Annotated in this window: 205 protein-coding genes and 1 pseudogene (2 of these 206 cut by a window edge); 77 read left to right on the top strand and 129 right to left on the bottom strand. The window is 65.0% G+C overall.

Translation table 11 applies throughout. The annotated features are described in order from the left end of the window. The 5 genes from HTY51_RS17665 to HTY51_RS17645 all read right to left on the bottom strand — a co-directional run. A protein-coding gene (locus HTY51_RS17665; protein WP_174253959.1) for an MmgE/PrpD family protein crosses the window boundary here: on the bottom strand, positions 1 to 892 show its 5' portion. Its footprint begins 467 nt before the window's first position; 892 of the gene's 1,359 nt are visible here — the first part of the coding sequence; it begins with the start codon at positions 890 to 892; its stop codon lies beyond the left edge, outside the window. Positions 893 to 894: 2 nt separating this feature from the next. Further along, complete coding sequence (locus tag HTY51_RS17660) at positions 895 to 2,073, bottom strand: CaiB/BaiF CoA-transferase family protein (RefSeq protein WP_174253958.1); 1,179 nt, start codon at positions 2,071 to 2,073, stop codon at positions 895 to 897. Continuing rightward, positions 2,073 to 3,230: an acyl-CoA dehydrogenase family protein gene (locus HTY51_RS17655; RefSeq protein ID WP_174253957.1), complete on the bottom strand. Its 1,158-nt coding sequence runs from the start codon at positions 3,228 to 3,230 to the stop codon at positions 2,073 to 2,075. Before HTY51_RS17655 ends, HTY51_RS17660 begins: the two co-directional genes overlap by 1 nt. 156 nt (positions 3,231 to 3,386) lie before the next feature. After that, positions 3,387 to 4,253 carry a MaoC family dehydratase N-terminal domain-containing protein gene (locus HTY51_RS17650; RefSeq protein ID WP_174253956.1) on the bottom strand — a complete coding sequence of 289 codons (867 nt, stop codon included), beginning with the start codon at positions 4,251 to 4,253 and terminating at the stop codon, positions 3,387 to 3,389. Between the two features lie 104 nt (positions 4,254 to 4,357). After that, on the bottom strand, positions 4,358 to 5,629 hold the full coding sequence (locus HTY51_RS17645) for a GGDEF domain-containing protein (RefSeq protein ID WP_174253955.1): 1,272 nt from the start codon (positions 5,627 to 5,629) through the stop codon (positions 4,358 to 4,360). A gap of 94 nt (positions 5,630 to 5,723) precedes the next feature. Here HTY51_RS17645 and HTY51_RS17640 point away from each other — a divergent pair, with 94 nt between their 5' ends. Further along, a complete protein-coding gene (locus HTY51_RS17640; RefSeq protein WP_174253954.1) occupies positions 5,724 to 6,647 on the top strand; it encodes a LysR family transcriptional regulator in 924 nt (307 codons plus the stop codon). A 57-nt stretch (positions 6,648 to 6,704) separates the two neighbouring features. On the opposite strand, the gene HTY51_RS17635 is transcribed toward HTY51_RS17640, so the two are convergent. Further along, a complete protein-coding gene (locus HTY51_RS17635; protein ID WP_174253953.1) occupies positions 6,705 to 7,013 on the bottom strand; it encodes a PsiF family protein in 309 nt (102 codons plus the stop codon). 154 nt (positions 7,014 to 7,167) lie between these two features. On the opposite strand from HTY51_RS17635, the gene argS reads away from it, so the two are divergent. The 3 genes from argS to HTY51_RS17620 all read left to right on the top strand — a co-directional run bounded on the left by argS (position 7,168) and on the right by HTY51_RS17620 (position 10,199). After that, positions 7,168 to 8,853: an arginine--tRNA ligase gene (gene argS / locus HTY51_RS17630; RefSeq protein WP_174253952.1), complete on the top strand. Its 1,686-nt coding sequence runs from the start codon at positions 7,168 to 7,170 to the stop codon at positions 8,851 to 8,853. Positions 8,854 to 8,893: 40 nt separating this feature from the next. After that, positions 8,894 to 9,490, top strand: coding sequence for an SPOR domain-containing protein (locus tag HTY51_RS17625; RefSeq protein ID WP_174253951.1), 597 nt, complete (start codon positions 8,894 to 8,896; stop codon positions 9,488 to 9,490). Positions 9,491 to 9,557: 67 nt separating this feature from the next. After that, positions 9,558 to 10,199 carry a thiol:disulfide interchange protein DsbA/DsbL gene (locus HTY51_RS17620; protein ID WP_174254333.1) on the top strand — a complete coding sequence of 214 codons (642 nt, stop codon included), beginning with the start codon at positions 9,558 to 9,560 and terminating at the stop codon, positions 10,197 to 10,199. Between the two features lie 647 nt (positions 10,200 to 10,846). Here HTY51_RS17620 and HTY51_RS17615 read toward each other — a convergent pair. The 9 genes from HTY51_RS17615 to HTY51_RS17575 all read right to left on the bottom strand — a co-directional run bounded on the left by HTY51_RS17615 (position 10,847) and on the right by HTY51_RS17575 (position 21,492). Beyond that, complete coding sequence (locus HTY51_RS17615; protein ID WP_174253950.1) at positions 10,847 to 12,715, bottom strand: potassium transporter Kup; 1,869 nt, start codon at positions 12,713 to 12,715, stop codon at positions 10,847 to 10,849. A gap of 145 nt (positions 12,716 to 12,860) precedes the next feature. Then, on the bottom strand, positions 12,861 to 14,156 hold the full coding sequence (gshA, locus tag HTY51_RS17610; RefSeq protein ID WP_174253949.1) for a glutamate--cysteine ligase: 1,296 nt from the start codon (positions 14,154 to 14,156) through the stop codon (positions 12,861 to 12,863). Positions 14,157 to 14,242: 86 nt separating this feature from the next. Further along, positions 14,243 to 14,551, bottom strand: coding sequence for a hypothetical protein (locus tag HTY51_RS17605; RefSeq protein ID WP_174253948.1), 309 nt, complete (start codon positions 14,549 to 14,551; stop codon positions 14,243 to 14,245). Then, positions 14,548 to 15,840, bottom strand: a complete 1,293-nt coding sequence (locus HTY51_RS17600; RefSeq protein WP_174253947.1) for a glutamate-5-semialdehyde dehydrogenase — start codon at positions 15,838 to 15,840, stop codon at positions 14,548 to 14,550. The genes HTY51_RS17605 and HTY51_RS17600 overlap by 4 nt, the downstream gene beginning before the upstream one ends. A gap of 4 nt (positions 15,841 to 15,844) precedes the next feature. Then, positions 15,845 to 16,924: a DNA polymerase III subunit delta gene (gene holA / locus HTY51_RS17595; RefSeq protein ID WP_174253946.1), complete on the bottom strand. Its 1,080-nt coding sequence runs from the start codon at positions 16,922 to 16,924 to the stop codon at positions 15,845 to 15,847. 14 nt (positions 16,925 to 16,938) lie between these two features. Beyond that, positions 16,939 to 17,442, bottom strand: a complete 504-nt coding sequence (gene lptE / locus HTY51_RS17590) for an LPS assembly lipoprotein LptE (protein ID WP_174253945.1) — start codon at positions 17,440 to 17,442, stop codon at positions 16,939 to 16,941. Positions 17,443 to 17,446: 4 nt separating this feature from the next. Continuing rightward, a complete protein-coding gene (gene leuS, locus HTY51_RS17585) occupies positions 17,447 to 20,140 on the bottom strand; it encodes a leucine--tRNA ligase (protein ID WP_174253944.1) in 2,694 nt (897 codons plus the stop codon). 16 nt (positions 20,141 to 20,156) lie between these two features. Continuing rightward, complete coding sequence (dapB, locus tag HTY51_RS17580) at positions 20,157 to 20,972, bottom strand: 4-hydroxy-tetrahydrodipicolinate reductase (RefSeq protein ID WP_174253943.1); 816 nt, start codon at positions 20,970 to 20,972, stop codon at positions 20,157 to 20,159. A gap of 13 nt (positions 20,973 to 20,985) precedes the next feature. Further along, the gene (locus HTY51_RS17575) at positions 20,986 to 21,492 is read right to left on the bottom strand and encodes an outer membrane protein assembly factor BamE (protein WP_174253942.1); all 507 of its coding nucleotides are present in this window, start codon (positions 21,490 to 21,492) and stop codon (positions 20,986 to 20,988) included. A gap of 83 nt (positions 21,493 to 21,575) precedes the next feature. Between HTY51_RS17575 and fur the strand changes: the two genes are divergently transcribed. Beyond that, entirely contained in the window at positions 21,576 to 22,031 is a 456-nt protein-coding gene (gene fur, locus HTY51_RS17570; RefSeq protein WP_174253941.1) for a ferric iron uptake transcriptional regulator, read from the top strand. A gap of 8 nt (positions 22,032 to 22,039) precedes the next feature. On the opposite strand, the gene hprK is transcribed toward fur, so the two are convergent. The 3 genes from hprK to hpf form a co-directional block, all read right to left on the bottom strand. Then, positions 22,040 to 22,987, bottom strand: a complete 948-nt coding sequence (hprK, locus tag HTY51_RS17565; protein WP_174253940.1) for an HPr(Ser) kinase/phosphatase — start codon at positions 22,985 to 22,987, stop codon at positions 22,040 to 22,042. Positions 22,988 to 23,003: 16 nt separating this feature from the next. Further along, positions 23,004 to 23,471, bottom strand: coding sequence for a PTS sugar transporter subunit IIA (locus HTY51_RS17560; protein ID WP_174253939.1), 468 nt, complete (start codon positions 23,469 to 23,471; stop codon positions 23,004 to 23,006). Between the two features lie 174 nt (positions 23,472 to 23,645). After that, complete coding sequence (gene hpf / locus HTY51_RS17555) at positions 23,646 to 23,975, bottom strand: ribosome hibernation-promoting factor, HPF/YfiA family (RefSeq protein WP_174253938.1); 330 nt, start codon at positions 23,973 to 23,975, stop codon at positions 23,646 to 23,648. A gap of 454 nt (positions 23,976 to 24,429) precedes the next feature. On the opposite strand from hpf, the gene corA reads away from it, so the two are divergent. After that, entirely contained in the window at positions 24,430 to 25,416 is a 987-nt protein-coding gene (corA, locus tag HTY51_RS17550) for a magnesium/cobalt transporter CorA (protein WP_174253937.1), read from the top strand. 175 nt (positions 25,417 to 25,591) lie between these two features. Here the strand turns inward: corA and HTY51_RS17545 are convergent, their stop codons facing one another. The 4 genes from HTY51_RS17545 to HTY51_RS17530 form a co-directional block, all read right to left on the bottom strand. Continuing rightward, a complete protein-coding gene (locus HTY51_RS17545; RefSeq protein WP_174254332.1) occupies positions 25,592 to 26,338 on the bottom strand; it encodes a 5'-methylthioadenosine/adenosylhomocysteine nucleosidase in 747 nt (248 codons plus the stop codon). A 75-nt stretch (positions 26,339 to 26,413) separates the two neighbouring features. Then, the gene (locus HTY51_RS17540) at positions 26,414 to 28,090 is read right to left on the bottom strand and encodes a long-chain-fatty-acid--CoA ligase (RefSeq protein ID WP_174253936.1); all 1,677 of its coding nucleotides are present in this window, start codon (positions 28,088 to 28,090) and stop codon (positions 26,414 to 26,416) included. A gap of 162 nt (positions 28,091 to 28,252) precedes the next feature. After that, a complete protein-coding gene (gene pntB, locus HTY51_RS17535) occupies positions 28,253 to 29,668 on the bottom strand; it encodes a Re/Si-specific NAD(P)(+) transhydrogenase subunit beta (protein WP_174253935.1) in 1,416 nt (471 codons plus the stop codon). Between the two features lie 20 nt (positions 29,669 to 29,688). Beyond that, the gene (locus HTY51_RS17530; protein WP_174253934.1) at positions 29,689 to 31,296 is read right to left on the bottom strand and encodes a Re/Si-specific NAD(P)(+) transhydrogenase subunit alpha; all 1,608 of its coding nucleotides are present in this window, start codon (positions 31,294 to 31,296) and stop codon (positions 29,689 to 29,691) included. 149 nt (positions 31,297 to 31,445) lie between these two features. Between HTY51_RS17530 and HTY51_RS17525 the strand changes: the two genes are divergently transcribed. Next, positions 31,446 to 31,940: an NUDIX hydrolase gene (locus HTY51_RS17525; RefSeq protein WP_174253933.1), complete on the top strand. Its 495-nt coding sequence runs from the start codon at positions 31,446 to 31,448 to the stop codon at positions 31,938 to 31,940. A gap of 13 nt (positions 31,941 to 31,953) precedes the next feature. Here HTY51_RS17525 and HTY51_RS17520 read toward each other — a convergent pair whose 3' ends face one another. The 19 genes from HTY51_RS17520 to HTY51_RS17430 form a co-directional block, all read right to left on the bottom strand. Beyond that, entirely contained in the window at positions 31,954 to 32,964 is a 1,011-nt protein-coding gene (locus HTY51_RS17520) for a D-2-hydroxyacid dehydrogenase (protein ID WP_174253932.1), read from the bottom strand. Positions 32,965 to 32,974: 10 nt separating this feature from the next. Further along, positions 32,975 to 34,321, bottom strand: a complete 1,347-nt coding sequence (locus tag HTY51_RS17515; protein WP_174253931.1) for an MmgE/PrpD family protein — start codon at positions 34,319 to 34,321, stop codon at positions 32,975 to 32,977. Positions 34,322 to 34,344: 23 nt separating this feature from the next. Further along, positions 34,345 to 35,769, bottom strand: coding sequence for an aldehyde dehydrogenase family protein (locus HTY51_RS17510; RefSeq protein ID WP_254606926.1), 1,425 nt, complete (start codon positions 35,767 to 35,769; stop codon positions 34,345 to 34,347). Continuing rightward, entirely contained in the window at positions 35,769 to 36,416 is a 648-nt protein-coding gene (locus HTY51_RS17505; RefSeq protein WP_174253930.1) for a thiamine pyrophosphate-dependent enzyme, read from the bottom strand. Before HTY51_RS17505 ends, HTY51_RS17510 begins: the two co-directional genes overlap by 1 nt. 8 nt (positions 36,417 to 36,424) lie before the next feature. Then, positions 36,425 to 36,961: a decarboxylase gene (locus HTY51_RS17500; RefSeq protein ID WP_174253929.1), complete on the bottom strand. Its 537-nt coding sequence runs from the start codon at positions 36,959 to 36,961 to the stop codon at positions 36,425 to 36,427. A gap of 73 nt (positions 36,962 to 37,034) precedes the next feature. Continuing rightward, a complete protein-coding gene (gene tcuB / locus HTY51_RS17495; RefSeq protein ID WP_174253928.1) occupies positions 37,035 to 38,222 on the bottom strand; it encodes a tricarballylate utilization 4Fe-4S protein TcuB in 1,188 nt (395 codons plus the stop codon). Further along, complete coding sequence (gene tcuA, locus HTY51_RS17490; RefSeq protein WP_174253927.1) at positions 38,209 to 39,624, bottom strand: FAD-dependent tricarballylate dehydrogenase TcuA; 1,416 nt, start codon at positions 39,622 to 39,624, stop codon at positions 38,209 to 38,211. Before tcuA ends, tcuB begins: the two co-directional genes overlap by 14 nt. Before the next feature lie 142 nt (positions 39,625 to 39,766). Further along, positions 39,767 to 40,522 (bottom strand): SDR family NAD(P)-dependent oxidoreductase, encoded by a 756-nt coding sequence (locus HTY51_RS17485; protein ID WP_174253926.1) that lies wholly within the window; start codon positions 40,520 to 40,522, stop codon positions 39,767 to 39,769. Between the two features lie 119 nt (positions 40,523 to 40,641). After that, positions 40,642 to 42,105: an FAD-dependent oxidoreductase gene (locus tag HTY51_RS17480; RefSeq protein ID WP_174253925.1), complete on the bottom strand. Its 1,464-nt coding sequence runs from the start codon at positions 42,103 to 42,105 to the stop codon at positions 40,642 to 40,644. Between the two features lie 4 nt (positions 42,106 to 42,109). Further along, entirely contained in the window at positions 42,110 to 43,081 is a 972-nt protein-coding gene (locus HTY51_RS17475; protein ID WP_174253924.1) for a tripartite tricarboxylate transporter substrate binding protein, read from the bottom strand. 286 nt (positions 43,082 to 43,367) lie between these two features. Further along, positions 43,368 to 44,339 (bottom strand): tripartite tricarboxylate transporter substrate binding protein, encoded by a 972-nt coding sequence (locus HTY51_RS17470; RefSeq protein WP_174253923.1) that lies wholly within the window; start codon positions 44,337 to 44,339, stop codon positions 43,368 to 43,370. Further along, on the bottom strand, positions 44,336 to 45,232 hold the full coding sequence (locus tag HTY51_RS17465; RefSeq protein ID WP_174253922.1) for a sugar ABC transporter substrate-binding protein: 897 nt from the start codon (positions 45,230 to 45,232) through the stop codon (positions 44,336 to 44,338). Before HTY51_RS17465 ends, HTY51_RS17470 begins: the two co-directional genes overlap by 4 nt. 4 nt (positions 45,233 to 45,236) lie before the next feature. Further along, positions 45,237 to 45,959 (bottom strand): SDR family oxidoreductase, encoded by a 723-nt coding sequence (locus HTY51_RS17460; protein ID WP_174253921.1) that lies wholly within the window; start codon positions 45,957 to 45,959, stop codon positions 45,237 to 45,239. 120 nt (positions 45,960 to 46,079) lie between these two features. Beyond that, positions 46,080 to 47,858, bottom strand: coding sequence for a thiamine pyrophosphate-binding protein (locus HTY51_RS17455; RefSeq protein ID WP_174253920.1), 1,779 nt, complete (start codon positions 47,856 to 47,858; stop codon positions 46,080 to 46,082). A 32-nt stretch (positions 47,859 to 47,890) separates the two neighbouring features. Then, on the bottom strand, positions 47,891 to 49,360 hold the full coding sequence (locus HTY51_RS17450) for an aldehyde dehydrogenase family protein (RefSeq protein ID WP_174253919.1): 1,470 nt from the start codon (positions 49,358 to 49,360) through the stop codon (positions 47,891 to 47,893). Next, the gene (locus HTY51_RS17445; protein ID WP_174253918.1) at positions 49,360 to 49,746 is read right to left on the bottom strand and encodes a cupin domain-containing protein; all 387 of its coding nucleotides are present in this window, start codon (positions 49,744 to 49,746) and stop codon (positions 49,360 to 49,362) included. The genes HTY51_RS17450 and HTY51_RS17445 overlap by 1 nt, the downstream gene beginning before the upstream one ends. Positions 49,747 to 49,798: 52 nt before the next feature. Next, positions 49,799 to 52,321, bottom strand: a complete 2,523-nt coding sequence (locus HTY51_RS17440) for an ATP-binding cassette domain-containing protein (protein WP_371733876.1) — start codon at positions 52,319 to 52,321, stop codon at positions 49,799 to 49,801. 29 nt (positions 52,322 to 52,350) lie between these two features. Continuing rightward, the gene (locus tag HTY51_RS17435; RefSeq protein WP_174253916.1) at positions 52,351 to 53,226 is read right to left on the bottom strand and encodes a branched-chain amino acid ABC transporter permease; all 876 of its coding nucleotides are present in this window, start codon (positions 53,224 to 53,226) and stop codon (positions 52,351 to 52,353) included. A 71-nt stretch (positions 53,227 to 53,297) separates the two neighbouring features. Next, on the bottom strand, positions 53,298 to 54,569 hold the full coding sequence (locus HTY51_RS17430) for an ABC transporter substrate-binding protein (RefSeq protein WP_174253915.1): 1,272 nt from the start codon (positions 54,567 to 54,569) through the stop codon (positions 53,298 to 53,300). Positions 54,570 to 54,716: 147 nt separating this feature from the next. Here HTY51_RS17430 and HTY51_RS17425 point away from each other — a divergent pair, with 147 nt between their 5' ends. Beyond that, positions 54,717 to 55,652, top strand: coding sequence for a LysR substrate-binding domain-containing protein (locus HTY51_RS17425; RefSeq protein WP_174253914.1), 936 nt, complete (start codon positions 54,717 to 54,719; stop codon positions 55,650 to 55,652). A 3-nt stretch (positions 55,653 to 55,655) separates the two neighbouring features. Here HTY51_RS17425 and HTY51_RS17420 read toward each other — a convergent pair whose 3' ends face one another. Beyond that, a complete protein-coding gene (locus tag HTY51_RS17420; protein ID WP_174253913.1) occupies positions 55,656 to 56,585 on the bottom strand; it encodes a LysR substrate-binding domain-containing protein in 930 nt (309 codons plus the stop codon). 51 nt (positions 56,586 to 56,636) lie between these two features. Between HTY51_RS17420 and mnmA the strand changes: the two genes are divergently transcribed. From mnmA to xdhC, 5 genes are all read left to right on the top strand, one after another. Next, positions 56,637 to 57,779, top strand: a complete 1,143-nt coding sequence (gene mnmA, locus HTY51_RS17415; protein WP_174253912.1) for a tRNA 2-thiouridine(34) synthase MnmA — start codon at positions 56,637 to 56,639, stop codon at positions 57,777 to 57,779. Between the two features lie 68 nt (positions 57,780 to 57,847). Further along, complete coding sequence (locus HTY51_RS17410; protein WP_174253911.1) at positions 57,848 to 58,633, top strand: DUF5677 domain-containing protein; 786 nt, start codon at positions 57,848 to 57,850, stop codon at positions 58,631 to 58,633. Positions 58,634 to 58,818: 185 nt separating this feature from the next. Beyond that, on the top strand, positions 58,819 to 59,049 hold the full coding sequence (locus HTY51_RS17405; protein WP_174253910.1) for an addiction module protein: 231 nt from the start codon (positions 58,819 to 58,821) through the stop codon (positions 59,047 to 59,049). Beyond that, positions 59,046 to 59,348, top strand: coding sequence for a type II toxin-antitoxin system RelE/ParE family toxin (locus HTY51_RS17400; protein WP_174253909.1), 303 nt, complete (start codon positions 59,046 to 59,048; stop codon positions 59,346 to 59,348). Before HTY51_RS17405 ends, HTY51_RS17400 begins: the two co-directional genes overlap by 4 nt. Positions 59,349 to 59,387: 39 nt before the next feature. Beyond that, positions 59,388 to 60,197: a xanthine dehydrogenase accessory protein XdhC gene (xdhC, locus tag HTY51_RS17395; protein WP_174253908.1), complete on the top strand. Its 810-nt coding sequence runs from the start codon at positions 59,388 to 59,390 to the stop codon at positions 60,195 to 60,197. A 1-nt stretch (position 60,198) separates the two neighbouring features. Here xdhC and HTY51_RS17390 read toward each other — a convergent pair whose 3' ends face one another. From HTY51_RS17390 to xdhA, 3 genes are all read right to left on the bottom strand, one after another. Continuing rightward, positions 60,199 to 61,605 (bottom strand): 8-oxoguanine deaminase, encoded by a 1,407-nt coding sequence (locus HTY51_RS17390; protein WP_174253907.1) that lies wholly within the window; start codon positions 61,603 to 61,605, stop codon positions 60,199 to 60,201. A 5-nt stretch (positions 61,606 to 61,610) separates the two neighbouring features. Then, positions 61,611 to 63,899, bottom strand: a complete 2,289-nt coding sequence (gene xdhB, locus HTY51_RS17385) for a xanthine dehydrogenase molybdopterin binding subunit (RefSeq protein ID WP_174253906.1) — start codon at positions 63,897 to 63,899, stop codon at positions 61,611 to 61,613. A 79-nt stretch (positions 63,900 to 63,978) separates the two neighbouring features. Continuing rightward, on the bottom strand, positions 63,979 to 65,490 hold the full coding sequence (gene xdhA / locus HTY51_RS17380; RefSeq protein ID WP_254606925.1) for a xanthine dehydrogenase small subunit: 1,512 nt from the start codon (positions 65,488 to 65,490) through the stop codon (positions 63,979 to 63,981). Between the two features lie 147 nt (positions 65,491 to 65,637). Here xdhA and HTY51_RS17375 point away from each other — a divergent pair, with 147 nt between their 5' ends. The 5 genes from HTY51_RS17375 (at position 65,638) to HTY51_RS17355 (ending at position 71,452) form a co-directional block, all read left to right on the top strand. Next, complete coding sequence (locus tag HTY51_RS17375) at positions 65,638 to 67,203, top strand: ABC transporter ATP-binding protein (RefSeq protein WP_174253904.1); 1,566 nt, start codon at positions 65,638 to 65,640, stop codon at positions 67,201 to 67,203. Continuing rightward, a complete protein-coding gene (locus tag HTY51_RS17370) occupies positions 67,190 to 68,251 on the top strand; it encodes an ABC transporter permease (RefSeq protein WP_174253903.1) in 1,062 nt (353 codons plus the stop codon). Before HTY51_RS17375 ends, HTY51_RS17370 begins: the two co-directional genes overlap by 14 nt. Further along, the gene (locus tag HTY51_RS17365; protein ID WP_174253902.1) at positions 68,251 to 69,171 is read left to right on the top strand and encodes an ABC transporter permease; all 921 of its coding nucleotides are present in this window, start codon (positions 68,251 to 68,253) and stop codon (positions 69,169 to 69,171) included. Before HTY51_RS17370 ends, HTY51_RS17365 begins: the two co-directional genes overlap by 1 nt. A gap of 33 nt (positions 69,172 to 69,204) precedes the next feature. Next, positions 69,205 to 70,341, top strand: a complete 1,137-nt coding sequence (locus HTY51_RS17360) for a BMP family ABC transporter substrate-binding protein (RefSeq protein WP_174253901.1) — start codon at positions 69,205 to 69,207, stop codon at positions 70,339 to 70,341. 70 nt (positions 70,342 to 70,411) lie between these two features. Continuing rightward, positions 70,412 to 71,452 carry an adenosine deaminase gene (locus HTY51_RS17355; RefSeq protein WP_174253900.1) on the top strand — a complete coding sequence of 347 codons (1,041 nt, stop codon included), beginning with the start codon at positions 70,412 to 70,414 and terminating at the stop codon, positions 71,450 to 71,452. Positions 71,453 to 71,498: 46 nt separating this feature from the next. Here HTY51_RS17355 and HTY51_RS17350 read toward each other — a convergent pair whose 3' ends face one another. From HTY51_RS17350 to HTY51_RS17325, 6 genes are all read right to left on the bottom strand, one after another. Beyond that, positions 71,499 to 71,852 (bottom strand): metal-sensing transcriptional repressor, encoded by a 354-nt coding sequence (locus HTY51_RS17350; RefSeq protein ID WP_174253899.1) that lies wholly within the window; start codon positions 71,850 to 71,852, stop codon positions 71,499 to 71,501. A 10-nt stretch (positions 71,853 to 71,862) separates the two neighbouring features. Further along, complete coding sequence (locus HTY51_RS17345) at positions 71,863 to 72,309, bottom strand: OsmC family protein (protein WP_174253898.1); 447 nt, start codon at positions 72,307 to 72,309, stop codon at positions 71,863 to 71,865. 20 nt (positions 72,310 to 72,329) lie between these two features. Further along, positions 72,330 to 72,554: a DUF2892 domain-containing protein gene (locus HTY51_RS17340; protein WP_174253897.1), complete on the bottom strand. Its 225-nt coding sequence runs from the start codon at positions 72,552 to 72,554 to the stop codon at positions 72,330 to 72,332. Between the two features lie 16 nt (positions 72,555 to 72,570). Beyond that, the gene (locus tag HTY51_RS17335) at positions 72,571 to 75,891 is read right to left on the bottom strand and encodes an efflux RND transporter permease subunit (protein ID WP_254606924.1); all 3,321 of its coding nucleotides are present in this window, start codon (positions 75,889 to 75,891) and stop codon (positions 72,571 to 72,573) included. Between the two features lie 8 nt (positions 75,892 to 75,899). Then, the gene (locus HTY51_RS17330; protein ID WP_174253896.1) at positions 75,900 to 76,964 is read right to left on the bottom strand and encodes an efflux RND transporter periplasmic adaptor subunit; all 1,065 of its coding nucleotides are present in this window, start codon (positions 76,962 to 76,964) and stop codon (positions 75,900 to 75,902) included. Positions 76,965 to 77,095: 131 nt separating this feature from the next. After that, a complete protein-coding gene (locus tag HTY51_RS17325; protein ID WP_174253895.1) occupies positions 77,096 to 78,037 on the bottom strand; it encodes a LysR family transcriptional regulator in 942 nt (313 codons plus the stop codon). 110 nt (positions 78,038 to 78,147) lie between these two features. Between HTY51_RS17325 and HTY51_RS17320 the strand changes: the two genes are divergently transcribed. Genes HTY51_RS17320 through HTY51_RS17300 form a run of 5 tightly spaced genes read left to right on the top strand, consistent with a single transcriptional unit; the run spans position 78,148 to position 83,688 of the window. Continuing rightward, positions 78,148 to 79,107: a tripartite tricarboxylate transporter substrate binding protein gene (locus HTY51_RS17320; RefSeq protein WP_174253894.1), complete on the top strand. Its 960-nt coding sequence runs from the start codon at positions 78,148 to 78,150 to the stop codon at positions 79,105 to 79,107. An 11-nt stretch (positions 79,108 to 79,118) separates the two neighbouring features. After that, complete coding sequence (locus tag HTY51_RS17315; RefSeq protein WP_174253893.1) at positions 79,119 to 80,135, top strand: 4-hydroxythreonine-4-phosphate dehydrogenase PdxA; 1,017 nt, start codon at positions 79,119 to 79,121, stop codon at positions 80,133 to 80,135. 10 nt (positions 80,136 to 80,145) lie between these two features. Further along, positions 80,146 to 81,318, top strand: coding sequence for an L-rhamnonate dehydratase (locus tag HTY51_RS17310; protein ID WP_174253892.1), 1,173 nt, complete (start codon positions 80,146 to 80,148; stop codon positions 81,316 to 81,318). A gap of 5 nt (positions 81,319 to 81,323) precedes the next feature. Next, positions 81,324 to 82,241: a dihydrodipicolinate synthase family protein gene (locus tag HTY51_RS17305; RefSeq protein WP_174253891.1), complete on the top strand. Its 918-nt coding sequence runs from the start codon at positions 81,324 to 81,326 to the stop codon at positions 82,239 to 82,241. Between the two features lies 1 nt (position 82,242). Beyond that, on the top strand, positions 82,243 to 83,688 hold the full coding sequence (locus HTY51_RS17300; RefSeq protein ID WP_174253890.1) for an aldehyde dehydrogenase family protein: 1,446 nt from the start codon (positions 82,243 to 82,245) through the stop codon (positions 83,686 to 83,688). 83 nt (positions 83,689 to 83,771) lie between these two features. Here HTY51_RS17300 and ssb read toward each other — a convergent pair whose 3' ends face one another. Continuing rightward, positions 83,772 to 84,260, bottom strand: a complete 489-nt coding sequence (gene ssb / locus HTY51_RS17295) for a single-stranded DNA-binding protein (RefSeq protein WP_174253889.1) — start codon at positions 84,258 to 84,260, stop codon at positions 83,772 to 83,774. Between the two features lie 27 nt (positions 84,261 to 84,287). Beyond that, the gene (locus HTY51_RS17290; protein WP_174253888.1) at positions 84,288 to 85,460 is read right to left on the bottom strand and encodes an MFS transporter; all 1,173 of its coding nucleotides are present in this window, start codon (positions 85,458 to 85,460) and stop codon (positions 84,288 to 84,290) included. Between the two features lie 270 nt (positions 85,461 to 85,730). On the opposite strand from HTY51_RS17290, the gene uvrA reads away from it, so the two are divergent. Further along, on the top strand, positions 85,731 to 88,634 hold the full coding sequence (gene uvrA, locus HTY51_RS17285) for an excinuclease ABC subunit UvrA (RefSeq protein ID WP_174253887.1): 2,904 nt from the start codon (positions 85,731 to 85,733) through the stop codon (positions 88,632 to 88,634). 13 nt (positions 88,635 to 88,647) lie between these two features. On the opposite strand, the gene HTY51_RS17280 is transcribed toward uvrA, so the two are convergent. From HTY51_RS17280 to HTY51_RS17230, 11 genes are all read right to left on the bottom strand, one after another. Beyond that, positions 88,648 to 89,220: an RcnB family protein gene (locus HTY51_RS17280; RefSeq protein ID WP_254606923.1), complete on the bottom strand. Its 573-nt coding sequence runs from the start codon at positions 89,218 to 89,220 to the stop codon at positions 88,648 to 88,650. A gap of 100 nt (positions 89,221 to 89,320) precedes the next feature. Beyond that, complete coding sequence (pyrF, locus tag HTY51_RS17275) at positions 89,321 to 90,163, bottom strand: orotidine-5'-phosphate decarboxylase (RefSeq protein ID WP_174253886.1); 843 nt, start codon at positions 90,161 to 90,163, stop codon at positions 89,321 to 89,323. A gap of 46 nt (positions 90,164 to 90,209) precedes the next feature. After that, the gene (locus tag HTY51_RS17270; RefSeq protein WP_174253885.1) at positions 90,210 to 91,178 is read right to left on the bottom strand and encodes a PDR/VanB family oxidoreductase; all 969 of its coding nucleotides are present in this window, start codon (positions 91,176 to 91,178) and stop codon (positions 90,210 to 90,212) included. 8 nt (positions 91,179 to 91,186) lie between these two features. Next, on the bottom strand, positions 91,187 to 92,236 hold the full coding sequence (locus HTY51_RS17265) for an aromatic ring-hydroxylating dioxygenase subunit alpha (RefSeq protein WP_174253884.1): 1,050 nt from the start codon (positions 92,234 to 92,236) through the stop codon (positions 91,187 to 91,189). Between the two features lie 154 nt (positions 92,237 to 92,390). After that, a complete protein-coding gene (locus HTY51_RS17260) occupies positions 92,391 to 92,882 on the bottom strand; it encodes a MarR family winged helix-turn-helix transcriptional regulator (protein WP_174253883.1) in 492 nt (163 codons plus the stop codon). Between the two features lie 45 nt (positions 92,883 to 92,927). Continuing rightward, on the bottom strand, positions 92,928 to 93,479 hold the full coding sequence (gene thpR / locus HTY51_RS17255; RefSeq protein ID WP_174253882.1) for an RNA 2',3'-cyclic phosphodiesterase: 552 nt from the start codon (positions 93,477 to 93,479) through the stop codon (positions 92,928 to 92,930). Positions 93,480 to 93,532: 53 nt separating this feature from the next. Then, positions 93,533 to 93,964, bottom strand: a complete 432-nt coding sequence (locus tag HTY51_RS17250; protein ID WP_217448219.1) for a hypothetical protein — start codon at positions 93,962 to 93,964, stop codon at positions 93,533 to 93,535. Between the two features lie 23 nt (positions 93,965 to 93,987). Then, positions 93,988 to 94,599, bottom strand: coding sequence for a uracil-DNA glycosylase family protein (locus HTY51_RS17245; protein ID WP_174253881.1), 612 nt, complete (start codon positions 94,597 to 94,599; stop codon positions 93,988 to 93,990). A gap of 209 nt (positions 94,600 to 94,808) precedes the next feature. Further along, on the bottom strand, positions 94,809 to 95,276 hold the full coding sequence (gene rimI, locus HTY51_RS17240; RefSeq protein ID WP_174253880.1) for a ribosomal protein S18-alanine N-acetyltransferase: 468 nt from the start codon (positions 95,274 to 95,276) through the stop codon (positions 94,809 to 94,811). Between the two features lie 10 nt (positions 95,277 to 95,286). Then, a complete protein-coding gene (tsaB, locus tag HTY51_RS17235) occupies positions 95,287 to 95,997 on the bottom strand; it encodes a tRNA (adenosine(37)-N6)-threonylcarbamoyltransferase complex dimerization subunit type 1 TsaB (RefSeq protein WP_174253879.1) in 711 nt (236 codons plus the stop codon). Continuing rightward, positions 95,994 to 96,947, bottom strand: a complete 954-nt coding sequence (locus tag HTY51_RS17230; protein ID WP_174253878.1) for a DMT family transporter — start codon at positions 96,945 to 96,947, stop codon at positions 95,994 to 95,996. The genes tsaB and HTY51_RS17230 overlap by 4 nt, the downstream gene beginning before the upstream one ends. Before the next feature lie 53 nt (positions 96,948 to 97,000). Here HTY51_RS17230 and dacB point away from each other — a divergent pair, with 53 nt between their 5' ends. Together dacB and HTY51_RS17220 are read left to right on the top strand one after the other, a co-directional pair. Beyond that, positions 97,001 to 98,449, top strand: a complete 1,449-nt coding sequence (dacB, locus tag HTY51_RS17225; protein WP_174253877.1) for a D-alanyl-D-alanine carboxypeptidase/D-alanyl-D-alanine-endopeptidase — start codon at positions 97,001 to 97,003, stop codon at positions 98,447 to 98,449. Between the two features lie 24 nt (positions 98,450 to 98,473). Beyond that, positions 98,474 to 98,722: a SemiSWEET transporter gene (locus tag HTY51_RS17220; RefSeq protein ID WP_174253876.1), complete on the top strand. Its 249-nt coding sequence runs from the start codon at positions 98,474 to 98,476 to the stop codon at positions 98,720 to 98,722. Positions 98,723 to 98,724: 2 nt separating this feature from the next. On the opposite strand, the gene HTY51_RS17215 is transcribed toward HTY51_RS17220, so the two are convergent. From HTY51_RS17215 to purE, 3 genes are read right to left on the bottom strand one after another with little or no spacing between them, the layout of a single operon-like run. Next, complete coding sequence (locus HTY51_RS17215) at positions 98,725 to 99,720, bottom strand: L-threonylcarbamoyladenylate synthase (RefSeq protein ID WP_174253875.1); 996 nt, start codon at positions 99,718 to 99,720, stop codon at positions 98,725 to 98,727. A gap of 13 nt (positions 99,721 to 99,733) precedes the next feature. Continuing rightward, the gene (locus tag HTY51_RS17210) at positions 99,734 to 100,924 is read right to left on the bottom strand and encodes a 5-(carboxyamino)imidazole ribonucleotide synthase (protein WP_174253874.1); all 1,191 of its coding nucleotides are present in this window, start codon (positions 100,922 to 100,924) and stop codon (positions 99,734 to 99,736) included. Further along, a complete protein-coding gene (gene purE / locus HTY51_RS17205; RefSeq protein WP_174253873.1) occupies positions 100,921 to 101,412 on the bottom strand; it encodes a 5-(carboxyamino)imidazole ribonucleotide mutase in 492 nt (163 codons plus the stop codon). The genes HTY51_RS17210 and purE overlap by 4 nt, the downstream gene beginning before the upstream one ends. Positions 101,413 to 101,448: 36 nt before the next feature. Between purE and trxA the strand changes: the two genes are divergently transcribed. After that, positions 101,449 to 102,411: a thioredoxin gene (gene trxA, locus HTY51_RS17200; protein WP_174253872.1), complete on the top strand. Its 963-nt coding sequence runs from the start codon at positions 101,449 to 101,451 to the stop codon at positions 102,409 to 102,411. Between the two features lie 63 nt (positions 102,412 to 102,474). On the opposite strand, the gene HTY51_RS17195 is transcribed toward trxA, so the two are convergent. The 8 genes from HTY51_RS17195 to def form a co-directional block, all read right to left on the bottom strand. Further along, entirely contained in the window at positions 102,475 to 103,371 is an 897-nt protein-coding gene (locus tag HTY51_RS17195) for a phosphoribosylaminoimidazolesuccinocarboxamide synthase (RefSeq protein ID WP_174253871.1), read from the bottom strand. Positions 103,372 to 103,445: 74 nt separating this feature from the next. Next, entirely contained in the window at positions 103,446 to 104,510 is a 1,065-nt protein-coding gene (gene fba, locus HTY51_RS17190) for a class II fructose-bisphosphate aldolase (protein ID WP_174253870.1), read from the bottom strand. A gap of 107 nt (positions 104,511 to 104,617) precedes the next feature. Next, positions 104,618 to 106,051: a pyruvate kinase gene (gene pyk / locus HTY51_RS17185; protein WP_174253869.1), complete on the bottom strand. Its 1,434-nt coding sequence runs from the start codon at positions 106,049 to 106,051 to the stop codon at positions 104,618 to 104,620. 111 nt (positions 106,052 to 106,162) lie between these two features. Beyond that, positions 106,163 to 107,356: a phosphoglycerate kinase gene (locus HTY51_RS17180; RefSeq protein WP_174253868.1), complete on the bottom strand. Its 1,194-nt coding sequence runs from the start codon at positions 107,354 to 107,356 to the stop codon at positions 106,163 to 106,165. 88 nt (positions 107,357 to 107,444) lie between these two features. Further along, positions 107,445 to 107,792 (bottom strand): AzlD domain-containing protein, encoded by a 348-nt coding sequence (locus HTY51_RS17175; RefSeq protein ID WP_174253867.1) that lies wholly within the window; start codon positions 107,790 to 107,792, stop codon positions 107,445 to 107,447. Then, on the bottom strand, positions 107,789 to 108,523 hold the full coding sequence (locus HTY51_RS17170) for an AzlC family ABC transporter permease (protein ID WP_174253866.1): 735 nt from the start codon (positions 108,521 to 108,523) through the stop codon (positions 107,789 to 107,791). The genes HTY51_RS17175 and HTY51_RS17170 overlap by 4 nt, the downstream gene beginning before the upstream one ends. A 3-nt stretch (positions 108,524 to 108,526) precedes the next feature. Further along, complete coding sequence (gene fmt / locus HTY51_RS17165; protein WP_174253865.1) at positions 108,527 to 109,486, bottom strand: methionyl-tRNA formyltransferase; 960 nt, start codon at positions 109,484 to 109,486, stop codon at positions 108,527 to 108,529. Further along, the gene (gene def, locus HTY51_RS17160) at positions 109,483 to 109,992 is read right to left on the bottom strand and encodes a peptide deformylase (protein WP_174253864.1); all 510 of its coding nucleotides are present in this window, start codon (positions 109,990 to 109,992) and stop codon (positions 109,483 to 109,485) included. Before def ends, fmt begins: the two co-directional genes overlap by 4 nt. A gap of 184 nt (positions 109,993 to 110,176) precedes the next feature. On the opposite strand from def, the gene HTY51_RS17155 reads away from it, so the two are divergent. The 3 genes from HTY51_RS17155 (at position 110,177) to HTY51_RS17145 (ending at position 113,192) form a co-directional block, all read left to right on the top strand. Beyond that, positions 110,177 to 111,481, top strand: coding sequence for a LysM peptidoglycan-binding domain-containing protein (locus tag HTY51_RS17155; RefSeq protein WP_174253863.1), 1,305 nt, complete (start codon positions 110,177 to 110,179; stop codon positions 111,479 to 111,481). 24 nt (positions 111,482 to 111,505) lie between these two features. Then, on the top strand, positions 111,506 to 112,624 hold the full coding sequence (dprA, locus tag HTY51_RS17150; protein WP_174254328.1) for a DNA-processing protein DprA: 1,119 nt from the start codon (positions 111,506 to 111,508) through the stop codon (positions 112,622 to 112,624). Positions 112,625 to 112,694: 70 nt separating this feature from the next. Further along, positions 112,695 to 113,192 (top strand): DUF494 family protein, encoded by a 498-nt coding sequence (locus HTY51_RS17145; RefSeq protein ID WP_174253862.1) that lies wholly within the window; start codon positions 112,695 to 112,697, stop codon positions 113,190 to 113,192. Between the two features lie 64 nt (positions 113,193 to 113,256). On the opposite strand, the gene HTY51_RS17140 is transcribed toward HTY51_RS17145, so the two are convergent. The 5 genes from HTY51_RS17140 to HTY51_RS17120 form a co-directional block, all read right to left on the bottom strand. Beyond that, the gene (locus HTY51_RS17140) at positions 113,257 to 116,064 is read right to left on the bottom strand and encodes a DUF1631 family protein (protein ID WP_254606922.1); all 2,808 of its coding nucleotides are present in this window, start codon (positions 116,062 to 116,064) and stop codon (positions 113,257 to 113,259) included. A gap of 15 nt (positions 116,065 to 116,079) precedes the next feature. After that, positions 116,080 to 117,039 (bottom strand): protein translocase subunit SecF, encoded by a 960-nt coding sequence (gene secF / locus HTY51_RS17135; RefSeq protein ID WP_174253861.1) that lies wholly within the window; start codon positions 117,037 to 117,039, stop codon positions 116,080 to 116,082. Positions 117,040 to 117,051: 12 nt separating this feature from the next. Further along, positions 117,052 to 118,932, bottom strand: coding sequence for a protein translocase subunit SecD (secD, locus tag HTY51_RS17130; protein ID WP_174253860.1), 1,881 nt, complete (start codon positions 118,930 to 118,932; stop codon positions 117,052 to 117,054). 33 nt (positions 118,933 to 118,965) lie between these two features. Then, complete coding sequence (gene yajC / locus HTY51_RS17125; RefSeq protein WP_174253859.1) at positions 118,966 to 119,298, bottom strand: preprotein translocase subunit YajC; 333 nt, start codon at positions 119,296 to 119,298, stop codon at positions 118,966 to 118,968. A gap of 155 nt (positions 119,299 to 119,453) precedes the next feature. Beyond that, entirely contained in the window at positions 119,454 to 123,014 is a 3,561-nt protein-coding gene (locus tag HTY51_RS17120; RefSeq protein WP_174253858.1) for an indolepyruvate ferredoxin oxidoreductase family protein, read from the bottom strand. 133 nt (positions 123,015 to 123,147) lie between these two features. Between HTY51_RS17120 and HTY51_RS17115 the strand changes: the two genes are divergently transcribed. Both HTY51_RS17115 and HTY51_RS17110 read left to right on the top strand, forming a co-directional pair. Next, positions 123,148 to 123,675, top strand: a complete 528-nt coding sequence (locus HTY51_RS17115) for an Lrp/AsnC family transcriptional regulator (RefSeq protein WP_174253857.1) — start codon at positions 123,148 to 123,150, stop codon at positions 123,673 to 123,675. After that, the gene (locus tag HTY51_RS17110; RefSeq protein WP_174253856.1) at positions 123,672 to 124,319 is read left to right on the top strand and encodes a hypothetical protein; all 648 of its coding nucleotides are present in this window, start codon (positions 123,672 to 123,674) and stop codon (positions 124,317 to 124,319) included. The genes HTY51_RS17115 and HTY51_RS17110 overlap by 4 nt, the downstream gene beginning before the upstream one ends. Positions 124,320 to 124,359: 40 nt before the next feature. Here the strand turns inward: HTY51_RS17110 and HTY51_RS17105 are convergent, their stop codons facing one another. Then, positions 124,360 to 125,598, bottom strand: a complete 1,239-nt coding sequence (locus HTY51_RS17105) for a murein transglycosylase A (RefSeq protein ID WP_174253855.1) — start codon at positions 125,596 to 125,598, stop codon at positions 124,360 to 124,362. Between HTY51_RS17105 and HTY51_RS17100 the strand changes: the two genes are divergently transcribed. After that, positions 125,531 to 125,695: a hypothetical protein gene (locus tag HTY51_RS17100; protein ID WP_174250814.1), complete on the top strand. Its 165-nt coding sequence runs from the start codon at positions 125,531 to 125,533 to the stop codon at positions 125,693 to 125,695. The genes HTY51_RS17105 and HTY51_RS17100 overlap by 68 nt on opposite strands. Positions 125,696 to 125,700: 5 nt before the next feature. Here HTY51_RS17100 and HTY51_RS17095 read toward each other — a convergent pair whose 3' ends face one another. From HTY51_RS17095 to HTY51_RS18700, 5 genes are read right to left on the bottom strand one after another with little or no spacing between them, the layout of a single operon-like run. Beyond that, entirely contained in the window at positions 125,701 to 126,327 is a 627-nt protein-coding gene (locus HTY51_RS17095; protein ID WP_174253854.1) for a response regulator transcription factor, read from the bottom strand. Between the two features lie 21 nt (positions 126,328 to 126,348). Next, entirely contained in the window at positions 126,349 to 128,343 is a 1,995-nt protein-coding gene (locus HTY51_RS17090) for a nitrogen regulation protein NR(II) (protein ID WP_254606921.1), read from the bottom strand. Between the two features lie 2 nt (positions 128,344 to 128,345). Further along, a complete protein-coding gene (locus HTY51_RS17085) occupies positions 128,346 to 129,176 on the bottom strand; it encodes a carbon-nitrogen hydrolase family protein (protein ID WP_174253852.1) in 831 nt (276 codons plus the stop codon). Then, the gene (locus tag HTY51_RS18860) at positions 129,173 to 131,167 is read right to left on the bottom strand and encodes a YhdP family protein (RefSeq protein ID WP_371733875.1); all 1,995 of its coding nucleotides are present in this window, start codon (positions 131,165 to 131,167) and stop codon (positions 129,173 to 129,175) included. The genes HTY51_RS17085 and HTY51_RS18860 overlap by 4 nt, the downstream gene beginning before the upstream one ends. Then, on the bottom strand, positions 131,056 to 133,320 hold the full coding sequence (locus HTY51_RS18700; protein ID WP_371733843.1) for a YhdP family protein: 2,265 nt from the start codon (positions 133,318 to 133,320) through the stop codon (positions 131,056 to 131,058). Before HTY51_RS18700 ends, HTY51_RS18860 begins: the two co-directional genes overlap by 112 nt. Before the next feature lie 28 nt (positions 133,321 to 133,348). On the opposite strand from HTY51_RS18700, the gene glnE reads away from it, so the two are divergent. Continuing rightward, a complete protein-coding gene (gene glnE / locus HTY51_RS17075) occupies positions 133,349 to 136,117 on the top strand; it encodes a bifunctional [glutamate--ammonia ligase]-adenylyl-L-tyrosine phosphorylase/[glutamate--ammonia-ligase] adenylyltransferase (RefSeq protein ID WP_174253851.1) in 2,769 nt (922 codons plus the stop codon). A gap of 1 nt (position 136,118) precedes the next feature. Here glnE and HTY51_RS17070 read toward each other — a convergent pair whose 3' ends face one another. Further along, on the bottom strand, positions 136,119 to 136,643 hold the full coding sequence (locus HTY51_RS17070; protein WP_174253850.1) for an adenylyltransferase/cytidyltransferase family protein: 525 nt from the start codon (positions 136,641 to 136,643) through the stop codon (positions 136,119 to 136,121). A 114-nt stretch (positions 136,644 to 136,757) separates the two neighbouring features. Here HTY51_RS17070 and HTY51_RS17065 point away from each other — a divergent pair, with 114 nt between their 5' ends. After that, complete coding sequence (locus HTY51_RS17065; RefSeq protein WP_174253849.1) at positions 136,758 to 137,999, top strand: HD-GYP domain-containing protein; 1,242 nt, start codon at positions 136,758 to 136,760, stop codon at positions 137,997 to 137,999. On the opposite strand, the gene HTY51_RS17060 is transcribed toward HTY51_RS17065, so the two are convergent. After that, complete coding sequence (locus HTY51_RS17060) at positions 137,985 to 138,842, bottom strand: ferritin-like domain-containing protein (RefSeq protein ID WP_174253848.1); 858 nt, start codon at positions 138,840 to 138,842, stop codon at positions 137,985 to 137,987. The genes HTY51_RS17065 and HTY51_RS17060 overlap by 15 nt on opposite strands. Positions 138,843 to 138,945: 103 nt before the next feature. After that, positions 138,946 to 139,560, bottom strand: coding sequence for a glutathione S-transferase C-terminal domain-containing protein (locus HTY51_RS17055; RefSeq protein WP_174253847.1), 615 nt, complete (start codon positions 139,558 to 139,560; stop codon positions 138,946 to 138,948). Between the two features lie 94 nt (positions 139,561 to 139,654). Here HTY51_RS17055 and purB point away from each other — a divergent pair, with 94 nt between their 5' ends. Both purB and HTY51_RS17045 read left to right on the top strand, forming a co-directional pair. Further along, a complete protein-coding gene (gene purB, locus HTY51_RS17050) occupies positions 139,655 to 141,034 on the top strand; it encodes an adenylosuccinate lyase (protein ID WP_174253846.1) in 1,380 nt (459 codons plus the stop codon). Between the two features lie 109 nt (positions 141,035 to 141,143). Next, a complete protein-coding gene (locus HTY51_RS17045) occupies positions 141,144 to 141,704 on the top strand; it encodes a YaeQ family protein (RefSeq protein ID WP_174253845.1) in 561 nt (186 codons plus the stop codon). A gap of 15 nt (positions 141,705 to 141,719) precedes the next feature. Here the strand turns inward: HTY51_RS17045 and HTY51_RS17040 are convergent, their stop codons facing one another. Next, positions 141,720 to 142,151, bottom strand: coding sequence for a DUF3717 domain-containing protein (locus HTY51_RS17040; RefSeq protein WP_174253844.1), 432 nt, complete (start codon positions 142,149 to 142,151; stop codon positions 141,720 to 141,722). A gap of 356 nt (positions 142,152 to 142,507) precedes the next feature. Between HTY51_RS17040 and HTY51_RS17035 the strand changes: the two genes are divergently transcribed. Then, positions 142,508 to 143,188, top strand: a complete 681-nt coding sequence (locus tag HTY51_RS17035) for a TerC family protein (protein ID WP_174253843.1) — start codon at positions 142,508 to 142,510, stop codon at positions 143,186 to 143,188. Positions 143,189 to 143,251: 63 nt separating this feature from the next. Continuing rightward, on the top strand, positions 143,252 to 143,605 hold the full coding sequence (locus HTY51_RS17030) for a phage holin family protein (protein WP_174253842.1): 354 nt from the start codon (positions 143,252 to 143,254) through the stop codon (positions 143,603 to 143,605). Here the strand turns inward: HTY51_RS17030 and HTY51_RS17025 are convergent. Further along, entirely contained in the window at positions 143,573 to 144,979 is a 1,407-nt protein-coding gene (locus HTY51_RS17025; protein ID WP_174254326.1) for a M48 family metalloprotease, read from the bottom strand. The two genes, HTY51_RS17030 and HTY51_RS17025, sit on opposite strands and share 33 nt — an antisense overlap. 125 nt (positions 144,980 to 145,104) lie before the next feature. Continuing rightward, complete coding sequence (gene tfpZ, locus HTY51_RS17020) at positions 145,105 to 145,878, bottom strand: TfpX/TfpZ family type IV pilin accessory protein (RefSeq protein WP_174253841.1); 774 nt, start codon at positions 145,876 to 145,878, stop codon at positions 145,105 to 145,107. Positions 145,879 to 145,929: 51 nt separating this feature from the next. On the opposite strand from tfpZ, the gene moaC reads away from it, so the two are divergent. Further along, on the top strand, positions 145,930 to 146,418 hold the full coding sequence (gene moaC / locus HTY51_RS17015) for a cyclic pyranopterin monophosphate synthase MoaC (RefSeq protein WP_174253840.1): 489 nt from the start codon (positions 145,930 to 145,932) through the stop codon (positions 146,416 to 146,418). Positions 146,419 to 146,425: 7 nt separating this feature from the next. Here the strand turns inward: moaC and HTY51_RS17010 are convergent, their stop codons facing one another. The 10 genes from HTY51_RS17010 to sucC form a co-directional block, all read right to left on the bottom strand. Further along, positions 146,426 to 148,087: a Wzy polymerase domain-containing protein gene (locus HTY51_RS17010; protein ID WP_174253839.1), complete on the bottom strand. Its 1,662-nt coding sequence runs from the start codon at positions 148,085 to 148,087 to the stop codon at positions 146,426 to 146,428. Between the two features lies 1 nt (position 148,088). Next, positions 148,089 to 149,759, bottom strand: a complete 1,671-nt coding sequence (locus HTY51_RS17005; protein ID WP_174253838.1) for a PglL family O-oligosaccharyltransferase — start codon at positions 149,757 to 149,759, stop codon at positions 148,089 to 148,091. A gap of 69 nt (positions 149,760 to 149,828) precedes the next feature. Further along, positions 149,829 to 150,320, bottom strand: a complete 492-nt coding sequence (locus tag HTY51_RS17000; protein ID WP_174253837.1) for a pilin — start codon at positions 150,318 to 150,320, stop codon at positions 149,829 to 149,831. Positions 150,321 to 150,508: 188 nt separating this feature from the next. After that, positions 150,509 to 152,926, bottom strand: coding sequence for a GspE/PulE family protein (locus tag HTY51_RS16995; protein WP_174253836.1), 2,418 nt, complete (start codon positions 152,924 to 152,926; stop codon positions 150,509 to 150,511). After that, on the bottom strand, positions 152,923 to 153,714 hold the full coding sequence (locus HTY51_RS16990; RefSeq protein WP_174253835.1) for a 3',5'-cyclic-nucleotide phosphodiesterase: 792 nt from the start codon (positions 153,712 to 153,714) through the stop codon (positions 152,923 to 152,925). The genes HTY51_RS16995 and HTY51_RS16990 overlap by 4 nt, the downstream gene beginning before the upstream one ends. A 74-nt stretch (positions 153,715 to 153,788) precedes the next feature. Then, a complete protein-coding gene (locus HTY51_RS16985; RefSeq protein ID WP_174253834.1) occupies positions 153,789 to 154,418 on the bottom strand; it encodes an FHA domain-containing protein in 630 nt (209 codons plus the stop codon). Between the two features lie 42 nt (positions 154,419 to 154,460). After that, positions 154,461 to 155,246 carry a Stp1/IreP family PP2C-type Ser/Thr phosphatase gene (locus HTY51_RS16980; protein WP_174254325.1) on the bottom strand — a complete coding sequence of 262 codons (786 nt, stop codon included), beginning with the start codon at positions 155,244 to 155,246 and terminating at the stop codon, positions 154,461 to 154,463. A gap of 369 nt (positions 155,247 to 155,615) precedes the next feature. Then, positions 155,616 to 156,317: a TerC family protein gene (locus tag HTY51_RS16975; RefSeq protein WP_174253833.1), complete on the bottom strand. Its 702-nt coding sequence runs from the start codon at positions 156,315 to 156,317 to the stop codon at positions 155,616 to 155,618. Positions 156,318 to 156,468: 151 nt separating this feature from the next. Further along, positions 156,469 to 157,362 (bottom strand): succinate--CoA ligase subunit alpha, encoded by an 894-nt coding sequence (gene sucD, locus HTY51_RS16970; protein ID WP_174253832.1) that lies wholly within the window; start codon positions 157,360 to 157,362, stop codon positions 156,469 to 156,471. Between the two features lie 11 nt (positions 157,363 to 157,373). Next, positions 157,374 to 158,543, bottom strand: coding sequence for an ADP-forming succinate--CoA ligase subunit beta (sucC, locus tag HTY51_RS16965; RefSeq protein WP_174253831.1), 1,170 nt, complete (start codon positions 158,541 to 158,543; stop codon positions 157,374 to 157,376). Positions 158,544 to 158,704: 161 nt separating this feature from the next. On the opposite strand from sucC, the gene argC reads away from it, so the two are divergent. Next, positions 158,705 to 159,637 (top strand): N-acetyl-gamma-glutamyl-phosphate reductase, encoded by a 933-nt coding sequence (gene argC, locus HTY51_RS16960; RefSeq protein ID WP_174253830.1) that lies wholly within the window; start codon positions 158,705 to 158,707, stop codon positions 159,635 to 159,637. Here the strand turns inward: argC and recX are convergent, their stop codons facing one another. Next, a complete protein-coding gene (gene recX, locus HTY51_RS16955) occupies positions 159,638 to 160,108 on the bottom strand; it encodes a recombination regulator RecX (RefSeq protein ID WP_254606918.1) in 471 nt (156 codons plus the stop codon). 23 nt (positions 160,109 to 160,131) lie between these two features. Continuing rightward, positions 160,132 to 161,187, bottom strand: coding sequence for a recombinase RecA (gene recA, locus HTY51_RS16950; RefSeq protein WP_174253829.1), 1,056 nt, complete (start codon positions 161,185 to 161,187; stop codon positions 160,132 to 160,134). A gap of 131 nt (positions 161,188 to 161,318) precedes the next feature. Between recA and HTY51_RS16945 the strand changes: the two genes are divergently transcribed. From HTY51_RS16945 to HTY51_RS16935, 3 genes are all read left to right on the top strand, one after another. After that, entirely contained in the window at positions 161,319 to 161,804 is a 486-nt protein-coding gene (locus HTY51_RS16945) for a MarR family winged helix-turn-helix transcriptional regulator (protein WP_174253828.1), read from the top strand. Between the two features lie 65 nt (positions 161,805 to 161,869). Further along, positions 161,870 to 162,541, top strand: coding sequence for a response regulator transcription factor (locus tag HTY51_RS16940; protein WP_174253827.1), 672 nt, complete (start codon positions 161,870 to 161,872; stop codon positions 162,539 to 162,541). A gap of 58 nt (positions 162,542 to 162,599) precedes the next feature. Continuing rightward, a complete protein-coding gene (locus HTY51_RS16935) occupies positions 162,600 to 164,039 on the top strand; it encodes a sensor histidine kinase (RefSeq protein WP_174253826.1) in 1,440 nt (479 codons plus the stop codon). 21 nt (positions 164,040 to 164,060) lie between these two features. Here HTY51_RS16935 and HTY51_RS16930 read toward each other — a convergent pair whose 3' ends face one another. From HTY51_RS16930 to HTY51_RS16920, 3 genes are read right to left on the bottom strand one after another with little or no spacing between them, the layout of a single operon-like run. Next, positions 164,061 to 164,720 carry an SPOR domain-containing protein gene (locus HTY51_RS16930; protein WP_174253825.1) on the bottom strand — a complete coding sequence of 220 codons (660 nt, stop codon included), beginning with the start codon at positions 164,718 to 164,720 and terminating at the stop codon, positions 164,061 to 164,063. 14 nt (positions 164,721 to 164,734) lie between these two features. After that, entirely contained in the window at positions 164,735 to 165,493 is a 759-nt protein-coding gene (locus tag HTY51_RS16925; RefSeq protein WP_174253824.1) for a biotin--[acetyl-CoA-carboxylase] ligase, read from the bottom strand. Positions 165,494 to 165,504: 11 nt separating this feature from the next. Next, positions 165,505 to 166,038 (bottom strand): SET domain-containing protein, encoded by a 534-nt coding sequence (locus HTY51_RS16920; RefSeq protein WP_254606917.1) that lies wholly within the window; start codon positions 166,036 to 166,038, stop codon positions 165,505 to 165,507. Positions 166,039 to 166,136: 98 nt separating this feature from the next. Between HTY51_RS16920 and HTY51_RS16915 the strand changes: the two genes are divergently transcribed. Continuing rightward, positions 166,137 to 169,091 carry a DNA topoisomerase III gene (locus HTY51_RS16915; protein ID WP_174253823.1) on the top strand — a complete coding sequence of 985 codons (2,955 nt, stop codon included), beginning with the start codon at positions 166,137 to 166,139 and terminating at the stop codon, positions 169,089 to 169,091. A 45-nt stretch (positions 169,092 to 169,136) separates the two neighbouring features. Here HTY51_RS16915 and HTY51_RS16910 read toward each other — a convergent pair whose 3' ends face one another. The 3 genes from HTY51_RS16910 to tkt form a co-directional block, all read right to left on the bottom strand. After that, positions 169,137 to 170,267 carry an ABC transporter substrate-binding protein gene (locus tag HTY51_RS16910; protein ID WP_174253822.1) on the bottom strand — a complete coding sequence of 377 codons (1,131 nt, stop codon included), beginning with the start codon at positions 170,265 to 170,267 and terminating at the stop codon, positions 169,137 to 169,139. Positions 170,268 to 170,468: 201 nt separating this feature from the next. Further along, positions 170,469 to 171,467 (bottom strand): type I glyceraldehyde-3-phosphate dehydrogenase, encoded by a 999-nt coding sequence (gene gap / locus HTY51_RS16905; RefSeq protein ID WP_174253821.1) that lies wholly within the window; start codon positions 171,465 to 171,467, stop codon positions 170,469 to 170,471. A 37-nt stretch (positions 171,468 to 171,504) separates the two neighbouring features. After that, complete coding sequence (gene tkt / locus HTY51_RS16900; protein WP_174253820.1) at positions 171,505 to 173,520, bottom strand: transketolase; 2,016 nt, start codon at positions 173,518 to 173,520, stop codon at positions 171,505 to 171,507. 137 nt (positions 173,521 to 173,657) lie between these two features. Here tkt and HTY51_RS16895 point away from each other — a divergent pair, with 137 nt between their 5' ends. From HTY51_RS16895 to HTY51_RS16825, 15 genes are all read left to right on the top strand, one after another. Further along, the gene (locus tag HTY51_RS16895) at positions 173,658 to 174,395 is read left to right on the top strand and encodes a nucleotidyltransferase family protein (protein WP_174254323.1); all 738 of its coding nucleotides are present in this window, start codon (positions 173,658 to 173,660) and stop codon (positions 174,393 to 174,395) included. Next, entirely contained in the window at positions 174,392 to 175,789 is a 1,398-nt protein-coding gene (locus HTY51_RS16890) for an aminopeptidase P N-terminal domain-containing protein (protein ID WP_174253819.1), read from the top strand. The genes HTY51_RS16895 and HTY51_RS16890 overlap by 4 nt, the downstream gene beginning before the upstream one ends. A gap of 78 nt (positions 175,790 to 175,867) precedes the next feature. After that, positions 175,868 to 176,422 (top strand): RNA polymerase sigma factor, encoded by a 555-nt coding sequence (locus HTY51_RS16885; RefSeq protein WP_174253818.1) that lies wholly within the window; start codon positions 175,868 to 175,870, stop codon positions 176,420 to 176,422. An 18-nt stretch (positions 176,423 to 176,440) separates the two neighbouring features. Continuing rightward, a complete protein-coding gene (locus tag HTY51_RS16880) occupies positions 176,441 to 177,010 on the top strand; it encodes a hypothetical protein (RefSeq protein WP_174253817.1) in 570 nt (189 codons plus the stop codon). Between the two features lie 54 nt (positions 177,011 to 177,064). Next, positions 177,065 to 177,511: a DsrE family protein gene (locus HTY51_RS16875; protein WP_174253816.1), complete on the top strand. Its 447-nt coding sequence runs from the start codon at positions 177,065 to 177,067 to the stop codon at positions 177,509 to 177,511. A gap of 37 nt (positions 177,512 to 177,548) precedes the next feature. After that, a complete protein-coding gene (soxY, locus tag HTY51_RS16870; protein WP_174251043.1) occupies positions 177,549 to 178,004 on the top strand; it encodes a thiosulfate oxidation carrier protein SoxY in 456 nt (151 codons plus the stop codon). Positions 178,005 to 178,056: 52 nt separating this feature from the next. Continuing rightward, complete coding sequence (soxZ, locus tag HTY51_RS16865; protein WP_174253815.1) at positions 178,057 to 178,368, top strand: thiosulfate oxidation carrier complex protein SoxZ; 312 nt, start codon at positions 178,057 to 178,059, stop codon at positions 178,366 to 178,368. A 32-nt stretch (positions 178,369 to 178,400) separates the two neighbouring features. Next, a complete protein-coding gene (gene soxA / locus HTY51_RS16860) occupies positions 178,401 to 179,204 on the top strand; it encodes a sulfur oxidation c-type cytochrome SoxA (protein ID WP_174253814.1) in 804 nt (267 codons plus the stop codon). Positions 179,205 to 179,219: 15 nt separating this feature from the next. Next, the gene (gene soxX, locus HTY51_RS16855; RefSeq protein WP_174251046.1) at positions 179,220 to 179,876 is read left to right on the top strand and encodes a sulfur oxidation c-type cytochrome SoxX; all 657 of its coding nucleotides are present in this window, start codon (positions 179,220 to 179,222) and stop codon (positions 179,874 to 179,876) included. A 97-nt stretch (positions 179,877 to 179,973) separates the two neighbouring features. Beyond that, positions 179,974 to 180,798 carry a phosphate/phosphite/phosphonate ABC transporter substrate-binding protein gene (locus HTY51_RS16850; protein WP_174253813.1) on the top strand — a complete coding sequence of 275 codons (825 nt, stop codon included), beginning with the start codon at positions 179,974 to 179,976 and terminating at the stop codon, positions 180,796 to 180,798. Positions 180,799 to 180,893: 95 nt separating this feature from the next. Beyond that, positions 180,894 to 181,142 carry a DUF2061 domain-containing protein gene (locus tag HTY51_RS16845; protein WP_174253812.1) on the top strand — a complete coding sequence of 83 codons (249 nt, stop codon included), beginning with the start codon at positions 180,894 to 180,896 and terminating at the stop codon, positions 181,140 to 181,142. Positions 181,143 to 181,334: 192 nt separating this feature from the next. Further along, entirely contained in the window at positions 181,335 to 183,638 is a 2,304-nt protein-coding gene (locus tag HTY51_RS16840) for an NADP-dependent malic enzyme (RefSeq protein ID WP_174253811.1), read from the top strand. A gap of 161 nt (positions 183,639 to 183,799) precedes the next feature. Beyond that, positions 183,800 to 184,192, top strand: a complete 393-nt coding sequence (locus HTY51_RS16835) for a ribonuclease domain-containing protein (protein ID WP_174253810.1) — start codon at positions 183,800 to 183,802, stop codon at positions 184,190 to 184,192. Between the two features lie 37 nt (positions 184,193 to 184,229). Continuing rightward, positions 184,230 to 184,631, top strand: coding sequence for a barstar family protein (locus HTY51_RS16830; RefSeq protein WP_174253809.1), 402 nt, complete (start codon positions 184,230 to 184,232; stop codon positions 184,629 to 184,631). Then, positions 184,610 to 184,834: a hypothetical protein gene (locus HTY51_RS16825; RefSeq protein WP_174250813.1), complete on the top strand. Its 225-nt coding sequence runs from the start codon at positions 184,610 to 184,612 to the stop codon at positions 184,832 to 184,834. The genes HTY51_RS16830 and HTY51_RS16825 overlap by 22 nt, the downstream gene beginning before the upstream one ends. Positions 184,835 to 184,969: 135 nt before the next feature. Here the strand turns inward: HTY51_RS16825 and rsmA are convergent, their stop codons facing one another. The 3 genes from rsmA to HTY51_RS16810 form a co-directional block, all read right to left on the bottom strand. Beyond that, positions 184,970 to 185,734: a 16S rRNA (adenine(1518)-N(6)/adenine(1519)-N(6))-dimethyltransferase RsmA gene (gene rsmA / locus HTY51_RS16820; protein WP_174253808.1), complete on the bottom strand. Its 765-nt coding sequence runs from the start codon at positions 185,732 to 185,734 to the stop codon at positions 184,970 to 184,972. A gap of 99 nt (positions 185,735 to 185,833) precedes the next feature. Then, a complete protein-coding gene (locus HTY51_RS16815; protein WP_174253807.1) occupies positions 185,834 to 187,210 on the bottom strand; it encodes a peptidylprolyl isomerase in 1,377 nt (458 codons plus the stop codon). A 4-nt stretch (positions 187,211 to 187,214) separates the two neighbouring features. Next, the gene (locus HTY51_RS16810; RefSeq protein WP_254606916.1) at positions 187,215 to 189,545 is read right to left on the bottom strand and encodes an LPS-assembly protein LptD; all 2,331 of its coding nucleotides are present in this window, start codon (positions 189,543 to 189,545) and stop codon (positions 187,215 to 187,217) included. A gap of 66 nt (positions 189,546 to 189,611) precedes the next feature. Here HTY51_RS16810 and HTY51_RS16805 point away from each other — a divergent pair, with 66 nt between their 5' ends. From HTY51_RS16805 to HTY51_RS16795, 3 genes are read left to right on the top strand one after another with little or no spacing between them, the layout of a single operon-like run. After that, on the top strand, positions 189,612 to 190,718 hold the full coding sequence (locus HTY51_RS16805; RefSeq protein ID WP_174253806.1) for an aminoglycoside phosphotransferase family protein: 1,107 nt from the start codon (positions 189,612 to 189,614) through the stop codon (positions 190,716 to 190,718). Then, on the top strand, positions 190,719 to 191,438 hold the full coding sequence (locus HTY51_RS16800; protein ID WP_174253805.1) for a 16S rRNA (uracil(1498)-N(3))-methyltransferase: 720 nt from the start codon (positions 190,719 to 190,721) through the stop codon (positions 191,436 to 191,438). Further along, positions 191,435 to 192,607 (top strand): MFS transporter, encoded by a 1,173-nt coding sequence (locus HTY51_RS16795; RefSeq protein WP_174253804.1) that lies wholly within the window; start codon positions 191,435 to 191,437, stop codon positions 192,605 to 192,607. The genes HTY51_RS16800 and HTY51_RS16795 overlap by 4 nt, the downstream gene beginning before the upstream one ends. 6 nt (positions 192,608 to 192,613) lie before the next feature. On the opposite strand, the gene HTY51_RS16790 is transcribed toward HTY51_RS16795, so the two are convergent. After that, positions 192,614 to 193,453: an alpha/beta hydrolase gene (locus HTY51_RS16790; RefSeq protein ID WP_174253803.1), complete on the bottom strand. Its 840-nt coding sequence runs from the start codon at positions 193,451 to 193,453 to the stop codon at positions 192,614 to 192,616. A gap of 172 nt (positions 193,454 to 193,625) precedes the next feature. Next, positions 193,626 to 195,101: a M20 family metallopeptidase gene (locus HTY51_RS16785; RefSeq protein ID WP_174253802.1), complete on the bottom strand. Its 1,476-nt coding sequence runs from the start codon at positions 195,099 to 195,101 to the stop codon at positions 193,626 to 193,628. A gap of 84 nt (positions 195,102 to 195,185) precedes the next feature. Between HTY51_RS16785 and HTY51_RS16780 the strand changes: the two genes are divergently transcribed. The 3 genes from HTY51_RS16780 to HTY51_RS16770 are packed head-to-tail and all read left to right on the top strand — an operon-like array spanning position 195,186 to position 197,965. Next, complete coding sequence (locus HTY51_RS16780) at positions 195,186 to 196,190, top strand: sialic acid TRAP transporter substrate-binding protein SiaP (protein WP_174253801.1); 1,005 nt, start codon at positions 195,186 to 195,188, stop codon at positions 196,188 to 196,190. 3 nt (positions 196,191 to 196,193) lie between these two features. Beyond that, entirely contained in the window at positions 196,194 to 196,673 is a 480-nt protein-coding gene (locus HTY51_RS16775) for a TRAP transporter small permease (protein WP_174253800.1), read from the top strand. After that, positions 196,670 to 197,965, top strand: coding sequence for a TRAP transporter large permease (locus tag HTY51_RS16770; protein ID WP_174253799.1), 1,296 nt, complete (start codon positions 196,670 to 196,672; stop codon positions 197,963 to 197,965). Before HTY51_RS16775 ends, HTY51_RS16770 begins: the two co-directional genes overlap by 4 nt. A gap of 28 nt (positions 197,966 to 197,993) precedes the next feature. Here the strand turns inward: HTY51_RS16770 and HTY51_RS16765 are convergent, their stop codons facing one another. From HTY51_RS16765 to HTY51_RS16755, 3 genes are read right to left on the bottom strand one after another with little or no spacing between them, the layout of a single operon-like run. After that, positions 197,994 to 198,560: a hypoxanthine-guanine phosphoribosyltransferase gene (locus HTY51_RS16765; RefSeq protein WP_174253798.1), complete on the bottom strand. Its 567-nt coding sequence runs from the start codon at positions 198,558 to 198,560 to the stop codon at positions 197,994 to 197,996. Positions 198,561 to 198,606: 46 nt separating this feature from the next. Further along, the gene (metW, locus tag HTY51_RS16760; protein WP_174253797.1) at positions 198,607 to 199,188 is read right to left on the bottom strand and encodes a methionine biosynthesis protein MetW; all 582 of its coding nucleotides are present in this window, start codon (positions 199,186 to 199,188) and stop codon (positions 198,607 to 198,609) included. Continuing rightward, entirely contained in the window at positions 199,185 to 200,330 is a 1,146-nt protein-coding gene (locus tag HTY51_RS16755) for a homoserine O-acetyltransferase (protein ID WP_174253796.1), read from the bottom strand. Before HTY51_RS16755 ends, metW begins: the two co-directional genes overlap by 4 nt. A gap of 182 nt (positions 200,331 to 200,512) precedes the next feature. Here HTY51_RS16755 and HTY51_RS16750 point away from each other — a divergent pair, with 182 nt between their 5' ends. Beyond that, positions 200,513 to 201,334: a formate/nitrite transporter family protein gene (locus HTY51_RS16750; protein WP_174253795.1), complete on the top strand. Its 822-nt coding sequence runs from the start codon at positions 200,513 to 200,515 to the stop codon at positions 201,332 to 201,334. A gap of 6 nt (positions 201,335 to 201,340) precedes the next feature. Here the strand turns inward: HTY51_RS16750 and HTY51_RS16745 are convergent, their stop codons facing one another. Beyond that, complete coding sequence (locus HTY51_RS16745; RefSeq protein ID WP_174253794.1) at positions 201,341 to 201,907, bottom strand: TMEM165/GDT1 family protein; 567 nt, start codon at positions 201,905 to 201,907, stop codon at positions 201,341 to 201,343. A 705-nt stretch (positions 201,908 to 202,612) separates the two neighbouring features. On the opposite strand from HTY51_RS16745, the gene HTY51_RS16740 reads away from it, so the two are divergent. Both HTY51_RS16740 and HTY51_RS16735 read left to right on the top strand, forming a co-directional pair. Beyond that, entirely contained in the window at positions 202,613 to 205,504 is a 2,892-nt protein-coding gene (locus HTY51_RS16740) for a class I SAM-dependent DNA methyltransferase (RefSeq protein WP_174253793.1), read from the top strand. After that, positions 205,497 to 206,237: a hypothetical protein gene (locus tag HTY51_RS16735; protein WP_174253792.1), complete on the top strand. Its 741-nt coding sequence runs from the start codon at positions 205,497 to 205,499 to the stop codon at positions 206,235 to 206,237. The genes HTY51_RS16740 and HTY51_RS16735 overlap by 8 nt, the downstream gene beginning before the upstream one ends. A 40-nt stretch (positions 206,238 to 206,277) precedes the next feature. On the opposite strand, the gene HTY51_RS18695 is transcribed toward HTY51_RS16735, so the two are convergent. From HTY51_RS18695 to HTY51_RS16715, 5 genes and pseudogenes are all read right to left on the bottom strand, one after another. Continuing rightward, positions 206,278 to 207,420 (bottom strand): hypothetical protein, encoded by a 1,143-nt coding sequence (locus tag HTY51_RS18695; RefSeq protein WP_254606915.1) that lies wholly within the window; start codon positions 207,418 to 207,420, stop codon positions 206,278 to 206,280. A 351-nt stretch (positions 207,421 to 207,771) separates the two neighbouring features. Next, positions 207,772 to 208,083: pseudogene (locus HTY51_RS18855) on the bottom strand (TniQ family protein); the annotation flags it as partial. Continuing rightward, entirely contained in the window at positions 208,067 to 208,993 is a 927-nt protein-coding gene (locus tag HTY51_RS16725) for a TniB family NTP-binding protein (protein ID WP_174253790.1), read from the bottom strand. The gene HTY51_RS16725 and the pseudogene HTY51_RS18855, both read right to left, overlap by 17 nt. Before the next feature lie 15 nt (positions 208,994 to 209,008). Then, positions 209,009 to 211,084, bottom strand: a complete 2,076-nt coding sequence (locus HTY51_RS16720; protein WP_174253789.1) for a Mu transposase C-terminal domain-containing protein — start codon at positions 211,082 to 211,084, stop codon at positions 209,009 to 209,011. Beyond that, positions 211,059 to 211,571: a hypothetical protein gene (locus HTY51_RS16715; RefSeq protein WP_174253788.1), complete on the bottom strand. Its 513-nt coding sequence runs from the start codon at positions 211,569 to 211,571 to the stop codon at positions 211,059 to 211,061. Before HTY51_RS16715 ends, HTY51_RS16720 begins: the two co-directional genes overlap by 26 nt. Before the next feature lie 1,155 nt (positions 211,572 to 212,726). Here HTY51_RS16715 and HTY51_RS16710 point away from each other — a divergent pair. The 8 genes from HTY51_RS16710 (at position 212,727) to HTY51_RS16675 (ending at position 218,542) form a co-directional block, all read left to right on the top strand. After that, the gene (locus HTY51_RS16710) at positions 212,727 to 213,173 is read left to right on the top strand and encodes a MarR family winged helix-turn-helix transcriptional regulator (RefSeq protein WP_174253787.1); all 447 of its coding nucleotides are present in this window, start codon (positions 212,727 to 212,729) and stop codon (positions 213,171 to 213,173) included. A 474-nt stretch (positions 213,174 to 213,647) separates the two neighbouring features. Then, positions 213,648 to 214,952 (top strand): AAA family ATPase, encoded by a 1,305-nt coding sequence (locus tag HTY51_RS16705; RefSeq protein WP_174253786.1) that lies wholly within the window; start codon positions 213,648 to 213,650, stop codon positions 214,950 to 214,952. A gap of 22 nt (positions 214,953 to 214,974) precedes the next feature. Beyond that, positions 214,975 to 215,589 carry a hypothetical protein gene (locus HTY51_RS16700; protein WP_174253785.1) on the top strand — a complete coding sequence of 205 codons (615 nt, stop codon included), beginning with the start codon at positions 214,975 to 214,977 and terminating at the stop codon, positions 215,587 to 215,589. 1 nt (position 215,590) lies between these two features. Continuing rightward, complete coding sequence (locus HTY51_RS16695) at positions 215,591 to 216,358, top strand: metallophosphoesterase (RefSeq protein WP_174253784.1); 768 nt, start codon at positions 215,591 to 215,593, stop codon at positions 216,356 to 216,358. Continuing rightward, a complete protein-coding gene (locus HTY51_RS16690) occupies positions 216,355 to 217,164 on the top strand; it encodes a metallophosphoesterase (RefSeq protein ID WP_174254321.1) in 810 nt (269 codons plus the stop codon). Before HTY51_RS16695 ends, HTY51_RS16690 begins: the two co-directional genes overlap by 4 nt. 11 nt (positions 217,165 to 217,175) lie before the next feature. Further along, positions 217,176 to 217,595 carry an antitoxin Xre/MbcA/ParS toxin-binding domain-containing protein gene (locus HTY51_RS16685; protein WP_174253783.1) on the top strand — a complete coding sequence of 140 codons (420 nt, stop codon included), beginning with the start codon at positions 217,176 to 217,178 and terminating at the stop codon, positions 217,593 to 217,595. A gap of 64 nt (positions 217,596 to 217,659) precedes the next feature. Beyond that, on the top strand, positions 217,660 to 218,088 hold the full coding sequence (locus HTY51_RS16680) for a DNA-binding transcriptional regulator (protein ID WP_174253782.1): 429 nt from the start codon (positions 217,660 to 217,662) through the stop codon (positions 218,086 to 218,088). Positions 218,089 to 218,275: 187 nt separating this feature from the next. Beyond that, the gene (locus HTY51_RS16675) at positions 218,276 to 218,542 is read left to right on the top strand and encodes a hypothetical protein (protein ID WP_174253781.1); all 267 of its coding nucleotides are present in this window, start codon (positions 218,276 to 218,278) and stop codon (positions 218,540 to 218,542) included. Between the two features lie 19 nt (positions 218,543 to 218,561). On the opposite strand, the gene HTY51_RS16670 is transcribed toward HTY51_RS16675, so the two are convergent. The 5 genes from HTY51_RS16670 to HTY51_RS16650 form a co-directional block, all read right to left on the bottom strand. Next, positions 218,562 to 220,502: a hypothetical protein gene (locus tag HTY51_RS16670; RefSeq protein ID WP_174253780.1), complete on the bottom strand. Its 1,941-nt coding sequence runs from the start codon at positions 220,500 to 220,502 to the stop codon at positions 218,562 to 218,564. 384 nt (positions 220,503 to 220,886) lie between these two features. Beyond that, positions 220,887 to 221,675, bottom strand: coding sequence for a hypothetical protein (locus tag HTY51_RS16665; RefSeq protein WP_174253779.1), 789 nt, complete (start codon positions 221,673 to 221,675; stop codon positions 220,887 to 220,889). 20 nt (positions 221,676 to 221,695) lie between these two features. After that, a complete protein-coding gene (locus tag HTY51_RS16660) occupies positions 221,696 to 223,147 on the bottom strand; it encodes a cyclic GMP-AMP synthase DncV-like nucleotidyltransferase (protein WP_174253778.1) in 1,452 nt (483 codons plus the stop codon). Next, a complete protein-coding gene (locus HTY51_RS16655; protein ID WP_174253777.1) occupies positions 223,144 to 224,067 on the bottom strand; it encodes an S-4TM family putative pore-forming effector in 924 nt (307 codons plus the stop codon). Before HTY51_RS16655 ends, HTY51_RS16660 begins: the two co-directional genes overlap by 4 nt. 274 nt (positions 224,068 to 224,341) lie before the next feature. Continuing rightward, a protein-coding gene (locus tag HTY51_RS16650) for an efflux RND transporter permease subunit (protein WP_174253776.1) crosses the window boundary here: on the bottom strand, positions 224,342 to 226,536 show its 3' portion. It continues 943 nt past the right edge of the window; 2,195 of the gene's 3,138 nt are visible here — the last part of the coding sequence; its start codon lies off the right edge, out of view; the stop codon is at positions 224,342 to 224,344.

The raw sequence follows: 226,536 nt of genomic DNA, 5'->3' as shown, positions 1-226,536 counted from the left end.
TCACGTCGCCGGCCTTCAGGTGGTTCGTCTGCAGCACCTGCTGCAAAGCGTCGGCCGCCGGGTGCGTGTGACGGCAGGAGGCGTGGAACTTGAAGGAGGTCTCGGCCGTGGCCCAGCGCGTGCCCAGACCGTCGGTGAGTTTGCTCACATCGGCGTCGCTCGACATGCCGGCGGCCAGGCCCTGCGGGCCTTCGAGGATGCGGCGCGCGCCGGTGAAACCTTGCTGCGCCAGGTAGGCGGCGGTGAGGCCGGCGCCCGCAGCATGCGCGGTGTGCAGCTGCTTGGAGTCCGCCGCGTCGCGCAGGAACTCCCACAGGCCGGCCGACTGCGTGCCGGCCGAGCCGAAGGCGTGCAGCATCTGCTCCGGCGTGAGCTTGAGCAGATGGCCCACGGCCGCGGCCGCGGCCAGCGTGCCGGCCGTGCCCGTGGTGTGGAAGACCTTGTAGTGCGAGCGGCCGAGAAATTCGCCCACGCGGATGCCCACCTCGTAACCCGCCACGCAGGCGGTCAGCAGCTCCTGGCCCGAGCGGCCCAGGGCCTGCGCCACGGCCAGCGCCGGAGGGAACACCACGGTGGCCGGGTGGAACACCGAGCCGTTGTGCACATCGTCCTGCTCGGCCACATGCGAGGCCGCGGCATTGGCCATGGCGGCCAGCAGCGGGCTGCTGCTGCGACGGTGGATCAGGATCTCGCTGGGGCCGTCCACCGGGCCCATGCTCTCGACGAAGGTGGCCAGGATCTCGACGGCGCGCGCGTTCTTGCCGGCGAGGCAGGAGCCGAACCAGTCGAGCAGCAGGTCTTCGGTGCGGCGGATGACGGGCGCCGGGATGGCATCGAAGGTGAGTGTGGCGGCGAATTCGGCCAGGGCCGCGGAGGAGGGAATCGTGCTCATGTTCAGATGGCTTGTTCGTTCTTGAGTTGTTCGATCTCGCTGGCGCTCAGGCCCAGCTCACGCAGGATGGCCTCGCTGTGCTGGCCCACGGCCGGGATGGCGTCCATGCGCACGTGCGATTCGTCCGGCGCACCGGGTGGCAGCAGCGCAGGCACGGGGCCCACGGGCGAACTCACCTCGGTCCAACGCCGGCGCGCCTGCAGCTGCGGGTGCGCCCACAAATCGGCCATGGTGTTGACCTGGGCGTTGGCGATGCCGGCGTCTTCCAGTCGGGCTATCACCTGGGCCGCCGTCAATTTTCCGAAGGCGGTCTCGATCAAGGCCTTGACCTCGGCCCGCGCGGCCGAGCGCTTGGCGTTGGCATCGAAGCGTGCGTCTTTCGCCAGCGTCGGTTGCTGGAGCACCTTGTCGCAGAACACCGCCCACTCGCGCTCGTTCTGCAGGCCCAGCATGACACTCTTGCCATCACCGGCGGCAAAAGGGCCGTAGGGATAGATGGTGGCGTGCGAGGCGCCGGCGCGCGGCGGCGGCGCCTCGCCGTCATAGGCGTAGTACATGGGAAAACTCATCCACTCGGCCATGCTCTCCAGCATGGAGACGTCGATGCGCCGGCCCAGGCCGGTGCGGCCACGCTGGAGCAGCGCGGTGAGGATGTTGGTATAGGCGTACATGCCGGCGGCGATGTCGGCAATGGAGCAGCCGGCCTTGGCGGGCTCGTCGGGCGAGCCCGTCACCGAGAGGAAACCGGCCTCGCTCTGGATCAACAGGTCGTAGGCCTTCTTGTCGCGGTAGGGCCCGCTGTCGCCATAACCCGAAATGTCGCAGACGATGAGCTTCGGATATTTCTCGTGCAGAGCCTCGAAGGACAGGCCCATGCGCGCGGCCGCACCCGGGGCAAGGTTCTGCACCAGCACGTCGGCCTGCGCCAGCAACCGGTCCATGATGTCCGCCGCTTTCCCGTGCTTGAGGTCGAGCGTCAGGCTTTCCTTGGAGCGGTTGGTCCAGGTGAAGTGCGAGGACAGGCCCTTGACGCGGCTGTCGTAACCGCGCGCGAAGTCACCCACCTCAGGGCGCTCGACCTTGATGACACGCGCGCCCTGGTCGGCCAGCTGGCGCGAGCAGAAGGGTGCGGCAATGGCGTGTTCCAGCGTGACGACGGTGATGCCCGTGAGAGGTTTCATCAGAACGACCTCGGCAGGCCCAGCAGGTGCTCGGCGACGTAGGAGAAGATCAGGTTGGTCGAGATCGGCGCCACCTGGTACAGGCGGGTCTCGCGGAACTTGCGCTCGATGTCGTATTCGCAGGCGAAGCCGAAACCGCCATGCATCTGCAGGCAGACGTTGGCCGCTTCCCAGGAGGCCTTGGCCGCCAGGTACTTGGCCATGTTCGCCTCGGCACCGCAGGGCTGGTGCGCGTCGAACAACTCGCAGGCTTTCCAGCGCATGAGGTTGGCGGCCTCGACTTCGATGTAGCTCTCGGCGATGGGGAACTGCACGCCCTGGTTCTGGCCCGTGGGGCGGCCGAAGACTACGCGGTCCTTCACATACTTCGTCACGCGATCGACGAACCAGTAGCCGTCGCCGATGCATTCGGCGGCAATCAGGGTGCGCTCGGCGTTGAGGCCGTCGAGGATGTACTTGAAACCCTGGCCTTCCTGACCGATCAGGTTCTCGGCCGGGATCTCCAGGTTCTCGAAGAAGAGTTCATTCGTTTCATGGTTAACCATGTTGGGGATGGGCCGTACGGTCAGGCCGGCCTTCTCGGCCTGGCGCAGATCGACCATGAAGATGGACATGCCCTCGCTCTTTTTCTTCACATCGGCCAGCGGCGTGGTGCGCGCCAGCAAGATCATGAAGTCCGAGTGCTGCACGCGCGAGATCCAGACCTTCTGGCCGTTGACCACGTAACGGTCGCCCTTCTTCACCGCCGTGGTCTTGATCTTGGTGGTGTCGGTGCCGGTACTGGGCTCGGTCACGCCCATGGACTGCAGGCGCCATTCACCGGAGGCGATCCTGGGCAGGTACAGCTCTTTCTGCGCCTTGGATCCGTGGCGCAGCAGGGTGCCCATGTTGTACATCTGGCCGTGGCAGGCGCCGGCGTTGCCGCCGCTGCGGTTGATCTCTTCCATGATGACCGAGGCCTCGGTCAGGCCCAGGCCGGAGCCGCCGTATTCCTGCGGGATCAGCGCGCCCAGCCAGCCAGCCTTCGTCAAGGCGTCGACGAACTCTTCGGGGTATATGCGCGCCGCGTCGATCTTGCGGTGGTATTCGTCGGGGAACTGGGCGCAGAGACCGCGCACGGCGTCGCGGATGTCCTGGTATTTGTCGGTCTTGTTCATCGGTGTGGGTTCATCTTTTTTGTGGGAAGAAATTCAAAGCCGCGCAGCCAGCCCTTCCGAGGCAGCCGTGGAACCGGCTTTGCCGGGCCACTGGCTGCGCCCCCCTCCCGCCGAAGGCGAGAGAGGGGGGAGACGCGCAGCGTCTCGGGGGGTGCTTCATATCTCGGCCGTGGCCTGCATGGTGAGCCAGCCCTCGTGGTCACGGCCCCAGAGCGTGACGGTCTGGCCCTCGCGCTTGCCGCAGACCGTGAAGGGATGGATGTCGAAGGTGGGGCGCACGGCCTTGAAGCTGAAACGCTTCACCTGGGCGTTGGGCAGATTCCGGCGCAGCAGGTCCGTCAACAGCGTGGCGATCAGCGGGCCGTGCACGATGAGGCCGGGGTAACCCTCCACACCGGTGACGTAGCTGCGGTCGTAATGGATGCGGTGGCCGTTGAAGGTCAGCGCCGAGTAGCGGAACAGCAGCACCGGGTCGGGCACGATCTCGCGGCTGAACTGCTCGTCGCGCGGCGCCGGGGTGGGCGCAGGCTGCGGCGCACCGGGCAGCGGTGCATCGCGGTAGACGATGTCGTGCTCCTCGCTCAGTGCCAGGCCCTGGGCATTGCTGAATTCATGGCGCACGCAGACGAAGACCAGGGCGCCGCTGCGGCCCTCCTTCACCGTCACGTCCTTGATGGTGGACACGCGTGTCACGTTTTCACCCACGCGCAGCGGCTGCACAAAGTCCAGCCGGCCACCGGCCCACATGCGCCGCGGCAGCGGCACGGGCGGCAGGAAACCGCCGCGCCGGGCATGGCCGTCCTCGCCGATCTCGCTGTGGCGCGTGAGCGGCGTGAAGTAGAGCCAGTGCCACAGCGGCGGCAGCGCGGTGCCGGGCACGGGGGCCGGGTCGTCCCGGTCCAGCGTGGCCGAGAGGGCAGCCACCGGGGTGGTGCTGAGCTGGTCCGCGCGGGTCTCGCTGCGGCCGATCCAGTCGCGCAGGGTGTCCAGCGCCAGGGTGGGGGTGGAAGCGGGGATGTTCATGGGCGCAGATCATGCGCCTGCCGCCGGCCGGGCGCCATTTGGATTTGCGCAAGGGCCTGTTAGCCGGTCCTTAACGCGCGCCCTGCGGGACCGTGAACAGGCTCTCAGAGCGCGCTGAACTGGGTCTGCCCGGGCTCGTAGGCCAGCACGCGGTTGCGCCCGGCACTCTTGGCGGCGTAAAGCGCCTTGTCGGCCCGCTCGGTCAGGGTGTCTGCGGTTTCACCGGGCGCCAGCTGGGCCACGCCGACCGAGACCGTGATGCAGAAGCGGCGCCCGCCTTCGCCCGTGAACGTCAGGTCCGCGATGGCCAGGCGCAGGCGTTCGCCGGCCTCCACGGCCTGCGACAGGGGCGTGGCCGGCAAGAGCACGATGAACTCCTCCCCGCCCCAGCGGCCGAAGATGTCGCTACCGCGCAGCGTTTCCTGGGCCTGCGTTGCCAGGCGCCGCAGCACCTCGTCGCCCACGGCGTGGCCATGCGCGTCGTTGACGCGCTTGAAGAAATCGATGTCCAGCAGCAGGATGGAGAAGTCCTCGGGCTGACGCTCCCAGGCCTTGACCTGGCGGCGCAGTTCGGCCTCGATGTGGCCGCGGCGGAAGGCGCCTGTCAGGCCGTCGCGGATGGCCAGTTCACCAAGCTTGCGGTTGGTCGCCTCCAGCTCCTGGGTGCGGCTGCGCAGCAGTTCGTGCATCTGCAGTTCCTGCTGGATGTTCTGGTGCAGCTGGTCCAGCAGCTTGCGCTGGGTCAGGCGCGCGCGCACCCATTCGCGTGTGCGCCGGTGCTCGCCGCGACTGCGCACCAGCAGCATCACCGCATAGACCACGAAGGCCCAGTTCACCACCGGCAGCTCCTGGACGAAACCCGGGTAGTGCCGGTGCAGTTGCCACAGGGTGCCGGCCACGATGGCGATCATGAAGCTGGCGTAGAGCCGCATCTCGATGCCCAGCGCACTCAACAGGAAGGCCACCAGGGCCACGATGAAGATCAGGCGCAGGAAGAAGAGCACATCGACCTGGCCCGTGCCCACCATGGTGATGCTGCCAACCCAGACCGCCGCCAGGCCGACGGAGCCCAGCCACTCCAGGCCGAACCACAGCCGCCCATGCACGATCTGGGTCTGCGGCAAGGCCGCCAGGAAGACATGGGCCAGCAGGACGCGAAAAGTCAGCACCAGCAGGGCACAGCCGGCCCACAGCAGCAACTGTTCGCGCGGCTGGGCTGTCCAGTGGGACCAGACGATCAGGAAAACCGGCAGGACACCGACCAGCGCCGATTCCCTCGTGCGCGCGAAGAGCTCGCGCATCATGCGCGCCTGGATGGCCTCTTCCTGCAGCCTGGGCAGGCTTTCGGGGTAGATGGAGGCAGGGGAGGTGTCCACGGTCGCCTGGGAAGTGATGTCCTGATTTTCTCAAAAATGAACAAATCCGTCTTGTTTTTCCTCAATTAGCTGCACGCAGAGACATAATTGTTCAATGGACAAGCTCAAACAAATGGAGTCCTTCGTCTCGGTGGCCACCCGCGGCAGCCTGACCGCTGCCGCCCATGCCGAGGGCGTGGCCCCCGCCATCATGGGCCGGCGGCTGGACGCGCTAGAGGAACGCCTGGGTGTGAAGCTGCTGGTGCGCACCACGCGGCGCATCAGCCTGACCCACGAGGGCAGCGCCTTCCTGGAGGATTGCCAGCGCTTGCTCACCGATGTGGCCAATGCCGAAGCCAGCGTCTCGGCCGGCGGTGTCAAGGCCAGCGGCCACCTGCGGATCACGGCGCCGGCCGGTTTCGGCCGCCGCCATGTGGCGCCCCTGGTTCCCAAGTTTCGCGAACTGCATGCCGATGTGACCATCTCCCTGAACCTCAGCGACCGGGTGGTGGACATTGCCGGCGAAGGGTATGACTGCGCGGTGCGCGTGGGCGACATGCCGGATTCCTCCCTGGTCAGCGTACGCATGGCCGACAACCGGCGCCTGTGCGTGGCCACCCCCGACTTTCTCAAGCGCCACGGCACGCCCCTGGTGCCGCAGGACCTGACCCGCTTCGACTGCCTGGTGTTGTCCAGCGACGCTTCGCAGACCCGCGGCTGGGCATTCAGCGTTCCCAAGGATGACGCCCGGGAAGTCATGCACCTGCGCCCCGGCGGCCCCATGGACTGCTCGGACGGCCAGGTGCTGCACAACTGGTGCCTGGCGGGCCATGGCATCGCCTGGCGCAGCTCCTGGGAGGTGGAAGAGGAGATCGCCGAAGGCCGCCTGGTGGCCGTGCTGGAGGAGTTCGCCGCGCCGCCCAACGGCATCTATGCGGTGTTCCCGCAACGCAAGCACCTGCCGCTGCGCGTGCGGCTGTGGGTGGACTTTCTCAAGCACCACTACGGCCAGCCCGGCTTCTGGCAGGTACGCCGCTGAAAGCGGCGACCAGAAAAAAGCCCCGCTCTGCGGGGCTTTTTGACAGGCGCTGGCAGCTTATTTGTTGCTCAGGCACTGGCTCATGAACTTCTTGCGCTCGTCGCCGGTCTTGCCGGTGGCGTCGGCATTGCACTTCTTCATGCGCTCCTGCTGGGGCGTGGCCTTGGCCGTCGCGGCGGCCGGCTTGGCCTTGAGACACTCGCTCATGAATTTCTTGCGCTCGTCGCCCTTCTTGTCACCGGCTTCCTTGTTGCACATGCTCATCTTGTTCTGCTGGGCCGTCGGCGCCTTTTTCTCTTCATCGGCATGCGCAACGCCAAGGCTCAGGGACAGGCCGAGGGCGAGCAGGGTCAGCAGTTTTTTCATGGTGTCTCCTCCAGAATGGGTGGGGTTGGGGTATTGAATCGCAAGCCGATTCCAGCATACAACGGCCGGGCCGGCAAATCTGCTGACAAACGGTTACCCCGGCTTGCACGGCGCCCCGGCGGGCGGCGCAGCCCCGGTCAGTAGAATCAGGGCCATGTTGACTGTCAAAAACGAACTGCTCCAGACCCTCGGCATCGTGCTGGAGCAGCTGCTGCCCGGCGCCGGTGCGCGGGCGGCCTTCGAATCCCCCAAGATGGCCGAACACGGCGACCTGGCCACCACGGCGGCCATGCAGCTGGCCAAACCCCTGAAGCAGCCCCCGCGCCAGGTGGCCGAGAGCCTGCGCAGCGCGCTGCTGGCCACCCCGGCCTTCTCGACCTGGGTCGAGGCGGTGGAGATCGCCGGCCCCGGTTTCATCAACATCCGCCTCAAACCCGCCGCCAAGCAGCAGGTGGTGCGCGAAGTGCTGTCGCAGGGTGCGCAGTACGGGCACCAGCTGGCCAATGGCCGGCGCATGATGGTCGAGTTCGTCTCGGCCAACCCCACGGGCCCGCTGCACGTGGGCCACGGCCGCCAGGGTGCCCTGGGCGACGCCATCTGCAACCTCTTCCAGACCCAGGGCTGGGAGGTCAGCCGCGAGTTCTATTACAACGACGCCGGTGTGCAGATCGGCACCCTGGCCAACAGCGTGCAGCTGCGCGCCAGGGGTTTCAAGCCCGGCGACGCCGAGTGGCCGGAAGCCGCCTACAACGGCGACTACATCGCCGACATCGCGGCCGACTTCATGGCGAAAAAATCGGTCAGGTCGGACGACCGCGAGTTCACCGCCAGCGGCGACGTGAACGACCTGGACGGCATGCGCCTGTTCGCCGTGGCCTACCTGCGCCACGAACAGGACCTGGACCTCAAGGCCTTCGCCGTGAAGTTCGACAACTACTACCTCGAGTCCAGCCTGTACACCAGCGGCAAGGTCGACGCCGCCGTGCAGAAGCTGCGCGAGGCCGGCAAGACCTACGAGCACGACGGCGCCCTGTGGCTCAAGACCACCGAGTACGGCGACGACAAGGACCGCGTCATGCGCAAGGGCGATGGCAGCTACACCTACTTCGTGCCGGACGTGGCCTACCACATCACCAAGTTCGAGCGCGGCTACGAGAAGGTCGTGAACATCCAGGGCACCGACCACCACGGCACCATTGCGCGCGTGCGCGCCGGCCTGCAGGCCGTGGGCCTGGGCATCCCCCAGGGTTTCCCCGACTACGTGCTGCACACCATGGTGCGCGTGGTGCGCGGCGGCCAGGAAGTGAAGATCTCCAAGCGCGCCGGCAGCTACGTGACGCTACGCGACCTGATCGAGTGGACCAGCAAGGACGCGGTGCGCTTTTTCCTGCTCAGCCGCAAGCCCGACACCGAGTACACCTTCGACGTGGACCTGGCCGTGCAGAAGAACAACGAGAACCCGGTCTACTACGTGCAGTACGCGCATGCGCGCATCTGCTCGGTCATCAACACCTGGCGCGAGAAGGAAGGCGGCCACCGCAGCACGCTCAAGGACGCGGACCTGGCGCTGCTGAACAGCCCGGCGGCCCAGGGCCTGATGCTGCAGCTCTCCAGGTACCCCGAGATGCTCACGGCCGCCGCGCAGGACTTCGCGCCGCACGACGTGACCTTCTACCTGCGCGAGCTGGCCGCCAGCTACCACAGCTACTATGATGCCGAGCGCATCCTGGTGGAGGACGAGGCGCTCAAGCGCGCACGGCTGGCCCTGGTGGCCGCCACGGCGCAGGTGCTGCACAATGGCCTGGCGGTGCTGGGCGTGAGCGCACCGGAGAAGATGTGAGCCCTCGGCGGCATTGTTCATCAGCACGACAAGAGAATTCATGAAACAGCAACGCGGCGGAACCATCCTGGGCCTGATCATCGGCGTCGTCATCGGCCTGGCCGTGGCGCTGATGGTCGCCCTCTACGTGACCAAGACCCCGGTGCCCTTCCTGAACAAGGGGCAGAACCGCACCCCCGACCAGGATGCGGCCGAGGAAAAGCGCAACAAGGACTGGGACCCGAACGCTCCGCTCTACAACAAGACCAAGCCGCCGGCACCGGCCGCCTCGGCCCCCAAGGCTGCGACCAAGCCCGCCACGCCGGCGCCTGCGGTCAAGCCGCCGCCGGCCAAGGCCGACAGCAAACCCTCGGCCGACCCCTTGGGCGACCTGGCGCGTGCCAAGGCGGGTGCCGCCGATCCCTTCGCCTATTTCATCCAGGTCGGCGCCTTCCGCACCCCCGAAGATGCCGAGGCCCAGCGCGCCAAGCTCTCGCTGACCGGCGTGGAAGCCAAGGTGACCGAGCGTGAGCAGTCAGGCCGCCAGATCTTCCGCGTGCGCGTCGGCCCCTATGACAAGAAGGATGAGGCCGAGAAGATCAAGGCCCAGATCGAGGCTGCCGGCCACGAGACCGCCCTGGTACGCGTGCAGCGCTGAGCCGGTACTGAACTTTTTCAAGCCGGGCGTGTCCCACCCGGGCATTCAAATGGAGCTTATGCAGATGATGAAACGTCGTGACTTCTCCCGCGCCTGCGGCGCCGCCCTGGCCGGTGCCACCGTGCTGCCCGCCTTCGCCCAGCAGCGTTTCGACGCCGGCAAGGACTACCTGCCGCTGGACAAGCCGGCCCCCATCGACACGCCCAGCGGCAAGATCGAGGTGGTCGAGTTCTTCTGGTACAACTGCCCGCACTGCAACGCTTTCGAGCCCGCGCTGGAAGCCTGGATCAAGCGTGCGCCCAAGGACGTGGTGGTCAAGCGCGTGCCCGTCGCCTTCAGCAGCGCCTACCAGGGCCAGCAGCGCCTGTATTACGCCCTGGAAGCCATGAACCTGGTCGACAAGGTGCACGCCAAGGTCTTCCAGGCCATCCACGGCGAGCGCAAGCGCCTGGAGAACCCCGAGGTCATCGCCGACTGGGTCGCCAGCCAGGGCGTGGACAAGGCCAAGTTCATGGAACAGTTCAACTCCTTCACCGTGGCCTCCAAAGTCACCCGCGCCGGCCAGCTGACCGCCGCCTACAAGGTCGAAGGCGTGCCCGCCATGGGCGTGGCCGGCCGCTTCTATACCGACGCTACCCTGACCCGCAACATGGATCGTTCGCTGCAGGTGGTGGACTATCTGGTGGGTGAGGTGCGCAAGGGACGTTGATCGGCCTCTTGTCCTCTCTTGCCAAGGCCCGCTTTCGAGCGGGCTTTCTTTTTGCGTTGTGTTTTTGCGTGCGTAGCTTGCCGGGTCTCGCCCCGGCGGGCGAGGTACTTTTCTTTGCTTCGCCAAAGCAAAGTACCCAAAAGAAAGGCGAGCCGAAGTCAGGGCCCCTGCGGGGTACCTTGCGCTGCTCGCATCGGGCGGGGTCGGGCTAAACTCGCTGCGCTCTGACAACGCCCGCCCTGATCCGCCCGCTGCTGCGCTGCTCAGCCCTGCCACACGGCATAGGGAACCCAACAGCCGGGAACCAACAGCCAAAGACCAAACAACTGAACAAGGACGCGCCATGGCGCGTCCTTGTGGCCTTTGGTTTTGGTATCCGGCTCCCCTCTGCCGTGTGCGGAGGCGAGTAGCGCAGGACAGGGCGGAAAAAGAAGTGCAGATGTCTGAGCCCGTAGGGCGAGTTTCTGCACTTCCCGCCCTGGCCGAGCAACGCAGTGTGCCCGCAGCGTAGCGGAGGGACGACGCACCCGGCTCGCCTTTTCTTTGGTGACTTTCTTTTGGCGAAGCAAAAGAAAGTTACTGCCCTGTCGGGGGCATATCCCGACAAAGCCACGCAAGCAAATCAGCCGATCAAAGAAGCAAGAAGATCAGATCTCGATCTTCGACCCCAGCTCCACCACCGCATTGTTCGGCAGGTTCAGAAACTCCGCCGCCGCGCTGGCGTTGTGGTGCATCTGTGCAAACAGCTTCTCGCGCCAGGGCAACATGCCGTGTCCCATGGTGGGGATGACGATGTCGCGTGACAGGAAGTAGCTGGTCGTCATGGGCTCCAGCGTGCAGCCCTGGCTGCGGACCTGCGCCAGTGCGACAGGCAGGTCCGGATCGTTCTTGAAGCCGTAGTGCACGATGACCTGCCAGCAGTCGTGGCCCAGGGACTCGATCTCGATGCGCTTGTCCAGCCCGATCCAGGGCACCTCATGGTTGCGCACGGTGACGAAGAGGTTGTTTTCGTGCAGCACCTTGTTGTGCTTGAGGTTGTGCAACAGGGCATTGGGCACGCTGCCGGGCTCGGCGGTCAGGAAGACAGCCGTGCCTTCGACGCGCACCGGCGGACTGACAAACACGGCCTCCAGGAAACCCGGCAGGTCCAGCGCATCCTGCTTGAGCGCCGCATTGAGCTGGGCCCGGCCCTGCTTCCAGGTGGTCATCAGGATGAAGACGGCGCCGCCGATGGCCAGCGGGAACCAGCCACCGTGGTGCAGCTTCATGAGGTTGGAACTGAAAAAGGCCAGGTCCACCACGAAGAAGAAACCGGTGGACGCCAGGCACAGTGCAAGCGGGTACTTCCAGCCGTAGCGCAGCACGAAGAAGGTCAGGACCGTCGTGATCAGCATGTCCAGCGTGACGGCGATGCCATAGGCCGCAGCCAGGTTGCTGGAGGAGCGGAACATCAGCACCGCCAGCACGATGGCCACGAACAGGCCCCAGTTGACGAAGGGCATGTAGATCTGGCCCGTGTCCCTGACGCTGGTGTGCTGCACCTGAAGGCGCGGCAGGTAACCCAGCTGGATGACCTGCTTGGTCACGCTGAAGGCGCCCGAGATCAGGGCCTGTGAAGCGATCACGGTGGCCATGGTGGCCAGGCCCACCAGAGGCAACAGGGCCCAGTCGGGCGCCATCATGTAAAAGGGGTTCTTCACGGCCTCGGGGTTCTTGAGCAGCAAGGCTCCCTGGCCAAAGTAGTTGAGCGTGAGCGCGGGCATGACGACGGAGAACCAGGCCAGGCGGATCGGCTTCTTGCCGAAGTGGCCCATGTCGGCGTACAGCGCCTCGCCACCGGTCACGCACAGCACCACCGCGCCCAGGATGATGAAGGTGGTGCCGGGGTTGTGCCACATGAAACCGAGCGCGTAATGCGGGCTCAAGGCCCACAGGATGGCCGGATTGCTGGCGATGTGCGCCAGGCCCAGCAGGGCGATGACCGTGAACCAGACCAGGGTGATGGGGCCGAAAAACTTGCCGATGCCGGCCGTGCCGCGCTTTTGCACGGCAAACAGCGCAAACAGGATGACCAGCGTAAGCGGGATGACGGCCGCCTTGAAGGCCGGTGACACCACTTCCAGGCCCTCGACCGCCGACAGCACCGAAATCGCCGGTGTGATGACGCCGTCACCATAGAACAGGCAGGTCCCGAAGATGCCCACCAGCAGCAGCACACGCCGCAGGGCCGGCTTGTCCTTGACCGACTGCGAGGCCAGCGCCAGCATGGCCACCAGACCGCCCTCGCCATTGTTGTCCGCCCGCAGCACCAGCGTGACGTACTTGAGCGAGACGATGACCGTCAGCGTCCAGAAGAAGATGGAGAGGATGCCGTAGACGTTGTCCGGCGTGAAAGGCACGTGCCCGGAGCCGAACACCTCCTTGACCGCGTACAGCACGCTGGTGCCGATATCACCGTAGACAACACCGATGGCGCCCAGGGTCAGGGCCGCGAGCGAGGATTTGGATGCGGACACAAAAAAGCCCCGTCTTCACGAGCGGGGTTCAGGCTATGCAGATGCGCTATTGTGCTCCGAGCGCCCCGGCACGCCAAACGATGCCGGGTGACCACCCTGCCGGCAGCCCGGATTGTTGCAGCGCAGCAACTCCGGGCCTGCCCGCTTATTCGTAGACCTCGGCCTCGGGGTTCGTGGCTTCCAGTTCGTAGCTGGCCGCCAGCATGGCCAGGCGGCCGATGACGCCGTACATGTAGAAGCGGTTGGGCGCGCTGGCCCCGGGCTTGGCGCCGGGCTGGGGCAGATGGGTGCTCTGGTCGAAAGCCAGGGGCACGAAGCTGGCGCCCGGGGCATTGAGGTTTTCGTCGATGCCGCGCTCGGCGTGCACGCGGTAGAAACCGCCCACCACGTAGCGGTCCATCATGTAGACCACGGGTTCGGCCACGGCGTCGTGCATGCGCTCGTTGGTCAGCACACCTTCCTGGATGATGACCTCGCTGACGGTCTGCCCGTCCTTGATGACGCTCATCTTGTTGCGCGTACGGCGGTTCAGGTCTTCCAGCTCCTTGGGGTCGCGCACGGTCATGATGCCCATGCCATAGGTGCCGTTGTCGGCCTTGACGACCACGAAGGGCTTTTCCTTGATGCCGTATTCCTTGTACTTGCGCCGGATCTTGGTGAGCAGGGCGTCGACGTTGCTGCTCAGGCATTCGTTGCCCGCGCTCTCGGCGAAGTTGACCTCGCCGCAGCGGTTGAACATGGGGTTGATCAGCCAGGGGTCGATGCCCAGCAGCTTGCCGAAGCGCTTGGACACTTCTTCGTAGCTCTGGAAATGCTTGCTCTTGCGGCGCACGGACCAGCCCGCGTGCAGCGGCGGCAGCAGGTACTGCTCGTGGATGTCCTCCAGGATGCCGGGGATGCCGGCCGAAAGATCGTTGTTGAGCAGGATGGTGCAGGGGTCGAAGTCCTTGAGGCCCAGGCGGGTCTTGCTGCGGATGACCGGCTCCAGCGTGACGGTCTCGCCGCCGGGAATTTCGATGACGGTATTTTTCTTGATCTCGGGGCTGATGGAGCCGATGCGCACGTTCAGGCCGGCCATGTGGAAGATGCGCCGCAGCTGCGCCACATTGCTCAGGTAGAAGGTGTTGCGCGTGTGGTTCTCGGGGATCAGCAGCAGGTTGCGCGCCTCGGGGCAGATCTTCTCGATCGCCGCCATGGCCGCCTGCACCGCCAGCGGCAGCATCTCGGGCGTGAGGTTGTTCCAGCCGCCGGGGTAGAGGTTGGTGTCCACCGGCGCGAGCTTGAAGCCGGCGTTGCGGATGTCCACCGAGCTGTAGAAGGGTGGCGTGTGTTCCATCCACTCCAGGCGGAACCAGCGCTCGATGGCGGGCATGGAGTCGAGGATGCGCTGCTCGAGCTCGTTGATGGGACCGGTCAGGGCGGTGATGAGATGGGGAACCATGCAGTCCTCGCGATTGTTGTTGCGATGATTCTAGGACGTGCGGGCTGCCTGGCGCGATTCAAGCCGGCCGACCGACCCAGGCGGGCTTATTTCCCGCCTTCGAACAGCCAGTGGACCAGCTTGCGGGCTGTCTCGGGGCTGAGGTGCTCATGCGCCGGAATATGCCGGAACCCTTCGCCCTGCAACAGTTCATCCACCGCATGTTGTTCCGCACCCGCCTTGTCACGACGCTGGGCGTACTTGGCTGAAAGGCGCTCGAAACCGGGCGCATCGGCTCGCACCGGGGCGCCGTGGCAGTTGTAGCAGCCCATCTCGCTGGCCAGCGCCGGACTGGCCTGGCTGGCCAAGGGCAGCGCCAGGCCCAGCAGGCAGGCGGCCAGCCGGCGCATGCTCAAGCCCTGACCTCGCCCTCGCCCAGCACCACGTACTTGAGTGAGGTCAGGCCTTCGAGGCCCACCGGGCCGCGCGCATGGAACTTGTCGGTACTGATGCCGATCTCGGCGCCCAGGCCGTATTCGAAGCCGTCGGCAAAACGCGTGCTGGCGTTGACCATCACGCTGCCCGAATCCACCTCGCGCAGGAAGGCCTGGGCATGCATGTGGTCGCGCGTGAGGATGGCGTCGGTATGGTGGCTGCCGTACTGGTTGATGTGGGAAATCGCCTCGTCCAGCCCCGCCACCACCTTGACGGCGATGATGGGCGCCAAGTATTCCTCGTACCAGTCCTGCTCGGTGGCTTCCTTGAGCTGGGCGCCGGGGATGCCTTCCAGGATGGCCCAGGACTCCGGGCAGCAGCGCATCTCCACGCCCTTGGCGGCGTAGACGGCACCGATGCGGGGCAGGAAGTCGACCGCCACGCCCCGCGCCACCAGCAGGCTCTCGGTGGCATTGCAGGGGCTGTACTTGTTGGTCTTGGCGTTGTCGGCGACCCGCACCGCCATGTCGAGGTCGCAGGGATCGTCGACATAGGTGTGGCAGTTGCCGTCCAGGTGCTTGATGACCGGCACCTTGGCCTCGCGGCTGATGCGCTCGATCAGCGACTTGCCGCCGCGCGGGATGATCACGTCCACGTATTCGGGCATGGTGATGAGCTGGCCCACCACCTCGCGGTCGGTGGTCTGCACCAGCTGCACGGCCTGCGCCGGCAGGCCGGCCTCGACCAGGGCCTGCTGCACCAGCTTGGCCAGCGCCTTGTTCGACTCGATGGCCTCGGAGCCGCCACGCAGGATGCAGGCATTGCCGCTCTTGATGGACAGGCTGGCCGCCTCGATGGTGACGTTGGGCCGGCTCTCGAAGATCATGCCGAAGACGCCGATGGGCACGCGCATCTGGCCCACGCGGATGCCGCTGGGCTGCTGTTTCATGCCGACGATCTCGCCGATGATGTCGCCCATGGCCGCCAGCTGCTCGCACCCCTGAGCCACGGTCTCGATGACCTTGGGCGTGAGCTTGAGCCGATCCACCATGGGCTCGGCCAGGCCGGCCGTCTGGGCGCGGGCCAGGTCTTTGTCGTTTTCCCGGCCCAGCGCAGCCGTATTGGCGCGCAGCAGGGCGGCCAGACGACGCAGGGCGTCGTTCTTCTTCGCGGCGCTGGCCTTGGCCATCCCGGCGGCGGCGACGCGCGCCTGCCGGCCCAAGGCCTGGGTGATGTCGGTGATGCGGGCGGTGGCGTCGGGCGCGTTCATGCGCTTATTTTCGCACGCCACCCGTTTTCGCGGGGGCGATGGCACAGTGCCCGCACAGCTGCAGGGCCAGGCGCTGCAGGGCCTGCCAACCCTCGGTGGGCCAGTCGGGCTGCTTCAAGCCCTTGACGATGCCGTCGACCTGATGCGCCGCCTGCAGCAGATTGGCCAGGTCAGTGGCCGTCAGCAGGGGCAGCACGCGCTCGTAGAGGCGCTCCTTCAGGCCCCAGATGCGCTGCTCGCGCAGGGCCATGGGCAGGGGGCGGCCCTGCCCGATGGCATCCTTGACGCGCTTGAGGGCGCGAATGTCCTCGCTCAGCGCGTAGTGCACCAGCACCTCGGCCTCGCCCTCGGCTTTCAGGCCATCGAGCATGCGCTGCACGCGCGCCGCCTGCCCGGCCAGCACGGCCTCGGACAGCTTGAACACGTCGTAGCGCGCCACGTTCAGCACGGCGCCTTCGACCTGCTCGAAAGACAACTCCCCTTCGGGATACAGCAGTGCGAGTTTCTGGATTTCCTGGTGGGCGGCCAGCAGATTGCCCTCCACCCGGTCGGCGAAAAACTGCAGGGTACGCTGCCCCTCCTCGCCACCCACGACCCGCTGGCCCTGGGCGCCCAGGCGCTGGGCAATCCACTGCGGCAGGGCCCGCCGTTCGACCGGCTCGACCTGCACCGTCACGCCAAAGCTTTCCAGGGCGCCGAACCAGGCGCCGGTTTTCGTTTGTTTGTCCAGGCGCGGCAGCAGCACCAGGGTGAGCGTGCTGTCGTTGTCCTGGGCGGCTTCGGCCAGCTGCTGCAGCGCCACGCTGCCGTCCTTGCCGGGTTTGCCCGAAGGAATGCGGATCTCGACGATCTGCTTGTCGGCGAACAGGCTCAGGGAACCGCCAGCCGCCAGCACCTCGCTCCAGTCGAAGTGGGCACCGGCCACCGTGTGCACGGTGCGCTCGGTATAACCCTGGGCACGCGCCGTCGCGCGGATGGTGTCGGCCACCTCCTGTTGCAGCAGCGGCTCGTCACCGTGGACCGTGTACAGGCTCTTGAGCCCGCGCTGCAGCTGGGCGGGGAGCTGGGCGGCTGCGACTTGCATGCGTAGGCTCCCGCTCAGAGCTGCTTGATGGCGGCCAGGCGGCGCAGGATCTGCTGCACCATGTCACTCTGCATATTGCGGTAGAGGATGGCCTCCTCGGTTTCCTTGGCCAGGGCATAGGCTTCGTCGTAGCTGAGCGAACGCTGCTGCACGAGTTCGGTCTCGGGAATGATCTCCCTGCCCTGCGGCGTACGCAGACGGAACTTGAGGGTCAGGCGCAGCTGGAACTCCCGCACCTGGCCCGTGGCGCTGACGCCGACCACGGTCTTGACACGCTGCTCGGAGAGGATGTCGAGCACCGCCTGCGCCTCCTGCTGGCGAGCTGCGTCGGTGATGTACTCCAGCTGTCCGCTGGACTGCAGTTGGCGCTTGAGTTCCACCCCCATGGGCGAGGTCGGCGCCACACTGCTGTACAGAGAGGTGAAGGCAAAGCTGTAGGGCTGGCGCAGCCCGAAACCACAGCCGGCCAACCCCAGCAGCGACGCGCACAGGAGGCCGGCAAAGAGACGCCGTTTCATGGTCTCAGAGGACAACATTGACCAGGCGACCGGGCACCACGATGACACGCTTGATCGCGCCACCCTGGGCCTGGGTCTGCACCGGTTCGCTGGCGCAGGCGATGGCCTCGATGGCTTCCTTCGAAGCGCCGGCCGGCACCAGGATGGCACCACGCAGCTTGCCGTTGATCTGCAGCATGAGCTCGACCTCGTCCTGCTGCAGCGCGGAGGGATCCACCTGGGGCCAGGGCGCGTCCAGCAGCTCGCCCAGCACGCCGGCGTAGCCCAGTTCGCTCCACAGCACATGGGTGATGTGCGGCGTGGCCGGGTAGATGCAACGCAGGAGGATGCCGAAACCTTCGATCAAGGCAACCTCGGCGCCCGGCGTGCCGCCGGCCTTGAAATCCTCCAGCGCATTGAGCAGCTTCATGGCCCCGGAGACCACGGTGTTGTACTGCATGCGCTGGTAGTCGTAGTCCACCTGCTTGAGCACGCTGTGGATTTCCAGGCGCAGGGCCTTGGCTTCCTTGCCGAAGCGCACGTCCTGGAGGTTCTTCACGCCGGCCACGCTGGCGCTGGCAGCCGCCGGGTCCATGGCCGACAGCTTGAGACCGAAGTTCCAGACGCGGCGCAGGAAGCGGTAGCTGCCCTCGACCGCGGCGTCGTTCCACTCCAGCGTGGCCTCGGGCGGCGCGGTGAACATGGTGTACAGGCGCGCCGTGTCGGCGCCGTACTTCTCGATCAGGTCCTGCGGATCGACACCGTTGTTCTTGGACTTGGACATGGTGCCCACGCCCTCGTAGTCGATGGCCGTGCCCGCGGGCAGGCCGCCCACCGCCTTGTTCAGCTTCGCACCCGTGATCTTGCCGCCGGCATCGAGCACATGTTCCACGTCATGCGGCCAGTAGTACTCCTTGCCGCCCTTCTCCGTGCGGCGCGAATAGATGTGGTTGAGCACCATGCCCTGGGTCAACAGCTTGGTGAAGGGCTCGTCGACCTTCACCAGCCCCAGATCGCGCATGACCTTGGTCCAGAAGCGCGCATACAGCAGGTGCAGGATGGCGTGCTCGATGCCGCCGATGTACTGGTCCATCGGCATCCAGTAGTTCGCGCCCTCCGCCACCATCTTGTCCGGGTTGGTCGGGTCGCAATAGCGCATGTAGTACCAGGACGAGTCCACGAAGGTGTCCATGGTGTCGGTCTCGCGCCGCGCCGACTTGCCGCAGACCGGGCAGACCACACCAGCGTGGAAACCTTCGTGCTTGTGCAGCGGGTTGCCGGAACCGTCGGGAATGCAGTCCTGCGGCAGCACCACCGGCAGGTCTTTTTCGGGGACCGGCACCGCGCCATGCACCTCGCAATGGATGATGGGGATCGGCGTGCCCCAGTAGCGCTGGCGCGAAACGCCCCAGTCGCGCAGGCGCCAGGTGGTCCTCTTCTCACCCAGGCCGCGCACCTGCAGGGCGTGCGCCACCGCGTTCACCGCTTCGGCGTAGGCCAGGCCACTGAAGGTGTCCGAATTGATGGTCACGCCCTTGGCCTTGTCGGCGTACCAGTCGTGCCAGTGGTGGTAGTCGTAGTGCTCGCCGTCGACGTGCACCACCTGGCGGATCGGCAGCTGGTACTTCAGCGCAAAGGCGAAGTCACGCTCGTCGTGCGCCGGCACACCCATGACAGCGCCGTCGCCGTAGCTCATGAGCACGTAGTTGCCGACCCAGACCTCGACCTGCTCCTCGATCAGCGGATGCTTCACGAACAGGCCGGTGGGCATGCCCTCTTTCTCGCGCAGCGCGAGCTCGGCCTCGGTGGTGCCGCCCTTCTTGCAGTCCTCGATGAAGGCCGCCAGCTTCGGATTGCTCTTCGCGGCATGCTGGGCCAGCGGGTGCTCCGGCGCCACGGCGCAGAAGGTCACACCCATGATGGTGTCAGCCCGCGTCGTGAAGACGTACATGCGACCATCATCGATGAGCTGGCCGTCCTCGCCCTTGACCTGGTGCGTGAAGGCGAAGCGCACGCCCTCGCTGCGGCCGATCCAGTTCTCCTGCATCAGGCGCACGCGCTCGGGCCAGCCGTTCAGCGTCGCTTTCTCGTTGCCGATCTGCACGTGGTCCAGCAGTTCCTGGGCGTAGTCGGTGATCTTCAGGTAATAACCCGGGATCTCGCGCTTTTCCACCAGCGCGCCGGTGCGCCAGCCGCGGCCGTCGATGACCTGTTCGTTGGCCAGCACGGTCTGGTCCACCGGGTCCCAGTTCACGACCTGGGTCTTGCGGTAGGCGATGCCCTTCTCCAGCATCTTGAGGAAGAGCCACTGGTTCCACTTGTAGTACGTGGGGTCGCAGGTGGCAACCTCGCGGCTCCAGTCGATCGCCAGGCCCATGGCCTGCATCTGCCCCTTCATGTAGGCGATGTTCTCGTAGGTCCACTTCGCCGGCGGCACGCCGTTCTTGAGCGCCGCGTTCTCGGCCGGCAGGCCGAAGGCGTCCCAGCCCATGGGCATCAGGACGTTGTAGCCGTTCATGCGCAGGTAGCGCGTGAGCATGTCGTTGATGGTGTAGTTGCGCACGTGGCCCATGTGCAGCTTACCGCTGGGGTAGGGCAGCATGGAACAGGCGTAGAACTTCTTCTTGCCGGCGTCTTCCGTCACGCGGTAGGCATCACGTGCCACCCAGTGGCTGTGGGCGGCCTTCTCGACCTCAAGGTGTTGGTATTTGTCTTGCATGGCTGACAGCTTCAGTTCACTTGAGCCCGAGCACGTCGAACATGTCGTACAGGCCGCTGGGGCGTCCGGCCAGGAAGCGCACGGCGCGCAGGCTGCCCTGGGCGTAGGTCACGCGGCTGGCGGATTTGTGCGTGACCTCGATGCGCTCGCCGGTGCCGGCGAAGAGCACGGTGTGGTCACCCACGATGTCACCGCCGCGGATGGTGGCAAAACCGATGCTGGAGGGATCGCGCTCGCCGGTGTGGCCGTAACGCTCGTAGACGGCACAGTCCTTCAGGTCGCGGCCCAGTGCGCCGGCAATCACCTCGCCCATCTTGATGGCCGTGCCCGAGGGCGCGTCCACCTTGTGGCGGTGGTGCGCCTCGATGATCTCGATGTCGTAGCCCGTGTTCAGCGCCTTGGCTGCCATCTCCAGCAGCTTGAGCGTGACGTTCACGCCCACGCTCATATTGGGCGAGAGCATGATGGCGATGTCCCTGGCGGCAGCGGCGATCTCGGCCTTCTGCGCCTCGGTAAAGCCGGTGGTGCCGATCACCATGGCCACGCCCAGCTCGCGGCAGACCTTGAGGTGGGCCATGGTGCCCTCGGGCCGCGTGAAGTCGATCAGGGTGCGGGCATTCTGCAGGCCGGCCTTCAGGTCGGCCGTGATGTGCACGCCGCTGGCGTGGCCCAGGAAGGCGGTGGCATCGCTGCCGATGGCCGGGCTGGCCGCCACATCGAGCGCGCCGGCCAGCCGGCAATCGTCGGTCGCGTGCACGGCTTCGATCAGCATGCGGCCCATGCGACCGGAAGCGCCGGTGATGGCGACGGGATGGTGTGTCTGTGCAGTCATGGTGGGGTCCATCTCAGCGGGCGGCCGGCTCCAGCGGCGGGTAGCTGGCCGGCAGCGGGGGCAGGGGCTTGGCTTCGGGGGCCGGGGCCGGGGCGGGGAATTCCTGCAGCTTTTCCGGCGCCGCCTCCAGCACCGGCACCTTGGGCTTCTCGCGGCCGCCCAGGGTGGCGGCGAACTCGGTTTCGCTGGGCAGGGGATCCGCCTCGAAGCGGTCGAGCACCTCGCCCTTGAAGTAGACGGTGACACGGCGCGCCTGCGGTTCGGCGCCCTGGCGCTTGAGGGTGAAGACGTAGTCCCAGCGATCGGCGTGAAAGACGCTGGCCAGCAGCGGCGTGCCCAGGATGTCGCGCACCTGGATGCGGCTCATGCCGGGGCGCAGCACCCCCACCTGTTCGCGCGTGACCACATTGCCCTGCACCACCGGTACACGGTAAGGCTGCAGGAAGCTGCAGGCCGAGAGGGCGGCGCCCAAGAGCAGGGCCAGCCCCAGGCGGCCGGGGGCGCGATGGAAAATGAACATGAAACTGGCGCTAGCGATATGATCGGCCCATTGTAGCGGCAGGGCCTGCCGCCACGCGTCACCGCCTCCCTGGAAACACGCCTATGAACACCATCGACGAACTCAAGAGCACTGGCCTGAAAGCCACGCTGCCCCGCCTGAAGGTTCTGGAGATTTTTCAGAAGGGCACCCAGCGCCACATGAGCGCCGAGGACGTGTTCCGTGTGCTGCTGGAAGACCGCTCCGACGTGGGTCTGGCCACGGTCTACCGCGTGCTGACCCAGTTCGAGCAGGCCGGCATCCTGACGCGCAGCAATTTCGAGGGCGGCAAGGCCGTCTACGAGCTCAACGAGGGCCAGCATCACGACCATCTGGTCTGCCTGGATTGCGGCAAGGTCGAGGAGTTCTTCGACGCCGAGATCGAGAACCGGCAGAACGCCGTGGCCAAGTCGCGCGGCTTCACGCTCGCCGAACACGCGCTCAGCCTCTATGCCCACTGCACCAAGGACAAGTGCCCGAACCGCGGCCAGGGCGGACGCGGCCACCACTCAGCTCATTGAGGCCAGGGCTAGCTCTCGCCCATGGCCTTGCGATGGCGCTCGACAAACTCCTGGTAGGTATCGATGCCGCGCAGCTGCAGGATGGTGTTGCGCACCGCCGCCTCCACCAGCACGGCCAGGTTGCGGCCGGCCACCACCTGGATCACCGCCTTGCGCACCGGGATGCCCAGCACGTCCTGCGTCAGCGGCTCGTAGGGAATGCGCTCGTAGTCGCGCTCCAGCGTCTCGCGCCGTACCAGGTGCACGATGAGCTTGAGGCGCATCTTGCGCCGCACCGCGGTCTCGCCAAAGATGGCACGTATGTCGAGCAGGCCGATGCCGCGCACCTCGAGCAGGTTGCGTAGCAGCTCGGGGCAGCGGCCTTCGATGGTGTCCTGGTTCACGCGGTAGAGATCCACCGCGTCGTCGGCCACCAGGCCGTGGCCGCGCGAGATCAGCTCCAGCCCCAGCTCGCTCTTGCCCAGACCGGACTCGCCGGTGATCAGCACGCCCAGGCCCAGGATGTCCATCAGCACACCGTGCATGGAGGCACGGTCGGCGAAGTGCCGCGACAGGTAGCTGCGCAGCACGTCGATCACATAGGCCGAGGACTCCGGCGAGGCGAACATGGGGATGTTGGCCTCCTCGCACATGGCCAGCAGCGCCGGCGGCACCTTCTGGCCATCGGCCAGCACGAGCACAGGCGGCTCCAGCGTGGTGATGCGCGAGATGCGGCGCTCGCAATCTTCCGGCGTGGCGCTGGTCAGGTAGGCGACCTCACGCTCGCCCAGCACCTGCAGGCGATAGGGATGGATGTAGTTGAGGTGGCCAACCAGGTCGGCGCCGGAATTGGCCGCACGCACGGCCACTTCGTCGAAGCGACGCTCGGAAGCTCCCAGGCCCGCCACCCACTCCCACTTGAGCTTGCCGCGGAATTCCTCGAACAGGACCTCGGCGCTGACGACGGTCGGTCTCACCGGGACACTCCGGGGCTCAGGCCGGCTGGGCCGAGCGCCAGCTGGCGATCAGCTCGTGCAGCTCGCCCGACGTGGCGCAGGTGTTGAGTTTGGCGCGCAAGGCGGTGTCGCTCAGCAACTCGGCGATCTCGGACAAGATTTCCAGGTGCTTCTGCGTGGCCGCTTCGGGCACCAGCAGGAAGATCAGCAGGCTGACGGGCAACTCGTCGGGCGCGTCGAAGCCGATGGGCTGGGCCAGCTGCACCACGGCGGCCATGGGCGACTTCAGTCCCTTGATGCGTCCGTGCGGGATGGCCACGCCATGGCCCAGACCGGTGGAGCCCAGGCGCTCGCGCGCAAACAGGCTGTCGGTCACCAGGGCGCGATTGAGGCCGTGCAGGTTCTCGAACAGCAGGCCCACCTCCTCGAAAGCACGTTTTTTACTCGTGGCATCGACATGCACAAGCACTTGTGCGGTCGGCAGGATGGACGCAAGACGATTCATGATGTTCGAGTGGGCAGATTATGCACACAAAATGTCCCCCACGCTCCCCGCTGGCGAGGGCCGCCCCCCGAGGGGCCTTGGGATGGCCCGGCAACAAAAAAGCCGCGGGGGTGCCCGCGGCTGCTTGGGGGGCTGGGCGGGGATCACCGCCGGCCCCGCGGGCGGGCGGGCCGCCTACATCAGGCGCTTGGCCGCATCGTGGTGGTGGTCCTGCAGGCGGTCCTTGTGGCGGACCACCTGGCGGTCGAGCTTGTCGACCAGTTCATCCACGGCTGCGTAGAGGTCCTCGTGGGAGCTTTCCGCGAACAGGTCATTGCCCTTGACGTGGATATTGCATTCAGCACGTTGCCGTCGTTCCTTTTCCTTCTGTTTTTCAACGGTGAGTAGCACCTTGACATCGACAACCTGGTCAAAGTGCCGGGTGATTCGATCAAGCTTGGTCGTGACATAACTGCGCAGGGCGGGGGTGACTTCGAGGTGATGACCGCTGATCGTCAGGTTCATGAGTAGCCTCCTGTTGCTCTCGGATTTGAACTGCCGCCTGCACCCGTAAAGCCCGACGACGACTTCGGACTTCGCTGCTGCAGGCAAATTCACTATGCGCCCGACCCGCTCGAAATGCAATCCTTTTTCCTTGACGCCGCACAAGTTTTTCGCAGTCTTCGCCCCTTGAATTCCGTCCGTCGCGCAGGGGCTTGCCAGCCCGCACGCACCCGTGCAGAATGTCTGGATTGCAGCATCTCCTCGCAACCCGCGCGAGGTCCGGGCCCAGGCCCCGCAGACCTGCACACCCACCCTCCTCCAAGCCGGCGCAGTGCCATAATTGCGCCTGTCGTCACTCCGGAGATCGCTCCTTGGAAACCTGCCCCAGTCGGTAGCTTTCGACTCCCGGCATCGGGGGTTGGAAGCCGCACCCCACCCCCACCCGCCCGATGCCCCAACCAAGAGGGAGTGAGCCATGCTCAACATCTTCACGCTCGCCAACGGCCGGCTCTTCCAGGAAGAGATCGAGTCGCTGGAGGAACTCTCCAGATTCCAGCCCATCTGGGTCGACCTGGAATCACCCACGCTCGAAGAGAAACGCTGGGTCAAGCAGTACTATGGCCTGTCCATCCCGGAAGACGCGATGGACGAGGACATCGAGGAATCCGCCCGCTTCTATGAGGAAGACAACGGCGAGCTGCACATCCGCAGCGACTTCCTGATCGCCGACGAGGCAGAGCCGCGCACCGTGCGCGTGGCCTTCATCCTGAACCAGCACAACACCGGCCTGCGCAGCTGTGGCGTGCTGTTTTCCATCCACGACGAAGACCTGCCCGTGTTCCGCCTGCTGCGTATGCGCGCGCGCCGCGCCCCCGGCCTGATCGAGGACGCCAAGGAAGTGCTGCTCAAGCTCTTCGACGCCGACGCCGAGTATTCGGCCGACACGCTCGAGGGCATCTATGACGAGCTGGAGAAAGCCGGCAAGCTCGTGCTCTCGGGGGACGTGACCGACGCGCTGGCCGGCGAGGTGCTGGGCGCCATCGCACGGCAGGAAGACCTGAACGGCCGCATCCGCCGCAATGCCATGGACACGCGCCGCGCGGTCAGCTTCATGCTGCGCAGCAAGATGCTCAACCCCGAACAGTTCGAGGAAGCGCGCCAGATCCTGCGCGACATCGACTCGCTGGACTCGCACACCGCCTTCCTGTTCGACAAGATCAACTTCCTGATGGACGCCACCGTCGGTTTCATCAACATCAACCAGAACAAGATCATCAAGATCTTCTCGGTGGCCAGCGTCGCGCTGCTGCCGCCCACGCTGATCGCCAGCCTCTACGGCATGAACTTCCAGTACATGCCCGAGCTCGCGCAGACCTGGGGCTACCCCTATGCGCTGGCGTTGATGGTGGCCAGTGCGCTGGTGCCGATGTGGTATTTCAGGCGGCGGGGCTGGTTGAAGTGATCTCCCCCTGTTGGCAGCGCACTTCGTGTCGCTACGCCCGGTGTCGCAGCCAGACGCTGCGACTCTTCGGGGCTCGTCCAAGCCTGCGCAGGCAGGCTTGGAGCCGCGGCCCCTCAGCCCCCTCAGGGGGACAACGCCAGTGGCCGGGCAAAGCCCGTTCCACGGCGTTCCCGCATCAAACCCCTCTGGCGCTGCTTTTGTTCAGTTCGCGCACAAACTCGTCGATGATCGCCAGGGCGTAGCGGCTGGCGACTTCGGTGACGAATTGGGGGAAGTCCACGTGGGCGCTGTCGTCGGCGCGGTCGGAGATGGTGCGCACGGCGGCGTAGGGGATGGCGTAGTCATGGCAGACCTGGGCCACGGCGGCGCCTTCCATTTCCACGGCCAGCGGGGCATGTCCCGCATTGCTGAGCGCCGCATGCAGGGCCCGCGCCTCTTCGGCGGCCGAGACAAAACGGTCGCCACTGGCGATCAGGCCGTGGTGCACCGTGGCTGGCAAGGCCAGGCTTTCGAGGCTGGCACGGCTTGCCGCCAGCAAAGCCTCGCCCAGGGCGATGTCGCAGGCAAAACGCTCACGGTCGTAGAGGGGGATCTGGTAACGCGGGAACAGCGGCGAGGCGTCCATGTCGTGCTGCACGAACTCGCTGGCCACCACCACGTCGCCCACCTGCACGCCGGGGCCGATGCCGCCGGCCACGCCGGTGAAGATCAGGCGCTGAACACCGAAGGCCTCGATCAGGGTGGTGGTCGTGGTGGCCGCAGCCACCTTGCCGATACGCGAGAGCGCCAGCACGACGGGGGTGCCGTGCAGCTCGCCCAGCCAGAACTCGCGCCCGGCACGCGCGACGCGCCGGGGTTCGCGCAACAGTTCGATCAGCCCCTGCTGCTCTTCGGCCAACGCGCTGAGGATGGCCGTGGTCACCTGGCGTGACTCCGGCCGTTGCACTTAACTTTGCTGCGCAAAGTGAGCCCTCGTCGCAAGGCCTGCCCTCACGGGTCAGGCCTTGTCGCGAAGTTCGCGGCGCAGGATCTTGCCGACCGGGGTCTTGGGCAGGTCGGTGCGGAACTCGATCACGCGCGGCTGCTTGTAGCCGGTCATGTTCTCGCGGCACCAGGCGCGCACCTTCTCCTCGGTGAGGGCCGGGTCCTTCTTCACGATCACCAGCTTGACGGCCTCGCCGGTCTGGGCATCGGCCACACCCACGCAGGCGCATTCCAGCACGCCCTCGAGTTTGGCCACCACGTCCTCGACCTCGTTCGGGTAGACGTTGAAGCCGCTGACCAGGATCATGTCCTTCTTGCGGTCGACGATGCGGAAGTAACCGCGCTCGTCCATCACGCCCACGTCACCGCTCTTGAACCAGCCGTCGGGCGTCATGACCTTGGCGGTCTCGTCCGGGCGCTGCCAGTAGCCGGCCATGACCTGCGGCCCCTTGATGGCGATCTCGCCGGGCTGGCCCTGGGGCACGTCGCGGCCCTCGTCGTCGATGATCTTCATCCAGGTGCCGGGGATCGGCACGCCGATGGTGCCGGTGTACTCGGTCGCCGTCACCGGATTGCAGCTGGCCGAAGGGCTGGTCTCCGACAGGCCATAGCCCTCGCAGATCGGGCAGCCGGTCTTCTCGAACCATTTCTGCGCCACCGCGCCCTGCACCGCCATGCCGCCGCCAACCGAGACCTTGAGGTTGCTCCAGTCGACCTTGTTGAAGTCGGGGTGGTTGGCCAGGCCGTTGAACAGGGTGTTGACCGCCGGGAAGGTGTGGAACACGTGCTTGGACAGCTCCTTGAGCACGGCCGGCAGGTCGCGCGGATTGGGGATCAGCACCAGCTTGGCGCCCATGCGCATGGACAGCATCATGCCCACCGTGAAGGCGAAGATATGGTACAGCGGCAGGGCGCAGATGCCCGTGGACTGCTGGCCGGCCGGGATCTTCTTCATGGCCGGCTCGTTCCAGAGCTGGGACTGCAGCACGTTGGCAATGACGTTGCGGTGCAGCAGCACCGCGCCCTTGGAAACACCGGTGGTGCCACCGGTGTACTGCAGCACGGCCACGTCGTCGGGTTTGATCTCGGGCTGGCGCAGGGTGCCGCGTTCGCCCTTGGCCACGGCCTCGTTGAAACGCACGGCCTGCGGCAGATTGAAGGGCGGCACCATCTTCTTGACCTTGCGCACCACGAAGTTGACCAAGGCGCCCTTGAGCAGGCCCAGGCGGTCGCCCATGGCGCACAGCACCACGTGCTTGACGGGGGTGGCAGCGATGCACTTCTCCAGCGTGTGGGCGAAGTTCTCGATGATGACGATGGCTTTCGAACCGGAGTCCTTGAGCTGGTGCTCGAGCTCGCGCGCGGTGTACAGGGGGTTGACGTTCACCACCACGTAACCGGCGCGCAGGATGGCCGCCACCACCACCGGGTACTGCGGCACATTGGGCATCATGATGGCGACACGGTCGCCCTGGGCCAGGCCCAGGCCCTGCAGGTAGGCGGCGAAGGCACGGCTTTGGCGGTCGGTCTCGCCGAAGCTCATTTCCTTGCCCATGAAGCTGTAGGCCGGGCGGTCGGCGTACTGGCGGAAGCTTTCTTCCATCAGCGCCACCAGCGAGGGATAGGGCGAAGGCGGCAGATCGGCGGGCACGCCTTCGGGGTAGCTCTTGAGCCAGATGCGGTCGCTCATGTCTTGTCTCCTGTGTTTTCGGTTCTGACTGTAGCGGAACAAAAAAAGACCGTGCTGGAAGATCCAGCACGGTCGTGCTTTTTTCCCGTGGCGGGATTATGCCTTGTCAGAACCTGCCGCCGATTCCCCCGCAAACCAGTCCGGGAACCGCCGGCGGCAGGGTCAGCTCTTGAGTGCGACCAGCACCTCGTCCAGCATTTTCTTGGCGTCGCCGAACAGCATGCGGTTGTTCTCCTTGTAGAACAGCGGGTTGTCCACACCGGCGTAACCCGAAGCCATGGAACGCTTCATGACGATGGAGGTCTTGGCCTTCCACACCTCCAGCACCGGCATGCCGGCGATCGGGCTGCCCGGGTCGTCCTGCGCGGCCGGGTTGACGATGTCGTTGGCGCCGATGACCATGGCGATGTCGGTGTCCGGGAAGTCCTCGTTGATCTCGTCCATCTCCATCACGATGTCGTAAGGCACCTTGGCCTCGGCCAGCAACACGTTCATGTGGCCCGGCATACGGCCGGCCACCGGGTGGATGGCGAAACGTACCTTGACACCTTTCTCGCGCAGGGTCTTGGTGATCTCGAAGACCGTGTGCTGGGCCTGCGCCACCGCCATGCCGTAGCCCGGCACGATGACAACGCTCTTGGCCTCGCGCAGCAGCTCGGCGGTGTCGGCGGCCGTGACCGGCACGACTTCACCTTGCGGCGCTGCGGCCTCGCCCGACTTGGCCGGGGTCGCACCGCCACCGGAGCCGAAGCCCCCGGCGATCACGCTGATGAAGTTGCGGTTCATCGCGTTGCACATGATGTAGGACAGGATGGCGCCGGAGGAGCCCACCAGCGCGCCGGTCACGATCAGCAGGTCGTTGGACAGCATGAAACCGGTGGCCGCAGCGGCCCAGCCCGAGTAGCTGTTGAGCATGGACACCACCACCGGCATGTCGGCGCCGCCGATGGCCATCACCATGTGGATGCCGAACAGCAGGGCGATGACGGTCATCACGATCAGCGGGGTCATGCCCTCGGCCACGGTCTTGGCCTGGATGAACTCGCGCACGAACCAGATCACGATCAGCAGGCCGGCCAGGTTGAGCCAGTGGCGGGCGGGCAGCAGCAGGGGCTTGCCGCCGATCTTGCCATTGAGCTTGCCGAAGGCGATCAGCGAGCCGGAGAAGGTCACCGCACCGATCAGGATGCCGACGTAGATCTCCACTTCGTGGATGACCTTTTCCGCGCCGGCGAGCTGGATCGAGGTGTCGACGTAGCTGGCAAAACCGACCAGGCAGGCCGCCAGGCCCACCAGGCTGTGCATGAGCGCCACCAGCTCGGGCATCTGCGTCATCTTCACCACCTTGGCGGCGTAGAGACCGATGCTGCCGCCGACCAGCAGCGCAGCGATGATCCAGGGGATGCCGGCCGCACTGACACGCGGGCCGAACACCGTGGCCAGCACGGCCAGGGCCATGCCGACCATGCCGAACAGGTTGCCGCGACGCGAGGTTTCAGGGTTGGACAGGCCACCCAGGCTCAGGATGAAAAGGATGGCGGCACCGAGGTAGGCCACCGTAGCGAGACTTTGGGACATGATCGTCTTTCTTCTCTTTTTTATTTACGGAACATGGCGAGCATGCGGCGGGTGACGGAGAAGCCACCGAACATGTTGACGGCCGTCAGCACGATGCCGGCAAAGGCCAGCCAGCGGATCAGGGCGTCCGGGCGTCCGCCCGTGCCGGCTTCCGGCGGCAGGATCTGCACCAGCGCGCCGATGGCGATGATGCTGGAGATGGCGTTGGTCACGCTCATCAGCGGCGTGTGCAGCGCCGGTGTGACGTTCCACACCACCATGTAGCCGATGAAGCAGGCCAGCACGAAGACCGTGAAGTGGCCCAGGAAGGCTGCTGGCGCGTAGGCACCGATGAACCAGAAGGCCAGCGCCGCCACGGCGAAGATGATGGCCAGCGTCTTGGCGGGCAGGGGCCCGCTGCTGCCGTGGCCGTGGCCACCCTTTTTCTCGGCCACCGGCGCAGCGGCCGGCTTCGGGGCCGGCGCGGCAGCCTGCTTGAGCGGCGGGGCCGGCCAGGTGATGCTGCCGTCCTTGACGACCGTCAGGCCGCGGATGGCATCGTCTTCCATGTTGACGTTGGCGACACCGTCCTTGGCCTTGCACAGCTCCTCGGCCAGGCGAAACAGGTTGGTCGCGTACAGCGTCGAGGACTGCTTGGCCAGGCGCGAGGCCAGGTCCGTGTAACCGACGATGGTCACACCGTGTTTCACCACGGCCTGGCCGGGTTCGGTCAGTTCGCAGTTGCCGCCCTGCTCGCCCGCCATGTCGACGATCACGCTGCCCGGTTTCATGGAGCGCACCATCTCGGCGGTGATCAGCTTGGGCGCCGGCTTGCCCGGGATCAGGGCGGTGGTGATGATGATGTCCACCTCCTTGGCCTGCTTGGCGTACATCTCGCGCTGGGCCTGCTGGAAGCCTTCGCTCATGACCTTGGCGTAACCGCCGCCGCCCGAGCCTTCTTCCTCGTAGTCGACCTTGACGAACTCGCCGCCCAGGGACACGACCTGGTCGGCCACTTCGGCGCGGGTGTCATTGGCGCGCACGATGGCGCCCAGGCTGGCGGCCGTGCCGATGGCGGCCAGACCGGCCACGCCGGCACCGGCGATGAAAACCTTGGCCGGCGGCACCTTGCCGGCGGCCGTGATCTGACCGTTGAAGAAACGGCCGAAGGCGTTGGCCGCCTCGATGACGGCACGGTAGCCGCTGACGCCGGCCATGGAGGTCAGGGCATCCATCTTCTGGGCGCGGCTCAGCGTGCGCGGCAGCGCATCGATGGCCAGCACCGTCACTTTTCTGGCAGCCAGCTGCTGCATCAGCTCCGGGTTCTGCGCCGGCCAGATGAAACCGACCAGGGCGCTGCCCTCGCGCATCAGCGCCACTTCGGCCTGGCTCGGTGCGCGCACCTTGAACACGATGTCAGCGGCGGCCCACAGCGCCGCGGCGCCGTTGATGATTTCGGCACCGGCCGCGCGATAGCTGTCATCGCTGAAATTGGCGGCGTCACCGGCGCCGGATTCGACGGCCACCGTGAAACCGAGCTTGATGAGCTTCTCCACCACCTCGGGCACCGTCGCCACGCGCTTTTCGCCCGGGAAGGTCTCCCGCGGCACGCCGATGCGCTGCGCCGGTTTAGCTGTGCCAGCTTGCATAAATCAACTCCTGAACATGATAGGCATGACGGTCCGGCAGGCCCTGACCCAGGGCGCCGTCCGCACATCGCGAAAGCTTAACTGAGAAATCCATTCCACCCAGGAATAAGCTGTATAACGATTTGGGGGGCGATTCATAATGCATGCATATGAATATGCGCTGGAAACCGAGTGTCACCGTGGCGGCCATCATCGAGCGTGACGGCCGCTTCCTGCTGGTCGAGGAAGAGACCCCCGAAGGCCTGAAACTCAACAACCCTGCGGGCCACCTGGACCCAGGCGAGTCACCCGCCGAAGGCTGCGCGCGCGAGGCGCTGGAGGAAACCACCCACGCCTTCAGGCCCACGCACCTGCTGGGCATCTACCTCTCGCGTTTCCAGCGTCCGCAGCCCGACGGCGACGTGGAAGACATCACCTACCTGCGTTTTGCCTTTGCCGGTGAACTGGGTGCGGTGGTGCCGGGTCGCCAGCTGGACACCGGCATCGTGCGCACGGTCTGGCTGACACCGGACGAGATCCGCGCCAGCGTGGCTCGGCACCGCAGCCCGCTGCTGCTGCGCTGCATGGAAGACCACCTGCGCGGCCAGCGCTACCCGCTGGAGTCGGTCTACACCGACGCCACGGTGCAGTTACTGCAGCGCTGACGGGCCGCTACCCTCAGCTGCGCGCGGCTTCGCTTTCCAGCGCTGCACCCTGCAGATAGGCCCGCAGGTTGCGCAGGAACAGCTCCGCGCCGCGCAGGCGCGTGCCCAGGGAGGCGGAGGCGCTGTGCGGTGTCATCAGCACATTCGGCAGGCTCCACAGCGGTGACTCGGGCGGCAGCGGCTCTTGCGCAAACACGTCCAGGTAGGCACCCAGCAGGTGGCCGCGCGTGAGCGCCTCGATCAGGGCGACCTCGTCGACGATCTCGCCACGTGCGATGTTCACCAGCCCCGCGCCGCGCGGCAGCAGTGCCAGGCGACGTGCGTCGACCAGGCGGCGCGTCTGCTCGGTGAGCGGGCAGGCCAGCACCAGCCAGTCGCAGCGCGGCAGCACCGTGTCGATGGCCTCCAGGCCCAGCACCTCGTCGAAAAACTCCGCCGGCAGCGCCTGCCGGCGCAGGCCGACGGTGTGCACGCCCAGGGCCTGCAAACCACGGGCGATCCGCGTGCCGATATGGCCCACCCCCACGATCACCGCCGTCTGTCCGCCCAGGTCCCGGGGCAATTGCGTGTCCTGGATCGGTGCCCACTCGCGCTGCTGCTGGGCACGCAGCCAGCGCGGGAAATCACGTGAGAGCATCAGCAGGCCGGTCAGGGCGTTCAGGGCCACGGGCTCGGCATTGGTGCCCGCCGCGGTGCTGATGCGCACCCCGCGTTGTTTGGCGGGCTGGTAGACCGGATGGTCCAGGCCCGCCGACACCAGCTGCAGCCAGCGCAGGTTCGGCGCCGCGTCGATCAGGGACCAGAAAGCCTGCCCCTGCGGGCTGCGGTGCTTGGCCTGCGTGCCTTCCCATATGTCGCGCGAATAAAAGGCCACCTCGATGCTGGCGATCTGCGCGCTGCTGTAGGCGACCTCCGGGTCAAAGTGCAGCAGCTCCAGCCGGCGGGGGGCCGCCGCCAGGATCTGCGCCAGCGCCGCTCCGTGCTCGACGGCCAACTGCCGGGAGATCAGGAGGCTGGCGCTCATCCCAAGACGCTCAGAGGCTGGTGAGGCGCAGGTCCGCGACCTGCAGCCGTTCCATCTGCCAGAGCTGCGCCAGCAGCCGGGCCGCCGCCTCGGCACCGATGACGGGCGTAGCCAGTTCGGTGAACTTGTCGTTGATGTCTGCGTCGGAGAGCGGCGCTTCCGGGTCGCCCTTGCGGCAGGGTGCGTACTGCTCGACCAGGCTCCCATCACGCAGGGTGATCACGATGCGCGCGGCGCGCAGGGCCGGGAAACCGGCGCTTAAGCGCGGGTCGGCCACGAGTTTGGTCTTGGCCATCAGCGCGCGAATGCCGGCATCCTGCAGGCGCAACGGCTCGAAGGCGTTGAGGCGCACGGCGCCGTAGAGCAGGGCATGGGCCACCACATAGGGCAGGCTGAACTTGGCCTCGAAGGCGGTGCGCGGCTCGAAGTTGCCGGTCACGTCCAGCGCGGTCTGGTAGGTGTCGATGCGGATGGACGCGATCTGCGCCGGGTCCAGGGCGTGCCCCTGGCGGATGTCCAGCATGGCGTCGATGGCCGCGAAGGTGTGGCCGCAGCAGCCGTGGTTCTTCTGCGTGATGACCTGGATGTTGTAGCGCGTGCCCAGGTCCCGCGTGGCCTCGGCCCAGTTCGGATTGACCGACAGCGCGGCGCCGAAACCGGCGGCGCCCTCCAGGATGTCCAGCGCACCCGTGACACCCTGGGCCGCGCCCTTGCCGGCGTTCACGCCCACCCAGGCCGCATGGCCAGCGTGCAGGCACTTGGTCATGGCATCCGACCGGAAGGCCTGTTGCAGGCCCGAGGCAAAGGTCGCTGCCGTGGCCAGCGCATGGCGCATCACATCGGGGTTGCTGCCATCCAGCAGCGCCGCCGTGGCCGCCGCGCCGCCGAAGCAGCCTATGGTGCCGGTGGTGTGGAAAAAGCGGTAATGCGAGGGCTGCACCGCCACGCCGATCCGCGTCGAGATCTCGTAGCCTATGGTGATGGCCTTGAGCAGGTCCGCGCCGCTGCTACCCCGCTCCTCGGCCACGGCCAGGGCCGCGCCGATGGTGGGACAGCCCGGGTGGTAGACCGCGTCGCGGAAGATGTCGTCGAACTCGGCCGCATGCGAGATGCTGCCGTTGATCCAGGCCGCCGTGGCGGCAAAGGCTGTGGTGCGCTGGCCCGGCAGGCTGGATTTTCCGTGTCCCAGTTCGTCCGCGTGGGTGCGCATGAGCTGCGGGCCCGGCGCCAGCGCAATGCCCGGGAACAGCGCCGCGAACCAGTCGATCAGCGCACGCTTGGCGTGGTGCGTGACCTCGGCCGGCAGGGGGCGGGCCGATTCGCTCTGGGAATAATCGGCCAGTTGATCAATGATCATGAAAGCAGGCTCTATGCGGTTGATCAGTAGCTGATGGTCATCAGCCGTTCTTCGGTCATCTCGCGGATGGCGTAGGCCGGGCCTTCCCAGCCAAAGCCGCTGTCCTTGACGCCACCGAAGGGCATGGCGTCCACACGCGCGCTCGAGGCCTCGTTCACGTGCACGCCGCCAAAACGCAGGGCCCTGGCGGCCGTGAAGGCCGTGTGCAGGTCGGCCGTGAACAGGCCCACCGACAGGCCGAAGGGCTGGGCATTGGCCTGGGCCACGGCCTCGTCTATGCCGTCGAACTCGATCACCGACATCACGGGCGCGAAGATCTCCTCGCACACCACCTTCATCTCGGGTTTCACGCCGGTCAGGATGGTGGGGGGGATCACGCTGCCCACACGTTGGCCGCCGGTCAGCAGACGCGCACCGCCGGCCACGGCCTCGTCCACCCAGGACTGGGCACGTTTCGCGTGATGTTCGCTGATCATGGGGCCGATGATGGTGGCCGGGTCGGCCGGGTCACCAGCCTTCATCTTCTGCGCGGCGGCCACGAGCCGGGGCACAAACTCGCCGGCGAGACGACGGTCGACATACAGGCGCTGCACCGAGGTGCAGACCTGGCCGGCCTTGCGGAAACCGGCGTTCAGGATCTTGGGGATGGCCAGGGCCTGGTCCGCGTCGTGGCAGACGATGGTGCTGGCGATGCTGCCCAGCTCCATCTGCGTGCGACGCAAGCCGGCAGCGCGCTGGATCTCGCGGCCCACACGCGTGCTGCCGGTGAAGGCGTAGAAGGCGATGCGCGGATCGGCGCAGAGCTGCGGGCCGACCACCGCGCCATCACCGTGCACCAGGGCCAGCAGCTGCGGGGGCAGGCCGGCCTCGATCAGGATCTCGCACAGCAGCACCGCGGTCAGCGGCGTGAAATCCGAGGGCTTGATGACCACGGCGTTGCCGCCGGCCAGGGCCGGGCCCACCTTGTGCACCAGCACATTGAGCGGCGAGTTGAAGGGCGTGATCACGCAGACCACACCGCGCGGCGAGCGCATGGTGAAACCGACGCGGTTCTTCACGCCATCGGCCGCCTGCATGGGCACCATCTCGCCGTTGAGCCGTTTGGCCTCCTCGGCGCAGAGCTCGAAGGTCTGCACGCAGCGGCGCACCTCGTTGTCACCGTCGGCGCGGGTGAAACCCGCCTCGTGGCGCATGAGCTCGATCAGCGGCTCCATGCGCGACTCGACGATGCGCGCCGCGGCCAGCAGGATCTTGTAACGCTGGTAGGGCGTGAGTGTGGACTGCTGCTGGCCCAGCACGGCGCCGGCCACGGCGGCGCTCACCTGCTCAGGCGAGGCCACGGCCATCTCGCCGTAGACCTGGCCGTCGTATTTGTCGTGCAGGGCCTGGCGCGCGGCATCAGCGACCCACTGGCCTGCGATCAGCAGCTGACCCACGGGCGCGCCCATCACGCGGCTCCGGCGTAAGTCTGCTGGTCGCCGCGCGTGTTGACCTTCAGGCCTTCCATGAACTTGTTGCGGATCTTGGCGGCGTCACGCTCGGTCACACCGGCCGGCGGCGCGTTGTCGGTGCGTGCGCAGATGAACAGCGGGCCATCGCTGCTGAGCGAGGCCTCGACCAGGGCCTCGAAATGGGCCTCGTCCTTGGCCCAGACACTCTGGGCCAGGCCCGCGCCCTTGCCGATCGCCACCAGGTCCACGCCGTTGGCCGTCATGGTGGGCTGGCCGCCGGTGATCTGGTAGGAGCCGTTGTCCCAGACGATCACGACCAGGTTCTTGAGCTTGAGGCCAGCAATGGTGCCCAGGGCGCCGAGCTGCATGAGCAGCGAGCCGTCGCCTTCGAGGGCAAACACCTTGCGCTGGGGCTGGGCCAGCGCCACACCGACGGCGATGGGCGCGGCCAGGCCCATGGTGCCCAGCATGTAGAAGTTCTGCGGGCGCTGGCCGGCAGCCCAGAGGTCGAAGTGGGTGTGGCCTATGCCCCCCACGACGGCTTCCTCGTGCTTGAGTTTGGCCACGAGGCGACGCGTCAGGTCGGAGCGGTTCATCACCTTGGCCGTTTCGCGGCCGACGGATTCGAGCAGTTGTGCGTTCATGGTGTTCCTCACTTCTTCACGCGTGCCGTCAGCAGCGGCGACAGGATCATGGCGGCGGCGGCCTGGGTGGCGTAAGCCTGCTTGATCATGCGGTCGGCGATGAACTCGACATCGTCCTGGCGCTCGATGGCGTAGTTCTCGATGTTGAGCGAGTTCAGGATGGGACGCATGGTACGGCAGACGATGACCTGGCCGAGCTGGAAGTCGCCCAGGGTACCGCGCTCGGAGATCAGCATCAGCAGCGGGATCTGGTAGGGCACGGTCAGCGAGGCCAGGGCATTGGGCAGGGTAGCAAAGCCGCTGGTCTGCATCAGCACGATGCCGCGCAGGCCACCCATGTAGGCGCCGGTCACGATGCCCACGGCCTCTTCCTCGCGCGCCGGGCAGACCACGGTGAAGTAGTCGTCGGCGTGCAGGCGCTTGATCAGCGGCGCCAGCACCTTGTCGGGCACATAGGTGATGAGCCTGATCTCGTTCGCCTTGAAGACACGGACCAGGGTCTCGTCCCAGCTTTCGCCAGCTTGGCCGGCAGTTTCTTGCACCATGGCAACACTCTCTCGTCTAAGAATTAAAACCGGTGCCCGCCACGGCGGTGCACCACAAATCGTTCGCCCCGGCTCAGTCGTCGCTCAACTGCAGCTTGCTCGGCAGGCGCTTCTCGATGGACCACTTCAGCAGAGCCGCGCCGCGGAAGATGCCGTGCGCAAACTTGCCATAGGGCAGGGTCAGGAAAAAGGCCATCACGAAGCCCAGGTGCAGGGCCAGCGTGGCCGGCATGGCGGCCGTGCCGCGCGCCCACCACAAGGCCAGGCCGGTCAGACTGGTGAAAAACAGCAGGGCCATGAAACCCCGGTCCATGGGCTTTTGCGCGGCGTCGCCGTGCTGGGGGTGGCGGCGCAGGTTCAGGCGGAACAGGCCGGCCGTGCCGATCAGCAGCAGCACCCCGCCCACCGCACCCAGCACCTTCGGCAGGCTGGGCAGGTCGTAGGGCGCGACCCAGCCGAAGAGGTAGTGGTAAAGCGTGGCCACGCTGGTGGCGGCAAAACAGAGCATGAAACCGTAGAAGGTGGCATGGTGGAACAGGCGGCGCTGCTTGGTCCAGGCGTCGTCCTCGTTGTGGCAACCCTCGCCGTGGCCGCCGTCCAGGTACTTCAGGCGCAGCGCATCGTGCGTGGCTTCCAGCGCCGCACCGCCCTGCACGGCCGCCATCGCGGGAGCGTCGTAGTCGCGGCCCGGCGTGACGTCGCGCCAGAAACGACGCACGCCCAGGCTCAGGGCCAGCACGGCGTAGAGGAAAACCGGTGCGAACAGACCCACCAGCAGGTTGTGCGGGAAGATGCTGTAGAAATCCGCCTGCGGCGGCACGCGCCACAGCGTTTCCTTGAGCCAGAGCGTGAGCAGCATGAAAAAGGCCAGCGCACCCGCCGTGGCCATGGACAGCGTGAGACCGTTGCGCTGGTAGAGCCGGCCCAGCGAGGGCGGCCAGGCGTAGTCCGTGTAGGTCTGCAGCCGCACCTGGGCCATGGCCTGGGGCACGTTGATCGCGAATTCGTGTGGCGGCGCGTACTGGCAGGCGTGCAGGCAGGCCCCGCAGTTGTGGCAGAGGTTGGCCAGGTAGTGCACGTCGGCCGCGTTGAATTCCAGCCGGCGTGTCATGGCCGGGAACACGGCGCAGAAGCCTTCGCAATAACGGCAGCCGTTGCAGATCTGCAGCTGGCGTGCCACTTCGGCCTCGGGGCTGCCGGGCAGCACCTCGCCGTTGGCCAGGGCCCGCGCTTCGCGGGTCAAAGTCTCAAGCTGCAACACGTTCTTGCTCCGTCTTGGTGTTCAGGGCGGCGCGGGCCGCCTCGGTGCCGGCGATGCGGCCAAAAGCCGTGCCGATGGACATGCCGACGCCGGCGGTGTAACCCTTGCCCAGCACATTGCCGGCCATCATCTCGCCGGCCACATACAGGTTGTCGCTGGGCTGGCCGCCGAAATGCACGGCGGCGCGGTCGTTGACCTTGAGCCCCAGGTAGGTGAAGGTGATGCCCGGGCGCACCGCGTAGCCGTAGTAGGGCGCGGTGTCCAGCGGCCGGGCCCAGTGGGTCTTGGCCGGCGCGATGCCTTCGGTATGGCAGTCGTCCATGACCGTGTGGTCGAAGGTGCCGACGCGGCAGGCCGCGTTGTAGGCGTTCAGGGTCTGCATGAAAGCGGCCTCGTCCAGGCCCAGCTTGCGCGCCAGTTCCGGCAGGCTGTCGGCCTTGACGCCGGGAAACACCGGCGGCATGAAACGGCCCACGGCCTTGCTGTCGATGATGGAGTAGCCGATCTGCCCCGGCTGCTGCGCCACCAGGCGGCCCCAGATGGCGTAGCGCTTGGGCCAGAAGTCCTCGCCCTCGTCGTAGAAACGCCGGGCGTCGCGGTTCACCACCACCCCCAGCGAGACGCAGTCGATGCGGGTGCAGATGCCGCCGTCGTATTCGGGCGCGCGCGCATCGATGGCCACGCAATGCGACTGCGAGGGGTCGCCGATCATGTCGGCGCCATGTTTCATCATGTCCTTGATCAGCACGCCCTGGTTGAAACGCGTGCCGCGGATCAAGAAGTTGTCGGCCGGCCATTCGCCACGCTCGTTCTGGCCCCAGGCTTCGCGCAGCCATTCGCGGTTGGACTCGAAACCGCCGGCGGCCAGCACGCAGGCCCTGGCCTCGATGCGCTCGCCCTTGACGTAAGCCGCCTTGAACTGTCCGTCCACGATCTCGAGCCGGTCCACCGGCGATTCGTAGCGGATCTGTACGCCCAGCTGCTGGGCGCTACGGTAATAGGCGTTGACCAGGGCCTTGCCGCCGCCCATGAAAAAGGCATTGGTGCGCGACAGGCTCAGCGTGCCCGACAGCGAGGGCTGGAAACGCACACCGTGTTTGATCATCCAGGGGCGGCAGGTGGAAGAAGCGCGGATGGTCAGGCGCGCCAGGTGTTCGTTGGTGATGCCGCCGGTGACCTTGAGCAGGTCCTGCCAGAACTCCTCTTCCGGGTAGGCATCCACCAGCACGTCCTGTGGCGCATCGTGCATGCAGCGCAGGTTGCGCGTGTGGATGGAATTGCCGCCGCGCCATTCTTTCGGCGCGGACTCCAGCAGCAGCACGCTGGCGCCCGCCTCGCGGGCCATCAGCGCGGCGCACAGGGCGGCGTTGCCACCTCCGATGACCAAAACATCTAGACTCATATCAGTTGCTCCATAGCGTCGTACGCGACTCGTGACGCGTGAAACAGGCCCCCTCGGGGAATGCCGTGGAACCGGCTTGGCCGGGCCACTGGCGTTGCCCCCTTGAGGGGGAAGGCGGCCTTCGGGCCGCCACAGGGGTGCTTCAAAACTGGTACTTGCGCAGGCCGCCGTCGACCGGGATCACCGCGCCGGTGATGTAAGCGGCACGCGGCGAAGCCAGGAAGGTCACGAGATTGGCCAGCTCTTCCGGCTCGCCATAACGGCCCACGGGGATCTCGTTCTCGCACTGCCACTTCTGGTATTCGGGCGAGTAGTTGCGCATGATCTGCTCGGAGATGATGCGCCCGGGCGGCACGCAGTTCACCGTGATGCCGTGCTGGCCCACCATGCGCGAGAGGCCCTTGGCCCAGCTGTGGATGCCGGCCTTGGCGCAGAAGGCACCGTTGATGTGCTCGGGCTCGCTCTTGCCGGTGATGCAGACGATGCGGCCCCACTTGCGCTCGATCATCTGGTCGATCAGGGCGTCGCCCAGCTGGCGCGGGCGATGGAAGTTCAGCGTGATGGCTTCCTGCCACTGCTCTTCGCTCACGTGCAGGTCCTTGAAGCTGCGCGAACCGCCGGCGTTGTTGACCAGGATGTCCACGTGCCCCAGGCCCTGGATGGCAGCCCGGGCCAGGTTCTGCGCGGCGTCGGCCGCGTACATGTCCTGCTCGATCAGCACCGGGGCGTGGCCGCCGGCAGCCACGATCTCGGCGGCGACTTCCTTGAGCTTGTCCACACGGCGCGCCGTGATGGCCAGGCGCACGCCTTCGGCGGCCAGGGTCTTGGCGATGCCACGGCCGATGCCCGCGCTGGCGCCGGTGACCAGCGCCGTCTTGTCCTTGAGTTGCAAATCCATGATCTGGGGTGTCCACAAAGCTGAGGATTTGAACTGTATACCGGGCGCCCGGCCCGCGCGAGCCCTCTGGCGCAAGGGGGGGTATCACAAGTTGTGATGGCCCGGGCCCCAGGCCCGGGTCAGCGCACGGCCTGGGCCGCCAGGCGGCCAGCACGCCGGCCCGAGACAAAAGCCCAGGCCAGATGGTGGCCATGGCCCTTGAGCAGCAGGCCGCCCTGGCCGGTGGAACCCGCGGCGTACAGGCCCGTCACGGGCCGGCCGTCGGCGCCCAGTACACGGTGCTGGCTGTCCACCATCAGGCCGCCCTCGCTGTGCACAAACACCGAACGCACCGGGCCCAGCGCCACGTAAGGCCCCACGCCCAGAGGGCGCACCGGGGCCGCCGCCACGCTGCTCGCCAGCACCGACGCGTCCATGCCCAGCTGGCTGGCCAGCCCGGCCAGCGTGGGCGCCTCGGCGTAGACGTCGGGCCGGTTCTGGCGGTAGTCCGGGATGTAGGCATAGGCGATGCCCGGCGCCGTGGACACGAAGTGCGGCCAGGCCGAGAACTGTTGGGCCAGCGTCTGGTCGATCACGATGTAGCCGACCTTGCCGGGCTGGTCGGGCAGGCGCCAGGCGGGTTTGTCCAGCTCGCTGCCGAAGCGCTCGCCGCGCTGGTTGACCAGGATGGCCCCCTGCTCGAACAGCGTGGTCGAAGGCGCCAGCGCCGTGGTCAGGAACTTCATCATGAAGGGCCGCAGGATGGCCTGCGGCAGGTGGTCCAGCGACCACTGCATGAAGACCGCCAGCCAGCGCCAGGGCGGCAGGCGCCGCACGAAGGTCTCGGTGGCCGGTGCGATGAAACGGATCTCGGGGCCCAGGGCCAGGTCGCCGTTGACGATGGTCCCGCCCAGGCTCTCGCCCAGACGCTGGCCGTCGCCGGTGGCGGTGAGGTTCACGCCCTCCACCTTGGCCTCCTGCGCTCCCATGAAACGCGCCTTGAACTCGGGGCCGTTGGTGAAGTCACCTGCGGCCAGCACCACACCACCACGTGCCGTGTAGCGCATCAGGCCGGTCTCGCCCTCGGCGTCCACGCCGGTGATGCGGCCGTCCTCCTGCAACAGCGCGGTCACGCGCATGCTGGTGCGGATCTCCACGCCCACGCGGCGTGCGCGCCGGCCCAGGTGGTAGATGAAGGAGCGCGAATTGGGCAGCACGTTGTGCATGCGCGGCTGGCGGTGCGGCGGCTCGGGCATGGGACCCATGAAGCGCACGCCGGAGTCGAGCAGCCACTGGAAGGTGGCGGGCATCTCGTTGCAGAGGATGCGGCGCAGCTCGGGGTTGTCGCGCGCATCGAGCTCGCCGGCAAACCCCGGCATGTCGGCCCAGTGATCGGCCGGGCTGTCGACGATGCCGCGCTTCTTCTGGTGCGGCGTGCCGCTGGACGTCACCGAGCCGATGGACCAGGCGGTGGAGCCGCCCAGGGCCGGGTTCTTCTCCAGCAGCAGCACACTGCGCCCGCTCTCGCGCGCCTCGATGGCGGCGGCCAGGCCGGCGCCGCCACCGCCGACCACCACCACGTCAAACAGCTGCTCCTGCCGCATCAGTTCAATCGAGCTTGATGTTGGCCGCGTTGATCACGGCCGTCCATTTCGCCGTCTCGGCTTCGTTGCGCTTGAGCGCATCGGCCGACGAACCGCCCAGGGCCATGATGCCCAGGCCGTCCCAGCGCTGCACCAGGTCCTTGTCCTTGAGCACGGCGTTGAGTTCGGTGTTGAGTTTGTTGACCACGGCCTCCGGCGTGCCGCTGGCCACCGAGAGCGTGTACCAGGGCACCGAGGCGTAACCGGGCACGCCGGCTTCGGCCACCGTGGGCACATCGGGCAGGCTGGGGCTGCGGCTGGTGCCGGTCACGGCCAGCGCGCGCACCTTGCCGCCCTTGAGCTGCGGATGGGCCGTGCCCAGGCTTTCGAACAGCATGTCGATCTGGCCGCCCAGCAGGTCGGCCATGGCCGGCGCGCCGCCGCGGTAGGGCACGTGCACGTAGTCCACCTTGCTCATGTAGCGGAACAGTTCGGCCGCCATGTGCATGGCCGAACCATTACCCGCCGAGCCGTAGGTCAGCTTGCCAGGCTGGGCCCGGGCCAAAGCCAGCAGCTCCTGCACGGACCTGGCCGGCAGGTCCTGCTTGACGATCAGGATGCTGGGCGCCTCGGCCAGCAGGACAACCGGCTTGAGTTCCTTCAGCGGGTCGTAACGCAGCTTGGGGTACAGCGCCACCGCGCCGTTGTGAGCGATGGTGGCCAGCACCAGGGTGTAGCCGTCGGCCGGGCCCTTGGCCACCTGCTCGGCACCGGTGTGGCCGCCGGCGCCCGGTTTGTTCTCCACCACCACGGGCTGGCCCAGGCGCGGGCCCAGCTTCTCGGCCACGCCGCGGGCCAGCAGGTCGGCCGGACCGCCGGCCGCATAGGGCACGACGATCTTGACCGGTTTGGAGGGGAAAACGTCCTGGGCCTGGGCACAGACGCCGGCGGCCAGCAGGCCCGTCACCAGCAATGTATGGATCAGTTTTTTCAGCATGCTTGTCTCCTTCGTTGGTTAGGGCCTGTTCACACTAATTCCTCAATTGCGAACGGGGTGAAAACAGCGCCAATCTAGGCGCGCGACGACGCCCAGGCTGTCCGCCTGGGTTAGGAGTGCAACAACGAGTGGCGCTGTTTTCACCCCGTTCCCTTCGGGTTGTGGCCAAAAAAGCCATGCGGGGTGTTGCGTGGACTTGCCGGGGACGACCCCGGCGGCGTCCACGCGCCTACCGCATGACTTTTTTGATCCACAACGCATCTTGAAAAATTAGTGTGAACAGGCCCTAGTCGAGTTGAATCCTGGCCGCTTCGATCACGCGGGTCCACTTCTCGGTTTCGCTCTTGAAAAACGCCGCAGCCTCGGCCGGGCTGTTGGGCGTGTAGTTCATGCCCATCTTGTCGTAGCGCGCCACCACTTCGGGGCTGGCCAGCACACGCTGCACGTCCTGGTTGAGCCTGGCCACCAGCGCGGCCGGCATGCTGGCCGGCGCGGCCAGCGTGAACCAGGAGGTGCCGCTGTAGCCGGGCACGCCGGCCTCGGCGATGGTGGGCACCTCGGGCAGGCGCGGGTCGCGCTTCGGCCCGGTCACGGCCAGCACGCGCAGCTTGCCGCTGTGCACGTGCGGCATGCCGGAGGACATGTTGTCGAACATCACGTCGACCTGGCCGCTGATCAGGTCGATCAGGGCCGGGCCGCTGCCCTTGTAGGGCACGTGGTTCATGCGCTGGCCGATCGCCAGCTGGAACAGCTCCGTGACCATATGCACCGAGGAGCCGGCACCGGCCGAGGCGTAGTTGATCTTGCCGGCATTCGCTTTCGCATCGGCCAGGAAATCGGCAAAAGTCTTGTACTTCGAGTTGGCCGGCACCAGCACCACATTGGGCGCCTCGCCGATCACCAGCACCGGCTGCAGTTCGCTGCTGGGCTTGTAGGTCAGCTTGCTGTAGCTAGCGTAGGCGGCGTGGATGCCGATGGTGCCCACCATCAGGGTATAGCCGTCACCGGGCGCCTTGGCCACGAGCTGCGCGCCCAGGTGGCCGCTGGCGCCGGGTTTGTTGTCGACGATCACGTTGTGGCCGTACTGGGTGCTCAGGCGCTCCCCGATGATGCGCGCCAGGATGTCGACCGCACCGCCCGGTGCGAAGGGCGCCACCAGACGGATCGGCTTGGCCGGGTAGTCCTGCGCCATGGCGGCGGCGCCCAGCAGGACCGACGCCAGTGTGGCGCCGAGCAGTTTCAGAAAATGTCGTTTCATGCTTGTCTCCTCAGTTGTTCGAGTGTGATGACGGGGCGCTGTTCGTAAGGCAGGTTCCACAAGGCGCAGTTGCTCTGGTCGACGATCTGCACTGGTAGCTCGATGGCCTTCGGAACCTGCTCACCGCGAAGGTGGCGCGCCGCGCATTCGGCCGCCAGATAGGCCATCTGCATGGCATTGAAGTCGGCCGTGGCCAGCATGCGGCCGGCGGCGATGGCCTCGATGGCCTGGGGAATCGCGTTCACGCCCACCACGGCGGCGGTCTTTTCCGCAGCGTCGAGTGCGTCCAGCACACCGATGGCCATGATGTCGTTGGCGACCAGCACCGCATCGGGTGCGGTGTTCGCACCCAGCCAGGCCGCCGTGCGGTCCCGTGCGGTCTCGCGCACGTAGTCACCCGCGATCTGGCCCGCCAGAACGATGCCCGGCACCTCGCGCGCGGCGTCGCGGAAACCGCGCAGGCGCTCCAGGCTGGTGTAGGACTCCTCGGGGCCGGTCACCACCAGCACCCGGCCCTGGCCTTGCAGATGTCTGAACAGGTAGCGCGCGATGGCCAGGGCCAGTTGCTCATCGTCCGAACTGACGTAACTCACCATGGGCGCGGCCGCTATCGGGTTGACGAAACCGATCATGGGGATGCCGGCCGCCACTACCTGGGCAATCGCCGCATTCACCTTGCTCGCATGCACGGGCGAGAACACGAAGGCATCGGGCCGCGGCTGCAAGGCCAGCGCCTCGGCGATCAGTGCACTCTGCTCCACCGGGTCGTCACCCTTCTTGGGTACGAAGTGCAGCACCTCGTCGCCGAAAACCGCAGCCGCACGTTCCGCGCCCAGGCGCGCCGCGCCGTAGGCCGGATTCGTAAAGTTCTTGGTGAAGACCGCGAGGCGCATCAGGTCACACCATGCCGCCGTTCGGTTGAATGATCTGGCCGTGCACCCACGAGGCCTTGTCCGAAGCCAGGAAGGCCACGACCTCGGCCACCTCCTCCGGCTGGCCCACGCGGTTGAAGGGGCTCATGCCGGCCGAGCGGGCGATGGCCGCCTCGTCCTTGCCGGCGCGGAAGAGGTCGGTGTCCACCGGGCCCGGGGCCACGCCATTGACGCGGATCTTGCGGGCGCTGAGCTCCCTGGACAGGGAGCGCAGCAGGCTTTCCACCGCGGCCTTGCTCGCCGTGTAGGGGCCGCCGCCGGGAATGGCCACGCGCACCATGGAGGTGGTCAGGCCGATGATGTTGCCGCCGTCCACCACGTTCTTCGCCGCAGCACTCAGCACGTTGAAGGCCCCGACGATGTTCACTTCCACCAGCTTGCGGAAGTTCTCCGGATCGAAAGCGGCCAGCGGCCCCATCGGCACGTTGATGCCGGCGTTGGCCACCACGCAGTGCGGCATGCTGCCGAAGTCCCTGGCCACGTCGGCAAACACCTGGGCCACCTGGGCCGGTTCGCGGATGTCGACCTGGTAGCCCTTGGTCGTGGCGCTGCCGATCCTGGCCGGTACATTGGGCGCGCTGCTGACGTAGGTGTAGGCCACGTCGTAGCCGCTCTCGGCCAGTTTCTGCACAGAGGCCGCGCCGATGCCGCGTGTGCCGCCGAAAACGAGGGCGATCTTCTTGCTCATGGAATCTCCAATCAATCAGTTATCAAAATGTCTTGTCGCGGGCCACCGCGGAACCGGCTTTGCCGGGCCGCTGGTGGCGTCCCCCTGGGGGGAAGACGGCCGCAGGCCGGCTCAGGGGGGTCATGCCTTATACGGCTTGCCGTAAATGGGTTCCTTGTAGGGGATGGGGGGCAGCTGCCAGGTGCCCGTCGATGGCGGTCGCACCTCGGCGTCCACGTGCACATCGATCACGCAGGGACGTTTGTTCTTCAGCGCCTGTTGCACCGTGGTGCCCAGGTCCTGCGGGCGGGTGACGGTGTAGCCGTCGGCGCCGCAGGCGCGGGCCCAGGCGGCGAAGTCGGGGTTGTAGCGCGCGCCGGTTTCACCGTGGTAGAAAGCCGTGCCGATCTCGCGGCCGTCGAACAAGCCGTACTGCAGGTCGCGGATGGCGCCCCAGGCGAAGTTGTTCCAGATGATCCAGACCACAGGCAGCTTGTATTCCACCGCCGTGCACAGCACATAGGGCGCCATGGTGAAACCACCGTCACCGACCACGGCCACGCAGGGCCGGTCGGGCGCGGCCAGCGCGGCACCCATGACACCGCAGACACCGAAGCCCATGCTGGAGTAACCCCAGCTGTTGAGCATGCTCTGCGGCCTTTTCGCCTGCCAGAACTGCATGAACCAGTTGTGGTGCACGCCGGAGTCCAGCGCGAGGATCACGTCGTCGGGCAAGACCTTCTGCAACGTGCCCACGACGAACTCGGGGCGCAGCGGGCTGGTGGAGTCGCCGAAGTGCGGGCGCACAAAAGCTTCCCACTGGGCCTGCCAGCCCTGCACCTGGGCCAGCCAGGGCGCATAACGCGTGGCGCTGATCTCCTTGCGAGCCGGGATCGCATTGAGCAGCTGGCGCGCGAAGACCTTCACGTCGGCGATCACGCCGAGGTCCGGCGCGTAGTTGCGGCCCAGCTCCTGCGGGTCGATGTCCACGTGCACCAGTTTCGTCTTGGGGAAGTTCCAGGAATAACCTTCGAACCAGCTGGAGGAGCTGCGGTCGTCGAAGCGTGTGCCCAGCGTGATCACCAGGTCGGCGCGGCGGCCGGCCTCGTTGGCGGGGTAGGCGCCGTTGCGGCCGATGAAACCCAGCGCCAGCGGGTGGTCGCCGCGGATCGCGCCCATGCCATTGGGCGAGGTGATGACCGGGATGCCCAGCTTCTCGGCCAGCTCGGTGATCTCGGGGCCGGCTTCGGACAGCGTCGCGCCGTGGCCGATGAAGAGCACGGGCTCGCGTGCGGCGGCCAGCAGATCCAGCGTGGTGGCCACGTCCAGGTCATTGGCGCCCGGGCGGTGTGTGCGGTGGATATGCGAGGGCGGCGGCAGTTCCACATCCGCCTCTTCCTGGTAGACGTTGTAGGGAATGTCCAGGTTTACCGGGCCGGGACGGCCCGTGACCATGGTGTCCATGGCCTGGCGCAGGGCCAGGGGCAGCATGTCCACCCGCGTGGGCTGGAAAGCGCGCTTGACCACCGGGCGCATCACCTGGGCGAAGTCGGCCTGGTTGTGCTTGTACAGCTCCTGGAAGGGCGCCCGGTTGTGCTGGGAGGTCGGCACGTTGGAGGTGATGCACATGAAGGCGGACGAATCCGACAGCGCCGTGGCGCAGGACATCACCATGTTCGCCGAGCCGGGGCCGGTGGAGGTCAGCGTGGCCACCGGCTTGTGCTTGACGCGGAAGTAGGCGTCGGCCATGTGGCCGGCGCACTGCTCGTGGCGCGGCGAGATGAGCTTGAGCTCGTCCTTCACGTCGTACAGGGCGTCGAGGATGCCGACATTGCCGTGGCCGCAGATGCCGAAGATGTACGGCACTTTTTCCTGGACCAGGTATTGGGCGATCAGTTCGCCACCTTTCATCTTGGCCATGTTCAGTTCTTTCTAATCTCGGGTATCAGGTATCAGACCGTCGTGAATGTCACGATACGCTCTTCGGTCATTTCATGGACCGCGTAATGCGGGCCTTCGCGGCCGAAGCCGCTGTCTTTGGAGCCGCCGTAAGGCATGAGGTCCACGCGCGAGCTCGAGGTCTCGTTGACGTGCACGCCGCCCACCTCCAGTTGCTGCGCCGCGGCCAGCGCATCGCCCAGGCGGTTGGTGAACAGGCCGGTGGCGAGGCCGAAGGGCGTGGCGTTCACACGCGCGATGGCTTGCGCCAGGGTCTTGAAGGGCACGATGCAGACCACGGGACCGAAGATCTCGCTGCAGCCTACCTTCATGGCATCGCTGATGTTGGTCAACAGCGTGGGTGGCACCACGGCGCCCAGTCTTGGGCCGCCGGCCAGCAGCTTGGCACCCGAGGCCACGGCCTCATTGATCCAGCTCTCGATGCGGATGGCGTTGTCTTCGCTGATGACGGGACCGACAAAAGTCTTGCTGTCCTGCGGATCACCGCAGCTCAGCTCCTGCACCATCGTGGCCAGACGCGTCTCCACCTCGGTGAGCAGCGATTCGTGCACCAGCAGCAGCTGCACCGAGGTGCAGACCTGGCCGGCCTTGCGGTAACCGGCATTGACGATCTTGGGCAGGGCCGCGTCGAGTTTGGCGTCGTCACAGACGATGGTGCAGGCGATCGAACCCAGCTCCATCTGCGTGCGGCGCAGGCCGGCAGCCTGCTGGATCTTGCGGCCCACCTCGGTGCTACCGGTGAAGGCAAAGAAGCGCACGCGCTCGTCGGCCTGCAAGGCCTGCACCACCTCGGCGCTGCCGTGCAGCACGCTGAGGAAACCCTTAGGGATCCCGGCGTCCAGCAGCACCTCGGCCAGCAGGCAGGCCGTGATGGGCGTGAAGGACGAAGGCTTGAGGATGACGGCATTGCCGGCGGCAAAAGCCGGCGCCACCTTGTGTGTCACCGTGTTGAGCGGCGAGTTGAAAGGTGTGATGGCGGCCACCACGCCCAGGGGCACACGCAGGGTAAAGCCGATGCGGCCGGCTGCACCAGGCGCACCGGCCAGCGGGATCACGTCACCGGCCAGGCGGCGCGCCTCTTCGGCCGAGAGCCGCAGCGTCTGCAGGCAGCGGCGCACCTCGCCCATCGCGTCGCTCTGGGTGAAACCGGCTTCCAGCTGCATGGCGCGCACGAACTCCTCGCTGCGCGCCTCCAGCAGCTGGGCGGCACGGTCCAGCACCACACCGCGCTCGTAGGCCACGGGCGCGCCCTGACGGAAGGCGGCATGCGCCACCTCCACGGCCAGTCTTACCTGCGCCGCATCGGCGGTGGTGAGGGTGGCACAGGGCTGCAGCGTGTACTTGTCGCGCACGGCGACGCGCGGGCCCGTGCCGGCGACCCACTGGCCGTTGACCAGCAGGCCGTAGACAGCCGGAGCGGCGGACGTGGCCGTGTCGATCACGGCAGATACCTTGCGGTCCATCAGCGCATCTCCTCTTCGTCGTCGGCCGGCGTGGTGATCACCAGGAACACCAGGCCATCGGTGCCGGTGTTGGTGAAGCTGTGGCGGATGCCGGGCGGCACGTAGACGTAGTCGTGCGGACGCATCAGGTGTTTGGCATCGTCCAGCGTGAGAATGCCCTCGCCTTCGAGCACGTAATAGACCTGCTCCTGCACCTTGTGCACGTGCTCCTGCACATAGGCCATGGGCGCGTAGCGCGAGATGCGGAAGTCCACGCGCGAACTGCCGGTGGTCGTGGGGCCTGCCAGTTCCTTGGAGAGGGCGCCGCCGAAATGGCCCGGGTATTCCTTCCAGGGCATGTTGGCCATCTTCTCCACGAGGAGCCGGAGGTCTTGTTTGGGTTTCATGGTGTATCCAGTCAAGGCGAGGGTGGGGTGTCCGTGGTCTGCCGTGTGTGTCTCACAGCCACAGAATCTTTTTACGGTAGTCGAGGTCGTTCAGCAAGGGTGCGGCCGGGCCTTCATGAAAGACGGCACCGCGCTCCAGCGCATAGGCGCGGTCGGCCAGGGCCAGCACCAGGTCCAGGTTGTGTTCGACGATGACGATGGAGACATGCTGGCGCAGCTGGTCGAACACGGTGAACAGCTCCTGCACCACGGTGGGCGCCAGCCCTTCGAAGGGCTCGTCCAGCAGCAGCAGCTTGACATTGCCCGAGAGGGCGCGCGCCACCGCCACCATCTGCTGCTCGCCGCCCGAGAGGTAGTCGGCCGCCACGTCCAAACGTTCCTTCAGGCGCGGAAAGTAGGCCAGGATCTGCGCCTCGTCCCAGACCACGCCGGTGCTGCCATCGGTGGGGCGGGCCAGCCGGCCCAGCGACAGGTTCTCGCGCACGGTCATGCCGGCAAACAGGCCGCGGCCCTGCGGCACGTAGCCTAGCCCCAAGCGCGCAATATCGGGCGCGCTCAGGCCGGCGATCTCGCGGCCGTTGAAAGCCACACGGCCGCTGGCCGGCGGCAGCAGGCCCACCAGGCTTTTCAACAGCGTGGACTTGCCCGCGCCATTGCGGCCCAGCAGGGCCACGATCTCGCCCTCGCGCACCTGCAGGCTGGCATCGTTGAGGATGTGGCTCTTGCCGTAGTAGGCGTTGACCTTGTCGAAGTCCAGCACCAGGGGGCGGTCCCCCGTGGCCACGCCGGTGCGGCCCGTGACCGGTGGCGTGCCGGTGCCGGTGTAGATCTCCTGCACGCGCCGGTCGCAACGCACCTCCTCGGGCGTGCCGCTCATCAGCACCTCGCCCTGGTTCATCACCGTCACGCGGTGCGAGAAGGACAGCACCCGGTCGATGTCGTGCTCGACGATCAACACCGGGATGTTGCTGGCGATGGTCTTGACCAGATTGGAGACACGCTCGCGCTCGGCCGCGGCCAGGCCGGCCAGCGGTTCGTCCAGCAGCAGCACCTGGGGCTTGGAGCCCAGGGCAATGCCCAGATCGACCAGGCGCTGGCCACCGTAGGACAGGTCGCCGCCGCCCACCTGCTCCATGCCCTGCAGGCCCAGGAACTTCATGAGTTCGGCGGTCTCGGTGTGGACCTCAGGGTAGCTGTCGATGTCGCGCCAGACGTTGAAGCGGGCTGCGTGCCGCGCCTGCAGCGAGAGGCGCAGGTTCTCGTAGATGCTCAGGCCCTTGAACAGGTTGGTGATCTGGAAGGAACGCGCCAGGCCCTGCTGGCAGATGCGGTCCGGCGCCAGGAACTGGATCTCATGCCCATGCAGGCGCACCGTGCCGGTGTCGGCCATGAACATGCCCGAGATCAGGTTGAAGGTCGTCGTCTTGCCCGCGCCATTGGGGCCGATCAGGGCGTGGATCTGCCCGGCCTCCACCGTGAGGCTGTTCTCGCGCACGGCCTGGATGCCGCCGAAACGTTTGCTGATGCCCTGTGCCTCCAGCACGGCGCCTTCCACGCGCTTGGGGCGCAGGAACTCGGGCAGGGGCAGGCCTTCGAAGATCTGGCGCTTGCTCATGGCGGCGCCGTCCTCGGGTGCGGGACGCCAGCGCCGTTGCAGCTGGGCCCAGATGCCGGTCAGGCCCGCGGGCGAGAAGATGATGAAGGCGACGAAGATCAGGCCGAAGTACAGCAGCCAGTTGTCGGTGTAGATCGAGAACAGCTCGCGGAACAGCAGGAAAAACAGCGCGCCCAGGGCCGGGCCCAGGAAGCTGCGCATGCCGCCGATCACCACCATGGCCAGCAGCTCACCCGAGAAGGCCACCGTGGTGGACTCGGCCGCCGCCAGGCGGTGCAGGAAGACCATCAGCGCGCCGGCCAGGCCGGTCACCGTGGCCGAGATCACGAAGGCCAGCAGCTTGTAGCGATCGACGTTGTAGCCCTGGAAGGTGGCGCGCTGCTCGTTCTCGCGGATGGCTACCAGCACATGGCCGAAAGGCGAGCGGGTCACGCGCAGCAGGGCGTAGAGCACAGCAAAACCGGTCAGGGCCACCAGCACGTAATAGACCAGGTGGCTGTCCAGGTTGAGCACGGCCCAACCCCCGCGCTCGATGCCGCCCAGGCCGCCCTCGCCGCCGGTCAGGCAGGTCCAGCGGAAGGCGATGGCAAAGGTCAGCGCGGTCAGCGCCAGCGTCAGCAGCGAGAAATAGACCCCGCGCCGGCGCAGGATGAGAAAACCCACCAGCAGCGACAGGCTGGCCGTGAACAGGATGGAGAAGGCAAAGGGCAGCACGATCTGGTCCTTGAACCAGTGCAGCTGGGCCAGCGCGGCGGCATACCCGCCGATGCCGAACCAGGCGCTGTGGCCGAAAGACACCAGGCCGGTGGTGCCCACCAGCAGGTTCAGGCCCATGGCCGCCATGGCCAGGATCACCACCACGGTGGCAGCGTCCAGCGTCAGGCCGATGGCCTGGAACACGAGGGGCAGCAGCACCAGAGCGGCCAAGGCTACCCAAAGCGGCCGGTATTTGGAATTCAGCAAGTCAGTCATTCTTCTTGTTCTCACTCTCACTCGAAGCGCTCGATGCGCTCACCCAGCAGGCCGCGCGGACGGAACATCAGCACCAGGAACATCAGCACGTACATGGAGGCTTCACCCGCCGCCGGCTGGAAATGGATGGTCACGCCGCGCACCACACCCACCAGCAACGCTGCCAGCACCACGCCCCAGAAACTGCCCAGGCCGCCGATCACCACCACCACGAAAGCCACCGTCATGATCTCGGTGCCCATGGCCGGGTGCACGATGGTGATGGGGCCGAACAACACGCCGCCCAGCGCCGCCGTGGCCACGCCCAGCATGACGATGGCCGTCATATAGGGCTGCAGCCTGATGCCCAGCACGGCCACCATGTCGGGTTTCTGCACGCCGGCGCGCACCACGCGACCAAAGGACGTCTTGTGCAACAGCAGCCAGATGCCGGCCATCACGACGGTCACCACGCCCAGGATGAAAAGCCGGTAGCGCGAGAACATCATGTCGCCCATGATGAGCTGGCCCTTGAACTCGGGCGGCATGGTGGAGGCCAGCGGGGCCGAGCCCCAGGCCATGCGCAGCGCCTGCTCGGCCACCATGGCCAGGCCGAAGGTCACCAGCAGGCTGAGGATGGGGTCGGCCGTGTAGAAACGGCGCAGCAGGTAACGTTCGAACAGGATGCCCAGCAGGCCCACCAGCACCGGCGTGATGAAGATGCTGCCGGTGAAGCCGGCGTGTTTGATGACTTCCAGCGAGAGGTAGGCGCCCAGCGCGTAGAAGGCGCCGTGCGCCAGGTTGACGATGCCGCCCACGCTGAAGATCAGCGACAGGCCCAGGGCCAGCAGCAGGTAATAACCGCCGAGCACCAGGCCGTTGACGACCTGCTCGAGCAAAAAGACGATTTCCATGGGTATCCGGGAGAGTGAAAAAAGCGCCGGCACCCAGGGTGCGGTGCCGGCTCGCTCAGCTCAAGCCTCGCTTACATCTTGCAGGCGCTCTCCGCTTTCGGGGGGGCCAGCGAATCCAGCGGCTGGTTGGCTGCCGGCACGGCTTCGCCGAAGAGCAGGAAGTCCTGCTTGTTCTTCGCCTGGCCCTTGGGCTTGACGGTGAAGGGATAGGCTTCCTGCATCAGCTGGTGGTCCCAGCTGCGGAAGTAGGCCTTGCGCGCCTTCAGGATGTCGAACTGCGCCTCCGACTCGAAGTAGGCGATCAGCTTCTCGGTGTCGGTGGACTTGGTGGCCGTCATGGCCTGGGCCATCATCTTGAGCGAGACGTACTCGATCCAGGCATGGTTCTCGGGGATACGACCGTATTTCTTGGTGAAGTTGGCCACGAAGGCCTGCGAACCCGGGGTCTTGAGCTCGTGGTGCCAGACGGTGGGCCAGATGCCGCCCAGGTTGCCTTCCCCCGCGGCCCAGGCGTCGGCCGTGTTCAGGTTGAAACCGGCCACCTTGTAGGGCAGGCCGAACTCGGCGTACTGCTTGACGAAGTTGGTCACCTGGTTGCCGGCCAGGTTGGTGGCCACCAGGTCGGGGCGGGCCTGGCGGATCTTGAGCAGGTAGGGGCTGAAGTCGGTCACGTCGGTGGCCACCAGCTCGTCGCCGATCACCGTGCCGCCGTTGGCCGCGAAGAAACGCTTGGCCTGGCGCGAGAGGTCGTGGCCGAACAGGTAGTCGGCCGTCAGGGCGAAGATCTTCTTGCCCTTGACCAGGCCCTCGCGCACCAGCGCCTCGCCGGCGGCGTTGACCATCACCGTCACCGGGATGTCGACGTGAAAGGTGTAGCGGTTGCAGTCCTTGCCGCGCAGCGCGTCGGAACGCGCGCCGATGCTCATGAACAGGATCTTGTTGCGCGCGGCCACCTGCGAGATGGTCAGCGCCGAGCCGGAGTTGATCTCGCCCATCAGCACGGTGACCTTGTCGCGCTCGACCATGCGCTGTGCCTTGGTGGCTGCCGTCTGCGGGTTGACCGAGTCCTCGCTCATGACATCGAGCTGTCGGCCCAGCACGCCGCCGGCGGCGTTGATCTCTTCCGCAGCCATCTTGATGCCCTGCGCGGCGTACTCACCCAGGGCACCCAGGAAACCGGTCATGGGCGTGAGGTGGCCGATCTTGATCGGGCCCGACTGCGCGCCCGCCAGCCCGGGAAAGCCCAGGGCGGCGCTGCCGGCCACCAGGGCGCCGGCCTGCAGCAGGGTGCGGCGCTGGCTGGATAGCGCCTGGGTTTCAAGCTTGTTCTGTTTGGCTTCCATGATCTTGTCTCCTGTTGGTTTGGGTATGGACTGGAATGCAGGGCCGATGATAGGAAGCGCGCCTCACCCTGGAAAATACTGTTTTCCGAGATGGGGTATAGCTATTTCTTATAGGGGGCCATCCTGAAAAACTTATAGGATGCGCCGATGGACCTGCGACAACTCCGGTATTTCGTACAGATCGTGGAAAGCGGCAGCCTGGCCAAGGCCTCGCGCCAGCTGTTCATAGCCCAGCCCGCGCTGAGCCAGCACATTGCCAAGCTCGAGGCCGAGGTGGGCAAGCCCCTGCTGATCCGCACCGCCAAGGGTGTGACCCCCACCGAGAACGGCACCGCCCTGCACCACCACGCGCGTTTCATGCTGCGCCAGCTGGACCAAGCCCTGTCCATCGCGCGCCAGGAACCCGGCACCGTGCACGGCATGGTCTCGGTGGGCCTGGCGGCCACCACGGTCTGCGCCGTGGGTGTGCCCTTCATGCGCCGCATACGCGAGAAGTTCCCCGGTATCGTGCTCAATGTGGTGGAAGGCATGAGCGGCCACCTCGCGCAGATGATGCGCATGGGCCAGCTGGACCTGGCCATCCTCTTCAGCCGCGACGCCGTGCCCGACCTGCCGGCCGAGCCGCTGGTGGAAGAAGAGCTGTTCGTGATGCTGCCCGAAGACAGCGACCTGGTGCCGCCCCGGCGCGTCAAGCTCAGCTGCACCGACACGGCCGACCTGCCCCTGATCCTGCCCACCGGCATCCACGGCCTGCGCCGGCGCATCGCCGCCGAGTTCGAGCAGCGCAACCTGGCCCTGCACGTGGTGGCCGAGATCGACTCGCTCTCGCTGCTCATGACCTGCGTGCGCGACGGCATGGGCGCCACCATCAAGCCCATGTCGGCCGCCCTGCTGGAAGGCCGCATGCGCGAGGGCTGGCGCACCCTGGCGTTTTCGGACGCCGAGATGAAACGCCCCAACTTCCTCTACTCGGTGGACCGGGAGCGCCTGACCCCGGCCGCCGCCGCCGTGCGCAGCGAGCTGCGCGAGACCGTCAAGCAGCTGGTCAACAGCGGAACCTGGAAAGGCGTGAACCTGCTCTGAGGTTCAATCAATCAGCGTGGCGCCGACCCACCGCCCTGAACGCACCAGTTCACGCGCGCAGTCGGCCAGCACCACGCGCGTGGCCAGGGCGGCCGGCGAAAGTTCGTCGTCCGACAGGCTGCACAGCATGTTGCGACGGCGGGCCAGGGTGTCGGCCAGTTCCGACAGGGCAAAACGCGTTGCCACATCGCTGTAGCGGCTCACCGCCGACCAGGGCTGCAGCGAACCGCCCAGGCCGGCTTCGACCGCGGCCATCAGCATGGTCAGGGAATCGATCTCGGCCACCACCGTAGGCTGGATCCGCGCGCGGCTGAACACCGCGTCCAGCGCGCTGCGCAGGCCGTGGCCCCCCGTGGGCATGATCAGCGGCTCGCCCTTGAGGGTCGCGGCGCGCACCTTCGCCGGCGGCTCGCCCCGCACAGTGCTGCGCGCGCGGATGTAATACAGCCGCTCTTCCAGCAGCGGCATCACGCTCCAGCGCCGCCCCGGGTCGGTGTTGAAGAGCACCGCCAGGTCCAGCTGGCGTGCATTGAGCATGGTCGTGACATGGCCCGACATGCTTTCCACCAGGTGCAGGCGCACATCGGGGTAACGCTCGCGCATGGCGCGCAGCAAGGGCAGGCCCAGCACGGCCGCCGTGGTGGGCGCCAGGCCGACGCTGACCGAGCCCGACAGCCGCGCCTGCTGCGCCGCGCGCGCCGCCTGCTCGGCGTGGCGCAGCGTCAGCTGGGCCTCGCGGAAAAAGGCCAGCCCCGCCTCGGTGGGCAGCACACCCTTGCTGGTGCGCTGCAGGAGCCGGGTGGAGAGTTCGCCTTCGAGCCGGCTGACCTGCTGGCTCAGCGCCGACTGCACCATGCCCAGCTCCTGCGCGGCGCGGCTCATGCTGCCGAGCTCCACCACGCGCACGAAATAGCGGATCTGCCTGAGTTCCATAAAAACCTGCCGAGTCTCGTTTTTTGCGGGGACTGGGATAATCGCACACCTATGAGCAAAGCAGGCAAACAGCGGGTGGTGGTGGGCTTGAGCGGGGGCGTGGACTCTGCGGTCAGCGCGCACCTGCTCAAGCAGCAGGGTTACGAGGTCATCGGCATCTTCATGAAGAACTGGGAAGATGACGACAACAGCGAATACTGCTCGTCCAACATCGACTTCGTGGACGCCGCCGCCGTGGCCGACGTGATCGGCATCGAGATCGAACACGTCAACTTTGCCGCCGAGTACAAGGACCGCGTCTTCGCCGAGTTCCTGCGCGAATACCAGGCCGGCCGCACGCCCAACCCCGACATCCTGTGCAACGCCGAGATCAAGTTCAAGGCCTTCCTGGACCACGCCATGCGCCTGGGCGCCGAGAAGATCGCAACCGGTCACTACGCAAGGGTGCGCCTGAACGACAAGACCGGCAAACACGAACTGCTCAAGGGCCTGGACCCGGGCAAGGACCAGAGCTATTTCCTGCACCGCCTCAACCAGGCCCAGCTGAGCAAGACACTGTTCCCGGTGGGCGAGCTGCACAAGACCGAGGTGCGCCGCATCGCCACCGAGATCGGCCTGCCCAATGCCAAGAAGAAGGACAGCACCGGCATCTGCTTCATCGGCGAGCGCCCTTTCCGCGAGTTCCTCAACCGCTACATCCAGAAGGAACCAGGCCCCATCAAGGACGGCACGCCCGCCCCCGGCGACAAGGCCTACGGCCGTGTGATCGGCAAGCATGAGGGCCTGAGCTTCTACACCCTGGGCCAGCGGCAAGGCCTGGGCATCGGCGGCATCAAGGCCAAGGGGGCGCAAAAGGGCGGTGGTGAACACGCGCCCTGGTTCGTCGCGCGCAAGGACATGGAAAAGAACACGCTGTGGGTGGTGCAGGGGCACGATCACCCCTTGCTGCAAAGCCACCTGCTCCACGCCCAGGACGCGAGCTGGGTGGCGGGTGAGCCGCCCAAGCCGGGGGCCCTGGCGGCCAAGACGCGCTATCGGCAGGCGGATGCGGCTTGCACACTGGACGGTATCCAGGACGCACGCTTTCGCCTTGCTTTTCCCGAAGCTCAGTGGGCGGTCACGCCTGGGCAGTCGGCTGTGTTGTATGACGGCGAAGTCTGTCTCGGTGGTGGGGTGATTGACGCGCCTAGCTAAAGCACGGGCACTTGCCAGGCCGGCTCATCGATTCTGGCTTTCATAAGATGGAGAAATGGGAGTAGTCAATGAGCCAAGTTGATGAGAACGGATTTCTCTTTGGGCGGATTGAAGTTTGGACGGAACAACATCGCAATGCCAACCAGCCCTTACTAGCGCTAGCTCACTCTCTTAACCGCGAGTGTCACAAGTTTCTCGACGGTCGAAGCGTGAGTACATCAGACCCCAAACAACTCACCTCTACCGTCCTCTTCGCCCGTCTCATGGAGCTGTACCAAGCCGTACTGCTTGTCAATGACCGCGGGTCTCGGGCAGCGGTCCGTATCTTATTTCGTGCGTTTCTTGAAGCGTTTTTTCATTTCGCCGCAATCAGCAAAGACTCAACATACTTGAATGAGTATTTGGATCAATTTCAACTTGAGCGGAAATCGTTAATTAATCGCATCCGAAACACCGGCGACCCCGCACTCGAAAATCTTCGCAAACCGATCAGTGAAACTCTAATTTCCGAGCTAGAAAATATTGATACTAGAAAAGTCAACATTGAGGAAGTTGCACGTCGGGGAGGCTGTCATAACATCTATGTCACTGCATATGCACTTCTAAGTCGGTCGGTACACAGTAGCGCAGCAGATCTCGAAGCGCATCTGGCCCTTGACGAAAAGAAGGAGTCCATTGTGGGGTTCCGCTACGGCCCGACAAACGAGGAAACCACTAGAACTATTGGTCTCGCCGGAGTGACATTGACTGAAGCCTTACGCGAAATCTCAAATGACTTTTCTGAAGATCGAGTAGCGCTGTGCGAGACGTTCATTGATTCATTCAAAGCCTTGCTTGAGGCGCCAGCAGGATGATTGTTTCAGGGTCGCAATTTAGAACATTACCGACATTGCCAAGCTAACCAGAACGGGCGCAAGGGTCAGGTCTTGTCTTTTGCCATGCAGGACCTACTTCACGTTAAATCCGTGCGCGGCCCTCACCCTGACTAACCACGTGCCGATGCGTAGAATCGATAGTCAGCAACCACGGAGCCGCCACCATGTCTACTCTGCTGACCACCCTGGAGCAACAAGCGCGTACCCTCGCGCCTGATGAGCGTGCCCGGCTGGCCGAGGTGCTGCTCGAATCGCTGCACGACACCCCTCTCCCCGAGATCGAGGCCGAGTGGCAGCGCGAGATCGAGAAACGCGTAGCGGCCTACGACCGGGGCGAAACACAGGTCTACGTCGCTCAAGAAGTGTTTGCCGCTGCCAGACGTCTGGGCAAGTGAAGCAGGCGCTTTTCCTTGCGGCGGCCCGTGAGGAGTTTTTGGTGGAGGTGGCGTATTACAACGAGGCCCAGGAGGGGCTGGGGCTACGCTTCACGGTAGCCGTCGAAACAGCCGCTGCACGTGCTCTGACCTTTCCACTCTCTGGCACCCCTGCTGCTGCCGGCACCCGGCGCATGCTGGTTCGAGGCTTCCCCTACTCATTGTTCTATCGGCCGCAAGAGGATGGCATTGTCATCTTTGCTGTCGCACATCACGCACGCCGACCCGACTACTGGGCAGGCCGCACAGCGGGCAGCTGAGCGCCTGCATGCACCGCCTCCCTGATCCTTCCATTTCCCATGCGACACGCGCTCACTGAACTGCAAGAGGCTCTGGCCCAGGAACCCGCCGTTCTGGTCCGCGTGGCGCAAACCCAGGGCTCAGCACCACGCGAAACCGGCGCCTGGATAGCTGTATCACCCACACACGTCACCGGCTCCATCGGCGGCGGCCATCTGGAGTTCGACGCCATCGCGCAAGCCCGGACCATGCTCGCGGGTGCGACCGTACCCACCGAACTGCAACGTGTGGCACTCGGACCCAGCATGGGCCAATGCTGCGGCGGTGTGGTGTTTCTGCGTTACGCGTTGCTGGGCCCGCAGGATGCGGCTGGCCTGGCGCAGCGCCTGCAGGCACCCGCCGCACCCGTGGCCCTCTTCGGCGGCGGCCACGTGGGCCAGGCGATCGCGCGCCAACTCGCCCACCTGCCCTTTGCCCTGCACTGGATCGACAGCCGCGACGAGATCTTTCCGGCAGACACGCCGGCGCACATCCGCTGCGAACATTCGGACCCGGTGCAAGCCGCGGTGGCCGACATCGCCCCAGGTTCCTCTGTGCTCATCATGAGTTTCAGCCATGCGGAAGACCTGGAGATCCTGGCCCAGTGCCTGTTGCGCGCACGCAGACAGAACGACCTGCCCTACATCGGCCTGATCGGCAGCAAGAGCAAATGGGCGACTTTTCGCCACCGGCTGGAGGCACGGGGTTTCAACGAAGGAGATTTCGCGCGCGTGACCTGCCCCATCGGCGTGCCGGGCATCGCGGGCAAACAGCCCGAGGTGATTGCGGTGGCGGTGGCGGCGCAGCTGCTGCAGCGCCTGCCCGGCTGATTCAGCGCGTGCCGGCCTGCTGCGCGAGCTGCCAGGCCAGGGCGTTCTGGCGTTCGATCAGCGCGCCCGTGTCCACCGTGGTGAGTTCACCCTTGCGCACCACCATGCGGCCGTTGACCACCGTGTAGTCGGCGTTGTCGCTGGAACAGAGCATGAGCGCGCCCACGGGGTCGTGCACGGCGGCGCCGGCCATGCTCAGGGTGTCGGTGCGGTAGAGCGCCAGGTCCGCGCACTTGCCCGGGGCGATCTGGCCGATGTCGCTGCGGCCCAGCACACGCGCGCCGCCACGCGTGGCCAGCCAGAGCGCGTCGCGCGGGGTCATCTCGGCCGGGCCGGTGTCGCAACCGAAGGGCTCCAGGGCCTTGCCCACCCGCGCCAGCAGCATGGCCTGGCGGGCTTCATTCAACAGGTGGCCGGCATCGTTGCTGGCACTGCCGTCCACCCCCAGGCCCACGGGCACACCGAGGTTCAGCAGCTTGCGCAGGGGCAGGATGCCGCTGGCCAGGCGCATATTGCTGCAGGGGCAGTGGGCAATGCCGGTGCCGGTCTTCGCAAACAGGTAGCTGCCATGCTCGTCGAGCTTGACGCAGTGGGCATGCCACACGTCTTCACCCACCCAGCCCAGGTCTTCCACGTATTCGGCCGGCGTGCAGTTGAAGTGTTCGCGCGTGTAGGCGATGTCGTGGTCGTTTTCGGCCAGGTGGGTGTGCAGGCGCACGCCGTAGGCGCGAGCCAGCTTGGCGGATTCGCGCATCAGGTCCTGGCTCACGGTGAAGGGCGAGCAGGGGGCCACGGCCACCTGCAGCATGGCGCCGGGTTTGGTGTCGTGCCAGGTCTCGATGAGGCGGCGCGTTTCCTGGAGGATGAAGTCTTCTTTCTCCACCACGCGGTCGGGCGGCAGGCCGCCCTGGCTCTCGCCCACGCTCATGCTGCCGCGCGTGGCCGTAAAACGCATGCCTATGGTCTGCGCGGCCTCGATGCTGTCGTCCAGGCGCACGCCATTGGGGTAGATGTAGAGGTGGTCGCTGCTGGTGGTGCAGCCGGACAGCAGCAGCTCGCCCATGGCCACCTGGTTGGAGACCTTGACCATCTCGGGCGTGAGCCCGGCCCAGATGGGGTACAGCCCTTTGAGCCAGGAGAAGAGCTCGGCGTTCTGCACGCCGGGAATGGCGCGTGTGAGGCACTGCACCATGTGGTGGTGGGTGTTGACCAGGCCGGGGATGACCACATGTTTGCGCGCGTCGATCACCTCGTCGGCCTGGTCCTGCAGCGCGCGCGTGTCGCTGCCTGCGGGCAGGACCTGCTCGATGAAACCGTCGCGGATGAAGATCGAGGCGTCTTTCAGCTCCGTGCGTGCGTCGTCCTGGGTGGCGATGCAGCGGGCGTCCTTGATGAGCAGAGTAGTCATGCGTATCAATCCTGCAGAGCGCGCCAGACGCGCTCGGGGGTGGCGGGGGCGTTCATGGCCACGCGGCCGTCGGTGCGGGTGGCCGCCACGGCGTCACGGATGGCTTCCCAGACGGCGATGGCCAGCATGAAGGGCGGTTCGCCCACGGCCTTGCTGCCGAAGACGTTGTCCTCAACATTGGCTTCGGGCCAGAAGTCCACCCGCAGTTTCTCGGGCACATCGCCCGTGGCGGGGATCTTGTAGGTGCTGGGCGCGTGGGTGGTCAGTTTGCCGTCGGCGTTCCAGACCAGTTCCTCGGTGGTGAGCCAGCCCATGCCCTGGATGAAACCGCCTTCGACCTGGCCGATGTCGATGGCCGGGTTGATGCTGTGGCCCACGTCGTGCAGGATGTCCACGGCCAGCACACGGCTCTCGCCCGTGAGCGTGTCGATGGCCACCTCGCAGCAGGCCGCGCCGTAGGCGAAGTAATAGAAGGGCCGGCCGGTCAGCGTGGTCTTGTCGTAATGGATCTTGGGCGTGCGGTAGAAGCCGTCGCTCCAGAGCTGGATGCGGTTGGCGTAAGCGGCCTTGACCACCTCGCGGAAGTCGCGTGTGCTGCCATCAGCGTAGACCTTGCCGTTCGCAAAACGCACCTCGCCCGCGCCGCAGCCCTGCAGGCCGGCCACGAAGGCGGCCAGGTTCTCGCGCACCTGGCGCGCGGCGAACTGGGCGGCGCGGCCGTTGAGGTCGGTGCCGCTGGAGGCGGCGGTGGCGCTGGCATTGGGCACACGCGCGGTGTCGCTGGCGCTGAGCAGCACGCGCTCGAAGGGCAGGCCCAGTTCGTCGGCCACGATCTGCGCCACCTTGGTGTGCAGGCCCTGGCCCATCTCGGTGCCGCCGTGGTTGACCAGCACGCTGCCGTCGTTGTAGACGTGCACCAGGGCGCCGGCCTGGTTGAACAGGGTGGCGGTGAAGCTGATGCCGAACTTCACGGGCGTGAGGGCCAGGCCTTTCTTGAGCAGGGTGTGTTCGCGGTTCCAGGCGGCGATCTCGGCGCGGCGCTCGCGGTAGCGCGCGGTCTGCGCCAGCTGCGTCATCAGCGGTTGCAGGATGTTGTCTTCCACCGTCATCTGGTAGTGGGTGACATTGCGCTCGGTGATGCCGTAGAGGTTGCGCAGGCGCACGTCCAGCGGGTCGCGGCCCAGCCGGCGCGCGATGTCACCCAGGATGGTTTCGATGGCGATCACGCCCTGCGGGCCGCCGAAGCCACGGAAGGCCGTGTGGCTCTGCGTATTGGTCTTGCAGCGGTAGCTGTCGATACGCACGTCACTCAAAAAGTAGGCGTTGTCGCTGTGGAAGACGGCGCGATCGGCCACGGGGCCCGAGAGGTCGGCGCTGAAACCACATTCGGCCAGCAGGGTGAGCTGCAGCGCGGTGATGAGGCCCGTGTCGTCATAGCCCACGGTGTAGTCGTAGGCGAAGGGGTGGCGCTTGCCGGTGACCATGAAGTCGTCGTCGCGGTCCAGGCGCAGCTTGACGGGGCGGCCGGTCTTGCGCGCGGCCAGGGTGGCCCACACGGCCAGGTGGCCGGCCTGCGTTTCCTTGCCGCCGAAACCGCCGCCCATGCGCCGGCACTCCACGCGCACGCGGTGGTTGTCCAGCCCCAGGGCATGGGCCACCCAGTGCTGGATCTCGCCCGGATGCTGGGTGCTGCTGTGGATCAGCCACTGCTGCTGTTCCTGCGGGATGGCGTAGGCGATCTGACCTTCGAGATAGAAGTGTTCCTGGCCGCCCACCTCGAAGCTGCCACTCAGGGTGTGCTTGGCGCTCTTCATGGCCTGCTCGGGTTCGCCACGCTTCACGGTGACGGGCGGTAGCACATAACTTTGCGCGGCGTGCGCCTCACGCGCGGTGAGCACGGCCGGCAGGGCTTCGATGTCGAGCTTGACGGCGCGCGCGGCGCGCCGCGCCTGCATCACGGTCTCGGCCAGCACCAGGCCGATGACCTGGCCCACATGCTGGACCGTGTCGCGCGCGAAGATGGGTTCGTCGTGGACGAAGGTGGCGAGCAACGGGTCGCCGGGGATGTCGGCGGCCAGCACCACGTCCACCACGCCGGGCATGGCGCGTGCAGCCGTCGTGTCCACGCCCTTGAGCCTGCCATGTGCGACAGGCGAGAGGATGGGCGCGGCGTGCAAGGTGCCGCGCAGCTCGGGCAGGTCGTCGATATAAGGCGCCAGGCCCTGGACCTGGTGGCGCGCGCTTTCGTGCGCGACCGACTGGCCGCTGGCGAAGACGGGGTCCGACGCGCTCATAGATACCCCCACGCTCGGCACTTCGTGTCCTCGCTGCCCCCCGAGGGGGCCCTCGCGCCTTCGGGCGGCCGTGCGGCGCTCATGTCAAAGCCTCCAGCTGCAACTCACCCTGCTCTTCGGCCCAGTAACGCAGCAGCAGGCGGCCCAGCACACTGCTGCGGTAGGCGGCGCTGGCGCGCATGTCGGAGATGGGTGAGAACTCCTGCGCCAGCACGGAGGCAACTGCTTCAAAAGTTGCGCGGCCCCAGGGCTGGCCCGTGAGCGCAGCCTCGGTTTTGAGCGCGCGCACGGGCGTGGCGGCCACACCGCCCGCGCCGATGCGAGAGGCCACGATGCGCCCGCTCTGCACCTGCAAGTTCAAGGCCAGGCAGACGGCAGAGATGTCGTCGTCCTGGCGCTTGGAGATCTTGTACACGCGCAGGTGTTCGTCGGGCGCGGGGCGCGGCACCTCGATGAAAGCCAGCACCTCATCGGGCGCCAGCAGGTTCTTGCGGTAGCCCGTGTAGAAATCGTCCAGGGGCAAACGGCGCTCGCCGCGCACACTGGCCAGCACCAGCGTGGCGCCCATGGCCAGCAGCAGGGGCATGCTGTCGCCGATGGGCGAGCCGTTGGCCACATTGCCGCCCAGGGTGCCGCTGTTGCGCACGGGCAGGCCGGCAAAACGTTCGGCAAATCGGCGCAGCTGCGGACGGTCGGCCACGAGTGCCGCGTAGGCTTCGTGCAGGGTGACGGCCGCACCGATACGCAGCAACTCCGGGGTACGGAGCAGCTGCCGCAACTCCTCCACGCGGGTCACATCCAGCACCTGCGCGAACTGGCGGTGCTGTTTGGTGACCCACAGGCCCACGTCGGTGCAGCCGGCCACCAACTGGGCTTGCGGCTGTTCGGCGCGCAGCTTCAACAACTCAGCCAGTGTGGTGGGCGCGCTGTAGTCGGCCGCGGGGGCGGGGGCGATCTGGCGCAGCCGGGCCAGCACCGCGGCTTCGTCCACCGTCACGCGCGGCAGGGTGTCCATGGCTTGCGCGGCATCGAAGATGGGGCGGTAACCGGTACAGCGGCAGAGGTTGCCCGACAGGTCGGCCTGCGCCGTCTCGCGGCTGATGCTCTGACCGGCCAGCACACGGTTCTGGTACATGCCGAAGAGGCTCATGACAAAACCGGGGGTGCAGAAACCACACTGGCTTCCGTGTTTGTCCACCATGGCCTGCTGGCAGGGGTGGAGAACTGTGCCCCCACGCTCCGCCGCTGACACGGGTCGCTGCCCCCCGAGGGGGCGTTCGTCACCTTGGGGCGGCCCGGCGGTGACGAAGCCGTCACGCGCCCCGATATCCTGCGCGGTCCAGACGGCCATGCCGTGCACCGAATGGGCCAGGCGGATGCAGCTGTTGATGGCCTTGTAGCTCAGACCCTCACCCGCAGGCTCGGCCAGCACCACGGTGCAGGCGCCGCAATCACCCTCGCCACAGCCTTCCTTGACGGCCGTGCACTGCAGGTCTTCGCGCAGCACTTCCAGCAGGGTGCGGCTGGGGGCCACCCCCGTGAGCGAGACGATTTCACCCCGGCGGACGAATTGCAGCGGTTTCTCTTCCATCTCGGTCTCCGAAGCAAGCGTCATACCAGCGGGGGTCGACACGCGGCGGTTTGTATGCAATATTTGTATGCAGGACTTGGCACAGTTATAGCTTAAGCTAGTGCCGTTCGCCCGGATTTTGCGCGCGCGAACAACCCCTTTGACATCATGAGCACCTCTGTCGCAGACGCCCCGCCTCGCCTTGCGCTCTCCGGTATCACCAAGCGCTACCCGGGCGTGGTGGCCAACCGCAACATCGCGCTGACGGTGCTCCCGGGCCAGATTCATGCACTGCTGGGCGAAAACGGTGCGGGCAAGTCCACCCTGATGAAGATCGTCTACGGCGCCGTCAAACCCGACGAGGGCCAGATCGTCTACCAGGGCCAGCCGGTGCAGATCCGCAACCCGCAGCAGGCGCGGGCCCTGGGCATCAGCATGGTGTTCCAGCACTTCAGCCTGTTCGATTCGCTGACCGTGGCCGAGAACGTCTGGATCGGGCTGGACAAGAGCCTGAAGCTGGCCGAGGTGACGCAACGCATCCGCGACAAGGCCCAGCAATACGGCCTGGACATCGACCCCGAACGCCCGGTGCACAGCCTGAGCGTGGGAGAGATGCAGCGGGTGGAGATCATCCGCGCCCTGCTGGGCGAGCCGCAGCTACTGATCCTGGACGAACCCACGTCCGTGCTGACGCCGCAGGCGGTGGAAAAACTCTTCGAGGTGCTGCGCCAGCTGGCCGCGCAGGGCTGCAGCATCCTGTACATCAGCCACAAGCTGCATGAGATCCGCGCCCTGTGCACGGCCTGTACCGTGCTGCGCGGCGGCGAGGTGACGGGCAGCTGCGACCCGCGCGAGGAAAGCAATGCCTCGCTGAGCCGCCTGATGATCGGCGCGGAACCACCGGCCCTGCAGCACAAGCCGCCCCAGACCGGTGCGGTGCAGCTGGACGTGCGCGGCCTGAGCCTCACGCGGCAGGACCCCTTTGGCGTGGACCTGGACAAGGTGGACCTGCAGGTGCGCGCGGGCGAGGTGGTGGGCATTGCCGGTGTGTCGGGCAACGGGCAGCGCGAACTGCTGTACGCGCTCTCGGGTGAAGACCTGCGCAGCGCGCCGGGCAGCATCCGCCTGGGCGAACACGACGCGGCACGCCTGGACCCGGCGCGCCGCCGCGCCCTGGGCCTGCATTTCGTGCCCGAAGAACGCCTGGGCCGCGGCGCCGTGCCCGCCATGGGCCTGGACCACAACCTGCTGCTCACGCGCGGCGAATCGCTGGGCCCCCTGGGCTGGATCCGCACCAAGGTGCTGGCCGCCCAGGCCCGCGGCATCATCGCCCGCCTGCACGTCAAGGCCGCCGACGAACACGCAGCGGCGCGCAGCCTGTCAGGCGGCAATCTGCAGAAGTTCATCGTGGGCCGCGAGATCGACGCCGGCCCGCGCCTGCTGATCGTCTCGCAACCCACCTGGGGCGTGGACGTGGGCGCGGCCGCGCAGATCCGCGCCGAGATCCTGGCGCTGCGCGACGCAGGCTGCGCCGTGCTGGTGGTGAGCGAGGAACTGGAAGAGCTGTTCGAACTCAGCGACCGCCTGCACGTCATGGCCAAGGGCCGGCTCTCGCCGTCCCTTCTCATGGCCGAGGCCACGACCGAACGCATCGGCGAGTGGATGAGCGGCCTGTGGCACACCGAGGTGCAGCAGCACCTGCACGAACTGGAGGCCGGCCATGCTGCGGCTTGAAGCCCGCCCCCAGCCCTCGCGCGCCTGGAGCCTGGGCTCGCCCCTGCTGGCGCTGGCGCTCACGGTACTGCTGGGCGTGATCCTTTTCGTCGCCCTGGGCAAGGACCCGCTGCGCGGTCTGCAGATGTTTTTCTGGGAGCCCATCAAGTCGGGCTACGCCCTGGGCGAGTTGATGGTCAAGGCCACGCCCCTGCTCATCATCGCGCTGGGCCTGGCCGTGTGTTTCCGCTCCAATGTCTGGAACATCGGCGCCGAAGGGCAGTTCGTGATCGGCGCGGTCTGCGCCGGCGGCGTGGCCCTGCTGGCGGACAAGGGTACGGGGCCCTGGATCATCCCGGCCCTGCTGATCGCCGGCGTGCTGGGCGGCATGCTGTGGGCCGGTATCACCGCGCTGCTGCGCGACCGCTTCAACGCCAACGAGATCCTGGTGAGCCTGATGCTGGTCTACGTGGCCATCCAGTTGCTGAACTACATGGTGCACGGCCCCTGGAAAGACCCGGGGGGCTACAACTTCCCGCAGACCAGGACCTTCGAGGCGGTGACGCAGATCCCGCGCCTGATGGGCGGCTCGCGCCTGAACATCGGCCTGATCCTGGCCCTGCTGGGCGCGGGCGTGCTCTGGGTCTTCCTGTTCCGCCTGCGCGCAGGTTTTGCGCTGCAGGTGGGCGGCCTGGCGCCGGCGGCGGCGCGGTACGCGGGTTTCTCTTCACGCAAGGCGCTGTGGACGGCGCTGCTGGTCTCGGGCGGCGCGGCCGGCCTGGCTGGCGCGCTGGAGGTGGCGGGGCCCATCGGCCAGCTCACGCCCTATGTGCCGGCGGGTTACGGTTTTGCCGCCATCATCGTGGCCTTCGTGGGGCGGTTGCACCCGGTGGGCATGGTGTTTTCGGCCATCCTCATGAGCATGTTCTACATCGGTGGTGAGCTGGCGCAGTCGCGCCTGGGCCTGCCCAAGTCCCTCACCGGCGTGTTCCAGGGTCTGCTGCTGTTCACGCTGCTGACCTGCGACACGCTGATCAACTACCGGCTGCGTCTGAAAGGGGCCCGCTGATGGAGTCCTACGCGCTGCTGCTCGCCGCCACGCTCAATGCCGGCACCGTACTGGCCCTGGCTGCGCTGGGCCTGCTGCTCAACGAGAAGTCGGGCATCGTCAACCTGGGGGCCGAGGGCATGATGCTGTGCGCAGCCATCGCCGGTTTTGCCGCCGTGGTGCACACGGGCAACGACTGGCTGGGTTTCGTGGCCGGCATGGGCGCGGGGGCGCTGCTGGCGGCCCTGTTCGGCTGGCTGGTGATCTGGCTCAACACCAACCCCTATGCCACCGGCCTGGCGCTGAGTCTTTTTGGCGCCGGCTTCTCGGCCTTTGCGGGCATCGCCTACGTGCAGGCCAAGCTGCCCGAGCGCACGCAATGGGCCGTGCCCCTGCTGGGCGACATCCCCTGGATCGGCCCGGCCCTGTTCCGCCAGCACCCGCTGGTTTATGTGACCATGGCCCTGGTCGTGGCGCTGATCGTCTGGCTGGGACGCAGCCGCAGCGGCCTGATCCTGCGTGCCGTGGGCGAGTCGCCCGAATCGGCCCACGCCCTGGGTTACCCGGTGCGGCGCATCCGCTTCGCGGCCGTACTGGCCGGTGGCGCCCTGTGCGGCCTGTCGGGCGCCTACCTCTCCATCATCTACACCCCGCTGTGGGTGGAGGGCATGGTGGCCGGCAAGGGCTGGATCGCGCTGGCCCTGACCACCTTTGCCACCTGGCGACCGGCGCGTGTGCTGCTGGGCGCCTACCTGTTCGGCGGTGTGACCATGCTGCAGTTCCATCTGCAGGGCACGGGCGTGGAAATGCCCAGCCAGTTCCTGGACATGCTGCCCTACCTGGCCACCATCGTGGTGCTGGCCCTGATCTCGCGCAATCCGGCCTGGATCCGCGTGAACATGCCCGCATCGCTAGGCAAGCCTTTCACCCCCGGCTCATAATCGCAACGTTTTTTCAACCCAGTGAGGACACCCATGACCGACCTGACCAAACGCCGCCTGTTCCAGGCTGCCGCCATTTCCGCCATCACCGCCGCCGCCCTCGTGGGCTGCGGCAAGAAGGAGGAGCCCGCCGCTGCCGCACCCGCCGCCGCGCCCAAGGCCGCACCGCTGAAGATCGCCTTCGCCTACGTGGGCCCCGTCGGTGACGGCGGCTGGACCTTTGCCCACGACAACGGGCGTAAGGCCATCGAGAAGGAATTCGGCGACAAGGTCGTCACCAGCTTCGTGGAGAAGGTGCCGGAAAGCGCCGACGCCGAGCGCGTGATCCGCGACATGGCCGGCCAGGGCAACACCCTGATCTTCGGCACCACCTTCGGTTACATGGAGCCCATGCTCAAGGTCGCGCCCGATTTCAAGAACGTGAAGTTCGAGCACGCCACCGGCTACAAGACCGCCGAGAACATGCGCACCTACGACAGCCGCACCTACGAAGGCGCCTACATGGCCGGCGTGATCGCGGGCAAGATGACCAAGAGCAACACCCTGGGTGTGGTCGGCTCGATCCCGATCCCCGAGGTGATCCGCAACATCAACAGCTTCACGCTGGGCGCGCAGTCCGTGAACCCCAAGGTCAAGACCAAGGTGGTGTGGGTGGGCGAGTGGTTCAACCCGCCGAAGGAAACCGAAGCCGCCACCGCCCTGATCAACGGCGGCGCCGACGTGCTGATGCAGAACACCGACTCCTCGGCCGTGCTGCAGACCGCCGAGAAGATGGGCAAGCGCGCCTTCGGCTGGGACAGCGACATGACGGCCTACGGCCCCAAGGCCCACCTGGGTTCGGCCATCATCAACTGGGGCCCTTACTACATCAAGGCCACGCGTGACGCGCTGGAAGGCAAGTGGGCCACCGGCCAGGCCTGGTGGGGCGTGAAGGAAGGAGCGATCGACATGGTGTCCATCGCCGCCGACGTGCCGGAAGAAAGCAAGAAGAAGATCGACGAGATCAAGGCCGGCCTGAAGGCGGGCAGCTTCTCGATCTGGAAGGGCCCCATCCTGGGCCAGGACGGCAAGGAAGTGCTGAAGAAGGACGAAGTGGCCGACGACAAGTTCCTCGGTGGCGTCAACTTCTACGTCAAGGGCGTGGAAGGCAAGATCCCCGGGGGCAAGTAAAGCCTGAGGGTAGGTAGAAGGGGCTGCTTCGGCAGCCCCTTCTTGTTTGAAGAACCTGTAGGAGCGGACCATGCCATCCATCCCCCACATCCCGGCGGACCGTCTGCCCGCTCTGCTGCGGGCCATGCCCAAGGCCGAGCTGCACATCCACATCGAAGGCTCGCTCGAACCCGAGCTGATCTTCGCCCTGGCGCAACGCAATGGGCTGAGCCTGCCCTACCCGAGCGTGGAAGCCCTGCGACGGGCCTACGCCTTCACCGACCTGCAGAGTTTCCTGGACATCTATTACGCCGGCGCGGGCGTGCTGCTGACCGAGCAGGATTTCTACGACATGGGCATGGCCTATCTGAAGCGCGCCGCCGCCGACCATGTGCTGCGCACCGAGATCTTCTTCGACCCGCAGACCCACACCGCGCGTGGCGTGAGCATGGAGACCGTGATCCAGGGCCTGCACCGCGCCTGCCGCGACGGCGCAGCGCTGGGCGTGAGCGCCGAACTCATCCTCTGTTTTCTGCGCCACCTCAGCGAGGAAGAAGCTTTCGAGACGCTGGAGCAGGCCCTGCCCTGGCGCGACCTGTTCATCGGCGTGGGTCTCGATTCGAGCGAGCTGGGCCACCCGCCGGAGAAGTTCGCCCGCGTCTTCGCGCGCTGCCGCGAACTGGGCCTGCGCCTGGTGGCCCATGCCGGCGAAGAGGGCCCGCCAGCCTATGTGTGGAGCGCACTCGATGTGCTGAAGGTCGAGCGCATCGACCACGGCGTGCAGAGCGTGCACGACGCCGCGCTGATGCGCCGCCTGGCCCAGGACCGCATCCCGCTCACGGTCTGCCCCTTGAGCAACCTCAAGCTCTGCGTCTTCCCGACGCTGCAGGCCCACAACCTGGGCGCCCTGCTGGATGCCGGCCTGGTGGCCACGGTCAATTCCGACGACCCGGCCTACTTCGGCGGTTACGTCAACGACAACTACACGCAGACTTTCGCGGCCACCGGTCTGGGGGCGGCGCAGGCTTATGTGCTGGCGAAGAACAGCTTCGAGGCGAGTTTTGCCGAGACGCGGTTGAAGCGGGACTGGATCGCCAAACTCGACGAGGTTTTCGAGCAGGCGGCGCGTTGAGGCCAGGCAGCAAGACCGCGCCCGCCTGACGTGGAAACCGTTCTGCTCAGCCCATGCGGGCCAGCAGCGTTTCCATGTCTTTCATCATGGCCGAGAGGTCGGCCTTCTGCTCTTCGCCTGGCGCCAGGCGCGATTCGAGTTCCTGCTCCATGAAGCAGACCGTCATGCGCAGGTAGGTGCTGTCCAGCGCCTTGCGCACGGCCGAGAACTGCTGGCCGATCTTGAGGCAGCTCTCGCCGTCCTCGATCATGCGCTGGATGCCGCGCAGCTGGCCTTCGGCGCGGCGCAGGCGATTGAGCACCTCGGTGCGCGCGTCGCTGTCGGTCAACACCGTGGGGTCGCAGCCGGCCCCTGTGCCGGTGCTGGCCGGCACCTTCTTCAAAGCTGTGCTCTTGCCCATGCCTCGTCCTTTACTTGAGTTGCTGGCCGTCGGCATCGCGCACGCTGACGTGCAGGGGAATGCCCTGCGCCACGCTGGCGCCCACGGTGCAGAAGGCCTCGAACTGTTCGAGCACGCGGTCCAGGTGTTCCAGCTTCGCAGCCGGCACACCCAGGGTGAGCGCCACGTCCAGCCCCAGCACACGCAGGCGGTTCTCGGCATTACGGCCGATCTCGGCCGTGACCTCGCAGCTGATGGGCTCGGGCGCCTGCTTGAACTTGCGCAACGCGAACAGCAGCGCGTCCGACAGGCAGTTGCCCACAGCCGCCGCCAGCAGTTGCACGGGCGTAGGCCCCTGGCCCTGGCCCAGCGGCGGGTGCTCGTCACCCACCAGCGGGGAGATGCCCGCACCGAAGTCGATGGCGAACTGGAAGTCCTGCTGCTGACGCAGCACGACGCGGGGCTTGGACTCGCTCATGCCGGGCTCCTGGTGATGGCTTACTTGGTGCCGCAGGAACCGCCTTCAGGCACGCCCAGTTTCCTGAGCAGGATGCCGGGCGGGCAGAAGCCGGTGATGCCGGACTGGAACAGGTTGAAACCGACGAAGGCGGTGAAGGCCAGGAACCAGGGGCTCACGAAGATCGGGCTGGCTTCGACGCCCAGGGCCAGGGACAGCATGACAAAGAAACCGGCCATGATGCGGATGTAGCGTTCAACAGTCATTTTTAACTCCTAGGGTTCAGGTTGAGGAAAGGGGAGACAGGGGCGTGCCGTCGGCGTTCTCATGCTTGCGGCGGTACAGGGCGTAATAGAGCACGGGGATCACCACCAGCGTGAGCAGGGTGGAGACCAGGATGCCGAAGATCAGGGCGATGGCCAGGCCGTTGAAGATCGGGTCGTCCAGGATGAAGAAGGCGCCGATCATGGCGGCCAGGCCCGTCAACGCGATCGGTTGCGCGCGCACGGCGGCCGACTGCACCACGGCGTCGCGGAACTTCATGCCCTGGCTGACCTGCAGCTCGATGAAGTCCACCAGCAGGATGGAGTTGCGCACGATGATGCCGGCCAGCGCGATCATGCCGATCATGGAGGTGGCGGTGAACTGCGCGCCCAGCAGGGCGTGGCCCGGCATCACGCCGATGATGGTCAGCGGAATGGGCGCCATGATGACCAGGGGCGTGGTGTAGGAGCGGAACTGCGCCACCACCAGCAGGTAGATCAGGATCAGCCCCACGCCATAGGCGGCGCCCATGTCGCGGAAGGTCTCGTAGGTGATCTGCCACTCGCCGTCCCACTTCAGGGCGTACTGGCGGTAGGTGTCGGTGGGCTGGCTGATCCAGTATTCGTTCAGTTCACCCGTGCCCTTGAGCGCGGCCTCCTCCAGCTTGGGGCGGATGGCGAACAGGCCGTACAGGGGCGAGTCCAGCTTGCCGGCCATGTCGCCGAAGACGTAGCTCACATTGGCCAGGTCCTTGGTGAAGAGCGGCTTGTCGATGACACCGCGCTCCACGCGCACCAGCTCCGACAGGGGCACCAGCTGGCCGTTGGCGGCGCGCATGGGCAGGGCCAGCACCGTGTCCAGGCCCACCTGCTTGTCGCGCGGCAACTGCAGGCGCACCGGCACCGGGTACTTGGACTGGGCGTCGTGCAGCCAGGCGGCGTCGGTGCCCGAGAGCGCGGCCGACACGGTCTGGGCCACGGCGGCCACCGGAATGCCCAGGGACTCGGCGCGCTGGCGGCGCACGCGCAGCCAGGCACGCGGCGCGTCTTCCTTCAGCGAGGTATCGACACCGACGATGTCCGGCGTGGCGCCGTAGGCCTGGGCCACACGCTGCGCCAGTTGCTGGCGACCAGCTTCGTCGGGGCCGTAGATCTCGGCCACCAGCGGGCTCATGACGGGCGGGCCCGGCGGTACTTCGACCACCTTGACGCGCGCGCCGTGTTTCACGCCGATCTTTTCCAGTTCGGGGCGCAGGCGCTGGGCAATGGCGTGGCTCTTCTCGCTGCGGTGCTGCTTGTCGACCAGGTTGACCTGCAGGTCGCCCTGCTCGGCTTCGGCGCGCAGGTAGTACTGGCGCACCAGGCCGTTGAAGGTGATGGGCGAGGCCGTGCCGGCATAACCCTGCAGGTCCAGCACCTCGGGCTGCTGCGCGAGGAAAGCGCCCAGCTCGTGCAGGGTGGCGGCAGTGTCTTCCAGCGGGGCGCCGGCCGGCATTTCGACCAGCACCTGGAATTCGCTCTTGTTGTCGAAGGGCAGCATCTTGAGCACCACGCCGACGAAGGAGGACGGCACCAGGGTCAGCGCCACCGACAGCAGCAGCGCCCCCATGATGCCGGCCAGCAGCAGCAGGCGCTGGCGTGCGCCGCCCAGGAAGGGCGTGAGCACACGGGTGAACAGCGTCTGCAGCTTGCCACCGATACCACCGCCGGCGTGGCTGTCATGCGCCGCGTGGCCGGGGCCGTGCTGCTTCATCAGCTTGAGCGCCAGCCAGGGCGTGACCGTGAAGGCGATGGCCAGCGACAGCGCCATGCCCAGGCTGGAGTTGATCGGGATGGGGCTCATGTAAGGGCCCATCAGGCCGGACACGAAGGCCATGGGCAGCAGGGCTGCGATCACGGTCAGCGTGGCCAGGATGGTGGGGCCACCCACTTCGTCCACGGCGCGCGGGATGATCTCGCGCAGCGGGGCGTCGGGTGTGAGTTGCTGGTGGCGGTGGATGTTTTCCACCACCACGATGGCGTCGTCGACCAGGATGCCGATGGAGAAGATCAGCGCGAACAGCGAAACGCGGTTCAGCGTGAAGCCCCAGGCCCAGGAGGCGAACAGCGTGGCCATCAGGGTCAGGATCACGGCCGCGCCGACGATCACCGCCTCGCGCCGGCCCAGGGCGAAGCCCACCAGCAGGATGACCGAGCCGGTGGCGAAGGCCAGTTTCTGGATCAGCTTGTTGGCTTTCTCGGCCGCGGTCTCGCCGTAGTTGCGGGTGACGGTGGCTTCGATGTTGCCGGGGATCACGGTGTTGCGCAGGGCCTGCACGCGGGCGTGGGCGGCACGCGCCACATCGACGGCGTTCTCGCCCGGTTTCTTGGTGACCGTCAGCGTGACGGCCGGGTAGACCTGGCCGGCGGGCAGGGCATCGGCGCCCTCGCCGGGGGCCGTGGCGGCACCGGGGGTGAACCAGACGTAGCGCTGCGGCTGCTGGGCGCCGGCTTCGATCCGCGCCACTTCGCGCAGATAGACCGGGGCGCCCTTGCTGACGCCGACCACGATGTCGCCCACGTCCTGCGCCGAGCGCAGGAATTCGCCGGTCTCCACGCTGAGCATCTGCGGCGCGGCGCCGTTCTTCTTGCCCTGGGTGTCGAGCACGCTGCCGGCCGGCATGCCGAAGTTGGCGGCGGCCAGGGTCTGCTTGAGGCTGAGCACGTCGATGCCGCGGGCGCGCAGGCGCGTGGGCTCCAGCCAGACATGCACGGCACGGCCGGGGCCGCCGATGGTCTGCACCTCGCGCGTGCCCTTGACGCGCTTGAGTTCGGTTTCCACCGCATGGGCCACACGCTCGAGTTCATGCGCGGGCTGGGCGTCCTTGCTCCACAGCGTCACGGCCAGCACCGGCACGTCGTCGATGCCCATGGGTTTCACGATGGGGGCCAGCGTGCCCAGGTCGCGCGGCAGCCAGTCCTGGTTGGCGTTGAGCACGTCGTACAGGCGCACCAGCGCCTCGGTACGCGGCACGCCCACCTCGAATTGCACGGTCAGCACGGCCAGGCCGGGGCGGGCCACGGAATAGGTGTGTTCGATGCCGGCGATCTGGCTGAGCACCTGCTCGGCCGGGCGCGCCACCATGTTCTGCACATCGGTGCTGCTGGCCCCGGGGAAGGGAATCAGCACATTGGCCATGGTCACGTTGATCTGCGGCTCCTCCTCACGCGGCGTGACGAACACGGCGAACAGGCCCAGCAGCAGGGCCACCAGGGCCAGCAAGGGCGTGATGGCATTGGCCTGGAAGGCCGCCGCGATGCGTCCGGAAATGCCCATGCGCTCTTGCTGGCTGTCTTTCATGGCGGTTCTCACGGTTGGGCGGCGACGGCACCGGCCAGACCGGCCTTGACCGGGTCCAGCGCCACACGCTCACCGGCGGCCAGGCCGGCCACGATTTCCACACCCTCGGCGCCATGGTCGGCACCCAGGCGCACGGCACGCAGCACGAAACCGCGCGCAGTAGCCACATACACAGCGGTCAATTCGCCACGGCGCAGCACGGCGCCGGCCGGCACCACGGTGCGATTGGCCTGGCCACCGACAAAACGCACACGCACCTGCTGGCCCGGCAGCAGATTCTGCGCCGCCTGGCTCGACAGGTCCAGGCGCCAGACCACGGTCTGCGAGACCGGATCGGCCGCCGGCATGGCGCTGCGCTTGATGGGCGCCACCCACTGGCTGTCGCCGTTGGCTGCGCCCAGCTGCACCAGCACCTCCCTGGCCGCGCGGGTGCTGTCGGCCAGCGAGGCCGGCACCTGCACCACGGCGCGCAGGGGCAGGGGGGCGTAGACCGTCACGATGGGTTTGCCCGGCACGGCCAGGTCGCCGGCTTCGGCGTGCGTCTGCAGCACCCAGCCGTCATAGGGCGCCGTGACGCGGGTGTAACCCTGCGACAGGGCCGAGGCGCGCGCCCCGGCCGAGGCCTGGGCCTTGCCGGCCTGGGCGGCCTTGTACTGGGTTTCGGCCACGTCCAGCGCAGCTTGGCTCACGAAGCCCTGGCTTTGCAGGTTGCGCGTGCGCTCGTAATGGGCCTGGGCGTTGCGCAGCTCGGCCTCGCTCTGGGCCACCTGGGCGGCGCTGCGTTGCACACCGACCGAGCTTTCCTGATCGTCGATGGTGGCCAGCAACTGGCCCGCCTTGACGCGGTCGCCCATCTTGACCAGCAGCTTGACGATGCGGCCGGAGGCCTGGGCCGAGATGACACTCTGCTTGACCGGCTCGATCACGCCGTCGATCTCGTAGCCGGTGGACACCGGGCGGGCGCCGATCTGCACGGTAGGCACCACCACTCCACCCTGCGCGCGCACCAGGGCGGGGGCACCGGCCAGCACGGCCAGGGAAACGACAAAGGCGAAGGTGTGGATCAATTTCATGCGATGCTCCATATACTGGCGGTAGTATATCAATATACCCCCAGGAGTACAACCCCCCACCAGCCAGCCTGCGGGGGCGACAGGCCGCTTGCCTCCCGGCCCCGGACACCCCGCGGGCCGGCCACCCCACCTCAGGGCGGCTTTTTCCGGTGCAGCAGCTCCAGAAAATGCTCGGCCGGCTTGCTCAGCGGGCGGTCCTTGCTGACCAGGCTGCCGTAGGCGGCCAGGCTCTGGCCCAGGCGGTAGGGCAGGATGTGCAGGATGCCGTGCTCGGCGTCACGCTGGGCCACGGCCTCGGGGATGACCGCCACCATCTGCGAGCGCCGGATCAGGTTGATGGTGGTGAGGATGGAGCCGGTCTCGATCAGTCCCCGGGGCAAGGCGGCCTGGTGATCGCGGAATTCGCGCTCGATCAGATCTCGCAGGGGGCTGCCGGCCGGCTGCAGCACCCAGGGGTAGTCCAGCAGCGCCTCGAAAGCCAGACGCCGCTTGCGAGCCAGCGGGTGCTCGTTGCCGACCACCACGGACAGGCGTTCGTCCTCGATGGCGGTGAAGCGGCATTCGATGCCGGGGTTGCCCACCCGCCGGCCGACCACCACTTCGAGCACCCCTTCGCTCAGCTGCTGCATCAGGCGGTCGCTGGTGTCGACCGCGATCTCGATGGTCAGCAGGGGAAACAGTTCCTTGAGCCCGAGCAGCGCCTCGGTGAGGCGCCCCGGTGAGGCGGCCATGATGCTGCCCACCGCGAACTTGCCGGCCCGGCCCTGGCGCACCTCCCCCAGCTCGCGGTTCAGCGCCTCCATGCTGCCGCGGATGCTGCGGAAATAGCCGGTCACCCGCTCGCCCGCCGCATTGAGCCGCAGGCCGCGCCCCACGCGCTCGAACAGGGGCTGGCCCAGGGCGCCTTCCAGCTCCTTGAGCATCTTGGTGGCGGCCGGCTGGGTCAGCCCGAGCTGGTCGGCCGCAGCGCGCAGGGTGCGCAGGTCGTCGATAGCGAGCATCAGCGCAATCTGCCGCATGCGCAGCCGGTTGAGCAGCTGCGGCGTGCTGTCCTGGCGGTCGATGGAGCCCATGCTGATTACCTCAGGTTATCGATCGATCAATAGCTTTCAGTTTACGGCAACAGATGGCATCCCTACCATCGGTTTTCGGGACTTCCTCAAACCACTTTGGAGACAAAACCATGAAGACTCTGACCACAACGATCGCCATGGCGATCCTGGCCGCCTGTGGCGCCGTGCAGGCGCAGGAATGGCCGAGTCGCCCGCTACGCATCATGGTCGGGTCCTCGCCGGGCGGCGGCACCGACGCCATGGCCCGTGCGGTCGCCGACCGGCTGGGGCCGCTGCTCAAGCAGCCCGTGGTCGTGGAGAACAAACCCGGCGCCTCCAACACCCTGGCGGCCGACTTCACCGCCAAGTCCACCGACGGCCACACCCTGGTCATGGGTGTGTCCACCGCGCACGCGATCGCGCCGCACCTGCTCAAGCTGGGTTACGACAACAACAAGGATCTGGTGCCCGTGGCCTTCGTCGGCTCGGTGCCCAATGTGCTGGTGGCCAACCCCGCGCTGCCGGCGGCCAATGTGGGCGAACTGGTCAAGCTGGCCAAGAGCCAGCCCGGCCACCTCAACTACGCCACCAGCGGCGCCGGCAGCACGCAACACATCGCGGCCGAGCTGTTCAAGGATGTGACCGGCACCTTCATCACCCACGTGCCCTACCGCGGCAGCAGCCCCGCGCTGCTGGACCTGATCTCGGGCCAGGTGCAGATCAGCTTCGACACCATGCCTTCGGTGATCGGCCATATCCGCAGCGGCAAGATCAAGCCGCTGGCCGTGGCCGCGACCAAACGCAACCCGCAGCTGCCCGAGGTGCCCACCATGGCCGAGGCCGGCGTCAAAGGTGTGGAGATGAGTGCCTGGTACGGCATCTACATGCCGGCCTCCACGCCCAAGGCCGTGATCGAGCGCGTGAACGCCGAGGTCAACAAGGTCATCGCCATGCCCGAGACACAGACGCGCCTGTCCGCCATCGGCGCCGACCTGACCCCCATGACCCCCGCGCAGTTCAAGGCCTTTCACGACGCCGAGAACCAGCGCTACGGCGACCTGATCCGCAAGAAGAACATCAAGCTGGACTGAACGAACCTGATATGCGCTCCCCCCTTCCCGTCATCGCGCTGACCCTGGGCGACCCCGCCGGCATCGGCCCTGAACTGATCGCCCGCCTGCTGGCCCAACCCGACACCACCAGTCGCGCCAACGTGGTGCTGGTGGGTGACCCCTGGCTCTGGGCCTGGGGCCAGCAAATGGCGGGGGTGCAGGTGGCCACCACGCCGCTGGCGTCACTTGAACAGGCACGGGGCCGCGCCAACACCGAGCAAGCCGCATTCGTGGCCATGGACACGGTGCAGCGCCGCGACGTGATGGTGGGCCAGGTGAGCGCGGCCGGGGGCCGTTCGGTGCTGCAGGTGCTCAACCGCTGCATGGACGCCGCGCGCGCCGGCGCGGTGGACGCCATCTGCTTCGCCCCGCTGAACAAGCAGGCCATGAAGATGGGCGGACTCCAGCACGAGGACGAGCTGCACCACTTCGCCGAGTACCTGGACGTGCAAGGCTACTTCTGCGAGTTCAACACCCTGAACGGCCTGTGGACTGCACGCGTGTCCTCGCACATCCCGCTCAAGGACGCGGCCAGCTACCTGAGCGTGGAACGCATCCAGCAGGCCACGCGCCTGATCTACCGATCCCTGCAGGCCGCAGGCACGGCCCGGCCCCGCGTGGCGGTGGCCGCCTTCAACCCGCACGGCGGGGACGGCGGCACCTGCGGGCGGGAAGAGATAGACATCATCGAACCGGCCGTGCGTGCGCTGAACGCCGAGGGCGTGGCCGTGACCGGCCCCTACCCGGCCGACACCATCTTCCTGAAGGCGCGCGACGGTGAGGTCGACGCCATCGTCACCATGTACCACGACCAGGGTCAGATCGCGATCAAGCTCATGGGTTTCTCCAAGGGCGTGACGGTGCAGGGCGGCCTGCCCATCCCCATCACCACCCCCGCACACGGCACGGCCTACGACATCGCCGGCCAGGGCCGCGCGAATGTCAGCGCCACCGAGCAAGCCTTCCTCATCGCCTGCCGCATGGGTGCGGCAAGCCTGTCTTCCTGAAAGTCCGTTAATGAAAATCAAATCCGTCCGCGCCCGTGTCTTCGAATGGAAGGGCAAGACCGTTCCGCCCCAGGGCAACTTCTGCTCCAACGCCATGGACCTGCTGTACTCCAAGGCCGAGACCATGAGCACCTTCCGTTTCCATTCCTGGACGGTGGTGGAAGTGGAGACCGACGACGGCATCATCGGCCTGGGCAATGTGGCCCTGGCCCCCAAGATCGCCAAGGCCATCATCGACGAGTACCTGACACCCCTGGTCCTGGGCCAGGACCCCTGGGACTACGAATACCTGTGGCAGCGCATGTACCGCGCCACCCACGCCTGGGGCCGCAAGGGCGTGACCATGGCCGCCATCTCGGCGGTGGACCTGGCCATCTGGGACATCCTGGGCAAGAGCGTGAACAAGCCGGTGTTCAAGCTGCTGGGCGGGCGCACCAAGGAAAAGATCCCCTGCTACTACAGCAAGCTCTACCGCACCGACCTCAAGGCCATGCAAGCCGAGGCCCAGCAGTTCAAGGACCAGGGTTTCAAAGCCTTCAAGATGCGCTTCGGTTACGGCCCGGCACACGGCCAGCAGGGCGTAACGGAGAACCTCAAGTCGGTGGAAGCCGTGCGCGAGGTGATCGGTTACGAGAACGACCTGATGCTCGAGTGCTATATGGGCTGGAACCTGGAGTACGCCAAGCGCATCCTGCCGAAGCTGGAGAAGTTCGAGCCGCGCTGGCTGGAAGAACCCGTGATCGCCGACGACATCGACGGTTACGCCGAACTCAACCAGCTCACCAGCATCCCGATCTCGGGCGGTGAACACGAGTTCTCGCTCTACGGTTTCAAGCAGCTGCTCGACAAGAAGGCGGTGAGTGTGGTGCAGTACGACACCAACCGCGTGGGCGGCATCACGGCTGCGCACAAGATCAACGCCCTGTGCGAGGCCTACAGCGTGCCGGTGATCCCGCACGCCGGCCAGATGCACAACTACCACCTGACCATGAGCACCCTGGCCTCGCCCATGGCCGAGTACTTCCCCATCTTCGACGTGGAAGTCGGCAACGAGCTGTTCTGGTACATCTTCGACGGCGAGCCCATCGCCGAGAATGGTTTCCTGGACCTGCGCGACGACGTGCCCGGCCTGGGCCTGACGCTCAAACGCGATTACCTCGACCAGTTCCACATCACCGAGTGATCGCCATGCAGCGTCGTTACCAGGGCGTATTTCCGGTGGTGCCCACCACCTTCCATGAAGACGGCACGCTGGACCTGGAAAGCCAGAAGCGTTGTGTCGACTTCATGATCGCTGCCGGCTCCAACGGCCTGTGTTTACTGGCCAACTTCTCAGAGCAGTTCTCGCTCTCGGACGAGGAACGTGAAGTCATCACACGCGTGGTGCTGGAGCATGTGGCGGGCCGGGTGCCGGTGATCGTCACCACCACCCACTACGGCACGGCCGTCTGCGCCGCACGCAGCCGCCGCGCGCAGGAGCAGGGCGCCGCCATGGTGATGATCATGCCGCCGTATCACGGCGCCACCTTCCGCGTGCCCGAACCGCAGATCTACGAGTTCTATGCGCGGGTGTCGGATGCCATCGACATTCCCATCATGGTGCAGGATGCGCCGGCCAGCGGCACGGTGCTGTCACCGGCTTTCCTGGCCCGCATGGCCAGGGAGATCGAACACCTGGCCTACTTCAAGATCGAGACTGCGGGCGCTGCAGCGAAGCTGCGCGAGCTGATCCGCCTGGGCGGTGAGGCCATCGAAGGCCCCTGGGACGGCGAAGAGGCCATCACCCTGCTGGCCGACCTGGACGCTGGCGCCACCGGCGCCATGACGGGCGGCGCCTACCCCGACGGCATACGCACCATCATCGACCCCTACCTGGTCGGCGACCGCGAGGCTGCGGTGACGGCCTACGCCAAGTGGCTGCCGCTGATCAACGCCGAGAACCGCCAGGGCGGCATCCTGACCGCCAAGGCGCTGATGAAAGCCGGTGGTGTGATCGCCTGCGAGGCGGGCCGCCACCCTTTCCCTGCTATGCACCCCGAGGTGCGCGCCGGCCTGCTGGATGCGGCCAAACGCCTGGACCCGCTGGTGCTGCGCTGGGCTCGCTGAAATGATTCACGCCAACTACATCGCCGGCGAGTGGCTCGCCGGCAGCTCTGCTGCGCCCAATATCAACCCCTCGAACCTCGCTGACGTGGTGGGGCACTACGCACTGGGCGACGCCGCGGCGGTGGACGCCGCTGTGGCCGCGGCACAGGCCGCCTTCCCCGCCTGGTCCACCAGCGGCATCCAGGCCCGTTTCGACGCGCTGGACCGCATCGGCTCCGAAATCCTCGCGCGACGCGAAGAGCTGGGCACCCTGCTCTCACGCGAAGAGGGCAAGACCCGCCCCGAAGGCATAGGCGAGGCCACGCGCGCGGGCCACATCTTCAAGTTCTTCGCCGGTGAATGCCTGCGCCTGGCCGGAGAGACCCTGCCCTCGGTGCGCCCGGGTGTTGGTGTCGAGATCACGCGCGAACCCATCGGCGTGGTGGGCCTGATCACCCCCTGGAATTTCCCCATTGCGATTCCCGCCTGGAAGATCGCCCCGGCCCTGGCTTTCGGCAACTGCGTGGTGCTCAAGCCGGCCGACCTGGTACCGGGCAGCGCCTGGGCCCTGGCCGACATCATCAGCCGCAGCGGCATCCCGACCGGCGTGTTCAACCTGGTGATGGGCCAGGGCAGCGTGATCGGCGAGGCCATCGTCCGGCACCCGGGCGTGAACGCCGTGAGCTTCACCGGCTCGGTCGGTGTGGGCCGGCGTATCGCCGAAGCCTGCGTGCAGGCGCACAAGAAGGTGCAGCTGGAGATGGGCGGCAAGAACCCGCAGGTGATCCTGGACGACGCCGACCTGAAACAGGCGGTGGAGCTCAGCGTGCAGTCGGCCTTTTTCTCCACCGGCCAGCGCTGCACGGCCTCGAGCCGGCTGATCGTGACCGCAGGCATCTACCCGAAGTACATCGCCGCGCTGCAGGCGCGCCTGGCCACGCTCAAGATCGGTGATGCCTTGGCAGCAGGCACCGACATCGGTCCGGTGGTCTCGGAGCAGCAACTGGCGCAGGACCTGCGCTACGTCGAGATCGCGCAGGCCGAAGGCGCAAGCCTGGCCGCGGGTGGCCAACGCATCACTTGCCACACCAGCAGCGGCCACGAGGGTTATTTCATGCGCCCCGCCCTGCTCACCAACACCACGCCGGCCATGCGCATCAACCGCGAGGAGGTCTTCGGCCCCGTGGCCAGCGTGATCCGCGTGCAGGACTACGAGGAAGCCCTGGCCGTGGCCAACGACAGCGAGTTCGGCCTGTCGGCCGGCATCGCCACCACCAGCCTCCAGCACGCCACCCACTTCAAGCGCCACGCCCAGGCCGGCATGGTCATGGTCAACCTGCCCACGGCGGGGGTGGACTACCACGTGCCCTTCGGTGGCAGCAAGGGCAGCAGCTACGGCCCGCGCGAACAGGGGCGCTACGCGCAGGAGTTCTACACCACGGTGAAGACGGCGTACACGCTGGCCTGAACTTCGCCCACCGCCACCCTCTGCCAAAAAGCAAAGAGCCCCGGTCAACGGGGCTCTTGCGCTTCTGCCTGAGGCAGAAAAGGTCAGAACGGAATGTCGTCGTCCATGTCCTCGAAGCCGCTGGCCGATTTGGCCGGGGCCTGCTGGCGCGGAGCGGCGCTGGGAGCCGGGCGCGAGGCCGGGGGAGCGCTGCGACGCGGGGCGCCACCACCGTCTTCGTCCGGACCGCCCGAGCCTTCACGGCCGCCGAGCAGCTGCATTTCGGTGGCGATGATGTCGCAGGTGTTCTGCTCAACACCATCCTTGTTGGTGAACTTGCCGTATTTGATGCGGCCTTCGACGTAAACCGGGCGGCCTTTCTTCAGGTATTCGCCGGCGATCTCGGCCAGGCGGTCATAGAAGGTGACACGGTGCCACTGGGTGTCCTCGATCATCTCGCCCGAGTTCTTGTCCTTGCGGCGGCTGGAGGTGGCCACGCTGACGTTGGCCACGGCCTGGCCCGAGGGCAGGTAACGGATTTCGGGGTCGCGGCCGCAGTTGCCGACCAGGATGACTTTGTTGACGGATGCCATGGGAAATTCCTCCAGATATTGGGGTGATTATGGCGCTTTGCGGCCAGGCGCCGCCATGGGCCAGGCCAGCAGCAGCCACAGGCCCATGCCGACCGCACAGGCGATGAAAAGCGTCGGCACGCCCTGGGTCTTGACCAGCCAGCCGCCGGCCGCGCCGCCGGCGAAGAAACCCAGGGACTGCAGGGTGTTGTAGACCCCCAGGGCCGCGCCGCGCGCATGGGGCGGGGCCACGCGCGAGGCCAGGCTGGGCTGGCTGGCTTCGAGCACGTTGAAGCCGCAGAAGAACAGGAAAAGCATGAAGGCCAGCCAGGCGATGTGCGGCGCATCCGCCGCCCACAGCAGGCCCAGCTGCACCAGGGCGATCAGCGCAATGGAGCCCAGGAAAACGGCACGCAGGTAACCGCGGCGCTCCAGCGGGAACAGGGTGGCGCCCATGACAAAAAAAGAGGCCAGCACGGCCGGCAGGTAGACCCACCAGTGCTGCGCCGGGGGCAGGCCGGCCTGCACCAGCAAGGCGGGGATGGCCACCCACATGGCCAGCTGCACGGCGTGCAGGATGAAGACACCCGCATCCAGGCGCAGCAGGCCGGCGTGCCTGAGCACCTCGGAGAGCTTGCCGCGCGGCTGGTTCTTGTGCTGCAGGGGCTCGGCAGGCACCCACCAGATCACCACGGCCACGCCGGCCAGGGCCAGCGAACCCGTCAGCGCGAACAGGCCGGCCAGGCCGATATAGGTCACGAGCAGCGGGGCCAAGACCAGGGAAAGCGCGAACATCAGGCCGATGCTGGCACCCACCAGGGCCATGGCCTTGGTGCGCACCTCGTCACGGGTCTGGTCGGCCAGCAGGGCGGTGACAGCGGCCGAAACGGCGCCGGCGCCCTGCAGGGAGCGGCCGATGATGAGCCAGGTCAGGCTGCCGGCCAGGGCCGCCACGAAACTGCCCAGGGCAAAAACCAGCAGGCCGGCAATGATGACGCGCTTGCGCCCCAGGCGGTCCGAGGCCATGCCGAAGGGGATCTGCAACAGACCCTGGGTCAGGCCGTAGATGCCCATGGCCAGGCCGATGAGCACCGGGTCGTCGCCGCCGGGGTAACGGGCGGCTTCCAGCGCGAACACCGGCAGCACCAGGAAGAGGCCCAGCATGCGCAGGGCGAAGATGGCGGCCAGGGAAGCGCTGGCACGCCGCTCGTGCGCGGTCATGGCGTAGGCGTCAGGGCTGGCGGCGGAGGTAGCGACTGAAGAGGACACGGGGAAAGCGGGCACCGGAATAGAGAAGGCCCGCGCAGGGGCGGGCAAGAGCTGTATTGTCCCCGATCCGGGAGGCGGGGTGTTTTAGCTTCAGGAATTCTCTATCATGGATGGTTTTGCCCATAGGCCGCCCTTGAACTCCACCCCTGAAGGCCTCCGCCCCCCGTCCATGCCGAAGAAGGCCAGGGGCGCTACCTGGCCCGCGCCCTGCAGCAGCAGGCCATGCACATCCGCGGGGCGCGCACGCACAACCTCAAGAACATCGACCTGGACATCCCGCGCAACCAGCTGGTTGTGATCACGGGCCTCTCGGGCTCGGGCAAGTCCAGCCTGGCCTTCGACACCCTGTACGCCGAGGGCCAGCGCCGTTACGTGGAAAGCCTCTCGACCTACGCGCGCCAGTTCCTGCAGCTGATGGACAAGCCCGACGTAGACCTGATCGAAGGCCTGTCGCCCGCCATCAGCATCGAGCAGAAGGCCACCAGCCACAACCCGCGCTCCACCGTGGGCACGGTGACCGAGATCCACGACTACCTGCGCCTGCTTTACGCGCGCGCCGGCACACCGCACTGCCCCGAGCACGGCCTGCCGCTGCAGGCGCAGACGGTGAGCCAGATGGTGGACGCCGTGCTGGCCCTGCCCGCCGACACGCGCCTGATGATCCTGGCGCCGCTGGCGCGACAGAAAAAAGGCGAGTTCGGCGAAGTCTTCGAGACCATGCAGTCCCAGGGTTATGTGCGCTTTCGCATCGACGGCCAGGCCCTCAACTTCGACGAGCTGCCCACGCTCAAGAAGACCGAAAAACACGACATCGACGTGGTGATCGACCGCCTCAAGGTGCGCGACCCCGGCGAACCCGAACACGCCGCGCTGCGCCAGCGCCTGGCCGAGAGCTTCGAAGCTGCGCTGCGCATAGCCCAGGGCCGCGCGATTGCGCTGGAGACCGACGCCAACACCGAACACCTGTTCAACGCGCGTTACGCCTGCCCGCTGTGCCACTACTCGATCAGCGAGCTGGAGCCGCGCCTGTTCTCCTTCAACTCGCCGCAGGGCGCCTGCCCCACGTGTGACGGCATCGGCCAGCAGGAGTTCTTCGACCCGGCGCGGGTGGTGGCCTTTCCGTCCTTGAGCCTGGCCGGTGGCGCCATCAAGGGCTGGGACCGGCGCAACGCCTATTACTTCGCCATGCTGGAGAGCCTGGCCAAACACTACAAGTTCAAGCTGGAAGACCCCTTCGAGGAGCTGCCGCCGGAGATCCAGCAGGTCATCCTGCACGGCTCGGGCGAGGACGAGATCAAGTTCAGCTACGTGATGGACTCGGGCGCCTCCAAGGGCCGCAAGGTCAGCAAGACCCACCCCTTCGAGGGCATCATCCCCAATATGACGCGGCGCTACCGCGAGACCGACTCGGCCCTGGTGCGCGAGGACCTGGCCCGCCTGCGCGGCACCCAGCCCTGCCCGGCCTGTGCCGGCACCCGGCTGCGAGCCGAAGCGCGGCACGTGAAGCTGGGCGAGGGCGAGCAGGCACGCGCCATCTTCGAGGTCAGCCACCTGACGCTGCGCGAGTGTTTCGATTATTTCGAGCAGCTGCAGCTGCACGGCGCCAAGGCCGGCATCGCCGACAAGGTGGTGCGCGAGATCCGGTTGCGCCTGAAGTTCCTCAACGATGTGGGCCTGAACTACCTGAGCCTGGACCGCAGCGCCGAGACGCTGTCGGGCGGCGAGGCCCAGCGCATCCGCCTGGCCAGCCAGATCGGCAGTGGCCTGACCGGCGTGATGTACGTGCTGGACGAGCCCAGCATCGGCCTGCACCAGCGCGACAACGACCGCCTGATCGAGACCCTGCGCCATTTGCGCGACATCGGCAACAGCGTGCTGGTGGTGGAGCACGACGAGGACATGATGCGCGCGGCCGACCACCTGATCGACATGGGGCCTGGCGCGGGCGTGCATGGTGGCCGCGTGGTGGCCCAGGGCACGTATGAAGAGGTCAAGGCCCATGCGGATTCGCTGACGGGCCAGTACCTGGCGGGCACACTGCGTATCGCGGTGCCCACCCGCCGCACGCCCTGGCTGCCCGAGCGCGCCGATGTCGGGGCGCAGCCGGCACGCAAGAGCGAGGACCGGGCCGACTTGCAGCGCCTGCAGATCATCGGCGCCAGCGGCAACAACCTGAAGGACGTCACGGTGGACGTACCCGTGGGCCTGCTCACCTGCGTCACCGGGGTCTCGGGCTCGGGCAAGTCGACCCTGGTCAACGACACGCTGTACAAGGCGGTGGCGCGCCAGCTCTACCGCGCGCACGACGAGCCGGCCCCCGTCAGGGAGATCGAGGGCATCGAGCATTTCGACAAGGTCATCAACGTCGACCAGTCGCCCATCGGCCGCACACCGCGCTCCAACCCGGCCACCTATACCGGCCTGTTCACGGCCATCCGTGATCTCATGGCCGAGGTGCCGATGGCGCGCGAGCGCGGTTACGGCCCGGGGCGTTTCAGTTTCAACGTGGCCGGCGGCCGTTGCGAGGCCTGTCAGGGCGACGGCATGGTCAAGGTGGAGATGCACTTCCTGCCCGATGTCTATGTGCCCTGCGACGTCTGCCACGGTGCGCGCTACAACCGCGAGACGCTGGAGGTCATGTACAAGGGCAAGAACATCGCCCAGGTGCTGGACCTGACGGTGGAAGCGGCCTACGCCTTCTTCAAGGCCGTGCCGGCCATTGCCCGCAAGCTGCAGACCCTGCTGGACGTGGGCCTGAGTTACGTGAAGCTGGGTCAGTCGGCCACCACACTGTCGGGCGGCGAGGCGCAGCGCGTCAAGCTGGCGCTGGAACTCTCCAAGCGCGACACCGGCCGCACGCTCTACATCCTGGACGAGCCGACCACCGGCCTGCACTTTGCCGACATCGACCTGCTGCTCAAAGTGCTGCACCAGCTGCGCGACGCGGGCAACACCATCGTCGTGATCGAACACAACCTGGACGTCATCAAGACGGCCGACTGGCTGATCGACATGGGACCCGAAGGCGGCGCCGGCGGCGGCACCGTGGTGGGGGTGGGCACGCCCGAGGAACTGGCCGCGAACCCGGCCAGCCACACGGGGCGTTATCTGCGACCCCTGCTGTAGGGGCCGGCGGCGGCTAGCGCTGCAGGTCTTCGATGGCGTCGATGACGATGCTGGTGCCCACTGCGATCAGCAGGATGTCCTGCGCCACGCGCACGAACTCATGGCCGGCCGGCGGCGTGCCCAGGCGCACGCGGATGTCGGCCTCGACCGGGCGGTAGCCGATGTCACGCGGCAGGGGCTGGCCCATCTTCCACTTCTTGGCCTGGCCGGGCGGCTGGCAGCCGTTGCCCTTCTTGGCCAGGCCGGGCGGGCAGTTGGCACGCGACGGTTGGCCATAAGCCTCGTAGACCGAGCTGCGCTGGCGATCGCCAAAATAGCCACCGATCTGGATCTGCACGTTCGAGCCGCCGCGGCGATCGTCGCGCCTGTCATCGCGCCGGTCGTCCCTGCGGTCGTCGCGACGGTCATGCTTGTCGTCGCGCCGGCTTTCACGCTGGTCATCCCGGCGGTCGTCGCGCCGCTCGTAGCGGTCCCTGTCACGTCCTGGCCCGCTGGCCCCCGGGGCCTCGGCCACCACGGAGCAGCCGCCCAGTGCCATGGCGCCGATCACGGCGTACAGCGGTAATTGCTTGAGCATTTTCATCATGACCCACACTCCTGCGCAGCCTGGGCTGCAAAAACATGACCTTGATTGTGCCTCCGGGAGGCGGCCCGTGCCGGCCGGCTACTTTTTGTTTCAGGTGCCTTCAACCGCGTGCAGCGTGCAGCAGATCCCGCGTCTGGCGGGCCACCTGGCGCGCGGCGGCAGCGTAGTCCGCCCCCTGCGAGGCGTAGAGCACGGCACGCGAGGAACTGACGACGATGGGGGCCGTGGTGGCCCCGTCGCTGCCCGCACGCCAGCCGGCCTTGACGGTTGCGGTGGCATCCCCGCCCTGCGCCCCCACACCGGGGATCAGCAGGGGCATGGTGGGCGCCACGGCCCGCACCCGCTCGATCTCCGCCGGGTAGGTGGCGCCCACCACCAGCCCCAGCTGTCCATTTGTATTCCACGGCCCCTGGGCCAGGCGGGCGATGTGTTCGTACACCAGTGGCTCACCGGGCACGCTGGCCAGGCGCTGGGCCTGCAGGTCGTCGCCACCCGGGTTGGAGGTGCGGCACAGCAGGAAGGCACCCTTGCCGTGGTACTGGAGATAGGGCTGGATGGAGTCAAAGCCCATGAAGGGAGAGAGCGTCACGGCGTCGGCGCCATAACGCTCGAAGGCTTCCTTGGCGTACTGCTCGGCCGTGCTGCCGATGTCGCCGCGTTTGGCGTCCAGGATCACGGGCACGTTCGGTGAGACACGGCGCATATGGGCCATGAGCTTTTCGAGCTGGTCTTCGGCACGATGGGCCGCGAAGTAGGCGATCTGCGGCTTCCAGGCGATCACCAGGTCGGCCGTGGCCTCGACGATGGCGGCGCAAAAGTCGTAGATCTTCGAGGCATCACCGCGCAAGGCAGCGGGAAAACGGGCCGGCTCGGGGTCCAGGCCCACGCAGAGCATGGAACCATTGCGCCGTTCGGCGGCGCTCAGCATGTCGAGAAAAGTCATGCCGCTATTGTAAGAAGGGGCCGTAGTGCCCCCTCTTACGTCTTGCTCAGAGGTCGAGCACCAGCCGCGGCGTCTTGGCGCGCGAACAGCAGGGTGTGAACTGGTCGTTGGCGGCCTGCTCATCGGGCATGAGGTAGCTGTCCTTGTGGTCGGGCACCCCTTCGAGCACCCGCGTGAGGCAGGTGCCGCAGACACCCTGCTCGCAGGAGACCATGACTTCCACGCCGGCCGCGGCCAGGGCTTGGGTCACGGTCTGGTCCTTGGAAACCATGATGATGCGCCCCGAGCTGGCGAGCTTGATCTCGAAGCCCGCGTCGCTGTCGGACTTGGCCACTTCGGCGCCGAAGAATTCGTAGTGCAGCTGAGCCTCGGGCCAGCCCTGGGCCCGCGCCGTGCCCAGCACCGCGTCCATGAAGCCCCGCGGGCCGCAGACGTAGAGATGGGTGCCGGCCTCGGGCTGCTGGAGCAGCGCCCCCAGGTCCAGCTTCTGCACCGCTTCGCCGCTGTCGTAATGGAAATGCACGCGATCGGCAAAGGCCGATGCGGCGATGCGGCCGCGGAAGGCCGTGCGCTCCGGTGCGCGCGTGGCGTAGTGCATCTGGAAGTCCGCACCCGTGATGGCCAGGCGCTCAGCCATGCACAGAATGGGCGTGACGCCGATGCCGCCGGCCAGCAGCAGGTGCTTTTTCGCATCATGGGCCAGGGCGAAGTGATTGCGCGGTGCGCTGATCGTCAGCACGTCGCCTTCCTGCACGGCATCGTGCACGGCCGTGGAGCCGCCGCGCGAAGCGGCATCGCGCAGCACGCCGATCTGGTAACGGTGCGTTTCCTGCGGATCGTTGCACAGTGAATACTGGCGTGTCAGGCCATTGGGCAGGCTGACGTCCACGTGCGAGCCGGCGGAGAAAGCCGGCAAGGCCTTGCCGTCGGTGGCCACCAGTTCCAGCGTGACGATGTCCTGGGCTTCGACAGCCTTGCGCGCCACGCGCACCTGCAGGGTCTGGTTGGTACTCATGATCGGTCTCAGGCGGCCTGGGCCAGGGATGTGGACTGCTCGGCAGCGATGTGGCGGTCGATGATCTTGCGCGATTGCACGCCGCCGGCGTCGATGTTGAGCATGAGCAGCTGGCGTTCGGGCCAGAGCAGCAGGTTCTTCTGCTGGCGCTCCAGCATCTCCAGGTCTTCGGCGAAGATCTTGCCCTGGCCTTCGCGGATGGTGGCGGTCAGCGCCTTGTCTTTCGGGTTGAACTTGCGCGCCATGCCCCAGAAGTAGTGGATCGAGGTTTCCGTCTCGGGGGTGATGAAGTCCACCACCACGCTGTAGACCTTCTTGTCGTTCGGCGCGTCGTAGCCGCCATGGCCCTGCAGGGCCACGCCGACCTCGATCATCACGTGGCTGGGCGGGCTGAAGCGGCAGATCTGCCAGCGGTCCACCGGCACGTCGTCGGGCAGGCTGTTGCTGCGCAGTGCGGCTTTCCAGAAAGGAGGCGGCAGGATGCCGTTCATGTAGCGGCTGGTGACCACCATGTCGCCTTCGACCACGGTCTTGCAGGGTGTCTCGTCGATCTCCTTCTGCCCGATGGACGTGCTGTGCACATAGGTCTCGTGCGTGAGGTCCATCAGGTTGTCGATCATGAGGCGGTAATCGCAGGCGATGTGGTACAGGCCGCCACCGTAGGCCCACTCGGGGTTGTCGTACCACTCCAGCACGGGGATCTTGCCCTCGTCGGCCTGGGCCGCATCTCCGGGCCAAACCCAGATGAAGCCGTAGCGCTCGACCACGGGGTAACTTTTGATGGCAGGGAAACCGCGCACGCGCTGGCCCGGCATGTGCACGGTCTTGCCGTCACAGCCCATTTCCAGGCCGTGGTAGCCGCAAACCAGCTTGCCTTCGCAGACATAACCCAGGGAGAGCGGCGCACCGCGGTGGGGGCAGAAGTCCTGCACGGCGGCCACCTTGTTTTCCAGGCCGCGGTAGAACACGATGCGTTCGCTGCAGATGCTGCGACCCAGAGGCTTCTCATCGATTTCGCCGGACGTGGCAGCGACATACCAGGTGTTTTTCGGGAACATGAGGGGCTCCTGCTGAGGTTGAACAATAGGCGGGTTTTCCACATTCCGCACACTGAATGTCATTCATTGTACTGAATGATTGAGGCCTGTCAAACCCTCCAGCCCCGTGTTTTCCCTGTGCCTGAGCTGTTCCGGACCGACGGCCGGGGCCGCCTCAGGCCTTGGCGGCGAGGCGGATCTTGCGGACTTCGGTCTGGTGCTGGGGGTCATGCAGGTGCACGAATTTGCGCAGCAGGCGCATGAATTCCTTCTGCTCGCCCGGCTCCAGGCTGCTCATCATGCCCTGGTAGAGCACGTCCACGCCGGGCTTGAGCTCCAGCAGCACCTCTTCGCCGTCCGGGGTCAGGGACAGGCGGCGCTGGCGGCGCGGCATCACCTCGCGCAGGATCCAGCCCTTGGTCTCCAGGCGTGCAGCGATGTCGGCCGTGGTGGAGGTGTCCAGCGCAATCAGCTGGGCCAGCGTGACCTGGTCGATGCCCGGGGTCTCGTGCAGGGTGCGCAGGATGGCGTACTGGATGGGCGTGACATGGCGACCGTGCACCTCATGGAACTTGGAGACGGCGATCTGCTGGGCACGGCGGATCAGGTGGCCAGGCTCGTCATAGAGTTCGATGGACAGCGGGGCATCGGTGGTGGGGATGGTCATGGCAGTGGCGGGATGAAGATGGCGTTGCTGGACAGCGATTGTGCTTCATGCCTGCAGGGCTGCGGCCGCACCGCTGTCGCCATAGCGCTGCAGCACGCGGTAGCGTGACTCGGGCCGGCCGGTCGACTCCATCAGCACATAAGCGTGCACCGGCCAGCCCCAGGCCGGCGGCGCGGGCGGCAGGGCCTGCGCTGCACGACGGGCCAGGGTGAGGTGCGGACGGTAAGGGCGTTCGTCGGTGCGCAGGCCCAGTTGGCGCAGGCGTGCGCCCTGGGCATCGTGCAACTCTTGCAAGGCCGGCGGCACCGCCATGGGCAGCAGCACCGCCAGCCCGTGCGGCCACAGGGCCGGTACGCCAAAACGCAACTCGAACGGTGTGACCGGCAGGGACAACCCCGCCTGCAGTTCGTCCACACGTGCGCGCGGCACGGGGCCGATGTAGTGCAGGGTCACGTGCCAGTCGTCCCCGGCATACACCGCCGCATCGGCCGGCCAGCGCCAGGCCGCAGCGTGGATCGCCAGCACGGCCTGAACGGCGGCTGGCGGAAGCAGTGCGAGGAAAAGACGGGCCGTGTCGGGGGCGGGAGGCTCATGCACGCGGGTCGCTCCTCAGCAGCCGGCAAGCACTGGATTCCGTCCGCCGCCGGGAATCAGCGCGGCGCGCTCAGCTGGCCTTGCTGCGGCACGGGCGGTGCAAGCGGGGCCGGCATGACGCCCTCCCTGACCTCGCGCACGCCAGAGACGAAGTACTCGGTCTCACCGAAGCAGGTGGTGGGAATGAACTTGTGCTGACGGTAGTGCAGCACCACGCGCTTGCCGGAAAGGTCGTTGATCTGCTGCACCACGGCCTCGTCGCGCACGGTGAACTCGAACTTCTCGGGAATGGCGCCGGGCATGGTGACCATGGCGATCTCGCCCTCCCAGGTCTTGCACAGCCAGCCCTTGTTTGACAGCTTCTGCACATAACCGGCGCGCTCGCCCTCGGCGTAGCTCCAGCTCAAGGTGAACCAGATCCAGCCGCCGGCCAACAGCAGCAGGATGGCCAGGAAGGCGAGGAGCAGGCGAAGGATTGTGGTTTTCATGCCGGGGTTCCCTTTTTGACAATTCAGGCCGGTGTGCCGGCGCGCATCACGTCCATGGCCAGACAGAGGTCAGCCCAGGACTTGGCCTTGTCCTGCGGCGTGCGCAGCAGGTAGGCCGGGTGGTAACTCACGATGACGGGCACGCCTTCATAGCTGTGCACCTGGCCGCGCAGCTTGCCCAGCGGCATGGTCGCCACCTCGGGCACGCTGTGCTGCAGCAGGGACTGGGCGGCAAAACGGCCCAGCGCCAGGATGATCTGCGGCTGCAGCAGCGCGACCTGGCGCCGCAGGTAGGACTCGCACTGCAGCACCTCTTCGGGCTGCGGGTTGCGGTTGGCCGGCGGGCGGCACTTGAGCACGTTGGCGATGTAGACACCCTGCGCCCCCGTGCCCTGGCGGTTCAGGCCCACGGCCTTGAGCATGTTGTCCAGCAGCTGGCCGGCCTGGCCGACGAAGGGCTCGCCCTGGATGTCCTCGTTCTCGCCCGGCGCTTCACCGACCACCAGCCAGCGTGCCTGCGTGTCGCCCACGCCGAACACCGTGTTCTTGCGACTCTGGCACAGGCCGCAGGCCTGGCACGATGCCACCGCCTGCTCCAGCGCCTCCCAGTCCATGCCCGCAATCTCGGCCGGCATGGCCCGCGCCGCAACAGGGGCTGCCGGGACCGTGGCCGGGCGCGCCACGGCCACGCGGGCCGCCGGCTCGGCGGCCTCCCCCCTCGAGGGGGGCTGGGAGGGGCGTCGTCAAGAACGTCCCCGGGGACCGAAGGTCCCCAGACCCTCACCCCCATCTCCTCCAGCATGGCGCGTTGCCGCGTATCCAGTTGCAGACTCATGAGCGAATCTTACAGACGCAGGCTCATGACCACCGCATCCTCGCGCCGGCCATGGCCGGCGGGGTAGTAGGCCTTGCGCAGGCCGACGCGGCGGTAGCCGTGCGATTCGTAGATGGCGATGGCGCGCGTGTTGCTCAGGCGAACCTCCAGCCACAGCCACTGCGCGCCCAGGCCGCGCGCCCACAGCGCCAGCGCGTCGAGCATGACACGCCCCCAGCCCTGGCGCTGGTACTCCGGCGCCACCGTGATGTTGAGCAGGTGCACCTCGTCCACGCCCTGCATGGCCACGTAATACCCCAGCAGTTCCCCACCAGCCAGCAGCACGCGGGCGTGGTAGCCCGAACGCAGCGCATCCATGAAGTTGCCGCGCGTCCAGGGGTGCGGGTAGGCACGCTGCTCGATGGGCAGCAGCTGTTCGAGCAGCGTGGCATCCAGCGGCTCGAGGCGGGCTTCGACGGGTTCGAGGACGGCACTCATGCTTTAGGGCTCAGCGGACGGCCTTGGCGGCGGCGCGCTCCTGCGTAGTCTGGGCCACTTTATCGCGGATGTAGCGCGGCAGGGCATCAGCCGCGGCCACGGCGTTGCCCGCAGCCAACAAGGACGGCGCCAGCCGCAGCATGGCTGCCGCAGTGGGCAAAGCCTGCCAGCAAGGCAGTTCGGGCGGCAACGACAGGCGCTCGCCGTACTCGGCAAACACATTGCCGGCGAGGGCCTGGGCATCCTCGAGCATCAACTGCTCGGGTTTGAGCAGGCTGAAATCGGCCTGCTGCTGCCAGTTGCCTGCGACGTAGGCATAAGGTGCGGCATAAAGTTCGCCCATGCGGGCGTCGAGCAGGGCCAGCAAGCGCAGGCTTTGCTGCTGCGGCGCCTGCTGCGCACGCGCCTCCTCGGCCACCGCCAGCAGCGTGTCCACCGGCAGCAGGGGCACACCCGCGCCAAAACCAAGGCCCTGGGCCACGGCACAGGCGGTGCGCAGGCCGGTGAAGGAACCCGGCCCGCGGCCGAAGGCAATGGCATCGAGTTCCTCGAAGCGCAGGCCGGCCTCGGCCATCAGGGTTTCGATGGCGGGGATCAGCGCGCTGGAAGCCTGGGCGCCCCCGGCACCGGTGTGCAACCAGACGTGCGGCACACCGTCGACGAGGCGCGTGACGGCGAGGGAGATCAGCTCAGTGCTGGTGTCGAAGGCGAGCAGCTTCATGATTGCTTGCGCACCCCGAAGGTGATGCCCACCGTCACCAGCACCAGGCCGGCCAGCAGGTTGGCGTGCAGCGGCTCGCCCAGGAAGACGACGGCGCCCAGGGCCGAAAGACCGGGCACCAGGGCCGTGATCATGGTGGAGCGCACCGGTCCGAAGTACTGGATCATGCGCACGAAGGTGATGCCCGAGATCACCACCGAACCCACGCCCTGGAAGACCACCTGGAACAGCAGTTCGCCCAGCGGTGCGGTGAACAGCCGGCTCTCGATGGCGCCCAGCCCCTGCAACAGCAGGTAGAAGGGCAGGTAGCTGAACAGCGCGAACACGGTGACCGCCGTCGTGGCGCGCACGGCATCCAGGCCGTGCCGGCGCGTCAGCACGCTGTAGACCGACCAGCTCAGGGCCGCGCTCATGAAGAGCAGGTCGCCCTTCCAGACCTCGCCGCCCTCGAAGGCGCGCAGCAGGCTGGCCCCACCGACCAGCAGGTCGCCCCCCACAATGCAGGCCAGGCCGATGATGCGCGCCGGCAGGATGGGCGTGCCCAGCATCAGTGCCGCCAGCAGCGTGGTCCACAGCGGCAGGCTGCCGGGCATGAGCACCGAGGCGTGTGCCGCCGGCGCATAGAAGAAGCCCGCATAAGCCAGCAGCGCGTAGCCGAAGCCGCCGAACACACCGCACAGCGCGGTCACGCGCAGCGCCAGCGGCGACAGGCCGAAGAAGGACGAGGCCGTGGCCAGCCCTTGCGCGCGGTCGCGCCGCACCAGCCACCAGCCCAGGGGCAGCAGCACGGCGCTGGCGCCGATGATGCGCGCCAATGCGATATCGAAGGGGCCGAGCGAACCCTGGGCCGAAGCACGGGCAATGACGATGAAGGCGGTCCAGATGCCGACGGTGATGACCGCAGCCGCGATGCCGAGGGTGCGCGGGGACAGGCCCTTGAGGAAATGCATGCCCGCATTATCGGTGGCCGGCGCCAGTTCAGCATTGCCTTAGACTCGTTGCCATGTCGACCTTGCGCACCTCGCTCCTGCCCTTGCTCGCCAGCTTGCTGCTCCTGGCCGGCAGCCCGGCCCAGGCCCGGGAAACCGCCCTCCCCCCCAGCGTGATCAAGGCGCTGGCGCGCGCCAAGGTGCCGGTCGAAGCCGTGGGTGTGGTGGTCGAGGAAGCCGGAGGCGACAGCCGGCCGCTGCTCAGCCACCGCGCGGGCACGCCCATGAACCCGGCCTCGGTGATGAAACTGGTGACCACCCTGGCCGCGCTGGAAACCCTGGGGCCGACCTGGAACTGGCGCACACCGGTGTACGTGGAAGGTACGGCGCGCGAGGGCACGCTCTACGGCAACGTCTACATCCAGGGCCAGGGTGATCCCAAGCTGGTGGTCGAACGCCTGTGGCTGCTGCTGCGCCGTGTGCAGGGCCTGGACATCCGCAACATCGCGGGTGACATCGTGCTCGACCGCAGCGCCTTCGAAGCCGTCGCCCACGACCCCGCCGAATTCGACGGCGAGCCGCTGCGCCCCTACAACGCAGCGCCCGATGCGCTGCTGCTGAACTTCAAGTCGGTACTCCTGACCTTCGTGCCCGACCGTGGCGCCAACGCCGCACACGTGCACGTGGAGCCGCCGCTGGCCGGCGTGACCTGGCCCAGCCACGTGCCGCTGCGCGAGACCGAATGCAACGACTACCGCAGCACGCTGCGTGCCGACTTCTCCGACCCGACGCTGCCGCGCTTCGCCGGCCGCTATCCGGCGGCCTGCAATGAAAAAATCTGGCCCCTAGCCTATGCCGATCCGGCCAGCTACGGACCGCGCGCCATCGAGGGCATGTGGCGCGCCATTGGCGGCCAGCTGCAGGGCAAGGTGCGCTACGGCGCCGTGCCCGAAGGCCTGGCGCCGGCCTTCGCACTCGAGTCACCGCCGCTGGCCGAGGTGGTGCGCGACATCAACAAGTACAGCAACAACGTGATGACGCAGCAGCTCTTCCTCACGCTGAGCCTGCAGCAGCAGGGCCGCGGCACGCTGGCCGGCTCGCGTGAGTTGCTGCAGGAATGGTGGCGCGAGCGCTTTGGTGCCGGCGAGGTGCCGCAGATCGCCAACGGCTCGGGCCTGTCGCGTGAGGACCGCATGACGGCCGGCGCACTGGCGCGCCTGCTGCAGTACGCCTGGACCTCGCCACTGATGCCCGAACTCATGAGCTCCCTGCCCATCAGCGGCCAGGACGGCACGCTGCGTCCCAGCCGCTGGCGCGCCAAGGGCAGCGCGCATCTGAAAACCGGCAGCCTGCGCGACGTGGCGTCCGTCGCCGGTTTCGTGCATGCCGACGGTGGCCGGCGCTACGTGCTGGTCGCCATGGTGAACCACCCCAACGCCGGCGCCACGCGCCCGGCCATGGAAGCCCTGGTGGAGTGGGTAGCGCAGCAGCCGGCCAGGGGCCGGAAGAAAAAAGACGACTGACCTCCCGACAAGCAGCACCCGCACATGAACGACGTCATCGGCTACATCGCCGCCAGCCTGACCACCCTGAGCTTTCTGCCCCAGGCCCTGCACACCTTTCGCACGCGTGACGTGAGTGGCATCTCGCTGGGCATGTACAGCCTGTTCACGGCGGGCGTGGCGCTGTGGCTGGTCTATGGCCTGCTGCTGGGTGCCTGGCCCATCGTGGTGGCCAACGCCGTCACGCTGGCGCTGGCCCTGGCCATCCTGGTGATGAAGCTGCGCTACCGCTGAGCTCAGCTGGCGGCGGCGCGCTGCAGGCGATCGTTCACGCCTTCCCAGTCGGGGGCCCCGGGCGGCGTCTCGACCCAGATCAGATTCACGCCCTGTGCATCGAAGTCACGCAGCACCGCGAACAGCTGCTGCGCAGCGGCGCCCGCATCGTCCGGCATGCGCCGGTACAGCACTTTCGCGGAAGGCACACGCAGCAGGCTGCGCGCGTAGACGGCAATGGTGGCGCCGTCGAAATCCTTGCCCAGCACGTCCAGCGCCGTCTGCAGCGCGCGGTCGTCCATCAGGCGCAGCTTGGCGTTCGGTGCGTAATGCGCTTCCAGCGTGCCGGAGGCGCGCGGAGCGGGCGAGGCGACATCCTCTTTGTCCAGCAGGCGCAGGCCGCAGGCCGCCTGCACCTGCTCGCGTGTGATACGACCCGGACGCAGCAGCACGGGGGCGCCGCGTGTGCAGTCGATGATGGTGGATTCGATGCCGACGTCGCAGGGGCCGCCGTCCAGGATGAGCAGGCCCTCGCCGAACTCGCCGCGCACGTGCGCGGCCGTGGTCGGGCTGACGCGGCCGAACTGGTTGGCGCTGGGCGCGGCCACACCGTGCACGCCCAGTTCGCGGGCCGCCAGCAGCAGGGCATGCGCCACGGGGTGCGCGGGACAGCGCAGGCCGATCGAGCCCTGGCCACCGGCTGCCGCCGCGCCCACCTCGGGGCGGCGCGGCAGGATCAGGGTGAGCGGGCCGGGCCAGAAAGCCAGCATGAGTTTTTGCGCGAAGGCCGGCACCTCGCGCGCGAAGTGCTCCACACCACTGGCGTCGGCCACGTGCACGATCAGCGGATGGTCGCTGGGCCGGCCCTTGGCAGCGAAGACCTTCGCCACCGCCGTGTCGCTGGCGGCGTCAGCCCCCAGGCCGTAGACGGTCTCGGTCGGCAGGCCCACCAGCTCGCCGGCCCGCAAGGCCTGCGCCGCAGCGGCGACCGAGGCCGGATCCCGTCCGTCGAGGATCACGCTGCGCCCCTGTTCAGAAGGGCTCGATGCCCAGGATCCTGGCCGCCGCGAGTGCGGTGGCACGCACCTCGTCCACGGTCTGGCCGGTGATGTTGAGATGGCCCATCTTGCGGCCCTTGCTGGCCTTGAGCTTGCCGTAGAGATGCAGATGGGTGCCGGGCAGGGCCAGCACCTGGTCCCAGGGCGGTGCGTCCTGGAAGGCCAGCCAGATGTCGCCCAGCAGGTTGAGCATGATGCTGGGGCTGTGCAGGCGCGGCTGCACCAGGGGCAGGCCGGCCAGGGTGCGCACCTGCAGGTCGAACTGGGAGTGGTCGCAGGCGTCGACGCTGTAATGGCCGCTGTTGTGCGGGCGCGGGGCCATCTCGTTGACGACCAGGCTGCCATCCTGCAGCACGAAGAATTCAACGCAGAGCACGCCCACATAACGCAGGCCCTCGGCGATCGACTTCGTGGCAGCGATGGCCTGCGCCGCCAGCGCGGGCGGCACATTGCCATCAAAAACCTCGGTCACGGCCAGGATGCCCTCGCGGTGCAGGTTGCGCTGCACGGGGAAGTTGACGATCTGGCCGTCCCAACCGCGCGCGACGATGACCGAGCACTCGGCCGCTAGCGGCAGCATCTTCTCCAGCACGCAGGGCACGTTCTTCAGCTCGTCCCAGGCGGCGGCCAGTTCGGCGCGCGTCTTCACGCGCATCTGGCCCTTGCCGTCGTATCCGAGGCGCGAAGTTTTCAGGATGCCCGGCAACAGGTCATCGCCGACGGCCGCCAACTGCGTTGCCGTCTCGATCACCGCATGGGGCGCCACCGGCACGCCGCAGCGCACGAAGTGCGCCTTCTCCTGGGCACGGTCCTGCGCAATGGCCACGGCCTCGGCGCCGGGCGCCACCGGGCGGTGCGCACCCAGCGTCAGCAGGGCGGGGGCCGGCACGTTCTCGAACTCGGTGGTGATGGCGGCGCAGCGCTGCATCAGTTGCGCCAGACCCTGCTCGTCCAGGTAGGCGGTCTGGATGTGGTGGTGGCTGACCAGGCCGGCCGGGCTGGCAGCGTCGGGGTCGAGCACGGCGGTGAAATAACCCATGCGCTGGGCGGCGTGCACGAACATGCGGCCGAGCTGGCCGCCACCCATCACGCCCAGGGTGGCGGGCTGGCCATTGACCAGGGTGCCGGGCAGGATGCGGCCGGTAAGTGGGGGGGTATGGCTCATATCGCGGGCGGCAGGCTCATGCCGCGCGCGGTGGCGGTCTGCTCGGCGCGATAGGCTTCAAGCTTCACGCGCAGGGCCGGGTCGTCGTTGGCCAGCATGGCCACGGCAAACAGCGCCGCATTGGCCGCACCGGCGGCGCCGATGGCGAAGGTGGCCACCGGGATGCCCTTGGGCATCTGCACGATGCTGTGCAACGAGTCCACACCCTGCAGGTGTTTGCTGGGCACCGGCACGCCCAGCACCGGTACCGTGGTCTTGGACGCCAGCATGCCGGGCAGGTGGGCCGCACCACCGGCACCGGCGATGATGGCTTTGAGCCCCCGGCCAGCGGCCGTTTCGGCATAGGCGAACATGTCGTCGGGCATGCGGTGCGCCGATACCACCTTGGCCTCGTGGCCGATGCCAAAGTGGTGGAGAATCTGGACTGCCTGTTGCATGGTGTCCCAGTCCGAACTGGAGCCCATGACGACGCCGATGAGTGTTTTCATCCCCGAATTTTACTTTCCCGTCCCGGATCGCCCCAAATGATCGATATCACCACTGAAAACTTCGAAACCGAGGTCATCCAGGCCTCCATGTCCGTGCCCGTGCTGGTCGATTTCTGGGCCCCCTGGTGTGGCCCCTGCAAGTCCCTGGGGCCCATCCTGGAAAAGCTGGAGACGGCCTACGAGGGCCGCTTCGTTCTGGCCAAGATCGACTCGGACCAGCAGCAGGAACTGGCCGCAGCCTTCGGTATCCGCAGCATCCCGACCTGCGTGCTCATGATGGGCGGCAAGCCGGTGGACGGTTTCATGGGCGCCCTGCCTGAAGGCAAGCTGCGCGAGTTCCTGGACAAGCACCTGGGCGGCGAGGGCCAATTGCAGGCAGCACCGGAAGAGTTGAACGAAGCGCAGCAAGCCCTTGAATCGGGCGACATCGACAGCGCCATCGCCCGCATGAGCGAGGCCCTGCAGGCCGAACCGGCCAACGACGAGCTGCGCTACGACTACGTCAAGCTGCTGATCGGCACCGGCCACCTGGCCGAGGCGGCCAGCGCGCTGGCCCCGGCGCTGGCGCAGATCCCGGTGCCGCTGCGTTTCGAAGCCCTGCAGCAATGGCTCAACGCACTGGAGTTCGTCAGCACCGACCCACGCGGCCAATGGCCGCTGCCAAAGTTCGAGCAGCTGATCACCGCCAACAAGCGCGACTTCGAAGCCCGCTTCGCCAAGGCCCGCGTGCTGATGGCGGCCAACGAGTGGGTGATGGCGCTGGACGAGCTGCTGGAGATCATCATGCGCGACAAGAAGTGGGACGAGGAAGCGCCGCGCAAGACCTTTGTCGGCATCCTGGAGCTGTTGACGCCGCCCAAGCCCAAGAACGCGGGCCCCGAAGCCAGCGGCAAGAGCGCCGGTGGCATTGAACTGGCCGGCCCTGCCAGCGTGGAGCAGGACGAGCAGGCGGCGCTGGTCTCCTCCTACCGGCGCAAGCTCAGCATGGCGCTGAACTGAAATACGCCGCCCATGCAAAACGGCACCCGCGGGTGCCGTCTGCTTTTGTACCTGTAGCGGGGTTCAGGTCGTGAGCCGGGTCAGCGCCTCGCGGTACTTGGCCGCAGTCTTCTCGATGACCTCCAGCGGCAATTTCGGCGCAGGCGCCTTCTTGCCCCAGGGCTGACCATTCACCATGGCGGTCTCCAGCCAGTCGCGCAGGAACTGCTTGTCGTAACTGGGCGGGTTGGCGCCCTCCTTGTAGCCTTCGACCGGCCAGTAGCGCGAGGAGTCCGGCGTGAGCACCTCGTCCATCAGCACCAGCTTGCCGTCCGGGCTCAGGCCGAACTCGAACTTGGTGTCGGCAATGATGATGCCCTTCCTGAGTGCGATCTCGCTGGCGGCCTTGTAGATGGCAATCGAGATGTCGCGGATCTTCGCGGCCAGCTCGGGGCCGATCATTTCCACCGTCTTCTCGAAGGTGATGTTCTCGTCGTGCTCGCCCACCTCGGCCTTGGCCGCGGGCGTGTAGATGGGCTCGGGCAGCTTGCTCGCATTCTTCAACCCGGCCGGTAGCTTGACGCCGCAGACCGACTGGCTGGCCTGGTATTCGGTCCAGCCGCTGCCGGCCAGGTAACCGCGCACCACGGCTTCCACCGGGATGGGCTTGAGGCGCTGCACCAGCATGGCACGGCCTTTGACCTGCGCCACCTCGGCCGGCGTGACCACGCTCTCGGGGTTCTCGCCGGTCAGGTGGTTGGGGCAGATGTGGCCGAGCTGGCCGAACCAGAACAGCGCCATCTGCGTGAGCAGCTCGCCCTTGCCGGGGATGGGCTCGCCCATGATGACGTCGAAGGCGCTGATGCGGTCGGACGCCACCATGAGGATGCGGTTTTCGCCCACGGCGTAGTTGTCGCGCACCTTGCCGCGCGCGAGCAGGGGCAGGGAGGTGAGACTGGAAGTGTGCAGGGCAGAGGTCATGGTGGGGCCTGAAATAGAAAAGCCCGGCGCTGGAACGCCGGGCCTGCAATTATCGCAAGAATGGGATCGCTGTCTTAGTTCACCAGCTGGGCCAGCTCGCCACGGGCGTATTTGGTCGCCATGATCTGCAGGCCCTGGCCCTTGATCTTGGCGCCCTGGCCTTCGCAGCCGAATTCCAGGTAACGGGCCTTGCAGACCTGTTTGGCGGCTTCGCGTGCCGGCTTGAGCCATTCACGCGCATCGAACTTGTCCGGGTTCTCGGCCAGGAACTTGCGCACCGCGCCCGTCATGGCCAGGCGGATGTCGGTGTCGATGTTGATCTTGCGCACGCCGTGCTTGATGGCTTCCTGGATTTCCTTGACGGGCACGCCATAGGTTTCCTTCATCTTGCCGCCGTACTGGTTGATGAGGGCCAGCAGCTCCTGCGGCACGGAGGAGGAGCCGTGCATCACCAGGTGGGTGTTGGGAATGCGCTTGTGGATTTCCTTGACGCGGCTGATGGCCAGGATGTCGCCGGTGGGCGGGCGGCTGAACTTGTAGGCGCCGTGGCTGGTGCCGATGGCAATGGCCAGGGCATCGAGCTGGGTGGCCTTGACGAACTGCGCGGCTTCCTCGGGGTCGGTCAGCATCTGGCTGTGGTCCAGCTTGCCTACGGCGCCAATGCCGTCTTCCTCGCCGGCGTCGCCGGTTTCCAGGTTGCCCAGGCAGCCGAGCTCACCCTCGACGGTGACACCGACCTTGTGGGCCATGTCCACGACCTTGCGCGTGACGTCCACGTTGTAGGCGAAGTCGGCCGGGGTCTTGCCGTCTTCCTTGAGCGAGCCGTCCATCATGACCGAGCCGAAGCCCAGGTCGATGGCGCCCTGGCAGATGGAGGGGCTCTGGCCGTGGTCCTGGTGCATGACCAGGGGAATGTTCGGGTAAGCCTCGACGGCCGCCTGGATCAGGTGCTTGATGAAGGCTTCACCGGCGTACTTGCGCGCACCGGCGCTGGCCTGCAGGATCACGGGGGCGCCGGTTTCCTTGGCGGCCTCCATGACGGCCTGGACCTGCTCCAGGTTGTTGACGTTAAAAGCCGGAATGCCGTAGCCGTTGGCTGCTGCATGGTCCAGCAGCTCGCGCATCGAGACGAGTGCCATGGTGGTATCCCCAGGGAAGTTGGTAACTGGTCGGTAACTGCCACCAATTTTACCCGCTCCCCCGCTGGGGTGAACACCGCCGGCGCCGCCCCAAGGCGCGAGGATACTTAACTGACCTTGCAGATCTGCAGCATATTGGTGCCGCCCGGGGAGCCCATGGGTTCGCCGCAGGTGATCACGTAGATGTCGCCGCTTTTCACGATGCCCCGGTCCTTCAGGTGCTTTTCGGCCTGCTTCAGCGCGGTGTCGCGGTCGGCGCTGGTGTCCATCAACAGCGGGCTGACGTTGCGGTACAGCGTCATCTTGCGCTGGCTCGCCACCTTGGGCGTCAGGGCGTAGATGGGAATGTGGATGCGGTGGCGGCTCATCCACAGGGCGGTCGAGCCTGAATCCGTCAGCGCCACGATGGCCTTGGCGCCCAGGTGGTAGGCGGTGAACAGCGCGCCCATGGCGATGGACTGGTCGATCCGCGTAAAACTCTTGCCGCTGAAGTCGGCATCCAGCTTCACCTCTTCGGCGGCTTCGGCGGCCACGCAGATGGCGGCCATCTCGACCACCGTCTCCAGCGGGAACTTGCCGGCCGCGGTTTCGGCCGAGGTCATCACGGCATCGCTGCCGTCGAGCACGGCGTTGGCCACGTCGCTCACCTCGGCACGGGTGGGCATGGGGTTGTTGATCATGGACTCCATCATGTGGGTCGCGGTGATCACCGTCTTGTCCATCTCGTGCGCCATCTTGATCATGCGCTTTTGCAGCGCCGGCACGGCGGCATTGCCCACCTCGATGGCCAGGTCGCCGCGCGCCACCATGATGCTGTCGCTGGCGCGCAGGATTTCCTCGAGCTTCGGAATCGCCTCGGCGCGCTCGATCTTGGCAATCAGGTAGGGCTTGTGGTTGTACTCCGCGGCGGCCACGTTGCAGAGCTGGCGCGCCATTTCCATGTCGGTGGCGTTCTGCGGGAAACTCACGGCCACGTAATCGGCCTGGAAGCTCATCGCGGTCTTGATGTCCTCCATGTCTTTGGCGGTCAGGGCTGGAGCGGTCAGGCCGCCGCCCTTCTTGTTGATGCCCTTGTTGTTGGACAGCTCGCCGCCCATGGTCACCGTGCAATGCACGGCCTCGCCCTTGACGGCATCGACCTGCATGGTGATCAGGCCGTCGTTGAGCAGCAGCACGTCGCCGGCCTTGACGTCGCGCGGCAGCTCCTTGTAGTCCAGACCGACGGCATTGACGTCACCCAGCTCGGTACGGGTGGCGTCAAGCACGAATTTCTGGCCGGTCTTGAGCTGCGCCTTGCCTTCGGCAAACTTGCCGACCCGGATCTTGGGGCCCTGCAGGTCGGCCATGATGCCCACTTCGCGGCCGGCGCGTTTGGCGGCCTCGCGCACCAGACGGGCGCGGTCGATGTGGTCCTGGGCCTTGCCGTGGCTGAAATTGAGCCGGACCATGTTGACCCCGGCACGGATCATCTGTTCGAGCAGGGCCGGATCGCTGGAAGCGGGGCCGAGGGTGGCAACAATCTTGGTCTCACGACGCGTCATGTATCAGTCTCCTTTGTAACTTAGTTTCTATTTTGACATGAAATTAGTTACATCGGAACAACAAGATGAAACGGCCCCAGCGGGGCCGTGGTGCAGGGCGCCGCCGATGCTTCAGCCCCGGGCGCGTTGCTCCAGGATCTCGAAGGCCGGCAGGGTCTTGCCCTCCAGCACCTCCAGGAAGGCGCCCCCGCCGGTAGAGATGTAGCCCACGTCCTTCTCGATACCGTACTTGGCAATCGCCGCCAGGGTGTCGCCACCGCCGGCGATGGAGAAGGCGCTGGACTGGGCAATCGCCCTGGCAATCTCCTTGGTGCCGTTCTCGAAGGCCACGAACTCGAACACGCCCACCGGGCCGTTCCACACGATGGTGCCGGCCGCCTTGAGTTGTTCGGCCAGCTTCTTCGCGGTCTCGGGCCCGATGTCCAGGATCAGGTCGTCGGCTTCCACCTCGGTGGCCTTCTTGATCGTGGCCTTGGCATCGGCCTTGAACTCCTTGGCGGTCACCACGTCCACGGGGATCGGCACTTCAGCACCCCGGGCTTTCATGGCTTCGATGACGGCCTGGGCCTCCTTGAGGAGGTCGGGCTCGGCCAGGCTCTTGCCGATCTTCAGGCCGGCGGCCAGCATGAAGGTGTTGGCAATGCCGCCGCCCACGATGAGCTGGTCGACCTTGTCGGCCAGGGATTTGAGGATGGTGAGCTTGGTGCTGACCTTGGAGCCGGCAACAATCGCCACCAGGGGGCGCTTGGGCGCGCTCAGGGCTTTGCCGATGGCATCCATCTCGGCCGCCAGCAGGGGGCCGGCGCTGGCGACCTTGGCGTACTGGGCGATGCCGTAAGTACTGGCTTCGGCGCGGTGGGCGGTGCCAAAGGCGTCGTGCACGAAGATGTCGCACAGGGCGGCCATCTTTTTGCCGAGTTCTTCGCTGTTCTTTTTCTCGCCCTTGTTTAAACGGCAGTTCTCCAGCAGCACGAGTTGGCCGGGGGCCACGCTGACGCCGTCGACCCAGTTGGAGATGAGCGGCACCTCACGGCCCAGCAGTTCGGCCATGCGCCGGGCCACCGGGGCCAGGGAATCCTCAGGCTTGAATTCGCCTTCGGTGGGGCGGCCCAGGTGGGACGTCACCATGACGGCGGCACCGGCATCGAGGGCCATGCGGATGCAGGGCAGGCTGGCGCGGATGCGGGTGTCTTCGGTGATGTTGCCCGCATCGTCCTGCGGGACGTTGAGGTCGGCGCGGATGAACACGCGTTTGCCTTTGGCCTGGCCCTGCTCGCACAGGCTCTGGAAGCGGAGGAAGTTCATGGGGATCGAGGCTGAAGTAAAAAAGCGGAGTGCCGATCATGAAACCGGCTTGTAACCTGCAATTTTAGAGGCTGCGCTGTCGCGCGCCTTACCAGCCCAGCCCCAGGCGCAGGGGCAGATAGACCGCCATGCCGACCACGATGGTGCCCAGCATGGCCCAGGCACTCTTTCTGCGCCAGAAATACCAGCCCCCGCCGGCCGCCACGGCAAACAGGCGCGCATCCTGGAAGGTCTGCACCAGGTGGCCCTGTGTCATCACGATCTCGGGCACGATCACCGCCGAAAGCGCCGCAATGGGTGCGTACTGCAGGCCGCGCTGGGCCCAGTGCGGCAGGCTCCAGGGTTTGCTGGAGATGAAAAAGAAGGAGCGCGTGATGACGGTCACCGCGGCCAGGCCCAGGATGACCCCCAGGGTCCAGAAGTCGGTTTCCTTCATCGTGTCGCCTCCCGTCGGAACGGCGGGGTTTTCTCCAGCAGCAGGCACAGGGCCACGGCGGCGGCGATGGCCACTACGATGTTGAGCTTGAAGGGCAAGGCAAAAGCCGCCACCGCCGCTGTCCCGGCCAAGCCAGCCGAGACCAGGCGCAGTCGGCTGCTGGCCAGTGAGCAGCCCACGCCGAGCAGGGCCAGGATGCCGGCGAAACCCAGGCCCCAGTGCGCAGGCACGGAGTGCGCCAGAAAGATGCCCAGCAGGCTGGCCACCTGCCAGCTGCTCCAGTTGGTCGCGCAGCCGCCCATCAGGTAGGCCAGCTGGGTCTGGCGCTCCGCGGCGGTCTGCGGCGGCTGGTGGAAACGCTTGGTGAACATCACATAGCTGATGTCGGCCGTGACGTAACCGGCCAGCAGGCGCCAGCGTCGCGGCAGGTGCATGAGGTAGGGCCGCATGTGCGCACTGAACACCACGAAACGCAGGTTCACGCAGAAACCCGTGGCCCAGATCACGAGCACGGGCGCGCCGGCCGCGATCAGCGGGATGGCCGCCAGCTGTGAACTGCCGGCGTACACCAGCAGGGTCATGGCGATGGACTCGGCCAGGCTCATGCCGGACTTGACCATGGCCACGCCGGTCATCATGCCCCAGGCCGCCAGGCCAGGCGCGACCGAAAGCATGTCGCGCATGCCCAGGCGGAATTCGGGGTGCCGGACGATCTGGTGCACGCTGCTCATGCTTCAGGTCCCCAGCACAGCCCCTGGTGGCAGATCAAACCCACGCAGGAAATCGGCTGCCGGCAGGCGCTTGCCGCCGGCGCGTTGCAGCTCGGTCAGGCGCAGCACGCCCTGGCCACATGACACGGTGATGCCCTCGGGACCGGCCGCCAGCACCGAGCCCGGCACCTGTGCACTGGATGACCCTTCCTCGGCGCGGCCCTGCCAGAGCTTGATGGACTCCCCCTGCCAGACCGTTGCCGCACCGGGAAAAGGGTAAAAAGCGCGGATGCGGCGTTCGATCACTGCCGCGGACCCGCTCCAGTCGACGGCCGCTTCCTGCTTCTCGATCTTGTGCGCGTACGTCACGCCCTCGGCCGGCTGCGCCACCGGCTGCAGGCGACCACCGGCGAGCAGCCCCAGCGCCTCGACAATCAAACGGCCGCCTATTTCGGCCAGCCGGTCATGCAGGCTGGCCGTGGTGTCGGTCGCCGTGATCGGCAGGCGCTCCACCAGCAGCATGTCGCCCGTGTCCAGCCCCGCGTCCATCTGCATGATGGTGACCCCGGTCTCGGCATCGCCCGCCTCGATGGCGCGGTGGATGGGCGCCGCGCCGCGCCAGCGCGGCAGCAGCGAGGCATGGATATTCAGGCAGCCATGCTTGAAGGCATCGAGCACCCACTGCGGCAGGATCAGGCCATAGGCCGCCACCACCATCACGTCAGCCCGGGCCGCCTCGATCGCCGCGCGCGCCGCAGCCGCTTCCTCGGGGTACTTGCCATCCAGACGCAGGCCGTGCGGCTGGGCCACGGTGATGCCATGTGCCAAAGCAAACTGCTTGACCGGGGAGGCCTGCAGTTTCATGCCGCGGCCAGCAGGCCGGTCCGGCTGGGTCAGGACCAGGGGAACGTCGAAACCGGCCGCATGCAGCTTCTCCAGCGCCACCCGCGCAAACTCGGGCGTGCCGGCAAAAATGACCCTCAACGACGCTCCTCGCGCTGGGCCTTGAGCATCTTGGTCTTGATGCGGTTGCGCTTGAGCGGCGACAGGTACTCCACGAAGACCTTGCCCAGCAGGTGGTCCATCTCGTGCTGGACACAGACGGCGAGCAGGCCATCGGCCTCGATCACGCGCTCCTTGCCTGCGCCGTCGAGCGCGCGCACGTGCACGCGCTCATGGCGCTCGACACCGTCGTAGATGCCGGGCACGGACAGGCAGCCCTCGTCGTTGACTTTCATCTCCGGGCTGGCCCAGACGATCTCGGGGTTGATCAGCACCAGGGGCTGGTCGCGCCCTTCGGAAACGTCGATCACGATCAGGCGTTCATGCACATCGACCTGGGTGGCCGCCAGGCCGATGCCGTGCGCCTCGTGCATGGTTTCGAACATGTCGGCAATCAATTGCTTGATGCGTGCATCCACCGTCTGCACCGGCTTGGCCACCGTGTGCAGGCGTGGATCGGGAAAAGTGAGGATAGGTAGCAGTGCCATAAAAAAGCTCGTCGATGTCGCTATTTTCGCCACTTTTGGCGCGCGAGTTTGCAACAAAGTTCAGAAAACATTGCCCAATCAAGGGCTTGGGCGCAAAATCGTGCGTGATTTATTAAGTTTCCGGGTACGGCGGACGGCCAGTCCGCGCCTGGATTGAGCTGGGGGCAATGTGAAACAGCAAGACATGACGAAAAGCAGCCTGAGGGTCAGTGCCCGTATTTCCACCATTGCGGCCCTGGGCCTGGGTGGCCTGCTGGCCCTGCCCGCCTGGGGCCAGAAATTCCCCAACCTGCCCATCAGTTCCGAGCAGACCGCCACGGCACAAAAAGTGGCCCAGGCCGGTGTGCCGCTGTCCGAGTTGGCGCCTGACGCACCCGATACCTATGTCATCAAGTCCGGTGACACCCTGTGGGCGATTTCCAGGATGTACCTGCGCAGCCCCTGGCGCTGGCCCGAGCTCTGGGGCATGAACATTGAAGAGATCCTCAATCCGCACCTGATCTATCCCGGCCAGACCCTGTACCTGGACAAGCGTGATGGCCGCGCCCGTCTGACCGGTACCGCACCCGGCACCGAAGCCGGTGCTGCCGTCACCACGGGCGAAGGTGGTGCGCCTGCTGCAACCAGCACTGCCAGCACTGGCAGCAGCCGCGAGGGCAGCGGCGGTATCGAAACCGTGCGCCTGTCGCCGCGCATCCGCTCCGAAGCCGCGCGCACCCCCCTGACCACACTGCAGACCCGCGATATCGAAGCCTTCCTGGCAGAACCCCTGATCGTCGAGGAAAACGAGTTCCAGACCGCACCGCGTATCGTGGCCGCCGGCGAAAACCGCGTCATCATCGGCCGCGGCGACCGCGTCTATGCACGCGGCCCGGCCACCGCCCCCCTGCTGGATGACCAGCAGAAGCTCAAGCAGTACCGCATCTTCCGCAACGCCAAGCCGCTCAAGGACCCGGACAGCGGCGAGGTCCTGGGCTACGAAGCCGAGTTCCTGGGCAAAGCCGCGCTGGTGCGCAGTGAGGGCAGCACGGAAATCGCCTCGGCCGATGGCAAGGTCAGCACCGCGCTGGTGCCGGCCACCATCGACATCACTTCGGCCAAGAGCGAAATGCTGGCCGGCGACCGCATGGCCCCCGAGCCCGAGCGCGAATTCCTCAGCTTCACGCCGCGGGCTCCGGCTGGCGCTGTCAATGGACGCATCGTCTCGATCTACGGCAGCAACGTGGTGGCCAATGCCTCGCAGAACCAGGTGGTAGTCATCAACCGCGGCAAACGTGACGGCATCGAAAGCGGCCATGTCCTGGCCATCCTCAAGGACGGCCAGCAATTGATCGACAAGACCGATGCGGCCCGGCCACTGATCAAGCTGCCCAATGAGCGCAACGGCCTGCTCATGGTGTTCCGCACCTATGAGAAGCTGTCCTACGCCCTGATCCTGGACATCAACGACAGCGTGCGGATCGGCGACCGGCTGGCCTCACCGCAGTAAACATCCGTGGCGGCGCACGACGCCATGGAACGCGATGAACTGGGCGCCTGGCTGCGCCTGACACTCACCCCCGGCCTGGGCAACGAAAGCGCGCGCCGGCTCTTGTCCGCCTTCGGCCTGCCAGCCGCCATCTTCGAACAAGCCCCGGCCGCGCTGCAACAGTTGCTCAAACCGGCACAGGCGCAGGCCTTGCAGCGCGAACCCGATGGCCTCGCGACCCTGCTCGACAGCACCTGGACCTGGCTGCAGGAAGCGCCCCGGCAGCGCGCGCTTGTCCCGCTGGGTGATGCACGTTACCCGGTCTCGCTGCTCGACATCGAGGATCCGCCCCTGCTCCTGTATCTGACGGGCCGTCTCGACCTCGCCTTGGCACCCGGACACAGCCTGGCCATCGTCGGCAGCCGCAACCCGACCCCGCAGGGCGTCTTGAACGCCCGGCATTTCGCCCAGGCTCTGGGCCAGGCCGGCCTGACCATCGTTTCCGGGCTGGCCTTGGGTGTCGATGGTGCGGCCCATGAAGGCGCGCTGGCCGCTGCTGCCCGGGCCCCGGATCGCCTGGCGACCGTTGCCGTGGTCGGCACCGGCCTGGACCGGGTCTACCCCAAAAGCCACCACGCGCTGGCGCACCGCATCAGCGAACACGGCTGGATGGTCAGCGAATACCCGCTGGGCACCCCGCCGCTGGCGGCCAACTTCCCACGCCGCAACCGCCTGATCGCCGGCCTGTCGAACGCCACCCTTGTGGTGGAGGCGGCCCTGCAGTCCGGCTCGCTCATCACCGCAAGACTGGCAGCCGAGCAGGGCAAGGATGTTTTTGCCATTCCGGGCTCCATCCACGCCACGCAATCACGCGGCTGCCACGCCCTGATCCGCCAGGGCGCCAAGCTGGTCGAATCGGCACAGGATGTGCTCGAAGAATGGCCCGGCAGCGCCACGTCCGTCGCGCCTGTGGCTGTCGACACCGGCGAGGATGCAAACCCCCTCTTGCAGGCCATGGGGCTGGACCCGGTCAGCCTGGATGCCCTGCTGGAGCGCACGGGTATGGACATCTCAGCCTTGCAGGCCGGCCTGATGGCCCTGGAACTTGCCGGCCAGGTGGCACGCCTGCCCGGTGGCCTGCTGCAGCGCCTGGTACGTGCCTGAGGCACAACAGCACCGGCAAGACCCGCAAATTCGAGGCTTGCCCTGGCGCTTTCTGCGCTATATTGAAGCCATGTTTGAAGTGCTTGTGTACGTGTACGAAAACTACTGGCGCGGTGATGCCTGTCCCGAACTGCCCCAGCTCGAACGCAAGCTCAATGCCATCGGCTTCGACGCCGACGAGATCCGCGATGCGCTGCTCTGGCTGGATGGCCTGAACCTGGCCGCCCAGAGCACGCTCTGGCTGGATGCGGCTCCGGCCAGCCCCCCCGAAACCACGCTGCCCAGCTTCCCGGCGACGGACAGCATGCGCGTGTATTCGGTCGCCGAGCAAAACCATCTGGGCGCCGAATGCCTGGGTTTCATCAGTTTTCTTGAATCAGCCGGCGTGCTGCCGCCGCCCATGCGCGAGGTCATCCTCGACCGGGCCATGGCGGTGCCGGGCGAGCCGATGGCCCTGGACGATCTGAAGATCATCATCCTGATGGTGTACTGGAGTTTCGGCGAAGAGCCCGACACGCTGGTGCTCGACGAACTCTACGACGACAGCGCCGAGCGCATCGCGCACTGACGCTGGCAAGCGCCGGTTCTGTTTTCATCGCTGAAACAAAAGGCCCCTCCCGGGGCCTTTTGTTTCAGGTGACCAGCCGCTCCGGATTGGCTTCCAGCCGGGTCAGCGCCTCGCGCGTGGCGCGCACGGTCAGTGTTTCCTCTTCCTGCGGCAACAGCAGGCCAGCCTGCAGATAGGCGGCCAGCCGGCCGGCCTGGATCAGGTAGCTGTGGCCATCGCTGGAAGCAAACAGGTTCAGGTGCTTGCGGTCACTGCGCCAGACGAACTGCACCTGGTTGACCTTGCCGTTGTGATCCAGCGTGAACCAGGAGCCCAGCTGCAGTTCCTGCGCCCAGGCCACCATGGCCGGCGTGGGCTTGGAGCCGCCATTGGTCACCACGTCAATGGTGGACGCATCGATGCCCAGCATCATCTCGATGCTCTCGGCGTCCAGCGGCAGATCGCCCAGCCCGTCCTCGCTCACGAAGTCTTCCAGGTTGGCCAGGCGCTGCGTCATGGCATCGATCTGCGCCTGCGGGATGGCCTGGGTCTTGGACATGAAGGCATCGGCCATGGTGTCGCTGACGATCTTGATGTGGGCGTCCTGGTCGGTCGGCGACATGCCCAGCAGGTTCATGCCCGAGCGCAGGCGCTGCAACAGCTGCGGCAGGTCCTGGATGACACGCGCGCGGTCATTGCGGTTGGGTTTGGCACTGGCTGACCAGACCAGATCGGCGGCGGCCTTCTTCAGGGCCACGGTCTCGCTGTCCTTCGGACCCTTGCGAACGGCCGACACCGCCAGCACCTCGGCCCAGACCTTGAACAGGAAGGTGCGGATCTCGTCACGCACCGGGATGTCCTTGAGCATATTGCGCAGCTCGATGGTGTACTGGATCGCCAGTGTTTCCTTCTGCTCGACCTGTTGCGCGACGCTCACCACCTTCTGCGTTTTTTCCTTGCCGGTCAGGAACTTGGCCAGGAATTTCTGGAATTCGTCGTAGACGATCTGGAAGACACGCTTGCCGGTTTCCGGATACTGCTCGATGACCTGCACGATGCGCTTGATCTCGGCCTCCAGCGCGCCGCCCGTGATGCTGCTCGCCTCGAAACCCATGACGCAGGAACCCATGCGGTCAATCAGCTGGCGCGCCGGATGGTTGATGGAGCCAAAGAAATCCGGATCGGACAGCGCCACACGCAGCACCGGCATCTGCAGCCGGGCAAACCAGACGCGGATCGTCGTGGGAATGCGCTCTTCGGCCAGGATGGCCTGGAACATCAGGGCCACCATCTCGATGATGGCCTTCTCGCTCTTGGTCTCGGCCTTTTTCTTGAGCTCGTCGGTCTTCTCGCGCAGCTTCTCGGCTACCTTGACCACACCCGCCGGGCTGTAGTCCTCGTAGACAGTGCCCGTTCCACCACCACCGGCCCCACCGCCATACTGGGGCCGCTCGGCCATGGCCGCCGCCAGCGCCGGTGAGGGCGGGTGCGCCGAGGTCGCCGTGAAGTCGCCGCCGCCCTGACCCACCAGCAAGCGCTTGAGCTGGCCGAACATGCCCTGGGCGCGACTGCGCGTGCGCGCCAGCGGCGTGGTCTGCGTCATCAGGCGCGTCTCTTCATGCGCGCCGCCGAAATTGGATGGGGTTCCCTGCGCGGCCAGGGCCTGCTGCATCTGGGCCGGCGTCTGTCCCAGCGCGGAAGGCGCCGAAGCCGCCCCCCCCGCACCGGGGGGCGGGACCGGCGCGAGCCGTCCCGGTGTGACGGGGCCGCCGGCATCGTCCCAGCCCAGGCGGCCGCCAAAAAGATTGCCCGCACTGCGCCCGGCAGGCCCAGCACCCGCCGGCCCCTGTGGCATCGCTGCCGGCTGACCGGGATACCCTGCCTGGGGAGCACCGGCGGCGGGCATGCCGCCTCCCATGCGACCGGGCGTCGGCTGGCCAGGATAGGCCGCTGGTGCTGGGCCGGACATGCCTGCGTGCCCCGGCTGACCGGGGTGGCCTGCAGGCCCCGGCGGCCCCGGCGGCCCAGGGGCGCGCGCCATCGGCATGCCGCCCAGAGGGGTCGGCGCCGACACCGGCTGACCGGGATAGCCGGAGGCCGGTCCATACGCCCCGGTCGATCCACCCCAGCCCGCGTCTGCCCCGCCGGCATCCGCCTGGAACTGAGAATCGGGCAAAACAGAATCGGGACCCCCACCGCCGGCCGATGGCGGGCGGCGCCCCACGGCCGCGCGCTTGACGCGGTCCTTGAGGTCGATGGTGGGCATCACGCCCTGCTGGATCAGGAATTCATTGCCGTTGGCATAGGCCGCCTTCAGCTTTTCGATGAGGTTCTTCTGCACCACATCGTTGACCATGGGCCAGGACTCGCGCGGCATGCCGCAGGTCGTCCACTGCTCGATCATCAGCAGGATCAGGACCTCGGGCCGCAGTATGTCGTGCCCCTCGAGATCGTCGCGGTTTTCCAGCGTCTTGACGCGCACGCGCAAATCATCGAGATCGCTGCCCATCTTTTCCACCACGGCCAGCACCAGACGGGAAGCCAGGATCTTGTTCTCGACCGCATCGGTGCCCACCAGGGACAGGCCGCCATCCCCCTCGAGCGAGAGATCGTCCTTCTTCTCGGATTTTTTGGTGGCCGGCGACTTGAGCGACTCCTGCCAGACCTTCATGGTGCCGTCGATCCAGGGCCCGCGCTGCTTCTGGAACAGCATCCAGGCATCACGCCGGTTCTGCATGTCCCGGGTCGTGCCCTTTTCGTTGAGCAGCGTGGTCAGGCGGTCCTGGACCACCCCCCCCAGTTCAAACAGGATCTTCTCCGCATCACCGAGGAAACGCTGGCGCACCTTCTCCGCCAGCTGCATGCGCTGCATATAGGAGAGCTGGGTCGCCATGGTGCCGGGGCCTTTTTAGACGACAGCGCCCGCGTTCGGGTCGTCGGGATCCGTCTCGCCGCGCCTGGGGGCGCCGCCCTTGATCAGGTCTTCGCGCTTGACACCCAGCCACATGGCGATGGCCGCGGCCACGAAGACCGAGGAATAGATGCCGAACAGGATGCCGATGGTCAGGGCCAGGGCGAAGTAGTGCAGCGTCGGGCCGCCGAACAGCAGCATGGACAGCACCATCAACTGGGTGCTGCCGTGCGTGATGATGGTGCGGCTGATGGTGGAGGTGATGGCGTTGTCGATGATCGCCTCCGTGTCCAGCTTGCGCAGGCGGCGGAAATTCTCGCGGATGCGGTCGAAGATCACCACCGACTCGTTGACCGAATAACCCAGCACGGCCAGCACGGCCGCCAGCACCGGCAGCGAGAACTCCCACTGGAAGAAGGCGAAGAAGCCCAGGATGATGATGACGTCGTGCAGGTTGGCGATGATGGCCGCCACCGCAAATTTCCACTCGAAACGCAGCGCCAGATAGATCATGATGCCGCCCACGACGAAAGCCAGCGCCATCAGCCCGTCCACGGCGAGCTCGTCACCGACTTGCGGGCCGACGAACTCGCTGCGGCGCAGGGTGGCGCTGCTGTCCAGCGACTTGAGCGTGGTCATGACCTGTTCGCTTTGCTGGCCCGAGCTCACGCCCTTGGCCGCCGGCATGCGGATCAGCACGTCACGTGCGGTGCCGAAGTTCTGCACCTGCACGTCGCTGTAACCCAGCTTGGCGATGCCGCCACGCACCGCTTCCAGATCGGCCGGCTGCGAATAACTCACTTCGATCAGCGTGCCGCCGGTGAACTCCACCGACAGGTGCAGGCCGCGCGAAAAGAGGAAGAAAACGGCCGCCAGGAAGGTGATGACCGAAACGATGTTGAGCACCAGCGCATGCCGCATGAACGGAATGTCGCGCCGGATCTTAAAAAACTCCATCTTGTTCTTCCCTCAATCCACTTTGACCGACGCCTGCCCGTCGGGGCGCCAGATCGTCCCGATCGAGACGGTCTTGAGCTTTTTACGGCTACCGTACCACAAATTCACCAGTCCACGCGAGAAGAAAACCGCCGAGAACATGCTGGTCAGGATGCCCAGGCAGTGCACCACGGCAAAACCGCGCACCGGGCCCGAACCGAAGGCCAGCAGGGCCAGGCCGGCGATCAGGGTGGTGACGTTGGAATCCAGGATGGTGGCCCAGGCACGGTCGTAGCCGGTCTGGATGGCCGCCTGCGGCGAGGCCCCGTTGCGCAATTCCTCCCGCACCCGTTCGTTGATCAGCACATTGGCATCGATGGCCATGCCCAGCACCAGGGCCATGGCCGCCATGCCTGGCAAGGTCAGCGTGGCCTGCAGCATGGACAGGATGGCCACCAGCAGCAGCAGGTTGATGCCCAGCGCCACGCTGGAGATCACGCCAAACAGCATGTAATAGACACACATGAAGGCCGCCACCGCCAGGAAGCCCCAGGTCACGCTGGCAAAACCCTTGTCGATGTTCTCTGCCCCCAGGCTGGGGCCGATGGTGCGCTCCTCGATGATCTCCATGGGTGCGGCCAGGGCACCGGCGCGCAGCAGCAGCGCCGTGTCGGCCGCCTCCATGGACGTCATGCGGCCGGAAATCTGCACACGGCCACCGCCGATTTCGCTGCGGATCACCGGCGCCGTCACCACCTCGCCCTTGCCCTTTTCGAACAGGATGATGGCCATGCGCTTGCCGACGTTCTCGCGCGTCACGTCCTTGAAGATACGGGAACCCTTGGCGTCCAGCGAGAGGTTGACAGTGGGCTCCTGGGTCTGGCTGTCGAAGCCGGGCTGGGCGTCGGTCAGGTTGTCGCCGGTCAGCACCACCTGCTTCTTGACGATCACCACCTGGCCGTTGCGGTCCGGATAACGCTCGGTGCCAAAAGGCACCGGGCCGGAGCCGGCCTCGGCGGAGCGGCCTTCGACGCTTTCGTCCACCATGCGCACTTCCAGCGTGGCCGTGCGGCCCAGGATGTCCTTGGCCTTGGCCGTGTCCTGCACGCCAGGCAGCTGCACCACGATGCGGTCCAGGCCCTGCTGCTGGATCACCGGCTCGGCCACGCCGAGTTCGTTGATGCGGTTGTGCAGGGTGGTGATGTTTTGCTTGAGCGCCTGCTCCTGCACCAGGCGCGCGGCCTGGGGCTTGATGGTGGCGCTCAGCTTGAAATCGCTGCCTTCCTGCGTCTGCGTGGTCTGCAGATCGGCGAACTGGTCCAGCAGCACGCGCTGGGCAGCTTCCAGCGTGGCCGCGTCGCGCAGGCGCAACTCGATGGCCTGGCCGTTGCGGCTGATGCCGCCGTGGCGCACATTCTTCTCACGCAAGACGGTGCGCAGGTCACCCGCCAGCGATTCGGCTTTCTTGCTCAGGGCCGCCTGCATGTCGACCTGCAGCATGAAGTGCACACCACCACGCAGGTCCAGGCCCAGGTACATGGGCGCTGCATGCAGGGAGGTCAGCCAGCCCGGCGTGCGCGGCAGCAGGTTGAGCGCCACGATGTAGTCCGGATCGGCCGCATCCCTGACCAGGGCGCGCTGGATGGCGTCCTTGGCCTTGAGCTGGGTGTCGGTGGAGTCCAGGCGCACGCGCAGGGACCCGGCCTCCAGGCTGATGGCATCGGGCCGGATCCCGGCCTCCTGCAGCGCCGCCTCCACGCGCGACTGCGTGGCGGGATCCACCTTGAGGATGGCCTTGGCCGCCGAGACCTGGACGGCGGGCGCTTCACCAAAGAAATTCGGGGCGGTGTAGATCGCCCCCACCAGCAGCGCGATCACGATGATCGCGTACTTCCATACCGGATAACGGTTCATTGTTCGCTCGCGTCTGCTAGGCTGAGGGGTCTCTTATTTCATCGTGCCCTTGGGCAGCACCTGCACCACGGCCTGGCGTTGCAGTTGCACCTCGACACCAGAAGCAATTTCCACGCCGATGAAATTCTCGTTCAGGGAATTGACACGGCCCAGCATACCGCCAGCCGTCACCACCTCGTCACCCTTGGCCAGGGCCTCGACCATGGCACGGTGTTCCTTCTGCTTCTTCATCTGCGGACGGATCATGATGAAGTACAGCACCACGAACATCAGCACGATGGGCAGCATGCTCATCAGGGACGAGGACAGGTCACCGCCGGCAGCAGCAGCGGGGGCGGTTTGGGCAAAAGCGGAAGAAATAAACACGGGCAACTCCACGTCAGGGGTTCAAAAATCGGAACACACCTGCATGCGGTGGTGCCCGGAAGGCACCCCGAAACAGGCGGCCGCCCATTGTACGGGGCTACCGCCAGCCTGTTTCAGTCCCCACCCCGGGGTATGGATAGCCCGCCGGCCGGGCCTCAGGCCAAGGCGGCACGCCAGGCCGCCAGCCGCTCGTCCCACAGCGGGCGGACCGCCGCCAGGTGCCGGGCCTTGACGTGGCCATAACCGCGGATCTGCTCGGGCAGGCGCGCGATCTCGACCGCTGCCGCATGGTTGGCCGCGCTCAGACCGGCCAGCAGTTCCTCGATGCAAGCACGGTATTCGGCGATCAGGGCGCGCTCGCTACGGCGCTCCCCGGTCCGTCCGAAGGGGTCCAAAGTCGTGCCGCGCAGGCCCTTGAGGCGCGCCAGCAGGCGGAAGGCCACCCCCATGGCCGGCCCGTAAGCCTGCTTGAGCAGTTCGCCCCTGGCATTTTTCTTCGCCAGCAGCGGTGGCGCCAGGTGGTAGTGGAGCTTGTACTCACCCTCGAACATGGTGGCGATACGCGCCTTGAAAGCCGGATCGCTGTGCAGACGCGCCACCTCGTACTCGTCCTTGTAGGCCATGAGCTTGAACAGATACCGGGCCACAGCCTCGCTCAGGCCGGTCTTGCCCAGCCGGCTTTCGGCGGCCTGCACCCGGGCCACGAAGGCACGATAAGTCTCGGCATAAGCCCCGTTCTGGTAGTCGGTCAGGAATTCGACCCGGCGCGCCACCAGGCTGTCGACGGTCTCGCGCGGCTGGAACTGGAGGGTTTGCGTCGGCGTCAGCAGCGCTTGCACCCGCGCCCAGTCCTGCGCCGCCTGGCGGCCCCATTCGAAGGCCGCCTTGTTCGCTTCCACCGCCACGGCATTGAGCTCGATGGCACGCAGCAGAGCCTCGCGGCCCAGCGGGACCCAGCCTTTTTGCCAGGCGTAACCCAGCAGCATGGGATTCACATAGATCGAGTCCCCCATGAGCCGGGTGGCCACGGCGTCGGCGTCGAACAAGCCCAGGCCGCCTGCGCCCACAGCCACGGTGATGTCGGCCACGCAGCGATCCGACGGGTTCTGCCAGTTGGCGTTTTTCACAAAGGCCGCGGTCGGTGCGCTGTGGCTGTTGAGGGCCACGCGCGTGCGTCCCTCGCGCATGCGCAGCGTGCTTTCCTTCGCTGCAGTCACGATGGGGTCGCAGCCCAGGATCAGGTCGGCCGCCGCCATGCCCACACGCGTGGTGCGGATCTCCTCGGCAGTGTCGGCAATCAGCACATGGCTCCAGGTCGCGCCACCCTTTTGTGCCAGGCCGGCTGCATCCTGGGTGACGATGCCCTTGCCTTCGATATGCGCGGCCATGCCCAGCAACTGGCCGATGGTGATCACGCCGGTGCCGCCGACACCGGCCACCACGATGCCATAGGCCGTGGCCGCTTCGGGGATGACCGGCTCGGGCAGGGCGCCCAGTTCATAGGGGGAAGTCGCCTGCCCCTTGGCCTTCTTTTTCAGCTGCCCGCCTTCCACGGTCACGAAGCTGGGACAAAAGCCCTTGAGGCAGGAAAAATCCTGGTTGCACGAACTCTGGTTGATGGTGCGCTTGCGACCGAACTCGGTCTCCAGCGGCTCGACCGAGAGGCAGTTGCTCTGCTCACCGCAATCACCGCAGCCCTCGCAGACCAGTTCGTTGATGACCACGCGTTTGGCCGGTGTCACCATCGTGCCGCGCTTGCGACGGCGACGCTTTTCGGTGGCACAGGTCTGGTCGTAGATGATGACGGTGCAGCCCTTGAGCTCGCGGAACTCGCGCTGGATGCGGTCCAGCTCGTCGCGGTGCTCGATGACGATGCCGGCAGGCAAGCCCTGCACGCCCTCGTACTTCTCGGGCTCGTCGGTCACGATGGTGATCTTGCGCGCGCCCTCGGCCCGCATGCTCTGCGCGATCTGGATGACCGAATGCCCCTCGGGCCGTTCACCCACCTGCTGGCCGCCCGTCATGGCCACCGCATCGTTGTAGAGGATCTTGTAGGTGATGTTCACGCCGGCCGCGATGCTCTGGCGGATGGCCAGGATGCCGCTGTGAAAGTAGGTGCCGTCACCGAGATTGGCGAAGACATGCTGCTCGCTGCTGAAGGGCTGCTGACCCACCCAGGGCACGCCCTCGCCGCCCATCTGCGTAAAGCCGATGGTGCTGCGGTCCATCCAGGTCGCCATGAAGTGGCAGCCGATGCCGGCCATGGCCCGCGAACCCTCGGGCACGCGCGTGCTGGTGTTGTGCGGACAGCCCGAGCAGAACCAGGGCTGGCGCTCGGCGGCCGGGCCGCCCAGCACCAGGGCCTGCATGGTGCGCTCCTTGGCGTCCAGCACCGCCAGCTGCGCGTCGACGCGCGCGGCGATGGCGCTGCCCAAGGGCAGGAAGCCGTTCTTCTTCAAGCGCCCGGCGATGGCGCGCGCGATCATGGCCGGCGTCAGATCGGCATTGGCACGCAGCAGCTCGTTGCTGGACGGGTTGGCCTGCGACCATTCGCCCCCGGCGCGGTCGCCCTCGTTGAACTTGCCCAGGATGTTGGGCCGCACGTCGTCGCGCCAGTTGTAGAGCTCTTCCTTGAGCTGGTACTCGATGAGCTGGCGCTTCTCCTCCACCACCAGGATCTCCTGCAGGCCGGTGGCGAAGTCGCGCGCGCTCTGCGCCTCCAGCGGCCAGACCACGGCCACCTTGTGCAGGCGTATGCCCAGGGCGCGGCAGGTGGCGTCGTCCAGCCCCAGGTCCAGCAGGGCCTGACGCGTGTCGTTGTAGGCCTTGCCGCTGGCGATCAGGCCGAAACGGTCGTTCGGGCCTTCGATGACGTTGTGGTTCAGGCGGTTGGCGCGGATGTAGGCCAGGGCGGCGTACCACTTGTGGTGGAACAGGCGATCCTCCTGCTCCAGCGCATGATCGGGCCAGCGGATGTGCAGGCCGCCCGGCGGCATCTGGAAATCGGTCGGCAGCCGGATCTGCACGCGCTCAGGGTCGATCATGGCCGAGGCGCTGGACTCGACGATCTCCTGGATGGTCTTCATGCCGGCCCAGACGCCGGCGTAGCGGCTCATGGCGAAAGCATGGATGCCCAGGTCCAGGATCTCCTGCACCGAGGCCGGGAAGAACACCGGCAGGCCACAGGCCTTGAAGATGTGGTCACTCTGGTGCGCCGCCGTGGAACTCTTGGCCACGTGGTCGTCGCCGGCCACCGCAATCACGCCGCCCCAGGGGGTGGTGCCGGCGTTGTTGGCGTGCTTGAAGACGTCGGAGGTCCGGTCCACACCCGGGCCCTTGCCGTACCAGATACCGAACACGCCGTCGAAGCGGTTCGTGCCCGGCGGCGCAAAACCCAGCTGCTGCGTGCCCCACAAGGCGGTGGCGGCCAGCTCCTCGTTGACACCGGGCTGGAACACGATGTTCTGCGCCTTGAGATACGGCGCGGCCTTCCACAGGGCCTGGTCGTAGCTGCCCAGAGGCGAGCCCCGGTAGCCGCTGATGAAACCCGCCGTGTTCTTGCCAGCCTGCTGGTCGCGCAGGCGCTGCAGCATGGGCAACTTGACCAGGGCCTGGACCCCGCTCATGAAGGCGCGGCCATGGTCCAGCGTGTACTTGTCGTCCAGGGTGACGGTTTCCAGCGCCAGTCGGATGGATTCGGGCAGGGGGGCATTCATGGGCGGCTTGTCTCCGGGCGCTGGGCCTGTTTTTGTATGCGGGTCAGTGTATGACGGTCGCCCGGATAGGTCTTTGCTTTCTTTGCCACTTAAATGCTGGTTTTTGAAAGGATCTTGCGCAAGAATCAGATCAATGGAAACACTCGACAAGTTTGACCTGGCCATCCTGAGCGAATTGCAAGCCAACGCGCGTCTCACCAACGCCGAGCTGGCCAGCCGTGTGGGCCTGTCGCCTGCGCCCTGCTGGCGCCGCGTACGCACCCTTGAGCAGCAGGGTTACATCAAGGGTTACCACGCCGAGATCGACCGCCACAAGATCGGCCTGGGCGTGCTGGCCTTCGTGCGCCTGGACGCCGAACGCAACACGGGCGACGCCACACGCGTGCTGGAGGAAGCGGTGCGGGCGCTGCCCGAGGTGGTGGCTTGCCACTACATCAGCGGCACCGGCACCTTCGAGCTGCAGGTGGTGGCGCAAGACCTGGACAGCTTCTCGCGTTTCGCCTTGCAGCGCCTGATCAACTTGCCCAATGTGAAGGACCTGCACACCAGCTTTTCCCTGGGCGAGGTCAAGGCCAGCCCGACGCTGCCGCTGGGCCATCTGCAGGCACCCGCACCGAAACCACCAGCCCCCGCCGCCAAGGCCCGCCGGAGATCCCGATGAAACCACACCGCCTTCTGATCCTCGCCCTGCTGGGCCTGCCGGCCCTGTCGTTGGCCCAGACCGCCCCTGTCGCCCCGCTGCCCATGCGCAACCTGCTGATCGAGGTACGCCAGGACGATGGGCGCAGCAACAGCAGTGAACGCGTGGCGGCCGACGTCCAGGCCCGCGTACAGCCGGGCCGCAGCGAGGTGGACATCGGTATCGAGGCACGCCGTCGCGACAGCACCCGTAGCGGCAGCGCGCAACAACAGGTGCTGGTGCTCAACGGCCGGCCGGCGGCCATCGTGCTGGGCCTGAGCGTGCCCCTGCGCCTGCGTCAGCTCGTCACGCTGGGGGGCGTGCGCAGGAGCGTGCCGGGTACCGTCTGGCTGCAGGCAGGTACGGGGTTCACGGCCACACCGGTCTGGGATGGCGGGGACACGGTCTACCTGGAACTGGCCGCGACGCAGGGCCGCCAGCCCCTGGCCCCGCAGGCCAGCACCAGCAGCACCGTGCTGTTGCCGCTGGACGAATGGACGACGGTGGCCGACAGCGAGGACGTGCAGGACAACCTTCAGAACGCCGCGGGCCTGGTCGGCGGCGGGCGCGACACGCGCAGCAGCAGCCAGTCGCTGCGCGTGCAGGTGCGCGTCAGCCTGCGTTGAACTTCAGATCGGGCTGCGCAGTAGATTTATTCACAAATTCTCAGCGCGGCCAGAGCACCCACAGGCGCAAAGGCTGCTTCAGCCGCCCGGCGATCAGCGAAGCCTCGGGGCCGGTACCCACGAAGTAGTCGGCACGCACTGCACCCGTGATGGCGCTGCCCGTGTCCTGCGCGAGGACCAGGCGCTGCAACTGCAGCTGCGGACCGGTCGAAGCCAGCCAGACCGGCGTGCCATAGGGAATGCTGCCGGGATCGATGGCAATGGAACGACCCGCCGTCAGCGGCACGCCCTGGGCACCTTCAGGCCCGGCGGTCAGTTCGCTGTCAGGCAAGGCCTGCTCCCGGAAGAAGGTCACACGTGGATTGCTCCACAGCAGCTCCTGCACGCGCCCCGGGTTTTGTGCAGCCCACTGGCGGATCGAGGGCCAGGAGGCATCGCGCACCTCGCGTCGCTGCAACAGCCAGCCCCCCACACTGCGATAGGGCTGGTCGTTGGTGCCGGCGTAGCCGATGCGCACCATGCGCTGGCGGCCATCGGGCTCGGTCACCCGGAGCCGACCCGAGCCCTGGATCTGGATGTTGAGGGCATCCAGAGGCTCCAGCCAGGCGATCTCGCGCCCGCGCAGCGCCGCCTGGGCTTCAGGCAGGGTGTCGATCTCCTGGCGGCTGTACCAGGGCTTGCGCAGATGCAACTGGGCCGGCGGCCCGTACAGGGGCACGCTGTGGCGCGCACTCGGCAGGCGCGATGCCTCGGCCACCGGGACGTAATAGCCCGTGAGCAGGCCCACCGGCTCGCTCTGGAAGGTCTCGACCCGGTAGGGCTGCAGGCGCTCCAGCATCCAGTTGCGGCGCTGCTCGTCGCTGCCCTGCCCCAGGCGCCGTACGTCGGCGCACAGGGGGGCAAACGTCGGGCCCGGTCGCTCGCAGCTGCGCACCCAGGCGGACCAGGCCTCGCCCAGGGGGTCCTCGCCCAGGCCGGGCAATTCGGCCCAGGCCACGGGCATCCAGCGGCTGCGCGCCTGCTGCAACACCTGGCTGCTGGCCGGCTGGGTGGGAAAGGAACTGGCCGCCCCCGGCGCCGCGGCGCGCTCGATGGCGATCGACGGGCCGCCGGACTCCGGCGCCGGCTCGGAGTGCGGCACACCGCCGCAACCGGCCAGCGTTCCTACAATGAGAAGGGTGAAAACACAATAAAGTCGTTGGAGTCGGTTCATGCTGCTGATTTTGCTCGAAGCTCTGGGTGCCCTGCTTGTGCTGGTGCTGATCGTGTGGTGGACCATGTTCTCGGGCCGCAGCAAAGGCGAGTTGCCGCCGCCTGAGACCGGTGGCGAGGACCCGACCCGGCCGCCGGGGCGCGAGCCGAAACGGCCGGACTGAGCCGCCTAGGCTTCGCGCAGGAGGTTGGCCAGTTCGACGGCCGACTTGACTTCCATCTTGTCGAAGACCCGCGCACGGTGCACTTCCACCGTGCGCACGCTGATGTCGAGCTGGTCGGCAATGCGTTTGTTGGGCAGGCCCTCGATCACCAGTTGCATCACGGCACGCTCGCGGTCGGTCAGTTCGGCCAGGCGCTGGCGCAGCCGCTCACGCGCCAGCTGCAGCTGCACAAAGCCGGATGACTGGACCAGTGCCTGCTCGATACGGTCCACCAGTGCATTGTCGGAAAACGGCTTCTCGCAGAAGTCGAATGCGCCACGCCTGACGGCATTGACGGCGGTGGGGACGTCGGCATGGCCGGTCAGGAAGATCACCGGCAGGGCCTGGTGCAGGCCGCGCTCGGCCAGGCGGTCGAACAGGGCCAGCCCGCTCATGCCGGGCATGCGCACGTCCAGCAGCAGGCAGGCCGGGCGCGGCGGCAGATGCGCGCCCTCGATCATCTCGAGAAAGGCTTCGGCACTCTCGAACGCCTGGCTGCCCAGGCGGCGCGAGCGCAGCAGCCAGGCCAGCGCTTCGCGCACGCTGGCGTCATCGTCCACGATGTATACGGAGGCGTCGATCACAGGTTGCATGGCGTGATGTTAAGGCAGCCGTCAGGACAGGCCGGCCGGCAGCGTGAAGCTGAAGACCGTGCCCTGGGGCCGGTTCGGCTCGAAGGCCAGCGTGCCGCCATGCTGCTCGATCACGGTACGACACAGGCTCAGGCCCAGGCCCATGCCTTCGGCCTTGGTGGTGAAGAAGGGCGTGAACAGCTGCTGCGCCACCTCGGGGGCGATGCCGGGCCCGACGTCGGTGACGGAAAACTCGATCCAGCGCGCGTCGGCCGGCGAACGCCTGACACCCAGCTGCAAGAGGCGCCGGCGGATCTCGGGCCGGTCCATGGCCTGCATGCCGTTGCGCGCCAGATTGAGCAGCACCTGCTCGACCATGGTGCGGTCGCACAGCACCCGTGGCAGGCCAGGCTCCAGGCGCAGCTGCACCTGCACACCGAGCTTGCGCGCCTGCAGGTTGACCAGGGGCAGGATGGCGTCGAGCAGGACCTGCGGCGCGACCGCTTCGCGCGCCTGGTCGCGCCGGCGCACGAAGTCGTGCACGCTCTTGATGACCTTGCCGGCGCGCTCGGCCTGCTCGGCGATACGCCGCATCGCCAGCTCGATGTCGGCCGGCGTGTGGGCGCCCTGGTGCAGCAGGTTGAGGGTCCCCGTGGCGTAACTGGACATCGCCGCCAGCGGCTGGTTGAGTTCGTGGCTCAGCAGCGAGGCCATCTCGCCCACCATGGCCAGGCGGGCCGTGGCCTGCAGCCGTTCCTGGCTGGCGCGCGACAGCTCTTCCACGCGTCGCTGCTCGCGGATGTCGAGGAAGGCGCTCATCCAGCCGGTCTGCACGTTCTGCGCGTTGATCAGCGGGGCCTCGATGATAAGCACCGGAAAACGCGTGCCGTCCTTGTGCATGAACACCGACTCGAAACCCTCGCGTGGCGGCACGTTGCCGGCCAGCCGGATCTCCTGGCGCTTCTTGTACTCCTCGGCCAGCTCGGGCGGCCAGTAGGGCGCCTGGTCGCTCTGGCCCATGAGCTCCTCGGCGCTGAAACCCACCATCTGGCAGAAGGCCGGGTTGACGTAGGTGATGCGGCCCTGCAGGTCACGCGCGCGCAGGCCGGTGACCAGCGAGTCCTCCATGGCCTTGCGAAAGGCCAGCGCATCGGCCAGGTCGCTCTCGGCCTTCAGGCGCCGGCGCATGTCCTTGCCCAGCAGCAGCAGGATGGACACCAGGGCGATCGACATGGCCGTGACCAGGGCGGTGAGCACATTGGGGAACAGTTCGGGTGCGCCGCGCCAGCTGTCCATGCGCAGCACCAGGGTCGTGCCGGGCAGGTCCAGCAGCTGCTGGGCCGAGAAGACCCGGCTGCTGCGGCGTGCCGTGCCCCGGATGGCCAGGCGCGTGCCGTCGCCTTCGGTGAAGGAGACTTCGTGACTGCGCGTGAGCTGGCGTGCCAGGTCGTCCAGCAGGTCCTGCAGCGAATAGGTGGCCACCAGGTAGCCCATCACCACGCCGGCGCTGGCCAGTGGCAGGCAGGTCTCCATGACCTCCAGCCCCAGGCCGTCGGTCATGGGCACGAAATAACTTGTGGAATAGGCAGGCCCGCTGATGCGCCGCGCCGCATTGCAGGCCTGGTTCACCTCGGACTGCACGCTGTCGCGACCGAGCCGGTCGAACACCGGCGGGCGGTAGGGGGTGCCGGCCTGCGCCAGGATCTTGTGCTGGCTGTCGCGCCATTCGATGCGCAGCAGCTCGCGCCGCTCACGCAGCAGGATGGTGGCCTCGGTCGTCCAGGTCGCCGGCTGGGGATCACCGAACTGCAGGGCCTGCAGGCTCTGCAGGTTGCGCGTCAGGCGCGAGCGGATATCGCTCACCGCATCGGCGGCGTCGCGCTCCAGGCGGCTTTGCACCTGGCTGGCTTCGTAACGGCCGGCCAGCCACACCAGCGTGACCAGCAGCGCCACCACCAGCGCCGCCAGCGCCGACCACAGCACACGACGGCGCCCGTGGGCGCGCCAGCGCTCCCTGCGGGATTCGACGGGGGCCATGCTCACAGGACGCGGTGCTCCAGGGCCGGCAGCTGCTGGCGGCATGCGTGCAGCAGGGCGGCATCAAGCTCGGCCAGCACCACGGCCTCGCCCTCCGGCTGGACGCCCAGCACCCGCCCCCAGGGATCGACCAGCATGGAGTGCCCCCAGGTGCGCCGCCCGTTCTCGTGCACACCGCCCTGCGCCGCTGCGGCCACAAAAGCCAGGTTCTCGACGGCGCGGGCACGCAGCAGCAGCTCCCAGTGCGCCTGACCGGTGGTGTGGGTGAAGGCACTGGGCACCAGCAGCAGTTCGGCGCCGGCCTGGGCATAGGCCCGGTACAGCTCGGGGAAACGCAGGTCGTAACACACGCTCAGGCCCACGCGCCAGCGGTGGCCGTCGCGTGAGGGCAACTCGAACGTGACCGGCCGGCTCCCGGGCCGCAGGGTGCGGGCCTCGTCGTAACTCTCGCGCCCATTGTCGAAACGGAACAGGTGGATCTTGTCGTAATGCGCCGCCTGTGCGCCATCGGGGGCATAGACCAGGGTGCTGTTGTAGGCACGCGGCGCTTCATCGCCCGTCGGGCCCCCTCCGTCCAGCGGCAGGGTGCCGCCGACGATCCACAGCTGCAGCTCGCGCGCGGCTTGCGCCAGAAAGTCCTGGATCGGTCCCTGGCCCGGGGTTTCGCGCAAGGCCAGCTTGTCGCCCTCATGGCGGCCCAGCAGGCAGAAGTATTCGGGCAGCACGGCCAGCTCGGCCCCCTGCCTGGCCGCCGTCTCGAGCAGCGCACGCGCGCGCAGCAGGTTGGCGTCGCGCTCGACACCGGACACCATCTGGATGGCCGCCAGCTTCATGGCGTGTTCGCCTGCGGCTGGCTGGCGGGCGCCGCCGGCGCCTCGACCTTGTTCATCTGCGGGTCGGCCCAGCTGCCGGTGATGCGGAATTCCTGCGTGGCCGCGGCAATGGCCGGCTTGCGCAGCAGCACCTGGGCCAGGAAGGTCCCCAGGCCCACGGCCGGGTTGATGACCGTTGCAATCAGGGAGGCCGTGCCGGCGTTGATCTCGGGCACGACCACGACCCGCAGGTCCTGGGTCTCGCGCGCCAGATCGGCCTGGCCGCTCATCAGCACGGCGGCATTCACGCCCTTCATCTGCAGGTTGTTGGTGCTGGCCATGCCCTGCTCGACCTGGACGTCGCCGCGCACGAAGTCGAAGGCGAAGCCCTCGGTGAAGACATCGCGGAAGTCCAGCGTGAGGCGGCGCGGCAGGGATTGCAGGCTGAGCACCCCCAGCAACTTGGCGATGCCGGGGTCGGCCTTGAGGAACTGGCCGCGCTCGATGTTGACGTTGAAGCTGCCGCCCAGGCTCGGGTAGTCCAGACCCATGGGCGAGCCGATCCAGCTGGCCTGGCCCTCCATGACGCCCTTGCCGGCACGGATCAGGCCGGGCATGCCCAGGCGACTGAGCAGGCCGCCGGCATCGGCCACGTCGATCCTGAAGTTCATGACGGTGCGGCGCCGTTCGCCCCGCGGCGCGCCCGTCGCAGGCGCGCGCGGCAGGGTCACACGGCCCGTCGGCTCGCCGGCCTCCTGGTAGACGGCCCAGTTGCCGCTGGCGGTGAACTCGGCCTCGGGCATGCTGATGCGCAGCCGGCTCAGCCGCCATTCGCGCGCGCCCTCATCGCGCCGCGCCAGGCCGCGGTTGACGGCCTCGATCTCGACCCGCCCCAGATTCTTGCCGCGCAGCTCCAGGCTGTCGATCACCACGTCCAGCGCCGGGATGCCGACCGGCTGCTTATCCAGCAACTGCTCGACCCCGCGGGCATTGTCCTGCGCCAGCACCAGGCGCGCCAGGCGCGCGTAGACACTGCCGGCGCCGATCTGGACGGGCATGCGGTACTCCAGGTAGCCGCTGAGTTCGCGCGCATCCAGATTGACGCGCCAGGTGTGGTCCTCGCGCGTGCCACCGGCAATCAGCTGGTGGAAGGTCTGGCCGCCGGTCTGCAAGGTGTCGCCCTGCACGATCAGGTGGGTGGGCAGGTAATCGCGCAGCACCGTCAGCACGGGCGGGTCGCTGGCAGCGCCGGGCGCCACTGGCGCGGGCGCAGCGGGGGTAGCCGTCGCCTTGCGCCAGGCATCTAGGTCCAGTTCATCGAACTGCACGCTGGCCACCACGCCGACGTCCGGCATGGGCAGGCTCTCGCCGGCGGGCAGGCCGACACCGATGGTGCCGCGCAGGACCTGTACCGCCCCCTTGCCGTGTTCACGCACATAACGCAGCGCGACCAGATCGCCCAGGTCGAAACGCAGCAGATCCTGGCGCGGCCCGTCGGACGCGGCATCGCCACCCGGCTCGGCGCTCATCAGCGCCGCCTGCAAGCGCAGGGGCAAGGTCGCCTCGGCCGGCTTGCGCAGCGGCGCCGGCAGGTTCAGCGCCAGGCCCTGCAGGCTGGAAGAGAACTGGAACTCGGGCACCCCCTGGCGCAGGCCGAATTCGGCCGTGTACGCCGTGCTGCCGCTCATCTGCTGGGCCATGCCGGCCAGCCGGCTCTCCTGGCGCAGGCCCTGGGCTGTCAAGGTTCCCTGCACCCGCAGCCGGGGCACGGCCTCGGCCGCGGCGCCCGGCAGGGACATCGTGCCGCCTTCGGCACGCACCTCACCGCCCAGCAAACGCCCCTGCACACCGGCCAGGGCAAAGCCGCGCTCGCTGAAATGCACCGTGCCGCGCGCGCGCGTCAGGCGCGGCAGGGCCTGCGCCAGCTGCAGCTCGTTGCCGGCCAGCTTGATCTGGCCCGACACGGCCGAGCGCTCGAGCTGCTGCAGCGGCAGGTCCAGCTTGAGTTGCACGTCGGCGTTGCCCAGGGCACGGGCCTTGCCCAGCACCCCCCCAGCATGGCGTCCAGCGGCGAGGCGATGATGAGGCCACGCAGCAGTTCGTCCAGCGGGCCCGCGAGTTGCAGGCTGGTCTGCACCCGTGCATCCCGCCCCATGTCCGGGATGCGGGCCTCGCCCTGGCTGATGCGCAACTGCGATGCGCCGTCCAGACGCGCACTGACGTTGCGCAACTGCAGGCTCGTTTGGTCGAGCAGCAGGTCGCCGCGCAACTCGGTCAGCGCCGGCCACGGCTTCTGCCCGGTCGGCTGCAGGCCGGCCGGCACGTAGACGAAATGCGTGTCGTGCACGCTGGCCGTGATGCGGAACTCGCCCTGCCCCGGCTGGCGGAAGGGGAAATCGGCGAGATCGCCCTTGACCCGGAAACGCGCACCGCCAGCCCAGCCCTGGGGCAGGGCCAGACGCAGGTAGTCGCGCACCTCAGGCTTGATGGCCTGTGGCAGGTAGCGGTGCAGAGCCGACAGCTCCGCACGGCTCAGGCTGCCCTGCAGGTCCAGCACCCCGGGCAGGCGCGCCTGGGCTGTTCCGGTCTGCCACTTGAGCTGGAATTCACCCTGGGCCTCGGCATTGGCAAAACGTGCGTTGTTGATCTGCAGGCTGGTCAGACCGCCCTGCAGCCGCCACTGCAGTTCGGCGGCGAGCTGGTCCAGGGCGATGCGTGGCTGCTCGAAGATGCCGGGCAATTCCAGATGACCCTGCTGCACGAGCACACTGGCACGGCCGCCGTCCTGGGTCAGGTCGAACTCGACCGTCAGGCCGCGCACCCCGGGCGACCCGACGCTCCCCGCTGGCGGCTCGCCTTCGGCCAGCGGCTGCAGTTGCGGGCGCGAGGCGACCTCCAACTGGGTCAGGCGGCCGCGGGCATCGAAACGCTCCGGCGCGGCCCAGGGTCCCTGCCAGCGCGCCAGCAACTGCTCGACCCGGCCCTTGGGCGCGTAGAGCTGCAAAGCCCGGTGCACGCGCTGCTCCAGCGGCAGGCGCTGGGCCAGCTGGGCCACGGTGGCCAGGTCGATGCCGTTGAGGCGGATCTCGCCACGCGCCAGCACGCCCTCGAGCGGCTCGTCCAGGCTGATACGCAGGTCGCCTCCCGGCCAGGACAGCCCATCCGTGGTGTCGAACTTCAGACCCTGGGTGTAGACCTCGTAGCCGGCGTCCCGGACGCTTCCCCCCAGCCGGCCGCTGAGACGGGCCAGGTCCAGGGCAGGCAGCTCGGGACCCAGCTTGAGACCCAGCTGCAGCAGCGCCACGTCGGCGATGGCGCCCGTGACGCGCCCCTGGTCCACGTCGACCCAGGCACGCAGGGCACCGCTGCCGCCGGCCATCTCCAGTTGCAGCGGGACATGGCGGCGCAGCTGGGCCATGTCCACGCGCTCGAACACGGCGTAGAGCTGGCCCTGCCAGCGTCGCCAATCACCGGCGCTGGTAAAGAGCAGGGGCTGGCGGAAGCGCCCGCGCAGGCTGAAGCGGGCACCCAGCTCCACGGGCGGCGTGGCGTCCAGCCGGAGCTCATGCAGGCGCGCGCCGTTTTGCAAGCGCAGATCGACCTCCTGCAGCAACAAGGGCGGCGCATCGCGCAGTTCGTCGTGCCACTGGACGCGACCGCCGCGGATCAGCCATTCGGTCTGCGAAAACACCCAGTCGGCCGCGCTGCCATCGCTGTCCTGGCCCTGCGGCAGCTCGATCCCGGCCACAAAGATGCGGCCGTCCTTCGCGCGTCGCACGTCCAGCTCGGGACTCTCGATGGTGAGTTGTTCGAAGCCCAGGTTCCAGAGCGAGCGCGGCGAGAGTGTGACCCGCACACGCGGCAGCTGCAGTGCCGCACGGCCATCGGGATCCAGCAGTTGCACATCGCTCAGCTCGAAAGAGGGGAACAGGCTGTTGTCATGCGCCACGATGGCCCCGATGCGCACCGGCACCCCCAGGGCCTGGCTGGCCCGGGTTTCCAGTTCCGGGCGCAGCTCGCCGATTCGCGGCACAATGACCAAGTGCAGCGTCGCCCAGGCGGCGCCGAAAACCAGCCAGGCCAAAAGAATCAGCCACAGCAGAGCGCGCGTCGAAATCGTCAGGACTTTGAGCGGCAGGGACGGGCGGAGCGGCAGGGTAACCATTTTGCAGATCGAGAACTCGACAGGAATTATGACCCGCAACGATGCCTGCAGCCTGATGCCGGACGCGGCCACCGCACCGGCGACAGCCGCCGTCCCCGCCGACCATTCCCGTTTCGTCCAGCGCATACGGCGCCGTCACGCCGACCTGTTGCCGCAACTGCCCCCCGGGCGGCCCGGTCCGCAGGCACTCCAGCAGCTGTATGCCACCCTGCGCAGCAGCGGGACCGACTGCGCGGCGGCCCTGCGTGTCGTCCGCCAGCTGGTCATGGAGCGCCTGGTCGTGCTCGACTGCGAACAGCAGGCCCCCTTGCACGACGTCACCGCCAGCATGACGGAACTGGCCGAGTTTGCGCTCGACGTCGCCTGCACCGAGGTCATGCAGACCCTGGACGAGAGCCATGGCATGCCCCTGACGCCGGCCAGCACGCGCGCGCTGTTCTGGGTGGTGGGCATGGGCAAGCTCGGCGCCCGCGAACTCAATGTCTCCAGCGACATCGACCTGATCTATGTCTACGACCAGGACGGCGACACCGCGGGCAACAGTGAGGGCCGCAACCGCATCTCCAACCACGAATACTTCGCCAAGGCGGTGCGCGCCATCTACAACCTGCTGGGCGACACCACCGAACACGGTTTCGTGTTCCGTGTCGACCTGGCGCTGCGGCCCAATGGCAACTCGGGACCGCCGGCCGTCTCGCTGGGGGCACTGGAAGAGTATTTCCACGTGCAGGGGCGCGAGTGGGAGCGTTTCGCCTGGCTCAAGAGCCGCATCGTGGCGCCCAAGCGCCAGTTGCAGGATGGCTCGGTCATGCAGCTGCGCAACCTCGTCGTCCCTTTCGTGTTCCGCCGTTATCTGGACTACAACGTCTTCGATTCGCTGCGCGTGCTGCACCGGCAGATCCGCGAGCACGCGGCCAAGCGCAGTGCCGGCCACCCCGAGCGCAGCAACGACGTCAAGCTCTCGCGCGGCGGCATCCGTGAGATCGAATTCACCGTGCAGCTGCTGCAGGTGGTGCGCGGCGGCCAGTTCCCCGAACTGCGCACACGCCCCACGCTGGATGCCCTGAAGCGCCTGGTCAAGGCCGGCCTCATGCCGGCCGCCACGGCCGAGGCGCTGGCCCAGGCCTATGAATTCCTGCGCCGCGTCGAGCACCGCATCCAGTACCTGGACGACCAGCAGACCCATGTGCTGCCCACACGCGACGAAGACCTGGACTGGATCGCCCGCAGCATGGGCTACCCCGACATCTGCCGTTTCCTGACCCAGCTCGACGCCCACCGGGAAGTCGTGGCGCAGGAGTTCGACATCCTGCTCGGCGGCCAGAAGGAATGCAAGGGCTGCAACAACGGCAATGGCAAGAGCGGCAACGGTGCCCCCGCCACTCCGGATTTCGACGCCCTGCTGGAACAGCTGCCGCCGCAATTCGGCGCCCGCCTGAGCGCCTGGCGTCAGCACCCGCGGGTGCTGGCGCTCAAGGAGGAATCCCGCGCCCGCCTGATCCGGCTGGTGGCGCGCACGGCCGACTGGCTGCGCGAGGGTCGCGCCAGCGACGAGGCGGCCAGCCGCCTGGTGGACTGGATGGAGCCGCTGCTGCGGCGCGAGAGCTACCTGGCCATGCTGCTGGAACGCCCCGCCGTGCACGAGCGCCTGCTCCGCCTGCTGGGCGCGGCGCGCTGGCCGGCGCGCTACCTGCTGCAGCACCCGGGTGTGATCGACGAGCTGGCCAGCCGCACCATGATGGACGAGCGCTTCGACCCGGCCGCCTTCGAAGCCGAACTCGACGCACGTCAGAAGGCCCTGGCAGCCGCAGGCGACGACGATGAGGAATCGCTGCTCAACCTGCTGCGCCGCGCCCACCATGCCGAGGTGTTCCGCACCTTGGCGCGCGATGTCGAGAGCGTGCTGACCGTGGAGCAGGTGGCCGACGACCTATCGGCCCTGGCCGACGCCGTGCTGCGCATCACCACACGCTGGTGCTGGACCCGTCTGAAGAAAAAGCACCGCGAGGAACCGCAGTTCGCCATCATCGGCTACGGCAAGCTGGGCGGCAAGGAACTGGGCTACGGCAGCGACCTGGACATCGTCTTCGTCTACGAGGACGAGCACGAGGACGCCCCCGAGGTCTATGCCCTGCTGGTGCGCAAGCTGATCAACTGGCTGACCGTCAAGACCAGCGAAGGCGATCTCTACGAGATCGACACCGCGCTGCGCCCCAATGGCAGTTCCGGCCTGCTGATCACCACCTTCGAGGCCTACGCCAACTACCAGCAGCAGCGCGGCAGCAACACCGCCTGGACCTGGGAACACCAGGCCATGACACGTGCGCGTTTCGTGCTCGGCAGCGCCGATCTGCAGCAGCGCTTCGATGCCGTGCGCCAGGCCGTGATCTCCGCGCCGCGTGACGCGCAGGCCTTGCGCCAGGAGATCGTCGCCATGCGCGACAAGGTGCGGCAGGCGCATCCGGTGCGCAGCGAGCAGTTCGACGTCAAGCACAGCCCGGGCGGCATGGTCGACGCCGAATTCGCCGTGCAGTACCTGGTGCTGTCAGCGTCGGCCGACCACCCCGAGCTGGTCGCCAATGTCGGCAACATCGCCCTGCTGCGCGCCGCTGAAGCGGCCGGCCTGCTGTCCCCCGGGGTCGGCAGCGCGGCCTCCGACGCCTACCGCGAACTGCGTCGTGTGCAGCACCGCGCGCGCCTGAACGAGGAACCGACCCAGGTCGAAACCGGCGTCATGGCCCGGGAGTGCGCCGCCGTGCTGGCGCTGTGGTCGGCCGTGTTCGGCGCCTCGCCCTGAACTACGTGCTGCGGATCTTGCGCACCAGGGCGGTGGTGGAATAACCCCCCACAAAGGGCAGGGCCAGGGCGCGCCCGCCCCAGGACGCGACCAGGGCCGCTTCCGGCAGCTTGCCCATGTCGTAGTCGCCGCCCTTGACCAGGATGTCCGGCCGGATCTCCGCGATCAAGGCCTGCGGCGTGTCCTCGTCGAACCAGGTCACCAGATCAACGGCACCCAGCGCGGCCATCATGGCGGCGCGGTCCTGTTCGTTGTTCAGGGGCCGCTCCGGCCCCTTGCCCAGGCGGCGTGCCGACGCGTCGGTGTTCAGCGCCACCAGCAGGCTGGCCCCCAGCGCACGGGCCTGCGCCAGGTAGATGGCGTGTCCCCGGTGCATGACGTCGAACACACCGTTGGTGAAAACCAGCGGCCGGGGCAGGGCCGCCAGGCGGGCGCCGAGCTCGGCCCGCGGGCAGAGCTTGCCGAGGAAGGCGGGCAGCGGAAACGGCGCGCCAGGCGGGGCGGTCGTGGCAGGAGCTTGCGTCATGACACGCATCCTAGCAGCGCGGCCTGCGCCAGCGGGCAAACCGTGAAAACAGCCGCGCTTTACCCCTCAATCCCTCCACCGCCGCCAGGCCTGCAAAGGCATAATTGCCAGCCCATGTCGACCAAACTCGTCTCCGTCAGCCTGGATTCCTTGCGGATCGGCGAGCCCCTGCCTTTTCCGCTGATGGACGCCGATGGCACGCTGCTGGCCGGCAAGGGCTACGTGATCGCCTCGCGCAGCGAGTTGCAGGCCCTGCTCGGGCGCGGTGTTTCGCTCTACATCGATGTGGCCGACTCCGAGGCGCACCACCGCGCCTATGTCGGCATGCTGCACGACCTCGTGCGCAAGGAAAAGACCCTGGGGCAGATTGCCGGCGTCCAGGTCTCGCGCTCCGATGTGGATGCCAGCCGCAATGACCCTGACCTGGCCGACGGCCCGCCCGACTGGCTCGACTACCAGGTACAGGCCAACAGCATCCTGCGTGACAGCGCTGCCCCCCAGTTCCTGCAGCGTCTGGTGCGCTTGCAAAAGCAGTTGCGCCAGCACTCGATCGGCAACGCCGACGGCGCGCTGTTTGCGCTGTTCCATCTCTCTGCCAGCGAAATCCGGATGTACAGCGCCACGCATGCCATGCTGGTCAGCGTGATGTGCGGCCTGGCCGCGCGCGAAGTGCTCAACTGGCCGCCGGAGAAAGAGCAGGCCATGTGCCTGGCGGCCCTGACCATGAACCTGGGCATGACCGACCTGCAGGACAAGCTGGCCCAGCAACTGACCCCGCTCTCGCCGGAGCAGCGCCAGCAGATCGACCAGCACGCCCTGCGCTCGGTGGCGCTGCTGCAGAAGATCGGTGTCAACGATGCAGTCTGGCTGGAAGCCGTGCGCCATCACCACAGCGTGCCGCCCGGGCCGCTGGCAGACAAGACCGAAGGCCAGCGCATGGCCCGGCTGATCCAGCGTGCCGACATGTTCGGCGCCCGGCTGGCGCCACGCGCCTCGCGCACGCCCACCTCGCCGGCCGCCGCCATGCAGGCCAGCTACTTCGATGAGAACCGGCAGGTCGACGAAGCCGGCGCAGCCCTGATCAAGGCGGTCGGCATCTATTCACCGGGCTCCTTTGTGCGGCTCAATACCGATGAAGTGGCGGCCGTGATCCGGCGCGGCGCCAACACGACCACGCCCCGGGTGGCAGTGCTGATCAACCGCGAAGGCATGCCGGTGGCCGAGCCGGTGATCCGCGACACGGCCCTGCGGGACTACCGCATCGTGGCCAGCGTGCCGCACCGCGAGGTCAAGGTCCAGCTCAACCTGCAGCGCATGCTGGCCCTGACCACCGCGAGCGGTTCAGACCGCGCCTGAAACCGGCAAAGGTGCCAGCGACGCCATCTGCTCCTTGCGGAAGCGGTTGAGTTCCTGCACCGACTGGAAGCTGCGCCCGAACAGCAGGCTGAGGTTGTGCAGGATGCGTTCAACCACCTTGTTCTCCCAGCTCGCGTCGAAATTGATCTGCTTGTCCAGCCAGTGCTCCAGCCATTCGGGATCGGGCAGGCGGCTCTGGATGGTGTCGTTCGGGAACAGGGCCTTGCTCACGTGCAGATTGGTCGGGTGCAGGGCTTGCGCGGTACGCCGTGCGCTGGCCATGAGCACACCGACCTTGGCAAAAGCGGTCCTGGCCTCGGCGCCAAAGCGCCCGATGGCGCGTTTCATGTAGCGCAGGTAGGCGCCCCCGTGGCGCGCCTCGTCCTGGCTCAGGGTGGTATAGATCTGCTTGATCACCGGCTCGGTGTGCCACTCGGAGGCGCGGCGGTACCAGTGGTTGAGACGGATTTCGCCGCAGAAGTGCAGCATCAGCGTCTCCAGCGCCGGGGCCGGATCGAACTCGAAGCGGATGTCGTGCAGTTCCTGCTCGGTCGGCACGAGCTCGGGCCGGAAACGGCGCAGGTATTCCATCAGCACCAGCGAGTGCTTCTGCTCCTCGAAGAACCAGATCGACATGAAGGCCGAGAAATCGCTGTCGTCACGGTTGTCACGCAGGAACATCTCGGTGGCCGGCAAGGCCGCCCACTCGGTGATGGCGTTCATCTTGATGGTCTGGGCCTGCTCATCGCTGAGCAGGGAAGCATCGAACTTGCTCCAGGGAATGTCCTTCTCCATGTCCCAGCGCACGGCTTCAAGCTGTTTGAACAGTTCAGGGTAAAGCATGGCGTTCCTTCACGGTGCGGGGATTCTAGGCCGGCACGATGACATATGCCTGACAGGCCGGCGTTTCCGCACGCCGGGCCGGGGCATTGGAAGCGAGGGCGCCTCAGGTCGGCACGGTGTCGACAAAACAGGACCGCTGCATGAGCTTGTCCTGCAGGCGCACCAGGTTGGGGTGCGCGTCACGCCAGGGGATCTGGGGGAAACGGAAGTCCAGGTAACCCAGGGCACAGCCCACCGCGATATCGGCCAGGCTGAGATGGTTGCCGGCGCAGTAGGGCTTCTCGCCCAGGCCACGGCTCATGGCCTCCAGGCTGGCATTGATTTTTCCGAACTGGCGGTCGATCCAGGCCTGGCTGCGCTGGGCTTCGGTACGCTGGGGCCAGACGGCCTCCATGCGGGCCAGCAGGGCGGCGTCCATGACACCATCGGCCAGGGCTTCCCAGGTCTTGACTTCGGCACGTTCACGGCCCACCGGCGGGATCAGCTTGCCGACCGGCGACAGGGTGTCCAGGTATTCGACGATCACGCGCGAATCGAACAGGGCTTCGCCGCCTTCCATGATCAGGCAGGGGATCTTGCCCAGCGGGTTGGCATCCACGATGCGGGTCTGCTCCGACCACACATCTTCCAGCACGAAGGCGTATTCCAGTTTTTTCTCGGCCATCACGATGCGCACCTTGCGCACGTAGGGGCTGGTATGGGAGCCGATCAGTTTCATGGGTCTTTTCGTAGTCCAGGGGGCGGATTCTAGCGATTTGGTCAGGGCTGGCGTTTTCCCGGCGTCCCGGGGGCCGTCAAACTACAATCCGGGCATGACTTTCTCCTCCATTTCGGCGCTGTCCCCGCTGGACGGTCGTTATGCCGCCAAACTCGCCGCCTTGCGCCCGCTCATGAGCGAGCAGGGTTACATGCACCGGCGCGTCCAGGTCGAAGTGGCCTGGTTCATCGCCCTGAGCGACGCCGGCTTCCAGGAGTTCCAGCCGCTGTCGCCCGGCGCGCGGACCTACCTGCTCAACCTGGTCAAGAACTTCTCGGAAGCTGATGGCCATGCCATCAAGGAAATCGAGAAAACCACCAACCACGACGTCAAGGCGGTCGAGTACTGGATCAAGTCCAAGTTCGAGGCCCGGCCGGAACTGGAAAAAGCCAGCGAATTCGTGCACTTTGCCTGCACCAGCGAAGACATCAACAACACCAGCCATGCCCTGCAGTTGCGCAGCGCACGCGACACGGTGGTGCTGCCAGCGCTGGACAAGCTGCTGCTCAAGCTGCGCGACATGGCCCAGGCTTACGCCGAGGTGCCCATGCTCAGCCGCACCCACGGCCAGACCGCCAGCCCCACCACCGTGGGCAAGGAGATCGCCAATGTGGTGGTGCGCCTGCAGACGGCCTGCGACCGCATCGCCGCGGTCAGGATCCTGGGCAAGATGAATGGCGCCGTGGGCAACTACAACGCCCACCTGGCCGCCTGGCCCGATTTCGACTGGGAAGCCTTCGCGCGCCGCGTAGTGGAAACACCCGAGCCTCTGGGCCTGGGCCTGAACTTCCAGCCCTACAGCATCCAGATCGAGCCGCACGACTACATGGCCGAGCTGTTCGACGCGATCGCCCGGGCCAACACCATCCTGATCGACTTCTCGCGCGACATCTGGGGTTATGTCTCGCTCGGTTACTTCAAGCAAAGGCTCAAGGCCGGCGAGATCGGTTCCTCGACCATGCCGCACAAGGTCAACCCGATCGACTTCGAGAATGCCGAAGGCAATCTGGGCCTGGCCAATGCGCTGCTGCGCCACCTGAGCGAGAAGCTGCCGGTTTCCCGCTGGCAGCGGGACCTGACCGACTCCACGGTGCTGCGCAACATGGGCGTGGCCGCGGGTTACGCCGTGCTGGCCTACCAGTCGCTGGGCACCGGCCTGGGCAAGCTGGAACTCAACAGCGAGGCGCTGGCCGCCGACCTGGACGCTTCCTGGGAAGTGCTGGCCGAGCCGATCCAGACCGTCATGCGTCGTTACGGCGTGCAAGGCGCCTACGAGAAGCTCAAGGAAGTCACGCGCGGCCAGACCGTCACCGCCGCAGACCTGCACCAGCTGATTCGCAGCCTGGACATTCCCGATGCCGACAAGCAGCGCCTGCTGGCCATGACCCCGGGCAGCTACACGGGCAAGGCGGCTGAATTGGCAAAGAGGGTGTGACCCCCTGAGCGGCTGACGCCGCTTCCCCCTAAAAGGGGGACAACGCCAGTGGCCCGGCAGAGCCGGTTCCACGGCGTTTCCCGCAAACTCCCCCTCATCTCCTGCACCTATGGCCATCAAATCCACCATCTTCAAGGCCAATCTGCAGATCGCCGACATCGATCACGGTTATTACGCCGACCATGCGCTGACGCTGGCGCGGCACCCGAGCGAAACCGATGAACGCATGATGGTCCGGCTGGTCGCGCTGGCCCTGCAGGCTCACCAGTTGCAGACCGTGTGCAACGGCGACGGCACGCTGGCCTTTGGCGCCGGCCTGTCCGACCCCGACGAACCCGATGTCTGGCTGCGTGACTACACCGGCCAGACGCGCCTGTGGATCGAGGTCGGCCAGCCCGAAGACAAACCGCTGGCCAAGGCCTGCAGCAAGTCGGATGCCGTGGTGGTCTATTGTTTTGCGCACGCCGCCGAGGTCTGGTGGCGCGGCATCGAGAACAAGCTCACGCGGCTGGACAAGCTGCAGGTCTGGCGCGTGCCGACCGAAGCCTCCCAGGCCCTGGCCGCGATGGCCGAGCGCAGCATGCAACTGCAGGCCACGATCCAGGAAGGCGCGCTGATGCTGGGCAACAGCCGGCATCAGGTGACCATCGAGGCGCAGCGCTGGAAGTGAGCCTGTGAGTAGGGCCTAGGCTTCCACCGAGCTCATCCCCTGGCCCTCGGCCGCCCGTTCGGCATAGCGGTTGAAACGCCAGGCCCCCCCGTGCAAGGTGATGCGGCGCCAGGTCTGCCGCTTTTGCGCCGGCCGCATTTCGGTCCACAACTGCACCTCGTCAAAGGACCGACCGCAGCCCTTGCATTCGGGGTCCCCCTGGCTGGTCGAACAGATCGCGATGCAGGGTGTGTCGGGGGTGCTCTCGTACCAGGCCAGCCAGGCCCGCATGGCCGGCTCCGGCATGCTGAACTCGTCGACTTCCTGCTCGCGGAAATAGACCATCAGGGCATAGACCTCGGCCAGCGCCCGCACCGGCCTGGCCAGGGTGATGCCGTCGGGTGAGGGCTCACGGTCGCGCCAGTAGTTGATGGCCGCTTCGATATCGGTGATGTGGATGCCTGCCATGGTGGATGCGCTGAGGTGCCGGATCATAGCGCCTGGCCTGGCGCGCTCCGGGCCCGACAGCGCCCCCAAACCCCTACCAGATCATGGGCTTTTGCTCGTCATGCTCCAATCGGACTTCCGAAGGGGAGTAGCTCCCGACCGCAGTGGCCATCCTGCCACCGCATCCATCAGCAAGTCGTCAATACGGAGTCCGCGCGGCTTCCGGCTTGCTGGGCAGCGACGTATCACGTCATGCCGGGCAAGACCTTCGACCAGAACCTGAGCCGGGTTCCGTCGAAGCATGTCCTGCAGCCCCACTGCCCGATACACACGACGGATCTTGTCCCAGCTTGTATCGACGTTTACCCGGAGTATTCATGGAACTGTTTTCCACCCCCTGGTGGTCAGCCCTGCTGGCCATCATCCTCATCGACCTGGTGCTCGCCGGCGACAACGCCATCGTGATTGCCCTGGCTGCGCGCAACCTGCCCCCTCAGCTGCAGAAAAAAGCCATCCTCTGGGGGACGGTCGGCGCCATCGCCGTGCGCTCGGTGATGACATTGGGCGTGGTGTGGCTGCTCAAGATCCCGGGCCTGATGCTGGTCGGTGGCCTGGGCCTGGTCTGGATCGCCTACAAGCTACTGGCCGACCAGGACAGTGAAGGCCACGACGGCCCGGTGGTGACCACCTTCTGGGGTGCCATGAAGACCATCATGGTGGCCGACGCGCTGATGGGCGTGGACAATGTGCTGGGCGTGGCCGGTGCCGCCCATGGCGCCATGGACCTGGTGGTGATCGGCCTGCTGATCAGCGTGCCCATCGTGGTCTTCGGCAGCTCGGTGGTGCTCAAGCTGGTCGAGCGTTTCCCCATCATCATCCAGCTCGGCGCCGCCGTGCTGGCCTTTACCGCGGCCAAGATGATCGTCAACGAACCCTGGCTCGATCCGGTGTTCGACCCGCATGCCGCCGTGCGCTGGATCCTGTATGCGGTGGTGGTCGGTGGTGTGCTGGCTGCCGGCTGGTGGAGTTCGCGCCGTCCTGCCGGCCAAGCTGCCTGACGTTTATAGGTGCCACGGACCCGGGGCACATTTCCGACGCCCCGGGTGCTATGCTTGTCCGCCATGAAGCTTCTGGCGAAATGGCTGCTCAGCGCGACCGCCCTGCTGGCGGTCACGCATCTTTATCCCGGCGTTGAACTACAGGGTTTTGCAGCGGCCCTGATCGCGGCCCTGCTCATCGGCCTGTTCAACATCTTCCTGCGACCCCTGCTGATCCTGCTGACGTTGCCGGTCACCTTGCTGACCCTGGGACTGTTCCTCTTTGTCATCAATGCCCTGCTCTTCTGGGCCGCTGCCAGCCTGCTGGACGGCTTCCAGGTACGCGGTTTTGCCGCCGCCCTGCTGGGCTCGCTTATCTACTCCGTCTTCAGTCTGGTGATCGACTCAGCGCTCGAGCGCCTGTTCCCGCAGCAATAGGTCGAGTTGCCGGCTGCGCGTGTCGATGATCGAGGCCTCGATGTGATCGGTGGTCGAGCCCTGCCGGGCCAGTTCCTGTGCAGCACGCAAACGATCACGTGCTGCCGCGTAGTCCAGGCGGGCCGCATGCACCTCGGCCTCGGCCCGCACGGCCCGCAGGGTCTGGCCCTGGGCGGCATAGGCGCTTGAGAGCAGTTGCCAGGCCTGGGCATCCCGGGGGTGGCTGGCCAGCCAGACCTGCAAGGGCTCGGCGGCCTCCCGCGCCTGCCCACTTTGTGTCCAGGCCCGCGCTCGCAGAAACAGCAAGGGTCGGGTCACTGTACTGCCTGCATCCAGGCTGGCTTTCTCCAGGAGCTTGCTGGCTGAGCGGGGATCACCGGCCGCCAGGGCCAGCTCGGCGCCCAGCAGGCGCGCCTGGTAACTCGCCCGCTGATCACCGCGCACCACGGTCTGCAAGCGTTCGTGCCAGCGTTGCGCCTGCCCGAACTCGCGCAAGCCCACTGCGGCCAGCACCGCGGCATAAAGCGCACCGGCCTGCTGGGCGGCTGACATGACCGTCGCCGGTTCGCCCTGGACTTGCAACAGGGCGGCCCGCAGGCTGTCGACTTCCGGATTGGCCAGCATGCGCGCGCGCGCCGCCAGCATGGCATGCGTCATGGAGAGCTGCGCTGCCGCTGCACGCGCCAGCAATTGCTGGCGCGACTGCATGTCCGCAATGCGCTCGGTGGTCAGCGGATGGCTGCGCAGGTAGGGGAAAGCGCCGGTGTCGTTGAAGCGATTGGCCTGCTGCAGCTTTTCGAACATGCCCACGAAACCGCGGGCATCAAACCCGGCCTGCGTCATGACGCCATAACCCACGCGATCGGCTTCGCGCTCCATGTCACGCGAGAAATTGAGCTGCCCCTGGACGGCCACGGCCTGGCCGCCCACGACCATCGCACCGGCCGCCCCCGGGTTGCTGGCCGCCGCCAGCGCCCCCAGGATCATGGCGCCGATCAACCAGGGCGCCTGCTCGCTCTGCCGGCTGATGATGCGCGCGATGTGGCGCTGCGTCACATGGCTGAGTTCGTGGGCCAGCACCGAAGCCAGTTCGTCCTCACTGCTCACCACGGCGATCAGGCCCAGATGCACCCCCAGATAACCACCGGGCAGGGCAAAGGCATTGACGCTGCGGTCCCGTCCCAGCACCACGGTCCAGGCGAAACGCTCCTCCAGCTCGGGTGACAGCTCGCCACGCAGGCGGGCCGCCGCCATCAGCCGTAACCAGATGTCCTGGACGTACTCGCCCAGGATGGCATCGTCGAGATAGTCCGGATCACGATAGAGCTCACGTGCGATGCGATCGCCCAGCTGGCGTTCGGCACTGCTGCTCATCTCCGCGCCGTCGCCCAGGGCCGGCAAGGAAGACTGCGCAGCAACCGGCGTCAGAAGCTGCGCCAAGGCCAACAGCCCGGCCAGCCACCGCCGCAGGGTCCTGCCTCGATTGATCGGCGGTCTTTTCAAAACGAATCCAGTGCCACAAAACCACGCAACTCGGCGCTCCGTGCATCGAGAAGGACTGTCCAGAAGGACTTGCGCGCCACCATCGGCAGGTACACCAGTTCCTCGGCACTCCTGCCGCTTTGGACCACGCTGGCATCGATCAGCGTGGCCTGTTGCGGAAAGCGTTTTCTCAGTTCGCCCAGGGGCTTGGCTGCCGCCAGCACACGCTGCCGCGCCTGCGGATAGGCCTGCCAGAGATCGGGGCGGGCACTCAGGGGCAGGCCCTGCAGCGCCATCAGCGTGGCCGTGCCCTCCTCGTTGACATCCCGGAAGGGCCGCAGGGCCAGCACGGTGGGACCGGTGAGCGGCATTTTCCGCACATCGTCGAGTGCCTGGGCCAGCAGTTCTTCCGGCACCTCAATGGCATGCACCACGCGGAAACGGTCGTATTCAAAAACCAGATGGACGGGCCGGGCCACAAAAACCGTCCACAGCCCATAGCCCAGGGCAGCCAGCTGAATCAGGCCCACCACGGTCAGATCCCGCACCAATTCACTGCGCGGCTTGTTCCGGTTGAAAACGGCCAGGGTGATCAGCGGGCCCAGGATGACATCGACCATGATGACGATCAAGAACAGTTCGCGCCCCCCCGAGGTGTCGCGGTAAGGATAGGGGTACCAGAGTCCGAACACCAGCAGTGCCGCCAGGCTGGCGACGATCAGGCTGAGGCCCAGATGGATAGCGCTGGCCTTGAATCGGTCCTGCCAGTGAAATGCTCGGGACTGTGTCATGGTCGTATGATGCTTGAGTTGTGTAGAGGTTTCGTAAACCCGGGATTTTCCATGAGTTCTCTGACCCACTTTGACGCCCAGGGCCAGGCCCATATGGTGGACGTGGCGGCCAAAGCCAGCACCCACCGCATCGCCATCGCTACCGGCCGCATCGAGATGCTGCCAGCCACACTGGCGATCATCGAATCCGGCACGGCCAAAAAGGGTGACGTGCTGGGCATTGCCAGGATCGCGGGCATCCAGGCGGCCAAAAAAACCAGCGACCTGATCCCCCTGTGCCACCCCTTGGCACTGACGCGTGTTGCCCTTGATTTTTCGCTGCACTCCGCAGCAAGCACGACGCCGGCCCATATCATCTGCACCGCCACGGTGGAGACCGTCGGGCCGACAGGTGTCGAAATGGAAGCCCTGACTGCCGTCCAGGTGGCCCTGCTGACCATCTACGACATGTGCAAGGCGGTCGATCGCGGCATGACCATCAACAGCGTCCACCTGCTGGAAAAGCATGGCGGGAAATCGGGCAGCTACCTGGCGCCCTGAGACTTCGTCATTGCGCCACGCCTGACTCACGTTGCCTTGCCGCCCAGCGCGCATGTTCCTGCGGGTAGGCTGCCTTGTAACGCGCCAGATAAAAACGTGCTTCCTCGTCTCGTCCCAGCAGGACTGCGCTTTCAATCAGCTTCTCAACCACCCGGGCCTCAGGTGAGTAATGCAAGAGCAACAAGCCCATGGCATGGAGCTGCTCCGCATTGTTCTGCGTCAGCGGGGTGATGGTGTACTCGGCAAAGCGAACCTGATCCTGAAACAGCCATGAGCCACGGATTTTCTCAAGCGTGTTCTCTCGATAGGATAGTACCCTTAGTCCTGCGGGCAGGAAAATCTGGCTAACGCGGTGATAGTCCCAAGCCGCATAACTCGCTGACAGCAAGAGGCTCGACACCACGACTAGTTTGATGATGTCATGTTTTACCCTCTGTCCCGTCGGGGGAGGTGACTGCGTGTTTCTGTTGCTAGCAGATGCCAAACCCAAGCCAAGACCTAGAGCCATCTGGAAAGGCCCAAACCAGAGTGGGTACTCCAGCATGCTGTGCGTCAGTACCAACAACGTCACTGCCCACCCTAGTCGTCGAACTGGCGAGGATTCTTGCCATGGACGACTCTTTATCAGGCCGAATGCAAAAATCCCGATCCCCAGTACCATCAGCAGGGCCCCGGACTCTACGGCCAGATGCAATGGAAGATTGTGTGCATTATCGAGCAACTCACAATGTCTCAACATTGGATATGTCGTTAGAAAATGTGCATAGTCCAGTTCACCCCAGCCCCAGCCCGTCCACGGTCTTGAACTGATCAGGTAAAGCATATTTGCCCATAAAGTCAGCCGGCTTGCACATTCGGGCACCTCATTCTGCAGTCTGCTGACAATCCCGATAGCGCCGGGTAACGTGTCGCCCATTTCATTCAAAAAGAGTGACGTACTGACATAGACAATGAGCGCTGTAAGCAGCAGTTTTCGAACTGACGCCTTTTGCCACCCCCCCCAGAAAACAGCGAGGCATCCAAGAATGATCAACTGTAAAAGACCCGTTCTTGATCCGGATAGCGCATTGCCCATCACCAACAACACAACCGCAAGCAACACCGCCCATCGAATCTCTCGCGGTTTGCCTTTTTCTGCACCATCGGCAATCCAGAAGAGGACACTCGCAAGCCCAATATTGGTCAGACTGGCAAACTGGTTGCGTTGCCTGAGGTTTGCATAGACCTCCCCTGGCCCCGCAACACTCATGTAAGCGAATAATTGCTCCACCTCGAAGTACTGGCAGATTGCGATCAGGCTACTTAACAGTCCTGCAGCCAGCCAGCCAGCCGCCAGCGCCCCCGCACCTCCGTGGGACTGAATCCAATTGCCTGCAAAAACGACCGCGAGTAGGATGATCGTCACTGAGATTGATGCACTGAGCAGCTGAGTATGCGAAACCCACAACTGAAGCCCGAGCGGAACCAGAAAGACTGCTATTGCCAACCGGCCTTGCCCAGGAGCCATGGGCGCCGCCAAGAGTAGCAAAGCCGTACATACCATGCTCACTAGCCAAGGCCATACCCATGGGGTGGGTCCTCCTGCTGGCTCTATCAGCCAGGGAGTGGCGATCAGCAACGCGGTGAATAAGGAGTTCCGCCGTTCGCGCAAACGCAGTTTGTTCTCCATGTCATGGAATCATCACGCGCTCGAGCTGGGGGTGCACCTCTCGCTGCAGACGCAGAAAGTCTTCCCGGACCGCAGCGTAGATTTTTTCCCCGAATAATCCTCTGATCAACTCCAGCTCTCTGGTTGCCTGCTCTGGTCGGCCATTCAATCCCAGGGCCAACGCATATTTAAAGTGAAGAGCTGTCCAGAAATATCTGTTGGATGCCTTTGCCAGCAGCTCTATCTCGGCCTCAGCCATGTTTGGCGTGGCCTTCAGCCGCAGCGCTCTCAACATCGTGCGAAGCTGATCTAATAATTTCAACTCTGGTACTTTGTAATCTGCCGGTGTTTCACCAAGCTTGCGATTTTCAAATCGTGCCACCCTGAAATCTTCTTCGGCTGCAACGTAGTCCAGGACCACTCCTGAGGCCAGCAGGGCATACGACGCCACGAATGCACCTGTCACAACCGCCGGTATGAAAACTCGACCCACCTTTGCCCCTTCCGTCCAGCGGTCCATCATGCCCAGGAGAACCCCTGCTGGAAACAAGAAATAGGCATAGGCCAACGGGAATTCCAACAAGGCATGGCATCCGATGGGCAATAAGCAAAATAGCGCCATGACCACTTTCGGCTCGTGGAGTCCTTTGCGGCGTTGCCAGACGATCAACGAGATCCAAGCGATCAAGAGCAATGTCAGCGGCAACCCTAACCAGATGGCCAGATCGAGCAAGTGGTTGTGTGTATAGGTAGCCTGCTCCTGGCCTGGGACTGTTAACGCCCCGACCTCCTGTGCACGTACCGTCTGTAGCCAGCCATAGCCCAGCCATGGAGATTCACTCAAGGCTGCCGCAAACTGCTGCCAAAGCAGTGGCCGCGTTCCAACCTGCAGAGCCTGCCCACCGATTGCTGCTTTGGCTGTGCCTTGCGCACCCCATTGAAACAGCAGGCTGAGAAACACAAATGCCAAACCCCACATGAACACCTGCCGGAAAGAAACCTGTCTCCAAGCCTTGGCTCCCCACCAAGCCGTGATCACCAGCATGACGACCACCAATAAGCCGGTGCGAGACTGCGTCAGAACGGCGGCCAGACTTTGCAGCCCGATCAACAGAAGGGCCAGTTCACCACTGACACGACGTCTTTCATAGAGTACCGCGGTTGCAATCACCCCAGTGAGCAGCAGCGTAGAGAGCTGATTGGGCTGCGCCAGATTGGCAATGGCGCGCGTGCTGTGTGCTGCCGACATCACCCAGGGCGCCCAGTCTCCCTCCAACTCGAACCACTGGACGAAGCACATCAAAGCGGAAACCGTCGCACCCGTTGCGAATGCCAGGACCAGGGTGTCGAAGGCCGTGAAATGGGTTTTCTCGCCTCCTTCCGCCCAGACATGGCCGAGCAGCCAGGCGAGTCCGAAACCGCCGACATAGAGCCACACCAGCCATAGGTCACCGGCGAATACCAGTTGGCCAAAGACATACTGTGCCAATGCTATCCCCATCAGTGCGAGGCTGGGAAAGAGACCTGCCGGCACCTGCCACCGCTGCAGTTTGCGGCGCCACACCATGATCAGTGCAGCCAGTATCAGTCCCAAAAAGACCGGAGCTTCGTTATGAAACGCCTGCCACGGCGGAAAGTGATCGGGAACCAGCCACCCCAAGCATAAAAGCGAGGCGAATATCAACACGGGCATGCTCAGATGTCTCCAAAACTAAAAAGGGCTCCGAAGAGCCCTTTGATTCATACCGTCACCTTAAGCAGTTCAAGGTAGGAACGTGCCCGTCGTGGTGATGGCCGTCGAGCGGCAGGAGCCGGGCAGATACTTGGCCGGCATGGTGCCGTTAGGACCGCACTCCCAAGCGCTCACTTGCGCCGAAGCATTCAGCGTCGGAGACAGCACAACGTAAGAGCCGGTAGCGGGGATGGACGGCGCCAGGCCGATCACGGTCACACGGATGTCGCCGCGGGCATTGGTTTGCACTGCGCCCACATACTTGGTCGGGCCGGTGCTGGCACCCGCCGCGAATTCACAGCCCCAGTTACCACCGGTCGGCAGCGAGGCTGCGGAATTCGATTGATAGACCTCGGTCACGCTGGTACGGCACTGCGACGCAGCCAGAACAACTTCCGAAACTTTGGCACGGATGGTGTAGTCCTGATAAGCCGGCAGGGCGACGGCGGCCAGAATACCGATGATCGCGACCACGATCATCAGTTCGATCAGGGTGAAACCCTTTTGCATTGCACGCTTCATATAAAGCTCCTTGGTTAAAGAAATGGATACAGCAGGGCTGTATGGTTCTTGTTTTGCAGTTTCCGTGCCAGCCTGAAACCGTGAACTAAGTTGTTGCTTTGGGGCGAATTCCCTGAGTTACGGCCAATTTCAGGTTCATTTCTGTCCACCCTCGGCTCCAGAATGACATTTTTGTCCGGCCAGCTTTGTCACTTGATGCAAACCTGGCGTACCTGTTTCAGATCGGTCACCCCCAGCATGATCTTTTCCATGCCGTCCATTTTCAGGGTCCTCATGCCGCTTTCCACGGCGGCGGCGAAGATTTCGGCCACGCGGGCGCGCTCCTGCACCAGCTTCTTGATGTGGTCATCGGCGATCAGCAGTTCGTGCAGGCCCAAGCGGCCCTTGTAGCCGGTCTTGTTGCACTTGTCGCAGCCGACCGGCTTGTAGAAGCGCAGCTTGCCGTCTTCGCCGTAGTTGACCACCCATTCCTCATAGAGTTTCTGGGCTTCGCCGCTGAAATCGGCCTTCCAGGCCTTGGTGTTACGCAATTCCTGGGCGTACTCGGAGATGAAGCTGTTGACCTCCGATGTGCCGGGGGTGTAGGGCTCCTTGCAGTCACAAAGCTTCTTGGCCAGACGCTGGGCCAGGATGCCCAGCAGCGCATCGGCAAAGTTGAACGGGTCCATGCCCATGTCCAGCAGACGCGTGATGGACTCGGGCGCGGAGTTGGTGTGCAGGGTGGAAAACACCAGGTGACCCGTCAGCGAGGCTTCCACGCCCATGGACACGGTTTCCTTGTCGCGCGACTCGCCGACCATGATGATGTCCGGGTCGGCACGCAGGAAGGCGCGCATGATCAAGGCGAAGTCGATGCCGGCTTTCTTGTTGATCTGCACCTGGCGCAGGCCCTTTTGCGTGATTTCCACCGGGTCCTCTGCCGTCCAGATCTTGGTATCGGGCGTGTTGAGGAATTTCAGGATGGAATGCAGGGTGGTGGTCTTGCCGGAGCCGGTCGGGCCGCAGACATAAAACAGGCCGTAGGGCTTGCTGACGGTGGATTCCAGCCGTTCACGATTGTGCGAAGTCAGGCCCAGTTTTTCCAGCGGGATCGGTTCGCCCGCGGCCAGGATACGCATCACCACGTCTTCGACACCCCCAGCCGACGGGATGGTCGCCACCCGTAGCTCGATGTCTAGCGGGCCATATTTCTTGAACTTGATCTTGCCGTCCTGCGGCTTGCGGCGCTCTGAAATATCGAGGTCGCACATGATCTTCAGGCGCGTGACCATGGCCTGGCGGAAATGCGCCGGCACTTCAATGTAGGGCATCAGGGTGCCGTCGATGCGGAAGCGGATACCGGTCTTGAGCTTGCCCGGCATGGGCTCGATGTGGATGTCCGAGGCCTTCTGCTGGTACGCCTCGATGATGATCTTGTTGACAAACTTGACCAGTTCATTGTCGGCCGCGGCCGACTCCAGCGAATCGTCGTTGCTTCCCTCGTCATCGAGCGGGCCGCCCATGTCGGCCAGCAGCTGGTCGATCGAGGTGCCATCGGCTATGGCACCAAAGAGCTGGGCCAACGTCTGCTCGAATTCGGTCTGCGTGGTGACGCGGTAGGAAAACTTGTTGATGCGCGAGAACACTTGCGGCACCACCCGCGCACCGCGCGTGGCCTCAGGGTCCAGGCACATGATGACCAGGCCTTCAGGTGACTCTTCCAGCGGAATCCAGCCCTGGCCTTCGGCAAATTCACGCTTGAGTGAGCCATGCAGCATTTCGGAGCGGATACGCCCGGCATTGAAGGGTTCGTAAGGCACGCCGAAAAACCTGGCCAGCGACGGGCCGACCTGGGCCGGCGTGATCTGGTGCCGGCTCAGCAGCAGATGCTCGACCGGCTGGCCCTCGTTACGCGCCTCCTGTACGCAGTCTTGCAGCTGCGTGCCCGTCAAGAAGCCATCGGCCACGAGGCCGTCGTATTTGGTCGCCCGGATACGCTGCGGCTCATCCGCCTTCTGCAGGCGCTGACGGATGGCCGTGGCCAGTGTCTTGGAAAGCTGGATGACGCCCTTGATATCCAGTTCGCTGAACGACTGGTCGGCCTTGTTGTTGATAACCTGGAGCACCCCGTACAGGTTGCCGCCCTCGAGGATGGGCGACACCAGCATCTGCTTGGTGCGGTAGCCTGAGCGCTTGTCGACTTCCTTGAGGAAAGTCAGTGACGGATGGATCTGCTTGAGCGCCTCCTCGTCGTAGACATCGGCCAGATTCAGCAGCTTGCGGCTGAAAGCCACATACCCTGCAATGCTCTGCGGGCTGATGGGCAGCTTCAACTCGCGGCTGCTGGTCAGGCCGGTTTTGATCTTGGAAACGATCGATGTTTCATCATCGCTGATCGCATACAGCGTGAGTCGATCCGCATTGAAGAGCTTGCAGATCTCGGGGCTGACCTCCAGCATGATCTGCTCCACGTTTTCGGTCTCGTGGATACGCAGGACCACCTGCTTGAGCTGACGCACAAACAGCGCCTCGAAGGATTTGTCCTGCTTGTCCGAAGGCTGCTGCGAATCCGGAAAGGGCGGATCAGACGGGATGCCACCGCCCGGGGGTTTCATGACAGCACTCATAGGTCAAACTCCTGCCCTGCCTGCAGCCAGCGTATGTCATGCGCCGCCTGTCTGGCGCTGGGGCGATGGCCTTCCAACTTGCGGATTTCGGACATGATCAACTCGGTTTCTGCAGGTTTGGTATGTGTGATGTAGATCGGGTAGTTTTTATCGGCGGCGATGCAATCCAGCTCCTGGGCCAGCACCGCGGGTGAGAGGTGCTGGCTCATTTCGGCCAACTGGCTCTCGCGGCTGCTGAAGGCCGTTTCGATCACCAGCATGTCGACGTCCAGCTGGTTGACCCTGCGCCAGAAGGCCGGGTTGGGGCCTGTGTCACCGGAGAACACCCAACAGGCCCGCTCCGCCATCACGGCAAAACCCACGGCTGGCACCGTATGCACCGCGGGCAGCACCTCGATATGCTTGTTGCCGATGTCCAGCACCTGCCCCTGCCGGATTTCCTCGAAGCGGATGAACGGCATATCCACGGTGGGCAGGCGTGTGAAATCCGGCCAGATGACATCATTGAAAATATGCGCCTTCAAGGCTTCGATGGTGCCGGCCAGTGCATGCACCCGGACCGGGTGGCTGCGGCGCGTTGCGATCGCGTCGAGCATGAGGGGCAGGGCGGCCACATGGTCCAGATGGGCATGGGTGAGCAGCACATGGTCGATGGCCAGCATTTCGTCCAGGGTCAGGTCACCGACTCCGGTTCCCGCATCCACGAGCACATCGCCATCGATCAGAAAGGACGTGGTGCGGCATTCCCTGGCAATTGCGCCTGAGCAGCCCAACACACGCACCTTCATGCCCACTCCTTAGTCTGCCTGCGCCAGACGCAGGCCTGCAGGTTCGCACGGGGCCCAACAGCCCCGCGGCAGACTCAATTCTGGATGAATTGCATTTTCGTGCCCGCCAGTTCGATCATGTCACCACTCTTGAGCGCCACGGGTTCGTTCCCTATCGGTGCGCCATTGAGTAGCGGAATGCCCGAGCCCTCGACATGGGCCACGACATAACCCTGGGATCGACGTGAAATCGACGCCACGGCCACCCCCGGCTTGCCCACCGTCGTGACCGCCTTGGTCAGGGGAACTTCGCGACCGGAGGCCGTCCCCGAGAGTACTCGCAATGCGCCATTCAGGTTGCCGCCTTCCGCGGCCGGTGACGCCCCCGGGGTTTCTCCCGGCTTGAACAGCATGGTCTTGTCAAAGTCCGGTGCCTCGACCTCGTTGACGAACTTGATCTTGTACTTGCCGACCTCGATGGTGTCGCCGTTTTGCAGCGCCTGCTTCTTGACGGCCTTGCCATTGACATATGTGCCATTGGTGCTGTTGAGGTCTTCCAGCATGACCTCATTACCCGTCATCTGAAGTGCAGCATGTTCGCCACTGACTGCCAGATTGTCGATCACCACGTCGTTGTATGGTCGCCTCCCCAGGGTCGTGCGCTCTTTGGTCAACTGCACTTCCTTGATGACAACACCGTCGATCGATACGATCATTTTCGGCATGCCCGACTCCTATTCCTGTTGCTTGTTATCAATATACCTTCGTTATTTTCCCAGCAATCTGGCCATTAGACCGCGCTTTTCAGCGCCCGCCTCGGCCTGGATAAGCAGGACCGTGATATTGTCCCGGCCGCCATGCGCGTTGGCCGTGTCGACCAGTGTTTTCGCTCGCAACTCCGGGGACAGGGGCATTTGCAGGATTTTCGCAATGTCCTGGTCTCTGACCATATCGGAAAGGCCGTCGGAACACATCAGGTAAACGTCGCCGGGCTCGACAACGTGTTCGTGCACTTCCAGCAGCACGGCGTCGTCCACCCCGAGGGCACGTGTCACCAGATTCTTGTTCATCGACAGGGCCGCCTGCTCGGGCGTCAGCAGGCCCGCGTCGATCTGCTCCTGCAGCAGCGAATGGTCCCGGGTGATCTGGACCAGTTCACCTTGGCGCAACCGGTAGCAACGTGAATCGCCGATATGCCCGACCACCAGGTCGGCACCACGGAACACGCCGGCCACCAGGGTGGTCCCCATGCCCGAGTAGTGCGCATTCGCATGGGCGGCCCGAAAAACAGCCGCATTGGCATTGCCCACGCAGATTTCGAGCGCCCGGCGGATATCCTGCACCGTCGCGACCTCGGCGGATTCGGCGAGCCAACGGCTCATCTCGGAATTGATGCTGGAAGTCGCCATGCTGCTGGCAACTTCGCCTGCGTTGTAGCCCCCCATGCCATCGGCCAGGACAGCCACCCCGGAGCCTTCGTCAAAGCCGACCGCGTCTTCGTTGTTTTCCCGCGTCAACCCGGAATCGGTCTGGGCAAAAAACCTGTAAATCATGGCATCTGTCGTCATGGCTCAATGATTTACCGCCGGGCTGACCCAACAGGCAAAGGCAAACCGGACGGCGACAGCACCATCGGCCGGAAGGGAATGCATGTGCAGGGGCACGGCAAACGTCGACCTCGCTTGCGATGGAGGCCGTCTGCTGGAGAGTAAAGTTGCCAATTCGTGCCTGTTCAAATCCGGGGTTACTCGTCAGGAGCCCCAACGAAAACAGCGTACCACGTACGCCATGCTAATTTTCAACGTTAGCAGAGCAGGCTTCAGCTAGCAAGGCAGTAATGCGCAGGGCCTTGTCGTTTTTATGCAAAACAACAAGGCCCGCTGACCGCCCGGAGTCAGCCGGGTATGAAACCTGACGGCAACTCAGGCATCAGCCGGAGCTTGCTTCTTCTGGGCGACCTTACCCGCGATCAGCACCAGCAGGGCACCGGCTATGCCGAAGGCATAGTTCCATACCTTTTCCTGGGGCAGGTAGTCCACCACAGCCGGATCGGTATGCGCCATGGTTCCGGCAATCCAGCCTAGCAGCATGCCGCCCAGGGTGATGATCATGGGGAAGCGATCCATCAGCTTGAGCACCAGCTGGCTGCCCCAGACGATGATGGGAATGCTGACCAGCAGGCCGAAGATCACCAGCGCCAGCTGGTGTTCTTCGCCAGCACCCTGGGCCGCACCGGCGATGGCGATCACGTTGTCCACGCTCATGACCAGGTCGGCCACGATCACGGTCTTGACGGCTCCCCAGAGCTTGTCACTGGCCTGGATGTTGCTGTGCTCGTCCTCGTCTTCGGGGATCAGCAGCTTGACACCGATCCAGATCAGCAGGGCGGCACCCACCAGCTTCAGATAAGGCACCTGCAGCAAGGTCAGGGCAAAGGCGATCAGGATCACCCGCAGGATGATGGCGCCCGCCGTACCCCACAAGATACCTTTGGTGCGCTGCTGCGGGGGCAGGGAGCGGCAAGCCAGGGCAATCACCACGGCATTGTCACCACCAAGCAGGATGTCGATCAGGATGATCTGCCCTACGGCAACCCAGAAATGGGCGGTCAGAAATGCTTCCACGGCTGTCTCTCTTTTTGATGGGCAGCGCAAGAGCGCGCCTGGGTTTAAATGAACAAGCCCGATTGTCCAAGTGGACCACCGGGCTTGATATTGTGGAAAACCGCAATTCTTGACCGCGCTCAATGAAACGTGGTCGGCGGAGTTCCCCGGATCAGAGCAGGGCTTTCAGCAGCCTGGCCATCTCGGAAGGGTTGCGCGTGATCTTGAAGCCACACTCTTCCATCACGGCGAGCTTGGCGTCAGCCGTGTCGGCACCGCCGGAAATCAGGGCACCGGCGTGGCCCATGCGCTTGCCGGGTGGCGCCGTGACACCGGCAATGAAGCCGACCACGGGTTTTTTCATGTTGGCCTTGCACCAGCGCGCGGCTTCCGCCTCATCCGGGCCGCCGATCTCGCCGATCATGATGACGGCATCCGTATCCGGATCGTCGTTGAAGGCCTGCATCACGTCGATGTGCTTCAGACCGTTGATCGGGTCGCCGCCGATGCCCACGGCGCTGGACTGGCCCAGGCCGATTTCGGTCAGCTGCGCCACGGCTTCATAGGTCAGGGTGCCGGAACGCGAGACCACGCCGATGCGGCCCTTGCGGTGGATGTGGCCGGGCATGATGCCGATCTTGATCTCCTCGGGCGTGATCAGGCCGGGGCAGTTGGGACCCAGCAGCAGGGTCTTCTTGCCGCCTGCAGCTTCCTTGGCCTTCATCTTGTTGCGCACCATCAGCATGTCGCGCACCGGGATGCCTTCGGTGATACAGATGGCCAGGTCCAGGTCGGCCTCGACAGCTTCCCAGATGGCATCGGCAGCGCCAGCCGGCGGCACGTAGATCACGGAGACGGTGGCACCGGTCTGCTTGGCGGCTTCCTTGACGGAGGCGTAGATCGGGATGTTGAAGATGGACTCGCCCGCCTTCTTGGGGTTCACGCCCGCCACGAAGCAGTTCTTGCCGTTGGCGTACTCCTGGCACTTTTCCGTGTGGAACTGGCCGGTCTTGCCGGTGATGCCCTGGGTGATGACTTTTGTGTCTTTGTTGATGTAGATCGACATGACGGTTCCTTTTACTTGGCGGCCTGGACGGCAGCGACCACCTTCTGGGCGGCTTCGGCCATGGTGTCGGCGCTGATGATGGGCAGGCCGGACTCGGCCAGCATCTTCTTGCCCAGCTCTTCGTTGGTGCCCTTCATGCGCACGACCAGCGGCACGCTGAGGTTCACGGCACGGCAGGCCGTGATCACGCCGGTGGCGATGGTGTCGCACTTCATGATGCCGCCGAAGATGTTGACCAGGATGGCCTTGACCTTGTCGTTCTTGAGCATGATCTTGAAGGCTTCGGTCACCTTCTCGGGGGTGGCGCCGCCACCCACGTCCAGGAAGTTGGCCGGCTCGGCGCCGAACAGCTTGATGGTGTCCATGGTGGCCATGGCCAGGCCGGCACCGTTCACCAGGCAGCCGATATTGCCGTCCAGGGAGATGTAGGCCAGGTCGAACTTGGAAGCTTCGATTTCAGCCGGGTCTTCCTCGTCCAGATCACGGAAGGCCACGATCTCGGGGTGGCGGAACAGGGCATTGGCGTCGAAGTTGAACTTGGCGTCCAGGGCGATGACATTGCCCTTGCCGTCACGGTTGAGCGGGTTGATCTCGACCAGAGAGGCATCGGTGTCCATGTAGCACTTGTAGAGCTTCTGGCAGATGTCGATGAACTGGGCTTGCGAGTCGGCCGGCATGCCCACGCCCTTGGCCAATTCCTGGCCTTGCGCCTGGCTCAGGCCGGTGAGCGGGTCGACGAAGACCTTGACGATCTTCTCGGGCGTGGCATGCGCCACTTCCTCGATGTCCATGCCACCCTCGCTGGACGCGATGAAGGCCACCTTCTGCGTGCCGCGGTCGGTCACCACGGACAGGTAATATTCCTTCTGGATGTCGGCCCCGTCCTCGATATAAAGGCGGCGCACCTTCTGGCCCTCGGGGCCGGTCTGGTGGGTCTTGAGCTGCATGCCCAGGATCTCGCCAGCCAGGCGCTTGACGTCGTCGATGGACTTGGCCACCTTGACGCCACCGCCCTTGCCACGGCCACCGGCATGGATCTGTGCCTTGACGACCCAGACCGGGCCGCCGAGCTTCTGGGCAGCCTCGACCGCCTCCTGGACTGTGAAGGCCGGAATGCCGCGCGGCACAGGCACACCAAACTGACGCAAGATTTCCTTGCCTTGGTACTCGTGGATCTTCATGAGGGCTCTCTCAGGAAATGGATTTCTGTCCGACCACGGAACCGGTGTGTCCCGTAGCTGGTGCTGGATTTAGCACAGCCTTGGAATGTATCATGTTGCTCTGCACAAAATCGGTGCGATCCGACCCGGCCCCAGAAAATCAGTCCAGCAAGGCATACGCCATGTCCGCCAAGAAAATCTTCATCGACGGGGAGGCCGGCACCACCGGTCTGCAGATCCGTGAGCGCCTGCTGGCCATGCCGCAGATCGAATTGCTGAGCATCGCCCCCGAGCGCCGCAAGGATCCGGCGGCCAAACGCGATCTGCTGGCGGGTGCCGACCTCGTCATCCTCTGCCTGCACGACGAGGCGGCCGTCGAGACCGTGGCCCTGGTCGACGCACTTGAAAAAGCCTCGGGCCGTCCCGGCCCCAAGATCATTGACGCGTCCACGGCGCACCGTGTGGCGCCGGGCTGGGTCTACGGCTTCCCCGAACTCACACGCACCCAGGCGGCGTCGGTGGCCCAGGCCCGGCGGGTGGCCAACCCGGGCTGTTATCCCACGGGGGGTATTGCCCTGCTGCGCCCCCTGGTCGACGCCGGCCTGCTGCCCGCCGACTATCCGGTCGTGCTGTCCGGCTACTCCGGCTACTCCGGGGGCGGCCGTCAGATGATCGAAGCCTACGAGGTGACCAAGACCGCGCCCCCGCTGGAGGTCTATGGCCTGGGTCTGACGCACAAACACCTGCCTGAACTGCAGCTGTACAGCGGACTGACTCGCCGGCCCATCTTCGTGCCGGCGGTCGGCAATTTCTACGCCGGCATGATCGACCAGATCGGCTTGCAGTTCGACCTGATGAAGGGTGTCACGCGTACCCAGCAGCTGGAAGACGTACTGCGCGCACATTACGCCGGCAGCGAGTGGGTGAGCGTGGTGCCGCCAGCCGCGGGGGGCCGCCTGGAGCCGACCGCGCTCAACGGCACGAACAAGATGGAACTCAGTGTCTACGGCAACGACAGCCTGGGCCAGGCTGTGCTGATCGCGCGCCTGGACAACCTGGGCAAGGGTGCCAGCGGCGCTGCGGTGCAGAACCTCCAGTTGATGCTGGGTCTGTAATCAGGCTTCTTTGTCGGCCGGATCACCGCCCAGCACACGGCGCACCACCTCACCGCTGAATCCGCGTGCCAGCAAGAACCGTGTCTGGCGCGCCCGCTCCTGCGGCGTCTGCGGCAGGGTCTCGAACTTTCTCTGCCAGACGGCACGCGCACGCGCCAGTTCGCTGTCCTTGAGCCCGGACAGGGCCTGCGCGATCAATTCGCTGTCCAGTCCCTTGTCCTGCAACTCCTGACGAATGCGCGTCGCCCCCAGCCGGCTGGCGCGCCGGTTCAGCACCGACTCGGCGACCCGCTCCTCGCTGATGAAACCCCGGGCCTGCAGCTCGTCCAGGGCCAAGGCCAGCGTGCCAGGCTCCTCCTCATGGGGCTGGAGCTTGCGCTCGAGCTCGCGGCGCGAATGCTCGCGCTGGCTCAGCAGGCGCAAGGCCCGCCCCTTGAGCGTAGGCTGGAACGACAGCCGGGCGGTGGCCATGGCCCGCTTACCCGCCCTCGGCCTTACTCGGCGACGGCCTCCGCGGCCTCGTTGAGCAGCGGAATGCCCAGGGACTCGCGCACCTTGTTCTCGATCTCGTGCGCCAGCTCTGCGTTCTCGCGCAGGAACTCGCGCGCGTTGTCGCGGCCCTGCCCGATTTTCTCGCCGTTGTAGGCATACCAGGCGCCGGACTTCTCGATGATCTTGGCGTTGACGCCCATGTCGATGATCTCGCCCTCGCGGCTGATGCCCTCGCCGAACAGGATGTCGAACTCGGCCGTCTTGAAGGGGGGCGCCACCTTGTTCTTGACGATCTTGACCTTGGTCTCGTTGCCAATGGCGTCATCGCCCTTCTTGATGGTGCCGGTGCGGCGGATGTCGATGCGCACCGAGGCGTAGAACTTGAGCGCATTGCCGCCGGTGGTGGTCTCGGGGCTGCCGAACATCACGCCGATCTTCATGCGGATCTGGTTGATGAAGATCACCATGCAATTGGTCTTCTTGATGGTAGCGGTCAGCTTGCGCAGGGCCTGGCTCATCAGGCGCGCCTGCAGGCCGGGCAGGGAATCGCCCATCTCGCCTTCGATTTCGGCCTTGGGCGTCAGCGCCGCCACCGAGTCGATCACGATCAAGTCCACGGCACCGGAGCGCACCAGGCTGTCGACGATCTCGAGCGCCTGCTCGCCGGTGTCCGGCTGGGAGATCAGCAGGTCGGGCAGGTTGACGCCCAGTTTCTGCGCGTACTGCACATCCAGGGCGTGCTCGGCGTCAACGAAGGCGCAGGTGCCGCCGATCTTCTGCATCTCGGCGATGACCTGCAAGGTCAGCGTGGTCTTGCCCGACGATTCAGGGCCGTAGATCTCGACCACCCGGCCGCGCGGCAGGCCGCCCACGCCCAGGGCAATGTCCAGCCCCAAGGAGCCGGTGGAGACGACCTGGATGTCCTCGATCGCCTCGCCCTCGCCCAGACGCATGATGGTGCCCTTGCCGAACTGCTTCTCGATCTGGGCCAGCGCGGCCGCCAGGGCCTTGGCTTTTTCACTGTTGGCGACGCTGATGGATTTGCCGGATACGTCCATGATGACTCCTTGAGGGGGTTGATTTGTTATCCAGTGTTTTTAACCACAGGCTGGATGCTTGATCAGTAATTTATCTGTCTTGTACTTTCGAGTAAAGCCATAAATTAGTCATTTTGGTTTACTATTTAGCCATGACGGATGCCGCCACCTTTCCGGTCGACGACGGCTGGCGCCAGACCCATCTGGGGCGCCTGCTGGGCCACGCCATGCGCCGCTTCGACCAGCGCGTGCTGCAGCTGATGGCGCACGATGCCGAGGTGCCGCTGGCCCTGTCCAACCTGGCCGCACGCGGCCAGGTCAGCGCAGCCCACATCCACATCACGCGCCACCTGGCCGTGCAGGGTGCGCGACTCCAGGAACTCGCGGAATCGGCAGGCATGAGCAAGCAGGCCATGGGCAAACTGGTCGACCAGTGCGAGGCCTGGGGCCTGGTCACGCGCGAAGCCGATGGGCGTGATGGCCGCGCCAAGCTGGTGCGCTTCACGCCCACCGGACTGGCCTGGTTGCGCGGCTTCCAGCGGGCCGTGATCCAGGCCGAAGCCGAACTCAAGCAGGCCGTGAGCCCCGAAGTGGCCACCGTGATTGCCCTTGGGCTGGAGGCCTATGCGAGCGCCTAAAATTGCGACACAACAACACGCAAGCCGTTGACTGCGACTGACAGCCGGCTGCCCAGGAGACCAAGATGCGGATTCTGATCGCCGAAGATGACCAGGTGCTGGCCGATGGCCTGCTACGCACCCTGCGCAGCTCCGGCGCCGCCGTGAACCACGTGGCCAGCGGCACCGAGGCCGATGCGGCCCTGATGACCAACAGCGAGTTCGACCTGCTGATCCTGGACCTGGGCCTGCCCAAGCTGCACGGCCTGGAGGTGCTCAAGAAACTGCGCGCGCGCGGCTCCAGCCTGCCCGTGCTGATCCTCACGGCGGCCGACAGCGTGGACGAACGCGTCAAGGGCCTGGACTACGGCGCCGACGACTACATGGCCAAACCCTTCTCGCTGCAGGAACTGGAAGCGCGGGTGCGCGCCCTGGTGCGTCGCGGCATGGGCGGCACCAGCAGCCACATCAAGCACGGCCCGCTGGTCTACGACCAGACCGGCCGTGTGGCCACCATCGACGGCCGCATGGTCGAACTCTCGGCGCGTGAACTCGGCCTGCTGGAGGTGCTGCTGCAGCGCACCGGCCGCCTCGTCAGCAAGGACCAGCTGGTCGAGCGCCTGTGCGAATGGGGCGAAGAGGTGAGCAACAACGCCATCGAGGTCTACATCCACCGCCTGCGCAAGAAGATCGAGAAGGGGCCGATCCGAATCGCTACCGTGCGCGGGCTGGGTTACTGCCTGGAAAAGATCCAGTGACCATGGGTCCTGCGCGCGGCACCGGCCGGCATCGGCACCCGGCAGACAGGCCATGCCGATGAAGCTGTTCCAGCGCGAGCAGCGCTCGCTCTTCGGTGAGATCCTGGACTGGATGCTCACGCCGCTGCTGCTGCTGTGGCCGATCAGCCTGGTACTGACCTGGCTGGTGGCCCAGAGCATCGCCGGCAAGCCTTTCGATCGCACGCTCGAATACAACGTCAACGCCCTGGCCCAGCTGGTCACGGTCAACCAGCAGCACGTGCAGTTCAACCTGCCGCTGCCGGCACGGGAGCTGCTACGTGCCGACGACATCGACACGGTCTACTACCAGGTCCTGGGCCTGCACGGCGTTTATCTCAGCGGCGAACGGGACTTTCCCCTGCCGCCCGAGGACGAACCCGTGCTGGCCGGCACCGTGCGCCTGCGCGACGACGTGCTGCACGGCCAGGACATCCGTGTGGCCTATATGTGGGTGGCCCTGGATACACAGGCCACCAAAACAGCGCTGGTCCAGGTGGCCGAGACCCTGGACAAACGCTCGGTGCTGGCCGCCGAGATCATCAAGGGCGTGATGCTGCCGCAGTTCGTGACGCTGCCGCTGGCCGTGCTGCTGGTCTGGCTGGCGCTGGTGCAGGCCATCAAGCCGCTCAACCGCCTGGAAGAACGCATCCGGGCCCGGCGCCCGGATGACCTCAGCCCGCTGGACGCGCAGGCCGTGCCGCTGGAAGTGGCACCCCTGGTGTCCTCGGTCAACGACCTGCTGCTGCGCCTGAAGGACTCGATCGGCGCACAAAAGCGCTTCCTGGCCGATGCCGCGCACCAGCTCAAGACACCGCTGGCCGGCCTGCGCATGCAGGCCGACCTGGCCCAGCGCGAAGGCACCAGCACCGAGGAGCTCAAGCAGTCGCTGCGCCAGATCGGACGTGCCAGCATCCGCGCCACCCACACCGTCAACCAGCTGCTGGCGCTGGCCCGCGCCGAAGCCGGCACCACCGCCATGAGCCGCCAGCCCTGCGACCTGGCACGCATCACCATGGAAGTCGTGCAGGACAGCGTGCCGCGCGCCATGGACAAGCACATCGACCTGGGTTACGAAGGCGCCCAGCCGGGCATGCCCGGCGTGATGTTCGAAGGCAATCCGACCCTGCTCAAGGAACTCGTGCGCAACCTGCTGGACAACGCCATCAACTACACGCCGTCGACCATCGACAAGCCAGGGGTCATCACCGCACGGGTGCTGGCCGACCCTTTCGGCAAGATCATCGTGCTGCAGGTGGAAGACTCGGGGCCGGGCATCACCCTGGCGGAACGTGAGCTGGTGTTCCAGCCCTTTTACCGGGCCCTGGGCAATGACGTCGACGGCTCGGGCCTGGGCCTGCCGATCGCCCAGGAAATCGCCCAGCAGCACCACGCGCGCATCAGCGTGGAAGACACGCACCCCGGACAGACACCGCCCGGGGCGCGGTTCACGGTGCGCTTCGACCTGACGCCGGACTGAAGACCCGTCCGCGCGCCCGGATCAGCGGCAGCTGCGCAGCGTCTTGTCGCCCAATACCGGCTTGAGTTCTTCCAGCCTGGGCCGCAGGGCCTCGTCGGCGGCCGGGATGCGCAGCAGGCTTTGCCGGGTCTCGGGCCGCTCCTCGACCACACGCGCCGTGCGCACACCCCGACGCTGCAGCGTATTCAGCGAGGCCTGGGCCTGGGCCTGGGTCTCGAAACGCCCCAGCGACAGACCCAACTGCAGTTCGGGGTTGTCCAGAGGCTGTAGCTTCAACTTCATCTTGTCCAGTTCAGCGCGCTTTTTCTCCAGCGCCGCGGCATTGGGAAACTTGCCCATGTAAACGATCCAGCGAGCCGGCTCCACCGTCGTCTCCAGGGCCCAGGCTCCGACCGGCAAGGCGGTTTCCAGCACCTTGCGCACGGCCTCGGTCTGGGCCTCGTCGAACAGGCCGGCCTGCAGGCACTCCGGCGGCTTGGGCGGCGTCAGTGCCACCTGCTCGGCCCGGCGCGCCTCTTCGGTCGGCAGGATGCGGATGGCCTCGGGCCGGATCTGTTGCTGCAGACGCTGCGGCTCGCTCTGCTCGGCCGGGGCCCAGCCGTAGGCGCGCAGCATGCCATGCGACCAGGCGAAATAGCCCGCATTCAGGAGGACCAGCAGCAGGACGAGGAAGCGCAGCATGGTGAGGGGGGTCTTCAGTTCAGGGGGCGGACACTGACTTCGGCACTGGAGATTTTCTTCAGCCCGGCAGCAGTATGCACGAGCAGCGCGCCGCTGCCATCCACGCCCCGGGCCTGGCCGATGGTCCCGTCGCTCAAGGTCACCTCGCGGCCGGCCAGCACATCCCTGGCTGCATAAGCGGACTGGAAGGGTGCCCAGCCCTGGACCTCGAAACGCTGCACGGCCTGAACCAGGGGCGCGGCCACCTGCAGCAGGGCCTGCGGCGCGTCGGTGCCGGGCACCAGCTCCTGCAGCCAGGCCGGTGCCGTGGCCAACCCGGTCGCGTCCCGCGGCGTGATGTTGATCCCCACGCCAATGACCGCGTAGCGCGCCGTGTCGATCTGGGTGGTCTCGATCAGGATGCCGGCCAGCTTGCGGTCGGCCAGCCAGACATCGTTGGGCCACTTGAGCCGCAGGTCCGGGTGCAGGCTCTGCACCACACTCAGGCCCACGGCCAGCGACAGGCCGGACCAGTCAGCCATCTGCAGGGGCAGGCCCAGGGAGAAGGTCAGCACGTCCCCGGGCTGTGCGCCGCTGCTCCAGGGCCGCCCGAGGCGGCCGCGGCCGGCGGTCTGCGCTTCGGCCACCAGCAGCACCGGCTCCAGCCGGCCGGCACGGGCGCGGCGCATCAGCTCGGTGCTGGTGGAATCCACCTGCGGCAGCACCTCGACCGTGAAACCGGGCAGGGTGGGCGCCACCGCTTCCCAGATCGCTTCGGCCGGCCAACGCAGCATGGCGAACTCCTTCAGCGCTTGTCGCTCTTGGACTTGTTTTTCTTCTTGGACTTCTTCGATTTCTTGGGCTTGTCGTCGTCCTTCGGTGCCAGCAGCGTGCCGCGGCAGAGCTTGCTGCCGCACCAGCAGGGGTATTCCGCCTTGAGCTTCTTGGTGTAGGGCTCGTCGATGATGAGGCCGTAATCGTAGTTGAGCTCCTCCCCCGCCTTGATCTTGCGCAGCGACTTGATGAAGACGCGGCCCTCTTCCTCGTCGGCCTCGCAGTTGGGCTCACAGGAGTGGTTGATCCAGCGCGAGGAGTTGCCGCCCACCTTGGCGTCGATGACGTGATCTTCATCGACGTGGAAGTAGAAGGTGTGGTTGGGATCCTTGGGGTCGTGGGGGTGGCGGCGCAGCGCCTCCTTCCAGTTGATGATCTCGCCCACGTACTCGATGAGGGTTTCGCCCTTGGGGATGTCCTGGACGGCAAAGACCCCCTTGCCATGGACGCCGGAGCGGCGGGTCTGGATACGGCGGCCGGACTCGGAAACGGAATTCTTGGACACTGCTGAAAAATTTGGTAAGGTGAACTCGTATGGGCGCGCGTGGGCGCGCCCGTGTATGCGTGCGCGTACGCGCGCGCGAGAAACTGGATTGTAGTCAGATGAAAACCCTGGTCATTGCTGAGAAGCCTTCGGTCGCCCAAGACATCGTGCGCGCCCTCACGCCCACTGCCGGCAAATTCGAGAAACATGACGAGCATTTCGAGAGCGATACCTACGTCGTCACGAGTGCCGTCGGCCACCTGGTGGAGATCCAGGCGCCCGAGCAGTACGACGTGAAACGCGGCAAGTGGAGCTTTGCCCACCTGCCGGTGATTCCGCCGCATTTCGACCTCAAGCCGGTCGACAAGACCAAGACCCGCCTGAACGCCGTGGTCAAGCTGGCCAAGCGCAAGGACGTGGGCCAGCTGATCAACGCCTGCGACGCGGGCCGCGAGGGCGAGTTGATCTTCCGTCTGATCGAGCAGTACGCCTTCGGCAACGAAGATGCCGCTCCAGCTCGCGCCAAGACCCAACGCAAACCGGTCTCGCGCCTGTGGCTGCAGAGCATGACGCCCCAGGCCATACGCGACGGCTTCGACAAGCTGCGCAGCGACAAACAGATGCTGCCCCTGGCCGATGCGGCGCGCAGCCGCTCCGAGGCCGACTGGCTGGTCGGCATCAACGGCACCCGTGCCATGACCGCCTTCAATTCGCGCGATGGTGGCTTCTTCCTGACCACCGTGGGCAGGGTGCAGACGCCCACGCTGGCCGTGGTGGTGGAACGCGAGGAGCAGATCCGCAAGTTCATCAGCCGCAATTACTGGGAGGTGCACGCCAGCTTCGGCGCCCAGGCCGGCGACTACGCGGGCAAATGGTTCGACCCGAAGTGGAAGAAGACCGAAGACGACGCCGAGAAGCGGGCTGACCGCGTCTGGAGCGAGCAGGAAGCCACCGCCATAGCCGATGCCGTGCGCGGCCAGACCGCCACCGTCAGCGAGGAAAGCAAGCCCAGCACCCAGGCCTCCCCCATGCTGTTCGACCTGACCAGCCTGCAGCGCGAAGCCAACGGCAAGTTCGGCTTCTCGGCCAAGACCACGCTGTCCATCGCGCAAAGCCTGTACGAGCGCCACAAGGCCCTGACCTACCCGCGGACCGACTCACGCCACCTGCCCGAGGACTATCTGGCCGTGGCCAAGGAGACCTTCGGCATGCTGGCCGACTCCGGCATGAAGCACCTGGCACCGCACGCGGCCACCGCGCTCAAGGGTGGTTACATCAAGCCCAACAAACGCATCTTCGACAACGCCAAGGTCAGCGACCACTTTGCCATCATCCCCACGCTGCAGGCGCCCAGCGGCCTCTCGGACGCCGAGCAGAAGCTGTACGACCTGGTGGCACGCCGTTTCATGGCGATCTTTTTCCCCAGCGCCGAGTACCAGGTGACCACCCGCATCACCACGGCCGCCGGCCACAACTTCAAGAGCGAAGGCAAGGTGCTGGTCAAGCCGGGCTGGCTGGCCATCTACGGCAAGGAGGCCGAGGACGAGCTGGCGCCGGGCGAAGGCAGCAGCAAGACCCTGGTGCCGGTGCAGACCGGCGAGAAGGTCAAGACCAACAGCGTCGAGCCCAAGGGGCTGAAGACCCGGCCCCCGGCCCGTTATTCGGAAGCCACGCTGCTCTCCGCCATGGAAGGCGCCGGCAAGCTGATCGAGGACGACGAGCTGCGTGAGGCCATGCACGAGAAAGGCCTGGGCACACCCGCCACGCGCGCGGCCATCATCGAAGGCCTGCTGAACGAAAAGTACATGCTGCGCGAAGGGCGCGAGCTGATTCCCACCGCCAAGGCCTCCCAGCTCATGACCCTGCTGCGCGGCCTGGGCGTAGAAGAGCTCTCCAAGCCCGAGCTGACCGGCGAGTGGGAATACAAGCTCTCCGAGATGGAGCATGGCCGCCTGTCGCGTGCCGAATTCATGCGCGAGATCGCCGCCATGACCGAGCACATCGTCAAGAAGGCCAAGGAGTACGACCGCGACACCGTGCCCGGCGACTACGCCACGCTCACCACACCCTGCCCGAACTGCGGCGGCGTGGTCAAGGAAAACTACCGTCGCTACACCTGCACCGGCAAGAAGGGGGATGGCGAGGGTTGCGGCTTCTCCTTTGGCAAGACCCCGGCCGGCCGCACCTTCGAGGTGGCCGAAGTGGAGCAATTCCTGCGCGACAAGCGCATCGGCCCGCTGGACGGTTTCCGCTCCAAGGCCGGCTGGCCCTTCACCGCCGAAATGGTGATCAAGTTCGACGAGGAGACGAAGAACTACAAGCTCGAATTCGACTTCGGCGACGATAAGGCGGAGGAAACCGGCGAGCTGGTGGACTTCTCGGCCAAGGAGTCGCTGGGCGCCTGCCCCAAATGCGGTGGCGCGGTCTACGAGCACGGCAAGAACTACGTCTGCGAGAGAACCGTGCCCACCCTGGCCCAGCCCACGCCGAGCTGCGATTTCAAGAGCGGCCAGATCATCCTGCAGCAGCCCATCGAGCGCGAGCAGATGGCCAAGCTGCTGAGCACGGGCAAGACCGACCTACTCGACAAGTTCGTCTCCATGCGCACGCGCCGTCCCTTCAAGGCCTTCCTGGCCTGGAGTGCGGAGGCCAACAAGGTCGCCTTCGAGTTCGCGCCGTCCAAGTTCCCGCCGCGCAAGACGGCGGCCAAATCCGCTGCAGGCGCGGCGGCCAAGACGAGCGGCCCGGCCGCCAAGAAAACCGCTGCGAAAAAGGTCGTCGCCAAAAAGGCGCCGGCCAAGAAAGGCGCCGCCAAAACCACGACCGCCAAGGCGCCGCGCAAGGCAGCCGCCGGCCTGACCCCCAGCGCCGAACTGGCCGCCGTGATCGGCAGCGAACCGGTGGCGCGCACCGCGGTGATCAAGAAGCTGTGGGACTACATCAAGGCCCAGGGCCTGCAGGACGCCCAGAACAAGCGGGCCATCAATGCCGACGCCAAGCTCAAGCCGGTGTTCGGCAAGGCCCAGGTCACCATGTTCGAGCTGGCCGGCATCGTTGGCAAGCACCTGAGCTGAAGCACGCCATCAGACGCGTGCCTGACAAAGCATGCGTCTGATGCCTCAGCGCACAAAGCGGCCATCGCGGCCGATGATGGTCAGGTCGGTGTACTTCGAGCCCGAGTGGTCGCGCGGCGAGTAATTGATTTCGAAGCCGCCGAGGTTCACATCCTTCATGGACTCCAGGGCCGTGATGAGGGCGTCCCGCGTCAGGTTCTTGCCGGCCCTGCGCACACCTTCCACAAAGACCTTGCCGATCAGGAAACCCTCCATGCTGGAGAAGTCGAACTCGGTCTGGCCGGACTCCTTCATGCGCTGCTGGTACTCGCGCACCACGGGGGACGAGGGAATGTAGGGAAAGGGCACCACCTGCGAGATCACCACGCCCATGCCAGCCGGCCCGAGCTCGTCGGCCAGGGCCTTGGAGCCCACGAAGCTGACGTTGAAGAACTGGCCGCCATAACCCCTGGCGCGTGCCTGCTTGATGAACTCGGCACAGGCCTTGTAGGCACCGATCTGTACCACGGCTTCGGGCTGCGCCGGCAGCAGGGTGTTGAGCGCCGCCGCCACGTCCACGGTGTTGCGCTCCACCGTCGCCGTGCCAGCCGGCTTGAGCTGGCGCTTGGTCAGCGCACGCATCATGCCCTCCAGGCCGGCCTTGCCATAGGCATCGTTCTGATAAAACACTGCTATTTTTTTCACGCCCAGCGTGGTCAGGTGCTGCACGATGCGCTCGGTCTCGTCAAAGTAGCTGGACCGCACATGGAAGACATAGCGGTTGAAGGGCTCGCGCAATCCCTGGGCGCCGGTGAACATGCCCACCATGGGCACCTTCGCCGCCGTGAAGACTGGCAGTGCCGCCAGTCCGGTGGGTGTGCCCACTGAACCGACCAGGGCAAACACCTGGTCCTGCTCGATCAGGCCCTTGACTGCCGCCACGGCCTTGTCGGGCTCATAGCCGTCGTCCCGCGTGAGCAGGCGCAGGGTACGTCCATTGACGCCGCCCTGTTCATTGACCGATTTGAAATAAGCCTGGATGCCGACGTTCAGGCGCTGGCCCAGCTGGGCAGCGGGGCCAGACATGGCCGCAAACTGCCCGACGATGATTTCCTTGTCGCTGACACCCGTTTCCGCCCGGCTGCCGGCGCCTGCCAGCAGCACCAGCGTCATCAACAGCAGCTGTGCGAGTCTCATCGCTTACCCCCTGGATCCGTAGTGCATGCAGGCGGATGCCTGTGCTGTCTGGATCATAGGTAGAAGGCGTACGCCGTCAAGCCCCCCCTGGTATGCCTGACATCGCGTGCTTGAACCGGCCAGCACAGAAAACCAAGGGCCCATGCCTTGCGGTCATGAGCCCTTGTGTCGTCATCGCCCTCGACGGGCCGACGCGTGAACTTATTTGGCCACCACGCGTGCCATCTCCAGGCACTTGTTGGAGTAGCCCCACTCGTTGTCGTACCAGGCCACGACCTTGATGAAGGTCTTGTCCAGCGCGATGCCGGCCTCGGCATCGAACACCGAGGTGCAGACTTCGCCGCGGAAGTCGGTGGCCACCACCTTGTCCTCGGTGTAGCCCAGCACACCCTTCAAGGCCCCCTGGCTCTGGGCCTTCATCTCGGCGCAGATTTCCTTGTAGTCGGCTTCCTTGTTCAGCTCGACGGTCAGGTCGACCACGGAAACGTCGGAGGTCGGCACGCGGAAGCTCATGCCGGTGAGTTTCTTGTTGAGCTCGGGGATGACCACGCCCACGGCCTTGGCCGCACCGGTGGAGCTGGGGATGATGTTTTCCAGGATGCCACGGCCGCCGCGCCAGTCCTTGTTGGAAGGGCCATCCACGGTCTTCTGGGTGGCGGTGGCAGCGTGCACGGTGGTCATGAGGCCGCGCTTGATGCCCCATTTGTCGTTCAGCACCTTGGCCACGGGGGCCAGGCAGTTGGTGGTGCAGCTGGCGTTGCTGATGATGGCCTGGCCGGCGTAGCTCTTGTCGTTGACGCCGAAGACGAACATGGGGGTGTCGTCCTTGCTGGGGGCGGAGATGATGACTTTCTTCGCACCGGCGGCCAGGTGTTTCTCGGCGCCGGCCTTGTCCAGGAACAGGCCGGTGGATTCGATGACGACGTCAGCGCCGACTTCGTTCCATTTCAGGTTGGCGGGGTCGCGTTCCTGGGTCAGGCGGATCTTCTTGCCGTTGACGATGAGGGTGCCGCCTTCGACGCTGACTTCACCCTTGAAACGGCCGTGCACGCTGTCGTACTTGAGCATGTAGGCCAGGTAGTCGGGTTCGAGCAGGTCGTTGATGGCGACGATCTCGATGTCCTTGAAGTTCGCCACGGCGGAGCGCAGCACGTTGCGCCCGATGCGGCCGAAGCCGTTGATGCCTACCTTGATCGTCATGATTTGCTCTTTCGCTAAAAGTTAAAACACAAGGAAATCAGTTCCGGGCCAGCACGGCCTGCACCGTGTCGGCCACGTTCTCCGGCGTGAAGCCGAAGTGCTTGAACAGCACCGGGGCCGGGGCCGACTCGCCGTAGGTGTCGATGCCCACCACAGCAGCGCAGCCGTATTTCCACCAGCCGTCGCTCACACCCATCTCCACGGCGATGCGCGGCAGACCGGCGGGCAGCACGGCCTGCTTGTAGGCGGGTTTCTGCTGGTCGAAGGTGGTGGTGCTGGGCATGGAGACCACACGCACGGCGATCTTCTTCGCGGCCAGCAATTCCTGTGCCTTGAGCGCGAGCTGCACTTCGGAGCCGGTGGCGATGATGACGGCACGAGCCTTCTGCTTCAGGCCCAGGTCGGCCGGCTCGGACAGCACATAGGCGCCGCGGCTGATATCACCCAGGTCCTTCTTGGGCGCGTAGGGCAGGTTCTGGCGGCTCAGCAGCAGGGCCGTGGGCTTGTTCTTGTTCTGCAGGGCCACAGCCCAGGCCACGGCGGTCTCGGCCGTGTCGGCGGGACGCCAGACGTCCAGATTGGGGATCAGGCGCAGGCTGGCGGCATGCTCCACGGACTGGTGGGTGGGGCCATCCTCACCCAGGCCGATGGAGTCGTGTGTGAACACGTGCACTACCCGCTGTTTCATCAGCGCGGCCATGCGGATGGCGTTGCGCGAGTAGTCGCTGAAGGTCAGGAAGGTGCCACCGTAGGGGATAAAACCGCCATGCAGGCCCACGCCATTCATGATGGCGGCCATGCCGAACTCACGCACGCCGTAGTTGATGTGGCGCCCGCCGTTGCCATGGCCCTCGGCATCGAAACGCAGATTGGGCGTGTGACTGGTGTTGGTGAGGTTGGAGCCGGTCAGGTCGGCCGAACCACCCAGCAGCTCGGGCAGGGCGGCCGTGAAGGCTTCGAGCGCGATCTGGCTGGCCTTGCGCGTGGCCACGGTCTCGGCCTTGGTATGGGCTGCTACAGCGGCGTCCACCGCCACCTGGGCGAAGTTCTTCGGCAGTTCGCCCTTCATGCGGCGTTCGAACTCGGCCGCCAGGGCCGGATGGGCGGTACGGTAGGCGGCAAACGTCTGCTCCCACTGCTGCTGCGCGCTCATGCCGCGGCTGGTGGCGTTCCAGTCGCTGGCCACCTCCTGCGGGATCACAAAGGGTTCGTGCGACCAGCCCAGGGCCTCGCGGGTGAGCTTGATTTCCTCGGCGCCCAGCGGCTCGCCGTGGGCCTTGGCGGTGTTGGCGCGATTGGGCGAACCCTGGCCGATGGCGGTCTTGCAGATGATCAGCGTGGGCTGGCTGCCCGACTGCTTGGCGCGGCTGATGGCTTCGGACACGGCGGCCGTGTCGTGGCCGTTGATCGGGCCGATCACGTTCCAGCCGTAGGACACGAAGCGCAGCGCGGTGTTGTCGGCATACCAGGGCTGCACCTGGCCGTCGATGGAAATGCCGTTGTCGTCGTACAGGGCAATCAGCTTGTTGAGTTTCCAGGCGCCGGCCAGGGAGGCCGCCTCGTGGCTGATGCCTTCCATCATGCAGCCGTCGCCCAGGAAAACGTAGGTGTGGTGGTCGACGATGCTGTGGCCTTCGCGGTTGAACTCGCGGGCCAGCAGTTTCTCGGCCAGCGCCATGCCCACGGCATTGCTCACGCCCTGGCCCAGCGGACCGGTGGTGGTTTCCACGCCGGGGGTGTGGCCCACTTCGGGGTGGCCAGCCGTCTTGCTGCCCAGCTGGCGGAAGTTCTTGAGTTCCTGCATCGGCAGCTTGTAGCCCGTCAGGTGCAGCAGCGCGTACAGCAGCATGGAGGCATGGCCGTTGGACAGCACGAAGCGGTCGCGGTTGGCCCACTGCGGGTTGGTCGGGTTGTGCTTGAGATGGTCGCCCCAGAGCGCCACGGCCATGTCGGCCATGCCCATGGGCGCACCCGGGTGTCCGGAATTGGCTTGTTGCACTGCGTCCATTGCCAGCGCGCGGATCGCGTTGGCCATCTGTCGGGTATTTGCCATGTAGGGCCGCTCCGGAAGGGGGTGTCAGGGGGAACCCGCTATTTTACCGGCCCCTAGCTGCGGGACGGGATGGGCGGGCGACGCCTGTGCCATGGTCTACAGTGCGGGCTGTGCAAGATCCGATTTCCATCAAGGCCATGGTGCTGGCGGCCGGACGCGGCGAGCGCATGCGCCCGCTGACCGATGCCATCCCCAAACCCCTGCTCGCGGTGCAGGGCAAAACGCTGCTGCAGTGGCATGTCGACGCCCTGGCCGATGCCGGTTTCGCCGACATCGTGATCAACACCGCCTGGTTGGGCGAACAGATTCCGGCGTATTTCGGCCCGTTGCCGCACAGCAGCTGCGGGCGCGCCCTGGCCCTCGAATACTCCTGGGAAAGCCTGGATTTCGGCGCTGCGCTGGAAACGGCTGGCGGCATCTCACGTGCGCTGCCCTTGCTGGGCGACATCTTCTGGGTGCTCGCGGGTGATGTCTATGCGCCCGGTTTCGAGTTCTCGCGCCAGGCCGTGCAACGTTTTGCCCGTAGCGACAAGCTGGCCCATCTCTGGCTGGTGCCCAACCCGCCGCACAACCCGGACGGCGACTTCGGCCTGGCGCCCGATCCGCAGGCCCCCGGCCGCCAGCTGGCCCTGAACCAGTCGGCCGTGCAATACACCTACAGCACCATCGGCCTGTACCGCCGCGAATTTTTCGCCCGGCCCTGGTGCGAGATCCCGGCCGGCAACCCGCAGGGCGTCAAGACCCCGCTGGCACCTTTGCTGCGCAAGGCCATGGACAATCAGCGCATCAGCGCCGAGCTCTATACCGGGGCCTGGACCGATGTCGGCACCCCGGAGCGCCTGGCACAACTCAACGCATCACCCGCAAGACCATGAGCACTGTTCCCAACGCCGCCCTCTACGCCCAGCGTCGCGCGCGCCTGGCCGCCCAGCTTGGCCCGGATGCCGTGGCCATCGTGCCCACCGCCGCCGAGCACCTGCGCAACCGCGACAGCGAATTCCTGTTCCGCTTCGACAGTTATTTCCACTACCTGAGCGGCTTTGGCGAACCCAACGCCTGGCTCGTCATCACCAGCGAGGGTCACACCACCCTGTTCTGCAATCCCAAGGACCTAGAACGCGAGATCTGGGACGGCATCCGCCTCGGTCCCGAGGCGGCACCGGCCACGCTGGGCGTAGACGCTGCCGTTCCCGTGACCGAACTGGAGCAACGCCTGCCCAAACTGCTGGAAAACAAGGCCACGGTCTGGTACCCCTTTGCCACACATCCTGGCCTGGAAGGCCGCATCGAAGGCTGGCTCAAGGCCGTGCGCTCGCGCGTGCGCTATGGGGCACTGTGCCCGGAATCCCAGCGCGATCTGTGCGCCCTGCTGGACGAGATGCGCCTGGTCAAGGACGCCCACGAGCAGGAGGTGATGCGGCGTGCTGCGCAGATCAGCGCTGGCGCCCACATCCGCGCCATGCAGCTGTCGGCCCGCATGCTGCGCGCGGGCCAGGACGTGCGCGAATACCACCTCGACGCCGAACTGCTGCACGAATTCCGCCGCCACGGCTCGCAATACCCGGCCTACGGCTCCATCGTGGCTGCGGGCGCCAACGCCTGCGTACTGCACTACCGTGCCGACAATGCGGCCATCCGCGACGGCGAACTGGTGCTGATCGATGCCGGCTGCGAGCTCGACGGCTACGCCAGCGACATCACCCGCACCTTCCCGGCCAACGGCCGCTACACCGGCCCGCAGCGCGCGCTCTACGAGCTGGTCCTGGCTGCGCAGGAAGCCTCGGTCGAGGCTACCCGTGCCGGCGCGCGCTTTGTCGAGCCGCACGAGGCAACGGTGCGCGTGCTCTCGCAGGGCCTGCTGGACCTGGGCCTGCTCGACAAGCACAAAGTGGGGAGCGTGGACGACGTGATCGCCAGCCGCGCCTATTTCCGTTATTACATGCACCGCACCGGCCATTGGCTGGGCATGGACGTGCATGACTGCGGCAGTTATGTGGAACCGAGCGAACGGGGCCAGCTCAGCGAACGCAAGGATCCGCTGTCCGGCGAAGTCATCAAGGACCGGCCCAGCCGCCTCCTGCAAACGGGCATGTGCCTGACCATCGAGCCCGGTCTTTATGTGCGCCCGGCCGAGGACGTGCCGCGCGAATACTGGAACATCGGCATCCGCATCGAGGACGACGCCTTCGTCACCGCCAACGGCTGCGAACTGATCTCGCGCGGCGTACCGGTGAACGCCGACGAAATCGAAGCCCTGATGCGCCCCTGAAGCTGCCGCGCGGGTTAACCCCTAGCAAATACCCGGATTTGCCGGGAATAGACGCGCTGTTTCCGCGCTCTCTTGCATATGTTCCTGAACTCTGAGGCCCGCTACAACCAGTGGGTTCGTGATCACTACCGTTTCCTGATGCGCAGCGCCTGGGCGCTGACGGGATCGCGTGCGATTGCAGAAGACGTGGTGCAGGACTGCTACACCAATGCCTGGAAGCACCGCGACCAGTTGCGCGATGCCACTCTGGTACGCCCTTGGCTGTTCCAGATCATGCGGCGCAGCATCTTCCGCCACCTGCCGCCTTGCACCATTTCCCTGGACGACAGCGAGGAAGACCAGTGGGGCGAGGCCGCCGATGCAGGCATCGACAACAAGCTTGATGTGGTCAAGGCCCTGAGCCGTATCGCCCCCATCCATCGCGAAGTCCTGGTGCTGCACTATTTCGACGACATGCCAACGGCACAGATCGCCGAGGCGCTGGAGATCGCGCCCGGCACCGTGCTCTCCCGGCTGGCGCGCGCGCGCGATGCGCTCAAGAACGCCCTGGTCACGCCAGCACCAAAGAACCTTGACAACGGGCAAAGCCCGGTTCCCGCCGGCAGCCGGGTCACCCCGCTACGCAAGAGCTGAGGCGGGAAGGACAGAACCATGCACCCCAAACTTGACGACGATTTTGACCTGCGGGCCCGGGCTGAGCTTTCCCTGGCTTATGAAACGGGCGAGGCCCCTGTATCGCTGTTCCGCCATACACCCTGGTTCTCGCGCCGCTGGGTCCAGAGCTGTTGCGTGCTGGCCTTCGTCGCCGGCGCCCTGCTGGGCGGTGTGCTGGCGGTGCGCCCGCATGAGCTGGTGCGCGGCGCCATCGAACACGAGTACTACGAGCGCACGCTGCGCGGCAGCTTCATGGACGCGCCTACCCTGCTGGCGCAACTGGGCCTGGAAAAGAACAAGCCCGTCCCCGGCTACCCACAGCTCATGCGCCCCTGCGACATCGACGGCAAGCTGGCCTACCACCTGACCACCTTCTTCGAAAAGGGCGGCATCGTCACCGTCTTTGCCTTCGAGCAGCCGGTCCACCTGAAGGAAGACCAGGGCTGGTGGGGCAATGTCCATTGGCAGGTGGTGACCGGCCGTGACGGCCGGCCGCTGATTCTCGTGGCGGAAAAGAAAAAGGCGCTGGCCGTGGCCAACCGCGTCTTCTCGTTGCCACCGGCCTGATTTCCTTGTAGTTCGTTCCCCATCCCACCATCACAAACCCAGGAGACAACAAGCATGAGGGATATCACCGGCAAGCGCAGTTTCATCGCGGCAGCCAGCACCTTGCTGGCAGGCGCCTTCGTATCCACCCCGGCCCTGGCCAGCGACAAGAGCAGCAGGCCCAACAAGCTCGTCATCCAGGTCAGCGACAACGATCCTGGCAAATGGAACCTGGCCCTGAACAATGCGCAAAACGTGATCCAGGACCTGGGTGCCAGCACCGTGGCGCTGGAGATCGTGGTCTACGGCCCCGGCATCGGCATGCTGAAACTCGACTCACCGGTGGCCGCTCGCATTGCTGCGGCGCTCAAGGGCGGTATGCAGGTCGTTGCCTGCGAGAACACCCTGAAGGCGCAGAAGCTCAGCCGGGCCGACATGTTGCCCGACATCGCCTACGTACCGGCAGGCGTCGTGGAGCTGATGCAGAAGCAGCAGCAGGGCTACGCCTATATCCGCCCCTGATTTTTCTCTCGCCTTTCATTTCAACAAGGAGACATCGATGCAAACTCGTCGCGAGACACTGAAACAAAGCGCCGTGGTGGCGGGCCTGCTGGCCTCCGCCGGCCTGATCCCGCAGCAGGCTGCGGCTTACGAGAAGGCTGCCTTTGACGCCAAGACCGCGGCCGAAGTGGCCAAGGCCCTGGGCGCGGGCGCTCCGGTGGAGAGCAAGGACGTGACCATTGGTGGTCCGGACATTGCCGAGAACGGTGCGGTGGTGCCGCTGACGGCCAGCACCACGCTGGCAGGCGTCAAGCGCATGCTGATCCTGGTGGAGAAGAACCCGGCGGCCATGGTGGCCATGTTCAACGTGAGCGATGCGGTGGAAGCCAACTTTGCCACGCGCGCCAAGATGGGCCAGTCCTCGGACGTGTACGCCGTGGCCATCATGGCTGATGGCAAGGCCTTCTTTGCGAAGAAGGAAGTCAAGGTCACGCTGGGCGGCTGCGGCGGTTAAGCGCTGACGCACAGAACCACCACAGTATTCACACAGATTTAGGAGTATCAAAATGGCAGATCCGATGCGCATTCGCGCGCAAGCCGCTGGCGACAAGGCCACCGTGCGCGTACTCATGAGCCACGAAATGGAATCCGGACAACGCAAGGACTCGGCAGGCAAGCTGGTGCCGGCGTGGTTCATCCAGGACGTCAGCGCCTCCCTGAACGGCAAGGTTGTGATGACCGCCGAGTGGGGCCCGGCCGTCTCCAAGAACCCCTTCATGCAGTTTGTGGTCAAGGGTGCCAAGGCCGGTGACAAGATTGCCGTGACCTGGAAGGACAACAAGGGCGACAGCCGTACCGACGAAACAACGGTGTCCTGAGCAAGATTCCTGCAAACAAGAAAGAGGTGACTATGAAATACGCCAAGTCTTGGGCTCTGCTTTTCGCCAGCGCAATGCTCGCGGCAAGTGCGCTGGCCCAGAAGTCCGCCAGCGACGGCATTGCGGAATACCGCGCCATGCTGGCCGACGGTAACCCGGCCGAGCTGTTCGAAGCCAAGGGTGAAGACCTGTGGAAGCAAAAGCGCGGCCCCAAGAACGCCTCGCTGGAGAAGTGTGATCTGGGCAAGGGCCCGGGCGTGGTCAAGGGTGCTTTCGTCGAGCTGCCGCGCCACTTTGCCGACACCAACAAGGTGCAGGACCTGGAGTCCCGCCTGGTGAGCTGCATGGAGACCCTGCAGGGCTTCAACGGCGCGGAGATCGCCAAGACGGCCTTTGGCCGCGGCGAGCAGGCCAACGTCACGGCCCTGGCCACCTGGATCGCTGCCGAGTCGCGCGGCATGAAATTCAACCTGCCCCAGAGCCACAGCCAGGAGCAGGTCATGTACGAAGTGGGCAAGCGCCTGTTCTTCATGCGCAGCGGCTCGCACGACTTCTCCTGTGCCAGCTGCCACGGCGAGGACGGCAAGCGCATCCGCCTGCAGGACCTGCCCAACCTGACCAAGAATCCGGGTGACGGCATCGGCTTTGCCGCCTGGCCGGCCTACCGCGTCTCCAACGGCCAGATGTGGAGCATGCAGCTGCGCCTGAACGACTGCTACCGCCAGCAGCGTTTCCCCTACCCGCTGTTTGGCAGTGACGCCACCGTCGCCCTGGGCACCTATATGGGTGTCAACGCCAAGGGCGCCGAGAACATCGCCCCGGCCATCAAGCGCTAAGAGGAGACCGATACCATGAAAAAACAGACTCTCTACATTGCAGGCTTTGCTGCCCTGGCTGCTGCACTGGTGGCTGGCTGCTCCAGCCTGCCCAGCAGCGCCGAGCTGGACAAGATGGCGACCGACATCGCCAAGGCCTCCTTCCGTGACCAGGGCCAGGCCAAGGTCGACCGCCTGGTGCTGGACGATGCCAACCTCGAATGCATGAAGGCCGACGTGGCGGGCAAGCCCATCGAGGAGAAGACGGCCAAGGCCATCGAGGCGGCCAACTTCGCCAGCATCAAGTGGCCCGCGGGCGGCCAGTACATCGGTGACTGGAAGGAAGGCGAGAAGATTGCCCAGAGCGGTCGCGGCATGACCTGGAGCGATGCGGCCGGCAGCGAGAACGGCGGCAACTGCTACAACTGCCACCAGATCAGCAAGCAGGAGATCTCCTTTGGCACGCTGGGCCCGAGCCTGTACAACTACGGCAAGATCCGTGGTGTGAGCAACCTGTATGCGCCCGAGTCTGCGGCCATCATCCAGTACACCTGGGGCAAGATCTGGAACGCACGTGCCTACAACGCCTGCTCGCAGATGCCGCGCGCCGGTCACAAGGGCGTGCTGACCGAACAGCAGGTCAAGCACATCATGGCCCTGCTGCTCGACCCCAAGTCGCCGGTCAACCAGTAAACTCCTGCTGACCAAGCCCTCTCGCCCTGCGAGAGGGTTTTTTCGGCCAGCAGATTCAGTGTTCTGAATGTTGTTCTTCTTTTGATGGGGATCGCTGATGAAGTTTGTGCATAGGCTCTGTGTTTTGTGTCTGGTCGCCCTGTTGTTGCCAGGTGGGCCGGCGCGGGCCCAGTCCCAATTGGTGCTGGCCATCAGTGAAGGCACCTCCGGCGGCCTCGACCATGGCCGCGTCATTGCCAAATACCAGGACCTGGCCAACGTGATCGGCGGTGTTCTGCGGACCAAGGTCAGCGTCGTGTTCGCTCGCGAGTTCGCGACGCTGGAAAGCGGCATGAAAGACGGCAAGTTCGACTTCGTCATGGCCCGCCCCAGCGACTATCCGGCCCGCGGCATGCGTGACAACGGCTACCACTACCTGGCCAGTGCACAGCCCGATGGGCAATGCCTCATCGTCGTGCCCAAGGATGCGCCCATCCAGAAACTGGAGCAGGCCCGGGGCAAACGCTTTGTCATGCCCGAGCAGGTGTCCTACATGTCGCGCTTCTGCCGCGCCGAGCTGCGCGACCGCGGCATCGACCTGGCGAAGGAAAACGTGCAGTACGTGCGCGAACAGGCGGCCGTGACCTTTTACCTGGACAACAAATTCGCCGACATCGGGGCCATTGCCTCCTATTCCGGTCCGGCACGCAAACTGGACAAGGACGGCTTTCGTGTCCTGCACCGTAGCGTGGCCCAGCCCTATTTCCCGCTGGTGGCGCACGCCCGGTTCAAACCCGAGCAGATCAAGGCGATCCAGATGGCGCTGGTCTCTTTGCCGGACAAGGCCGGGGGCCCAGAGATCCTGCAACGCATCGGTATCGCGGCCTTTGATACTAGCGGTGAAGATCGCATGAACGTCCTGCTCGATTGGCTGGAGAAATAAGCGGGCCTATGTCGGTCTTTGGCAAAAGCAATTGGGCTGCTGGATAGATAAAAACTACCATTGCGGCCAATCCATTTGTTTTTGGAGATGCTGTCATGGCCAATTTCGCCCGCGCCAATCTGCCCACGCTCAAGAAGACCGCGAGTTATTACCTGGTGCACATCATGGTGGCCGCCGCGGTCGCTTATGCGGTGACGGGTGATCTGTTCATGGCCTTCACGTTGAGCCTGCTGGAGCCCACGGTGCAGGCCGTGGCCTTCTTCCTCCACGAGAAAGCCTGGGAACGCAAGTCACTTCCGAATTTCGCCCAACCCGGTGTGACTGCGGAATCCGCCCCTGGCTGAAGACGGAGCGGTCGCGCCAGTTTTGCGTATAAGTAAAAACCGAGGCCTCTTTCCCCTGTGGCCTTGGGCAAAACCGTGGCTTTCGAGGTCTACAATCCGTTTCCCCACAGAAGCAGACCGTTGGGACGGGCCGTGCGAATGACCGCGCTGTCCGGCCCCATCACAAATCAGGCCTGCAGCAGGAGTTGATTGATGTCCAGCACACCGTCGTCCAACGACAAACGCGAACAACTGCGTCGCGCCGCCCTCGAGTACCACGAGTTTCCCACCCCCGGCAAGATCGCCATCGCGCCCACCAAGCAGCTGATCAACCAGCACGATCTGGCATTGGCCTACACCCCCGGTGTCGCTGCGCCGTGCGAGGAAATCGTCAAGGATCCGGCCGCGGCCTACAAGTACACCAGCCGCGGCAACCTGGTCGGCGTGATCACCAACGGCACGGCCGTGCTGGGCCTGGGTGACATCGGCCCGCTGGCCTCCAAGCCGGTGATGGAAGGCAAGGGCGTGCTGTTCAAAAAATTCGCCGGCATCGACGTCTTCGACATCGAGATCGACGAGAAGACGGACCTGGACAAGCTGGTCGACATCATCGCTGCGCTGGAGCCCACCTTCGGCGGCATCAACCTGGAAGACATCAAGGCCCCGGACTGTTTCTACGTCGAACGCAAGCTGCGCGAACGCATGAAGATCCCGGTCTTCCACGACGACCAGCATGGCACCGCCATCACGGTGGCAGCCGGCCTGCTCAACGGCATGAAGGTCGCCGGCAAGGACATCAAGGAGGTCAAGCTCGTCACCTCGGGCGCCGGCGCCGCCGCGCTGGCCTGCCTGGGCCTGCTGCTCAAGATGGGCATGCCGCGCAAGAACATCTGGGTGACCGACCTGGCCGGTGTGGTCTACGAAGGCCGCACCGAGCTGATGGACGACGACAAGCGCCAATTTGCGCAGAAAACCGACGCGCGCAAGCTGGCCGACGTCATCGCCGGCGCGGACATCTTCCTGGGCCTGTCCGCCGGCGGCGTGCTCAAGGCCGACATGGTCAAGAAGATGGCGGCCCGGCCCATCATCTTCGCCCTGGCCAACCCGAATCCGGAAATCGATCCCGCAGAAGCCAAGGCCGCGCGCGACGACGTCATCATGGCCACGGGTCGCACGGACTACCCGAACCAGATCAACAACGTCCTGTGCTTCCCCTACATCTTCCGTGGTGCGCTGGATGCGCGAGCCTCGACCATCACCGACGAGATGGAAGTCGCCGCCGTGCGCGCCATGGCCGAACTGGCCCAGGCCGAGCAGAGCGAGGTGGTGGCCGCGGCCTACGCTGGCGAGCAGCTGTCCTTCGGCCCGGACTACCTGATCCCCAAGCCCTTCGACCCGCGCCTGATGATCATGATCGCGCCGGCCGTGGCCCAGGCGGCCATGGACAGCGGCGTGGCGCGCAACCCCATCACCGACATGGAGGCCTACCGCGAGCGCCTGCAGGCCTTCGTCTACGCCTCGGGCACCACCATGAAGCCCATCTTCATGGCCGCCAAGAAGGCGACCAAGAAGCGCGTGGCCTACGCCGAGGGTGAAGAGGAACGCATCCTGCGCGCCGCCCAGATCGTGGTCGACGAGGGCCTGGCCCGCCCGACCCTGATCGGACGCCCGGCCATCATCGCCCAGCGGGTCGAGAAGTTCGGTCTGCGCCTGAAGGAGGGCCAGGACTACGACGTGGTCAACGTCGAGCACGACGAGCGTTATCGCGATTTCTGGCAGACCTACCACCGCATGACCGAGCGCAAGGGCGTGACGGCGCCGATCGCCAAGATCGAGATGCGCCGGCGCCTGACACTGATCGGCGCCATGATGCTGCACAAGGGTTATGTGGACGGTCTGATCTGCGGCACCTGGGGCACCAATTCGATGCACCTGCAGTACATCGACCAGGTTATCGGCAAACGCCCGGGTGTGAACACCTATGCCTGCATGAACGGCCTGATCCTGCCGGACCGCCAGATCTTTGTGGTGGACACCCACGTCAATTACGACCCGACGGCCGAACAGCTGGCCGAGATCACCATCATGGCCGCCGAGGAAATGATGCGTTTCGGCCTGCACCCCAAGGCGGCATTGCTGAGCCATTCGAATTTCGGCAGCAGCAACCAGCCCAGCGCCATCAAGATGCGCCAGACCCTGGATCTGCTGCGCGTGCAGGCCCCCTGGCTGGAAGTGGACGGCGAGATGCATGGCGATGTGGCCCTGGACGCTGCCGCCCGCGCCGTGCTGATGCCCAACAGCAGCCTGAGCGGCTCGGCCAACCTGCTGGTCATGCCCAACCTCGACGCTGCCAACATCGCCTACAACCTGCTGAAGACGGCCGCCGGCGGCAACATCGCCATCGGCCCGGTGCTGCTGGGCGAGGCCAAGCCGGTCAACATCCTGACCGCCAGCACCACGGTGCGCCGCATCGTCAACATGACCGCCCTTACCGTGGCGGATGCCAATATCCGCTAGGCCTGGCAAAACAAGGGCAGTACGCACTCACGGCCTATCCTGTCACCAAGCAAGGGCTTGCCTAAGAATTAGGCAAGCCCTTGCTTTTTTGGACCAGATCGGCGACACTCTCGGGCTTGAATCTTCCGGGTTTACCCGGAGAGTAATAACAAGTTTGACTCATGGGACGCAGCTCAGGCATCAAGTTGGTACTTACTGGCTTTTTGCTGGCGCTAGCTTGTGTGTCCACTGGGGTCGGGGCCCGAGGCCCGGCATCAGGGGACGCCGCCATGACGGTGTCGGTGGCGGAACTGCCACGCCAGGGTGCGGAAACCTATCGCCGGATTCTCCAGGGCGGGCCGTTTCCGTATGAGAAGGATGGCACGGTGTTTGGCAACCGCGAGCGTTTGCTCCCGGCCCACAAGCGCGGCTACTACCGCGAATACACCGTCCCCACCCCTGGGGCGCGCACCCGGGGCACGCGCAGGATTGTCTGCGGTGGCCCGCCGACGACGCCGGATGCCTGTTATTACACGGCCGATCACTACGCGAGCTTTCGCCGGATCGTGCCCTGAATCGGATCAGTGTTTTAGCCAAGAAAGAGACGCGGGGATGGATACACCACTTCGTACTGTAAGAACCAATATCGTTCAGTCGATCCGGGCCTTCCGGGTATCGGACCTGCAGGAGGCCGCCCAGGGTCTGGGTCACCACTTCCTGTATGCCAACCTGGCCGAGGCCCAGTCACGGCAGGATGTGCTGGACCTGATTGCCCAGCAGTTCATGCTGCCGGCCAATGTGGGCAAGAACTTTGACGCCCTGTATGACTGCTTGACGGATCCGCTGCACAAGTCGGGCCCGCAGCCTGGCTTCATTGCCGTGCTCGAGCACATCCCGGCCAACGCCAAGTTCGACAAGGAAGCACGCGAGCAGCTGCTCGACATCTTCCGCGATGCCGCCGATTACTGGAATGACCGCAAGGTACCATTCCGGTGCTTCTATTCTTTTCTGTAGCCCGTTCTGCACAAACCAGCCAAGCAGAACGGGCGAATGAGGCTAAAGCGGAAGGCGCCCCCGGCGAAACTGCTCCGACCGGAATAGAACTGGGCGAGGACGGCGGCGAGAAGATGCCGACCGACAAATTGCTCGACGTATCACCGCTGGCGCTGCGCATGAGCAGCCCGTTTAATGCTGGTTATTGGCTCGCTGCCGCGTAGCCAATAGTCAGCCGAAGCACCCCGTCGCTTCGCGCCGTCCCCCTCTGAAGAGGGGGCCGCGCCCAGCGGCCTGGCAAAGCCAGTTCCGCGAGTGCCCACGAACAAAAGCCACCGCTCGCCGGTGGCTTTTTCACTTCATAGAGCCGGGGCTTGGGCCAAGGCCACGTATTCCGCCACCGGTACCTCTTCGGCGCGTCGCTGCAGATCGAAGGCGGCCGTGATGCCTTTTTCTTCCAGCCAGCGCCCCAGCGTGTGGCGCAGGATCTTGCGGCGCTGGCTGAAAGCCACCTGCACCAGTTGCTCCAGCCGCTTCTGATCCAGCACGGCCGGCTGGGCATGCGGCACCATACGCACCACGGCGCTGTCCACGCGCGGCGGCGGGTCGAAGCTCTCGGGCGGGACAAACAGCACGTTTTCCATGGCGTAGCGCCACTGCAGCATGACACTCAGGCGGCCGTAGTCAGACGTTGCGGGCTCGGCCACCATGCGGTCGATGACTTCCTTCTGCAGCATGAAGTGCTGGTCCTCGACCACCGCCACATGCTCAAGCAGATGGAACAGGATGGGCGTGGAGATGTTGTAGGGCAGGTTGCCCACCACCCGCAGCTTCTGCACGTTCTGCGCCAGGGCCAGCTGCGTGAAATCGACCTTGAGCACATCGGACTCGATCACCACCAGTTGCGCATGGGCACGCAGGCGCGTGGCCAGATCCCGGTCCAGCTCGATGACCATGAGGCGCCCCAGGCGCTCGACCAAGGGCTGTGTCAGCGCTGCCAGCCCGGGGCCGATCTCGACCATGGCCTGACCCGGCCGCGGATCGATCGCGCGCACAATGCCGTCGATGATGCCGGCGTCGGTCAGGAAATGCTGGCCGAAACGCTTGCGCGGAATGTGTCTCATCGTGATGAGGCCTTGAGTGCCGCCGGGCCGCCCCAAGGCGCGAGGGCCCCCTTGGGGGGCAGCGCAGTACACAGAGTGACAAGCGTGGGGGCCAACATTTTATTGTGGCGCTTCGCGCAACTCCACATAGGCGCGTGCGCGCACATCACGTGCCCAGTTGTTGTAGACCTCGTCGTATTTCTTGTCGCGCAGCATGTTGCGCACCAGTTCTCGCTGCTCGCGCGCACTCAGACTGGCATTGCGTCGCTCCATCAACTGGATCAGGTGCACACCAAAACGCGAGATCAGGGGCTGGCCGATCTGGCCGGGCGCCAGCTGGTTCATGACCCGCTCGAACTCGGGCACGAACATGCCGGGGTTGGCCCAGCCCAGATCGCCGCCCTGGGCTGCACTGGCGTCCTGCGAGTGCTGGCGCGCCAGTGTGGCGAAGTCGGTTTCGCCCGCCACGATGCGGCGGCGGAAATCGTTGAGCTTGTCGCGCGCCTGGGCCTCATCGAGCTGGGTGCTGGGCACCAGCAGGATGTGGCGTGCACGGCTTTGCGTCACGGTCGTCGGCGGCAGCCCGGGCTGGCGCCGCTCGATCAGCTGGATGACATGGAAACCGGCCCCTGAGCGCACGGGCCCGGTGACATCACCCGGGGCCAGCGTGCGGGTAGCCTCCAGGAACAGGGGCGGATAGCGGTCAGCTGTGCGCAGGCCCAGCTGGCCGCCGTTGGCGCGGTCGGCCGCATCGGAAAATTCACGCGCCAACACCGCAAAATCTTCACCGGCGCGCGCGCGCTGCAAAACGCGCTGCGCCTTGGCCTGCAGTTCGGCCTGCTGCTGTTCGTTGGCCCCTTCGGGCACGGCCACCAGGATGTGGGCCATGTTGAGGATCAGGGTGGCGGGATCGGCGCTGCGCTCCTGCTGCTCGGCGAGGTACTGGTCCACCTCCGCATCGCTGACGCGCACACGGGCCTCCACTTCGCGTTCGCGCAGACGGGTCAGCAGCAGCTGGTCGCGCAATTGCTCGCGGAAACGCTCCCGGTCCATGCCTTCGCGCTCCAGTTGCTGGCGCAGCTGCGCAACCGTCAGCTGGTTCTGGCTGGCGACGGACTGCTCGGCCTGGTCTATCGAAGGCTCGTCGATCTTGAGGCCCTGTTCACGCGCCAGTTGCAGCTGGGTACGCTCGCTGATCAGCTGATCCAGCACCCGGCGCGCCAGCTCCCTCGCATCCGGCACCGGCTGGCGCTGGGCAGCCAGCTGGCGGCGCACGCGCTCGACCTCGGCGCTGACCTGCAGATTGGTGATGGGCTCGGCATTGACCACAGCGACGATGAAGTCGGCGGAACGCACGCCCGACGCCAGCACCGCGACCGCCGGGGGCGCGGCGGATGGCCCCGTTGCCGGGGTACCCGGGGGGCGCAGGCCCTGGGACCCGGCCGGCAGGCAAGTGATGGCCGCCAGGATCAGGGCAGGGAATTGGTAACGCTTCATGGGGTCAATCGTAATTGCTGAACCGGCTGGGGGGGTCCACCTGCTCACGCAGGATCTGGTAGCGCGGTATGTTTCTTCGCAAGGTCTGGAGGGGATCGATGCCCAAACGCGAGAGGCCCACGAACTCCAGCTGGAACATGATGCGCTGGGTGCTCGTCACCAGGCCCGTCTGCAGCCGTTCGAGGACGATACGGCCCAACCAGCAGCCCCCATCGTACTCGAGTCCGAGTACGGAATCGACCAGCTTGCGGTCCTGCAGGCTGTAGTTCAGCCGCCCCACGCTGTACCAGCGCCCCGTGCCCTCGCCGCGGCCGCGGCCCAGGTCCTGCCCGCGATCGCCCCAGAGATCATTCAGCGGCCATTGCCAGCCCACATCCACCAGTTCGCTGAGGTTGCGCTGGTAACGGTAGGCCAGGTTGACGACCCGGTAGTTGCTGGGGTTGTAGCGCGTGCTGACCGTGGCGCGCTCAGACTCGCCGGTTTCCTGGTTGTACTGCACCGTCGTATCGACGTACCAGCGCGGATCGATCGTCAGACCCGCCCCGAGCAGGATGTCGCTGATGCCCTTGGGCGAGACCGTGCCTCCGGGCAGGGTCACACGCTGGTCCTCGAAACGCACGCGCTGGGCGATGCCCAGGCGCACGATCTCGGCTCCGCTATCGGGATCCAGCAGGCGACTGGACAGGCCCACCGTCAGCAGATCGTTGTCGGCAATCCGGTCATTGCCGACAAAGGCGTTTTCTGCATAGATGCTGGCAAAGTTGAAGTCCAGCGCACCCGAGTCGTAATTGGGCAGGTGGTTCTGCGCGACATAGGGTGTGTAGGTGTAGAAGAGGCGAGGCTCCAGGGTCTGGCGGAAGCTGTTGCCAAAGTAACTGGTTTCCCGCTCGAAAACCAGGCCGCTGTCCAGGCTGTAGCTCGGCACGCTGCGCCCGGCCTGTTGCTGGCCGGTGGCCAGCGCCGTATCGAAGTTGTAATTGACCGAGTGCATGGACACCTTGGGCACGATGAAACCCGCCGCGCCCAGCATGGGATAACTGAGCTGCCCGCGCAGGACGCTGCGCTGGGCATTGGGCTGGCCCGTGAGCTGGCGATCGGCCTGGAAGTCGGTGTAGTCGGCCTCCAGCCCCACATCGAAGCCACCGGCATCGGGCTGCTGGTAGCGCGCCACCAGCTGGGGCATGCGGTCATAGGGGGGAACGATCGGCGCCAGCGGGTCCTGCAGCGTCTGCCACTGGAGGGTACGCAAGGTCGCCGAATAGGCGTCACGACGCCAGTTCAAGGACATGTCGTTGGCCAGCAGGCGCTGCGTCAGTGACGTCGTTCCACGCGGAAAGTCGCGCCAGAAATTGTCATCACTGACGCGGTTCAGGTTCAGGTTCAGGCCCAGCTGGCCGGCTGGCCCGCTGCCGAGGGTGCCGAGGTGCTGGTAGGACTGGCCCCAGCGGTCCAGCTTACGCAGTTGGTCATCGGGCAGGTAGTCGACCCGTAGGCGCCCCTGGTAAGCCTCTTCGAGATAGCGGAACTCCCCGCCGTAATTCACACCCCGCTTGCTCATCACCGTGGGGTAGAAGGTGGCGTCGCGATTGGGCGCGATGTTCCAGTAGTAGGGGACGGTCACTTCCGTGCCGCTGATATTGTCGGCGCCCAGGGTCGGCGGCAGAAAACCGGACCTGCGGTTTTCCGTCAGCGGGAAGGTCAGGGAGGACAGGCCCAGCAGGCGGACTTCCTTGAAGGTGAGCGTGACATCCTCGGCCTCGGCCGTCTCTTCCTCGCTGTCAAAGCGCATGGTGGCCGCCCGTAGCAACCAATCCGGCATCCAGTCCGCCCCGGGGAGGCGCTGACAGGTCGTGAAAGTGGCGTTGCGCACCACGGAACGCTTGTCGTCGAGAAAATCGATACGATCCGCCTCACCATGCGCCTCGTTGGAGCGCAGTTGGTAATTCGCCTGGTCGACGAAACCTTCGAAAGCGTCGATCTTGAGATCCAGGGCCGAACCTTCGAACACATTGCCCGCCTGGTTGATGCGCACGTGGCCACGCGCACGCGCCAGATCACGGGCCTGGTCATACTCCAGGCGGTCGGCCCGGATCACCAGGTCGGCGCGCCGCAGCTCAACCTGGCCTTCCAGGACCAGTTCGCTATCGGTCTGGGCCGCGAGTTGCTGGCCCGTCACGAACGTGGGGGACGCGTTGCGCTGCTCCGGCAGGATGCGTTCCTGCAACTGTGGGCTCATGCGCAGCTGCAAGGGCTCCGGCAGGGCCGATGCCTGCTGGGCATGCGCCCCACCGCCCTGCCACAGCACACAGGCCAGCAGTGCCAGTGGTTTCAGCACGGGACGCAAAGGAATGGACAAAACGCAGGGGCTCAGGGGTAGCAGGGTTTGTAGAATGGATTATCCATGAGCCTGTCCACTTCCCACTCCGCCACCCACGCCACCGCGGGAGGCTCCGCGCCTGCCGTGTCCTGGTCCCATCCACAGCGTGCGGCCGCTTTTGACCGCTGGCTGCTCAGCCTGGCCGATGCCCAGGGCCTCCACCCCGCCAGCCTGCGCCCGGCCTCGGCGGACGCCAGCTTCCGGCGCTACCTGCGCATCGACAGCGAGCAGGGCAGCCGCATCATCATGGACGCCCCGCCAGACAAGGAAAACTGCCGGCCCTTCGTGCAACTGGCCGGCCTGATGGCGCAGGCCGGGCTCCACGTCCCGCAGATCCTGGCCTGGGACGAGACCCAGGGTTTCATGCTGCTGTCCGACCTGGGCAGCCAGACCATGATGCAGCTCATCGACCCGCAAAACGCCGGCGCCAACCTGCCGCTGTACCTGAAGGCCGTCGATGCTTTGGTCCAGTGGCAAAAGGCCTCACGCCCGGACGTGCTGCCTCCCTACGACACGGCCCTGCTGCGGCGCGAACTCGAGCTCTTCCCCGAGTGGTACCTGGGCCGCCACCGCGGCGTGGCGGTCGAGGGCAAGCTGCGCGAGACGCTGGACCGGATGTTCAGCCTGATCATCGAGCGCAATCTGGCCTGGCCCAGCGTCTACGTGCACCGCGACTTCATGCCGCGCAACCTGATGATCCCGGGCGATGCGGCAGAGCCGCGACTCGGGGTGCTGGACTTCCAGGATGCCGTCTACGGCCCCATCACCTACGACATCGCCAGCCTCATGCGCGACGCCTTCCTCAGCTGGGAAGAGGACTTCGTGCTCGACGTCACCATCCGCTACTGGCAACAGGCGCGGGCCGCCGGCCTGCCGGTGGGCGACGACTTCGGCGAGTTTTACCGCGGGGTCGAGTGGATGGGCCTGCAGCGCCATCTCAAGGTGGCCGGCATCTTCGCCCGTCTGACCCTGCGCGACGGCAAGCCGCAGTACCTGGCCGATGCACCGCGTTTCATCGCCTACATCCGCGCCACCTGCTCGCGCTACATCGAGCTCAAGCCCCTGCTGCGTCTGGTCGACGAGGTCGAGGGCATCCACGAGGTCAGCGGCTACGCTTACGGCCGCGTCTGAATGCCACGTTTTCACTGTCCCACGCCGCTGCCCGTCGGCGCCACGCTGGAACTGCCCGACGGGGCCGCGCGCCACGTGCAGGTGCTGCGCCTGCAGCCTGGCGACGCGATCACCCTGTTCAACGGCGTAGGGGGCGAATGCGAAGCCCGCATCACCCGCATGGGCCGCAGCGAGGTGCTGGTGGAAGTTGCCGCGCACACCGCCATCGAACGCGAAGCCCCGCGCGAAGTGCACCTGGCCCTGGGCATGCCGGCCAATGAGCGCATGGACTGGCTGGTCGAGAAGGCCACCGAGCTTGGCGCGGCCAGCCTGCAGCCGCTGCAGGCCGAACGCAGCGTGCTGCGCCTGAGCGGCGAGCGCGCCGAGAAGAAACGCAGCCACTGGCAGGGCGTGGCCATCGCGGCCTGCGAGCAGAGTGGCCGCAACCGCGTGCCCACCGTGCATGCCGTGTCATCGGTCGCTGCCTGGCTCGCCTCCGGCCTGCCGGTGCAGCGCCTGCTGCTGTCGCTGCAGCCCGACAGCATTCCGCTGTCGCTGCAGATGGCACGCTTGTCGTCGCAGCCCGTGGTCTTCCTCTCCGGCCCGGAGGGCGGCTTGAGCCCCGCCGAAGAGCAGGCGGCGCGTGCCCAGGGTTTTGTGCCCGTCAGCCTGGGCGCGCGCACGCTGCGTGCCGAAACGGCCCCGCTGGCCGCCCTCGCAAGCCTTACACTGGGCCCATGAACCGTCCCCTGCTGCTGCTGGCGATCTGCCAGGGCCTCTTCCTCACCAACAACGTCGTATTCATCGCCATCAACGGCCTGGTGGGCCTGAGTCTGGCCCCGCTGGGCTGGATGGCCACGCTGCCGGTCATGGGCTACGTGGTCGGCGGCGCCTTGAGCACCGGGATGGTAGCGCGCTCGCAGGTGCGCTACGGTCGTCAGACCTCGTTCCAGATCGGCCTGGGGGTGGCGCTGCTGTCGGCCCTGCTGTGCGCCTATGCGGCCTGGAGCAACAATTTCTGGCTGCTGGTGGCGGCCACCGTGGTGGCCGGCTACTACAGCGCCAACGGCCAGCTCTACCGTTTTGCCGCTGCCGAACTGGCAGCGCCCAGCTACCGCGAAAAAGCCGTCTCGCTGGTGCTGGCCGGCGGCCTGATCGGCGCCATCATCGGCCCGAACCTGGCCAAGTACACCAAGAATGTGCTGGCCACGCCTTTTGCCGGCGCTTACCTGGCGCTGGCGGTGGTCGCCGTGCTCGGCATGGCGCTGATGGCCTTCGTGCGCTTCCCGGCCGTGCCCAAGGCGGCGCCGGGCGCTTCGGGCGGCCGGCCGATCTGGGAGATCGCGCGCCAGCCCCTGTTTTTCGTGGCCGCCGTGGGCGCTGCGCTCGGTTATGGCGTCATGAACCTGCTGATGGCCGCCACGCCGCTGGCCATGCAGGTCTGCGGTTATCCCTTCGACGATGCGGCGCTGGTGCTGCAATGGCACGTGATCGGCATGTTTGCGCCCGGTTTCTTCACCGGCCACCTGATCAAGCGCTTCGGCACGCTGACCATCATGGGCGTCGGCGTGCTGCTCAACTTCCTGTGCATCGCGATCGCCCTCACGGGCGTGGACCTGCACCAGTTCCTCATCGCCCTGTTCCTGCTCGGTGTGGGCTGGAACTTCCTGTTCACCGGCAGCACCACACTGGCGCTGCAGGCCTACCGGCCGGAAGAGAAGGACCGCGCCCAGGCCGCCATCAATTTCGCCGTGTTTGCCGTCATGGCCCTGACCTCGTTTGCCTCCGGCGCGCTGGTCACCACACAGGGCTGGTGGCTGCTCAACGTCGGCTCACTGGTGCCGGTGGCGCTGACCGGCTTCGCGCTGATGTGGCTGGCCTTGCGCCGCCAGGCGGCCACGGGGGCCTGAGCCGCCTCAGAACCACTGGTCCAGCCACTGCTGCAAGCGGGCGTAGACCGGTTCGCGCTCCAGTTCGTTGAAGATCTCGTGGTAGAGGTCCTTGAAGCAGTGGGTCGTCACGGCCCGGGCCGGCGCCGCCTGCGCAAAGGCCGCGCTGCCGCGCGGGCTGACCAGCCGGTCGCTGCCCGCATACAGCAGCAGCGTGGGCACCTGCCATAACGGCGCCGCAGCCAGCACCGCGGCGCCCCCATCGGCAATGAAACGTGCCAGCCGCCCGGAAATCCGGTCATGAACCAGCTTGTCCTGCCGGTAAGCCTGTACCACCTGCGGGTCATGCGAGATCCATTTCGGATCGAGACCGTTGCCGACGCGCAAATTGGGGGCGATGGCCGGCAGCACCGCCAGCAGCAATTGCTGGATGGCGTTGAGTCCTGGGTCGAAGGCGGGTGAGGACAGTACCAGGCCATCCACCGGCGCCAGGCCCAGGGCCACCAGTCGCGCCGCGACCAGGCCCCCCATGCTGTGTCCCAGCAGGATCAGCGGCAAACCGGCGTCCATGCGCTTGCGCGTGCTGCCCAGCACGTCGGCCAGGTCCTCCACCAGGCGGTTGTCCGAAGGCAGGCCCCCGCGCGCGCCACCGGACTCGCCGTGGCCGTACTGGTCATAACCACGCACGGCAAAACCCCAGCTGTTGAGGCGCTGCGCCAGCTCGTCGTAACGCCCGGCGTGTTCGCCCAGGCCGTGCACCAGCAGCACCACACCGCGCAGCGGGGTGCTGGGATCGAGCGGCCAGTCCTGGATGGCGAGGTTGTCGCCGTCGGCGGCGACAAAAGTGGTCAGGGTGGATTCCGGCATGCGCTCGTCCTCAGAGGCTGAGAGTGAATTGACCGTGGTCGAGCAGGCCACGCAAACACTCCCAATCCAGGCGCAAAGCACAGCCGTAGCTCGGGCTACGGCGCGCATTTGCAACGCCGAGTGGGGGGGTTTGAGGGGGATGAGCGGCCATGGGCAATTTGCTCGCAGCCTCTCAGGCCATCCGGGCGATGACCTGCGCCACGGCTGCGGTCAGCTTGCGGGCATAGGGCACGTGCAGGAACTCGTTGGGGCCGTGGGCATTGCTCTTGGGGCCGAGCACACCGCAGACCATCATCTGGGCTTTCGGGAAACCGCGCGACAGCATGTTCATGAGCGGGATGGTGCCGCCCTGGCCGATGTAGCCGCAAGGTGCGCCGTAGAAGTTGCGCGAGGCCTCGTCCAGCGCCTGCGCGACCCAGGACGCCGTCGCTGGCGCGTTCCAGCCGGTGGCCGAACTCAGGCCCTCGAAGGTCACGCGCGCCTGGTAAGGCGCGTTGTCTTCCAGCAGGGTCTTGAGTTCCTGCACCGCCGTGGCGGCCTCCACCAGGGGCGGCAGGCGCAGCGAGAGCTTGAAAGCGGTGTGGGGGCGCAGCACATTGCCGGCGTTCTGCAGGTCCGGCAGGCCTTCGGCGCCGGTGACACTCAGCGTCGGCACCCAGGTGCGGTTGAGCAGGGCCTGCAGCGGGTCCGTTGTCATGGGCAAGGCCACGCGGCTGTCGCCCTCGCAGTCGTAATGCACCCAGGGAAAGCGTTTGTACAGTTCCTCGCCCAGGATAGCGGCCGTGGCGCGTGCCTGCGCCAGGCGCTCGGCGGGTACCTCGCAATGAAAACTCTGCGGCAACAGGCGACCAGTCTTGCTGTCTTCCAGCCTGTCCAGCACCTGGCGCAGGATGCGAAAGCTCGAAGGCACGACGCCGCTGGCGTCGCCCGAATGCACGCCTTCGGTCAGGATCTCCACCTTGAGCACACCGCTGGCCATGCCGCGCAGGCTGGTGGTGAGCCAGAGCTGGTCGTAATTGCCGGCGCCGGAGTCCAGGCAGACCACCAGGCCCACATCGCCCAGGCGCGTGCGCAGGGCATCGACATAAGGCAGCAGATCGTAGGAGCCGCTTTCCTCGCAGGTCTCGATCAGGCCGACGATGCGCGGATGCGCGAGTTTCTGGCTTTTCAGCGCGGCGATGGCCGCGATGCTGGCGTAGACGGCGTAGCCGTCGTCGGCCCCGCCGCGGCCGTAGAGCCTGCCGTCTTCGTATTTGGGCGTCCAGGGGCCCAGGTCATGGCGCCAGCCGCTGAACTCGGGCTGCTTGTCCAGGTGGCCGTACATGAGCACGGTCTGGGCTGACACCGGGGCCTCGCCCTCACCGCGACTGGCCGGCAGTTCGAAGAAGATCACGGGCGTGCGGCCTTCCAGGCGGATCACCTCCAGCTTCAGGCCCTCGACCTTCTGTGCCTCGACCCAGGTGGCCGCATGGCGCACCACGGTATCGATATAACCGTGCTGGGCCCATAAGGGGTCGAACATGGGCGACTTGGCCGGGATGGCGATGTAATCGCTGAGCTGGCGCAGGATATCCCCGTCCCAGGCGCGGCTGATCTCCTCCAGCGCCTGGGCGGTATCGAGCACGGTTAGTGGAGCACGGGTATTCATGCGCATCCTTGTCGAAATGCTGGGCCGCTGCCAGTATATTCATCCCCGGCCTGCTTACACTCTCAAAACTATCAGGAGACCCCCGTGACTACAGCCTCCCCCCTGCGCCGCGGCCTGCTGCTCGCCTGCGCCACGGCTCTTTGCGGCCTGGCCCAGCCGGCCCTGGCCCAGGCCAAGATTCCCCTGCGCATCTCCTCCCCCGCCGTGCCCGACGACTGGCACGCAAAAATGTGGACCGTGTTCAAGGACTCGCTGGAGAAATCCGCCCCGAACCAGTTCGATGTGCAGATCAACCTCAACGCCGCGCTGTTCAAGCAGGGTACCGAGCCGGCCGCCATGGCGCGCGGCAACCTGGAGCTGGCCTCGATCTCGGCTTTCGACATCGCCAAGCTGGTGCCCGCCTTCTCGATCTTCACCGCCGGTTATGTGGTGCGGGACCCGCAGCATCAGCAGAAGGTCTTCAACGGCCCGATCGGCACCGAGCTGTTCAAGACCGTGTCCGACAAGATGGACCTGACCGTGCTGTCCACGGTCTATCTGGGCACACGCCAGCTCAACCTGCGCGAAGTGCGCACGGTGCGCACGCCGGCCGACCTCAAGGGTGTGAAACTGCGCATGCCCGGCACCAAGGAATGGCTGTTCCTGGGCGAAGCGCTCGGCGCCACCGCCACGCCGCTGGCCTTCGGCGAGGTCTATCTGGGCCTGAAGACCGGCACCATCGACGGCCAGGACAACCCGCTGCCCACGGCGCGGGCCGCCAAGTTCTACGAGGTGACCAAACAGCTGGTGCTGACCCAGCATCTGGTCGACAGCCTCTTCATCACCATCTCCAACAAGAGTTGGAACGCTCTGACGCCGGCGCAGAAACAGAACGTGATGGCCGCGGCACAGGCTGCCTCGAAGTTCAACAACGAAAACCGGATCAAGGAAGAAGGACAGCTGGTCGACTTCTTCCGGCAACAGGGCCTGCAAGTGAGCACACCCGATGTCGAGGCCTTCCGCAAGTCGGTCCAGGACAGCTACGCCCGCTCGGACTACGCCAAGGTCTGGCCGGCCGGCCTGCTCGAACGCATCAACGCCACGCGCTGATCCATGGGCCTGCTGCGCAAGGCTGCCCAGACCCTGGGCGGACTGATGTTCCTGTGCCTGTTCGGGGTCTTCCTGGTGCAGATCACGGCCCGCTTCGGCTTTGACCGCCCCCTGCCCTGGACCGACGAGCTGGCGGTGGTGCTCTACCTGTGGGTCATCCTCTGGGCTTCGGCTTTCATGGTGCCCGAGCGCGAGCACGTGGTGTTCGACCTGCTGTGGAACAGCGCCAGCCGGCCCGTGCGCCGCATCATGCGTTTCGCCGGCCATCTGCTGATCGGCGGCCTGGCGGCGGTGGCCATCCCGGCCAGCTGGGACTATGTGCATTTCATGGGGCGCGAAGGCACACCCGTGCTCGGCCTGTCCTTTGAGTGGGTCTTCCTGCCCTTCGTGTTTTTGCTGCTGGCCCTGGTGTGGCGCAGCCTCCATGGCCTCTGGTTGACCTGGCGGGGCCAGGAGTTGGAAGACCTGGAGCACTCCTCATGAGCCTGGCCCTGTGGGCCCTGGTGGGCGTGGTGCTGGCCGGCATGCTCTTGCGCATGCCCATCGGTTTTTCCATGCTGATGGCCGGGGTGGCCTACCTGCTGGTCAAGGGCCAGGACCTGGGCCTGGTGGCCGAGCAGGTCAGCAACGGCCTATACAACAGCTACGTGCTGCTGGCGGTGCCTCTGTTCGTCTTCGCCGCCAACATCATGAACGCGGGCACGGTCAGCGAACGCATCTTCGACTTCTGCCGCATCCTGGTCGGTCGTATGCGTGGCGGCCTGGCCCAGGTAGACATCCTGGTCAGCGTGATCTTCTCGGGCATGAGCGGCAGCGCCATAGCCGACGCCGCCGGGCCGGGCCTGGTCACGATCAAGCAGATGCTGAAAAAGCCCGGATACAGCCGCGGCTTCGCCGGCGCCGTGGTCGTGGCCAGCGCCACCCTGGGGCCCATCATCCCGCCCTCCATTCCCATGGTGATCTACGCGCTGGTGTCGGGCGCCTCGGTCGGCGCGTTGTTTCTCGGTGGCGTGGTGCCGGGGGTGTGCATGACGCTGCTCATGATGGGGGTGGTGCACTACATCGCCCACAAACGCCAGATGCCGCGCGAGGCCCCGGTGCCGCTCAAGGAATGGCCGGGCATCCTGTTTCGCGGGGCGTTGCCGCTGTCCATGCCCATCGTGCTGCTGAGCGGCATCTACTCCGGTGCCTTCACGCCCACCGAGGCCGCGGCCGTCGCGGCCCTGCATGCGCTGGTCCTGGCGGCCGTGGTGTTCCGCGCGCTGAGCTGGCGTTCCTTCTGGGGCGTGGTGCTGGAGTCCACGCGCTCCAGCGCGGTGATCACCATCATCCTGGCCGGCTCCTTCATGCTGAACTATGCGTTCACGGCCGAAGGGGTGCCCCAGGCGATGGCGGCCTGGGTCGAGAGCCTGCAGCTGAGCCGCCTGCAGTTCCTGTTCATGGTGAACGCGCTGTTCCTGGTCCTGGGCTGTTTCCTGGACGTCTCGGTGCTACTGCTGGTCTTCGTGCCCATGCTGCTGCCCGCGGCCAGGATGCTGGGTGTGGACCTGGTGCACTTCGGCGTGCTGGTGGTGCTCAATATGATGATCGGCCTGATCCATCCGCCTTTCGGCATGCTGCTCTTCGTCACCAAGGCCCTGACCGGTATTCCCATCGGCGAGATGATGCGCGAAGGCTGGCTTTTCCTGGTGATGCTGCTGGGGCTGCTGGTAGCGATCACCCTGTTCCCCGAAATCGTGCTCTGGCTGCCCCGGACCATGGGCTACGGGACTTGAAGCGCTGCGCCCTGCTAGGCGCATCAACTCAGATGTCGAGCGCCCAGATACCGGGCAGGTTACGCCAGTAGCCGTAAGCGTCCATACCTACACCGACCACGAATTTGTTGGGCAGCACGAGACCCACATAATCCGGCCGCGCGGGTTTGGCCTTGCCGATGTCCTTGTCGGCAAACACCGCCAGCAGCACCTCGGCCGCGCCCATGTCCAGCAGGCGTTCTTTCACATGGGCCAGGGTCTCTCCCTCGTCCAGGATGTCGTCCAGGACGATCACGGTCCGTCCGCGCACCTCGGCACGCGGCTCCACTTTCCACTCGACCCGACCGCCCTGGTCCTTGGCGCCATAGCGGGTGACGTGGATGTAATCAAACTCCAGGGGGAAGGTGAAGCGCGTCAGGATCTGGCCGGCAAAGACCACCGCCCCACCCATCACCCCCAGCACCAGCGGGAAGGCGGGGGCACCGTCGGTATCAAAACGGGCGTTGATCTGCGCGGCCACACGGTCCATCGCGGTTTGCACGGCGGCGGCATCAAACACCTCGGTGGCTCCGGCCAGCAAACTGCGGGCGCGGGCGGCGTGGTCCTGGCTACTCATCTCCGGGTTCACGGCCATTGGACAAGACTCCGTTCTACGTCGGGCTTCAACGCGAAAACTTCAGCACCGCAGTGCTAGCCAGCAGATTGGGCATGAAGCGCCGCAGACGGCCATTGTGCAGGCCGAAGCTGTCCAGGATCTGCAGGCCGTTGCGCTGGGCCAGCACTTCCAGGTCGGCATGCGTGCCGACACGGATATTGGGTGTGTCATACCACTGGTAGGGCAGGCGGCGCGTCACGGGCATGCGCCCGCCCAGCACGCTGAGGCGATTCGGCCAGTGGGCGAAATTGGGAAAGGCCACGATGCCGGTCTTGCCCACGCGCGCGGTCTCGCGCAGCACGGTTTCGGCATTGCGCAGGTGCTGCAGGGTGTCGATCTGCAGGACCACGTCGAAGCTCTGGTCTTCGAACAGGGACAGGCCCTCGTCCAGGTTCAGCTGGATGACGTTGACGCCGCGCCGCACGCAGGCCAGCACGTTGTCGTCGGCGATCTCGATGCCGTAGCCGCTGCAGCCGCGCGTGGCCTGCAGATGGGCCAGCAAGGCGCCGTCGCCACAGCCCAGGTCCAGCACACGGGCGCCCTGCGGCACCAGGCTGGCGATGGTTTCCAGGGTCCGGCGATCGCTCATGACCTGAGCTCTCCCTCGATATTCTCGAAATAGGAGCGCACCAGCTTCATGTAGCGCGCATCGTCCAGCAGGAAGGCGTCGTGTCCATGCGGCGCATCGATCTCGGCGTAGCTGAGTTCGCGCCGGTTGTCGAGCAGGGCCTTGACGATCTCGCGGCTGCGTTTGGGTGAAAAGCGCCAGTCGGTGCTGAAGCTCACCAGCAGGAACTTGCAGCGTGCGGCCGCCAGCGCGCGGCTCAGATTGCCATCGTGCCGGCGCGCCGGGTCGAAATAGTCCAACGCCCGGGTGATCAGCAGGTAGGTGTTGGCGTCGAAGTACTCGCTGAACTTGTCGCCCTGGTAACGCAGGTAGCTCTCGATCTGGAATTCGATGTCCTGCGTGGTGTACTGGTAGCCCTCGCGCACCGTGCCGGCCACGGCACTGCGCAGTTCGCGCCCGAACTTTTCGTTCATGACGTCGTCGCTCAGGTAGGTGATGTGGCCGATCATGCGGGCGATGCGCAGACCGCGCTTGGGGATCACGCCGTGTTCGTAGAAATGGCCGCCATGGAAATCCGGGTCGGTCACGATGGCGCGGCGCGCCACCTCGTTGAAAGCAATGTTCTCGGCATTGAGGTTGGGCGCGCTGGCCACCACCACGGCGTGGCGCACGCGCCCCGGGTACTGCAGCGTCCAGCTCAAGGCCTGCATGCCGCCCAGGCTGCCACCCATCACGGCCGCCAGGGTCTGGATGCCCAGGGCATCGAGCAGGCGCGCCTGGGCGCTGACCCAGTCTTCCACCGTCACCACCGGGAAATCGGCGCCGTAAACCTTGCCCGTGTCCGGGTTGACGTGCATGGGACCGGTGGAGCCGAAGCAGGAACCCAGGTTGTTGACGCCGATCACGAAGAACTTGTCGGTGTCCACCGGCTTGCCCGGGCCGATCATGTTGTCCCACCAGCCCTCGCTTTTCGGCTGGCCTTCGTAGACGCCGGCCACATGGTGCGAGGCATTGAGCGCGTGACAGATCAGCACGGCGTTGGACTTGTCGGCATTGAGCGTGCCGTAGGTCTCGTAGGCCAGCGTGTAGCCGCGGATGCTCGCGCCGCTCTGCAGGGGCAGGGCGGCGTCGAAGGTCATGGCCTGAGGCTGGGCAATCAACATCTGTGGCTCAAAAAACAAAACCCGGCATAGCGTTCAGCTGGGCCGGGTCTCAGATGACGGAAACACCTTGCCTGTTTAGCTGAACTTCGGAACTCCAGGGTTCCGGCGCCCGCAATCGGGTTCAAATCGGCGCTGAGGATTAGTATAAGTCCAAGTCTTCACCACCCGATACCGGAGTAACCATGTCCGAGCTGTACGGATCCGACGCCTACGCCCCGAGTGAAATCGCCCAGCGCATCGAATCGGTCGGGGTGAGCAAGGCGCGCCTGCCGACCCTGCCTCTGTTGATGCTGGGTGTGCTCGCGGGCGCTTTCATCGGGCTGGGGGCCATGCTTTTTGTGCTGGTCAAGTCGGATGCCACGCTGGGTTTTGCCGCCAGCGCCATCGGGGGTGGCCTGGTGTTCTCGCTGGGCCTGCTGCTGGTCGTGGTGGCCGGCGCCGAACTCTTCACCGGCAACAACCTGCTGGCCATGGCCTGGGCCGATGGCCGCATCAGCAGCTTCGAGGTGCTGCGCAACTGGGTTCTGGTGTGCGGGGCCAACTTCATCGGCGCGGCCGGCCTGGCCGTGCTGGTGTTTGCCAGCGGGCACACCGATCTGAATGGCGGTGCCATCGGGCAGCAGGTGGTGAAGATCGCCCTGGCCAAGCAGGACCTGCCGCCACTGCAGGCATTCTTCCGCGGCGTACTGTGCAATGTGCTGGTCTGCATGGCTGTGTGGATGGCCATGGCCGGGCGCAGCGTGGTGGACAAGGCGGTGGCCGTGGTGCCTCCCATCATGGCCTTTGTCGCTGCCGGCTTCGAGCACAGCATCGCCAATATGTACCTGATGCCGCTGGCCATGCTCTTGCAGCATTTCGGCCCACTGGGCGCCACGACCCCGGTCAGCTGGGGCGGCATGCTGGGCAACCTGCTGCCGGTGATTGCGGGCAATCTGGTCGGGGGCAGTGTGCTGGTGGGTCTGGCCTACTACGTGATCTACCGGCGCAAGCCGGATCAAGGCTGACAGGCTCTAAGCGCCCCAGCCGAACAGCACCACCAGGCCCAGCACCACGAAGATCCCCGCCGAGACGAGGTGCACCAGGCGGATCGGGATGCGGCGTGTCATGCGTTCACCCAGCCAGACCACAGGCGCATTGGCCAGCATCATGCCCAGCGTGGTGCCGGCGACCACCCAGGCCCAGGCCTGGTATTGCGCGGCCAGCATCACGGTGGCGATCTGGGTCTTGTCACCCATCTCGGCCAGGAAGAAGGCGATCACGGTGGTGCCGAACACCCCCCAGCGCGGCGCGCGGTCGGTGCCCTCGTCGTCGATCTTGTCGGGAATCAGCATCCAGACCGCCATGGCCAGGAAGGACAGGCCCAGGATCCAGCGCAGCCAGACCGGTCCCAGCACCGTGGTGACCCAGGCGCCAACGGCGCCGGCCAAAGCATGGTTGACCACGGTGGCCACCAGGATGCCGGCCACGATGGGCCAGGGTTTGCGGAAACGAAGCGCCAGGATGAGGGCCAGGAGCTGCGTCTTGTCGCCCATTTCGGCCAGCGCGACCAGGCCGGTCGAAATCAGAAAGGCTTCCATCGGTCGATTCTACCGAGCCCCTTGGGCCCCCTCTTGGAGGGTACCAAAGAAGATGCCCTAAATCCTTCTGAAAAATCAATGACTTAGGCAACAACTTCAGAAACGATCCCCTGCGTTCTGTCTATAGAAATCGCCTTTTCCCCTGTCTTTTTCAAGATAATTGCCCAGCTCCAAAATCGGCAGAAATGGCACATAAGCGCCTTGATCCCGGAGCGCTTGAAATGAGCCTTTCTCATAAAATCATGAGACAATCTCAAAATCATGATGCCGTACTCGGAATTTCGTCGACACCTGGGCAAGGCTGGACTGACTATCAATCAGTTCGCAGCTTATTTGGGTGTTCGGCCAAGCTCGGTGTCGAACTATGCGAAGTCTGGCACCGTGCCGCGGACATACACCATGCTGGTGATCTTGCTTGGTGAATGCGCGGATCGCGGCCTTGATCCCGCCACCATTTTTGCGCGCTTCAACGTCTTCCCAATTGGTGAAAGCGGTTCGAATGCGAGCAATGTTCGAACTCTTCATAAGCCAGGCAGCCGCCCAGGCCCAAAGACTGCCGCCTAGTTGGGATAGATTGCCGTGACTCGCACCTTCGACCAAATTGTCGACCGCCTTGGCTTCCGCACTTCGGACGCGTGGGTTGAGGCATCGCGTTTCGATGCAATTTGTGGCCCCGTTGGGGCACTGCGCCAAGCACGTGACACCATGGGCGTCCAAGGTGCATTTGGTACTTGGCAGACCGGTACCGGAACTGAAAAACGCCGATTCGTACCTCTTCTGTATATCGCCACGGCGACAGACGCGCAATCTGCCAGACTTAATGTGCATCGCAAAGTCTGGAGCCAGGGACTAGTACCTCTCCTAATCATTTGTACGCCTGAGACGGTCTTTTTGAGCGAAGGATTTGATTTCGCGTTCACAGAATCCGACTGGCTATCCAAGATCTCGGCCATTCCTTCAGAGGAACTTACGCTTGGCAATTCTTTTGGGCCGAAGCTTACTTCTCTTGATCAGTTCAACGCGACTAGATTGCTGTCCTCCCTTTCATGGAAAGACTTCAGCATCAATCCAAGTGCGCGTGTAGACCAACGCCTCTTGTCCACCTTAGGGGCACTCAGCGCACGCTTGGTTCGGCAAAGCAACGTCACAGCGCGAGCGGCCAATGCGCTCATTGGTCGCTTCCTCTATTTTTATATTCTTCGTGATCGCGGATTGATTTCGAACGAATGGCTACAGCAGTTCCAGGCCACGAGCTGCTTTGAGGACCGTGGAGCAAAGCTGTCAACCACGTTGGTTTGGAGCGTATTTGATGCCTTGGACAAAGTTCTAAACGGGACTATTTTCCCTTTGAACAAAGCCGAGCGACAAGGATTCTCTGATGCTGATGTTCAATTGCTTCGGGATTGCATCAAACTCGGCGACGACCTTCAGGCCGATGGGATTCAGCTCAGCTTTTTCGAGTTTGCTCTTTCTAGTCTCCAGACCGAAACGCTCTCGGCCATCTATGAGCAATTCCTTGAATCAGAAGACAGCGACGGCAAGAGGCTCCAAGGTGTCTTTTATACGCCTCCATTCTTGGTCGACTTCGTCTTAGATCGTCTCGAAGATGAGATTCCCCTTACGTCCGAGCTGCGGGTTATTGATTGCACAGCAGGATCGGGAGTCTTTGTAGTCGGCGCGTTCCGTCGCATCATTGAGCACGAGCTGGCCACCAAGAAGCGCTCTGCACTAAGCGCCTCCAAACTCCGGGAGCTTCTTCTCAATTCTATTTTTGCGATTGAGAAGAGTCGCTCTGCACACTCTGTTACGGCCTTTTCCTTGTACGTCACGATGCTTGAGTACGTCGAGCAGGAAGACATTTACTCATGTCTTGCAGGAAAGGCTTCTGAGACGCTTTTCCCGCCACTTGCCAAGACCAACGTTATTTGCTCTGACGTCTTCGATATTCAGACTACTGACGTTCGCGCGCATAAATTTGACGTTGTTATCGGGAATCCGCCTTGGCAACAAATCCAGGACATTACGCGACATGCGGACAGACTTGAGGTCATTCAGGGCGACAGAGTTGACTCTAACGAGGCGGCCGAACACACTCTTTGGTGGGCCGCACATAACCTTCTAAAACAAGGTGGTATCGCAGCCCTGGTACTGCCAACGAAGTCGTTGGTGGGTCCGAGTGCATCAAAGTTTCCGACATCGCTTGCACGTGACATCGAATTGATCGGCGTGGTCAATCTCTCACACTTACGATACACGTTGTTCTCGCATGCCCGACAAGCAGCATGTGCGGTGCTGCTACGGAATCGTCCACCAAGCTCTTCGACCAAGGTTTGGAGCTATTCACCAACTCGCGCCCAACTACCTGCTGCGGTAAATGACGATCCCTGGTTGATTACCCTAGACAGGGCCCAGGTGCAGACCGTTATCCAGCGAGACTTGCAGCGCAGTGAGGAGAGCTGGTTCGAGCTACTGATGCTTCGTCCAGTCGATAGGCACATTAAGCGATTCATCTCGGACAGCACCGCTGTTGGACGCCTGCTTCCTTTGAATCAATTGCTAAAGACGTTGGGTCTTGAGCTTCGCAAAGGTGGGTCGCCCTCGCAGACCGGCCTTAACCCAGAATTTCTTCACGGTGCGGACAAAAACAAAGCCAATGACATCCGCGTTGCCCCAGGTGTCAAAACTATTGGCCGTGGTTTTCAGTTCTCCTTGCTCCCAGACGGCGAAGAGGTCGCCCTTGATCCCGCAGTGATCGGTGATATTGCGCCCAATTTCGTGAGGCGATTTTCAGGAGATGTGCTTCTGGTCCCACGAAGCATGACGAACCTCGCATATTCATGGCGACCTGTCGCATTTAACTCTTCAATTAATGCGATTTTCTTTACGACGCCCACCTCTAATGCTGCTGTTCGAAGCTTGCGCCAGCGCTTTTTGTTTGCCTTGGGCGTCTTCTTTGAGTCCAGCATCGCAAACTATCTCTATGCGCTTTATGGGCGCCTTTGGATCTTAGATCGGACTCGGCTTGAGAAGAACGACTTGCTGACATTGCCAGTTCCGTTTCAGGGGTTAGATGATCCATTTATCGAAACGTTTCTGGCGGCAGACGATCAAGGTCGGACTAAGCTGTTTTGTGAACGCGCCGAACTCGTCGACTGGAGTGCTCAAGCTGCAATCGAGTACACCGAGTTTCGTCATGAGTTTGAGGATGGCGGAACCCCAACTACGCTCAACAGTACGCCAACAGCTGACGAAATTGCCCTCTACTCCCAGGCTTTGGATTTCTCGGTTCGGCCTATTTGTCTTGAAGGCGGACCAGAGATCTGGACTGAAGTGCCTAAGACATCATCGAATAAATACAACTTGTATATATCTCTGTCAAAGCACTCCGGCTCAAAACCAGTCGACCAACTTGAGCGTAGCGACGTCAATATCAAGATGCCTGGAGTTGCGGAGTTTTCTGACAGCCTTCAAATCACATACAGCGCTCCTATTGCGAGACTTTCCAAACCTGCAGGGCGACAACACTGGACTATTGAAGCAGCGTTTGCTGACGGCGCAACTGTGATGCAACAACTCATGCAAACAAGCCGTGGCTAAATTGCATCCACTCTCAACAACTGAGCTGCCCGCACAAGCGGGCTATGTCGATACCAAAGCGGCGTTCATGCGCCATCTTTTGACCTGCACGATCTTGACGCTCAAGCACGCTGAAGAACGTCTTACTCGTGATTGGCAAGATTTTTGCGGCAAGAAAGGCGCCATTCGTAAACCGAAGAAAGGCCAAAAGGGTAAAACCGCACGCCCCGATGAAAATGCACTGACCTATGAGATCGGTGACTACGTCGAAGATTATCTCCGCCATCTCCCATCCACTCATGAATTTCGGCAGATCCATTTCACTTATGAGAAGCCCGCCCGCTCAAGTCAATTGGCTGGCAGCCATCGAAAACGAGTGGACCTACGCTACGAGACGTATATCCCGAATGGGCCAGAGCTCGTGATTGAGGCCAAGCCGCTTAGAGAGCGCTCTGACATAGAACACCGATACCTTGGTGAAGAAGGCCTTGGCCGGTTTCTTCGTGAGGAAGAACCGTACACCGATGAGCTGATCGGCGGTCTACTTGGCTATGTCGCCGACTCTGCAATAGCTGAGTATCAGTCAGAAGCGCGATTGCAAACCGAGAGGCTCGTTGGGCACGACCTCGTAGTAGACGTAAATCTAGCACCTTGGAACTCTTCCTACTCTTCTCAGCACTCACGCAGTAATAGTCGACCCGCGCTATGGATGCTTCATCTCTTTCTTAGACATCCAAACACAGCGCCCACTTAATCGATTTATCCGCTGCGGCGACTCCTTCTAATTGCTAGCCTTAAGGAGCTTCATATTGCTCGATCACTGCACACAGCGTCTTATGAGGAAAGGGTTCGACCGTTACCATCTTGGCGTTCGCCCTATTCCTCGCCACAACCTCGGACTCACCATACTTCATACTAAGCGCGTAATCCCAGGCGACATTGGCAGCAACGCGCTGCCAATCATTTAGTCCGGCAAAGTTAGCCTGCGCTCGCAAACACACCTGCTCGAGCTCAAGAGCTACTGCCTCCCAGGATTCGCCAACTAGTACGAGTCTCTCAAGGCCATGCTTTTCTGTCGAATCCCCGCATACTAGTAATGGCCCTCCCTTCAGGAATGAGCAGAAGCCGAGAGGAGCGGCTAACTGGTTCTGCTGGCAACCTGGACTACTAATGGGCCATTCACTCATTCGAACAAGCTTTTCCACGCGTTCCCCAATCTCTCGCCAGGACAAACCAAGCCAGTCGGCCGGTGCGACATCAGCACTAAAGATCTGAAGAAAATTCACCGCGTAGATATCGCTCTTCTCTTTCCGCTGCAGATCTGGGAATGACCTACCGGAAACCGGTCGAAATGCCCGTTCAACGTCACTCTGGAGCACATGCCAGTTCTCTATCTGAACGGGTGCCCACGGTTGAAGCGACCCGGCCGCAACGAAAGCAAACAGATTGGCCTTCTCGTCAATCCGAAAACGCTTCAGCCACTCTGTTTCATGAACCGACCTGAGCTCCTGGACCAGACTGATCAAATCAGCAATTCGCTGCGTCTCCCATTCAGGGTTGTCTCCGCGTTGTCGCTTCAGTTTGCCTAACTGTGATCGCATCTCACTGCGAAGGGGAGGCGAGATGTGATTATTGGTTTCTAATTGAACGGCAAGTACGTCTTGGGGCTCAAGACCATGCATCTCTGCGATCCAACCGATGTCGATTGTCTGTTCTAGATTTATCACGCGCTGGTGAGAATTCATCGCAAGATTACGAAGATGAGCCCAGGAAATCGCCTCACGTATTTGCGCGGGTCTTGAAACTGCTCGCCCAGGGTCTGTCTGGGTGTAGACCAGTTGCATCTCAATATCCATCACGACATCGATCAATCGCAACGGGTTTGCTTCAACACGCATGCCGATGCTGTCCCATTGATACGCCGCGTTGGATAACATTGACTTTTGACGAGCCCTTTGAGGGCTTTCATCCGCAGGACATCTAGTCGACAGATAGTCCAGGGCACTTCTCAGGCGCTCCATCCTGGTAGCTGGCGTATCAACCGACAATGCCGTCTGCAAGTCTGCCAGCGGTCGATCCTCAAGGCAGGCACGGAATAGCTCTAGGGTGTCCGCTGATACTTTGACGCGCTCACCGTTACGGAGGTCAAAACCGCACAAGCATGCGTGCCGCTTCCCTAAACCCCACAGCAACTGCCTGTGACACGCTGGGCACTTCACAAGGTGTGCCAAGCCGTGTATAGGGCAGATGGCGTACGCGGGCTCCGCTAGCAGCGCAGTCTGCGTCGCCTCCTGGGAAAGACATTCTGGGCAGACTTGTCTTCTAGAGGACTTATTACCCTGGCGGAGCAAGTAGCCCGGCAGAGTCAGCGACTCCACTTGATCCGATGGATGACCCAACTTTTCGGCGATGCGTTCCGCAAGTTGACGGCGCTCGATCTCGGTCGTTGGAAGCGTTTTTCCCGCCAGCATTTGACTCAAATGGCCAAGGCTGATGTGATTGGCGTCCGCAATCCGTCTCAGATGGGACTGGATAAGCTCCCCCTCTTTGTACGGAGGCACATGAGGAAGGCCTGGGATTAAGTCAGGAGAAATTTGCATGGTTATCCCCATCGAACGAGCTGGGATAGAAAGGTTCTTCATATCCCATAAGCCGCTCGAAGTTGAAGTCCCTGTGGAAGGGGCGTCGGTGTGTCGGCAGCCTGGCTGTGCCATGGAAATTCCAGGCCTTATCTAACACTGTCATGTCCAGCTCACCCAAACCCGTCATCACCTTCTTCAAACTCCGCAGGAACTTCACCACAACCGCTGGAACGCCGTCTGTTGCATATTGAATTCGAGAGATCGTGTCCGACTGGAGCAGAAATTGTTGGCAATTTTCCGACACACCTTCCTGTATCAAAGTAAAAACAAAACCTGCAAGTGCCTCTTGACCATCGTCATATGAGAAAGGGCGCAACACAAAACTAGAGGACCAGCGGTTCCGCAGCTGGTTATTCGTTTCGAAAAGCAGCCTCAACCGGGGAGCGCCACACATCCCGATGCAGCACCCAACTTGATCACTGAATTCTTTCCAACAATCTCCGAGATGCGCATGTGTCTTCATACGCCCACGATCAATCAGATGGTGTGCTTCATCCATGAACAGCATCTCAACCTTGAAGTGATTGATGTACTGAACAGCGCGTTGCATTAGTTCAGCACTTGTTCCGGTCTCTGGCCCGCGAAGGGCCCTATTGATTGCCTGCATCAGGGCTTTTGGCGTGGGCGCCGCAGGCGCACTGAACGTTACGACAGGTACGCGGCCTGCGCCTTTGCTCTCCTCATCGTTATGTTTCTCCTTATATTTGCTGAGTAAAGTACTCTTTCCGACACCTGAGACCCCGAGGATCATGAAGTTCTTCGGATCTGAAAGAGTTTTCTGCTCCACATGCAGCGCGCCAACTTCGTTCCAGCATTTCTCAAATGCAGGCGTGAATACGGCTTGAATATTTTTGCTGTGTTTGAACATAGTGCTTTTTCTGAATCACATGACCGGCAGCGCTTTGACTGCGAAGTACCCGCCTGATGTCGGCAATTTGTTTTGATAGGAAGGCGCTGGAGGTTCTGCACGCTTTTCCCGAACCAGCTCGGGCTTGACTACGTTTGGAGCCGGACGGGACGCCGTTGTTTTGGCTTTCTTGGGTTGCTCCGGCTTTGGTGCCTCGACTGGTTCGTCAATCAAATTGACCTCTGGCAGGAGCCCCAGCATCTTCAATGCCCGTCGGCGTTGAGCCATCGGTTTTGCGCTCTGAAGGTTTCTTCCAATCGACCGTAGTTTCTCTAGGGCCTCGGCGAGTGACAGCACCATGTCATGCGCTTTCATCTCGTCTCTGATAATTTTTTGCGCTTGCTCCTGCTGCCATTCTGTGGTGTTGCGCGTTTCCAAGTCGTAGTTCTCGACAATGAACCACTCATTTGTGCCTGGATCTTTCACCCAGACCCGGTCTAGCTTGTAGGGTTTGTATCGAACCTCGACCGTGATGGACTTGCCGTACCGCCTCAACAGACGCTCGAGTTCTTCGTTGCAGAAGGTGCGCAGGTAGCAAACTTCCACACCATAGGCTTGGAGTTTTCGAGTGGTCGGAATAGTGCAAGCGAGATCCAGGTGCTCTTGGCTAGCCGGTAGCCGTACCGGCATCAGGGACGTCAACTCTTTCCACATCTTGTAAGGACTCGTTCCCAACTTCTTTTGAATCTTCGGGTGATAGAAGTCGCAGATCCAGATATGCATCATCTTGTGGAGGCTGTCCAGCGTATGAACTGCATACTCTTCCGGCGGCCGCTCTTTGTTGCGTTGCTCATGATGTGACATCGTTGCGCCTGGCTGGCCCGCAGAGATACTGCTGTTCAAATACTTCTGTATCCACTCCACTAGTCCCTTGTAGTAGGGCAGTTTTCTAGGCATATAGGCCAACTCTTGTGTAATGCCCATATCGAATACAGTCGTCTTGAATGGAACAGCATGGAACTCAGAACCATTGTCCATAGCCAGTAGGTCAATCAGTCCAAACATGGGCCAATCGTTTTTGACCTCAGGAAATTTTTCCTGCAAGTACGTTTTTGGTTTAACAGCGTGCTTGATCGCTCGTAAGACAGAGATCGTTGACGGTCCTGCGAATCCCAAGTTGTAGCCGAGGATGGCCCTTGTGCGCTTGTCAATGATGATGGTCAGATTAGCCCGCCCAAGGACTTCTCCGTCGTCATCGACAACAAAAATATCTAGCGGCGTATGGTCAACTTCGACGCGCTCCAGAGCTCGCCGTACACGGTTTGTGTTGCTCCGGGAGACGCGAAACTTTTTTCCCGCGCTTTCTCTGCCGAATCTAGTTGCGTGGATTTCGTACGCATCGATGCCTTGAACATAGCGCCGAAGTTGCCCGTAGCTAACTGGCTTGAGTTTGTTCTGCTTGTAGCGAAATTCGTTTTCCGTTGCAATTCGCTTCACCAGCTCGGTATGACAGTCTGTAAGCGGCGTGTTCTCACTTGAGAGATAGATGTCCTGGACGCAAGTCTCGACAATCTGCTCCACATCCGATGTCAGCCGGATCTTGCCTCGACCGCCTTTGAGTTCATTCTTGGGGGCAAGAATGATTTGCAACGGAATGTCTGTCGCTCCTTGCGCTTTCCGCAACCAACGCTGAACCGTTGACCTATCTGGTGCTCTTTTGAAGCCATGCTCTTTACAGAGCACAGCGTAGCGCCCCTTCCAGAAGTCAGCGTTACCCCGATGAAATCCGCCTTCCTCGTTGATTGCATTCAGTAGGCTGGCATTTCTTTCTCCCTCCTTGCGTTCGCTCTCCCCAAGGTCACTCAAGAGCTTAAGAAGAGGGTTTCTCGTCTGGCTTAGGCGCTCAACCTCTTCCTGGATGAAATCTGCCGCCCGCAGGTTTCGTTTCGAGTACTGATCCAGCAGAAAATCCTGCGTGTAAACATGGGCGACGCCGTCTTCATCCATGACCTCGAGTTGTGTCTGCTCTTCCTTTTTTTTCATCCCCAGGATCGTCAGCAAACGCCCAAGGAGCCTGAATCTCGCTTTAGGCACGAAGGAAATCGGGCTCATAAAGCTCTCCTTTCTTAGGGGTCCACAACAACGACTTCTGCGACAGTTCAATGCCAAAGTCCAGCACCATGTCGCCACGGGCGACTGCGCGATTAACGGCATGGACGCCGTATTGACTTGTCAAAGCAGCATAGGTCTGCGGCTCACTCACCAGGGGCACGATGTCCATCGGCTGCCCGTACCAGGCAGAAAACAGCCTGGCGTTAGCCACCGTAGGTAGGTTTTCATCCAGGCAAGACTCGTCAACAATGACGAAGCGGTCGCCAGCAGCCATAAAAGTCAGTGCGGCTTCGGTCAACTTAGCCCGCACCTCGTCATCAAGATGGCGCCGCGGCTTGCACTCGATCCACACACGTTTGCCAGTCACTAGGAACACCAGGGCGTCCGGCGTGTACTCACCTGAATTGAGATTGATAACGAGTGGCTGGCTAAAGACCCGGCTGACCGAGCCCGCCATGGACAAAAGCGTGTACAGGCTACGCTCCAAACTGGACTCCCACTCACACCGCCCAGTACGTGGATGCTGATGGATCCCTCGCACCCTCGCACCCGATCGAGTGATAAGGCGTCGCGTCTTGCGGTTCGCGAAGGGCAAGTTGGGCAACATATCCCAGCTCAGCCCACGTGGCAGCTCTACATCCTTAGGTAGATTCCTGCTTGCAGGCGTAAAGTCGCTGCGGAGCAACGAGTCATAGATGTCATAGTCAGATCGTTTCACTTCACTTGCCTTTCAAAATGGCCAAAGGCCCTTTCACATGCGCTGCAGGCAAAGCTCCGCCAGGCCAGTTGAGTTTGTTCGTCGCAAAAACGCGACGACAAACAACAACTAGCAGTAACTGGAGAATGGAAAAGGTGAGAAAGGTCGCCCGAACGTACCAGGTGTTGATCCTGGAGGCGCTAAGGGTTACAGTGAGGGCATCCCTTCCAAGGATGCGGACTCAAAGGCCTGGTTTCAGACTGCAATCTGAGCCGGGCCTTCCGCTTTCTGCACTCTGTTTCGCTTTTTCTGCTCACGCTCCTTTCTCAATCCGAGTCCTTTTTGGCGACTCAGTTTGGGAATCTTCCGATTCGTCTTGCTCGTTCTCACTTGCTCGCACCAGATACTGGGCCAGCTCCTGTGCGTGCACGAAAACCCCCCGCCGGTTCGGCAACTTGAGGGTATTCAGCCTCAAATGCCCACGCTGCATCGATCGCTCGAGTGCGCTTAACGAGGGGTAGCGCAGCACCTCAACCAACGCATGCCCATCTAGAACCAGCCCATACCGCGCGACGAGGTGTGCGATCGAGACACGCAGTAGCGAGTCCGATTGGTTCGCCAATTTGGCGGGGATTTGACTTTGGCTGTCTTCGAGTTCAGCTAGGGTTTCCGACGTCATAAGCTCAATTTACCGGCCAAATGAAGTACGGTCCAGGGCTTGCTCGCTACTTCAATAGCTGATACTCAATGCGCGACAAATTGCACTACGCACTGCATTTCGCAAGGCAACCGGGGTGGCAGAATAGTTATTCAAAAATTTGAATAAGGTGCTTGTTTTTTAAACAGCTTCGTTTTCTTTTTCTTGTTGCTGGGTTGCGACAAGTCGCAACATGACGGTTACGGTTTTCCAAAATGGATCTTGGCCACTTACTTGGTTTCATCCGCATGGGTGATTACGTCGCATCGCTTCTGAAGGATGCGCTTGAAGCTTCTGGTCTGAATTTGACGCAGGCAATGGTCTGCTGGCATCTCGAGAACCCTGACAAGCCAGGAGGGTTGAACTTGACGGAACTGGCGCGGCTAGCAAGCGCATCTCCGGCCCGAGTTCAGGCTCAGCTGAAACAGCTGTGCTCGGATGGCCTAGTTCACAAGGTCCAACCGCCAGCAAAAGCGGATCGCCGTGTGACACGTTACGCATTGAGCAGAAAGGGGCGGCGTCAGACTCAGATTTTTGTTGATCGTGCTGGTCACGCTCGTGGAGTTCTATGGGCTGAGGTCTTTTCTGGGCCAAAAGAACAGTCTGATCTCAGCAGCTGGTCGCGAATCAGTTACCGCCTCGCAACTTCACTCAACGACTTGGAAGGCAAAGCGGAGCGTCACCGATACCGTTAATTCACTGCCGCGATGGTCCTGCTATGAACCTTCCGAGAATTTTCAGTCGCAAGCAGGGGTCGGCTACCACATCCGCCTCGAAATCACTAACCGATATCGGAAATTTTTTACTCGGAATTGATCGACCCACTTTTGCGTAAACCCAGCTACTCCGGTAATCTTTGGCTCATCCACTGGAGCAATCAAATGTTCGTCCCCGCACACCAGTCACTCCTCCAGCCGCATGCCGGCCGGGTGTCTGCGCGTGCCCTGACATCTTCCATCAAGCGCTCCGTCCTGGCCATGTCCATGCGCTTCTCCTACGACGCACGAATTCGCGCAGCGGTAAGCACCCGTCGGTCCATTCATCACAAATGGACCGGTAGTTGCACCACCTCCACCTCGAATTCCGTCCAGGAGTTCCGGCTCACGCGAAACACCCCAATTCACGCGTAGACGCCAGGGCTCCTGACTCACCAGTCACAGGAGCCCAACATGAGACAGAACACCAAGAAAGACGAAGCAGCCCTTCCGGGCTACGGCGACTACTCCTTCAAAGAAGACGACACTTACCGCTGCGTCACGCTCGTCCTGCCTAACCGTCTGCTGCAGGCCCTGACAGAGGAGCGGCTTGCTGCTGAAGCCCTCAAAGCCCAGGAAGAACAAAACCTCCGGCAGAGCAAGGCAGCCGACGAGTCGTCCCCGTCCGCGTTTTTCAAGCCCCGTTCAGCCCTGGGCGCCAACGAGCTCGACCCTGACCGTGAGTCAAAGGATCTGGAGCAAGCGGCCGTCGAATCCACCAGGTCAGCCGAGACCGGAGAGTTCGTCGTCGTCCATGAGGTGCTAGAACCCCTCAAGCTCATCAAGGACCTCAAGTCCCGTACGCCTGACCGGGAGATCCACAAGCGCAATGAACTGCTCTACAAGCAGATCAAGGCCCGGGGACACTTGCGCGCTCTGGCCCAGCCGGTCGTTGACCTGCAGGGGTTCGAGCACCTGCGCAAGGCCTTCCCGCACTTCTCGCCCGTGCTCGACCTGGTCAGGGATCAGTACGCCTTCGCTGAGCTGACGGGCAAGGCCTTCCACATCCCGCCCATCCTGCTGGCTGGTGACCCAGGCATCGGCAAGACCCGCTTCTCCCAGGAGTTGGCCCAGGCCCTCGGCACAGTCATGCGCCGCCTACCTTTTGACAACGGCCAATCCGGCGTCTCCTTGCTCGGCTCCGACAAGAACTGGGCCAACACCACCTACGGCTCCGTCTTCGAGCTGGTGGTGCTGGGCGAGTACGCCAACCCGGTCATCCTGCTGGACGAGATCGACAAGGCAAGCAAGCGGCCCGAGGGTGACCCCCTGGCCTCCTTGCACTCCCTGTTGGAGCCGGTGACCTCGCACCGCGTGCGCGACATCAGCGTGGACTTCGAGTTCAACGCCAGCCGGGTGATCTGGATCGCCACGGCCAACGAGCTGGAGCGGATTCCGCAGTCCTTGCGATCGCGGTTCCAGGAGTTCTGGATCGAGCAGCCCTCAGGCGCCCAGGCTCTTCAGATGGCCGAGGTGGTTGCCCAGGAAGTGCACCAGGAGATGAACCTGCCCGGCTTTCAGCCGCCGGCCCTGCCGCTCGTGCGCTACATCGCCCATCTCAGCGCCCGGGAGCAGATCCAGGCGCTCAAGCGGGCCTATGCCGCGGCTCGGGTGGATGGGCGTCACCAGATAGCCCTGGCCGATCTGCCGGAACAGGTGCGTCGGGACGCCAGCGAGTTCGCCGGCGAAGACGTTCCGCCTGCCGGCTTGTTGCACTGATCTCACCCTGAAAGGAGCCCAAATGAATACCCAAGAACCCCTGTCGCTCAAAGACCTGCAATCACGTTACCCCTACCAGTTTCAGGACCCGGAACTGGGCATTGCCATGGCCAAGGGCTGGGTGGTGGTCTTTACCCAACTGTGTGCGGATGTGGACCAGGTCCTGGGCCAGGACAAGCGTGGCTTCCACTGGAGCCAGGTCAAGGAGAAGTTCGGCTCGGCGCGCTTTTACTTCCAGTTCAAGGGCCGCAAGCCGGACCTGCGCCTGGACATCCAGATGCCCGGTGGCGTCCTGAGCCAGGTGGTGCCCTTCGAGCGGCGGATCCGTACCGACCAGGATCGCAGTTTCGAGCAGGTCAATACCGAGATCCGACGGCTGGCCATGCAGGCAGAGATGGCAACCCGGCTTGTCTGCCTGGTCTGCGGCAAGGAGGGAAGCCAGGACGTCGATGTCGGTTATTCCCTGGTGCTCTGTCCCGAGCACCGGGCGCAACGTCAGCAGCCCAGCGGCTTACCGGACTTCTGGGACAACCTCCTCGATGAGAAGGACAAGGCAGCCAGAGAGCAGCAGCGCCTGAAATCCGTAGCGGAACTTGAACGCATCCTTGCCAAACACAAGAAAGACGATGAGGTGTGACATGACCATCGAACAGAAGGTCGGCGAGTTCGACCAGCAGAAAGCCGAGGCTCTGCGCCGGATCTGGTTCGTGGGCGATGTCCACGGTGAGTTCAAGTACGTGGCCAGGAGCCTGATGGCTGCCGAGGTGCAACCGAGCTGGATCGTGTTCGCCGGTGACATCGACATCAGCCACAAGCCGTTTCGGCAACTTCTGGAGCCCATCAAACGTTGGGATCCGGCGATCCATATCGCCTTCATTCCCGGCAATCACGACGCCGATTCTTACGAGCATTGGGAAATGCTCCACGACTCAGGGGATGCCATCTCGATCCATGGTCAGGTGATGGAAATGGAGGGCATCCGGGTGGCTGGGCTTGGCGGGCACTTTGTGGGACGGGTCTGGATGCCGCCTTCGGAGCCTCTGTTCCGCAGCCGTGAGGAGGCTTTGAGGGGAGGCACCTTCCGGTACCGGGATGGTCAAAGGCCGTCGCCGACCTATCTGTCTGCGATCTATGCCGCGGAGGTCGGCCGGCTGAGTCAGCGGCGAGCCGACATCCTGGTCACGCATGAAGCGCCATCCTGCCATCCCCATGGCCACACGGAGTTGGACATGCTTGCCAGGTCACTCCAGGCTCAGAGGATGTTCCACGGGCACCACCACGATGATAGGACGGCTGCCTATTCCCTGCAGCGTGAGCAGCTGGGATTTGATGCCATCGGCCTACGGGTCTGTTCCATCAAGAACGGCCTGGGCGAGGTGATCTTTGTAGGAGAGAAAAATTGGTGAAGCTGCTCGTGCTGAGTGACCTGCACAACGACATCTCGGCGATGGATCCCGTGGTCGACGGTCGGCGCATCGACGCTGATGCGGATGTGGTCGTGCTTGCCGGGGACATCCACGAGGGGGTTCAGGCGCCGATGTGGGCCCGCCAGGCCTTCCCGAACAAGGAGATCGTCCTGGTAGCTGGCAACCACGAGTTCTACGGCCGTTACTGGAACCGCAACCTGCGCAAGATCCGAGAGAAGTCGGCCCAGCTGGGCATCCACTTCCTGGAGAACGAGGCGGTGGAGCTGCTCGGGGTCCGGTTCCTGGGGTGCACGCTCTGGACCGACTACTGTCTTTATGGCGAGGAGCGCCGCCGGGAGAGCATGAGAGAGGCGCTGAGCCTGATGACGGACTTCCGGCAGATCAAGCTGGATCGCAAGCCTGGCGAGAACCAGGACTGGCGGGAGTTCAGAGCCGTGAAGCTGATCCCGCAGCTCACCTTGCGTCGACACGTGCAGAGCGCCGCGTGGCTCGATCAACAGCTTGCCATGGGAGACCCGGACAAGACTGTCGTCGTCACCCACCACCCGCCGCTGGGGCAATCCATCCCGGAGTATTACCAGGGAGACAAGTTGAGTCCGGCCTATGCATCCAACCTGACGCAGCTGGTGGGACGCTCGAAGCTGTGGGTTCATGGACACGTTCACGACAACTCGGATTACACCTTCGGTCTGACCCGGGTGATCTGCAATCCCAGGGGTTACCCGACACCCTCGGGAAGCCTTCTGAATGAGTTGTTCCAGCCTAGCCTGGCGATCGAGATTTGAAAGGAATTGACATGATGCTGAACCCACCATCCCCGAGCGTTCTCGATGAGGTAGACAGCCCGATCGTTCTGCCGGCAGAAATCATCCAGAAACTGGCTCCAGTCTTCGAGGTGTCGACAACTCGCATGGCTCAGCTGCTGGGCATGAGCAGGCATGTCGTGTGGCGCAGGATTCACCGGCGCGAAGCCTTACCGCCGAAACACCAGGCGCGGGCTATGGGGGCGCTTCGTCTCCATGCATTGGCGCTCCATCTCTACGGGTACCAAACCGTCAACGCACGGCGGGAGGCCAGGCGCTGGATGAATGACTGGCTCCGTGAGCCACGTCTTTGGTTCGGATGGCGCAAGCCGATCGAGTACCTTGGCTCTGACGTGGATCAGAAGAAGGCGCTGACCCTGATTGAGGGTATCGCGGCTGGGGCTTATATGTAATGGCCACCCGAGAATCTGACTGACTTGTAAGATGGCGTGGTCTCTACTAACAACAAAGACCGAAATGGCCAATATCGCTAGCCTCCTGAAATCAGAGATTTCCCGTATTGCACGCAAAGAGATCCGCGCTGAAACCGAGACCCTGAAGAAGGCCTCGGCCCAGTACCGTAGCGACATCGCTGCCCTCAAGCGGCGACTGGCCGAACAGGACCGCTTCATTGCCAAACTAAGAAAGAGCAAGCCGGCCGCCTCCGCTAACGACAAGTCGGAAGAAGCCTCCCAGCTTCGCTTTCGCGCCGATGGCTTTGCCAGCCTGCGCAAGAAGCTGGGTCTGTCAGCCGCCGATATGGGCAAACTGCTCGGTGTTTCGCTGCAGACCATCTACCACTGGGAGAAGGGGCAGTCCAAACCACGGGCCAGCCAGCTGCAGGGCATCGCTGAAGTGCGCAAGCTGGGCAAGCGTGGCGCTGCAGCGCGTTTGGCAGAGGTCTAGGCTTCTGCTTAACTGGCGAGTTAACTAACGGCCGCGCTTGGTTCTTCTATCGACCACTAGTGAAAATCTACCCGCATAGCGGTCACTCTATGTTCTGCAGTGTTCGACTCCATCGCACGTACTCCACCCCAATTCGGCGTGGGTTACATTGGCCGACACAACGAACGCGGAGGAAAGAAACGTGGTTTTGGACTTGATCATCGTGAAGGAAGCACCAGCGGTTTATGCGGCTTACTATTCGCGCTTTGAGGAAGCGCCTAGCTATCACGAGTCAATACGGGAAGTCTTGCTCCATGCTGCCGACTTCATCCCTGAAGAAGTCGCGAAGTTCGTAAACGTTGCCTACCACGGATGCCGACTGGAAACAGCAGCGATTTCCCAGTTGCCAAGTCAGGCTGAGGCAATGGCTAGCCGTTTGGTGGCGCTGGTTGCCGAAGTGCACCAAGCTGCTTGACGGGACTACTAAACGGCAGCTATTTTCTCAGGTGTTGCCACATTGGTGCACTTTCAGGATGGTCTCTGAGCCAGCGTTCCAGTTCGGCTCCGCTCAAGTAGCCATCGCGTCTGGTTGGCTGATTCGTCTTGAGACGGAATCGGTCTTCCAGGGCGTTCTTCGTGGTTTCGGCTAACGCGTCTCGTAGATCGGGGAACAGCAGCCTCAAAAGGCTATCGTTGCTTGGCTGGCGTAGATAGGTATCCTCTCCGGCTTCGATGCTCCGCTTGACCTCGATGCGCCAGGATTTCAGGGTGCCGGCCTGCTTCTCGGAAAGAGTAATCTTCCAAAGGCGGGCCGCCGCGAGGTACATCGGGATATCTTTGCGATTGCCTGATCCAGATTGCCAGATGGCATTGAGTACTTCGAAACCAGTGCTCATCCGGTACCCAATACCACGATCATGTTTGAGCGATAGAAATCTGGACAGCAGACTAACCGCACTTCCTTTGGAGGCGCCTGTTCCGCCAAAGTACCCATGAACCGCCATCATGTCTGCCAGTCGCATCACCTCAACCCGTGCAGCCTCTACCGCTTCTCTTGATGCCTTCGGCATGCCTCCGTCCAGCAGATCCTGTTCTTGCAGGTAGTTAGTCATGGCAGCGAGGTACAGGCGGCCAATGTCTTTCACGTCCATTGCAAGGACTTCGCTGCGCCATTTCCGCGCTTTTGCGATCTCGCCCAGGTGCTGCTGGACGTCGGCATCCACCTGCCGCCGCAGTTCATCAAATGCCGCCGAGGCCTCGACATTACAGATCCAGTTCTTGAAGTCGACCTCGCGCACCAGCATCTCTTGAAACTCGACCTGTGTCAGCCGGCCACCCGTTCTAGATAGATCGACTTCCAGCGTGGCGGTGCCCTCCTTCAGTAATCGCGCTTTGCGTTCCTCGTCGATAGGGTTCGTCACGGTGATTTCGATGCATAGCCGGGGTAGGATGTTTCCGTACCCATCCTTTGCTTCGCACACGATGTCAGGCACGACTCGGCCAAGACGGCATTCCAGTTCGATGTTGCTGAGGATGAGCGTGGCTTCAGGCTTGCTCCATGATCTGGTGAAGGTCTCGCCGGTCGAGGCTCGTTTTGTTACTTCATGGCTGATGGCGGGGACTCGGATTTCCCCAACGTCTTTCAGAATCTGCTTCGCCATGTAGTGCAGCACCGTCTCTCGGCGCAGCTCAGCCGGAATGTTGCTCAGATCCAAGTCAGGCGGCGGTGCGTCGATCGCCTCCAACATCTGGCGTTCGAGCGAGTCTTGGGCCCGCGTGTTCAGAACATCATCTGCCCAATGGGACTGCCAGCACAACATGTCCGGCAAGAGTACGAGGCGCTTTCGAAGCTCTTCGGGTGAAAGCGAGTCTGCTTCCGGGTCGTCTATATTGAGCGTCAGACAGGCGCCGATCTCCTCAGATGGCGAAACCACGGCTGTTCCGGTAAGCAGGACCTGCAGACTGCGCCCATCTTCGAGGGTTAGCAACGCACGGGCATGGTCCTGAAAATTGACATGGGTAATGCGTACCTTTTCCGCTGGTGCGGACACCCAAGCTTCGTAAGTCTGGCCAGACAGCCCTCTCGCGGATGCCTTGCGTCGTACTTGGGGCAGTTGTATCCATCCATCCGCTTGGACTTCCTTCAGCAGAGCGAATCGGGCGGCGACGATCGAGCAGGAATGCTTTTCGGTTCCTGATGGATGTCGGAAATGCGGGCGTTTGATGAATTCGGCCTTCGCTGCATTGACGGCCGTCAGTGGTGCGAGGCAGCTGGGGCAGATGCAGCGCGAGTGGGAGCCGCGGCGGTCAGTGCCGAGCTCAATGATGTAGACGGGTTCACCGGTATCCTTGTCACGTGCCCACGCCATGATTAGGTCGCGTAAAGCCTCCAGAGGTGTCTGCGACTTCTGTTCGACGCGGATTTCGGTAACCATGCTCAATTCTCACGCATACACCGTGTTGGACCCAAGAGCTCCAATATGCGCTGGCCCAAGCACATCCCCCATGCCGGTCTACTCTGATCAGTCCTGCTGATGTTGACGATCTAGCAGCGTGCGTTCAACCAGAAGCGGTAGTTCTCTCCGTTATGGTCAATGTACGTTAAAGGCGACGGAACCCTGCATTCTGCGAATTACGGGAACAGGCTGATTGCGGTCGTTCTGGGCCGCGCAGCTAGGTGACCGCTCCCGACCACTCAGGATCATCGACACATATCACCTTCTGGGTATCTGCAGCAGGAACCCAATACCCCTGAGCACAGCGCGGTCGCTCACCAACGGTTGCCCAGCGACCGACAAGGCGACAATGCGCAGCGAGAATCATTCATTGCCAAATAGTCGGTCAAGCACTTTGTAGGCATTTGCGACTTCCCCGCTTTCCTCCAGACGGAGGGCGTCGGCCAGCAGATTCTTGCCCCGGCCTAGCCGCTCCACGCGCCAGGCCGCGTCGAGTTCAGATTCCGGCAACTCCGAGAGCAGGCGACAGAAGTAGTCTTTCAGGTTCTTGTCCCATGGGTATGAGAGGTCAATGGCTATATTTTCAAGCCGGAAGCTGCTGAATACGTAGCCGTTTCCCGCGTTCCACATCTTCACCAAGCGGATGGCCACCTTCAGTCGGCTGTGGCACTCCTTATTTCTCTCGATGAGAGCGCGCTCAAAGCCACGAGGGTTCGTACCGACCCAATCGGTTGCCCTCGCGTTCGGGATTTCATGCGAGTGGAAGAGGCCGGTTAGGGTTCGCCTTGCCGGTACGAGTTCGAATCTCACTGAGCTCATGGCGACCACTACAGCGGGCGACGACTGGAACACCTCGTTTTGGCGATAGTGCTTCTGAGCAAAGTCCACCAACTTTCGCAATAAAGTCTTCGGTGCCAAGCCGCGCTCGCGGAACACGACCAAGTAGTCGATGTCCATGTCCTCAGCGTATTGCTGAGGCAGGTTGGTTCCGCGAACAGAGGATCCGAACTTGAAGTGCTGCTCGAGCTCCTTGCCAAAGTGCCGGGTAAGTCGCTCCTGCAACTTCAGTACGGCATCTTGGACCTTCTTCTTCTCGCTTGGCAGATGCAATGCGTCGCCAGCCAGTGACTCCAGATAACTCAGGACGGACATATCGGAACCATCTGGCCGGCTTATTCAATGACTACGTAGAACGGATCCGACTGGCCCAAGAGCCGGTCGTCTGACTTACGAACTAAGAAAGCCTCCACGAAGTGAACGCCACGGTACTCCAGGTGCTCCACACGACTTGCTGGCGTACTCGCGTCGCTTTTGTAGAACTCGCCTCGCAACTGGCCAGCCGCGGTCGCGACCTTGTCAGTGTTCGTGACGCGCCACCAGACCCGATAATCGTCCGGGAACGGCGCGCCGATGTTGTTAGCAGCTGTGAAGCGAATCCAGTACTTCGGCTGCAGCGGCTGCCCGGAGGACACCGGTCCCAGGCTGGAGCCGTACTCGCCGTTAAGGAGCTGGGCCGCAACCTTGACCGTGTAGCTGTTCTGCGCCCGACGCCACTTAGGCCGCTCAATGTGCGGGAGCTTACGCAGCTTCGCAGGAATGACCTGAAGGCCAGCTTGCTTGACCCACTCGACTAAGTCCTTGTATTGGCCGGCCAGAGCAACGGCGCTGGTGGACTTGGTCACGACAGCCGATTCGCTAATCCGCGATGCGGCTTCCTTGGTCTCGCCAGACGCGAAATCGTCACCGAAGACGCGCCGCCACTTGCCGATTGACTCGTCCCGGTCTTGCTCATCGTACGCCTCGTCCACCCAGCCACGGTACAGATTTATCTTCTCGCGGAAGTTCGAGTACTTGGTCTCGTCCCACGCCTTACTCTGCACCTCTGTGGGAAGCACTGGGTTGCGTACCTCCGGCAGGGTCGGATTGGCCTGCAGCCAATCATCGAGCCGACCGAGCAAGCACTTGAGCGTGGTCGGGGTGTCCGGGAACGTGTTCGCGTACTTGTCCGACTCTTGGACCCGATAGCCCAGGAGGGTAGTCAGCAGGAACGACGGGCAGGTGAAGTTGCCCTTGATGTCGCGCAGGTACTTCAGCAGCCTGGTGACCTTCTTCAGGTCGTTGCCGGCCGCGATGGCGTTCTTCTGGACCACCCACTTCGTGTACTCAGTGGGCGCGCTGCGCTCGAACTCGTTGCTTGTTCGGTTGCAGACCTCGTCCAATCCGGCAATCCAGCGGCCGCGCACGACGGGAGCAATATCGATTCGGCGAATCCCCGCGTACTCGATGGTGACGCAGTGCGAATAGCGCCGCAGCTTGTCCTTGTAGGTCGCGTTCTGCTCCAGGGCGGAGTAGAGGGTGTTGACGTAGTCCTTCGCTTCCCAGCCCTCCACTGGCTTGACAATGACGAGCAGGTCGGCGTCGAACTCCTTGTCCGGAAGCGGCTTGATGATGGTGCCATGTGCCCAGGAGCCATGAGCTGAGAACTCGATGATGGACGACTTCCAGCCGCTGTCCTTAATTGCAGTCTGAACCGCCGAAACGCTGGAGTCGAGCTGGTCGCCCCGCGTTTGATTCAGGTCGACCTGGTCGTCGAGGAACGTTTTGAAGTGTTCGAGCAACTTCATGCCACGCCCCTGGCACTCAGAGCTTCCTCGGCTTGCTTGACGAACTCCTCCGCAGCTGCGTGCGCCTCTCTCTCGTTCTTCGAACGCATCCGGTAGTAAACCCAGTCGAAAACAAGCGGCGCGCTCGCTCGGTGCTGATAAATGGCGTCCTGAAGCTGGCGCGAGTCGACCTTTAGCTCCTCGTCGCTGGCACCTTCCAGGGCCTTGGTCCACACCGTTTTAAACTCACTCTGCAGGTTCTGCAGCGAATTGCAGGTGTCGAGCTGCTTGCGGTGCTCGCGCAAGGCCCACGACAGTATGGGAGCGACCATCGCCAAACCCAAGATTGCGTCGGTGAACTTGGGGTCCAGCAGAACTCCAGCGACCAGAACAATGATGGCGAGCACCAGCGTCACGCTGAATAGCCCGTTGCCATAACGGCGACGCAGCCGCGAGTCGTACGAGATGTTCGTTCGCTGGCAAACGAGCCTGCCGTAGGCAAGGGGAACACGCGAGACGGAGGCCTCGTACCAGGTCTCGATTTCCTTCTGCCGCCTAGCCGGCATCGCCGCAGAAGCCGCCTCAGTCACGTCTTCTGGGAGGACCTTGTCGCCTGCGACGAACTTGTTCCACGGCAGCCCAAAAGCCCTGGTGTCAAACTCCTCCTGCAGCTTCGCGCCCCGCTTCAAACGCTCCTTCTGTAGGCGGTCGATGAGGCCGACATCGAGGAAGAGTAACAGCAGGCTAATCAGCGCGAGCGCGGGCTTCAAATCAGGCCACAGGCCGCTTGTTAGTGCACCGAGGACCGGCACCGCAGCAGTCCAGAAGACGAACCAGCCCTGCGTGTGCTTGGCTGCTTGATAGGTCTTGTCCCGCGCCCAGATTAGGCGCACCATTTCCGGCTTCGCCTGTAGCTCCGTAATATCGTTTCTTTTTGTCATACGTTCCTCGAATTTCCAGCGCAGCGCATATCCTTCGTGAGCGACTGGCGAACACTATATGTAACATGGCTTAGTTTATTGGCCTTGCCATACCTAGTATCCGCTCCAGGCTGGTTGCCGTCACGTCGATTCGTAGCGCCCATGTCCACTGCAATCGATAGCGGTCATTGAACAGTAATCGGGTTAGTAGCGGCTTCAGAGTGCGAGACTAAAGTTTAAAGGGACAGGTCACTCCAATCGCGCGACAACCGCTGTTCCTGACGTGAGCTTCGGATCACGGGCTAATTAAGCGGCAGTCCCGGCCTCTCATCAGATAAAAAACAGCCGGGACAACGAAGAGCGACAACAAGGGCGCGCTGATCATCCCGCCCACCATGGGCGCCGCAATCCTCTGCATCACCTCACTACCCGTCCCACTACCCCAGAAGATCGGCAGCAAGCCGGCCACGATGGTGGCTACGGTCATGGCCTTGGGGCGGACGCGTAGCACCGCTCCTTCGCGTATCGCCTCCAGCAGCGCCCCCTCATCCATGCGTCCCTGCGCCAGGCGGGTCTCCCAGGACTGCCTCAGGTAGAGCAGCATGATCACGCCAAACTCAGCTGCCACTCCGGCCAGGGCGATGAAGCCAATCACGCTGGCCACGGAGACGTTGTGTCCCAAGGCCCAGAGCAGCCAGATGCCGCCGATCAAGGCGAAAGGCAGGGTGCCCATGATCAGCACGGCGTCCCCGATGTGGCGGAAGGTGATGTAGAGCAACACAAAGATGATGAGCAGGGTGAAGGGAATCACCACCTTGAGCTTGGCCGTGGCACGCTCAAGGAACTCGAACTGGCCTGACCAGGACACCGAGTAGCCCGGGGGCAGCTGCACCTGGTCAGCGACAGCCTTTTGCATATCGAGCACGGTCCCACGTAGATCGCGGCCACGCACGTCAACGTAGACAAAGCCAGCCAGCCGGCTGTTCTCGCTGCGCAGCATGGGTGGTCCATCGCTGATGCGGATATCAGCCACGTCGGACAGCAGCAGTCGCTGCCCAGCTGGCGTGACGATAGGCAAGGCCCGCAGGCGGGGCAAGGAGTCCCGCATCTCGCGGGGGTAGCGCAGGTTGATGCTGAACCGCTGCAGGCCTTCGACGGTCTTGCCGATCTCCATGCCGCCCAGGCTTCCCTCCATGATTTCCTGAACGTCGGCGATGTTCAGCCCATAGCGGGCGGCGGCTTGCCGGTTGATATCTACATCGATGTAGCGGCCTCCTGTGAGACGCTCGGACAAGGCGCTGCTGACACCCCGTACCGGCTTGACGACCTGCTCGATCTGACGCGTCAGACCATCAATGGTGGCCAAGTCCGGGCCCGCCACCTTGACGCCCACAGGGCTCTTGATACCCGTAGCCAGCATGTCGATCCGGTTGCGGATGGGCGGCACCCAGATATTGGACAGGCCTGGTACCCGAACACTACGATCCAGTTCGTCCACCAGTTTGTCCAAGGTCATACCAGGCCGCCATTGATCGCGCGGCTTGAACTGGATCGTGGTCTCGAACATCTCCAGCGGCGCAGGGTCGGTCGCGGTATCGGCACGTCCTGCCTTGCCATACACGCTAAGCACCTCCGGCACAGTCTTGATCAGCCGATCCGTCTGCTGCAGCAGCTCCGAGGCTTTGGCGGCCGAGAGGCCGGGCAGTGCGGTCGGCATGTAGAGCAGGTCGCCTTCGTCCAGTGGTGGCAGGAACTCGCTGCCCAGCCGTTGCAGTGGCCAGAGGCTGAGTACCAGCATAATCACCGAGCAGGCCAAGGTGAGCCTGGGCCAGCGCAGCACAACATCCAACATCGGTCGGTAAATCGCGATCAGAACCCGGTTGATCGGGTTCTGAGTCTCGCTGGGGATCCGGCCGCGGATCAGATAGCCCATGAGGACGGGAATGAGGGTCACCGCCAACCCGGCCGAGGCGGCCATGGCATAGGTCTTGGTGTAAGCCAGCGGCGAGAACAGCCGTCCTTCCTGGGCCTCCAGTGCGAAGACCGGGATGAAGCTCAAGGTGATCACCAGCAAGGAGAAGAAAAGTGCAGGCCCAACTTCCGCTGCAGCTTCAGCTATGAGCTGCCAGCGGCGTTCTCCAGAGAGCGCGAGTTCAGGGTTGTCATGCTCCCACCGTTCGAGATGCTTGTGCGCGTTCTCGATCATGACAATCGCCGCATCCACCATGGCGCCGATGGCGATGGCGATGCCCCCCAGGGACATGATGTTCGCGTTGATGCCCTGGTACTGCATCACGATGAAAGCCATCATCACCCCCAGCGGCAGGGTCACGATCGCGACCAGTGCGCTGCGCAGGTGGAACAGGAACACCAGGCAGACCAGGCCGACGACGATGAACTCCTCGATCAACTTGGTCTGCAGGTTGTCCACCGCGCGGGCGATCAGGCCCGAGCGGTCGTACACCGGTACGATCTCCACGCCGGTGGGCA

Source organism: Rhodoferax sp. BAB1, assembly GCF_013334205.1.
Taxonomy (GTDB): domain Bacteria; phylum Pseudomonadota; class Gammaproteobacteria; order Burkholderiales; family Burkholderiaceae_C; genus Hylemonella.
The sequence above is the reverse complement of the archived record's forward strand: the minus strand, read 5'-3'. Positions and strand labels throughout refer to the sequence as shown.

Excerpts from the sequence above, each read along its gene's own strand:
- HTY51_RS17660 (WP_174253958.1), bottom strand. The coding sequence starts at position 2,073 with ATGAAACCTCTCACGGGCATCACCGTCGTCACGCTGGAACACGCCATT.
- HTY51_RS17655 (WP_174253957.1), bottom strand. The coding sequence starts at position 3,230 with ATGAACAAGACCGACAAATACCAGGACATCCGCGACGCCGTGCGCGGT.
- HTY51_RS17650 (WP_174253956.1), bottom strand. The coding sequence starts at position 4,253 with ATGAACATCCCCGCTTCCACCCCCACCCTGGCGCTGGACACCCTGCGC.
- HTY51_RS17640 (WP_174253954.1), top strand. The coding sequence starts at position 5,724 with ATGGACAAGCTCAAACAAATGGAGTCCTTCGTCTCGGTGGCCACCCGC.
- HTY51_RS17635 (WP_174253953.1), bottom strand. The coding sequence starts at position 7,013 with ATGAAAAAACTGCTGACCCTGCTCGCCCTCGGCCTGTCCCTGAGCCTT.
- argS (WP_174253952.1), top strand. The coding sequence starts at position 7,168 with ATGTTGACTGTCAAAAACGAACTGCTCCAGACCCTCGGCATCGTGCTG.
- HTY51_RS17625 (WP_174253951.1), top strand. The coding sequence starts at position 8,894 with ATGAAACAGCAACGCGGCGGAACCATCCTGGGCCTGATCATCGGCGTC.
- HTY51_RS17620 (WP_174254333.1), top strand. The coding sequence starts at position 9,558 with ATGAAACGTCGTGACTTCTCCCGCGCCTGCGGCGCCGCCCTGGCCGGT.
- gshA (WP_174253949.1), bottom strand. The coding sequence starts at position 14,156 with ATGGTTCCCCATCTCATCACCGCCCTGACCGGTCCCATCAACGAGCTC.
- HTY51_RS17600 (WP_174253947.1), bottom strand. The coding sequence starts at position 15,840 with ATGAACGCGCCCGACGCCACCGCCCGCATCACCGACATCACCCAGGCC.
- holA (WP_174253946.1), bottom strand. The coding sequence starts at position 16,924 with ATGCAAGTCGCAGCCGCCCAGCTCCCCGCCCAGCTGCAGCGCGGGCTC.
- lptE (WP_174253945.1), bottom strand. The coding sequence starts at position 17,442 with ATGAAACGGCGTCTCTTTGCCGGCCTCCTGTGCGCGTCGCTGCTGGGG.
- leuS (WP_174253944.1), bottom strand. The coding sequence starts at position 20,140 with ATGCAAGACAAATACCAACACCTTGAGGTCGAGAAGGCCGCCCACAGC.
- dapB (WP_174253943.1), bottom strand. The coding sequence starts at position 20,972 with ATGACTGCACAGACACACCATCCCGTCGCCATCACCGGCGCTTCCGGT.
- HTY51_RS17575 (WP_174253942.1), bottom strand. The coding sequence starts at position 21,492 with ATGTTCATTTTCCATCGCGCCCCCGGCCGCCTGGGGCTGGCCCTGCTC.
- fur (WP_174253941.1), top strand. The coding sequence starts at position 21,576 with ATGAACACCATCGACGAACTCAAGAGCACTGGCCTGAAAGCCACGCTG.
- HTY51_RS17560 (WP_174253939.1), bottom strand. The coding sequence starts at position 23,471 with ATGAATCGTCTTGCGTCCATCCTGCCGACCGCACAAGTGCTTGTGCAT.
- hpf (WP_174253938.1), bottom strand. The coding sequence starts at position 23,975 with ATGAACCTGACGATCAGCGGTCATCACCTCGAAGTCACCCCCGCCCTG.
- corA (WP_174253937.1), top strand. The coding sequence starts at position 24,430 with ATGCTCAACATCTTCACGCTCGCCAACGGCCGGCTCTTCCAGGAAGAG.
- HTY51_RS17540 (WP_174253936.1), bottom strand. The coding sequence starts at position 28,090 with ATGAGCGACCGCATCTGGCTCAAGAGCTACCCCGAAGGCGTGCCCGCC.
- pntB (WP_174253935.1), bottom strand. The coding sequence starts at position 29,668 with ATGTCCCAAAGTCTCGCTACGGTGGCCTACCTCGGTGCCGCCATCCTT.
- HTY51_RS17530 (WP_174253934.1), bottom strand. The coding sequence starts at position 31,296 with ATGCAAGCTGGCACAGCTAAACCGGCGCAGCGCATCGGCGTGCCGCGG.
- HTY51_RS17525 (WP_174253933.1), top strand. The coding sequence starts at position 31,446 with ATGAATATGCGCTGGAAACCGAGTGTCACCGTGGCGGCCATCATCGAG.
- HTY51_RS17520 (WP_174253932.1), bottom strand. The coding sequence starts at position 32,964 with ATGAGCGCCAGCCTCCTGATCTCCCGGCAGTTGGCCGTCGAGCACGGA.
- HTY51_RS17515 (WP_174253931.1), bottom strand. The coding sequence starts at position 34,321 with ATGATCATTGATCAACTGGCCGATTATTCCCAGAGCGAATCGGCCCGC.
- HTY51_RS17510 (WP_254606926.1), bottom strand. The coding sequence starts at position 35,769 with ATGGGCGCGCCCGTGGGTCAGCTGCTGATCGCAGGCCAGTGGGTCGCT.
- HTY51_RS17505 (WP_174253930.1), bottom strand. The coding sequence starts at position 36,416 with ATGAACGCACAACTGCTCGAATCCGTCGGCCGCGAAACGGCCAAGGTG.
- HTY51_RS17500 (WP_174253929.1), bottom strand. The coding sequence starts at position 36,961 with ATGGTGCAAGAAACTGCCGGCCAAGCTGGCGAAAGCTGGGACGAGACC.
- tcuA (WP_174253927.1), bottom strand. The coding sequence starts at position 39,624 with ATGAGTCTAGATGTTTTGGTCATCGGAGGTGGCAACGCCGCCCTGTGC.
- HTY51_RS17485 (WP_174253926.1), bottom strand. The coding sequence starts at position 40,522 with ATGGATTTGCAACTCAAGGACAAGACGGCGCTGGTCACCGGCGCCAGC.
- HTY51_RS17480 (WP_174253925.1), bottom strand. The coding sequence starts at position 42,105 with ATGCGGCAGGAGCAGCTGTTTGACGTGGTGGTGGTCGGCGGTGGCGGC.
- HTY51_RS17475 (WP_174253924.1), bottom strand. The coding sequence starts at position 43,081 with ATGCTGAAAAAACTGATCCATACATTGCTGGTGACGGGCCTGCTGGCC.
- HTY51_RS17470 (WP_174253923.1), bottom strand. The coding sequence starts at position 44,339 with ATGAAACGACATTTTCTGAAACTGCTCGGCGCCACACTGGCGTCGGTC.
- HTY51_RS17465 (WP_174253922.1), bottom strand. The coding sequence starts at position 45,232 with ATGCGCCTCGCGGTCTTCACCAAGAACTTTACGAATCCGGCCTACGGC.
- HTY51_RS17460 (WP_174253921.1), bottom strand. The coding sequence starts at position 45,959 with ATGAGCAAGAAGATCGCCCTCGTTTTCGGCGGCACACGCGGCATCGGC.
- HTY51_RS17455 (WP_174253920.1), bottom strand. The coding sequence starts at position 47,858 with ATGGCCAAGATGAAAGGTGGCGAACTGATCGCCCAATACCTGGTCCAG.
- HTY51_RS17450 (WP_174253919.1), bottom strand. The coding sequence starts at position 49,360 with ATGGACCGCAAGGTATCTGCCGTGATCGACACGGCCACGTCCGCCGCT.
- HTY51_RS17445 (WP_174253918.1), bottom strand. The coding sequence starts at position 49,746 with ATGAAACCCAAACAAGACCTCCGGCTCCTCGTGGAGAAGATGGCCAAC.
- HTY51_RS17435 (WP_174253916.1), bottom strand. The coding sequence starts at position 53,226 with ATGGAAATCGTCTTTTTGCTCGAGCAGGTCGTCAACGGCCTGGTGCTC.
- HTY51_RS17430 (WP_174253915.1), bottom strand. The coding sequence starts at position 54,569 with ATGGAAGCCAAACAGAACAAGCTTGAAACCCAGGCGCTATCCAGCCAG.
- HTY51_RS17425 (WP_174253914.1), top strand. The coding sequence starts at position 54,717 with ATGGACCTGCGACAACTCCGGTATTTCGTACAGATCGTGGAAAGCGGC.
- HTY51_RS17420 (WP_174253913.1), bottom strand. The coding sequence starts at position 56,585 with ATGGAACTCAGGCAGATCCGCTATTTCGTGCGCGTGGTGGAGCTCGGC.
- mnmA (WP_174253912.1), top strand. The coding sequence starts at position 56,637 with ATGAGCAAAGCAGGCAAACAGCGGGTGGTGGTGGGCTTGAGCGGGGGC.
- HTY51_RS17410 (WP_174253911.1), top strand. The coding sequence starts at position 57,848 with ATGAGCCAAGTTGATGAGAACGGATTTCTCTTTGGGCGGATTGAAGTT.
- HTY51_RS17405 (WP_174253910.1), top strand. The coding sequence starts at position 58,819 with ATGTCTACTCTGCTGACCACCCTGGAGCAACAAGCGCGTACCCTCGCG.
- xdhC (WP_174253908.1), top strand. The coding sequence starts at position 59,388 with ATGCGACACGCGCTCACTGAACTGCAAGAGGCTCTGGCCCAGGAACCC.
- HTY51_RS17390 (WP_174253907.1), bottom strand. The coding sequence starts at position 61,605 with ATGACTACTCTGCTCATCAAGGACGCCCGCTGCATCGCCACCCAGGAC.
- xdhB (WP_174253906.1), bottom strand. The coding sequence starts at position 63,899 with ATGAGCGCGTCGGACCCCGTCTTCGCCAGCGGCCAGTCGGTCGCGCAC.
- xdhA (WP_254606925.1), bottom strand. The coding sequence starts at position 65,490 with ATGGAAGAGAAACCGCTGCAATTCGTCCGCCGGGGTGAAATCGTCTCG.
- HTY51_RS17375 (WP_174253904.1), top strand. The coding sequence starts at position 65,638 with ATGAGCACCTCTGTCGCAGACGCCCCGCCTCGCCTTGCGCTCTCCGGT.
- HTY51_RS17370 (WP_174253903.1), top strand. The coding sequence starts at position 67,190 with ATGCTGCGGCTTGAAGCCCGCCCCCAGCCCTCGCGCGCCTGGAGCCTG.
- HTY51_RS17365 (WP_174253902.1), top strand. The coding sequence starts at position 68,251 with ATGGAGTCCTACGCGCTGCTGCTCGCCGCCACGCTCAATGCCGGCACC.
- HTY51_RS17360 (WP_174253901.1), top strand. The coding sequence starts at position 69,205 with ATGACCGACCTGACCAAACGCCGCCTGTTCCAGGCTGCCGCCATTTCC.
- HTY51_RS17355 (WP_174253900.1), top strand. The coding sequence starts at position 70,412 with ATGCCATCCATCCCCCACATCCCGGCGGACCGTCTGCCCGCTCTGCTG.
- HTY51_RS17350 (WP_174253899.1), bottom strand. The coding sequence starts at position 71,852 with ATGGGCAAGAGCACAGCTTTGAAGAAGGTGCCGGCCAGCACCGGCACA.
- HTY51_RS17345 (WP_174253898.1), bottom strand. The coding sequence starts at position 72,309 with ATGAGCGAGTCCAAGCCCCGCGTCGTGCTGCGTCAGCAGCAGGACTTC.
- HTY51_RS17340 (WP_174253897.1), bottom strand. The coding sequence starts at position 72,554 with ATGACTGTTGAACGCTACATCCGCATCATGGCCGGTTTCTTTGTCATG.
- HTY51_RS17335 (WP_254606924.1), bottom strand. The coding sequence starts at position 75,891 with ATGAAAGACAGCCAGCAAGAGCGCATGGGCATTTCCGGACGCATCGCG.
- HTY51_RS17330 (WP_174253896.1), bottom strand. The coding sequence starts at position 76,964 with ATGAAATTGATCCACACCTTCGCCTTTGTCGTTTCCCTGGCCGTGCTG.
- HTY51_RS17325 (WP_174253895.1), bottom strand. The coding sequence starts at position 78,037 with ATGGGCTCCATCGACCGCCAGGACAGCACGCCGCAGCTGCTCAACCGG.
- HTY51_RS17320 (WP_174253894.1), top strand. The coding sequence starts at position 78,148 with ATGAAGACTCTGACCACAACGATCGCCATGGCGATCCTGGCCGCCTGT.
- HTY51_RS17315 (WP_174253893.1), top strand. The coding sequence starts at position 79,119 with ATGCGCTCCCCCCTTCCCGTCATCGCGCTGACCCTGGGCGACCCCGCC.
- HTY51_RS17310 (WP_174253892.1), top strand. The coding sequence starts at position 80,146 with ATGAAAATCAAATCCGTCCGCGCCCGTGTCTTCGAATGGAAGGGCAAG.
- HTY51_RS17305 (WP_174253891.1), top strand. The coding sequence starts at position 81,324 with ATGCAGCGTCGTTACCAGGGCGTATTTCCGGTGGTGCCCACCACCTTC.
- HTY51_RS17300 (WP_174253890.1), top strand. The coding sequence starts at position 82,243 with ATGATTCACGCCAACTACATCGCCGGCGAGTGGCTCGCCGGCAGCTCT.
- ssb (WP_174253889.1), bottom strand. The coding sequence starts at position 84,260 with ATGGCATCCGTCAACAAAGTCATCCTGGTCGGCAACTGCGGCCGCGAC.
- HTY51_RS17290 (WP_174253888.1), bottom strand. The coding sequence starts at position 85,460 with ATGACCGCGCACGAGCGGCGTGCCAGCGCTTCCCTGGCCGCCATCTTC.
- uvrA (WP_174253887.1), top strand. The coding sequence starts at position 85,731 with ATGCACATCCGCGGGGCGCGCACGCACAACCTCAAGAACATCGACCTG.
- HTY51_RS17280 (WP_254606923.1), bottom strand. The coding sequence starts at position 89,220 with ATGATGAAAATGCTCAAGCAATTACCGCTGTACGCCGTGATCGGCGCC.
- pyrF (WP_174253886.1), bottom strand. The coding sequence starts at position 90,163 with ATGACTTTTCTCGACATGCTGAGCGCCGCCGAACGGCGCAATGGTTCC.
- HTY51_RS17270 (WP_174253885.1), bottom strand. The coding sequence starts at position 91,178 with ATGAGTACCAACCAGACCCTGCAGGTGCGCGTGGCGCGCAAGGCTGTC.
- HTY51_RS17265 (WP_174253884.1), bottom strand. The coding sequence starts at position 92,236 with ATGTTCCCGAAAAACACCTGGTATGTCGCTGCCACGTCCGGCGAAATC.
- HTY51_RS17260 (WP_174253883.1), bottom strand. The coding sequence starts at position 92,882 with ATGACCATCCCCACCACCGATGCCCCGCTGTCCATCGAACTCTATGAC.
- HTY51_RS17250 (WP_217448219.1), bottom strand. The coding sequence starts at position 93,964 with ATGAAAACCACAATCCTTCGCCTGCTCCTCGCCTTCCTGGCCATCCTG.
- HTY51_RS17245 (WP_174253881.1), bottom strand. The coding sequence starts at position 94,599 with ATGCCGGCCGAGATTGCGGGCATGGACTGGGAGGCGCTGGAGCAGGCG.
- rimI (WP_174253880.1), bottom strand. The coding sequence starts at position 95,276 with ATGAGTGCCGTCCTCGAACCCGTCGAAGCCCGCCTCGAGCCGCTGGAT.
- tsaB (WP_174253879.1), bottom strand. The coding sequence starts at position 95,997 with ATGAAGCTGCTCGCCTTCGACACCAGCACTGAGCTGATCTCCCTCGCC.
- HTY51_RS17230 (WP_174253878.1), bottom strand. The coding sequence starts at position 96,947 with ATGCATTTCCTCAAGGGCCTGTCCCCGCGCACCCTCGGCATCGCGGCT.
- dacB (WP_174253877.1), top strand. The coding sequence starts at position 97,001 with ATGTCGACCTTGCGCACCTCGCTCCTGCCCTTGCTCGCCAGCTTGCTG.
- HTY51_RS17220 (WP_174253876.1), top strand. The coding sequence starts at position 98,474 with ATGAACGACGTCATCGGCTACATCGCCGCCAGCCTGACCACCCTGAGC.
- HTY51_RS17210 (WP_174253874.1), bottom strand. The coding sequence starts at position 100,924 with ATGAGCCATACCCCCCCACTTACCGGCCGCATCCTGCCCGGCACCCTG.
- purE (WP_174253873.1), bottom strand. The coding sequence starts at position 101,412 with ATGAAAACACTCATCGGCGTCGTCATGGGCTCCAGTTCGGACTGGGAC.
- trxA (WP_174253872.1), top strand. The coding sequence starts at position 101,449 with ATGATCGATATCACCACTGAAAACTTCGAAACCGAGGTCATCCAGGCC.
- HTY51_RS17195 (WP_174253871.1), bottom strand. The coding sequence starts at position 103,371 with ATGACCTCTGCCCTGCACACTTCCAGTCTCACCTCCCTGCCCCTGCTC.
- fba (WP_174253870.1), bottom strand. The coding sequence starts at position 104,510 with ATGGCACTCGTCTCGATGCGCGAGCTGCTGGACCATGCAGCAGCCAAC.
- pyk (WP_174253869.1), bottom strand. The coding sequence starts at position 106,051 with ATGACGCGTCGTGAGACCAAGATTGTTGCCACCCTCGGCCCCGCTTCC.
- HTY51_RS17180 (WP_174253868.1), bottom strand. The coding sequence starts at position 107,356 with ATGAACTTCCTCCGCTTCCAGAGCCTGTGCGAGCAGGGCCAGGCCAAA.
- HTY51_RS17175 (WP_174253867.1), bottom strand. The coding sequence starts at position 107,792 with ATGAAGGAAACCGACTTCTGGACCCTGGGGGTCATCCTGGGCCTGGCC.
- HTY51_RS17170 (WP_174253866.1), bottom strand. The coding sequence starts at position 108,523 with ATGAGCAGCGTGCACCAGATCGTCCGGCACCCCGAATTCCGCCTGGGC.
- def (WP_174253864.1), bottom strand. The coding sequence starts at position 109,992 with ATGGCACTGCTACCTATCCTCACTTTTCCCGATCCACGCCTGCACACG.
- HTY51_RS17155 (WP_174253863.1), top strand. The coding sequence starts at position 110,177 with ATGACGAAAAGCAGCCTGAGGGTCAGTGCCCGTATTTCCACCATTGCG.
- dprA (WP_174254328.1), top strand. The coding sequence starts at position 111,506 with ATGGAACGCGATGAACTGGGCGCCTGGCTGCGCCTGACACTCACCCCC.
- HTY51_RS17145 (WP_174253862.1), top strand. The coding sequence starts at position 112,695 with ATGTTTGAAGTGCTTGTGTACGTGTACGAAAACTACTGGCGCGGTGAT.
- HTY51_RS17140 (WP_254606922.1), bottom strand. The coding sequence starts at position 116,064 with ATGGCGACCCAGCTCTCCTATATGCAGCGCATGCAGCTGGCGGAGAAG.
- secF (WP_174253861.1), bottom strand. The coding sequence starts at position 117,039 with ATGGAGTTTTTTAAGATCCGGCGCGACATTCCGTTCATGCGGCATGCG.
- secD (WP_174253860.1), bottom strand. The coding sequence starts at position 118,932 with ATGAACCGTTATCCGGTATGGAAGTACGCGATCATCGTGATCGCGCTG.
- HTY51_RS17120 (WP_174253858.1), bottom strand. The coding sequence starts at position 123,014 with ATGAATGCCCCCCTGCCCGAATCCATCCGACTGGCGCTGGAAACCGTC.
- HTY51_RS17115 (WP_174253857.1), top strand. The coding sequence starts at position 123,148 with ATGGAAACACTCGACAAGTTTGACCTGGCCATCCTGAGCGAATTGCAA.
- HTY51_RS17110 (WP_174253856.1), top strand. The coding sequence starts at position 123,672 with ATGAAACCACACCGCCTTCTGATCCTCGCCCTGCTGGGCCTGCCGGCC.
- HTY51_RS17100 (WP_174250814.1), top strand. The coding sequence starts at position 125,531 with ATGCTGCTGATTTTGCTCGAAGCTCTGGGTGCCCTGCTTGTGCTGGTG.
- HTY51_RS17105 (WP_174253855.1), bottom strand. The coding sequence starts at position 125,598 with ATGGTCCACCACACGATCAGCACCAGCACAAGCAGGGCACCCAGAGCT.
- HTY51_RS17095 (WP_174253854.1), bottom strand. The coding sequence starts at position 126,327 with ATGCAACCTGTGATCGACGCCTCCGTATACATCGTGGACGATGACGCC.
- HTY51_RS17090 (WP_254606921.1), bottom strand. The coding sequence starts at position 128,343 with ATGGCCCCCGTCGAATCCCGCAGGGAGCGCTGGCGCGCCCACGGGCGC.
- HTY51_RS17085 (WP_174253852.1), bottom strand. The coding sequence starts at position 129,176 with ATGAAGCTGGCGGCCATCCAGATGGTGTCCGGTGTCGAGCGCGACGCC.
- HTY51_RS18700 (WP_371733843.1), bottom strand. The coding sequence starts at position 133,320 with ATGGTTACCCTGCCGCTCCGCCCGTCCCTGCCGCTCAAAGTCCTGACG.
- glnE (WP_174253851.1), top strand. The coding sequence starts at position 133,349 with ATGACCCGCAACGATGCCTGCAGCCTGATGCCGGACGCGGCCACCGCA.
- HTY51_RS17070 (WP_174253850.1), bottom strand. The coding sequence starts at position 136,643 with ATGACGCAAGCTCCTGCCACGACCGCCCCGCCTGGCGCGCCGTTTCCG.
- HTY51_RS17065 (WP_174253849.1), top strand. The coding sequence starts at position 136,758 with ATGTCGACCAAACTCGTCTCCGTCAGCCTGGATTCCTTGCGGATCGGC.
- HTY51_RS17060 (WP_174253848.1), bottom strand. The coding sequence starts at position 138,842 with ATGCTTTACCCTGAACTGTTCAAACAGCTTGAAGCCGTGCGCTGGGAC.
- HTY51_RS17055 (WP_174253847.1), bottom strand. The coding sequence starts at position 139,560 with ATGAAACTGATCGGCTCCCATACCAGCCCCTACGTGCGCAAGGTGCGC.
- purB (WP_174253846.1), top strand. The coding sequence starts at position 139,655 with ATGACTTTCTCCTCCATTTCGGCGCTGTCCCCGCTGGACGGTCGTTAT.
- HTY51_RS17045 (WP_174253845.1), top strand. The coding sequence starts at position 141,144 with ATGGCCATCAAATCCACCATCTTCAAGGCCAATCTGCAGATCGCCGAC.
- HTY51_RS17040 (WP_174253844.1), bottom strand. The coding sequence starts at position 142,151 with ATGGCAGGCATCCACATCACCGATATCGAAGCGGCCATCAACTACTGG.
- HTY51_RS17035 (WP_174253843.1), top strand. The coding sequence starts at position 142,508 with ATGGAACTGTTTTCCACCCCCTGGTGGTCAGCCCTGCTGGCCATCATC.
- HTY51_RS17030 (WP_174253842.1), top strand. The coding sequence starts at position 143,252 with ATGAAGCTTCTGGCGAAATGGCTGCTCAGCGCGACCGCCCTGCTGGCG.
- HTY51_RS17025 (WP_174254326.1), bottom strand. The coding sequence starts at position 144,979 with ATGAGCAGCAGTGCCGAACGCCAGCTGGGCGATCGCATCGCACGTGAG.
- tfpZ (WP_174253841.1), bottom strand. The coding sequence starts at position 145,878 with ATGACACAGTCCCGAGCATTTCACTGGCAGGACCGATTCAAGGCCAGC.
- moaC (WP_174253840.1), top strand. The coding sequence starts at position 145,930 with ATGAGTTCTCTGACCCACTTTGACGCCCAGGGCCAGGCCCATATGGTG.
- HTY51_RS17010 (WP_174253839.1), bottom strand. The coding sequence starts at position 148,087 with ATGGAGAACAAACTGCGTTTGCGCGAACGGCGGAACTCCTTATTCACC.
- HTY51_RS17005 (WP_174253838.1), bottom strand. The coding sequence starts at position 149,759 with ATGCCCGTGTTGATATTCGCCTCGCTTTTATGCTTGGGGTGGCTGGTT.
- HTY51_RS17000 (WP_174253837.1), bottom strand. The coding sequence starts at position 150,320 with ATGAAGCGTGCAATGCAAAAGGGTTTCACCCTGATCGAACTGATGATC.
- HTY51_RS16995 (WP_174253836.1), bottom strand. The coding sequence starts at position 152,926 with ATGAGTGCTGTCATGAAACCCCCGGGCGGTGGCATCCCGTCTGATCCG.
- HTY51_RS16990 (WP_174253835.1), bottom strand. The coding sequence starts at position 153,714 with ATGAAGGTGCGTGTGTTGGGCTGCTCAGGCGCAATTGCCAGGGAATGC.
- HTY51_RS16985 (WP_174253834.1), bottom strand. The coding sequence starts at position 154,418 with ATGCCGAAAATGATCGTATCGATCGACGGTGTTGTCATCAAGGAAGTG.
- HTY51_RS16980 (WP_174254325.1), bottom strand. The coding sequence starts at position 155,246 with ATGATTTACAGGTTTTTTGCCCAGACCGATTCCGGGTTGACGCGGGAA.
- sucD (WP_174253832.1), bottom strand. The coding sequence starts at position 157,362 with ATGTCGATCTACATCAACAAAGACACAAAAGTCATCACCCAGGGCATC.
- sucC (WP_174253831.1), bottom strand. The coding sequence starts at position 158,543 with ATGAAGATCCACGAGTACCAAGGCAAGGAAATCTTGCGTCAGTTTGGT.
- argC (WP_174253830.1), top strand. The coding sequence starts at position 158,705 with ATGTCCGCCAAGAAAATCTTCATCGACGGGGAGGCCGGCACCACCGGT.
- recX (WP_254606918.1), bottom strand. The coding sequence starts at position 160,108 with ATGGCCACCGCCCGGCTGTCGTTCCAGCCTACGCTCAAGGGGCGGGCC.
- recA (WP_174253829.1), bottom strand. The coding sequence starts at position 161,187 with ATGGACGTATCCGGCAAATCCATCAGCGTCGCCAACAGTGAAAAAGCC.
- HTY51_RS16945 (WP_174253828.1), top strand. The coding sequence starts at position 161,319 with ATGACGGATGCCGCCACCTTTCCGGTCGACGACGGCTGGCGCCAGACC.
- HTY51_RS16940 (WP_174253827.1), top strand. The coding sequence starts at position 161,870 with ATGCGGATTCTGATCGCCGAAGATGACCAGGTGCTGGCCGATGGCCTG.
- HTY51_RS16935 (WP_174253826.1), top strand. The coding sequence starts at position 162,600 with ATGAAGCTGTTCCAGCGCGAGCAGCGCTCGCTCTTCGGTGAGATCCTG.
- HTY51_RS16930 (WP_174253825.1), bottom strand. The coding sequence starts at position 164,720 with ATGCTGCGCTTCCTCGTCCTGCTGCTGGTCCTCCTGAATGCGGGCTAT.
- HTY51_RS16925 (WP_174253824.1), bottom strand. The coding sequence starts at position 165,493 with ATGCTGCGTTGGCCGGCCGAAGCGATCTGGGAAGCGGTGGCGCCCACC.
- HTY51_RS16915 (WP_174253823.1), top strand. The coding sequence starts at position 166,137 with ATGAAAACCCTGGTCATTGCTGAGAAGCCTTCGGTCGCCCAAGACATC.
- HTY51_RS16910 (WP_174253822.1), bottom strand. The coding sequence starts at position 170,267 with ATGAGACTCGCACAGCTGCTGTTGATGACGCTGGTGCTGCTGGCAGGC.
- gap (WP_174253821.1), bottom strand. The coding sequence starts at position 171,467 with ATGACGATCAAGGTAGGCATCAACGGCTTCGGCCGCATCGGGCGCAAC.
- tkt (WP_174253820.1), bottom strand. The coding sequence starts at position 173,520 with ATGGCAAATACCCGACAGATGGCCAACGCGATCCGCGCGCTGGCAATG.
- HTY51_RS16895 (WP_174254323.1), top strand. The coding sequence starts at position 173,658 with ATGGTGCTGGCGGCCGGACGCGGCGAGCGCATGCGCCCGCTGACCGAT.
- HTY51_RS16890 (WP_174253819.1), top strand. The coding sequence starts at position 174,392 with ATGAGCACTGTTCCCAACGCCGCCCTCTACGCCCAGCGTCGCGCGCGC.
- HTY51_RS16885 (WP_174253818.1), top strand. The coding sequence starts at position 175,868 with ATGTTCCTGAACTCTGAGGCCCGCTACAACCAGTGGGTTCGTGATCAC.
- HTY51_RS16880 (WP_174253817.1), top strand. The coding sequence starts at position 176,441 with ATGCACCCCAAACTTGACGACGATTTTGACCTGCGGGCCCGGGCTGAG.
- HTY51_RS16875 (WP_174253816.1), top strand. The coding sequence starts at position 177,065 with ATGAGGGATATCACCGGCAAGCGCAGTTTCATCGCGGCAGCCAGCACC.
- soxY (WP_174251043.1), top strand. The coding sequence starts at position 177,549 with ATGCAAACTCGTCGCGAGACACTGAAACAAAGCGCCGTGGTGGCGGGC.
- soxZ (WP_174253815.1), top strand. The coding sequence starts at position 178,057 with ATGGCAGATCCGATGCGCATTCGCGCGCAAGCCGCTGGCGACAAGGCC.
- soxA (WP_174253814.1), top strand. The coding sequence starts at position 178,401 with ATGAAATACGCCAAGTCTTGGGCTCTGCTTTTCGCCAGCGCAATGCTC.
- soxX (WP_174251046.1), top strand. The coding sequence starts at position 179,220 with ATGAAAAAACAGACTCTCTACATTGCAGGCTTTGCTGCCCTGGCTGCT.
- HTY51_RS16850 (WP_174253813.1), top strand. The coding sequence starts at position 179,974 with ATGAAGTTTGTGCATAGGCTCTGTGTTTTGTGTCTGGTCGCCCTGTTG.
- HTY51_RS16845 (WP_174253812.1), top strand. The coding sequence starts at position 180,894 with ATGGCCAATTTCGCCCGCGCCAATCTGCCCACGCTCAAGAAGACCGCG.
- HTY51_RS16840 (WP_174253811.1), top strand. The coding sequence starts at position 181,335 with ATGTCCAGCACACCGTCGTCCAACGACAAACGCGAACAACTGCGTCGC.
- HTY51_RS16835 (WP_174253810.1), top strand. The coding sequence starts at position 183,800 with ATGGGACGCAGCTCAGGCATCAAGTTGGTACTTACTGGCTTTTTGCTG.
- HTY51_RS16830 (WP_174253809.1), top strand. The coding sequence starts at position 184,230 with ATGGATACACCACTTCGTACTGTAAGAACCAATATCGTTCAGTCGATC.
- rsmA (WP_174253808.1), bottom strand. The coding sequence starts at position 185,734 with ATGAGACACATTCCGCGCAAGCGTTTCGGCCAGCATTTCCTGACCGAC.
- HTY51_RS16815 (WP_174253807.1), bottom strand. The coding sequence starts at position 187,210 with ATGAAGCGTTACCAATTCCCTGCCCTGATCCTGGCGGCCATCACTTGC.
- HTY51_RS16805 (WP_174253806.1), top strand. The coding sequence starts at position 189,612 with ATGAGCCTGTCCACTTCCCACTCCGCCACCCACGCCACCGCGGGAGGC.
- HTY51_RS16800 (WP_174253805.1), top strand. The coding sequence starts at position 190,719 with ATGCCACGTTTTCACTGTCCCACGCCGCTGCCCGTCGGCGCCACGCTG.
- HTY51_RS16795 (WP_174253804.1), top strand. The coding sequence starts at position 191,435 with ATGAACCGTCCCCTGCTGCTGCTGGCGATCTGCCAGGGCCTCTTCCTC.
- HTY51_RS16790 (WP_174253803.1), bottom strand. The coding sequence starts at position 193,453 with ATGCCGGAATCCACCCTGACCACTTTTGTCGCCGCCGACGGCGACAAC.
- HTY51_RS16785 (WP_174253802.1), bottom strand. The coding sequence starts at position 195,101 with ATGAATACCCGTGCTCCACTAACCGTGCTCGATACCGCCCAGGCGCTG.
- HTY51_RS16775 (WP_174253800.1), top strand. The coding sequence starts at position 196,194 with ATGGGCCTGCTGCGCAAGGCTGCCCAGACCCTGGGCGGACTGATGTTC.
- HTY51_RS16770 (WP_174253799.1), top strand. The coding sequence starts at position 196,670 with ATGAGCCTGGCCCTGTGGGCCCTGGTGGGCGTGGTGCTGGCCGGCATG.
- HTY51_RS16765 (WP_174253798.1), bottom strand. The coding sequence starts at position 198,560 with ATGAGTAGCCAGGACCACGCCGCCCGCGCCCGCAGTTTGCTGGCCGGA.
- metW (WP_174253797.1), bottom strand. The coding sequence starts at position 199,188 with ATGAGCGATCGCCGGACCCTGGAAACCATCGCCAGCCTGGTGCCGCAG.
- HTY51_RS16755 (WP_174253796.1), bottom strand. The coding sequence starts at position 200,330 with ATGTTGATTGCCCAGCCTCAGGCCATGACCTTCGACGCCGCCCTGCCC.
- HTY51_RS16750 (WP_174253795.1), top strand. The coding sequence starts at position 200,513 with ATGTCCGAGCTGTACGGATCCGACGCCTACGCCCCGAGTGAAATCGCC.
- HTY51_RS16745 (WP_174253794.1), bottom strand. The coding sequence starts at position 201,907 with ATGGAAGCCTTTCTGATTTCGACCGGCCTGGTCGCGCTGGCCGAAATG.
- HTY51_RS16740 (WP_174253793.1), top strand. The coding sequence starts at position 202,613 with ATGGGCGTCCAAGGTGCATTTGGTACTTGGCAGACCGGTACCGGAACT.
- HTY51_RS18695 (WP_254606915.1), bottom strand. The coding sequence starts at position 207,420 with ATGTTATCCAACGCGGCGTATCAATGGGACAGCATCGGCATGCGTGTT.
- HTY51_RS16725 (WP_174253790.1), bottom strand. The coding sequence starts at position 208,993 with ATGTTCAAACACAGCAAAAATATTCAAGCCGTATTCACGCCTGCATTT.
- HTY51_RS16720 (WP_174253789.1), bottom strand. The coding sequence starts at position 211,084 with ATGAGCCCGATTTCCTTCGTGCCTAAAGCGAGATTCAGGCTCCTTGGG.
- HTY51_RS16710 (WP_174253787.1), top strand. The coding sequence starts at position 212,727 with ATGGGTGATTACGTCGCATCGCTTCTGAAGGATGCGCTTGAAGCTTCT.
- HTY51_RS16705 (WP_174253786.1), top strand. The coding sequence starts at position 213,648 with ATGAGACAGAACACCAAGAAAGACGAAGCAGCCCTTCCGGGCTACGGC.
- HTY51_RS16700 (WP_174253785.1), top strand. The coding sequence starts at position 214,975 with ATGAATACCCAAGAACCCCTGTCGCTCAAAGACCTGCAATCACGTTAC.
- HTY51_RS16695 (WP_174253784.1), top strand. The coding sequence starts at position 215,591 with ATGACCATCGAACAGAAGGTCGGCGAGTTCGACCAGCAGAAAGCCGAG.
- HTY51_RS16685 (WP_174253783.1), top strand. The coding sequence starts at position 217,176 with ATGATGCTGAACCCACCATCCCCGAGCGTTCTCGATGAGGTAGACAGC.
- HTY51_RS16680 (WP_174253782.1), top strand. The coding sequence starts at position 217,660 with ATGGCCAATATCGCTAGCCTCCTGAAATCAGAGATTTCCCGTATTGCA.
- HTY51_RS16670 (WP_174253780.1), bottom strand. The coding sequence starts at position 220,502 with ATGGTTACCGAAATCCGCGTCGAACAGAAGTCGCAGACACCTCTGGAG.
- HTY51_RS16665 (WP_174253779.1), bottom strand. The coding sequence starts at position 221,675 with ATGTCCGTCCTGAGTTATCTGGAGTCACTGGCTGGCGACGCATTGCAT.
- HTY51_RS16660 (WP_174253778.1), bottom strand. The coding sequence starts at position 223,147 with ATGAAGTTGCTCGAACACTTCAAAACGTTCCTCGACGACCAGGTCGAC.
- HTY51_RS16655 (WP_174253777.1), bottom strand. The coding sequence starts at position 224,067 with ATGACAAAAAGAAACGATATTACGGAGCTACAGGCGAAGCCGGAAATG.